Below are 220,184 nucleotides of genomic sequence, written 5' to 3' on the forward strand. Positions count from 1 at the left end.
GGCGACGCCCGCGGAGGCCGTCGCGCTCGCCCTGTCGGAGGATCCCGACCTCGTGCTGATGGACCTCCAGTTCGGCCAGGAGCGCACGGGCGCGGACGCGACCCGGCAGATCCGCGCGGCGGAGGCGGCGCCCTACGTGCTGATCCTCACCAACTACGACAGCGACGGCGACATCCTCAGCGCGGTCGAGGCGGGCGCGAGCGGCTACCTCCTCAAGGACGCGCCGCCCGCCGAGCTGCTCGCGGCGGTGCGCGCGGCCGCCGCCGGCGAGAGCGCGCTGGCGCCCGCGGTCGCGAGCCGTCTCCTCGCCCGGATGCGCGCCCCGCGCGTGAGCCTGTCGTCGCGCGAGATCGAGGTGCTGCGGCTCGTCGCCGACGGCGCGTCGAACACCGACGTCGCCGCCCGCCTGCACATCACCGACGCGACCGTGAAGTCGCACCTCGTGCACGTGTTCTCGAAGCTCGGCGTGAGCTCGCGGACGGGCGCGGTGGCGGCGGCGCGGGAGCTGGGGGTGCTGCGCTGAGGGCTGCTTCCTAGAGTCCCGAGCGCCGAAGGAGCGCTAGGGCGCAAGTGAGGTCGGGAGCCGCGCGGCCGAGAATGACCGAAGCGCCGAAGCACTCGACCCAGGGCAGGGCATATTACTCAGCTTTTTCCTTCCAACTCTGCCCCCTCACCCACTCCCGGCGCAACATTTCGTAGCCACTGAGTCAGCCGATGGACGGCTTCAACGTTGCTCGACCGATCTTCATCCGGGTCGTCGAAATGAGCAATTGAATTGCGTAGTGCCCGTGTGGCATCCAACCAGTGGTCAAAAAGCTCCTTAGAAAGAGCCCAACCGAGCACGCTCCAGTGGGTCATGTAGTGCTTCTGCAGTTGACCGAACATCATGTCATCCACCTTCTTTCGTGGATCCTCAGGCAGCAACACTCGAGCCACGCGCTTCAACTCCTGCTCACACCGCCCAACTGCGAGAAATGGGACCGTCAGCTTCTCGAACTCCTTTGTGAGGTCCGAAGCAGTAACAATTCCAGCTAGCTTGCCCTTATAAGTCACGACCACGAAACCGTCTCGCGAAATCGGCTGCACGCTGGCAAACAAATCTGAGTGCAAGTCAACGGGAGCCGTCGATCGCATCGCTTTCTCAACAGTGCCGGGGGCGGCCCCTCTTAGGCAAGATTGTGCATATGTATCCCAAGAGAACACGCCAACGAGAGTTTGATCGTCAGAACTCTGAACGACGGGAAGTTGGGAAAAGTCTCGCCTGAGCATGATCGTCACAGCATCGTCCACGGAAGACCCCCGCACGACGAAGCCTTCGCGCAGAGAGTCATCCGAGGATCGGATCGCAAAATTAGCAGAACCAATTCGCGACAAGGTCAGAAGGTGCTCGTCAGGTTGCTCAGCCGCGAAAGCGAGATCCGCCTCTCCAATGAGGTCACGGATGATAACAGAACCGTCTAGCGGCCCGCTATCAAAAGGAGGCTCGGTTCGCAGGCCCATTTCTTGTAAATCTTGCTCAACCACCGCAACTTGACGCTTTCCGCGGCCGCGAAGACCCCAGAAACTAATGAGCTGCCGAATAAGAACCGGCCTGCCATCGTCACGAAGGTGCTCCAGATACGCTTTTGTCTCGGCAAGCCCACTTTCTTTTGTGGGTTCTGGGATGGTTGCACTCGGGGGCATGGTACTCCAGTACTGAGCATCAATTGATCATGAGAATGACACGATCAACTTACAGTTATGGCTTAGCACGACGTGCCCCCAAAATGCGGGGCAGGGCACACCGCTTCGAACCACGAGAAAGACGACAGCGAGACACACCGTGCAGCCCCATGCGACTCTGTGCAGGACACCGGGTCGAAAAATAGCGGTGCGGGCAAGAGCTACGCCCGTGAACGACGAAGGGCCCCGGTCTCCCGGGGCCCTTCGCGCGGATCGGGCTGCGCGCGAGGCGCGGTGCCGGATCCCTCTGGCGGTGGCGGTGGGATTTGAACCCACGGTGGAGTCTCCCCCACACACGCTTTCGAGGCGTGCTCCTTAGGCCGCTCGGACACGCCACCGGGATCGAGTGTAGTACAGGGCCGGGCGGGAGCCGCACGGGCGGCGGGCGGCGCAGCGAAGACGGCTGACGAGCGGCGGGCGGCGAGCGGCGAGGCGGCCGCGGCCCGGCCCGGCCCGGATCAGCACGCGACCGACAGCGCCCGCACCGACACCGGCACCTCGACGCGCACAGGCGCCGCCGCGAGGCGGGCCGCGCGCGGGACGACCACGGGCGCGGAGGCGTCGACCACGCGGATCCCCCGCACCTCGACCGCGCCGGGCACGGGGACGACGACCAGGTCGCCCGCGACCACGTCGGCGGGCAGGCGCACGGCCGCGCCGCCGATCTCCGCGGGCCGGGCCGCTGCGGTCGACGCCCGGCCGATCAGCCGCACCTCCTCCCACGCGCAGGCGAGGCCGGCGATGTCCGCGTCGACGAGCATCGCGCGCGGGGCGTCGGCGGTGGCGGGCGCGACCGCGAGGATCCGCAGCACGAGCGCCGACGTGCGCGCGGTCGCGGAGGCGCGCCCGCTGCTGCCCGGCTCGACGGCCGCGGCGGTCACGGTGCAGGGCGTCCCCCGCTCCACGGCGAGCGCGACGAGGGAGACGGCGCCTACCCGCAGGTCGGTGGTGGTGGCGGTGGTGCCGGCGGGCCAGCGGACGGCGGCGAGCGGATCCGGGATGCTACGGCGGAGCGACGGGAGGATCGCGGTGAGGGTCATGGCCTCCGGTCTACCCCGGCACGGCACGCCCGGCGCCCGCCCTCACGGAAGCCGTGCGCGCGAGGCCGCGACCCTCACGGGATCCGCACGGCCGGCGGGACGACGCGCGCGCCGCCCCGCCCGAACGGGCATGCTCGAGGGACCCGCCCGCCCGCGATCCGCACCTGGAGACCCATGCCCGAGAACCGCGATCCCGCCATCCCCTGGCTCCTCTTCGACATCGGCGGCGTGCTCGTCACGCGGCCCGACGACATCGGCGCGCTGACCCGGGCGCTGGATCCCGCAGGCGTCGCGGGCGAGGACGCCGAGGCCCGCGTGCGCGACGCCTTCGACGCGCACCGCCAGGAGTACGACCGGGGCGGGAGCGCCCGGGCCTTCTGGGAGGCAGTGGCCCGGGACGTCGGCGCCGACGTCCCCGCGGACGACGGCCTCGCCGAGCTGGTCGCCATCGAGCAGCGCCGCTGGGGTTCCCCCGACGCGGAGACGACCGCCGCGCTCGACCGCGCCCTCGCGGCCGGCCACCGCCTCGCGGTGCTGAGCAACGCGCCGCACGAGCTGGCCGACGTGCTCGAGGACCGCGACGGCTGGGGGTCCCGCTTCGAGCACGTGCTCACGAGCGCGCGGATCGGCATGGCCAAGCCCGACGCCGACGTGTGGGCGTTCGCGTGCGCGCGCCTCGACGCGCCGGCCGAGCGCATCGTCTTCGTCGACGACAAGCCCGAGAACGTGGAGGCGGCCCGCCGCGCCGGCATCCACGCGCACGTGTGGGAGGGGCTGGGGACGCTCGACCGGATCCTCGACGGCACGCTCGCCTGAGCCGCGGCGCCCGGCTCCGCTGTCCCGCGGCGCCGCACCGCTCTCCGCGGCGGGATGATGGGAGCATGACGCAGCACGCCGACGCCCCCGCCCACGACGACGGAGCGGCGGGAGCGGGAGGCGCCGGATCCGCGGCGCGACCGGCGACCGTCGGGATCCTCGGCGCCGGCAAGGTCGGCACCGTCCTCGCCCGCCGCGCGATCTCCGCCGGGCACGAGGTGCTCATCTCGGGCTCGGGGGATCCGTCGCGCATCGCCCTCATCGTCGACGTGCTCGCACCCGGCGCCGTCGCCACCACCTCGGCGGACGCGGCGGCCCGCGCCGACGTCGTGATCCTCGCGCTCCCCCTCGGCAAGCTGCCCTCGGTGCCCGTCGCCGAGCTCGCCGGGAAGCTCGTGGTCGACGCCATGAACTACTGGTGGGAGGTGGACGGCCACCGCGACGACCTCGCGCACCCCGCCTCCTCCACGAGCGAGCTCGTGCAGGACCTCCTCCCGGACTCGACGATCGTCAAGGCCTTCAACCACATGGGGTACCACGACCTCGACGAGGGACCCCGGCCCGCAGGCGAACCCGGACGCAAGGGCATCGCGGTCGCGGGCGACGACGAGCGGGCGCGCGCGACGGTCGCCGCCCTCGTCGACGCGTTCGGCTTCGACCCCGTCGACATCGGCCCGCTCGCGGCCGGCCACGTGCTCGAACCGGGCCGCTCGCTCTTCGGCGTGAACGTGGACGCCGACGAGATCCGCCGCCTGGTCGCGCTCGAGTCGGCGGACGCGCGCTCCGCCTCCCCCTCCGCCGAGTAGCGGGCGCGAATGGACATCGGCGGCTCCCTCGGCGAGATCACGCTCACGGTCGCGCTGCTGATGATCCTGGCGGCGCTCGCAGCCGGGTGGATCGACGCCGTCGTGGGCGGCGGCGGCCTGCTGCAGCTGCCGGCGCTGCTGCTCGTGCCGGGGATCACGCCGGTGGAGGCGCTCGCGACCAACAAGCTCGCGTCGCTGTTCGGCACGTCGACGAGCGCGGTCACCTGGTACCGGCGCACGCACCCGGACCTCCGCACCGCGCTGCCCATGGCGGCCGTCGCGCTGGCCGGGAGCTACGGCGGCGCGAGCCTCGCGGCGCTGCTGCCCGCGTCGGTGTTCAAGCCGCTCGTGGTGGTGGCGCTGATCATCGTGGCCGTCGTCACGATCGCCCGCCCGCGGCTCGGCGACGTCGCCGCGCTCCGCCACACGGGCCGGAAGCACCACGGGATCGCGGCGCTGCTCGGCGTGGTGATCGGCTTCTACGACGGCCTCATCGGACCCGGCACGGGCACGTTCCTGATCATCGCGCTCATCACAGCCCTCGGCTACGACTTCGTGCTCGCGAGCGCCAAGGCGAAGATCGTCAACGTCGCGACCAACCTCGGCGCCCTCGTCTTCTTCATCCCCCAGGGCCACGTGCTCTGGGCGCTCGCGCTCGGCATGGGCGTCGCGAACATGGTCGGCGGCTACGCGGGATCCCGCATGGCGGTCGCCCGCGGCAGCCGCTTCATCCGCATCGCGTTCATCGTGGTGGTCGCGGTGCTCATCGTGAAGGTGGGGTCGGATGTGGTGGCGGAGTGGGGCGCGTGATCTCATCGCTGGACGCCGCGACACGCGTCTGCGACGCTGGAGCATGACCCGATCCCCGCATCGGCTCCGCGCGCGCGGAGCACTGCTGTCCGCCGCAGTGACCGTCGGCGTGATGCTGCTGACAGGCTGCTCGTCCACGAGCGTGGCGTGCGCGGCGTCCGCCTGGATCGACTCCGTCGAGATCAGGCTCTCAGGCTCGGCGGCCGCCGTCGACCGCGTGACGGAGGTCCGCCTCTGCGAGGACGACGTCTGTTCGCGCCTGCAGAGCGACCCGTCGGGGGCGCCCGCCGACGGCGAGCCGGACGAGCGCAGCCGATGGGTCGCGATCCCGTCCTCCGACGGCAGGACCTGGACGATCAGCGTGTCTATGGACGATCCCGAGGACGTGCGCATCACCGGCTTCGCGGCCGACGGAGCGATCCTCGACAGCGCGGAGGAGGAGCTCGAGTGGACGCGCGTCCACCCCGACTCGCCCTGCGACGGCCCGCACGTCACCGATCCGGTCGAGCTCCGGGTCGAGGGCTGAGCGACCGAGGACGCGCGCCGCCGTGCCCCGATCGCGGGCCTGGTGATCCGGCGACCGCGTCCGTAGCGTCGCCGGAGGAGGCGCACCGTCGGCGCGCGCATCCACCCGACGAGGGAGGATCCCGCATGCACCGCATCGGATCGGCGCTGCTGGTGGTCGCGCTGTGCGCGACGGCCGCGGGTGGGCTCGCGCTCGCCACCACCCCGCGTCCGGACGCGCTGCCGCGGCAGGCCGCCGCGTCCCCTCCTGGGACGGCGGATCCGACGCCGTCGCCCTCCGAGCCGCCGACGCCCGCACCGGCAGCGACCTCCGCCGATCTGTCGGCGGGCTGGCGGGGCCCGGTGAACAGCGTCCTCGCGGGCATCATGGGGGACTTCCCGGACGACGTCGCCGAGGCGTGGCTGGAGGGGGACGTGCCGACCGTGGCGTGCTCCGGTGCCGCACCCGCCGAGGTCGTCGAGCGGCTGCGCGCGCTGGAGCGCCCCTACGACGTGCAGGAGGGCCTGGGGATCTCGAGCGTCGAGCTCAACCAGGTGATCGGCGCGCTGGGCGAGCGCGTCCTGGCGGTCGCCCCCGATCGCACCTTCGCCATCAGCGCGTCCGTGCGCGACCGCGCGTTCACGGTGGACATCGGCGCGTCGTCCTCCGACGAACCCTCCGACCTGCGCCTGGACGTCGACGAGCTCGAGGACCGCATCCGAGCTGGCATCCCGGCCGCCGACCTCGCGGGGTTCGACGTCGTCGTCACGGTCGACCCACGCTTCACGATCGGGCTCTGACGGGTCGCCGGCAAGGCTCTCGGAAGGGATCCCCCGCATGCCCATCCTCCCGAAGGAGCGCGACCCCGCCCTCATCACCCTGCGCCGCGGCGGCACGCTGACCGACGACGACCACCGGCTGCTCGCGCTGTGGGCGGTCGCGTGCGCGGAGCACGTGCGGCCGCTGTTCGAGGCGGAGCGACCCGACGACCCGATCCTCCGCGCGACGCTCGAGGTCGCGCGCGGCTGGGTGCGCGGCGAGGTCCCGATGAAGGAGGCGCACCAGCAGTCGTTCCGGGCGAACGCGGCCGGGAAGGGGCTGCCGGATCCGGCGCGGTTCACGGCGCTCGCGGTGGGTCAGGCGATGGCGGTCGCGCACGTCGCCGCGCACGACCTCGGAGCTGCGGCCTACGCGATCCGCGCGGCGAGCGCGGCCGCTCCGCCGGCCGATCGGGACGCCGCCCGTGCCGCCGAGCGGGCGTGGCAGCGCGAGCGGATCCCGGCCCACCTCCGCGACGCCGTCCTCGCCGACCAGCGCGCCCGCTCGAGCATCTGCTGGGGCGTCTTCGACGACCTCGCCTGACGCCGTCGGCGGCGCGATCCCGGGGTGACGCCGCCCCGCCGACCCCCGCGTAGGAGTGTCGTGAGGTTCCCCGCGCCGCCGTGAGGGAACCGTATGGATGCGTGAGGACGCCCGCGCGCGAGGTGTCTACTCGTCCCTCGTGCCCCCGACGGGCACCCGCGTCCGACCGGCCGCGGCATCCCTCAACGGAGGATCCCCCAGTGCTCGACCTCGTGTACATCGCAGGCGCCATCGTCCTGTTCGCCCTCGTCGCCGTCGTCGGCCGAGGAGTGGAGAAGCTGTGATCACCTCGTTCGCCGATGCCGCCGGCCTCGCCGCCGCCGTGCTCGGCATCGCCTCCGTCGTGTACCTCGTGTACGCCCTGATCCGCCCCGAGAGGTTCTGATGGACACGCTCGCCGGCATCCTCCAGGTCGCGTCCGTCGTCCTGGTCCTCGTCCTCATCCACCGCCCGCTGGGCGACCTCATGGCGCGCATGTACGAGTCGCGCCACGACTCCCGCGTCGAGCGCGGCATCTACCGCGTCATCGGCGTGGATCCCCGCTCCGAGCAGACCTGGCCCGCCTACCTCCGCGCGGTGCTCGCGTTCTCCCTCGTAGGCGTCCTCGTCGTCTACGGGATGCAGCGCCTCCAGGCGTTCCTCCCCTACGCGCTCGGCCTGCCCGCCGTGCCCGAGGGCCTGTCCTTCAACACGGCCGTCTCGTTCGTCACCAACACGAACTGGCAGTCGTACTCGCCCGAGGCGACCATGGGCTACACGGTCCAGCTCGCCGGGCTCGCCGTGCAGAACTTCGTCTCGGCGGCGGTCGGCATGGCGGTGGCCATCGCGCTGGTCCGTGGCTTCGCCCGCACGCGCAGCGGCACGATCGGCAACATGTGGGTCGACCTGCTCCGCGGATCCCTCCGCCTGCTGCTGCCCCTGTCGCTCGTCACCGCGGTGGTCCTCATCGCCGGCGGCGTGATCCAGAACTTCGCCGGCTTCCAGGACGTGGCCACCCTCGCGGGCGGCTCGCAGACGATCCCGGGCGGGCCGGTGGCCTCGCAGGAGGCGATCAAGATCCTCGGCACGAACGGCGGCGGGTTCTTCAACGCGAACTCCGCGCACCCGTTCGAGAACCCGACGGCGTGGACGAGCGCGTTCCAGGTGATCCTGATGCTCGCGATCCCGTTCTCGCTCCCCCGCACCTTCGGCAAGGTGGTCGGCGACACCCGCCAGGGCGTCGCGATCGTCGCCGTGATGGCCACGATCTTCGTCGTCTCCCTCACCGCGCTCACGATCTTCGAGCTGAACGGCCAGGGCACGGCCCCGATGGCCGCCGGCGGCGCGATGGAGGGCAAGGAGCAGCGCTTCGGCATCATCGCCTCGACGCTGTACGGCACCGCCTCCACGCTCACCTCCACGGGCGCGGTCAACTCCATGCACGACTCGTACACGGCGCTCGGCGGCATGATGCCGATGCTCAACATGATGCTCGGCGAGGTCGCCCCCGGCGGCACCGGCTCGGGCCTCTACGGCATGCTCATCCTCGCCGTGATCTCGGTGTTCGTCGCGGGCCTGCTCGTCGGCCGCACGCCCGAGTACCTCGGCAAGAAGATCGGGCCGCGCGAGATCAAGCTGGCGAGCCTCTACATCCTCGTCACGCCGATCCTCGTGCTCGTCGGCACCGCGCTCAGCTTCGCGATCCCCGCCGTCCGGGAGGACGTCGAGGGCACCTCGATCCTCAACAGCGGGCTGCACGGCCTCTCCGAGGTGGTCTACGCGTTCACGTCGGCGTCGAACAACAACGGATCCGCGTTCGCCGGCCTCACCGCCTCGACGCCGTGGTTCAACACGGCGCTCGGCGTCGCGATGCTGCTCGGGCGGTTCCTCCCGATGGTGTTCGTGCTGGCGCTCGCCGGATCCCTCGCGGCGCAGGACCGCATCCCCACCACCTCGGGGACCCTGCCCACCCACCGGCCGCAGTTCGTCGGCCTCCTCATCGGGGTGACGGTCATCGTGACCGCTCTCACCTACTTCCCCGTTCTCGCGCTGGGTCCCCTGGCGGAAGGGCTCGCATCATGACCGTCCTGACCACCCCCGAGGCGCCGGCCGAACCGGCTCCCGCAGCCACGCGCGCCCGGGCAATCGACGCCCGGCAGCTCGCCGAGGCGCTCCCCGGCGCGTTCCGGAAGCTCGATCCGCGCTTCATGTGGCGGAACCCGGTGATGCTGATCGTCGAGGTCGGCGCCGCGTTCACCACCGTCCTCGCCATCGCCGAGCCCTTCACGGGCGGCGCGGGATCCTCCGGCGGCAGCGCCGTGCCCGCGACCTTCACGGCCGGGATCGCGCTGTGGCTCTGGCTCACGGTCGTCTTCGCGAACCTCGCGGAGTCGGTGGCCGAGGGCCGCGGCAAGGCGCAGGCCGACAGCCTCCGCAAGACCCGCACCAGCACGATGGCGCACGCCGTCGCGGCCTACGACGCCTCCGGGGATCCCGGCGCCGAGCGCGCCGAGCTCCGCGAGGTGTCGAGCGCCGACCTCACCCTCGGCGACACGGTCGTCGTGGTCGCCGGGGAGTCGATCCCGGGCGACGGCGACGTCGTGTGGGGCATCGCCTCCATCGACGAGTCGGCCATCACGGGCGAGTCCGCGCCCGTCGTCCGCGAGTCCGGCGGAGACCGCAGCGCGGTCACCGGCGGCACGCGGGTGCTGAGCGACCGGATCGTCGTGCGCATCACCTCGAAGCCCGGCGAGACCTTCGTCGACCGCATGATCGGCCTCGTCGAAGGCGCGTCGCGCCAGCGCACGCCGAACGAGATCGCGCTCAACATCCTGCTCGCGAGCCTCACGATCGTGTTCGTGATCGTGGCGCTCACGCTGAACCCCATCGCCTCATACTCGGCGGCGACCGTCAGCGTCCCGGTGCTCATCGCACTGCTCGTCTGCCTGATCCCGACCACCATCGGCGCGCTCCTCTCCGCCATCGGCATCGCCGGCATGGACCGGCTCGTGCAACGCAACGTGCTCGCCATGTCGGGCCGCGCGGTCGAGGCGGCGGGCGACGTCACCACGCTGCTGCTCGACAAGACCGGCACCATCACCTACGGCAACCGCCGCGCCAGCGAGCTGATCCCGGTGGGCGGCGTGACGGGCGACGAGCTCGCCCGCGCCGCGGCCATGTCGTCGCTCGCGGACCCGACGCCGGAGGGATCCAGCGTCGTCGACCTCGCGGTCGCGCAGGGCGTGGACACCGCGACGCTGCCCCGCGGCGTCGACGTGCCGTTCACCGCGCAGACCCGCATGTCGGGCGTCGACCTGCCGGACGGCCGCATCGTCCGGAAGGGCGCCTCGTCCGCCGTGTTCGCCTGGATCGAGGAGGGCGGCCGCGCGCTGCCGGAGCTCGTCCGCGACGAGCTCACGCGCACCGTCGAGGCCGTCTCCAACGGCGGCGGCACCCCGCTCGTCGTCGCGACCAAGGACGCGGACGGATCCGGCCGCGTCCTCGGCGTCGTGCACCTCAAGGACGTCGTGAAGGACGGCCTCAAGGAGCGCTTCGCGGAGCTGCGCGCGATGGGCATCCGCACGGTGATGATCACGGGCGACAACCCGCTCACCGCCCGCGCCATCGCCGCGGAGGCCGGGGTGGACGACCACCTCGCCGAGGCGACGCCCGAGGACAAGCTCGCGCTCATCCGCAAGGAGCAGGAGGGCGGCCGCCTGGTCGCCATGACCGGCGACGGCACCAACGACGCGCCCGCGCTCGCGCAGGCCGACGTCGGCGTCGCGATGAACACGGGCACGTCGGCCGCGAAGGAGGCCGGCAACATGGTCGACCTCGACTCGGACCCGACGAAGCTCATCGACATCGTCCGGATCGGCAAGCAGCTTCTCATCACGCGCGGCGCGCTCACGACGTTCTCCATCGCCAACGACATCGCCAAGTACTTCGCGATCATCCCGGCCATGTTCACGGGCGTCTTCCCGCAGCTCGCGGTGCTCAACGTGATGCAGCTGCACTCGCCGGCGTCCGCGATCCTCTCGGCGATCATCTTCAACGCGCTGATCATCGTGGCGCTCATCCCGCTGGCCCTGAAGGGCGTGGCCTACCGGCCGCTCAGCGCCTCCAAGGTGCTCAGCCGGAACCTGCTCGTCTACGGGGTCGGCGGCGTGATCGCGCCGTTCATCGGCATCAAGCTCGTCGACCTCGTCGTCAGCCTGATCCCCGGCTTCTGATCCCCACACCGATCACCTCACGTCACCGATAGAAGGAAGCGCATGTCCTCCCCCCGCCAGTCCCTCCGCACCGCCGGCGTCGCCGTCCGCGCGATGGCAGTCCTCACCGTCGTCCTCGGCGTCGGCTACACGGCCGTCGTCACGGGCATCGGCCAGCTCGCGCTCCCCGCGCAGGCGGACGGCTCGCTCGTCTCCTCCGGCGGCCAGGTCGTCGGATCCTCGCTGATCGGCCAGTCCTTCCAGGACTCCGACGGCGCGGCCCTCCCCGAGTGGTTCCAGTCCCGGCCCTCGGCCGCGGGCGACGGCTACGACGCGTCCGCCTCCAGCGGCTCGAACCTCGGCCCGGAGAACGACGACCTCGTGTCGTCCATCGCGGACCGGAAGGCCGCGATCGCGGAGTCCGACGGCGTGGATCCGAGCACCATCCCCGACGACGCGCTCACCGCATCCGCGTCGGGGCTCGATCCGCACATCAGCCCGGAATACGCTCGGGAGCAGGTGGCGCGCATAGCCTCGGCCCGGGGCATCCCCGAGCAGCAGGTCGAGCGCCTCGTCGACGAGCACGTGCAGGGCCGCGACCTCGGCTACCTCGGGGAGCCGACCGTCAACGTGCTCGAGCTGAACATCGCGCTCGCCGGCCTCGGCGGCTGACGCCCGCACCACGCGGGCAAGGAAGAGAAGACATGAAGCGCGGTCGACTGCGGGTGCTGCTGGGAGCGGCGCCGGGCGTGGGCAAGACCTACGCGATGCTCGAGGAGGGCAGGCGGCTGCGCGACGAGGGCGCCGACGTGGTGGTCGCGGTCGTGGAGACCCACGGCCGCGCCGCCACGGCGGCGATGCTCGAGGGGCTGGAGATCCTGCCCCGGCGCGAGGTGTCGCACCGCGGGGTGGAGATCACCGACCTCGACGTGGACGCGGTCATCGCCCGCCGGCCGACCATCGCGCTGGTCGACGAGCTCGCCCACACGAACGCCCCGGGCGGCCGCAGCGAGAAGCGCTGGCAGGACGTGGACCTCATCCGCGACGCCGGCATCGACGTGATCTCCACCGTCAACATCCAGCACATCGCCTCGCTCAACGACGTGGTGGAGAAGATCACCGGGGTGCCGCAGCGCGAGACGATCCCCGACCGCGTGCTCCGCGAGGCGCACCAGATCGAGGTCATCGACCTGGCGCCCGAGGCCCTGCGCGACCGGCTCGCCGGCGGGCGCGTGTACCCGGCCGAGCGGATCGACGCGGCCCTCTCCCACTACTTCCGCCTCGGCAACCTCACCGCCCTCCGCGAGCTCGCGCTCCTCTGGCTCGCGGACGAGGTCGACACCGCGCTCGCCGCCTACCGCGACGAGAAGGGGATCGACGCCCGATGGGAGGCCCGCGAGCGGGTGGTCGTGGCGCTCACCGGCGGACCCGAGGGCGAGACCCTCCTCCGCCGCGGCGCCCGGATCGCGGCCCGCTCGGCCGGCGGCGAGCTCATGGCCGTGCACGTGTCCAGCCAGGACGGCCTCCGCTCCGGCAGCCCGGAGGCGCTCGCCAGCCAGCGCGCGCTCGTCGACTCGCTCGGCGGCAGCTACCACCAGGTCGTCGGCGACGACATCCCGCGCGCGCTCGTCGAGTTCGCGCGCGCGTCCAACGCCACGCAGCTCGTGCTCGGCGTCAGCCGCCGCAGCCGCCTCGCCGCCGCGGCGACCGGTCCCGGCATCGGCGCCACGGTGATCCGCGAGTCCGGCGACATCGACGTGCACATCGTCACGCACGCGGCCGCCGGCGGGCGCTTCCGGCTGCCGCGCATCCGGGGCGGCGCGCTCAGCATCCGGCGCCGGATCCTCGGCGGGCTCCTCGCGCTCGTCGGCGGCCCGCTGCTCACCTGGCTGCTCTCGGCGACGCGCTCGGACGACTCCATCACGAGCGACGTGCTCTCGTACCAGCTGCTCGTGGTGCTCGTCGCGCTCGTCGGCGGGATCTGGCCGGCACTGTTCGCGGCCGTGCTCTCCGGCTTCACGCTCGACTTCTTCTTCATCGACCCGCTCTACACGATCACCGTCGACGAGCCGCTGCACCTGCTCGCGCTCGTGCTGTACGTGGTCATCGCGCTGCTCGTCAGCTGGATCGTCGACCAGGCGGCCCGGCGCACCCGCCTCGCCCGCCGCGCGGTCGCCGAGGCCGAGCTGCTGGCGACCGTGTCGGGATCCGTGCTCCGCGGCGAGGGCGCCGTGCACGCGCTCGTGAGCCGCACCCGCGAGGCGTTCGGCCTGCAGGGCGTGAAGCTCGTGGACCGCGACGAGACCATCGCGTGGGACGGCGTCGTCACCGGCGGCGCATCGACCGACGTGCCCGTGGGATCCCGCGGCGTGCTCACGCTCTACGGCGACGACCTCGAGGCATCCGGCCGGCGCCTCCTCCGCGTCATCGCCGCCCAGCTCGACGCCGCGCTCGAGCACCGCGACCTCTCGGACACCGCGCGCGAGGTCGGCCCGCTCGCCCAGACCGACCGCGTGCGCACGGCCCTGCTCTCCGCCGTCAGCCACGACCTCCGCCGACCGCTCAGCGCCGCGACCGCCGCCGTCAGCGCGCTCCGCTCACCCGGCATGACCTGGGCCGACGGCGACCGCGAGGAGCTGCTCGCGACCGCCGAGGAGAGCCTCGGCACGCTCGCCGACCTGGTCACCGACCTCCTCGACGTGAGCCGCGTGCAGGCCGGCGTGCTCGGCGTGCGGCTGATGGACGTCGACCTCGACGACGTCGTGCTCGCCGCCCTCGACGAGCTCGACCTCGGGCCGGCCGACGCCGTGCTCGACCTCGCGCCCGACCTGCCGGGCGCCGTCGCGGATCCGGGCCTCCTCCAGCGGGTGGTCGTCAACCTGCTGAGCAACGCCGTGCGGCACGCGCCCGAGGGCTCACCCGTGCGGCTCAGCACGAGCGCGTTCGCCGACTCCGTGGAGATCCGCGTCGTGGACCACGGGCCGGGCGTCGCGCCCGAGCGCCGCGACGACATGTTCGTGCCGTTCCAGCGCTTGGGCGACACCGACAACGCGTCCGGGCTCGGCCTCGGCCTCGCGCTCTCGAAGGGCTTCACCGAGGGGATGGGCGGCACGCTCACCGCCGAGGACACCCCGGGCGGCGGCCTCACGATGGTCGTCGCGCTGCCGGTGTGCCGCGCGGACGCCGAGCCCATCGCCGACCCGCCTTCCCCGACGGTCGTCCCCGCGAGCGCCTCGGAGGTGTCCGCGTGAAGATCCTCATCGCCGACGACGACCAGCAGATCCTCCGGGCCCTGCGGATCACCCTCACGAGCCTCGGCTACGACATCGTCACCGCGGAGGACGGAGCCGCCGCCGTGCGCGCCGCCGTCGCCGAGAAGCCCGACCTCTACATGATCGACCTCGGCATGCCGCGGCTCGACGGCGTCGAGGTGATCCAGGCGCTCCGGCTGTGGTCGACCGCTCCGATCCTCGTGGTCTCGGGCCGCTCGGGCGCCGCCGACAAGGTCGAGGCGCTCGACGCGGGCGCCGACGACTACGTGACCAAACCGTTCTCCATCGACGAGCTGCTCGCCCGGATCCGCGCCCTCGGCCGCCGCGCCGCCGCCGACGAGGACCGCTCCGCGACGGTCTCCTTCGCCGACGTGACGGTCGACCTCGCCGCCCGCGTCGTCACGCGCGCCGACCAGCGCGTGCGCCTCACGCCCACCGAGTGGCAGGTGCTCGAGCTGCTCGTGCGGAACCCCGACCGGCTCGTCTCGCGCCAGACGCTCCTCACCGAGATCTGGGGCCCGACCCACCTGAACGACAGCGGCTACCTGCGGCTCTACGTGGCGCAGCTGCGCAAGAAGCTCGAGCCGGATCCGTCGCACCCGCGGCACCTGCTCACCGATCCCGGGATGGGGTACCGGTTCGTGCCCGCGGGAGCGGGCCGGGCGCCGGGCGCCGGGTAGCGCGGCCGGCCGGTGCGCCGGGCAGCCGATCAGCGCACGACCGCCCCGCGGTCAGCCGGCGCCCGGATCCGCGCGCGTATGCTCCCGTGGTGCCCCAGAGATCCACCCGCCCCGCCGCCCTCATCGCCTCCGTCACCGCCGCGCTCGGCGGCCTCGCCGCCGCGGCCCTCGTGGTGCCGCGCCGGTTCGAGGCCGGCCGACGGGAGCGGGCCGTGGTCCTCAACGAGACGCTCCCCGTGAACTCCGCCTGGTGGCGCGAGCAGGCGAAGCTCGAGGGCGACCTCCTCTACGTGGCGCTCGGCGACTCGACCGCGCAGGGCATCGGCGCGAGCCGCCCGGGCAACGGCTACGTCGGGATCCTCGCCGACCGGATCCGCGCCTTGAGCGGCCGCTCGGTCCGCACCGTCAACCTCAGCGTCTCGGGCGCCCGGGCCTCCGACCTCGTCGAGCACCAGCTCCCCCGCCTCGCGAAGATGCAGCCCGACGTGGTGACCCTCGCGATCGGCGCGAACGACATCCTGGCGTTCGAGCCGGTCGCGTTCGAGCACGACCTCGGCCGGATCCTCGACGCCGTCCCGCCGACCACCGTCGTCGCCGACCTGCCGTGCTTCCACTTCCCGGCGAGCGAGCGCAAGGTGCGCGTCGCGAACGAGATCGTCCGCCGCCTCGCCACCGACCGCGGCCTCCGCATCGCCCCGCTGCACCGCATCACCCGCCGACAGACGGCCGTGCTCGCCCTCACCCAGGCCGCGGGCGACCTCTTCCACCCGAACGACCGCGGCTACCGCGTCTGGGCGAGCGCGTTCCTGCCGTTCCTCCCGGCGACGGTGCGCGCGCTGGAGGTGGCGGGGCGCTGACGCGACCGCGGAAGCTGACGCGTTGACGACGTCGCGTCGTCGTCGGATGCGCCCGCGCCCGCGCCCACGGATAGGGTCGCGACCATGACCCGACAGCCCGGCGCCCGCCTCCTCGCCGGCCTGATCGACTGGCTCTTCATGACCGTCTGGATCGGCCTGGTCTCGGCCGTGACGGTCCCTCTCTTCCTGGTCGGCGCCACGATCGCGCTCCCTCCCGTCGCGGGGAACGTGGTCGCGACGTTGGTGCTGGTGGTCCCGATCACGCTCGCGCTGGCGGTGTGGGAGTCCGGCCCGCGGCAGGCGACGCCGGGCAAGCGCGCCCGTCGCCTGGTCGTGCGCGACGTCCACTCGGGTGAGGCGCTCCCCTTCCGTCGCGCGCTCCTTCGCAGCGCCCTCAAGATCGCGCTCCCCTGGGTGATCGCGCACACGGCGGTCTACGCGCTCGTCGACGCGAGCGGCACGACGGGCGTGACGCCGACCGGGGCGCAGGCGGCGACGCTCGCCGCGTACGTCTTGCCCGTCGCGTACCTGTGCACCCTGTTCCTCGGATCCGGCCGCACGCCCTACGATCGCGCCGCGGGCGCCCTCGTCGTGCGGGTGGCGCCCGGTCCGCCTCGCGTCTGACCGACCCGCGTCCCTAGGGTGGGAGCATGGCCGACGACACCCCCGACGCCCGCTCCACCGGCACCGTCTGGCTGGTGATCGGGCTCTTCTCGGGCGCGCTGCTCGTCACCGGCGCAGGAGTGTCGTCGTGGATCTCCGCGGCCGCCTTCGCCCTCTCCGTGTCCATGTACGTACGCGCCCGCGGCCGGGGCCGGGCGCTCGCGCCCCCGCCGACCGGCACGCTCTGGTTCGTTGTCACGCTGATCGTCGGCGCGCTCCTCGTGACCGGCAGCTTCCAGCCTCCCTGGGTCGGCGCCGCGGCACTCGCGGCCGCCGTGCTCCTCTACATCCGCGCGATGGTCCGCCTATCGGCCCGACCTGCGACGGACCCGGATCCCGCCGACTGACCGGCCGTGCGCATGGTCCGCGGCGCCCGATGTCCCCGGGTACCGCGCTCGCATCGCCGCGCGGCACCCGCGGCCCGTCAGCCCGGCACCGCCGCCCGACTCGGCTCCTCGCGTCCCCTCCGTAGCGTCGGCCGCATGATCCCGACCACCGGAACCACCCGCCACCCGCACGCCGCCCGCGACCCCCGGCGCACGCGGGTCACGTTCCGCCGCGCGACCCGCTCCGAGCTGCTCAAGCTCGCGACGCTCCGCTCCACCCGCTGGACCGCCGCGCTGGTCGTGCTCGCGGGCGTCGGCATCAGCGTGATGGCGTCGCTCGTGGCGAACCCGCTGCCCGCCGGCTCCTCGCCGTCGACCGCGGACGCGGGCACGGCCGCCGTCCTCACGACGCCGCTGCTGCTCAGCCAGATCGTCGTCGGCGTGCTCGGAGTGCTCGCCATGGGGTCCGAGTACTCGTCCGGCACGATCCGCTCCACCCTCGCCGCGGTGCCGGACCGCCTCCAGGCGCTGGCCGCGAAGGCGCTCGCGGTCGCGCTGGTCGCGTTCGCACTCGGGGTGATCCCCGGCCTCGCCGCCTACCTGCTGACCCTCGGCACGCGCGCCGACCTCGGCTACGACGGCGGCCTCGCGTCGTGGGGCGTGCTCGGGCCGCTGCTCGGATCCGGCGCCTACCTCGCCATGATCGCCCTCCTCGGCCTGGCGCTCGCGACCCTGATGCGCAGCGGCCTCGCGGCCATCACCGCGTTCATCGGGATCCAGCTCGTGCTGCCCACCGTCGTCGGCCTGCTGCCCGATCTCGGCGGCGTCCCGGCGTACGACCTGCTCCTCACGACAGCCGGCCGGATCCTCACGGGCACCACGGGGAGCATCGCCCCGCCGCCCGCGACCGGCCTCGAGGTCGCCGTCGTCGCGGCCTGGCTCCTGCTCCCGGCGACCGCCGCGGCGCTCTTCTTCCGCCGCCGCGACGCCTAGCGCCGCGCGTCCGCCCATGTCGGTGCCCGCCGGTAGAGTCCCCCGCATGGCCCGCATCCACTCCACGTACCGCTGCTCGGAGTGCGGGTGGACGACCCCGAAGTGGGTCGGCCGATGCGCTGAGTGCCAGAGCTGGAACACCGTCGCGGAGGTGTCGCAGACGCCCGCGGCCGCCGGTCGCGTCACCACGCTCACGCCCGCCGGATCCAGCCAGGCACGGTCGATCATGCACGTCGGCACCGCGTCCGCCAGCCACATGCCGAGCGGCGTCGGCGAGCTCGACCGCGTGCTCGGCGGCGGCATCGTGCCGGGCGCGGCCATCCTCATGAGCGGCGAGCCCGGTGTCGGCAAGTCCACGCTGCTGCTCGAGGTCGCGGCGCGCGCCGCGGCGAAGGGCGCGAAGGTCCTCTACGTCACGGCCGAGGAGTCCGTGGCGCAGGTGCGCATGCGCGCCGAGCGCACGGGCGGGCTGCAGGAGTCGCTCATGATCGCGGCCGAGACCGACCTCGGCACGATCCTCGGCCACATCGAGCAGGTCGCGCCCGACCTCCTCATCGTCGACTCCGTGCAGACCGTCTCCAGCAGCACGTCCGACGGCCTGCCCGGCCACCCCGGCCAGGTGCGCGAGGTCGCCGTCACCCTCATCCGCGTCTGCAAGGAGCGCGACCTGCCGCTGCTGCTCGTCGGCCACGTCACGAAGGACGGATCCATCGCCGGCCCGCGGCTCCTCGAGCACCTCGTCGACGTGGTCTGCCAGTTCGAGGGCGACCGGCAGACGTCGCTGCGCTTCATTCGCGCGCTCAAGAACCGCTTCGGCCCCACGGACGAGGTCGGCTGCTTCGAGATGGCGGGCGACGGCATCGTCGAGGTGCCGGATCCCAGCGGCATGTTCCTCTCGCGCGGGGTCCACTCGGTGAGCGGCACGTGCGTCACCGTCGCGATGGAGGGCCGCCGCGCCCTGCCCGTGGAGGTGCAGGCGCTCGTCGTCGACACCAAGGCGCCGCAGCCGCGCCGGGTGGTCAACGGGGTGGACGCGTCGCGCGTAGCGATGCTGCTCGCGGTGCTCGAGAAGCGCGCCAACGTGCGGCTCTCGGATCGCGACGTCTACGTCTCCACGGTCGGCGGCGTGCGCCTCACCGAGCCCGCGGCGGATCTCGCCATCGCCGTCGCGCTCGTGTCCGCCGTCAACGGCAAGGCCATGCCGCACGACCTCGCGGCGTTCGGCGAGATCAGCCTGGCGGGCGAGATCCGCGGCGTCACGTCGGCGCCGCAGCGCGCGGCGGAGGCCCGGCGGCTCGGCTTCACGCAGATCGTCGACGCCGAGTGGGGCCCGCTGTTCTCCGCGCTCGGCCGCGCGTTCTCCCTCGCGAAGAGCGAGCGGGAGAAGGAGCTCGACGAGGCGTTCTGATCCGCGGGCCACGACCCGGGCCGCCCGCCAGCGCGGGCTACGGGCTCAGCCCGCGTCGACGGAACCGACCACGTGCTCGCGCACGTGCGCCACGGCGTCATCCACCACGTGGGTCACGTGCGTGTCCGCCACCTCGTAGCGGGCGATGCGCCCGTCGCGCTCCACGGTAACCAGACCCGCCGACCGCAGCACGCGCAGGTGCTGCGACACGAGTGGTTGCGAGAGGCCCGACTCGGCGACCAGCTCCGTCACGCTCATCTGCCGCGATGCGAGCAGCCCGATGAGGCCGAGGCGCGACGGCGAGGACAGCGCCTTGAAGAGGTCGGCGGCCTGCTCGAAGCCGGGGGGTGGGTAGGTCATCTGGACGATCCTAGGCCGAGGCGGAGACGCGACCCGGCCCGGATACGGCGACGGGGACCTGGCCTCACGGCCTGGTCCCCGTCTCGATCGTCGCGCGTCGTCGCGCGATGTATCAGTGCTCGTCGTAGTGGTCGCCGTGCTCGGCGTGCTTGTGTCCGTCGTGGACGTAGTCGACGTGGTCCTCGTGCGTGACGGTCTCGTGACCGCAGTCGGCGCCGTGCTGGTGCTCGGCGACGGTGTGCTCGGCGTGGGTCTCGGTGGTGTCGGTCATGATGCGTCCTAACGTCGGTGGAGCACCAGGATGACAGACACATGCACGGATTGCAATGAATGCATCCAATTGGGAATCGTGCTCATGTGCGCACATGGGCGCCGGCCGCTGCGCGCGTCAGTAGAGCAGGAAGGACTTCGGCTCGGCGCTCTTCACGCCGGCCACCTCTACCGAGAGCGTGTAGGTCGCGCCGCCGGCGGGCACGGCCGGACGCTCCTTCTCCTGGCACGTGGTGGTGGACGACCGCTGGCGCGACCACTCGAACGGCGACGACGTCTGCGGCGTGCGGGCGGCGAGCTCGACCTCGGCGTCCTCCGCGCCCGTCTGGCAGTCGGTCGACTTCCAGTAGACGTCGGATCCGCTCGAGATCGTGAACACCTGCGTGGTCGTCCCGAGGTTCGCCGTGCAGGGCTCCATGCCGGTGTTCGTGACGGTGAAGGAGAGCTTCGGCAGCACGCCCGCCTTGTAGGAGGCGGCGTCGGTGACGGGCGTGACGGTCAGCTGGCCCGCGGCGCAGGATCCGTCGGCGTTCGTCTCCGTGCCGGTGCCTGCGCTGGCGCTCGGGCTGGGGTCGGGGGTCGGCTCGGCGGCGGCGTCACCCGAGTCGCCGGCGGCGGCATCCGCGCTGGGCGTCGCGCCGGGGGCTGCGGTGTCGGCCGAGCCGCGGCCGAGGTTCGAGACGATGATCACGACGACGGCGATCACGGCCACCACGACGAGCAGCGCGAGCAGGCGGCGACGGCGGTACACGGCCGCGGACGGGCGGCCTCCGGGCGAGGTCGAGGACATGACCACAGGCTACGGTCGGGTGCCCGCGGGGCCGGGTCGGCGCGCCCGCCGCCCACATCCCTCGGGGGATCCGGGCGTCAGCGGCCAGGAGCGGGGGGGGTCAGAGCGCCTTGAGCATGCGCGTGTTGCCGAGGGTGTTCGGCTTCACGCGGGAGAGGTCGAGGAACTCGGCGATGCCCTCGTCGTGCGAGCGGAGCATCTCGTAGTAGATCTCCTGCGCGATGATCGACTCGGCGACCTCGTGGTAGCCGTGGCGGGAGAAGAAGCCGACCTCGAAGGTCAGGCAGAACAGGCGGCTGAGGCCGAGCTCGCGGGCGTCGTCCTCGAGGCGCTCGAGCAGCGCGTGGCCGACCCCGGTGCCGCGGGTGTGCGGGGCGGCGGCGAGGGTGCGGATCTCGCCGAGGTCCTCCCACATCACGTGCAGCGCGCCGCAGCCGACGACCTCGCCGGACGCGTCGACCGCGACCCGGAACTCCTGCACGTTCTCGTAGAGCACGACGAGGTCCTTGCCGAGGAGGATGCCCTCCATAACGAGCGGCTCGACGAGCTGCTGGATCCGCGGCACGTCGCCGGTGCGCGCGCGTCGCACGCGGATGCCGGCTGCGGGCTCCACGGACTCGGCGGTGACTGGCTCTGCGCTCACGATGACGACCCTCTCGATCCGCGGCTCGGGCGCCCGGATCAGGGGTCCAGCCTAGCGACGGGCGGATCCCGCGTCCGGGGCGGGCGGGTCGGCGTCGGCGGCAGCACCCGGGGCCGGTGTCGCGAGCCGCGCGATCATCCGCGGCGCGATCCACACGATCGCCACCACGCCCACCAGCGCACGCAGCCCGGCGAACACGAGCACCCACCACCCGACCCCGTCGCCGCCGACGATGAGCGCGATCCCGATGACGACGAGCGCCGCGTCCGCGACGAACGGCACGCGCAGCCAGAACATGAGGCGGCGGACGGGATCTATGCCCCGATCATGCGCCGTCGACCTGCGCGGGCGTCCGTCGCGCGGGGCATGGGGCGTCATCACGCCGGGCGCGGCCCAGGGCGATCGGCGACAGGCGCGCCCGACGGCGGCGCCCAGCGGTCGGACGCTCCATCGGCGACGGCCCGCGCATCCACCGCGCGCCGCTCCACCGGCAGCCGCACCCCGAAGACCGTGCGGCCCGGCTCCGACTCCACCCAGATGGCGCCGTGGTGCGCCGCGACGATCGCCTGCGCGATCGCGAGACCGAGGCCCGTGCCGCCGGTGGAGCGGGCCCGGGATCCGTCGCCGCGCACGAAGCGCTCGAACAGGGACTCCTGCAAGGCGGGCGGGATGCCGGGTCCGTCGTCGGTCACGCGGATGACGGCGTGCGCATCCGGACCCGCGCCCTCCACCGCGAGCGACGCGACCACGCGCGTCCCGGCCGGGGTGTGCGTGCGGGCGTTCGCGAGCAGGTTGACGACCACCTGGCGGAGCCGCGCATCGTCGCCGGGGACGCTCACGGAATCGTCCGGCAGGTCGAGGTCCCAGTCGTGGTCCGGGCCCGCCGCGCTCGCGTCGCCGACCGTGTCGAGGAGGATGCGCGTGAGGTCGACCGGATCCGACTCCAGCTCGCGCCCCTCGTCGAGGCGCGCGAGGAGCAGGAGGTCCTCGACGATCGTGGTCATGCGCACCGACTCCGACTCGATGCGCGACAGCGAGTGCGTCACGTCCTCGGGCAGCTGGTGCGGCCCGCGGCGAGTCAGCTCGGCGTAACCGCGGATGGAGGCGAGCGGCGTGCGCAGCTCGTGGCTCGCGTCCGACACGAACCGCCGCACCTTGGCCTCGCTCGCCTGCCGCGACGCCAGCGCCGCGGCGACGTGGCCGAGCAGGCCGTTGAGCGCGGCACCCACGCGGCCGACCTCAGTGCGCTCGTCGGTGTCGGATGCGGGCACGCGCGCCTCGAGCGCGACGTCGCCGCGGTCCAGCTCGAGGGCGGCCACGTGGGTCGCCGTGTCGACGACCCGGTCGAGCGGCCGCAGGGCGCGCCGCACGATGACGGCGCCGAGCACCGCGGCGAGCGCCAGCGTGAGGGCGGCGACCACGGTGATCACGAGGATGAGCTGCTCCACCACGTCGTCGGCGGGCTTCGTCGGCAGGCCGGTGACGATGATGGCGCCCGACGACGAGGTCTCGCCGATGAGCCGGTAGCTGCCGAGCGCACCGCCCAGGTCGACCGTGCGCGGGACCCCGTCCGTGGGCACGCTCTGCAGCTTCTGGCTCTGCACCTGCGTGAGCTCCACCGTGCCGGCGCCACCCGGCTCGCCCTCGGCGGCGTCACGGTCGGCGATGTACCCGCCCGAGACGACGACGCCGTCGACGATGGTCGCGCTGATCGTGCCGACCTGCTGCCCGAACGCGCCGAGTCCACCGGGCGCCCCGGGGAAGCTGCCGTAGTCGTCCGGATCCCGGTCGACGAAGCTCTGCGACCGCGCCGCGGTGGCCTGCAGCTGCTGGTCGACCTGCTGCATCAGCGACGTCCGCAGCGCCAGGATGCTCACGGTGCCGATGAGGATGCTCGCGAGCGCCAGCAGCCCCACGACGCTGAGGACGAGCCGGCGGCGCAGGGTCATGCCGCGCGCCGCAGCGGCCAGTCGTTCGCGCAGCGGCGGCGCGCCCTGCGCCGGCGCATCCGGCGACGGGGCGACCTGCGGCGTAGTCACTCCGCGGCCTTGAGCATGTAGCCGCTGCCGCGCACCGTGTGGATCATCGGGCTACGGCCGGCGTCGATCTTGCGCCGCAGGTAGGAGATGTAGATCTCGACCACGCTCGACTTGCCGCCGAAGTCGTAGCTCCACACCCGGTCGAGGATCTGCAGCTTGCTCAGCACGCGGCGCGGGTTGCGCATCAGATAGCGCAGCAGCTCGAACTCGGTGGCGGTGAGCTCGATGGGGTCGCCGGCGCGCGCGACCTCGTGGCTGTCCTCGTCGAGGGTGAGGTCGCCGACGCGGATCACCGGGTCGACGCTGTCGCTCACCACGAGCGTCGAGCGGCGGATGAGGCCGCGCAGCCGGGCCACGACCTCCTCCAGGCTGAACGGCTTGGTCACGTAGTCGTCGCCGCCCGCGGTGAGGCCGGCGAGCCGGTCGTCGAGCGAGTCCTTGGCGGTGAGGAAGAGCACGGGGATGTCCTCGGCGTCGGCGCGCAGCCGCGACAGCACCTGGAGGCCGTCGAGGTCGGGCAGCATGATGTCGAGCACCACGGCGTCGGGCTTGAACTCGCGCGCGGCGGCGAGCGCCTGGTGCCCGTTCTCGGCCGTGCGGATCTGCCAGCCCTCGTAGCGGAGCGCCATCTGGAGCAGGTCGGTCAGGGACGCCTCGTCGTCGACGACGAGCACCCGGATGGGCGACCCGTCGGCGCGGGTGAGGCGGGGCTGCGGGGCGGCGGCGGGCTGGAAGCCGGAGGGCGTTGCGGTGGTCACGGGATCCATCATCCGGATCTTCCTATGAAGCGCCCATGAGCCCGCCATGGGGCCGCCTCGGCGGGATGGTCAGAACGGGAGCGGGCCGCCGGTCCGGAGATTCGCGGAGACCAGACCGTAGACGATGAGCCCGAGCATGATGGCCCCGATGATCCACGGGCTCACGTCGACGTCAACAGGATCGCTGTCGGGCTCGCGGCGGCGCCGGAACCGCTCGTCGGCTCGCATCACGAAGGCGCGCGCGGCGCATGCGGCCGCCATCGTGCCGAGCGTGGCGGTGCCCGTCCAGCGAGCGAGCGCGGTCACCGGCTGATCGAACAGCGCGGCCAGCCAGACGAGCCCCGCTCCCAGAGCGAAGACGGCACCGACAATCCACCACGAGAAGTCCGTCGCCATACCAACGACCTCCATGGCGCCGGAGGGCCACATCGCCGCACGCTCTGCCTGCTCCGCCGCCTGTCGCGCCGCCTTCCGCTCCCATCGGGTCATGCGCGCCGGGTCGGCGAAGTGCGCCCGGTAGCGCTCGATCTCGGGCAGCAACGCGGCGGCCTCGTCCGGCAGCTCGGGTTCGGACCCGGGCTCGGACGGGTCCGCGGGAGGGAGCGCCAGGAACGCCGGGATCTCGTCGTCCGCGATCCCGGAGTGCGCGATCATGCGCGCGAGCCGATCGCGCTCGACGTCCGTCGTCCAAGCGGGGAATGCGATGCCCCAGCGACCCGCCTGATCCGGTGCGATGAGCTCGCGGTACAGCTCGGCGAGCACGAGCCGGCACGCCCGGTCCGTGGGAACCTCGCGCACGCGCTGCTTGAGGAGGGTCAGGATCTCCGATCGCAGCCCCTCCTCCCAGAGCTGGTGGGCGCGGGTCGCGGAATCGGGGTCGTCGGGCACCCGGTGATGCTGCCAGGTCGGCGCGCCCCACGAGCGGCCAGCGCACGGATCCGCCGGGCCGCACGACGACGGGCCCGGCGCGCGATGCGCCGGGCCCGGGTCGTGCGGAGGTGCGCGGAGCTAGTGCTTCTCCTCCGTCGCGCGGGTGACGCTCTCGCCGTCGACGCTCGCGCGGTCCTCCTTCTGCTTGTCGCCGCGGGTCTTCGCGAGGCTCGCGACGGTGGCGACCGTGATGGTCGCGCCGATGAACAGGAGCGAGAACCAGATCGGGATCTCGGGCGCCCACAGCATCGGCTCGCCGCCGTTGATGAAGGGCAGCTCGTTGACGTGCATCGCGTGCAGCACGAGCTTCGCGCCGATGAACGCGAGGATCACCGCGAGGCCCTGCGACAGGTAGACGAGGCGCTCGAGCAGGCCGCCGATGAGGAAGTACAGCTGGCGGAGGCCCATCAGCGCGAAGGCGTTCGCGGTGAACACGATGTACGCCTCGTTCGTGAGGCCGTAGATGGCGGGGATCGAGTCGAGCGCGAACACCAGGTCGACGAAGCCGATCGCGATGACGCAGAGCAGCAGCGGGGTGACGAAGCGCTTGCCGTCGATCTTCGTGGTGAAGCGGTCGCCGACGAACTCGTCGTGGACGGGGAGGATCCGGCGGGCGATGCGTACGAACATGTTGTCCGCCGCGTTGCCGCCGTGGTCGCCCTTCAGCTGCTGGTACGCGAGCACGAACAGCAGCGCGCCGAAGATGTAGAAGACCCAGGAGAAGTTCTCGATGAGCGCGGCGCCCAGCGCGATGAAGCCGGCCCGCATGATCAGCGCGATGACGATGCCGATCATCAGCACCTTCTGCTGGTACTTCCGCGGCACGGCGAACCCGGTCATGATCAGCAGGAACACGAACAGGTTGTCGATCGACAGGGCCTTCTCGGTGAGGTAGCCGGCGAAGTACTCGCCGCCGTAGCCCCAGCCGCTCGTGAAGCCGATGCCGACGCCGAAGATCAGCGCGAGGCCGATGTAGAAGGCCGACCAGCGGGCGGACTCGCCGATGGTGGGCTCGTGCGGCTTGCGCACGTGGGTGAAGAACTCGTAGACGAAGAACGCGATGGTGACCGCGATCGTGATGAGCCAGGTGGTCGTGGTGATGTTCACGGGGGTCTCCGGTGATGAGGCCGACGGGAATCGGAACGGCTAGGTGGCGCGCGGACGCGTCAATGATCCCATGCGGGATCTCCTCACACTGGGGAATTGCCTGCGCCTACGCTCCGCGGATCGTGCGCGCCACCGGGACGCACGCCCGCGGTGCCGCGGGACCGCACGGTCGCCGGCCGGCCGCGTCAGGTCAGGCTCGGCGCCTCGAACGGGTACGCGACGTAGGCGAACCGGCGCGAGTCGGGCGCCCAGCTCGTGACGTTGATGGTGCCCTGGCCGCCGGGGAAGGCGGCGAGGTCGCGCGTGCGGTGGCTCTGCCGGTCGATGACGCGGAGGATCACGTCGTGGTCGGCCGGGTGGCCGAGCGTGCCGGGCGGGAAGCTGAGGTAGACGATGTGCTCGCCGTCGGGCGATGGGTGCGGGAACCAGTTGACGCGCTCGTCGGCGGTGAACTGGTGCGTGTCGGAGCCGTCGGTGCGCATCGTGAACAGCTGGGCGTGGCCCGGCAGGTCGGATCCGCGCTCGGAGTTGAAGTAGAGCCAGCCGCCGTCGGGCGAGAACTCGGCGCCGTCGTCCGGGAAGCCGTCGTCGGTGAGCTGCGTGGTGGGGCCGCCGTCGACGGGCACGAGGTGGATGTTCGTGGTCCACTCGCCGCGCGCGTCGACCTGGCCGCCGATGACGCTGAGCGTCGTGCCGTCGGGCGAGACGCCATGCAGGTAGTTCTTGAAGCGGAGCGCCGGATCCCGGTCGGCCGTGATCCGCCGGCCCGGCCCGCCCGCGCCGTCGTTCCAGAGCACGCTGTAGAGGTGGCCGTCGCGGCCGGAGACGTACACGTGCGCGCCGTCGGGGGACATGACGTGGTCGTTGTTGATGGGCGGGACGCCGCCGAGATCGACCGCCTGGAAGTCGACCGCGGGCTCGGGCAGGTCGGGATCCGGCTCCTCCGGGTCGGGCGCCGGCAGCCGCCACAGGCCACCCTCCGCGTTGACGACGAGCCAGCGTCCGTCGGGCGTCCAGTTCGGGGCCTCGATGTGCAGCACGGCCGACTCGGCGACCATGCGCTCGGCGCCCGTCTCCACGTCGACGACGAGGAGGCGGGCCAACTGGCCGTCGCGCAGCGTCACGCGGTGGATCCGGCGGTGCCGTCGGCGGGCGTCGCGGCGGACGTCGCGGCGGACGTCGCGGCGGGCGCATCGTCCCGGTTGTTCGCGAACGCCGAGTCGAAGAGGCTGTCGGGCGTCGGCCAGAGGAGGGAGCGGACCCGGGCGAGGGCGTCGGGGGCTCCGTGCAGGCGGTCCATCCCCGCATCCTCCCACTCGACGGAGACCGGGCCGTCGTAGCCGATGCTGCGCAGGGCCCGGAAGGCGCGTTCGAAGGGCACGTCGCCGTGGCCGACCGAGACGAAGTCCCAGCCGCGGCGCGGGTTCCCCCAGGGCAGGTGGGAGCCGAGCCGGCCGCCGCGACCGTCCGTCGTGACGCGCGTGTCCTTGGCGTGCACGTGGTAGATCCGGTCGGCGAAGTCGAGGAGGAAGCCGACCGGGTCGATGCCCTGCCACATCATGTGACTGGGATCCCAGTTGAGGCCGAAGCCGGGGCGGTGCCCGATGGCCTCGAGCGTGCGGCGCGTGGTCCAGTAGTCGTAGGCGATCTCGCTCGGGTGCACCTCGAGCGCGTACCGCACGCCCTCCCCGTCGAACACGTCGATGATCGGGTTCCAGCGGTCGGCGAAGTCCTGGTAGCCGGCGTCGATGACCGACTCCGGCACCGGCGGGAACATCGCCACGTACGGCCAGATGCGGGATCCGGTGAAGCCCGTGACGCGCGTGACCCCGAGTGCGGAGGCCGCCTTCGCGGTGAGCTCCAGCTCCTCGGCGGCGCGCTGGCGCACGCCCTCCGCCTGGCCGTCGCCCCAGACCTTGGAGCGCAGGATCGCCTGGTGCCGGAAGTCGATGGGGTCATCGCACACGGCCTGGCCGGTGAGGTGCTGCGAGAGGGCGTGCACCTCGAGGCCGTGGCGCTCGAGGATCTCGCGGCGGCCGCGGAGGTACGCCGGATCCTCGGCCGCGCGCCACACGTCGAGGTGCTCGGCGGAGCACGCGATCTCGAGGGCGTCGAACCCCCAGCCGCTCGCGAGCCGGGCGACCTCCTCCAGCGGCAGGTCGGCCCACTGGCCGGTGAAGAGCGCTACGGGGGTGGTGATCTGGGGCATGGTTCCCTCTCGTCGACGGTGACGGTGCGGTGCGTGCGGTGGCGCGGCCCGGTGACGGCGCGCGGGATCAACGCTACACACCGGGCCGCGCCCGCTTCCGGGTGGCCGTCAGCGAAAGTTCGCCGACTGCGTGCGCTGGTAGCCCGCGAGGGTGATGCCGCCGAGCAGCACCGCCCACGCCGCGAGGAGGATCAGCGGGATCCCCATGACCGCCGTGTCCTGCCGGGCCGCCGCGCTCGTGAGCGTGCTCCACGCGCCGGTCGGCAGCAGCACGGTGAGCGACTCCCATGGCGTGCCGCTCGTGTCGCCGCCCGTGAACAGGCCGCCCGCGAACGACAGGGGCAGGTACACCAGGTTGGCGAGCCCGAGCGCACCGCGGGCGGGGAACCAGTAGCCCATCGCGAGGCCGAGCAGCGCCATCGGCACGGCGCCGGCGAGCACGGCGAGCGCGACGGATCCGAGCGTGGCCGCGTCCACCCGGACGCCGCCCGCGAGGATCCCGACCGCGACCACCGGGATCACGAAGACGACGCCGAAGACGCACGCGACCGTGAGCTTGGCGGCCAGCCGGATCCACGCGGGCACCGGCGCGGTGAACAGCCACCGCTCCCACGGCGACTCCCTCGCCGATGCCACGCCCACGCCGAACTGGAACGTCACCGTGCCGAGCACCGAGAACAGCACGTAGCCGAGCAGGACGCTGAGCCGCGCGCTCGGCGGCCCGCCCTGCGGCAGGCCGACGACCGCGTAGATGAGCACGGGGTAGGCGAGGAGCGGCAGCACGAAGGCCGGCATGCGCGCGTTCTGCGCGAGCTCGCTCACGACGTGGGCGCGGTAGATGGCGAGGCGGCGGGCCGCGGTCGGGCGGACCGGCATCGGCGCGGCGGTCATCGGGCGCATCCCGCGTGATCCTCGGCGCGCGACGGATCGGCGGGGATCGCGTCCGCGCCACCCGCCAGCACGCGCTCCACGATCTCGCCGAGCCCCGGCTCCACGACCGTGAGGCGGGGCTGCGGCACGGCGGCGAGCACCAGCCCGGCGACGACGTCGGAGCGGTCGGTGTCGATGACCCACCGGATCCGCTCGGCGCCCCGGGGCTCCTCCCCCGCCTCGGGCACCGCGCCGGACGACCGCAGGCGCCGCGCCTCGGCGGCGGTCGCGTCGAAGCCGACCCGCCGCACACCGGCCAGCCCGCGGAAGTCGGCGGCGGTCCAGTGGCCGACGACGCGCCCGTGGTCGAGGCAGACGACGGTGTCGGCGAGCGCGGCGACCTCCTCCATGTCGTGCGAGGCGAGGAGCACGGTGCGCCCGGAGTCGCGGACCGCCGCGATGGCGTCGCGCACGGCGGCCCGGCCCGGGATGTCGAGCGCCGCGGAGGGCTCGTCGAGCACCACGACAGGCGTCCCGGCGCCCACCACGCACGCGAGCGCGACCCGCCGCCGCTCGCCGCCGCTGAGGCCGCCGGTCTGGCGCGACGCGAGGCGGTCGAGGTCGAAGCGGTCGATCGCGGCGGCCGGGGTGAGCGCGGCGGCGTGCGGCACGAGGGCGAGCGCCAGCACCTCGCGCACCGTGAGGTACTCGGGGAAGGCGAGAGCCTGCGGCATGACCGCGACGAGCGCCGCGGTGGGCCCGCCGCGACGCACGTCGTGGCCGAGCACGCGCGCCCGGCCCGCATCCGGGCGCCGGGTGGCGGTGAGCACGTCGATGGCGGTGGTCTTCCCGGATCCGTTCGGCCCGAGCAGCGCGTGCACGAGCCCCGGCGCGAGGGAGAAGGACGCGGCGTCGAGCGCGCGCGTCCGGCCGAAGGTGCGGGTGATCCCCTCGAGCTCGATCGCGTCAGTCATGGGATGCCTCCTCCGCGGCGAAGCGGCGCGCCCCCGGCTCGGCGCCGCCGAACGAGATCGCGTACAGGGACGACTGCGTCACCCCGTCGAGCCCGAGCACCGCGTCCAGCTCGTGGTCGACGAAGCCGACCCAGCCCAGCACCGGCAGCCCCAGCGCGGTCGCGACCAGGAGCGCGTTCTGCCCGACGTGACCCGCCTCCAGCAGGGTGAGCCGGTAGCCCCGGAGTCCGTACTTGCAGCGCGAGCGCTCGAAGCTGCCCGTGATGACGACGGTGACCGCCGCCGTCTCGGGGATCGGCGCCATGAGCGACGGCGCCGCGCGGTGGAACCGCGCGAGCCGCCCGTCGCGGTCGAGCCCGGACACGTCGACGAGCGTCTCCTCCAGCGGGTCGAGCTGGTGGATCCCCGGCTCGAGCCCCACGACCGACCGCGCGACCACGTGCAGGTCGAGCGGGTACAGCCCGCCGCCCGAGGGCACGAACCGCCCGGGCGTGCCATCGCCGCGCGGCCCGTAGGCGAGGCGCAGCACGGTCGCCAGCTCGGCCAGCTGGACCGGCCGCCCGAGCCTGCGCGGCTCCGCCGACCGGCGCGCCGCCAGCGTCGCGCCCAGCTCGTGCCGCAGCGGGAGCGCGCGCGGCAGGGGCAGGGCCGGGAGCAGCCGCGGCGCGGAGGTCGCTCCACCGGGACCGGCGTCGGCGACGCCCTGCGCCTCCTGCGCCATCTGGTGCGCGTACCGCACGTCGGTCCAGCCGGGGTGGGTGATCCTCGTGATCTTCGACGCCTCGTGGAAGTCCTCCGCGGGGTCGCCCGTCGACCGGTCGACGGCGCCCCCGACGCTGAAGATCGGCCCCACGCTCCCGAGGGAGCGCGCGGACGCGGGGGTGCCGGCATCCGCCGCCACGGACGGACCCGTCGGGGCCTCCGCGCGCTCGGGGGTGGCGTCGGTCTCGATGGTGCTCATGGGATCCTCCTGGTGCGGCGGGCTGTGGGACGGCGGCGGGGACGGGCGGTGGCGGCCGTCACGGGAACGGATGCGGGACGGGGACGAGGTCGGCCGGCCGGTCGATGGCGGGCCCGTCGCGCCACCGCCGGTATAGGCGCGGGTGGCCGAGGAACCGCGCGGCGTGCACCACGTCGAGCGCCACGAGGTCGGGGCTCAGCGCGCGCACCACGTGGAAGCCGGCCGCACGCACCTCGGGTGCCGTGATGTCCGCGAGCAGCACCTCGATGCCCTCGCGGTCGAGCCCGGCGACGACCTCCGCCCAGCTGTCCGGGCCCCCGACGGCCGCGACCCGCTCGTCCGAGGCGTCGAGCGGGGCCGTGAGCGGACCCGCGGACGGGCGGCAGTGCAGCCGGATGTGGTCCTCGAACTCGACCACGTCCGCCGCGTCGATGGTCGGCTCCGCCAGCAGCCGCAGGCACCAGTTGTGCGTGTGCAGCGCCTCGCGGACCGCGTTGAGGATCGCCCGGTCGAGCCGGAAGTCGGCCGCGCATCCCACCGCGACGCCGATGCGGTCGCTGCGCATGACCGCGAGGAGCACGGGCACGTCCGCCGCCGCGTCCAGCACGCGCACCGAGAACGACGCGCCGAACCGGCCGCACAGCTCTTCCAGGCGCTCGAGCTCCCGGAGCGTCTCGTCGGTGAGCCGGGAGCTGCCGCGCCAGTCGAATGCCGGGGGCCTGGATCCTCGGAGCCACGAGCGCTGGAACGCGTCGCGCTCGATGAGCTCCAGCACCGCGCGGCCCGCGGCGAACCCGAAGTGCGGCCCCGCCGCGACGCCGGACGAGGTGGCCGGCTCGACGTGCGGCTCCCGGTGCCCGTCCGCCCGGTGCGGGTCGTCGAACACCACCATCTGCGCGGGGACGTGCACCGCGTCGCCCCGGTGCAGGGACCGCGCCGGCATCCAGGTGAGGAGGTCGCCCGGCCGGGCGCGCTCGTAGTGGAAGGCCGGATCCTCGTGCTGCGTCGGGTGGAAGCGCTGGAAGGCGTCCGGCCCCACCTGGCGGGCGTCGGCGCCGAGGGGCGCGCGGAACCCGCCGGGGGCGCCCGCGAGCGACATGCGCTCGACGGCCTCGCCGATGCACGACCTGCGCGCCTCCATCCGGGACCCGCCCGGCCCCATGCTGAAGCGCTCGGACTCCGTGCCGGTGAGGAACCCGGTGTCCGCGGAGCGGCCCGAGTACAGCGCGTCCGGGATGGCGTCGGGCGTGAAGGCCATGGGATGCGCGTGCTCCACGAGCCCCGTGTACGGACTCACGACGCCCGCCCCGCCGCGGCTCATGCCCGCCACGGCGAGACGATGCCGGCGTAGGGGCGGGGGCCGCACGTGCCGCAGCGCGCGACGCGGAACACGGCGTGCGCCTCGGCCTCCATGACCTTCGGCTCGATGACGAGCACGGTGCTGGCGACGAGCCAGTCGTGGGCGTGGATCCACCGGGCGGCGTAGCGCGCGGCGAACCCCGCCGTGATGGCGTCGAGGCTCGGGTCGCGCGGCACGACGGCGACCGCGTCGGCCGCCGCGGCGTGATCCGCGGCGAACGGCGTGGTCGACGCCCAGCGCAGCGCGACGCACTCGAGGCACGGGCCCTCCCCGGGCACCACCACCGGCCCGACGAGCTGGAAGCGGCCGTCGAACGGGTGCACCGGGAGCCACGGGCGCCCCGCGGCGTGCATGCGCGCGCCGACCTCGCGGAGGACCGGCCGGGAGCCGACCGCGATGACGAGGTCGGCGTCGTGCTCGTCGCCGAGCTCGGCGGAGGGGAGGGCCTCCGCCAGGCCCGTGAGCAGCGACGGGATCATGTCGCCCACGAGCGCGACCCGGGCGGGCGACGCGGGGTCGCGCACGGGACCGAGCCCGGTGCGGTCGCCGCCGTTGCGCCGCGCCTCGTCGAGGACGTGCGCGAGCTCGTCGGGGACGGATCCCGCGGAGCCGGACGGCGACCCGACCACGACGTCGCGCAGCACGAGCTCGTCGACCAGGTGCGCCACGGCGGGGGCGTGCGCGGCGAAGGCCCGATCGAGGTCCGCGCGGGTGAAGGGACGGGAGAGGAGGCGCGACACCGCGGAGACGGCGTCGCCCGAGGGCAGCTGCAGGGAGACCAGCTCGCGACCGCCGAGGAGGTGGAGGGTGTCCTCCACCTCCCCGACGGCGTAGCGGGGACTCACCGAGTACGTGGTCGACGAATCCATGCGCGGGCGATCAGCGAGGCTGCTGGTGGCCGCTGCCGCTCGACGAGCACGTCGTGCTGCAGCACAGGGTGACGTCGCCCATCACCATCTCCTCCTCCGCGCCGCGGTGCGTGATGGTGAAGCCGAAGGCCTCCGCCAGCAGCGCGTCCGACGCTGCGTCGCCTGCGGCCGCCGGGGCGACCTCGGGCGCGGTGGTGGGCAGCAGCTGAGCCGGGGCCGCCGTTTCCATGAGCAGTGACATTGCCGTTCCTTCCTCTGGGTGGGTGGGACGACGCCTTTCTAGCACGATCTTCCGTGACCTGGGCAGATGCGCATTACCTGTTGACAACCCATCCGCGAGGCGGCACGATCCGCCCGCGTCGAGGCGGCCCGGGTCGGATCCGACGCGTACCCTGGAGCCCGTGACGGACGAGATGCTGGCCTTCCCCTGGGAGGACGACCTCGCCCCGGCAGCACCCGCGCCGCCTCCTCCCCCGCCGCACCTGACGCGCATCGTCGCCCACTCGTCGGATCGCGTCGCCTGGCTCCGCGCCCGCAGCTTCGGCATCACCGCGACCGACGTCGCGCGCCTCGCGACCGACGCCTCGCTGCAGGCCGTCGCGCTCGAGAAGCTCTACGGATCCGGCTTCGGCGGCAACCGCTACACCGACCACGGCCGGGAGCGCGAGCCCGAGATCGCCCGCTGGGTCGAGGCGGAGCACGGCATCGTGCCGAGCGCGCACCTGTTCCACGCGGAGGGGCAGCGCCGCCACCTGGCGACCCCCGACGGCGTGGGCCTCCGGTCGGACGGCCGGCTCGAGCTCGCGGAGATCAAGACGACCGCGAAGCCGTGGCGCAGCATCCCGCGCAACTACCTGCGGCAGATCTGGTGGCAGCAGTACGTGCTCGGTGCCGAGCGCTCGCTCATCGTCTGGGAGCAGCACGTCGACTTCGTGCCCGTGCACGACATCCCGAAGTGCAAGTGGATCGACCGCGACGAGGCCGAGATCGCCGCGCTAGTGGCGCGCGCGAACGACCTCATCGCGCTCATCGTGCGCATGGCGAACGCGCCGGCCGGAGCCCGCGGCCTGGCCTGATCCGCGCCGGTCCGTCGTGCGTGCGTCGTGCCGGCGCCGCGCCCGTCGCCGAGTGCCCTCGGCATTCTTCTCGCCCGGGGAACACCGCGGAAACACGCCCGACTCACGCGGCGACTTCACTGGAGGAGCGGGGGCCGGTGGGATCCACCATGCCGCCGCGTTCCGAGGAGGGGTCTCACGATGAGCCAGGTCGTCCAGTCGAGAGCCGGCGTCGCCGCCGCGGCCGAGCGGGATCGGGCGGCTGCCGCCGTCGCCCTGGCGCCCCACGGGGAGACGATGCGCGCGGTCGTCGTCACGGAGACCGGAGGGCCCGACGTCCTGCACCTCGCGGACGTGCCGGTGCCGCACCGCCTCGACTCGGAGGTCCTCGTGAAGGTCGTCGCCGCGGGCGTGAACCCCATCGACCTGCGTCTCCGCGCGGGCGAGCCGGGCGGCCCGACCCTCGGCGCCCTGCCCGCGGTGCTCGGCCGCGACTTCAGCGGCGTCGTCGTCGAGTCGCCCTACGAGGACCACGCGCTGCATCCGGGCGACGAGGTGTTCGGCCTCGCCATGGTGCCGCGGATGCCCGGCAGCTATGCCCCCTACATCGCCGTCCCGAGCGTGAGCCTCGCGCGGAAGCCCGCGCGCCTCTCGCACGTGGAGGCCGCGGCGACGCCCGTCAGCGCCCTGACCGCATGGGGCATGGTCGTCGACATCGGGAGGGCGCACGAGGGCCAGGTCGTCCTGATCCACGCGGGAGCGGGCGGCGTCGGCCACTTCGCCGTGCAGTTCGCGCGCCACTTCGGCGCCCGGGTCGTCGCGACGGGCTCGCCCCGCAACGTCGACTGGCTGGCGGAGCTCGGCGCCGACGAGGTCATCGACCGCTCGCAGGTGCGCTTCGAGGACGTGCTCGCCGACGTGGACGTGGTGATCGACCTGGTCGGCAACTGCACGGACGACACCGGCACCCGCTCGCTGCAGGTCCTCCGCCGCGGCGGCCTCCTGGTCAGCGCGCCCGTCCGCGGCTGGCCGACGCTCGTGCAGGACGCGGCCGCGGTCGGCGTGCGCGCCACCCACTACGAGGTCGCGCCCGACGGGCAGAAGCTCGCGGTGATCTCGCGCCTGCTGGAGTCGGGCGACATCAAGGTCTACGTCGACGAGGTCTTCGACCTGGAGGACGCCGCCGAGGCGCACCGCCACATGGAGAGCGGGCACGCCCGCGGCAAGGTCGTCCTCAACGTGGCGCGGGGCTGACCCGCCCCCACAGGGACGGTCGTCCTCGACGTGGCGCGAGGCTGACCCGCCCCGACAGGCAAGGTCGTCCTCGACGTGGCGCGGGGCTGACCCTCGCCCGCTCCGCCCGCTCAGCGGGGCAGCGCCTCCCGCAGCGCGTCGACGATCCGGGTCCCGCGGTCGTCGTCGGCCTCCATCCGGTTGGTGAGGAACGCGAAGCCGACCCGGTGCTCGACGTCGGCGAAGGCGACCTGTCCGCCGGCGCCGTCGTGGCCGAGGCTGCCGGGTCCGAGGTAGCGGCGCGCGTCCGAGTCGAGCTGGAAGCCCATGCCCCAGCGCGGCCACGGGCTCTGCGCGTCGAACGCGGGCGGCTCGTCGCCGCCGGAGACGGGACGGGTCGCGAGGCGGATCGTGTCGTCGTCGAGCAGGCGCACGCCCGCGGTCTCCACGACCACGGCCGACCAGACGGCGGCGAGCGCGTGGGCCGTGCCGATGCCGCCGGCGCCGGGGATCTCCGCCGCCTGCACGTCCGCGCGGGAGAAGCCCGCGTCGTCGCCCACGAGCTCCAGCGGCAGCGCGCCGCCGAGCGTGAGGGCGCGCAGCGGCAGGTCGGATCCGCCCGCCGCGACATCCGCGCGCTGCCGGGAGGTGAGCTCCCGCAGCGTCGTGCCCACGCGCATGCGCGCGACGCGCTCGCCGTCCTCGGGCGGGATCCCGATCCAGGCGTCCACCCCCAGCGGACCGGTCGCGAGCGCCTGGAACCACGCGCCCGGCATGAGCCCGGTGACCCTCCGCACGATCTCGCCCGTCAGCCAGCCGTGCGTGATGGCGTGGTACGCCCACGCGGTGCCGGGCTCCCATCTCGGCTCCTCCGCCGCGACGAGCGCGGTAGCGCGATCCCAGTCGACGAGGTCGGACAGCGTCCAGTCCCGGTGCGGTGCCGCGAGCCCGGCTCGGTGCGCGAGCGCGTCCGCGACGCGGGTGCCCGCCTTGCCGGCCCTGGCGTACTCGGGCCACAGCTCGGCGACCGGCTGGTCGTAGCGGAGCCGCCCGTCCTGGACGAGGCGCGCGACCAGGATCGACATGACCCCCTTGGTCGCGGAGAACAGCACGCTCGGGGTGTCGAGCCCCCACTCGCGGCCGGTCACGTCGTCGGCGACCCCGCCCGCGAGGTCCACCACCACGTCGCCGCGGCGCCGGACGGAGAGCGCGCCGCCCGTGCCGACGTCGGACGCGACGGCGTCCGCGAACGCGCGCCGCACGCCCTCGAAGCCGGGCGCGACCCAGCCGACCACGCCGTCGACGCGCGTGCGGGCGCCGGCGCCCGCACCGGTCATGACGCGGACCCTGCGGGCGTCGCGACCAGCAGCCCCGCCGCGTCCCAGCGCACGGGCACCGGATCCGGGATGCGGCCGACGAACGAGCCGTCCGCGCCGGCGTCCTCGAAGCCCAGGAGCGCCGGGCCCGACGGCGTATGCACGATGCGCGCGGCGTACAGCCCCTCGCCGTGCAGGAGCCGGGCGCGCCCGATGTCGACGGGGCGGCCGAACGGCTGGTCGTCGTCGAGCGGCAGCGCGAAGACGCCGCCCTCCTGGCCGGCGCGCGCGCCCGCGAGGTCGGATCCCGCGCACGAGAACACGAGCACCCGCCGGCCCTCGACCTCGGCGACCTGCAGCACCTCGAGCTGCGCGAATCCGGCGCCGGGCGCGCTGAGCGGCGGAGCGGCCGCCCACGCCACGAGGTCGGGCGAGACCGCCTGGCCCACGACCCCGCGGTCGAGCGGATCCGCCCCGGCCTCGGATGCGTCCGCCCGGGACCTCGCGGTGACGAGCATGCGCCAGCCGTCGCCCGCGGGGTCCCGCTCGACCCAGGGATCCCGCCACGCCTCCTCGCGCCACGTGCCGTCGGCGAGCGTCTCGTACCAGCGCGGGTCGGCCGACAGCGCGGATCCCGTCGACTTCACCCACCGGTGCAGGTCGGTCGAGGTCGCCTGCAGCACGGTCTCCACGTTCACGCCCGCGTCGTCCCGCGGGAACACCGAGCCCGTGTACGACATCCGCCAGAGCCCCGACGGGTCGCGCGTCACGCTGCCCGTCCACGTCGCCGACGCGTCCGGCGACCCGGCCGGCCCGTGCTCGAGGACGACGCCGTGGTCGGTCCACGTGACGAGGTCGGTCGAGGTCGCGTGACCCACGGCGGCATTCCGGTGTCGCAGGTCCGGATCCCCGAGCGCGGTCGGCGCGTGCAGGTAGAAGAGGTGCGTCGTGTCGCCGTCGACCGCGGTCCACGAGTCCCAGACCCAGTGTCCGGGCAGCGCGAACGCCATCAGCCCTTCACCGCGCCCTGGAGGAGCGCCGCGATGAACTGCCGCTGGAAGATCACGTACACGATCACCGTGGGCAGCATCACGATCAGCGACGCCGCGAAGAGCAGCGGCAGCGCGTCGATGTACTGGCCCTGGAACGCGCCGAGCGCCCCGGCCATGGTGCGCTCGCTCGGGTCGTCGATCATCACGAGCGGCAGCAGGAACTGGTTCCAGGTCCAGAGGAACAGGAGGATCCCGAGGGCCGAGAGCGCCGGCCGCGCGAGCGGCAGCTGGATGCTCCGGAACTCCTGCCAGATGCTCGCGCCGTCCACGCGCGCGGCCTCCGACAGCTCGCGCGGCACGCCGACGAAGTGCGCGCGCATCCAGAACACGCTGAACGGCATGTACAGCCCGATGAGCGGGAGGATGACCGCCCACCTGGTGTTGATGAGTCCGAAGCCCGTCATCTGGTAGTAGAGCGGGATGATGATCGCCTCGAACGGGATGGTCAGCCCGATGATCATGGCGACGAGCACGTACTTCCCGCCGGGCACCCGGAGGTTCCCGAGCGAGTAGCCCGCGAGCGTGGCGCAGACGAGGCTGACGGGCACGACCATCACCACGATGAACAGGCTCGAGAGCATCAGCGTGCCGATGTTCCCGACCGTGAACGCCGTCACGAAGTTCTCCCAGTAGGCGGGCGTCGGCCAGGAGAAGCCGTTGGGCAGCGAGTCGGGCGACTGCAGCGCGGCGGTGAGCATGCTGGCGAAGGGCAGCAGGGTGAGCACGAGGACCGCGATCAGGAGGATGCGGCCCACGACGAGCTCGGTGCGGTTGACGATCATCAGTCGCGCTCCCTCGAGAGTCGCTGGACGGGGAGCACGAGCAGCAGCACGAACACGAGCAGCACCACGCCGAACGCGGACGCGAGGCCCACCTGGCTCTGCACGAACGCGAGCCGGAAGATCTCGATGCCGGGCACGAGCGTCGTGGTGCCCGGCCCGCCCTTGGTGGTCGTGTAGATGATGTCGAACGTGCTCAGGGCGGCGATGACCGTGATGGTCACGAGCACCGCGATCTCCTGCCGGAGGCCCGGCAGGGTGATGGTGACGAACTCGCGGAAGAAGCCTGCGCCGTCGAGCCGCACGGCCTCGTACAGCGAGCCGTCGATCTTGCCCATGCCCGTGAGCAGCAGCACGGTGCACAGGCCCGTGAGCACCCAGGATCCGATGAGCCCGACCGCGGGCAGCGCCGTGCCGAAGTCGGCGAGCCAGGAACGGGACAGGAAGCCGAGCCCCACCGCATCGAGGATGGAGTTGATGGTGCCGGACTGCGCGTACATCCACGACCACGCGATGCCCGCCGCGACGAGCGGGACGATCTGCGGCAGGAACAGGATGGTGCGCGAGATCGACGCGAACGGTCCCGGCTTCATGCCGCGCAGGAGCGTCGCGAGCGCGAGGCCGGCGGTGATGGGGATCACCATGAAGAAGACCACGAGGACCAGCGCGTTGACGATGGGCGTCAGCAGCCGCGTGTCCGTGAAGATCTGCACGTAGTTGTCGAGGCCGATGAAGGTGGAGGCGCCGATCCCGTTCCACTTGTAGAACGAGTACTGCACCGCCGTGATGAGCGGCCAGACGACGAACGCCCCGTAGGCGGCGACGGCCGGGAGCAGCATGATCCAGCCGACGGTCGCGGTCCGGCGGGCCTCCGGGCCGAGCCGGCGGCGCCTCGCGGGCGCGTGCCCGGGCCCGCTGCCTCGAGGGGACGGCCCCGCGGGGACGGCGGCGGCTGCCGTCGCCCCCGCGGGGATGGTGCGATCCGTGGTGCTCACTGCGCGGCGAGGTCCTGCTCGTAGAAGTCCTGCGTGGCCTTCAGGAAGTCCGCGGGCGTCATCTTGTCGGTGAGCAGCAGCTGCTCGTTCGGCTGGAGCGAGCCCTGGTAGATGCCGGCCGTGCTGTTCGCCATGAAGTCGACGAAGCCGTCGTCGTCCCCGACCACCGCGGACAGCTCGAGGGCCTTCGCGATGAGGCTTCCCTCCTGGGCGGTCGGCAGCGCCTGGGCCGGGTCGCCGCCGGGCGACGCGCCCGTCACGTCGACGACGATCTGACGCGCCTTCTCGTCTGTCACGATCCAGTTGAGGAACGCGGCGACCACGTCGGCGTTCTTCGACTTGGCCGGGATGGCGAAGGTGTTGCCCGTGCCCATCGCGACGTGCTTCCCGCCCGACTCGACCGGCGGCACGAGCGCGAACTGCGCGCCGCCCTGGCCGAGGGCCTTCTCCACGTTCGCGGCGTCCCAGTTGCCGTCCCACATGAACAGCCCCTGGCCGGCCGAGAAGTTCGACACCATGGTCGTGTAGTTGATGGCGTTGACGTCCGGCGGGAGGTACCCGGCCTTCGCCCAGTCCTGGAACCTCGTGGCGCCCGCGAGCGCCGCATCGGTCTGGATGGTCGCGCCCGGCTTGTTGTACATCCAGTCGACGAGGTCCTGCGTGTCGCCCTGCTGGTTGATGAGCGACTGGAGGATGAAGGTGCCGACGCCGTCCTGCATGCCGGTCTGGATGGGGAGCACGCCCGCGTCCTTCGCCTTTGCGAGGTCCGCCTCGAGCTCGTCCATCGTGGTCGGCATCTCGGTGATGCCCACCTGGTCGGCCAGCTTCTGGTTCATGTAGATGCCGGTGACGCTGTACCCGATGCCGAACTGCCACAGCGAGCCCTCGCCGCGCACGCCCGTGTCGTCCATGCGGGCCCCCGCGAGCTGGCCGGCCGGGAAGCGGTCCCAGCCGTAGGCGTCGAAGTACGGGTCGAGGTTCGTGAGGAGCCCGTCCTTGACCGTGGTGCCGAGCGTCGAGAGGCGGATGAGGTCCGGTGCGTCGTCGCTCGCGAGGAGGCGCGGCGTGTTCGCGAGGAGGTTCTGGAAGCTGTCGCGCGTGATGTCGAACTTCACGTTCGGGTGCTGCTTCGTGAACTCGGCCGTCAGCTCGTCCGTGACCGGGAAGCCGGTCTCGTCCTGGATCCGGATGGTGACGTCGTCGGTGGGGATCGCGGTGCTCACGTCGCCCGCGGGTGCGGAGGCGACGGGTGCGCTGCCGGGCGCGCAGCTCGCGAGGGCGAGCGCCGAGATGGCGGCGGCGGCGGTGAGCGCTGCCGCGCGTCCCGCCCTTCTCATGGTGGACATGCGGTGACTCCTTCGTCAGGTGGTGCAGGGCGGGGCCGGTGGGGCGGGTGGGGGCCCGGCCGAGGACAGCGGTGCCCGCGGCGTGGCATGGTGACGGTAGTGGTAAATCCATTTACCGGGTGCAGAAGATCATGCGCGCCGCCACCCCGGGTGTCAACCCGCGATCACGGCAGGCGCCGGATCACCGGATACGCTCACGAGGAGGAGGACGCCACATGCGCCAGAAGCGACCGACCCTCGCGGACGTTGCCCGGATGGCCGGCCTCTCCCCGACCGCGGCGTCGCAGATCCTCAACGGCACGCCCGCGACGCGCTTCTCCGAGGAGTCGCACCGCCGCGTCCTGGCGGCGGCCTCGGAGCTCGGGTACCGCCCCAACATGGGCGCCCGCGCCCTCCGCACCGACCGGTCGCTCACCATCGGCTTCATCTCGGACGTCGTCGCCACCACCCGCTTCGCGAGCGGCCTCATCCGCGGCGCCCTCGTCGAGGCGGAGCGCGCCGGTCACGTGGTGCTGGTGCTCGAGACCGGCGGCGAGGAGGCGCGCGCGTCCGAGGCGGTGGCGGCGGTGCTCGACCGCCAGGTCGACGGCATCGTCTTCGCCACCATGCGCGCGCGGGAGCTCGTCGTCCCCGACGTCCCCGCCTCGACGCCCGTCGTGATGCTCAACGCCACCAGCCCCCATCACGGACGCGCCGTCCTGCCCGACGAGGAGGAGGGCGGTCGCCGCGCGGTCGACCTCATCGCCGCCGCCGGCCACGTCGACGGCATCGCCCTGCTCGGCAGCGACGTCGACACCGAGCGCCGCCTGTTCCGCTCGGAGACCGTGGCTCGTCGCCTGCGCGGGATCCGCGCCGAGATGGCCGAGCTCGGCCTGGGCTTCACGGCGGAGCGGTCGTGCGCGGACTGGGAGCCCGACCTCGGCTACGAGGCCGCGGGCGCGATGCTGGACGCGGCGCCCGACATCCGCGCGATGCTGTGCCTCAACGACCGCATGGCGTTCGGCGCGTACCAGGCGTGCCAGGAGCGCGGGATCCGCGTCGGCACCGACATCTCTCTCGTCAGCTTCGACAACGACGAGCTGGCGTCCTACCTGCGGCCCGGCCTCACGACCATCGCCCTCCCGCACGAGGAGATGGGGCGCGAGGCCGTGCGTCTCGTCCTGCGGGACGCGGAGCCGGGCGAGCGCCTCGTGGGGATGCCGGTGGTCGAGCGCGGCTCGATCACCCCGGTCGCCCGGGCTGACGGCGGCGCGGCCGGTCGCGCCGCGGCGCGCCTGGCGGACACGGCCTGACGAGGGGATCCGGAACCGTGCCGCCCTACGCCGTCGCGGTCGCGGCCAGCGGCTGCTCCATGACGTGGTCCCTCTCGACGGCGTCCGAGAGCCGGAACGACCGCGTCCCGACGACACGGAAGCCGCTGCGCTCGTAGAAGCGGATGGCGCGCGCATTGTGCTCGTTGACGCCGAGCCAGATCCCGGCGTCGGCGTCGCGCCCCCGCTCCCCCGCCAGCTCGCGCGCGACCCGCAGCGTCTCCTCCATGAGCGGACGCGCGACGCCCGCGCCGTGCGACCCCCGCTCGACGTACACCTTGCTCAGCTCGACCTCCGGCCGCAGCCGGAGCGCGCCCGCCACGTCGGGATCCGCGGGCGGTGCGGCCACCACCATCGTGTAGCCGACCGGTCGCCCGTCCACCTCCGCGACCACGACCCGGTGCGCGGGATCCGCGAGGTGCGCCCGGAAGCGCGCGGGCGACAGGACGGCGCGGATGTGCTCCGCGATGGCCGCCGCCGTCGTCGTCGGCGGGCACGCGAGCGCGAAGGTGCGGGCGGCGAGGGCGGCCACCTCGTCCGCGTCGGCGGACGTCGCGACGCGGAAGGACGGGATGACGGGCTCGACGGCGGGATCCGGGATGCTCACCCTCACGAGCCTAGGCAGGCGCGCACCCCGGGGACGACGGAAGGGCCCGCCGGACCTCGACGCCACCCCGCCCCGGGGAACGACGGAAGGGCCCGCCGGAGCGGGCCCTTCCTGTGCTGCTGGTCGTGCGTGCGCTCGCGCGCGGCGGTGCTAGATGGAGTTGACGTCCACGGGGATGCCGGGGCCGAAGGTCGTGGAGACCGTGGCCTTCTGCACGTAGCGGCCCTTCGAGGAGGACGGCTTGAGGCGGACGATCTCCTCGAGCGCTGCGCCGACGTTCTCCGAGAGCTGCTCGGGCGAGAAGCTCGCCTTGCCGACCACGAAGTGGACGTTGGCGTGCTTGTCGACGCGGAACTCGATCTTGCCGCCCTTGATGTCGGACACCGCGCGCGCGACGTCCGGGGTGACCGTGCCGGTCTTCGGGTTGGGCATGAGGCCACGCGGGCCGAGCACCTTGCCGAGACGACCGACCTTGCCCATGAGCTCGGGCGTCGAGACGGCGGAGTCGAACGACGTGTAGCCGCCCGCCACCTTCTCGATGAGCTCGTCGCCGCCGACCTCGTCGGCGCCGGCGGCGATGGCCGCCTCGGCCGCGGGGCCCGTCGCGAAGACGATGACGCGGGCGGTCTTGCCGGTACCGTGAGGAAGGATGACGGTGCCGCGGACCATCTGGTCTGCCTTGCGGGGGTCGACGCCGAGCTTGAGCGCGACCTCGACGGTGCTGTCGAACTTGCTGGAACCGGTCTCGCGCGCGAGCTCGACGGCCTCCGAGGCGGTGTACGCCTTGGTGAGGTCGATCTTCTCGGCTGCGGCCCGGTAGGCCTTTGACTTCGCCATTCGTGTCTCCTGTTTCGAGAGTGCGGTTGATGTGAGCCTGGCCGGCTCTCCCGCGTGATGCTGGAGCGGATCCCGGTCGGGATCCGCGGGTGGTGGAGGCTAGGCCTCGACCGTGATGCCCATGGAGCGGGCGGTGCCGGCGATGATCTTCGCCGCGGCGTCGATGTCGTTGGCGTTGAGGTCGGCCTGCTTCTGCTCGGCGATCTCGCGGACCTGGTCCATCGTGAGCTTCGCGACCTTGACCGTGTGCGGCGTGCCCGAGCCCTTGGCGACTCCGGCGGCCTTCTTGATGAGCTCCGCGGCCGGGGGCGTCTTGAGGATGAACGTGAACGTCCGGTCCTCGTAGACGGTGATCTCGACGGGGATGACGTTCCCGCGCTGAGCCTCGGTCTGGGCGTTGTACGCCTTGCAGAACTCCATGATGTTGACGCCGTGCTGTCCCAGCGCCGGCCCGATGGGCGGTGCGGGGTTGGCGGCGCCGGCCTTGATCTGCAGCTTGATCAGACCCGTGACCTTCTTCTTCGGTGCCATTTCTCTTCCTTCTTCTTGATTGCTAGATCGAGCGGGCCGCGCGGCCCGACCGCCTAGAGCTTGGTGACCTGGTCGAAGCTGAGCTCGACCGGGGTCTCGCGCTCGAACAGGGAGACGAGCACCGTGAGCTTGCCGCTCTCGGGCTTGATCTCGCTGATGGAGCCGGGGAGGCCCGCGAACGAGCCCTCCTTGATCGTGATGGTCTCGCCGATCTCGAAGTCGACCTCGGCGGCGACGACGCGCTGCGCCTGGCCGCCCTTGGTGGGCTGGCCCTTGACCTGCGCCACCTCCTTGATCTCGACGAGGCTCTTCAGCATGGAGAAGGCCTCCTCGAAGCGGAGGGGCGTGGGATTGTGGGCGTTGCCCACGAAGCCCGTGACGCCGGGGGTGTGGCGGACGACCGACCAGCTGTCCTCGTTGAGGGCCATGCGCACCAGCACGTAGCCGGGGATGCGCACGCGGTTGACCATCTTGCGCTGGCCGTTCTTGATCTCGACGACGTCCTCCATCGGGACCTCGATCTGGTAGATGTCGTCCTCCATGTTGAGCGACACCATGCGGTTCTCGATGTTGCTCTTCACGCGGCGCTCGAAGCCCGCGTAGGAGTGGATGACGTACCACTTGCCCGGCTTGGAGCGGAGCTCCTTGCGGAAGTCCTCGTAGGGGTCGACCTCGGCGTCGTCCTCGGTCGCGGCCTCGTCGGGGACCAGGTCGGCCTCGGCCTCGGCGATGTCCTCCGCGGTGGCGGGCGACACATCGGCGGCCTCGAGGGCCTCCTCGGCCGCCTCCTCCTCCGCCTCGTCGTCGGTCGCCTCGACGGCGGCTTCGGCCTCGTCGGGCGAGTCGACGTCGAGCGCGTCCTCGACGATGGCGTCGGCCTCGGGGTCCTCGACGGACTCCATCGCGTCGAGCGCCGCCGTCAGGTCGGTCTCGACCGAGTCGGACTCGACGTGCAGGGCGGTGTGCTCCGCCGCGTCCGAGCTCTCCTCGGAGGACTCGATGGCGTGGCCCTCCTGGACCTCGTCCACCTCGGAGGACTGCTCCGCCGCGGGGGCGAGGTCGACGTCGTCGCGCTTGCTCTCAGCCAATGGATCTACTTCCCTCGTTCTTCGTCGTGCGTTGCCGTTCTGTGCCGTGCTGGTCCGGGCGCCGGGCCGCGCGGATGCGAGACCCGTGAGGATCCGCTCCGCGGCCGTGCTCCGCGCGCGTGGACCCGTGGTCCGCGCGCCGCTCGCCCTCCCGGCCCGTGCCGCCTCCGCGTGGAGGCCCTGGTGCTAGGCGCCGCTGCCGAACACCACGATGGCGAGGTAGCCGAACAGCTGGTCGAGGAGCGAGACGATCACCATCATGACGATGACGAAGGCCAGCACCACTCCCGTGAACGTCAGCAGCTCCTTGCGGGTGGGGGTGACCACCTTCTTGAGCTCCTGCACGACCTGCTTGATGAAGAGCACCAGTCGGGCGAAGGGGTTGCGCCGTGCGTCCCGCTGCTCGCGAGCCTGCGCGACGATCTCCTCGCTCGGCTCGTCGACGATCTTCCGCGCCACGCGTGGGTCCCTTCCTGCATTGCTCGGCCTTCGCCCGGAGTTCGGGCGAGCCGCGATGTCACGCGCCCGGGGACCCGTTCCATCTAGCAGGGCGGACAGGACTCGAACCTGCAACCTGCGGTTTTGGAGACCGCTGCTCTACCAATTGAGCCACCACCCTCTGCGTCGACACCCGCCTGCCCTCATGCGCCACGACCGTGCGAGCACGGACGGAAGAAGGCGCGGAAGAGCATGGCGGAGATACCGACCCGGACGAGTGTACCAGCATCCGCGGGGCCGCGGTCGGGGCGGGCGCCAGGGGCGTCGGCACCCGCGTGGCGGCGGGCGCGGATCCCTATGCTCACATGCATGGCCGAACCGCAGAGCACAGTCCCCCTCAGCCGCGTCTCCACCCGCATCGGATCCATCGCCGAGTCCGCGACCCTCAAGGTCGACGGCAAGGCCAAGGCCCTGCAGGCCGCCGGGCGCCCCGTCATCAGCTTCGCGGCGGGCGAGCCCGACTTCCCGACGCCCGACTACGTGGTCGAGGCCGCGGTCGAGGCGGCGCGGGATCCCCGCAACCACCGCTACACCGCCGCGGCCGGCCTCCCCGACCTCCGCGAGGCGATCGCGGAGAAGACCCGAGTCTCCTCGGGCCTCGACGTGGGCATCGACCGCATCATCGTCACCAACGGCGGCAAGCAGGCCGTCTACCAGGCGTTCCAGACGCTGCTCGACCCGGGCGACGAGGTCCTCGTGCCCACGCCCTACTGGACCACATACCCCGAGGCGATCCGGCTCGCGGGAGGCGTGCCCGTCGACGTCTTCGCGGGCGCCGACCAGGGCTACCTCGTCACGGTCGAGCAGCTCGAGGCCGCGTGGACGCCGCGCACCAAGGTGCTGCTGTTCGTCTCGCCCTCGAACCCGACCGGCGCCGTCTACTCGCGCGAGCAGACGCGGGAGATCGGCGAGTGGGCGGACTCCAAGGGCCTCTGGGTCATCAGCGACGAGATCTACCAGGACCTGGTCTACGACGGGGCCGAGGCCGCGAGCATCGTCGACGTGGTGCCGGCGCTGGCCGACCGCACCATCCTCGTGAACGGCGTCGCCAAGACCTACGCCATGACCGGCTGGCGCGTCGGGTGGATGGTCGGCCCGGCCGACGCCATCAAGGCCGCGGGCAACCTGCAGTCGCACCTCTCGTCCAACGTCTCGAACGTGTCGCAGCGCGCGGCCATCGCGGCGCTCCGCGGCCCCCGCGACACCGTCGACAAGATGCGCGAGGCCTTCGACCGCCGCCGCCGCACGATCGTCGCCGAGCTCGACGCCATCCCCGGCTTCGTCACCCCCACCCCGCAGGGCGCGTTCTACGTCTACCCCGACGTGACGGGCCTCTTCGGCCGCGACATCGATGGCGTCACGCCGACCACCTCGCTCGAGGTCGCCGACGTGCTGCTCGAGAAGGCCGAGGTCGCGGCGGTGCCCGGCGAGGCGTTCGGCCCGAGCGGCTTCCTGCGCTTCAGCTACGCGCTCGGCGACGAGGCGCTGCTCGAGGGCGTGCGCCGGATCCGCGACCTGCTGGCCTGATCCGCCGCCCGGCCCGCGCGGGTCGGCCCGCGCCTACAGGGCGAGGCCGACCAGCACGGGCTCGGGCTGCAGGATCACGCCATGCTCGCTCATCACGCGGCCCTGCACGTAGCGCGCGAGGGCGGCGACGTCCTCGGCGGTCGCGGTGCCGCGGTTGGTGAGCGCGAGCGTGTGCTTCGAGGAGACGGCGGCGCCCGATCCCGGCAGCCGGTACCCGCGGCTGACGCCCGAGTGCTCGATGAGCCAGGCGGCGCTGAGCTTCACGCCGGCGGGCTCGCGGCGGCGACGCGCGGCGGCCTCGCGCTCGATCGCGTCGGCGACCTCCCATGCGTCGCCGAGCGGCACGACGAGGTCCTGGGGCGGATCCTCCTGCGGCCAGCGCGGGGCGTCGGCCGGGAGGGTGCGCGCGAACGCGGCGCTCACGATGGGGTTCGTGAAGAACGAGCCCGCGCTCCAGGTGTCGTGATCCGCGTCGTCGAGCACCATGCCCTTGGAGGCACGGAGGGCGAGCACCGTCTCGCGCACGCGGGCGACCGGTACGCGGTCGCCGAGCTCGACGCCGAGCGCGCCCGCGAGCTGCGGATAGGCGACGGGCAGGCCGAGCGCGTCGGGCCCGTCGCCGCGGGTGAGCGCGAAGTCGACCGAGAGGACGACGCCCACGCGGCCGCGCTTGAGGGCGGAGGTGCGGTAGCCGAGGCCGAGGTCGGCGGCGCCCAGCCGCTCGACCGCCCCGGTCTCGTAGTCGAGGAAGTCGACGCCCTCGAGGACATCGGCCACCTCCTGGCCGTACGCGCCGATGTTCTGCACGGGCGAGGCGCCGGTGGATCCGGGGATCCCCGAGAGCGCCTCGAGCCCGGTCAGGCCCTCGGCCACCGTGCGCGCGACGAGCGCGTCCCACGGCTCGCCAGCCTGCACGCGCACGAGGACGGTGCCATCCGGGCGCTCCTCACCGACGTCGACGCCGCGGGTCGCGATGCGGATGACGGTGCCCTCGACACCCTGGTCGGAGATGAGGGAGTTGGATCCGCCGCCGAGGACCATCCAGTCCTCGCCCACGGCCCACAGGCCGAGGAGCGTGTCGACCAGCTCGTCGCGCTCGCTCACGGTGACGAGCTCCTCGGCCGGTCCGCCCACGCGCAGCGTGGTGAGGTCGGCGAGCGGCGCGTCGCGGTGGGTCTCGATCGTCACGGGTGCCCTACGCCAGCCGGACCTGCGCCTGCGCGCGGCCGAGCACGGTCTTCCCGTCGACGGAGACGGCGATGTCGATCCGCGCGGTGCCGGCATCGGCGTCGATCGCACCGACCTTGGCGACGATCGAGAGGTCCTGGCCGTCGGCGGGATCCACGACCACGGGCCGCGTGAACCGCACGCCGTAGGACACGACGCGCGAGGGATCGCCCGCCCAGTCGGCCACGGGCTGCACGGCCTGGCCCATCGTGAGCATGCCGTGGGCGAGGACACCCGGCAGCCCGACCGACGCGGCCACGTCGTCCCGGTAGTGGATGGGGTTGAAGTCGCCCGACGCGCCGGCATAGCGGACGAGGGAGTCGCGCGTGAGGTGCACGGAGCGCTCCGCCACGACGTCGCCCACGGCGAGGTCGGCGAGCACGGGCACGGCCGCGGCGCTCACGCGTCGTCCCCGCGGACCACGAGGGTGGACACGGCCGTGACGACGTGCGCGCCGGATCCGTCGACCATGGCGGACTCGGCGGTGACCATCGCGTTGCCGCCGAGGGTCGCCACCTTGGTGACGGTGAGCGTCGCGGTGAGCTCGTCGCCCGCTACCACCGGCCGGGTGTAGGTGAAGGCCTGCTCGCCGTGGACCACTCGGCTGAAGTCGATGCCGGCGTCGGGCTCGGCGAGCAGCTGCGCGAGCGTCGCCTCCTGCACCACGACGGGGAAGGTGCTCGGCGCGACCACGTCGACGTGGCCGGCGGCGCGCGCGGCATCCGGGTCGAGGTGGACGGGGTGGGTGGCGCCGACGGCGCGGGCGAACTCGCGCACCTTCTCGCGTCCCACCAGGTACGGGGCGGCGGCGGGGAGCACGCGACCCTGGAGGTCTGGATTCACTGGCACCGGACGATCCTACGCGGCGGGCGTCGGCGCGAACGGGGCCGGCCTCTCCCCTTCCGGGTACACGAGAACCCCGGCCCCCACTTCTCGTGGGGACCGGGGCCCGGGGCCCGATTCCGCTGCTGCGGCGTCAGCTGCCTACTGGCAGGAGTCGCACTGCAGGAGCTCCATGGGGTCGACGGGGATCGCGTAGCCGCCGACGGTGTCGTTGTTGTCGTAGTCCATGGGTGCCTCCCGTTGTGTCTGGTCGGGAACCGCCGGTGCGGTTCCTCAGGTCTCGTGGCTCTCGCCCCGATGGCCTCCGGATCCGCGTCTTCGCGAGGATCCGGCTTGCTCGGCCACCCGGTGGGGCGGTGAGGTTCTCCACTATATAACCCGAACTACAGACCTGTCATTCCACTACATGTAGTGGTTCGGCGTGTCGCGGTGCCTTCCGCGCCGTCATGCGGATCCGGGCACGCCGCCCGGATCGGGAGCTCGTGCGGACCCGGCGTGTCGCCCCTCACGGAACGCGGGACGACCGACCCGGGACGCGCGAGGGCCGCCGCGAACACGTCGCGGCGGCCCTCGTGCGCTCGGTGCGCGGGATGCGGATCAGGCGCCGCCCTCGCGCGCCTCCTTCTCCTCCTCGGACTCGCTGGCGGTGTAGTCGCCGCCGGCGGGCGCCTCGCGGCGCTCCTCGTCGTGGGCGTGGGGGACGGGGTTGCCCTGGGTCTTGTAGAGCACGTCGTCGTGCTCGGCGCCCGAGGCGTGGTCGTGGTCGGTGGGATCCGTGGAGTCGTGGTGGGTCATGCCCGGAGGCTACGCCGCGGCGGGGGACGCCGGAAGGCCGGGCGCCGCGGGAGGACACGCGGACGGCGGGCGGAGCCCCGCGGGCAGAGGAAAGACCCCGGAACCTGGCGAGAGGTGTCCGGGGCCTATCGAGGAGGACGGATGCTTGACGATCCGTGCTTCCGTAGCGGGAGCGGGACTTGAACCCGCGACACCACGATTATGAGCCGTGTGCTCTAACCACCTGAGCTACCCCGCCATGACCCCCGCGTCCGGCCGCAGCCGGACCCGAAGAGGATCGAGCCCCCAGTGAGGATTGAACTCACTACCTCTTCCTTACCAAGGAAGTGCTCTACCAATGAGCTATGGGGGCGTGCCCGGGCGCGTCGGAGACGCGCTGGAACCATACGACGATAGCAGGTCCGGGACCGCCCACGAGACGCATGACGGCCCGGACCGGCGCGCGTCCGGCTGGGCTTCCGGGGATCAGACCGCGGAGAGGTCCCGGATCTCGTCGGCCGTCAGCTCGAGCTCGACGGACGCGAGGAGATCGGGCAGCTGCGTGAGATCGCGCGCGCTCGCGATGGGCGCGGTGACCGACGGCTGGGCCCGGAGCCAGGCGAGAGAGACCGTCGTGACCGAGACGCCGTGGGCCTCCGCTACCCGGTCGAGCACCTCGAGGAGGGCGCGGCCGTGGTCGTCGAGGTACTTCGACGCCGCACCCGACCGCGGGCTGTCGACCTCGGCGCCGCGGTACTTGCCCGTGAGGAAGCCGCTGGCGAGGCTCGAGTAGGGCGCGGATCCGATGCCCTCGCGGACGAGCAGGTCGGCGAGCTCGCCCTCGTAGTCGTCGCGGGCGACCAGGTTGTAGCGGTTCTGGAGGACCTCGAAGCGGGCGATGCCCTCGCGCGCGGACACGTCCAGCGCGGCCTGCAGGCGCTCGGCGGTGAAGTTGGAGGCGCCGATGGCGCGGACCTTGCCCTCGGCCACGAGCTCGGCGAGCGCCGTCACGGTCTCCTCGATCGGGGTGTCCCGGTCGTCGACGTGCGCGTAGTAGAGGTCGATCGCGTCGACGCCGAGCCGACGGAGGCTGGCCTCGACGCCGCGGCGGACGCTGTCGCGCGACGTGCCCTTCGCGGCCTCGTGCGCGCCGACCTTGGTGGCGATGACGAGGTCGTCTGGGCGGCCGCGCGAGGCGAGCCAGCGGCCGATGATCTCCTCGGACTCGCCGCCCGAGTTGCCGGGCTTCCACGCGGAGTACACGTCGGCGGTGTCGATGAAGTTGCCGCCCGCCGCGGTGTACGCGTCGAGGAGCTGGAAGGAGGTGGCCTCGTCGGCCGTCCACCCGAAGACGTTGCCGCCGAAGGACAGGGGCAGCACCTCCAGGCCGCTGGATCCGAGGGGCACGCGTGCGGGATTCGTCATTCCTGATCTCCTTCGTCCGGTGATGAGGGCGGTGGCCGCCCCCTTCCCCAGCGCGCGCAGGCGCTCGGCTATTCCGCCCGCGGCCGCATCCGGGGATCCGCGCGGCCGCGGCCCGCGCGCTCGGCGGGAGCGCCCGGGGGCCGTCGCCTAGGCTCGCAGCATGACTCCGCCTGCCCCCACAGCCCCGTCCACGGCTGCCCGGGACGACATCTCGACCCGCCCCGACAGCACCCCGCAGCACGGCACCGGATCCGAGTGGTGGCGCACCGCCGTCATCTACCAGATCTACCCGCGTTCGTTCGCCGACTCCGACGGCGACGGCATCGGCGACCTCCCCGGCATCACCGAGCGCCTCCCCGCGCTCCGCGAGCTCGGGGTCGACGCCGTCTGGCTGTCGCCCTTCTTCCTGTCGCCGCAGAACGACGCGGGGTACGACGTCGCCGACTACTGCGCGGTGGATCCGCTGTTCGGCACCCTCGACGACTTCGAGCGGATGCAGCGCCGCGCGCACGAGCTCGGCCTGCGCGTCATCGTCGACATCGTCCCGAACCACACCTCCTCCGCCCACCGCTGGTTCCAGGAGGCGCTCGCGGCCCCCGCCGGCAGCGAGGAGCGCGCCCGCTACATGTTCCGCGACGGGAAGGGCGCCGACGGCGAGCTGCCCCCGAACAACTGGGAGTCGATCTTCGGCGGCCCGGCGTGGACGCGCCTCACCGAGCCCGACGGCACGCCCGGCCAGTGGTACCTGCACCTGTTCGACTCGTCGCAGCCCGACCTCGACTGGACGAACCCGTGGGTGCACGAGCGCTTCCGCGAGATCCTGCGCTTCTGGCTCGACCGCGGCGTCGACGGGTTCCGCGTGGACGTCGCGCACGGCATGGTCAAGGCGCCCGGCCTCCCCGACTACACGCCGCCCGAGGGCCAGGGCAGCATGGGCGGCGCCGGCGGCGTGGACGACCTGCCCGCTCCCCCGCCGCCGTACTTCGCGCAGGAGGGCGTGCACGAGATCTACCGCGAGTGGCGCGAGATCTTCGACTCCTACGACGGCGACCGCGCGATGGTCGCCGAGGCGTGGGTCGAGCCGCTCGCCAAGCTCGCCGACTGGGTGCGCCCGGACGAGATGCACCAGGCCTTCAACTTCAGCTACCTCGAGACGCCGTGGGACGCCGCGGCTCTGCGCCGGACGATCGACGCGTCGCTCGCGACGTTCTCCTCCGTGGGGGCGCCGAGCACCTGGGTGCTGTCGAACCACGACGTGGTGCGGCACGCCAGCCGCCTCGCGCTCTCGGGTGAGAACCCGCAGGGCGTCGGCATCGGGCCGCTCTCGACCGTGACGGTGGACGAGGAGCTCGGCCTCCGCCGGGCCCGCGCCGCCAGCGCGCTCATGCTGGCTCTCCCCGGCAGCGCCTACATCTACCAGGGCGAGGAGCTCGGGCTGCCCGAGGACACCCGACTGCCCGACGAGGCGCGCCAGGATCCGACGTTCCACCGCACCGCGGGCGAGCGCTACGGCCGCGACGGCTGCCGCGTGCCGATCCCGTGGGAGGCCGGGAAGCCGTCGTACGGCTTCAGCGAGGGTGACGCCAGCTGGCTGCCGCAGCCCGACGACTGGGACCGCTTCGCGCGCGACGCCGAGCAGGCGGATCCCGCGTCCACCCTCTCCCTCTACACGGAGGCGCTGCTGCTGCGCCGCGAGCACGGGCTCGCGCTGGGCGTGCTCGCGTGGATCACCGCGGAGGGCGACGACGTGATCGCGTTCGAGAGCGCGGGCGTCACCGTGATCGCGAACCTCGGCGACGCCGCCGTGCCGCTGCCCGAGGGCCGCGTGCTGCTCGCGAGCCGGCCGCTCGACGGCGACGCCGTGCCGTCGGACACGACCGTGTGGCTGATCCGGGAGTAGTCCCGTCCCGGACACGACGACGCCCCCTCGCCTTCGGGCGAGGGGGCGTCGTCGTGCGGGCGCCGCGGCGCGGAGGCCGGCTAGTTCGCGTGCTCCTGGAGCCAGGCGAAGGGATCCACCGCGGTGCCGTCCGCCATGCGGATCTCGAGGTGGAGGTGCGGGCCGGTGGACGCGCCCGTGTTGCCGACCTGGCCGATCTGCTGGCCGACCTTGACCGGGTCGCCCGCCTTGACGCGCAGGGATCCCGGCAGCTGGTGGCCGTAGACGCTCGTGATGAGCTGGCCGTCGATCACGTGGTCGATGACGAGGTGGACGCCGAGTCCGGTGTCGCTGTTGACGGCCTCGCGCACGACGCCGTCGGCGATCGCCTGGATGGGCGCGCCCATGCCGGGGGCGAAGTCCACGCCCTGGTGATTGCTCGAGCAGCCGTTGGAGCAGGGGGCGATGCGCTTGCCGAAGACCCCGCTGATCGGGACGCCCGAGGCGAAGGGCCACTGGATCGTGCCGTTGATGTCGTTCGTGAAGGCGCCGGCTCCCGTGGACGTCTGCGCGAGCATGATCTGCTGCGGCGTCGTGGCCGTGAACGCGTCGTCGGTTCCGCCGACGACCCGCGCCTCGGGGGCCGCGGAGAGCGCGACGCTCTGGCTGGGGATCGAGGTGGCCGGCGCGTCCGTGACGACGTTCGCCTGCGCCATGTCCTGGCCGGTGAGGAACGCGGAGGACGGCAGCGAGGTCGCGATGGTCACCGTCGCGACGAAGGCCATGGTGAGGAGCGTGAGCCCGCGGGACGCGTTCGCGCGACGACGGCCGGCGGCGGCCTCGGGCGCCGGCGCGGCGAGGGCGGGACGCGAGGAGGCGGGGACGCGACGACCTCGGACGCGGACGTGCGGCGCGGCGGCGGGGACGCTCGCGCGCTTCGCGGGCACGTAGGAGGAGCGGCGCGACTCGGGTGCGGCGGCGGACGCGGCGCGGAGGCGGCGTGCACGGGTCGCGAGGGGGACGGTCTCGGCGGCGGCCGCGGATGCGGGCTCGGCGTCCGCGGGGAGGTGCGCTCGGGGCGCCGCGGGGGCCTCGACCGGGATGTGGAGGATGCGGGGCGCGGGGGCGACCTGCGCGGGCTCGGCCGCGGACTGCGCGACGGGGTCGCCCAGGGGCGACTCGGGTGCCTCCTGCGCCTCGGGCGCCTGCTGCGCCTCCGCCGCCCGGCGCTCCGCCTCGCGGCGCTCGCGTCGCGTCGGGTACACGGTCCCTGCGGTCTCGTCGGGGGTCAGCACGAGGGCCGCCGGTCGGAGGTCTGGGGGGCACGCGAGGCGTGGAGGACGGACAGGATCGGAGGACTCCTAGTGCGAGGGACAGGTGCTGCGCGGTGCCGGCCGACGGGGGTCGGGGCGTGCGCGTGCGACCGGTTCATGCCCGGTCGTCGTGTAACGGATCGGTAAAGGCTAACCGCCGGAAGGGATTCGCGCCACCCGGGGGATGCGCCGGAGGGCCCTCAGGGCTATGCGCGCGGGCGCTCCAGCCGCTCCTCGAGGGCGCGCGCGAGCTCCGGATCCGCCGCGATCAGGAGCTCGGCCGACGCCGGTCCGCCGGCGATCCCGGTCACGCGCGCGCCGGCCTCGGCCGCGACGAGGCCGCCCGCCGCGTGGTCCCACGGCTTGAGGCCGCGCTCGAAGTAGGCGTCGGTCCGACCGGCCGCCACGTTGCAGAGGTCGAGCGACGCGGCGCCGATGCGGCGGATGTCGCGCACCTCGCCGAGCAGGTCCGTGATCACGCGGCCCTGTCGCATGCGCGTCTCGGCGCCGTAGGAGAAGCCGGTGCCGACGAGCGCGAGGGAGAGCGGCACGCCGGCGTTCACGGCGAGCGGTCGGCCGTCCAGCGCGGATCCGCCGCCCTTCGTCGCCGTGTACACCTCGCCGAGGGTGGGGTTCACGACGCAGCCGGCGCGCGCGGTCCAGGTGAGCGGATCCGCCTCGCCCTCGACCACGGCGATGCTCACGGCCCACGCGGGGATCCCGTAGAGGAAGTTGACGGTGCCGTCGATCGGGTCGACCACCCAGGTGAGGCCCGAGCTGCCCGACGTACCCTCGGACTCCTCGCCGAGGAAGCCGTCGTCGGGGCGCACGTCCGCGAGCGCCTGCCGGATGAGGTCCTCGGTCTCGCGGTCGGTGTGCGTGACGATGTCCTCGGGGCTGGACTTCGAGGCGGCCACCTCGACGCCCTCCCGGCGGCGGCGGAGCGCGAGCTCCCCGGCGCGGACGGCGATGTCGCGGGCGATGGTCAGGAGCTCGGTGTCACCGGGGGTCGTCATGCGCCCAGCCTGCCAGAGGGGTCGCGGCCGGCCGGCGCGCGGCGCTCAGGCGGGCGAGGCGGCCGTGCGCTCGTCGCGGCCCGGCGCGGCGTCCTCTTGGAGGCGCCGCCGTTCGATCCGGCGCGCGTTCCACAGCAGGCCGACGCCCACCACCATCAGCCCGCCCGCGGCCAGCAGCGCCCACGCGCCGCCGACGTTCGTCGTGATGAGCGCGGCGACCAGGGCGCCGAGCCCCATGCAGACGATCGCGCCGATGCGGCGGGCCCACGCGGCGCCCGTGCCGCCGGCCACGCGGCTGTCGGAGGAGAGGTTCACCATCGTCATGGTCACGACGACGGTGGAGAGGTCGCGCAGGCCGATGCTCTTCACCGCGGCCGCCTGCGCGCCGAGCAGCAGCGCGAGGAAGCCCGTGATGGCCACCATGATCCCGGTCTCGAGCGTCCCGACCGCGAGCCAGACCCCCGCGAGCGCGAGGGTGAGCAGGGTGCCCGTGACGAGGATCCAGACGGAGGACCGCGGCAGGTGCACGTCGGTGGGTGCGCGCCGGGTGATGCGCGACGCGATGACCGCGCCGAGCATGAAGGCCACGAGCGCCACGAGGTTGTTGAGCACCGGGATGTCGGCGACGCCGACCAGGCCGAAGCCGATGAAGAGCACGTTGCCGGTCATGTTGCCGGTGAAGACGCGGTCGAGCGCGAGGTAGCTGACGCCGTCGATGGCGCCCGTCGCGGTGGTCATCACGAGCAGGGCGGCGATGTAGGAGCCCTCGGGCCAGGGACGGGACACGGTCGGATCTCCTCGGGAGGCTCGGGCAGCTCGGGCGGCGGTCGCCTCAGGATACGGGCGGGTCAGCCGCTCTCGGCGCGCGTCGCCCGGGCCGCGGCGGACGCCAGCCGCGACACCTCGTCGTCGTCGAGCACGAGCTGCGCCGCGGGCATCAGCTGCCGGATCTGCCTGGCGGTGCGCGCGCCGACGAGCGCGCTGGCGATCCCGGGCCGCCCGAGCACCCAGGCGATGGCGACCTCGGCGACCGTGACGCCGCGCATCCGCGCGATCTCCTCGGCGGTGCGCACCGTGGCGTGCCCGCCGGCCGACATGTACTGCTCGGCGTCGAGCGCACGCGCGGACGGCACGGCGGGCGCGCCCGGCAGGTACTTGCCCGTGAGGAAGCCCTTGGCGAGCACGCTGTGCACGACGAGGCCGAGGCCCTCCCGCCGGACCACCGCCTGCAGCCGCCCCTCCGCGTGGTCGCGCGCCAGGAGGCTGTACTCCTCCTGCACCACGCCGACGGGCACCGCGCCGGATCCGTGCGCGAGCGCGAGCGCCTCCTCGATCCGCTCGGGCCGGAACCCGGAGACGCCGACGAGCCGCGCCTTGCCCTCCTTCACCAGGTCGGACAGCGCGGCGACCGTCTCCTCGAGCGGGGTGCGGGTGTCGTCGAGGTGGGCGTGCACGACGTCGACGTGCCCGGTGCCGAGGCGGCGGAGCGAGGCGTCGACCCCGCGGCGGATGGAGTCAGCCGACGTGCCGGGGGCGTCGCGGCTCTTGCCGACCTTCGTGCCGACGACCACCTCGTCACGGCAGCCGCGCGCGGCGAGCCAGCCGCCGATGATCGCCTCGGACTCGCCGCCCGCGTGGCCGGGCACCCACTGCGAGTACGAGGACGCGGTGTCGACGAACGTGCCGCCCTCCTCGCGGTAGGCGTCGAGGATCGCCCACGCCTCCTCACGGTCGGCGGTCCAGCCGAAGCCGCTCGTGCCGAGGCCGAGCGTGGAGACGACGACGCCGGACGTGCCGAGGGCGCGCGTCGAGGGGCCGGGGGCGGCGGGGAACATCGGTGGTGGATCCAGGTCGTCGGGCGCGCGGGCGGCTCTGCCTGCGCGGGCGGGCCCCGACGGATGCGGCGGGGCAGACGAACGGCCCCGTGCGAGCGGGGCCGTCCAGTGCGGTGGCGAGTGAGGGATTCGAACCCCCGAAGGCTGAGCCGTCTGATTTACAGTCAGATCCCTTTGGCCGCTAGGGTAACTCGCCATGCGCACCCGACCTGTGTGATCACGGACCGGAGACGCTCGTCGATGATAGCGGGCGCCGGGCCGCGAACCGAAATCGTCGGATCCCCTCGCCGCGGGCCCGCAGCCGCCCGTCCCTTAACATGGTCGGCATGGCAGATTCCTCGTTCGACGTCGTCAGCAAGGTCGACCGCATGGAGGCGGACAACGCCGTCCACCAGACCCAGAAGGAGGTGGAGCAGCGCTACGACTTCAAGAACGTGGGCGCCTCCATCGAGTGGAGCGGCGACACCATCCTCATGAAGGCCTCGAGCGAGGAGCGCGTGAAGGCGATCCTCGACGTGCTGCAGACGAAGATGATCAAGCGCGGCATCGGCCTCAAGAGCCTCGAGGAGGGCGAGCCCTTCGCCTCGGGCAAGGAGTACCGGATCGAGGTCACCCTCAAGCAGGGCATCGACCAGGCCAACGCGAAGAAGATCGGCAAGATCATCCGCGACGAGGGCCCGAAGAGCATCAAGAGCCGCGTCGAGGGCGACGAGCTCCGCGTCTCGAGCAAGAGCCGCGACGACCTGCAGCAGACCATCGCGCTGCTCAAGGGCGCCGACGTGGATCTCGACCTGCAGTTCGTCAACTTCCGCTGATCCCGCCGGCCGCCGACCGGCCCCGCACGCCCGTGTCCGCGCGGCGCCGGGCCCGGCCGCGGAGGGACCCCGCCGGATAGACTCCGCCTGATGGATCCCTCGATGACCACCCTCGTCCTCGCGGGGCTCGCGGTCGTCATCGACTTCATCGTGCGCGTGGTGGCCCTGCTGGTCATCCCCCGCAACCGCCGTCCGTCCACCGCCATGGCATGGCTCATGGCGATCTTCTTCCTGCCGTACATCGGCATCCTCCTGTTCCTCCTCATCGGCTCCACCCGGCTGCCGAAGCGGCGCCGGGAGAAGCAGCAGGAGATCAACCGGTTCATCATCGAGTCGACCGAGGGCATCGAGCGGGTCACGCGCGAGCACTCGTGGCCGTCGTGGCTCGACTCGGTCGTGGAGCTCAACCGCACGCTCGGCTCCATGCCGCTCGTGGGCGGCAACCGGGCGAAGCTCTACAGCCACTACGACGAGTCGATCCAGGCGATGACCGCCGAGGTCGACCGGGCGACGCGCTACGTGCACGTCGAGTTCTACATCCTCGCGTGGGACGTCACGAGCGCCCCCTTCTTCGACGCGCTCGAGCGGGCAGTGCAGCGCGGCGTGACGGTGCGCGTGCTGCTCGACCACATCGCGTCGCTGCGGGCACCCGGCTACCGGCGGACGACGCGCAAGCTCACGGCGATCGGCGCGGACTGGCACCTCATGCTCCCCGTGCAGCCGCTGCGCGGGCGCTACCAGCGGCCGGACCTCCGCAACCACCGCAAGGTGCTCGTGGTCGACGGCCGCGTGGGCTTCATGGGATCGCAGAACATGGTGCACCGCAGCTACGACAAGGTCGTCAACCGCAAGCGCGGCCTCAAGTGGCAGGACCTCATGACGCGGCTCGAGGGCCCCATCGTGAGCGGCCTCAACGCGATCTTCATCACCGACTGGTACGCGGAGACCGACCAGCTGCTCGTGCGCGAGACCGAGCCCATCGAGATCGCGGCGTCGGACGACGACGAGGAGCTCGACTGCCAGGTCGTGCCGTCCGGCCCCGGGTTCCCCGGCGAGAACAACCTGCGCCTGTTCAACGCGCTGCTGTACTACGCGCAGGAGCGGATCGTCATCACGTCGCCGTACTTCGTGCCCGACGACTCGATGCGGTACGCGATCACGACGGCCGTGCAGCGCGGGCTCTCGGTGGAGCTCTTCGTGAGCGAGATCGGCGACCAGCCCGTGGTCTACCACGCGCAGCGCTCGTACTACGAGGAGCTGCTGAAGGCGGGCGTGCGGATCTGGATGTACCGGGCCCCGTACATCCTGCACAGCAAGCACTTCACGATCGACGACGACGTGGCCGTCATCGGATCCAGCAACATGGACATGCGCTCGTTCAGCCTCAACATGGAGGTCTCGCTGATGGTGCGCGGCCCCGGCTTCGTGCGCGAGATGCGGCGGGTCGAGGACGGCTACCGCGCGCGCAGCCGCGAGCTGACCCTCGACGAGTGGAGCCGGCGCACGCGCTGGAGCACCGTCCTCGACAACCTCGCGCGGCTGACCTCGGGCGTGCAGTAGCCGCAGGGTCCGCGCGCGGGTGCGGGTCAGTCGCGATCGGCGGCGGACGCGTCCGGGTCGTCGTGCCCCTGGTCCTGCTCCAGCGCGGTGGCGCGATCGAGGACGTCCTGCAGCAGGCCGCGGAGCGCGGAGTCGCCCGCGTCCTCGCCGGCGATGTCGCGGCGGACCTGCTCGCCCACGCGCCAGATGACGGGCAGCATCTCGCGTCCGGCATCCGTGAGGCCGACGGACAGGCGGCGCTCGTCCGTCATGTCGCGGAACCGGGTGACGTACCCGAAGACCTCCAGGCGCTTGAGCAGCGGCGAGAGCGTGCCCGGGGTGATGTGCAGCTTCTCCGACAGGTCGACGACGGCCTGCGGCTCCTCCTCGTCGAGGGCCAGCAGCACGAGGTACTGCGGATGCGTGAGGTTGAGCGGCTGCAGCAGCGGCCGGTAGAGCGAGACCACCGCGCGCGAGGCGGCGGCCAGGAGCACGCCGGTCTCGTCATGCAGCAGTGTGCGCGATCTCTGTGCCATCTTCTTTTCCTCTGGCTCGTCAGTACGTCGATGCCGGGGTCTTGGACACTTCCTCCACCGTACGCCTGCTGACGCGCGAGGGTCTCGGCGCACAGGCGATCATCGGCCGGGGTCGCATGCGCGCTCAGGCGAGCGTACGCGGAACGGCCGCCACCAGGAGCGCGCCGAGCACGAGCCACGGGCCGAACGGGACGGCGGTCGACGCCCGAGCGCGGCCGGCGACGAGCAGGGCGGTCGCCGCGACGCCGCCGAGGAGCGTGCCCGCGGCGAGGCCCAGCGCGACCTGCGCGGGTCCCGCCTGCCCGAGCGCCAGTCCGATGACACCCGCGAGCTTCACGTCGCCCGTGCCGAGGCCGCCGCCCGTGGCCGCCTGGAGGAGCGCGAGCACCAGGACGGCGCCCGCACCGCACGCCGCCGACCGGAGCAGGAGGCCGGAGCCGCCCGCGACCAGCGCGAGGGTCGCGGCGGCGACGGCCGCGGGAGCGGTGACGCGATCCGGCAGTCGGTGCGCGGCGAGGTCCGCGAGCACGAGCACCGGGCCCACGATCACGAGGAGGAGCGCCACGGGGATCCGCGCGGGCGGCGTCTCGGCGACGACCAGGGCCGCGAGCGCGCCCGTCACCAGCGCCGCGACGGCCGCGGCCGATCGGCCGAGGCCGGGGAGCGGATCCAGCGGGCGGGCGTCGAGGCCGTCGAGGCGCCGGCCGCCCGCGAGGGCGACGCGGGCGAGCGCCGGGGACCACGCGCCGACGGCGGCACCGGCGAGCCCGGCCGCGGCGGAGAGGGCGGGCGCGGCGGCGGGGATCACGCGGCGACCCTAGGGGCTGCGCACCGCCGGACGTGCGTGCGCGCGAGCGGCTGGGGACGGACGACGGACGGGCGCCCGCGGGAGGACCGCGGGCGCCCGTCGGCGTCGATCAGGTCGTGCGGTGCACGCGGGTCAGAGCGCCGTTGAGACGGACTGCCGCTGCCGCGACGCCTCGAGCATCTCGTCGCGCTCGACCACCTTGATGCGGGCGCGGCCGTGCGGCTGCCCCAGCGCGATCTCGTGCTCGTCGAGCGCGTGCCAGCCGGCGAGGTCCGTGTACTCGATGCCGCGGGCCGCGAGGAGGTCGACGATCGCCTGCTCCTCGGGCGCCTCGGGGGTCCACCAGTCGCCCTGGTCGTTGAGCACGTGCGAGACCGTCTCCATGGCGTCGGACTTGGTGTGCCCGATGAGGCCGACGGGCCCGCGCTTGATCCAGCCCGTGGCGTAGACGCCGGGGATGCGGGTGTTGTCCGCGTCGAGGACCTGGCCCTCGTGGTTCGGGATGACGCCGCGGCGCTCGTCGAACGGGATCCCGTCGACCGGAGAGCCGAAGTACCCGACCGCGCGGTAGACGGCCTGCACGGGCACGTCGCGGAACTCGCCCGTGCCTTCGACGCCGCCGAGGCCGTCGGGACGCGTGCGCTCTATGCGCAGGCCGGCGACGCGGGGCTCGGCGTCGTCGGACGCGAGCACCTCCGCGGGGCGCGAGTAGAAGTGCAGGTGGAGGCGGCGGGACGCGGATCCGGTCTCGCGCGTGCGCCACTTCTCGAGCACGCGGCTGATGACCATGACCTGCTTGTTGGTCTTCGCGGCCTCCTCGGCGGCGGGATCCACGCCGAAGTCCTCGTCGTAGACGATCACGTCGACGTCCGGCACCTCGCCGAGCTCCCGGAGCTCGAGCGGCGTGAACTTGACCTGCGCGGGTCCGCGGCGGCCGAAGACGTGCACGTCGGTGACGGGCGAGTGCTTGAGCCCCGTGTAGACGTTGTCCGGGATCTCGGTGGGCAGCAGGTCGTCGGCGTGCTTGGCGAGCATGCGCGCCACGTCGAGCGCCACGTTCCCGTTGCCGATGACGGCGACCTCGCGGGCGTCGAGCGGCCAGTCGCGCGGGAAGTCCGGGTGGCCGTCGAACCAGTTGACGAAGTCGGCCGCGCCGTAGGAGCCCGGCAGGTCGATGCCCGGGATGTCGAGCTCGGCGTCGCGGATCGCGCCCGTGGAGAAGATGACCGCGTTGTAGTGCCTCTGGAGGTCATCCAGCGTGATGTCGCGGCCGTAGTCGACGTTGCCGAAGATGCGGATGTCGCCGCGGTCGAGCACGTCGCGCAGCGCGCCGATGATGCCCTTGATGCGCGGGTGGTCGGGCGCGACGCCGTAGCGGACCAGGCCGTAGGGCGCGGGGAGGCGCTCGAAGAGGTCGATGGAGACGTCGAACTGCTTCTCGGCCTTCAGGATGATGTCGGCCGCGTAGATGCCCGCGGGCCCTGCGCCCACGATGGCCAGCCTGAGCTTGGTCACTGGTGTCTCCGGTTCGTCGTCGTCCCCGTGCCGGCCGTGCGGGGGCGTGGTGGTGCGGATCCCCGCGAGAGCCGGCGGGGACGAGCGGCAGCTAGCGCGTGCGCTCGACGATGGTGTCGGCGAAGCGCGTGAGCGCCTTCTTGACCGGACCCTCGGGGAGTGGGGCGAGCGCCTCGACCGCCTCGGCGGCCCAGCGGTGCGCCTCCGCGATGGTGCGGGCGGTGACCTCGTGGTCGCGCAGCTCGGCGATGGCTGCCGTGAGATCGGCCTCGGACTCGGGCGTCTCCTCGTGCTCCACGTCGCGCTGGATCCGGGCGAGCAGCGTCGCCGCGGCGGCGTCCGTCTCCGCGAGCCGGCGCAGGTACAGGAGGGGGAGGGTGGCGACGCCGGCGCGGAGGTCGGTGCCGACGAGCTTGCCGGTCTCCTCGGGCTGGTCGGCGAGGTCGAGCACGTCGTCGACGAGCTGGAAGGCGACGCCCGTGCGCTCGCCGAAGGCCAGCACGGCCGACTCCAGCTCGGGATCCGCGCCGGAGTAGATGACGCCCATCTGCGCGGCGCACGCGATGAGGGAGCCGGTCTTGTCGGCGAGGACGTCGAGGTAGTGCTCGATCGGATCTTGGCCCTCGCGCGGGCCGATGGTCTCGTGCAGCTGGCCGAGGACGAGGCGCTCGAAGGTGGCGGCCTGCAGGCGGATGGCGCGCGGGCCGAGGTCGGCGACGATCTTGCTCGCACGCGCGAACAGGAGGTCGCCCGCGAGGATCGCGACGGAGTTGCCCCACACGGCCTGCGCGCTCGGGACGCCGCGGCGCATGTCCGCCTCGTCCATGACGTCGTCGTGGTACAGCGAGGCGAGGTGCGTGATCTCGATGGCGACCGCCGCATCCACCACCTGCTGCGTGTTGCCCTCGCCGAGCTGGGCGATGAGGAGCGCGAGCATCGGGCGCACGCGCTTGCCGCCCGCGTCGAGCAGGTAGCGCGTGGTGACGTCGGCCACGTCGTCGGCGAACCGGACCTCGCGGAGGAGCTGCTCCTCGACGAGCGCGAGCCCGTCGTCGATGCTGCGCGCCATGCGGCGGTCGCCTGAGGACGAGAAGAGGCGGTCGGTGATGCTCGCGTGCGCGGCGACGGAGGTGCCGCGGCGGGCGAGCGGGATGCTCGGACTCATGTTCGGCGTCCTTGTCTGTGGGGGTTCACGCGCGGTCAGGACGCGGCGGGACGGGGAGCGGCGTGACGGCCGGCGGGCTTGACGCCGCGGTGCAGCGCCACGATCCCCGCAGTGAGGTTACGGTGCTCGACCGACGCGAATCCAGCCTCACGGAGCCACGACGACAGCGTCTCCTGGTCGGGCCAGGCCTGGATCGACTCGTTGAGGTACTCGTACGCGCTGGCGTTCGAGCTCACCAGCTTCACGAGCGACGGCGCGACGGCCTTCATGTAGAGGTCGTAGCCGCGGCGCACGAGCGGCACGGGCGGGGTGCTGAACTCGCAGATGACGATGCGGCCGCCGGGCTTGAGCACGCGCAGCAGCTCGTCGAGGCCCTTGCGCGGCTCGACCACGTTGCGGAGGCCGAAGGAGATGGTGACGGCGTCGAAGGAATCGTCGTCGAACGGGAGGTCGGTGGCGTCGGCGTGCACGAACTCGACCCGCTCGTTGCCGGCGAGGCGACGGCGACCGACCTCGAGCATGCCCTCGGAGAAGTCGGCGGCGACCACGTGGGCGCCGGACGCGGCGAGCGCGGCGCTCGAGGTGCCGGTGCCGGCAGCCAGGTCGAGGATCCGCTCCCCCGCGACCGGGGCGACGGCGCGCGTGGTGGCGACGCGCCACAGCTGGTCGTTCCCTACCGACAGGAGGGTGTTCGTGCGGTCGTAGGCGCTCGAGACCTCGTCGAACATGGCCGACACCTGGCCGGGCTTCTTGCTGAGGTCTGCTCGCATCACGCGGTCAGTCTATTCGGGCGCGCTGGGCACGCGGTGGGCGGTGGCCGGATGCCCAGGGGCCCATCAGAGGACGGGGGCGGCGGGCACCGACGGGGGCCTCATCCGCGGTCGGCCGGCACCCGGGGAGGCCCGGATCCCCGGCGGTAGGCTGGCATCCGTGACCGCATCCCGCGTCCGAGCGCTCCTCGTCGACACCACCCCCGTCGACTCCATCGCCCGGCTCGTCCCCCTCCTCGACGCCCGGCACCCGCTCCTGTGGCTCCGGCACGGATCCGGGATGGGCGGCATCGGCGAGGCCCTCCGCCTCGAGTTCCGCGGGCCCGATCGCGTGCGGGACGCCGCCGCGGCGTGGCGCGAGGTGGCCGCGACCGCGACCGTGACGGATCCGCTCCGGATCCCCGGCACGGGCCTCATCGCGTTCGGCGCCTTCGCCTTCGCGGACGACTCGGAGGCCGCGAGCGTGCTCGTCGTGCCGCGCGTCGTGGTCGGCCGTCGGGACGGGGTGTCGTGGGTCACGCGGATCCGACTGGCCGACCAGGAGGACGGCGACGTCGCGTCCCCGCTCGACGCCCTGGCCGCGGGCTCCATCCCCGTGCCCGAGCGCTCCGGCGCCGAGTACCGGCTGCACCTGCGCCCCGGATCCATGGGTCCCGACGACTACGAGCGGGCCGTCGCGAGCGCCGTCGCGACCATCGGCACGGGCGAGGTGCAGAAGGTCGTGCTCGCGCGCGACCTCGTGGGCCGCCTCCCCCTCGGCGGCGACCTCCGGCTCGCGCTCAGCCGCTTCGCGCTCGGCTACCCCGACTGCTGGACCTACGCGGTCGACGGCCTCATCGGCGCGAGCCCCGAGACGCTCGTGCGCGTCGGCGGCGGCACGGTCGGCGCACGCGTGCTCGCCGGCACCGTCTCGCGCGGCACGGACGCGCGCGCCGACGCCGCCGCGGCCGCCGGCCTCGCCGCATCCCGCAAGGACAACGAGGAGCACGCGTTCGCGCGCGACAGCGTGCTCGACGCGCTCCGCCCGCACAGCCGCGACCTGTCGACCACCGACGCGCCCTTCACGCTCAAGCTGCCGAACCTGTGGCACCTGGCGAGCGACGTCACGGGCACGCTCGGTGACGGATCCTCGTCGCTCGACCTCGTGGGAGCGCTGCACCCGACGGCTGCGGTCGCCGGGCACCCGACGGACGCCGCGCTGTCGCTCATCGCCGAGCTCGAGCCCGCCGACCGCGGCCGCTACGCCGGGCCGGTCGGCTGGGTCGCGGCGGACGGCGACGGCGAGTGGGCCATCGCGCTGCGGGGCGCCCAGGTGGCTCCGTCGGGCGCCATCGTCGCGCACGCTGGCGCCGGCATCGTCGCGGGATCGGACCCCGAGCGCGAGCGCGCCGAGACGGCCATGAAGTTCCGTCCCGTCGTGGAGGCGCTGGGCTAGGACGCGCTGGGCTAGGACGCGCTGGGCCGGGCCGGCTCGGCCGTCGCGCGTCGCCGCAGCAGCGCCGGCGCCGCGATCCCGGCCACGACGAGCGCCGCGACCGCGCCGACCCCGATGCCGGCCAGCGGGCCCGCCGCGTCCACCACCGCGCCGACCGCGGCCGCCGCGAGCGCGACCCCGGTGTTGACGGCCGTGTTGACCCAGGCGGATGCCTCGGTGCGCACCGACGGCTCCGTCTGCGCGTCGGCGAGGAGGTACCCGGTGACCATCGCGGGCGCGAGGAACAGGCCGACGGGGACGAGCGCGGCGGCGATCAGGAGCAGGGCGAGCGCGTCCGGGGCGGCGGGGACGCGGGCCGCGACCGCGGCGAGCACGGCCGTCGCCGCGAGCATCGCCGCGACGAGGACGACCAGGCGGATCCGCGCGGGCGCCCGCCACGCGCGCGTCCCGTACGCGAGCCCGCCGACCGCGCTGCCCGCGGCGAACGCGGCGAGCAGCGGACCCGCGAGCGCCGTGCTGCCCGCACGCTCGGCCAGCGCCGCGACGGCGACCTCGACGGATCCGAGCACCGCGCCGACGCCGAGCAGCGTCACGAGCAGGGGGATCACGAGCGGCTGGCGGAGCGGATCCGCGGACCGGCGACGCGCGCGCCCGTCTCCCGTCGGCCGGCCCTCCGGCGGGGCCGGCCGCCCGCCCTGCGCCCGGGACAGGCGCGACGACGTCATGCCCAGGGTGCCGATGACGCTCGTGGCGGCCGACGCGAGCACGGCGACCTCGGGATCCGCGACCGCCACGAGCGCCGCCACGACGAGCGGCCCGACCGTGAAGACGACCTCCTCCCCCACGGCGTCGAGGCTGTAGGCGCGCGTCCGCATCCGCGGGTCGGGCACGAGGGCGGCCCAGACGACGCGCATGGCAGCGCCGAGCGGCGGCATCGCGAGGCCGGCGAGCGCGGCCGTCACGACGACGACCCCCACGGGCGCGCCGATGCGCACCACCGCGAGCACCCCGACGAGCCCGGCCGCGTGGGCGACCGCGAGGGCCACGAGCACGGGACGCTGGCCGTGCGCGTCCACGAGCCGCGCGCGGACGGGCGACGCGAGGACGTTGGCGAGGCCGAGCGCGCCGGTCGCGAGGCCGGCCGCCGCGAAGGACCCCGTGCCCGCCTGGACGAGGAGCAGCAGCGCGAGGGCGACCATCGCGAAGGAGAGCCGGCCGAGCATCGCCGGGAGGAGCACGCGGAGCGCGCCGGGCAGTGCCAGGACGGCGAGGTAGCCGGTGCGGGCGGGCGGGGGCGCGGGGGGCGCGGGGGGCGCGCTCACGCGGGCGCCGGATCCGCGGACTCGGGCGCCGGCGCGGGCGCCGTCATCGCGAACAGCGCGAGCGTCGCGCTCACCTGCACGTCGTCATCCCCCAGCCGGCGGGCGGAGTCGTCGTGGAGCACGGTGCCGAGCTCGCGGGCCAGCTCCTGCACGCGGATCCACGTGCCGGTCGAGACCGTGAGCTCGGCGTCCGTGATCACCGGCCGCGTGCCCTCCGCGTGCAGCACGGCACGGCGGGTCAGCTCCGCCATGAGCGCCGCGGCCAGGGTCGGCATGCTGCCGCCGGTGAGGGCGTCGAGCCGGTCGCCGCTCGCGGGCACGTGCCGGTAGCGCTTGGCCGCTCCCCCGCGGATCCGCTCGACGCCCGCGTCCTCGAGCAGCCCGGCCTCGCGCAGCCGGCGCAGGTGGTAGCTGACGTTCGCCTGCGTCTCGCCCAGCTCGCGCGCCGCCTCGGACGCGCTCATCGGCGAGCGGGTGCAGAGGGAGAGCAGGCGGAGGCGGAGCGGGTGGGCGATGACGCGGAGGTCCCGCAGGTCGGTCTCGTCGGCGGGCATGCGCCCATCGGACCACGGCGGGTCCACACTGTCAAACATCTGCTTGAGGGTCGGGAGGATGATGCGGCGGAGCCGACCGGCGTGGTCGACTCGGGCGATGACCGCATCCGACCGCGCCCTCCCGATCGACGGCCTCGTCAACGCCCGCGACCTCGGCGGCATCCGCCTCCGGGACGGCGGCACCACGCCCACCGGCGTCCTCGCGCGCTCCGAGGACGTCGACCTCATCACCGACGCCGGGTGGGAGCATGTGCGCGCGCTCGGCTTCCGCACGGTCCTCGACCTCCGCCAGCCGGCCGAGCGCGCCCGGGACACGCGCCCGCGGCCCGAGTGGATCCACGTCGCGCACGTCGACCTCGACGGCCTCGACGACCACCCGGACTTCTGGGTGCCGTACTGGGACACCGGCCTCGTCGGCACGCCGCTCTACTACCTCCCGCACCTCGCCGAGCTGCCGGAGCGCGCCGGATCCGCGCTGCGGGCGATCATCCACGCCCCCGCGGGCGGCGTCCTCTTCCACTGCGGCGCCGGGCGCGACCGCACGGGCCTCGTCGCCCTGCTGCTGCTCCTCGCGGCGGGTGCGGAGCCCGACGACATCGTCGACGACTACATGGAGAGCATCCGCCTCGGGCCGGAGCGGTCGGCGAACCAGGGCCAGCCCGACCTCGAGCCGGCGATCGCGGACCTCCTCGCCGAGCGCGGCACCACGAGCGGGGCGGCGTTCCGGGAGGCGATGGCGGGGATCGATCTCGACGCGCTCTTCGACGCGGCCGACCTCACGGACTCCGAGCGCGGCATCCTGCGGACGTGGCGGGGGACGATCCCGGCCTGACCCGGCGCTCCCCGCCGGCCCGGATCCGCTACCGGACCAGCGGCACCTCGATGAGCACCGGCGCCTCGGACGCGGTCGTGAGCGCCGCCTCCAGCTCGCCGTGCGTGGCGGCGCGCAGGTGCGTCCACCCGTAGGCCTTCGCGAGGCTCGCGAGGTCCACCCGCTGCGGCGTGAACATGACGCGGTCGATGGCGGCGGGCGCGGCCGTGCTCGCGACCTCGAGGCCGTCGAAGATGGTGCCGCCGCCGTCGTTGCCGACGATGACCTGGATCCGCGGCACCCGCTCGCCCGTGCCGATGAGCAGCGAGCCGACGTCGTGCAGGAGCGTGAGGTCGCCGACGAGCACGCGCGTGATCCCGGCGGCCGCGCTCCCGGATCCGGTCTGCGACGCGAACGCGATGCCGAGGCCCGTGGAGATCGTGCCGTCGATGCCGGCGAGGCCCCGGTTGGCGTGCACGCGCACGCGCTTGCCGGGGAGCGCCCGGTCGGCCTCGCGGATGAGGCGCGACGCCCCGAGCACGAGCCGGTCGTGCGGCCACGTGGCCTGCCACAGCGCGCGCACGAGGTGGCGGCGGGTGACGTCGGCACGCACGGCGGCGAGCTCGGCGCGCGCGAAGTCGCGGCGCTCGGCGGGCGTGGTACCGGAGGGCAGGAGCGGCGCGGACTCCGCGGCGCTCGCCTCGTCGAGGATCGCGCGGCTGACCTGCACCCACGTGCCGAGCCAGCGGCGGGCGTCGGCGGGATCCGCGGGCTCGCCCACCACGCGCACGGCGGCCGGGTGGGCGGTGACGCGGTGGCGCGGGTCGTAGTCCTCGCCGCCGGTGGATCCGACGACGATCGCCTCGACGCCCTCGCGCCCCACGAGCAGCGGGACCTCGCGTGTGAGCGTGGGGTGGCCGAACACGATGACGCGCTCGACGCGGTCGCCGAAGCCGGGGCGGGCCAGCAGCTCGCGGAACGAGACGACGAGGTTCGGGCCGAAGTGGGATCCGCTGGAGATCTCGGCGGCGAGCGGCCAGCCGCCGGCGCGCGCGAGCTCCTCGGCGGCCTCGCCCGCGGCGTGGCCGGCGACGACGATCGTGCGCGGGCCGTGCGGGAGCTCGAGGAGGTCGGCGGGTGCGGATGCGGCGTCTGCGGCAGAGGCCACGTCTGCGGCGGCGCGCGCCTCCGCCACGGCCTCCGTGAGGTCCGGCACCGCGACGGACAGCGGATCCCGGAACGCCACGTTCACGTGCACGGGCGTCCGCTCGTCGCGGGCGCGGCGGTACGCGTCACGGGCCAGACCCGCGTCGCGCGTCAGGTCGTCGTCGGTCCCCTCGGGCGCAGGCACGTCGACGACGACGACCCGGTCGCCGAACATGCCGGGCTGGCGGGTGGTCTGGTTGCTCGCGATGCCGCGGAGCTCCGCCGGGCGATCACCCGTGAGCAGCAGCATCGGGACGCCCGAGTGCCAGCCCTCGAGCACGGCGGGGTGGAGGTTCGCGACGGCCGTGCCGGAGGTCGTGATGACGGGCGCCGGCCGGCCGGACTCCACGCCGAGGCCGAGTGCGAGGAACGCGGCCGCCCGCTCGTCGATGCGCACGTGCAGGCGGACGCCCTCGACCCGCTCGAGCTCGGCCGCGACGAGCGCCAGGGCCTGGGAGCGGGATCCGGGGCAGAGCACCACGTCGGTGACGCCCTCGGCGACGAGCGCGAGCAGCATCGCGAGCGCGCGGTCCGTGGAGGGGTTGCCCGTGCGAGGCGAGGTGGAGGACGGGTGGGCAGAGCGGGGCTCGGTCGCGGTCACCGGCGGTCAGGCGTCCCGGCGGCCAGGCGCCCGGTCGTCGTCGTCCCGGTTCGGCCGGGTGGGGCCGCCGGTGGCACCGGGCTGCTGCGGCTCGTCGGGACCCGTGCCGTCGCTGTCGAGGTCGGCGAGCTCCTGCTCGAGGCGGCGGATCCGCTCCTCCTCCGACCGCGTGCGGCCGAGGCCGGAGAGGAAGTCGGGGTCGTCGTCCGGGCCGAGGCGACGGCCGGATGCTCGTGCCAGGTCGGTGCGGTCCTTGCCGATGGTGAGCCACAGGACGCCGCCGATGACGGGCACCAGGACGACCACCGCGATCCACGCGGGCTTGGGGAGGCCGCGCATGCGGGTCCGCGGCGTCAGGGAGGTGTCCACGATGACGAAGACCGTGAAGAACACGATCACGACGGCGAGACCGATCAACAGGCGGGGCATCTCCCGATGGTAGCTCCGCAACCGGGGAGGACGCCGGGCGTCCAGCGAGCGGGAAGGGGGCGGCGGCCGGGCCCCGGCTGGACGGCGGCGGCCTGTGCGGGGGAGGGGCCCGCCCAGGCGGCCGACCTATGCTGACCCGGTGAGTTCCCGTCGCTACTGGCTCGTCTACACCGTCGTCCGCATCCTCCTGTTCGCCGTCCCGTTCGGGCTGGTGGTCGCCGTGAGCCCGGACTTCTGGCCGCTCGCCGCGGTCGTCGGCGCCGTGGTGTCGTTCTGCGGGTCGTACATCTTCCTGCGCACGCAGCGCGAGGCCATGGCGGCGGATCTCGCGGCCATCGCGGCCGGCCGCAAGGCGCCCGTCGAGGACGACGACTCCGAGGACGCCGCGGTCGACGCCGCCGAGCGCCGGGCCCGGGCTGCGGGTGCCGCCGATGTCGCGACCGAGGTCAGCGGCACGCCGGGTTCGGGATCCGCCGGCACCGCATCGGCCGCCCCGCGCGCCGACGGCGAGGCCGAGCGCAGCTGAGGCCAGACCGCCGACCGGACCCCGAGCCCCGAGGTCAGGCCGGCGAGGGAGCGGGCGGCCGCGCGCACCGCGGCATGGCCACGACCAGGAGGAGCGCACCGCTCGCCGCCATCGCCGCCGCCCCGAGCAGCCCGAACCCCGGCGGGTTGTCCGCGGAGGTGTAGCCGCCGTTGACCATGGGCGTCATGACGTAGTCGACGATCAGGCTCGAGGCGAGCACGCAGATCAGCGCGGCGACAGCGGACCGGATGCGGCCGGCCGCCCGCGACGCCGCGACGAGCACCACGACGGCGAGCGCGACCTCCACGGCCCACACCCACAGCGGCGCGAGCCACGCGGGCGACACGACCTCGTACTGCAGGTGCTGGCAGATCCCGCTCTCGTAGCCCTCCTGCCAGCAGGGGGCCCAGAAGCGGGACGCGCCGCGGCCCTGCACGGCGGAGTGCACGAGCATCGCGACGCCCGTGATCAGGGCGGTCACGACGAGGACGATGCGCGCGCCTCGGCGGTTGGCCGGGGGCGGCGCCTCCATGGTCGACATGGCCGCACGCTACGGGGCAGGCGTGAACACACCGCCGACGGCGCGTGAAGTCGCGGCACGGGCGGGCGCGCCTCCGCGGCGACGGCGTCGCGCGCGTGCCGCAGCGTCGCGGGAGCGCCCAGCGGATCGGCCGCCACGAGCGACTCCCACCACGCGATGCGGGCGTCTTCCACGTGCGGCCCGGGGCCTGGTGCCGCCGCCCGCTCCGGCGATACCCTCGTCCCCACCGCACCAGGGACACCGAGGAGGCGAGGCGCGCGTGAGCTCAGAGCCAGGACCCCTCGACCTCGCGTTCACCGCGACCATCGGCGTGACCGTGAAGGGCGACCTCTGGCCGTGCGTCGAGGTCCCCGGCTCGGTGGGGATCCTCGGCACGGGGAAGGCCGTGAAGGTGGCGGCGACCGTGGACGGCGAGCCGCTCACCGCCGGCCTCCTGCCGACCGGCATCGGGGGCCACATGCTCTCGATCAGCGCGAAGCTGCGGAAGCGGCTCGGCAAGGACCTCGGGGATCAGGTCGACGTGCGGATCACCGAGCGCCTGACCTGACGGCCTCGGCGGGTCAGGCGTCGTCGCGCGGCGCGTATCCGACCCAGCGGCCTCGACCGAGCGTGGGCGGGGAGTCGTCGCGGAGCGCGGGGCGCCGGGCGCGGACGGAGGGCACGAGCCGGTCGCCCTCCAGCAGCCGGTAGCGCTCGGTCGGCCGCGCGTCGGCGGCGGCCCGGGCGAGGGCGGCGGCGATCCATGTGGCGGCGGCGCGCGCATCCGTCGCCACGAGCGCGTCCCACCACGCGGTGATCGCGTCGTCGAGCACGAGCACGGCCCGCGGGACGGCGATCGTGCGCGAGCGCAGCATCAGGCCGATGCCCTCGACAACGCCCACGTCGAACGCGGCCTCGAGCGCCTCCGCGAGCCCGGCTGGGACGCCGGATCCGGGACCGCCGCCTCCCCGCTCAGAACGCGAACGCCGCCCCGAGGCCCAGGCCGAACGTGAGGGCGGCCATGCTCGTGAGCTGCAGCGAGAGGATCAGCTCCTTCGGGGTGCGGCCGGTGCACGCGATGATCGCGGCCGGCAGCGCCAGCACGAGCGTGAACAGCACGAGCAGCGCCTTCGGGTAGAAGAGGAAGAAGAAGACCACGACGCCGTAGGCGATCGCGATCTCGATGCAGTAGACGATGCGCGAGCCGCGCGGGCCGAGCCGCACGGCGAGCGTGCGCTTGCCGACCTTGCCGTCCTGCTCGATGTCGCGGATGTTGTTGACCATGAGCACCGCGGCCGCGAACCCGCCCGCCGCGACGCCGCCCAGCCAGCCCTCGCCCGTGATCATGCCGATGAGGATGAACTGCGTGCCCGCGGTCGCGACCAGCCCGAAGAACACGAAGACGACGACGTCTCCGAGTCCCGCGTAGCCGTAGGGGCGCTTGCCGCCGGTGTAGAAGTAGGCCGCGACGATGGCGACCGCGCCGACCGCGAGCAGCCACCAGTGGCCGGTGATGAGCACGATGACGAGGCCCGCGACCGCGGCGAGGCCGAAGAACGCGAGCGCGACGGTGAGGACCGTGCGGGGCTTCGCGGCGCCCGAGCCGGTGAGGCGGGCGGGGCCGACGCGCACGTCGTCGGTGCCGCGGACGCCGTCGGAGTAGTCGTTGGCGTAGTTGACGCCGATCTGCAGCAGCACCGCGACGGCGAGGCAGAGGAGCGCGAGGCCCACGGAGACGCCCTCGTCGGGGCCGAGCGCGCGGGCCGCTCCCGCGCCGATCGCGACGGGGGCGACGGCGAGCGGGAGGGTGCGGATGCGGGCGCCGGAGATCCAGTCGCGCGCCGTGGCCTTGCGCACCTTCGCGGGGTTCCCGGAGCGGGCCTTCGCGGGCGATCCCGGGCGGGTGCGGGCTGCGGACGAGGGGGCCTGCCGGGTGCGCTTCTTCTTCTGTGCCACGAGGGGCGATCCTACGCGGGGGGAGCCGGTGCACGACCGCGCCGGGCGATCGGAACCGCGCCGGGGCGCCGGACCGCGCGACGACGGAGCTCCCGGCGACCGACGCGCTAGCGGCTGCCGCCCACGGGCGACGGCGCCCAACCGTCCGCCGGGCAGTTCCAGCGCATTATCGCGTGGCGGCCGTGCTCGAAGCCGAGCTCGCTGAGCGTGGAGGTGGAGAGCGTGAGGATCCCGCCGGCCTCCGCGGGCAGGCCGACCCACGCGACGGCGAGCGCGCGGATCACGTGCGCGTGCGCGACGAGGAGCACGTCCTGGCCGGACTCGAGCACGGGCAGCACGCGCGCGAGCACCTGGAGGACGCGGGCGCGGACCTGCTGGGACGTCTCGCCGGGGGTGTCGCCCGCGGGCACGCCGTCGGTCCAGAGGTCCCAGTGGCCGCGCTCGGACTGGATGTCGGCGGTGGTGCGGCCCTCGTACGCGCCGTAGTCGAACTCGACGAGCCGGTCGTCGACCTCCGCCTGGTCGCCGTAGCCGATGAGCGCGGCGGTGCGCTGCGCGCGGGAGCGGGGGCTCGCGAGCACCAGGCCGAAGTCCGTGCCGGCGAGCACGGCGCCGACCGCGCGGGCCTGCTCCTCGCCGGTCTCGGTGAGGGGGATGTCGGTCGTGCCGGTGTGGCGCCCGTTGACGCTCCACTCGGTCTGCCCGTGGCGCACCATGACGATGCGGCCGCGGACCTTCTCCTGCCACTCGGGGGTGCCGGGGATCTCGGCGCGCGCGATGGCCGCATCCACCTCCGCGTACATCGGCGCGACGTCGTCGCGGGCGAGGCGCTTGGCGGTGGCGGGGTTCATGCCGGTCATCGTGGGGGTCTCCTCCGTCGCCCGGAGGGGTGGCGGGCGACATCCGACTCTACGCCCGGGCGGATCCACGACCGCAGGGCGGCGGGATCGGCGCGGCTCAGTGCACGTGCTCCAGCAGGTCGAGCCCGACCACGCCCAGGGCGTCGCGGACGGCGAGGCGCGCGCGCAGGTCGGCGTCGTCGAAGTGGACCATCACGGCGTAAGCGACCGCGCCGCGCGGCCCGCGGAGCACGCCGGCCTCGGCGCGCACGCCCGCGTCGACGCCCGTGCAGTCCACCAGCGCCATGCCGTGCTCGCCGCCGCGGCCCACCGGCGCGTCGAGCCCGAACGACGCCGCGACAATCGACCGGTCGGTGTTGAGCGCGAGCCAGCCGACCACGCGCGTGCACGTCTCCTCGTCGACCACCTCCCCGTGCACGAGCGAGGCGAAGAGCGACGCGAGCTCGCGGGCGGATCCCACGGAGAGCTGCGGGGCGTCGTCCGGTCCGCGGGTGCCGCGCGCCACGTCGAGGAGCGCCGTGCGACGCAGTCCGAGCGACTCGGCGCGCGTGCGCACGGCCTCGAGGCCGACAAGCCCGAGGAGGGCGTTGGTGGCGGCCGCGTCGCCGGTCGCGCCGACCAGGGACGCGAGATCCGTGACGGGCAGCGACGGCACCACGAGGTGGCGCCAGAGGCCCGCGGTGCCGCCCTCGTCGTCCGGCCGGCGATCCACGAGGTGCAGCGGCGAGAGGTCGCCCGAGGTCAGGCGCGCGGAGAGCTCGACGAGGAGCAGCACGCGGCCGAGCCCGGCCGCGGGCAGCGCGACGTGATCGTCGACCGCGAGCACCACCTCGCCCGAGTCGAGGTCGGTCGCGCGGGCCGCGACCCGCATGCCGTCGAGGGCGAGGCCGCCGAGCGCGCGGAACGCGGAGCGGAAGCCGTCGGTCGGCTCCTGCCCCGCGTGGCGCGCGGGACCGCCCCCGGCGTGCCGGGAGCGGTGTCGCGGATCCTCGCCGACGGCGGCCATCGCGCGGCGCGTCACCAGATGGTGACGCGGGCCTCCTCGTCGAGCCAGAGGCCGTCGCCGGGCTGCACGTCGAACGTCTCGTAGAACGCGTCGATGTTGCGCACGATCTGGTTGCAGCGGAACTCGTTCGGCGCGTGCGGGTCGATGGCGAGCAGCCGCATCACCTCGGCGTCGCGGCCCTTCTGCTGCCAGGCCTGCGCCCAGGAGAGGAAGAAGCGCTCGGCGCCCGTGAGCCCGTCGATCACGGGCGGCTCGGCGCCGTCGAGGGACAGGAGGTACGCCTTCCACGCGATGGAGAGGCCGCCGAGGTCGCCGATGTTCTCGCCGATGGTGAGCGCGCCGTTGACGTGCGGTGCGCCGTCGGCCGTGAGCTGCGCCGGCACGAGCGCGTCATACTGCTGGATGAGCGACGCCGTGCGCTCCTCGAACGCGGCGCGGTCGGCCGGCGTCCACCAGTCGGTGAGGCGGCCGTCGCCGTCGTAGCGCGAGCCCTGGTCGTCGAAGCCGTGGCCGATCTCGTGGCCGATGACCGCGCCGATCGCGCCGTAGTTCGCGGCCGGATCCCGCGCCTCGTCGAAGAACGGGAACTGCAGGATCGCGGCGGGGAACACGATCTCGTTGAAGCCCGGGTTGTAGTACGCGTTGATGGTCTGCGGCGTCATGAACCACTCGTCGCGGTCGAGCGGGGCGCCGATCTTCGCGAGCTCGCGGCGGGTCTCGAAGCGGGCGGTCGCGCGCACGTTGCCGACGAGGTCGGTCGGGTCGATCTCGAGCGCCGAGTAGTCGCGCCACGTGTCGGGGAAGCCGATCTTCGGCGTGAACCTCTCGAGCTTCTCCAGCGCCCTCCCGCGGGTCTCCGCGGTCATCCACTCGAGGCCGGAGATGGACCGCCGGTACGCCTCGACGAGGTGGCCGACGAGCACGTCCATCTCGGCCTTGGCGGTCGGCGAGAAGTGGCGCTCGACGTAGATGCGGCCGATGGCCTCGCCCATGGATCCCTCGACGAGCGAGACGCCGCGCTTCCACCGCACGCGCTGCTCGGGCGCGCCCGTGAGCGTGCGGCCGTAGAAGTCGAAGGACGCCTCCGAGAAGGCCTTCGGCAGCAGGGCCGCGTTCGAGCGGACGACCTGCCAGGTGAGCCAGTCGCGGAGCGCCGGGATCTCGGCATCGGTCAGCAGCGCGCCGAGGCCCTCGGCGAAGCTCGGCTCGCGCAGCACGACCTCGTCGAGCGCGGCAGCGGGGGCGTCGAGGGCGGCGCGCCAGACGTCGAGGTCGGCGCCGGCCGCCTTCGACACGAGGTCGCGGAGATCTGCCCAGGAGACGAGGTTGTAGGTGGCCTGGCTGTCGCGCGTGCGGACGTTGTCCCAGTGGGCGGCGGCGATGCGGGTCTCGAGGTCGAGGATCCGGTCGGCGCGGGCGGACGCGTCGTCGAGGCCGGCGAGGTCGAGCATGCGCTCGACGAACGCGCGGTACGCCGTGCGGATGTCCGCGTGGCCCTCCTCGCGGTAGTAGCTCTCGTCAGGCAGGCCGATGCCGCCCTGCTCGATCTGCACGACGTAGCGCTCGGGGTCGCCCGGGTCGTTGTCGACGAAGAGGCCGAGGAGGCCGCTCACGTTGGTCTGCTCGAGGGCTCCGAGGGTGCGCAGGAAGGACGGCACGTCGGTGACGGCGGCGGCCTGGTCGAGCTGGTCGCGGATCGGCTCGACGCCGAGGGCCTCGACGCGCTCGAAGTCCATGAAGCTCGTGAAGAGGTCGCCGAAGCGGCGCTCCTCGGTGCCGGGCTCGGCGTCGACGGCCTCCTCGATGATCACTCGGACGGCGTCCTCCGCCGCCTCGGCCAGCTGGTGGAACGAGCCCCAGCGGGCCTTGTCGTCGGGGATCTCGGTGCGGTCGAGCCAGCGCCCGTTCACGTGGAGGTAGAGGTCGTCCTGCGGGCGCACCCCCTCGTCCAGCTCGTCGGTGCGGATCCCGGTCGGCGGTGTCTCGGCGCTCATGCGGCCAGCCTAGGCGCCCCGGCTGCGGCCCTCCCGGACGATGTGTAAAGCGTGCTTGACACACCCTCCGTGTAAAGCTAGCTTGTCATCCATGCGCAGCGAGGTGAAGGATCTCCGGACGGCCGCCGGGCTCTCCCAGCAGGCCCTCGCCACCGTGCTCGGCGTCTCCCGCCAGACCGTGAACGCCATCGAGACGGGCCGCTACGACCCGTCGCTCGCGCTGGCCGTGCGCACGGCCCGCTTCTTCCATCGATCCGTCGAGGAGGTATTCCATGTCGAAGTCGACTGAACGCCGCGGGATCTCCCGCGTGAACGTGCTCCTTGTGGGGGTGCTGCTGGCCGGCGCCCTCGTCGCACTCATCGCGGGCAACCCGTACAACGCGATCACGCTCGCGGTGATGGCGGCCATCCTGTTGGGTGGCGCCCTCCACGCGGCCCGGCCCACGGCGTCCGACGTCCTCCGCATCAACGGGCTCGAGTACCGCGACGAGCGCGACGGGCTGCTCGCGCAGAAGGGCTTCGCCGCCGTGGGCGTCGCGGCGCTCGTCATGACCGTGGGCACGTTCTTCGTCACCACGCTGATGGGCCAGGTGCAGTGGTACGTCCTGGCGCAGATGCTCGTGCTCGCCGCGGTCTGGGCCGTCGCGAACTGGCTGGCGGTCCAGCGCAGCTGACGCACCACGGGCGCCGGCCCCGATCCGCCCCGCGAAACGCCACCGCAACACGGTCTCGCTACGCTCGCGGATCGGGGCGTCTCCCCACACACCCGCGCGAGAGCAGGCGAGCATGGCCCGACAGATCTGGACCCTCCACGGCGACGGCAAGGCGGTGGACGCGTCCGCGGTCGTCGGCCCCGGCGAGCGCCTCACCTGGCCGCGCACCATCGGCCTCGGGATGCAGCACGTCGTCGCGATGTTCGGCGCGACGTTCCTCGTGCCCGTCCTCACGGGCTTCCCGCCCACGACCACGCTGTTCTTCTCCGGGATCGGGACGATCCTCTTCCTCCTGATCACCAGGAACCGGCTGCCCAGCTACCTGGGGTCGTCGTTCGCGTTCATCGCGCCGATCGGCGCCGCCAATGCGGCCACGGCGGCGGGCGGCGGCGGCATCGGGGCGGCGCTCGCGGGCATCGTGGCGGTCGGCGTGATGCTCGCGATCGTCGGCGGCATCGTGCAGCTCACCGGCACGGGCTGGATCGACGCGCTGCTGCCGCCCGTGGTCGCCGGCGCGATCGTGGCGCTCATCGGCTTCAACCTGGCGTCGGCCGCACGCGACAACTTCATCAAGGCGCCCGTGACGGCGACCATCACGCTGGCCGCCGTGATCCTCTCGACCGTGCTGTTCCGCGGGATCCTCGGCCGGCTCTCCATCGTGGTCGGCGTGGTCGTCGGGTACGTCGTCGCCGTGATCCGCGGCGAGATCGTGTTCGACGCGGTCGGGTCGGCCGCGTGGATCGGTCTGCCCGAGTTCCAGGCGCCCGAGATCACACCGCAGTTCTGGGCGCTGCTGCCCGCGTTCCTGCCCGTGGTGCTCGTGCTCGTCGCCGAGAACGTGGGCCACATCCGCGGCGTCGCGCAGATGACGGACGGCTCGGTCAACAAGCTGACCGGGCGGGCGCTGCTGGCGGACGGCCTCGCGACCGTGCTCGCGGGCCTCGGCGGCGGATCCGGCACCACGACCTACGGCGAGAACATCGGCGTGATGGCCGCCACGCGCGTCTACTCGACCGCCGCGTACTGGGTCGCCGGCGGGTTCGCCGTGCTGCTCGGCCTCTCGCCCAAGGTCGGTGCGGTGATCAACACGATCCCGGCCGGCGTGCTCGGCGGCGTGACGACCGCGCTGTACGGCCTCATCGGGATCATCGGCGTGAAGATCTGGATGGACAACCGGGTCGACTTCTCGAAGCCCGTCAACCAGCTCACCGCGGCGACCGCGCTCATCGTCGCGATCGCGCCCTTCACCTTCACGCTCGGCACCGTCTCGTTCAACGGCATCGCGCTCGGGACGGTCGCGGCGATCGTCGTCTACCACGTGATGAGCACGGTCGCGCGGCTGCGCGGCACCGCCTGACCCCGCGGGCGGCCCATCCGCTCACGGCAGCGCGACGACCGCGTGTCCTAGCATCCAGGGAGCGCCGCCCGCCGGCCGGGCGTCCGCGAGCCGAGCTCCGGCAGCCGCGGGCCGCGTCCCCGTCCGTCCCGAACGCAGGAGAACCACCCGACATGCACCCGCCTGCGCGCCGAGAGGGCGCCGCCCGGTGACCGCGGACGCGTCCCTCGCCGCGCACGCCGTCCGCCCGCCGGCCCGGGGGATCATGTCGCGGCCGTGGCTGGCGTTCGCCCTCTGCCATCTCTGGCTCATCACGCTCAACCTGATCGGCCCCACCTCGGCGCTCACGGACGTGACGGAGGTCTACCGCGTCTGGATGCAGGGGGGGATGGCGGGCGGCGGCCGAGTGGGCGTCGACCTGCCGTGGGTGTACCCGATCCTCGCGGCCGTGCCCATGCTCATCTCGCTCGTCGGCGGCACCGCGTTCTACGGCACGGTGTGGCTCGCGCTGGTGACGTCGCTCGACGCCGCCGCGTTCGCCCTGCTGCTGCGCATCCGCCGCGGGCGGGGCCTCGCTCCCGCCGCCTGGTGGCTCGGCTTCCTCGTGGCGCTCGGGCCCATCTCCCTCGGCCGGATCGACGCGGTCACCGTGCCCCTCGCCCTCGCCGGCCTGCTCGTGCTCGCGACCCGGCCCGCCCTGGCCTCCGCGCTCCTCACCGTCGGAGCCTGGGTGAAGGTGTGGCCGGCAGCGCTGCTGCTCACCGGCGTGATCGCCCGCCGCGGGCTCGCGCGCGGCAAGGTCGTCGCCGCCGCGCTCGGCACCACGGCCGTCGTCGTCGCCGGATCCCTCGCCCTCGGCAGCGGCGCGAACGTGCTGGGCTTCGTGGGCGAGCAGACCGGCCGCGGGCTGCAGGTCGAGTCGACCGCCGCGCTGTACCACCTGTGGCTCATCGTCGCGGGCGACGACCGGTACCGCGTCTACCACGACGCGGCCCTCCTCGCGTTCCAGGTGTCGGGCCCCGGGGTGGACGGCGTCGCGGCCGCGCTCACGCCGATCATGCTGGTCGTCGTGCTCGGCGTGACGCTGCTCGGGATCCGCGCCCACCACCGCGGCGCCTCCCCCGCCGCGCTGATCGGGCCGTTGTCGCTCGCGCTGGTGGCGGCGCTCATCGTGACGAACAAGGTCGGCTCGCCGCAGTACGTGTCGTGGTTCGCCGTGCCGCTCATCGTGATGCTCGTGCACGACCGCCACGCGCCCGGCACGGCCCTCGCGGCGCGCCTGGGGCTGGTCGTGGCCGCGCTCACGCAGCTCGTGTTCCCCTACGCGTACCTGCTGCTCATCGACGTGGTCCCGGTGATGGTCGGGGTGATCACGCTGCGCGACCTCGGCGAGATCGCGCTCCTGGGCGTGGCCGTGATGCAGCTCGTGCGGCTGCGCGGCACGGCGGCGGACGGGCCCGCGCGGGTCCGGGCGGGACGCGCGGCGCGGGCGGCGGCCACGGCTGCCCCCGGCGCTGCGACCCCCGCCGTCGCAGCCCCCGCCGCGGCCCCCGCCGCCGCGCACGAGATCAGCCCGTGGCGGTCGGCGCCCGCGGATCAGGAGCCCGGGACCGCCTGACCGCGGGACGCCAGGTACCGCATCCAGCCGCCATGCGCGCTGATGTCCGGCGCGCCTGCCGTGTCGGTGCAGAGGAACCCGACGGCCCACGTGCCGTCCTCGAGCTCCAGCGGGCCGAGGGCCATGGGTCGGACCATGCCGGCGAGGAACGCGGCGAGGCCGGCGCGGGTGAGGGTCCAGGCCTCGCCCGCGAGCGGGACGCCGTCGCCGCCGGGCGCCGGCGCGACGCCGGGTCGCGCGGGCTCGCCCGGGAGGTGCGCCATGCGGTACCCGGCGCTCGTGCGCACGTCGCGGGAGAAGCGCGCGCCGAGGTCGCTGAGCTGGCGGTGCAGCGGCTGCCCGCCCAGGTGCGCGCCGAACACGACCACGTCGACCGCGTCGGCCGGCAGGAGCGCGGGACGCGCGGGATCCCCGGTGACGCGGCCCGCGAGGTCGAGCACGACCTGGTCGGCGAACGCGGGCGCCACCAGGCTGACGCCGAACGGGGAACCGTCCGCCTCCCCCGCGGGCACCGCGACGGCGCACAGGTCGAAGAGGTTCACGAAGTTCGTGTAGGTGCCGAGGCGCGCGTTGACGGCGACCGGCTCGGCGGCGACCTCGGCGAGCGTCGGGTGCTCCGTGGTCGTCGGCAGCAGCAGCGCGTCGATCCCGCGGCGGGCGTCGCCCGGGGCGTCGAACACCGCGCAGGCGGCGACGCGCAGGCGCTCGAGGAGCGCGCGGTCCTCCACCAGCCGGTGCGCGGGGATCCCGAGGGCCGCGCGCACGATGCCCGCGACCGTGGGATCCAGGTCCGGCGCGTCCGCGAGCACGGACGCCCCGGCCGCCTCGCAGCGCTCGGCCACGAGCGCGCCCTCGTAGAGGAGGAGCGCGGCGCGGAGGAAGGGGCCGAGGTCGACGGTCTCGACGACGGCGCCCGAGTCGCGCATCCGCTCGACGGCGGCCGCGAACGCCGCGCGGGCGCCGGGCGAGAGGGGCGCGAGGTCGCCGTCGGCAGGGACGCCGATCACGGGCACGCCGCGCGGGGCGAGGCGCGTGGTGGACGGCCAGTCGCGGCTCGCGGGATCCGCCCGGTCGGGCCCGACCATCACGGCGAGCGCGCGCTGCGCGGTCGCGAGGTCCTCGGCGAGCACGCTCACGGTGTCGTAGGAGCGGCAGGCGGGCACGACGCCCGTGGCGGGCACCAGGCCGAGCGTGGGCTTGATCCCGACCAGGCCGTGCAGGGCGGCGGGCACGCGCCCGGATCCCGCGGTGTCGGTGCCGAGCGCCACGTCGACGAGGCCGAGCGCGACGGCGACCGCCGAGCCCGAGCTGGATCCGCCCGAGATGCGGTCGGGCCGGGTCGCGTGCCGCACGGCGCCGTAGGGGCTGCGCGTGCCGACGAGGCCGGTGGCGAACTGGTCGAGGTTGGTCTTGCCGAGCACGAGCGCGCCGGCCTCCCGCAGGCGGGCGACGGCGGGCGCGTCGACCTCGGGCGTCGTGGCGGCGGACGGGCAGGCGGCGGTCGTGGGCATCCCGGCGACGTCGATGTTGTCCTTCACCGCGACGAGCCAGCCCGCGAGCGGCAGCGATCCCGCAGGCTGCCGGGCGATGCGGTCGTCGAGCTCGGCGGCGCGTTCCCGCGCCTCGGCCGGGTCGAGCAGCGTGATCCACACCTCGGGCCGGTCGACCTCGGCGATGCGCGCGTATGCGGCCTCCACGCGGTCGACGACGGACGCGGATCCGACGGCCGGCAGCGGAGCGGTCGCGCCGGCCGCGCCGATGTCGCCGCTCACGCGCGCACCTGCGCCCCGGCGAGGGCGGCGAGCACGTCGCCCGACGCGGCGACCGCGCCGAACACCCCGCCCTGCATCGTGACCATCCGCAGCGCCGCGTCGTGGTTCGCCGGATCCGTGGCGCCCGTGCAGTCCGACAGCACCAGGCACTCGTAGCCGCGGTCGTTCGCCTCGCGCATGGTCGTGGAGACGCACACGTCGGTGGTGATGCCCGTGAGGATCAGCCGGTCGATGCCGCGCGCCCGCAGCACGAGGTCGAGGTCGGTCGCGTAGAAGGCGCCCTTGCCGGGCTTGTCGATCACGGGCTCGCCCGGCAGCGGGGCCACCTCGGGGACGATCTCCCAGCCGGGTTCGCCGCGCACGAGGATCCGTCCGCACGGGCCGACGCTGCCGATCTCGGCGCCCGCGCGCTCCGACCGCCAGCGCTTGTTCGCGGGCAGGTCGGAGAGGTCGGGGCGGTGGCCCTCGCGGGTGTGGATGACGGTCATGCCGAGCGCGCGCACCCGCTCGAGCAGCCGCGCGGTGGGCGCGAGGCCCGCGCGGGTGAGCGCGAGGTCGTAGCCCATGCGGTCGACGTAGCCGCCGACGCCGCAGAAGTCGACCTGCCAGTCGATGCAGACCACGGCGGTGCGGGCGACGTCGACGGCGCCGTCGTAGGGCCAGGCGTAGGGATCCGCCGCGACGGACGTGGTGCCGGCGACGATCGCGGGCGCGCCGACCGCGCTCACGAGCGGGCCTCCCCCGCGTCGACGGCCGCGCCGAGCGGGGCTCGCACGCGCCCCGCGGCGTCCGCGACGACGAGGACGACCGCACCGACGACCATGCCGACGACGGCCGTCGAGAGGAAGTCGGCGTACGCGTGGGCGACGAGCGCGACGACGGCGCCGCCCGCCCAGCCCACGAAGGCGGGGGCACGCCAGGCACCGCGGGCGACGACGGATCCGGCCGCCGCGCGTCGGGGCGCGAGCAGCAGCTGGTCGACGATGAGCACGGCGCCGATGGGCGGCACGATCACGCCCAGCAGGTTCAGCCACACCTCGAAGTAGGTCCAGATGCCGGCGACCGCGAGGACGACGCCCACCGCGCCGAGCACCAGGGTCGTGCGGCGCATGCGCATGCCGGTGAGCTGGCTCCAGCCGACGGCGCCGTTGTAGAGGCAGTGGGCGCACACGGATCCGAGGTTCACGACCACGAAGAGCACGGCGAGCGGCACGAGCGCACCGCCCTGGGCGACGAGGATCCCGAGGAAGTCGCCGCCCGCGGTGCCCGGGTCGGTCGCGCCGCCGAGGGCGACGACGAGGCCGCCGACCACCAGCGCGATCGCGTTGCCGAACGGGAACGCCGCGAGGGTCGCGAGCACGGCCTGCCGGCCCGAGCGCGCCCAGCGCGTGAAGTCGGCGGTCATGGTGCCCGAGTCGGCGAAGAGCGCGACGACGAGGGTCACGGCCGCGCCGAAGCTCAGCGCACCGGCTCCCGCCGCGGGCGCCGTCTGCAGCTCCGCGCCTCCCTGCCGGGTCGCCACGATGACGACGGCGACCGCGCCGAGCACGACGTAGAGGGGAGCGGCGACCACGCCGATCCAGGAGAGCGCGCGGATGCCGAGCAGCGTGACCGCGACGAAGAGGAGGCCGGCCACGAGGGTCGTGCCAGTCTGGTCCCAGCCGAGGCTGCCGTGCAGGGTGGATCCGGTGAGCCCGGTCTGGAACGCGAACCAGCCGATGACCACGGTGGCGAGGAAGCCCGCCGGCACGACGTACCCCTTCGCCCCGAACGTGCGCATCGCCATGAGCGCGAAGCTCTCGCCGCTGCGGCCGGCCAGGTAGCTCAGCGCGCCGACGTAGACCATGAGGACGAGCGTGCCGACCGCGATCGCGCCCATGCCCGGCCAGAAGCCCAGCGAGTGGACGACCAGGCCGCCGAACACCGCGCAGGTGAGGATCATCGGGAAGCCGAGCCACACGGCGGCGACCGATGCGGTGCGGCGGCGCGCGTGGGGCGGCACGGGCTCCGACTCGTACTCGGAGAACGCGGGACGGTCGGCGGGATCCGGGGCGGCGGGGTCGGCGTGGCGCGCGACCGGCGCGGCGGCAGGGTGCGACATGGGATCTCCTGGGGAGTCGGGTGACGCCGGCGGGGATCCGGCTCCGTCCTATAGGACCAGCACGGCCGCACACGGGCGTTTCTGCCGTGTTTCCGGGATGTGAAACACGTCTGGGTGGTGGCCTGGCGACGGATCCTATAATCAGGTCATGGCCTCCCCCGCCCTCGTCCCCGCCCGTCTCGGCGCCGCGGAGCGCGTGCGCGTGCTGCTCGAGGAGGAGATCCTCGGCGGCGTCATCGCCCCCGGATCCCGCGTGAAGGCCGACGAGGTCGCCCAGCGGATGGGCACGAGCCACATCCCGGTGCGCGAGGCGCTGCGGGCGCTCGAGGCCGACGGCTGGGTCGTGCATCGCGCGCACGAGGGCATGTCGGTGCGGCCGCGCGTGCTGTCCGAGCTGGTCGACCTGTTCGAGGCGCGCGCGCTCGTCGAACCGCGGGCCGTCGAGCTCGCCGCGGGGCGTCGCACGGCCGACGACCTCCGCGAGCTCGAGCGGGTGATCCGCCTGCAGGAGCGCACCGCGGATCCGGCCGACCTCGCGCGCCTCAACTACGACTTCCACGTCGCGATCGCGGCTGCCGCGCACAACAGCACGCTCGCGCAGGTCGTCGAGTCGATGTCGAAGCGCGTGCGCTTCCACTACCTGCCCGCCGCGAGCGCCCGGCGCACCGACTCGCTCGCCGACCACCGGGAGCTGCTGGCGCTGGTCGAGCGGCGCGAGGGCGAGCGGGCGGCGGATCTCGCCCGCCGGCACGTCGAGGCCACGCGCGTCGACGCGTGCGCGGCCCTCGAGGACCTCCTGCGCGCGGAGGCCGATGCGGCCGAGGCCGCGGGCTAGCAGGCGTCGCCGGCTGGGGATCAGAGCCCGAGCAGCCGCTCCAGCGCCGGGTCCTCGAGCGACGCGAGCACGAGGTCGGCGCCCGCGTCGCGCAGCTCGTCGGCCGAGTAGTGGCCGCTCGCGACCCCGACCGCCGTCGCGCCCGCGTCGTGCGCGGAGGTGATGTCATTCGGGGTGTCGCCGACGACGAGCACCTCGTCGCGCGCGGGCGCGGATCCGCGGAGGGTGCCGGCCGTCGCGATGGCGCGGCGCACGACGTCGACGCGATCGGGCGCGTCGGATCCGTACGCGCCGAACACGAAGAAGCGGCCGAGGCGGGCGGGCTCCATCTTCGTGCGGGCCGCGCCTTCCATCGCGCCGGAGACGACGCCGAGCACCACGCCCGCGTCGGCGAGCCGGCCGAGCAGCGCCTCGGCGCCGTCGAGCACGCGGTAGCCCTCGGACACGCGGATGTCGTCGGCGAGGTGCCGGAGGTAGGAGGCATAGAGGCGGGCGAGCTCGGCGGGCTCGGGATCCCGGCCCATCACGCCGCGGAAGGTCGCGGCGCCGACCTGCGGATCCGTCTCCCCGGCCGACGAGTGCTCGCCGATGTCGGCGTCGACGTCGTGCAGGTCGCGGAACGCCATCGCCCAGCTGCGGGCGCCGGACCCGCCCGTGTGGATGAGCGTCTCGTCGATGTCGAAGAGGACGGCGGGCGGGGTGCGATCGGTGTCGGCCATCCCCCCATCGTGCTCCGGCGCGCGCGACGCGCCCATGCGCGGGACGGGGATCAGGAGGAGCGGCGCGCGCGCACCCGCTCGGTGGTGCGGGCGATGACGCGCAGGCTGTCGATGAGCGTCGCGATCTGCTCGCGGCTGAGGTCGGCGAGCACCTCGTCCTCGTCGGCCACGAGGCGGCGCATCGCCCGGTCGACGCGCTCGATGCCGAACGGCGTGAGCACCACGAGCCGGCTGCGGCCGCCCGCCGGATCCTCCTCGCGCGTGATGAAGGAGCGCGCGGTCAGGCGGTTCACCCGGTGCACGAGGCTGCCCGTGTCGGTGCCGAGGCGCTCGGCGAGGCCGGCGCGCGTGAGGCCCGCGTCGCCCTGCTGACGGAGCACCGAGAGGAACTCGAACTCGCTCGTCGTGAGGCCCTCGGCGGCGAACGCGCCCTCGCGGATCCGCTGCATCTGCGGCAGCAGGCGCCGCAGACGCGACACCACGTCGAGCGGCGCGAAGTCGACGTCGGGCATGGCGGCGCCCCACGCGTCGATCACCAGGTCGACGTCGTCGTCATCCTTCATCGGGACTCCCACCGTCGCGTACACGGTACCCGGGACGGGCGCGCCTCGCGGTCGGGTGGGCACGCGGCGGACGGGCGGTGTCGCGTGGCGTCGCGGACGGCGGATCCGCCACCCTGCTCCGGCAGGATGTGCGCATGACCCGGCCGATCCCCCTCCCCGACCGCCCGCTGGTGCTCGACGGCGGCCTCGGCACGCTGCTGGAGGCGCGCGGTCACGACTTGTCGGATCCGCTGTGGAGCGCCCGCGTGCTCGCCGACGAGCCCGACGCCGTCCGGGCGGCGCACGCCGAGTTCTTCCGCGCGGGGGCGGATGTCGCGATCACGGCGTCGTATCAGGTGGGCTTCGCGGCCTTCGCGGCGCGCGGGCTGGGCGCGGCGGAGACCGAGGCGCTGCTGCGGGCGAGCGTGCGGCTCGCTGCCGAGGCGCGGGACGAGGTCGCGCGCGAGGACGCTCCCGGCGCCGCACGCGACCGGTGGGTCGCCGCGTCCGTCGGTCCGTACGGCGCGACGCTCGGCGACGGCTCCGAGTACGCGGGATCCAGCGGCCTGACGCGCGACGAGCTGCGCCGCTGGCACGCGCCGCGGTTCGCCGTGCTCGCCGACGCGGGCGCCGACCTCCTCGCCTGCGAGACCATCCCCAGCCTCGACGAGGGCCGTGCCCTGGTGGACCTCGCGCGCGGCTCGGGCGCGTCCGCCTGGCTCGCGTTCACGGTCGCGGGCGGGCGCCTGCGCTCGGGCGAGCCGATGAGCGAGGGCTTCGCGCTCGCGGATGAGGCCGACGAGGTCGTGGCCGTGGGGATCAACTGCGCGCACCCGGAGGAGGTGCCGGCCGCGATCGCCGCGGCGCGGGGCGTGACCGACCGGCCGGTGGTCGTCTACCCGAACTCCGGCGAGCGCTGGGACGCGGTCGCGCGCACCTGGGGCGGCGACCCGGCGCTGCCGGCCGTCGACGCGTGGATCCGGGCGGGCGCGTCGCTGGTGGGCGGGTGCTGCCGGGTCGGCCCGGAGGAGATCCAGCGGATGCGGGCCGCGCTGGGCTGAGGCCGCGCGCACGACGACGGCCCGCCCCCGCGAGAGGACGGGCCGTCGTGGCGTGCGGATCCGCGTCGGATGCGGATCCGGGCAGGTCAGGCGCCCGCGACCGCCTGGCGGAGGCCGTCGGCGAGCGACGTGGTGGGACGGCCGAGGAGGCGCGCGAGGTCGCCCGTCTCGTCGTCGAGCTGGCCGGCGGCCGTGGCCGCGTCGAGGCCGACGACGAAGCCGACGGTGCCCTCGTCGAGGCCGGCGCCGCCGAGGATCCGCGCGTGCTCCTCCGCGGAGACCTGCGAGACGGGGACGGGCTGGCCGAGGATGCCGGAGATCGCCTGGGCGAGGTCGTCCTGGGTCCAGCGCTCGTCGCCCGCGAGCTCGAGGGTCTGCCCGGCGAGGGAGTCGTCGAGGGCCGCGACCGCGGTGGCCTCGGCGAAGTCGGCGATGGTGGCGCTCGCGACGCGGCCGTCGCCCGCGCTCGTGAGGAGCGCGCCGGACTGCTTCACGGAGTCGACCGTGCCGGCGTAGTTCTCGGTGTACCAGCCGTTGCGGAGGAGCGTGACGGGCACGCCCGAGGCGGCGAGCACCTCCTCGGTGGCCTTGTGCTCGCCCGCGATGAAGAGCTCGGTGGTGGAGGCGCGGAGGACGCTCGTGTAGAGGATCCGGCCGACGCCCGCGGCCTTCGCGGCCTCGATGACGGTGGTGTGCTGCGGCAGGCGCTGGCCGACCTCGCTGCCGGAGACGAGCACGAGGGTGTCGCCGGGCTGGATCGCGGCGGCGACGCTGTCGGCGTCGGTGTACTCGAGGCGCGCGGTGCGCACGCCTTGCGCGGCGAGGTCGGCGAGGGCCTCGGGGCGGCGCGCGGTGGCGAGCACGTCGGAGGCGGCGGCGCCGCGGGCGAGGAGGGAGGCGACGATGCGCGATCCGAGGCGGCCGGTGGCGGCGGTGACGACGATGGTCATGGGGTGCCTTTCGAGTGGGAGGAGCGGTCTGCCGGGGTCAACGACTCCGTCGGCGAGTACCTTCCCACAGGGAGGTACCCACTTTCTGGTAAGTTGTGGGATGTGACGCAGATGAGCTTCCGGGTGACCCGCGACCGACCCGGCGTGACCGAGGGCCGCTACCCCGCGAACTGCCCGTCGCGCACCCTGCTCGACCACATCACGAGCAAGTGGGGCGTGCTCGTCCTCCTCGCGCTCGGAGAGCGCTCGCGCCGCTGGGGCGAGCTGCGCCGCGAGATCGAGGGCATCAGCGAGAAGATGCTCGCCTCCACGCTGCGCACGCTCGCCGACGACGGGCTCGTCCTCCGCGAGGCCCAGCCCACCATCCCGCCGCGCGTCGACTACCGGCTCACCGAGCTCGGCCACGAGGCGAGCGCCCGGCTCGTGCCGCTGATGGATCTCGTGATGGACATCACCGAGGACACGTCGCCGCTGGCGTCGCGCCGACCCTAGGCTGGATCCGGCAGCCGGGGGATTCGGCGCCGACCCGCTCGCGCCGGCGCCACCGCCGCCCGCGCCACCCGGCCAGGAAGAGACCGACGATGCCCTCCCCGTCCGCGCCGACGCTGTCGCGCACGCCCGCCCCGACCCGCGACGTCCGCCGCGCGCGCGTCGCCGTCGGCGTCCTCTTCTTCACCAACGGCGCGATCTTCGCGAACCTGCTGCCGCGCTACCCGTCGATCAAGGCGGAGCTCGGGCTCGCGAACGTCGAGTTCGGCGCCGCGGTCGCCGCGTCGCCGCTGGGCGCGCTCATCGCCGGGCTCGCCGCGGGCGTGCTCATCCGCCGCTACCGATCGGCGCGCGTGGCGGTCGCGGCGACCGTGGTGGCCTCCATCGGGATCCTGCTGGCCGGCCTCGCGCCCGGCTGGCTCGTGCTCGCGGGCGCGCTGTTCGTCGCGGGCGCCATGGACTCCATCACCGACGTCGCGCAGAACTCGCACGCGCTCCGGGTGCAGCGGCTGTACGGACGCTCGATCATCAACTCGTTCCACGCGGTGTGGTCGATCGGCGCTGTCGCGGGCGGGATCATGGGCGCGGCCGCCGCGCAGATCCGCATGCCGCTCATCGTGCACCTCTCCATCTCGGCCGTGCTGTTCAGCGCGCTGGCCGTGCTGTCGCTGCTGTGGCTGCTGAAGGGACCGGAGCCGGAGCCCGGCGAGGGCGGCGCGGCCCACGCGCACGAGCCCGCCGCGGATCCCGAGGGCGACGTCGCGCGCGCCGCCTCCCCGCGCGCGCTCGGCCTCGTCGCGAAGTACGGCGTGCTGCTCGCGCTCGTGATCATCGCCTCCGGCGGCGCCATCGTCGAGGACGCCGGCAGCTCCTGGTCCGCCATCTACCTCTCGGGCGACCTCGGCGCCAGCGCGTTCGTCGCGGGCCTCGGCTTCATCTCGCTGCAGGGCATGCAGTTCATCGGGCGGATGCTCGGCGACCGCATGGTCGACCGCTTCGGCCAGCGCGCCATCGCCCGGCTCGGCGGCGTGCTCGTGCTCGTCGGCATGGGCGCGGCGCTCGCGTTCCCGAGCATCGTCGGCACGATCATCGGGTTCGGCGTCGCGGGCTTCGGCGTCGCGACCCTCATCCCGGCCGCCATGCAGGCGGCCGACGAGCTCCCCGGCTTCAAGCCCGGCACCGGCCTCACGATCGTCGGCTGGCTGCTGCGACTCGGCTTCCTCATCTCGCCGCCCGTCGTCGGCGCCATCGCGGACGCGTCGTCGCTCCGCTTCGGCCTGATCTTCATCCCCGCGGCCGGACTCCTCGTGCTCGTGTTCTCGCGCGTCCTCGCGACGCGGCGGGCGCACCCGGCGGCGCAGGCGGCGCCGGGGGCGGTCCCCTCCGCCTAGGGCGACCGGGCGCGGATCCGCTCACGGGCTCCTGCGAGTGCGGGCCCGCCGCGCGACGGCCGCGGGAGAGTGGGTCCACGCCCGCCACCCGAGAGGATCGCCATGTCCACCGACCTGCCCGGAGGGCTCTTCCCCCTCGCCCACGACCTCACCGTCACGCGCTTCGGCTACGGCGCCATGCAGCTCGCGGGGCCGCGCGTGTTCGGGCCGCCCGCGGATCCCGACGCCGCCCGCGCCGTGCTGCGCGAGGCCGTCGCGCTCGGGATCACGCACATCGACACGGCCGACTTCTACGGACCCGGCCACACGAACGCGATCATCGAGGAGGCGCTGTTCCCGTACCCCGAGCGCCTGCACATCGTCACGAAGGTCGGATCCCTGCGCGACGAGAAGGGCCGCTGGCCGCAGGCGCTCTCCGCGGACGAGCTCCGCCAGGCCGTCTACGACAACCTCACGCACCTGACGCTCGACGTGCTCGACGTCGTGAACCTCCGCGTCGGCGCGTTCGACAGCCCGACCGACGGATCCATCGAGGAGCCGTTCACGGCGCTCGCCGAGCTGCAGCGGGAGGGGCTGATCCGGCACCTCGGCGTGAGCAACGTGACGCCCGCGCAGGTGGTCGAGGCCCGCGCCATCGCGCCCATCGTGAGCGTGCAGAACCACTACAACCTCGCCCGCCGCGACGACGACGCGCTCATCGACGAGCTGGCCGCCGACGGCATCGCCTACGTGCCGTACTTCCCGCTCGGCGGGTTCTCGCCGCTGCAGTCGGAGACGCTGGCCCGCGTGGCCGCCGACCTCGGATCCGCGCCGCTGCCGGTCGCGCTCGCCTGGCTGCTGCAGCGGTCGCCGAACGTGCTCGTCATCGCGGGCACGTCGTCGGTGGAGCACCTGCGGGAGAACGTCGCGGGCGCGCGGATCCGGCTGCCGGAGGAGGCGCTCGCGGAGCTGGAGGGGATCGGCGGCTGACGGTCGGTGGGCCGCGTCAGGTGGCGGCGGCCCGCTCCCCCGCGTCGGCCGCGGCGTCCGCCACCCGCTTCAGCGCCGCCAGCACCACGCGGACGGGCGCCTGCGCGAGCGCATCCGGCCGGGCGAGCACGTCGACGTGCCGCACGAGGGTCGCGCCGAGGACCGGCCGCAGCACCACCCCGTCGACCGCGAGCGGGGCGCCGGTCGTGCGGGGCATCACGGCGATCGCGTCGCCGGTCCGCACGATCCGCGCCGCCACCGAGAACTCGTTGACGCGGTGGACGATGCGCGGCGCCTGCCCGATCAGCGCGCCGAGGTGGTCGAGCACGCCCGCGAGCGGGAAGCCCGCGTGGGTGGAGATCCAGCGCTCGTCGTGGAGCTGCTCCGGCGTGATGCCCGCGGACGACGCGAGCGAGTGCCCGGCGTGCAGGGCGACGTCGAGCGGCTCCACCAGGAGCGGCACGACCACGAGCCGGGCGGTCGGCCACGGCGGGTCGTGCGGGAGGCGGTGCGCGACGACGAGGTCGTGATCCGCGGTGAGGCCCGCGAAGTCGCCCTGCGCCACGTCGGCGTCCGCGAGCGCGACGCTCGTGCCGGATCCCTCCGCACCTGCCAGCTCGGCGAGCAGCGGCCCGAAGAGCGCGAGCCCGGCGCTGTGGAACGCGGACACGCGGACGGCCCGGGCGTCGTGCTCGAGGAACGACCCGACGGCGTCCCGGGCCGCGGCGAGCGCCTCGTCCACGCGCGCCGACGCCGCAGCGAGCGCCTCGCCGGCCTCCGTGAGCACCAGCCGCCGCCCGCGCTTGACGGTGAGCGGCACCGCGACGCCCGCCTGCAGCGCGGCGAGCTGCTGCGAGACGGCGGACGCGCTCACGTGCATCGCGACCGCGACGGCCGCGACGCTGCCCCGGTCGCCGAGCTCGCGCAGGAGGCGGAGGCGGGCGGGATCCATGAGCCCTGTCTAATGCATCAGCGCGCGCTAACGCATCGATGAAGACGATGCCTGTCGATCTTCCGGGTCGGCTGCCGGACAGTGGGGGCATGCGCTCACCCATCCGCTCCGAGCCCGTCGTCGACCTGCTGCTCCTGGCCGTCGCGGCCGTCTGGGGAGCGAGCTTCCTCGCGGCCAAGGACCTCGCGGCCGAGACGGGCGCGCCGGCGGCCGTCGCGCTGCGCTTCCTCGTCGCGGCGGTCGCGACCGGGATCGTCTGCCTGGCCCGGCGCGAGCGGCTGCCGCGCGGTCGCGGCCTCCTCATCGCGGCGGCGCTCGGCTGCTCGCAGGCCGCGGTCATCGGCCTCGAGACGTGGGGCGTCCACCTGACGAGCGCGACCAATGCGGGCCTCCTGATCAGCCTCGCGCTCGTGATGACGCCCGTGCTCGAGGGCGTCGCGTCGCGCTCGTGGCTGCCGCGGTCGTACTTCGTGGCGGCGGTCGCGGCCGTCGTGGGCGTCGCGCTGCTCGTCTCCGAGGGCGGGCTGCGCGCGCCGACGCCCGGCGACGGGCTGGTGATCGCCGCGGCGGTCGTGCGGGCCGTGCACGTCACGGCGAGCGGGCACCTCACGCGCGGGCGGAGCGAGGGATCCCTCGGCGTGGTCCTCGTGCAGGTGGCCGTGTGCGCGGCGCTCTTCTCCGCGATGGCGGGGCCCGACCTGCCCGCGGCGGCCGCGGCGCTCGACGCCCGGGGCTGGGCCGGCGTCCTCTTCCTCGGAGTGCTGTGCTCGCTGTTCGCGTTCGCGGTGCAGCTGTGGGCCGTCCGGCGGACGTCCGCGTCGCGCGCGAGCATCCTCATGGGCACCGAGCCGGTGTGGGCGCTGCTGGTGGGCGTGGTGCTGGCCGGCGAGTCGATCGGGCCGGTCGGCGCGGCCGGCGCGGCGCTCATCGTCGCGGCGTCGTACGCGGGCCAGGCGATCGAGCGGCGGCACCGGGCGCGGATCGACGCGGCGGCGGCCGCGGATGGGGAGAATGGCGGCATGCCCTCGCGCGCCCCCGCCCCGCGGTCCCTGGACCCCGCCGCATGACCGCTCCCGACCGCCGGTTCCCGCGCCGCGTCTACCGCGAGGGCACCGAGCCCGACGTGCGGTTCACGCTCGCGAACGAGCGCACGTTCCTCGCCTGGATCCGCACCTCGCTCGCCCTCCTCGCCGGCGGCGTCGCGCTCGAGGCGCTGGGGCTCGGGCTGCAGCCGGGGTTCCGGCTCGCGGCGTCGATCGTGCTGATCGTCACCGGCATCGCCGGGCCCGCGCAGGCCTGGATCGGCTGGATGCGCACCGAGCGCGCCCTCCGCCGCGACCGCCCGCTGCCGTCCGCGACCCTGTCGCTTCCGCTCGGGATCGCCGTGGTCGTCGCGGGCATGCTCGTGCTGCTGGCCGTGCTGACGGCGTGAGCGCCCCGGATCCGGCCGCCGATCCCGGCGAGCGCCCGTTCGACCCCGGCCTGCAGCCCGAGCGCACGGCCCTCGCGTGGCGGCGCACGGCGCTCGCGCTCGTCGTCGGATCCCTGCTCGGGCTGCGCGTGCTCCCGACGCTCCTCGGCGCAGCCGGCCCGGTGGTCGCCGCGGCCGGCGTGATCGCCGCCCTCGCCGTGCTCGCGACCGCCCATCTCCGCTACCGGCGCGTGCACCGGATCCTGACCGCCGTCGCACCCGCCGCACCGGCCGCACCCGCCACGCCCGACTCGCCCGCCGCACCCGCCGCCGACCCCCGCGTCGCCCTCCCCGGCGGCGCGCTCCCGGCGCTCGTGGCGGCCCTCACCGCATGCGCCGGGGTCGCGGCGCTCCTCCTGGCGCTCGGACGCTGAGCGGACAGCAGATCTGACGGATGCATCCGAGGGCGCCACGGTTCCCTCGCCTGGGGTATTCAGTGGTGATGCACCGCCTCGAACCGGGCGACGCCCCATAGGAAAGGGAACCCATGGAACTCGACCGCCGACGCTTCCTCACCGCCACCGGCGCCGTGTCGCTCACCGCGCTCCTCGCCGGCTGCGCCGGCTTCAGCAAGCCCGCGACGTCCGCCGCCGCCGGAACCCTCACCTTCACGACCTGGGGCACCGACTCCGAGCTGGCCGGCTTCCGCGACCAGATCTCCCGGTTCCAGGACGCCAACCCCGGATCCACCGTCTCGCTCAACGCGGTCCCCTACGAGCAGATGTTCACGAACATCGACGCGCAGCTCCAGGCCGGCAACCCGCCGGACGTCTTCCGCGTGCCGTACTACACGTTCGGCAGCTACGCGGGACGCGGCCAGCTCCTCGACCTGAGCGACCACCTGCCCGCCGACTTCGGCGACCGCTTCACGCGCGGCGCGTGGGCGGCCGTGCAGAACGGGGACGCCCCCTTCGGCGTCCCGCATCACACCGACACCACGGCGATCCTCTACAACAAGGCGCTCATGGACGCCGCCGGTGTCACGGACATCCCCACCGCGCTCGAGGACGCCTGGACCTGGGAGGAGTTCGACGCGGTCGCCGCGCAGCTGCGCGCCTCCCTCCCCGCCGACCAGTACCCGTTCGCCTACAACTGGCAGGGCAACGGGGTCACGCGGTGGCTCACCTGGCTGTTCGAGGCCGACGGCCGCTTCCTCACCGAGGACCTGTCCGATGCGGCCATCGACTCGGACGCGGCCCGCAAGGCCGTCGACTTCACCCGCTCCTTCTTCCAGAAGGGCTACGTGCCGGACAACGACACGATCAAGTCCTCCACCTACGCGCAGGACAGCTGGTACGCGCAGACCACGGCCATGGTCTTCTCGGGGGCCTTCTCCATCCCGGACGCCACGGACACCCTCGACTTCGAGTGGGGCGCGACCTTCGCCCCGCGCGACGCGCGCGCCGCGAGCGACTTCGGCGGCAACGCCCTCGTCGTGACACAGGACGCGGCGGATCCGGCGCTGGCCGCCGCCTTCCTCGACTTCGTCACGCAGGAGGACGCCATGCGCGCCTTCTGCGAGGGCGCGTCGCTGCTGCCCACGCGGCAGGACCTCATCGACTCGGGGATCGAGTTCGCGGTGCGCCCGGAGCTCGCGCCCGTCTACATCGGCCAGGCCAGCACCGTGCAGGCGTCGGACTCGGGGCAGGTCGCGTCCCCCTCGATGTCGCGCATCATCACGGTGCTCCAGGACGAGCTGGAGAAGGCGTTCACGAGCGACGCGAGCACGGACGACGTCGTGGCGGCGCTCAGCACGGGCATCGCGTCGGCCGTCCAGGCCGGCTGATGACGGCGGCACCCGGGGTCGCGCCCCGCGCGACCGCAGCCGTCGGCCGGGGGACGGACGCCGGGAGGCCGAAGCCCCACCCGCAGCGGCCGGGATCCCGTTCGCGCTCCCGCGGCGAGGCGGCGGTCGCGTGGATGCTCCTCACGCCGAACCTGTTCATGCTCACGCTCTTCGTGCTCGTACCGCTCGTCTGGGCCGTGTTCGTGAGCCTCCAGCGCACCGACGGCTTCGGCGGCGGCACGTTCACGGGCCTCGACAACTACCAGCGGCTCGTGTCCGATCCCGTGTTCTGGCGCTCGGCGGCCAACACCGTGCTCTTCACCGTGATCGTCACGCCGCTGTCGATGGGCCTCGGCCTCGGCGCCGCCGTGCTGCTCAACTCGGTGCTGCCGGCGCGCGGGCTCTTCCGCTCGATCCTCATCCTCCCGATGGCGATCTCGGGCGTCGCGACCGCGCTCATCGGCGTGCTCCTGTTCGACGAGAACAGCGGGCTCATCGACAAGCTCGTGCGCGCGGTCGGCCTGCCGGGCGTGCCGTGGCAGTCGGACGGGACGGCGGCGTTCGTCTCGATCGTGCTCATCACGCTGTGGTGGCGCGTCGGCTTCAACATGCTCATCTACCTGGCGGGCCTGCAGTCCGTCGACGCGGGCGTCTACGAGGCTGGCCGCCTCGACGGCGCCGGCGGTTGGCAACGCTTCCGGTACCTCACGGTGCCGCTCGTGGGCCCTTCGTCGTTCTTCCTGCTCATCCTCAACGTCATCTACTCGTTCCAGGTCTTCGACCTCGTCTTCGTGATGACGGGCGGAGGGCCGGGCAACGCCACCAGCGTCATCGTCACGTACGCCTACGACCAGGGCTTCGTGACGCGCGACCAGGGGTACGCGGCCGCCATCGGCGTCGTGCTGCTCGCCGTCATGCTCGCCTTCACGGTGGTGCGCTGGTACTCCAGCCGCTCCCGGGACCTCGTGGATTGAGAGCCGCGCCATGACCACCGCACCCCTCGCGCCCGTGGGGCAGGAGGTCCGCCGCGCGCGGACCGCTCCCGACGCGCCCCTCACCCGCCCCGGCGGCCGCCGCGCCCGCGAGCGCCGCCTCCGCGCGCTGCGGCTCCTCGCCGCCGTCGTCGTCTCGCTGATCATCCTGTTCCCGCTGTACTGGATGGTCGTCGTCGCCTTCTCCACGCGCGCCGACCTCCTCGGCGGGGCGCTGCGCATCTTCCCGACCACCCTCACGACGGCGAACTTCGAGCGCGTGCTCGCCTCCTTCCCCGTCGCCACCTGGTTCGGGAACTCCACCGCCATCGCCCTCGTGGTCGCGCTCATCACCGTGACCATCAACGTGCTGGGCGGGTACGCGTTCGCGCGGCTCCGGTTCCGCGGATCCAACGCCGTGTTCCTCGTCGCGCTCGCGACGCTCATGATCCCGGTGCAGGTGATCATGGTGCCGCTGTTCACGCTCGTCAGCGGCCTCGACCTCTACGGCACGTACTGGGCCGTCATCCTGCCGACCGCGGCGAGCGCCTTCGGGCTGTTCCTCGCGCGCCAGTCCATCCTCGGGATCCCGACGGAGCTCATCGAGGCCGCGCGGATCGACGGCGCGAGCCACCTGCGGATCCTGCGCAGCATCGTGCTGCCGCTGTCCAAGCCGCTGCTCGCGGTGCTCTTCTTCATGAGCCTGCTGTCGACGTGGAACGACTTCTCCTGGCCGCTCATCGCGCTCAAGCAGAACGAGCTCTTCACGCTGCCGATCGGCTTGCTCTACCTGCAGGGCCAGTTCGGCTCCGACTACGGCGGCACGATGGCGTTCGCGCTCATCAACGTGGCGCCGATGGTGGTGCTGTTCCTGGTCTTCCAGCGCTACTTCGTGCAGGGGTTCGCCCGCAGCGGGATCCGCTGACGCGTCGCCCGGCCGCGCGAGCCGGCGGCCTGGCGGCCTCAGGCGGTCGGCATCCTCAGCAGCGCGCCCTGCTCGCGGCAGGTGGCCGCGGCGATCGCCATGCAGGTGCGGAGCATCGCCTCGCCCTCCGCGGGCGTGCGCGGCGCACCCCGGCGCACGATGGCGTCGGCCGCGGCGGCGAGGCACGCGTCGCCGGCGCCCATGGTGTCGACGACGGGCCGCGGATCCGGCGCGATGCCCGCCGCGACCACCTCGCCGCCCTCGAGCTGCACGGACGCGCCGCGCGCGCCCTCGGTCGCGAGCACGAGGCGGCTGCCCGCGTCGTGCAGCTGCGCGCGCGCGTCGGCCAGCGCTCCCATGCCGAGCAGCGCGGTGTCGTCGTCGCCGATCTTCACGAGCAGCGACTCCGCGGCCGCGCGCGCGAACCCGGCGCGGAACCGCGCGGCGTCATGCAGCATGCCGGCGCGCGGGTTCGGGTCGACGAGGAGGCGCTCTCGCGGATCCCGCACGGCGGCCAGGAGCTCGTCGGCCTGCGCGTGGTCGTCGTACGGGAAGCAGCTCACGACCACGAGCGATGCCGCATCCAGCGCCGCCCGCTCCGCCTCGCCGATGCGCACGCGCCGGTTCCACGCGGCCTCGTTGAAGGAGTAGCGCGGCTCGCCGTCCTCGCGCTCGCTCACCGCGACGGAGGTCCCCGACGGGCCGGCGGTGGCGATGAGCTCGACCCCGTGCGCGTCGAGCTCGGCGCGGATCCGGCTGCCGTGCTCGTCGTCGCCGACCATCGCGACGAGCTGCACGCGGTGGCCGAGGATCGCGAGGCCGACGGCGACGTTGAGCGCGGCGCCGCCGACGAACGCGGTCTCCTCGCCGCCCTCGCGGATGAGGTCGATCAGGGCGTCGCCGACGACGACGATGGGCTGGTCATGCATGGCGGGGGACCTCTCCGGAGCCTCGGACGATGAGCGTGGTGGGGACGACGACGGTCTGCGCGGGGCCGGCGTCCCCGTCGAGCCGGGCGAAGACGCGCTCGGCGGCGGCGTGGCCGATGCCCGACGGGTCCTGCGCGATCACGGTGACGGCCGGATCCAGCAGGGCCGCCAGCGGCAGGTCGTCGAAGCCGACGAGCGCGATGCGCCGGTGGGCGCCGTGCCGCCGGAGGGCCGTGATGACGCCGATGGTGATGAGGTTCTGCCCGCTGACGATCGCGGTCGGCGGCTCGGGCAGGGCGAGCAGTCGCTCGGCGAGCGCCTCGGCCACGCGCTCGTCCGAGGCGCCGTCGAGGACGAGCTCGGGCGCCACGGGCAGCCCGCGACGCTGCATCTCCTCGACGAAGCCGCGCTCGCGCTCCCGGGCCGTGAAGATCTCCGGGCGGTCGCCGAGGAACGCGATCCGGCGGTGACCCTGGTCCGCGAGGTGCGCGACGGCCCGGGAGATGCCGGCCGCGTTGTCGACGATGACCGAGTCGGCCTCGAGCCCGGTGGGCACGCGGTCGACGAACACGAGCGGGGTGCCGCGCGACGCCGCGACGCCGAGGTAGGCCTGGGTGGGCGCGATGGTGGTGAGGATGAGCCCGTCGACCCGGCGGGCGAGGAACGCGTCGACGGAGGAGCGCTCGCGCTCGGGGTCGTCGTCGAGGCTCGAGGCGAAGACGGCGACGCGGCGCTCCTTGGCCACCTCCTCGACCGCGCGATGCACGGCTCCCGAGAACGGGTTGGCGACGCTGCCGACGAGGAGGCCGAGCGTGTTGGTGCGCCGGTCGGCGCGGCGCAGGTTGCCGGCGTGGAGATCCGGCTGGTACTGCAGCTGCTCCACGGCCGCCCGCACCCGGGCGGTCATCTCCGCGGAGACGTTCGGTTCGCCGTTGACCACGCGCGACACGGTCTTGATGCCGACGCCCGCGAGCCGCGCCACGTGCTTCATCGTGGGGCGGCGCGCGCCCGACGTCGGGTCGGGCGGGGATCCGGACGGGGATCCCATCGGGGATGACAACGGTGTCACGAAAGGGTCTCGCTCTCTGCGCGGTGGCTTGACCTTATCGGGTCCCACCCGGTAGACCTCTACCTGACAACGTTGTCGGGAGCGCGCTCCCACCCGAAGGACAGGATCCACCAATGACGAACCGATCCCCGCGCCTCGTGCGCACCATCGCCCTCGGCTCGGCGGCCCTCATCGCCGCGGGCGGGCTCGCCGGCTGCTCCAGCTCCAGTGGAGGCTCCGGATCCGGCGGCAGCGGCGGCTCCGGCGACGTCGGCGTCTCGCTCATCGTGAAGACGACCACGAACCCCTTCTTCGTCGCGATGGAGGACGGCGCGAAGGAGGCCGCGGCGAAGGACGGCATCAATCTCACGCTCGCCGCAGGCAAGGCCGACGGCGACGAGGACACCCAGATCCAGGCCATCGAGAACGCCATCTCGAAGGGCGACAAGGGCATCCTCATCACGATCAACGGCCCGTCGGTCCTCGACGCGATCCAGAAGGCCCGCGACGCCGGCCTCTTCGTCATCGCGCTCGACACCGCGCCCGACCCGGCCGACTCCGTCGACATCACGTTCGCCACCGACAACTTCGCCGCGGGCGAGTCCATCGGCAAGTGGGCCGCCGCGCAGCTCGGCGGCAAGAAGGCGACCATCGCCCTCCTCGACCTGTACGACGACAAGGCCATCTCGGTCGACTACAACCGCGACCAGGGCTTCCTGACCGGCATGGGCATCGACGTCGGCGACAAGGCCAAGAACGGCGACGAGGCGAAGACCGGCGACTACAGCGGCGGCGACTACGAGATCGTCGGCAACGAGGCCACGCAGGGCGCCGAGGACGGCGGCCGCACGGCGATGGAGACGCTGCTGTCGAAGGACCCGGACATCAACGTCGTCTACACGATCAACGAGCCCGCCGCCTTCGGCGCTTACCAGGCGCTCCAGGCGGCCGGCAAGGAGAAGGACGTGATCCTCGTCTCGGTCGACGGCGGCTGCGCTGGCGTCAAGAACGTCAAGGAGGGCGTCATCGGGGCCACCGCGCAGCAGTACCCGGTGAAGATGGCGCAGCTCGGCGTCGAGGCCATCGCGCAGCTCGCGAAGGACGGCACCAAGCCCGCCACGAGCGCCGGCCTCGACTTCTTCGACACCGGATCCGCGCTCGTCACCGACACCCCCGTCGACGGCCTCGACAGCATCACGGCCGACGACGCCGCGACGAAGTGCTGGGGCGAGTGACCGTGAGCCGGACCACCGACCCGAACCCGCCCACCTCCGCCCTCGACCTCGCGAACGAGTTCCTCGACCGGCGCTCCCCCCTCGACCGGATCCGCGGGGTGCTCCACCGCTACCCCGCCGTCAGCCCCGCCGTCGTGCTGGTCCTCGCGGTCATCGTGTTCGGCCTGCTCAACGACCGCTTCCTCGATCCCGCCAACCTGTCGCTCGTCACGCAGCAGGTCGCCGTGGTCGGCACGCTCGCGGTGGCGCAGACGCTGATCATCCTCACCGCGGGCATCGACCTGTCGGTCGGCGCGGTCATGGTGCTCACCTCGATGGTCATCGCGCAGACCGCGAGCGAGAACGGCCTGCCGGCACCCGCCGCGCTGGCCACCGGGCTCGTCGTCGGCCTCGCGGCCGGCGCGTTCAACGGCCTGCTCGTGACGCGGCTGCGGCTCCCCCCGTTCATCGTCACGCTCGGGACGCTGAACATCTTCGTGGCGCTCACGCTCCTCTACTCCAACGGCGCGACCATCCGCGGCGTGGACATGCCCGCAGCCCTCTCGTGGACGGGCCGCACGTTCGACCTGGCCGGGGTGAAGATCAGCTTCGGCGTGGTGCTCATGCTCGTGCTCTACATCGTGGTCGCGTTCATCCTCGGCAAGACCGCCTGGGGCCGGCACGTGTACGCGGTCGGCGACGACAAGGAGGCCGCGCGCCTCGCCGGCATCAGCGTCAACCGGGTGCTGATGAGCGTGTACCTCGCGGCCGGGGCGATCCTCGCGGTCGGCGCGTGGATCGCGATCGGCCGCAGCAACGCGGCCAGCCCGAACGCGGGCGCCGACCTCAACCTCGACTCCATCACCGCGGTGGTCATCGGCGGGACGAGCCTCTTCGGCGGCCGCGGCACCGTCTGGGGCACGCTCCTCGGCGCGCTCATCGTCGGCGTCTTCCGCAACGGGCTCTCGCTCGCGGGGCTGGACGTGCTGTACCAGACCCTCGCCGTGGGCGTCCTCATCATCGTCGCGGTCTCCGTCGACCAGTGGATCCGAAAGGTGCGCAAGTGACCCTCACCGACCCCGCGGGGAGCGCCCCCGCCCCGTCCCGCACGCCCGTCCTCGAGGCGAAGCGGCTCGTGAAGACCTTCGGCCGCGTGGTCGGCCTCGACGGCGTCAGCCTCGAGCTGTTCCCCGGCGAGGTGCTCGCGATCATCGGCGACAACGGCGCCGGCAAGTCGACGCTCATCAAGTGCCTCACGGGGGCCGAGACGCCCGACGAGGGCGAGCTGTTCCTCGACGGGAAGCCCGTGTCGTTCAAGCGGCCGCAGGACGCCCGGGCCGCCGGGATCGAGACGGTCTACCAGAACCTCGCCGTCTCGCCCGCGCTCGACGTGGCGTCGAACCTCTACCTCGGGCGCGAGAAGCGGAAGAAGGGGATCCTCGGATCCGTCTTCCGCATGCTCGACACGGCCGGCATGCGCCGCGAGGCCAAGGCGGAGCTGACCGAGCTCGGCATCTCGACGCTGCAGGACGTGACCGTGCCCGTCGAGAACCTGTCCGGCGGGCAGCGGCAGGCGGTCGCCGTGGCGCGCGCCGCGGCGTTCGGATCCAAGGTCGTGGTGCTCGACGAGCCCACCGCGGCGCTCGGCGTGCGCGAGTCGAACCAGGTGCTCGAGCTGGTGCGGAACCTGCGCGACCGGGGCATCCCGGTGATCCTCATCAGCCACAACATGCCGCAGGTGTTCGAGGTCGCCGACCGGATCCACATCCAGCGCCTGGGAAAGAAGGCCGCGACCATCACGCCGCAGTCGCACTCGATGACCGACGCCGTCGCGATCATGACGGGCGCGGCCACGGCATGACGGCGACGGTGCTGCACGCGGAGTTCACGGCGCTGCCGGGGCACGAGGAGCAGGTCGCGCGGATGATCGCCGACCTCGCGGAGCTCGTGCGCGCCGAGCCGGGGAACGTCGTGTTCGAGCCGTACCGGCGGGTGGAGGATCCAGCGCGCTTCGTCGTCCACGAGGTCTATCGCGACGAGGCCGCGTTCCAGGCGCACATCGGGGCGTCGTACGGCGCCGAGTTCAACGCGGCGCTCGGGCCGCTCATCGTGGAGGACGGGTCGCAGCTGACGTTCCTCGCACCCGTCTGAGCCGCGGATCCCGCGCACCCCGCGGCCGCCCGGCGTCTCGACGCGCCGGGCGGCCGCCTTCGTGTGCGGCTCGTGCGGATGGGGCCCCCGGATCAGCGCGCCGAGTAGCCGCCGTCCACCAGGTGGTAGCTGCCGGAGATGAAGGACGCGTCGTCGCTGAGGAGGAAGAGCACGAGGGCCGCGACCTCCGTGTCCGTGCCGAGGCGGCCGGTCGCGTGCTGGCTCTCGAGGTACGCGAGCGCGTCCGCCGAGAGGGAGGAGCGCACGAGCGGGGTGTCGATGAAGCCGGGGCCGACCGCGTTGGTGCGGACGCCTCGGGCCGTGTACTCGAGCGCCGCGACCTTGGTGAGGCCGACGAGGGCGTGCTTGCTCGCGACGTAGGCGGCGCTCTGGGCGAAGCCGACGGATCCGAGCACCGAGCTCATGTTGACGATCGCGCCGCCGCCCGCCTCCACCATCGCGGGGAGCTGGTAACGGAGGCCGTAGAAGACGCCGTCGAGGTCGACCGCGCGCGTGCGGTCCCACGCGGCGACGTCGTAGTCGCCGATGTCGGCCGCGGGCGCGCTGATGCCGGCGTTGTTGACGGCGAGGTGCAGGGCGCCGTAGGCGCCCACCGCGTGCGCGACGGCGGCCTGCGAGTCCTCGGCCTTCGAGGTGTCCTGGCGGAACGCCGTGGCGGTGCCGCCCGCGCCCTCGATCTCGGCGACGACGCGCTCGGCCGCCTCCAGCTGGATGTCGGTGACGACGACCGACGCGCCCTCCGCGGCGAGCGCGCGCGAGATCGCGGCGCCGATGCCGCTGCCTCCGCCGGTCACGAGCGCGGTCTTCGTGTCGAACCTGGCCATGGGGATCCTCCTCGGGTCTGAGGCGGCGCGGATCCGCGCCGCTCCTCGACGGTACGCCCGCGCGATCCGTCCATCCCCGGTTCACCGCGCGTCCACCCGGGGGTCGGGGGCGCGCCCGCGGGTGCCAATACCTTGCAAGCGTGATGCGTCCGCCGCCCCCGCTGGGGACGCCCGAGATCGATGGAGACCCCACATGACCCTCACCCGCGAGAACCACCACCGGCTGCTGCCGATCCTGTCCCGCGACCCGCACGCCCGCGGCAAGCGCAGCACCGTCACCTGCCACCTCAAGTGCGACGACGCGTGCACGAAGCCGGTGCCGAACGTCACCGACAACTCCTACTTCCGCGACATCGCCGGCCGCGCCCTCTCGCGCCGCACCCTGCTCGGCGGCGCGGGCGCCGGTGCCCTCGCGATCCTCGTGGCGCAGAACGCCGCCGCCCCCGGCGCCGAGGCCGCCGCCGCGCGGGCCGCGTCGAACCTCCCCTTCCAGGCGATCACGCCGGTCGACGCCGCCGTCGACCAGTTCACCGTGCCGACCGGGTACCGCTGGCAGCCGATCATCCGCTGGGGCGACCCGCTCTTCAGCTACGCCGACGGCTTCGACGCCGACGGTCAGACCGCCAAGCTCGCGTCACGCCAGTTCGGCTACAACAACGACTACCTCGACATCATCCCGATCAACTCGCGGAACAAGGAGGCGCTCCTCGTCGCCAACCACGAGTACACGAACGAGAACATCATGTTCCCGCCCGCGGCCGACGACGCCGAGCTCGCCGAGCAGCGCCGCATCGGGAAGGCCTCGCACGGCATGTCGGTGGTCGCGCTCCGCCGCTCGACGGTCGGCCAGCCGTGGACCTACACGATCGGCCACCACCGCAACCGCCGCATCACCGCGGACACTCCCTTCGCCGTCTCCGGGCCCGCGGCGGGATCCGCGTCGCTGCGCACCAAGGACGACCCGAAGGGCACGCGCATCCTCGGAACCCTCGGCAACTGCTCCGGCGGCACCACCCCGTGGGGCACCGTGCTCTCCGGCGAGGAGAACTTCAACGGGTACTTCCGCACCGCGGGCACCTCCGCCGCCGACAAGCGCTACGGCCTCGCCGACAAGGCGACGACCCGCGGCTGGGAGGCCATCGACCCGCGCTTCGACGCCCGCACCGCCGGCTACGAGAACGAGCCGAACCGCTTCGGCTGGATCGTCGAGGTCGACCCGTTCGAGCCCGGCGAGGCACCCGTGAAGCACACCGCGCTCGGCCGCTTCAAGCACGAGGGCGCGAACGTGATCCTCGGCAAGAGCGGCCACGTCGCCGCGTACATGGGCGACGACGAGCGCTTCGACTACCTCTACAAGTTCGTCTCGCACGACACGATGGTCACCGGCACCACGCGCCAGGACCGCAAGCGGAACAAGCAGCTGCTCACGCGCGGCGCGCTCTATGTGGCGCGCTTCACGGGCGACTCGCCCGTCGCGGAGATCACCGGCACCGGCCAGCTCCCCTCCGACGGCTCGTTCGACGGCATCGGCGAGTGGATCCCGCTCGTGATCGACGGGGTCTGCCAGGTCCCCGGCTTCACCACCGAGGAGGCGCTCGTGCACACGCGCCTCGTCGCCGACGCGGCCGGCGCCACGAAGATGGACCGCTGCGAGGACGTCCAGCCGAGCCCCGTCACCGGCAAGATCTACGTCGCCTGCACGAACAACACCGACCGCGGCAAGGCCGGCAAGGAGGGCGCCACGGAGATGAACCCGCGGACGACCAACCGCGACGGCCACATCGTGGAGATCACCGAGGACGGCGGCGACGCGCGCTCCACCACCTTCACCTGGAACCTGCTGCTCGTCGCGGGCGACCCGGCGAAGAACGAGTCCACCTACTTCGCGGGCTTCCCGAAGGACAAGGTCTCGCCCATCAGCTGCCCGGACAACGTCGCGTTCGACTCCGAGGGCAACCTCTGGATCTCGACCGACGGCGCCCCGAGCACCATCGGCCTCAACGACGGCCTGTTCAAGGTCCCCGTCGAGGGCGCCGAGCGCGGCCACGTGCAGCAGTTCCTCTCGGTGCCCACCGAGGCCGAGACCTGCGGCCCGGTCGTGCACGACACCGAGGGCATGGTGTTCGTCGCGGTGCAGCACCCGGGCGAGGACGGCTCGTTCGCCGAGCAGCACTCGTTCTTCCCCGACTACGTGCCGGCCGGTGCCACCCCGGCCAAGGGCGCGTGGCGCGGACCGCGCCCGTCGGTGATCCAGGTGTGGCGGGGCTGACCCGCCGAGAGCTGCTCGCGGGGCGACCCGTGCGCTGATCGGGGGGCCGATCCTAGGGCCGGGGCGTGCGTGCGCCCCGGCCCTCGTGCGTCTGCCGGTCGTGCGCGGGGACGGGTGCGCACGCGCCCGTCGTCGTGCGTGGCCGATCGCCGCGGAGGGTCGGTCGTCCGGCGCGACCGGGGCTAGCGTCGGGATCATGACCGAGCGGCCGCGAGATCCCGACGCCGACGCCGCGGCGTCCGCCGCCGCGATCGAGGCGGAGCGCTGGCTGATCGTGGACGGGCGGCGGTGGCCCCGCACGGATCCGTCGCTGCCGGCCGAGCTGGTCGACGCGCTGGAGTCGCACCTCGGCCGCGGCCGGTCGGGGGTCCGCACGGCGAGGCGCGCGGACGACGACGCCGCGATCGCCACGGCCCGGGAGCGGGTCAGCATCGCGAAGCACGGCCTCGGCGAGCGCGGCCCGCGCTGGTGGGACGAGCCGGAGGACGCGCGCCTCGAGCGGGCGCGCGAGGCGCTGCGGTCGCTCGACGCGCTCGACTGACAGGCCGTCTCCTCCGCGGCGCCCCTGAGCAGGCGGACCGAACCGTGGAGACGGCGGGGCGCTCCCCGAGCCGTCGGGATGGGCTACCTTGCCGCGATGCGGAGGACGGACCACGACATCGCAGATCGCGTCACCGAGCCCCTCACGTTCCATGCGCAGGGGAGCTCGGAGCACCGCCGGGCGACGAACAGCTGATGGGCCTGCTGTTCGTCGACGAGTCGAAGGCGAAGGGGTACACGATGGTCGCCGTGGTCGTAACCGCCGCCGACGTCGCGGACCGTCGACGCGAGATGCGCGCGCTCGTGCTCCGAGGCCAGCGGCGGATCCACCTCACGAGCGAGAGCGACTCCCGTCGGAGGACCATCCTCTCCACGCTGACCGGACTCGGAACGCATGCGCATGTCGTGCACTGCGCGTCGGGAACCGATGCCATCGGCCGGGCGCGCTGCGTCAGCGCCACCGTGGACCGGGCCTCGACGGACGGTCACGAGCGGATCGTGCTCGAACGGGACCAGTCCCTCGAGCCGTCCGACCGACGCGTCCTGTATCGGGAGATCGCCCGCCGGGACCTGCGCGAGAGCATCTCGTATGCGCACGAGACGGCCCATCAGGAGCCGCTGCTGTGGATCGCCGACGCGCTCGCCTGGAGCTACAGCAGGGGCGGCGAGTGGCGCCGTCGCATCGCACCCATGGTCGAGGGAGTGGAAGCACTCCCCACTTAAACGCGAAGCCCGGCTCACCGACCGTCCGGAAGGCTGCCGAGCTCACTTCACGTCGCTAGTGCGACGCGCAGACGGAATGTAGCAGGGCCGTGCGCTCCTGTCACGCGTCCTTCCGTCACGGAGCTCTGCTCCATCTGCGATTCGACGTCGATGCTCGGGCGGGTCCGCGTCGCGCGCGCGGGCCAGGCTGGACGCATGCAGCTCTACTCCGCGCTCCCCCTCGTCCGCGCCCGGCAGATCGCGGCCGACACCGCGGCGCTCGCGGGCATCGTCGTGTCGGTTCTGGTGGGGATCGCGGTGGCCGCGCTCATCCGCCCGCTCGGCGACCTCGGCCGCAGCATGGAGGAGTCGGGCACGCGGCTCAGCGGATCCATGACCGACGCGGCCGACGCCCTCGGCCGCCTGCCGCTCGTGGGCGACGCCGCGCGCGGGCCCTTCGAGGACGCGAGCGGGATCGGATCCGGGCTCGTGCAGGCGGGTCGGGACCAGCAGTCGCTCGTCGGCACCATCGCGCTCGTGCTCGGGCTCCTCGTGGCGCTCGTGCCGATCGCGTTCATCGTGCGGCACTGGCTGCTGCGGCGCGTCTCGTTCGTGCGGCGCGCGGCCGCGGCCCGATCCCTCGCCGCGACGCCCGGCGGCACCGAGCTGCTCGCGCTGCGGGCGCTGTCGTCCCGGAAGCCGGCGGCGCTGCTGAAGGCCCACCCGGATCCCGTCGCCGCCTGGCGCGCGGGCGACCCGCGTGTCGTGCGGCAGCTCGCCGACCTGGCGCTGCGCGACGCGGGGGTGTCGGCCGGGCGGTGACGGATCGACCGGGGCGACATGACGCGGGCCGCATGCGAGGAGCATCCTCGGAAGCATGTCGCCTCTCCTCCTGGCCGGTCTCGCCGGCCTGCTCTCCGGGCTGTCGCTCGTCGTCGGATCCCTCGTCGCCTGGTTCGTGAAGGTCCCGCGGGAGGTCGTCGCGCTCGTGATGGCGTTCGGCGCGGGCGTGCTCATCTCGGCGCTGTCGTTCGACCTGGTCGACGAGGCGGCGGCGAGCGGCGGCGTGGTCCCCACGCTCGGCGGGTTCGTCGCGGGCGCGGTCGTGTACGTGGTGCTCGACCAGATCCTCGAGCACGGCGGGTTCCGGCGGAAGCACCACGGGAAGTCGGGCGGCGGGGGTGGGACCGGGGTCGGGATCGCGCTCGGCGCCCTGCTCGACGGCGTGCCCGAGACGGCCGTGCAGGGCCTCAGCCTCACGGGCGGCGGGGCGCTGAGCATCGGCGTGCTCGTGGCGGTCGTCATCTCGAACTTCCCCGAGGGCATGTCGAGCACGGCGGATCTGAAGCAGTCCGGCCGGAGCGCGCGCTACGTGTTCGGGCTCTGGACCTCCATCGCCGTGGTCTGCGCGCTCTCCTCGGTCGGCGGCTACGCGCTGCTGGGCGGCCTGCCGGAGAGCGGGCAGTCGGTCGTCATGGCGTTCGCGGCCGGCGCGATCCTCGCGATGATCTGCGACACCATGATCCCCGAGGCGTTCCGCAAGGCGCAGGCGCTCACCGGGCTCGTGACGGTGCTCGGGTTCGTGGCGAGCTACGCGGTGCACCAGGCGGGCTGAGCCGGGGGCGGGCGGCGGAACCGGGGGCAGACGGCGGAACCGCGTCAGGCGGCAGAGCCGCATCAGGCGTCGGAGCCGCGTCAGGCGTCGGCGGGCCGGTCGCGGGGCGAGACGTTGAAGCGATGCAGCAGCCCCGCGAGCTGCTCGACCTCGTCGGTGTCCCACGCGTAGAGGCGGTTCTGCAGGCGCTCGCGCGTGCCCATGCGCACCTGCGCGAGGCGCTCCTCGGCGAGCGGCGTGAGGGTGAGGATGGTGGAGCGGCGGTCCTCGGGATCCGGCTCGTCCTGCACGTATCCGGCCTCGCGCAGCACGCGGAGGTGCCGGCTCACCGAGCTCTTGTCCATGAGGAGGCCCGCCGCGACCGCGCCCGCCGAGGACGGACCGGCGGTGCGGATCCACCGCGCGACGGCGAAGGCACCCGGCTGCAGCCCGGGATGGAAGGTCGCGGCCTCCTCGACACGCAGGGACCGGATCGACATGAGCAGGGCCCCGAGCTCGGTCGCCACGGACGAGACGGCGGCCTCGCGCCCGTCGTCCGGGCCCTCGGCCGAGGCGTCTACCGCGGCATCGGCGGGGCGGTCGGGGGTGGGCTCCGGGATCACGTGCCGACCCTAACCGACGCCGATCAGGGAGCCCGGTACGTGTTGCGGCCCGCTGTCGAGGTGGCGAGCTCGACGACGGAGGGACCCGCCGCGGGCGCGAGGGCGTCGACCAGGCCGATCCGCAGCGCGGTCACCGTCCGCGCCGGACTCGTGTCGCGCCCGTCGCCCGGGACCACGACGCTCCCGGGGGGTGCCCCCGGTCGGTCCGGTTGGACGTTCACCATGACGGAGAGGACGCTCGGCAGCGGGGCCAGGACGGCTGCGACCGCGGTCACGAGGCGTCCCGAGAGCGTGGAGAGCGTGGCTCCGAGGGTGGTCACGGGTGTGACGAGCAGGGCGCCGACGGTGGTCGTGAGGGTCGACACGAGTGACGTGCTGAGGCCCCGCACGGCCGCCGAGAGGAGGTCGATGCTCCCGAGGCCGAGGGAGCCCAGCACCGGGTTGAGCACGGAGCCGAGGCTGAGCGCGTCCGCCGTGACGACGATCGGGCGGGTGCCCCCGGTCAGCTCCGCGAGCGTCCCGTCGAACGTGACGCCCACGTCCATCACGGGGACGCCGAGCACCGTGCGCACGCGGGTCGACAGGGCGATCTCGACCTGGACGCTGCGCAGCGCGGTCGTGAGGGCCGTCTGGATCTCCACCGTCCGGGCATCCATCAGCGCGCCGACGCGGGCGCCGATCGCGTTCACGACCGGTGCGGAGAGCACGAGCTCCGAGTTCGGCGGCATCCCGTTCAGCCCGTCGGCGCCGCGCCCGGTGAGGGCGGCGAGGTCGACGAGCACGGTGCCGGCGGCGAGGTCGATCGCTACGCTGCCGTCGGCGCTGCGGAGCGGCTTGGTGAGCAGCGGCGTCACCGCCGTGGTCGCCGCGCCCAGACCCGTCACCGTGACGCCGCCGGTGAGCCCGGTGCGCAGGAGGCCGCCGATGAGACCGTCGAGCGCCGTGCCCACGGACGTCGCGATGCTGCCCGTCCTGCCGGACAGCGCCGCCGCCGCCGCGGGCAGGACCGTGGTGGTGGTGTTCCCCACGGCGGTGGCGACACCGCCCACCACGGGGCTGGCCACCCGGAGCTCGAGGCCCGCGACGCCGTACTCGCGGATGACGCCGTCGACGGATCCGCTCCCCCAGAGGGCGCTCCGGCGGGCCGCGCACCAGTCGAGCGTGGCGCGCGAGGCGACGGCGCCCACCGCCAGGTCGGCCCGGGTGACGTCGGTCGTGGCGGGCAGCACGCGCGCGAGGCTGAGGGTCGCGCGCCCCGGCAGCGACGAGGAGGTGCCCGAGGTGACGCCGACGCCCCCGGAGTCGGACACCAGACCGCTGGCGGCCGTGGAGGTGCCGGTCTCGGTGACCCGCACGTACTGGTTGAGGGCTCCCGCGGATCCCGCCGGGAGCCCCGCCGACAGTCCCGTGAGGTCGAGGGTCGCGACCCCCGAGATCGCCGTGACGGCGAGCGGGTTCGCGTAGGCGCCGGAGCCGAGGCTGGGCGCGGTCGACGGGGTCCGCTGCGAACCCGGCGCCGCGTCGTCCACGGCCGAGAGGCCGGCGACCCCCGCGACGGTGTCGAGCGGGAGGGAGAGCAGGCTCCCCCGGAGGAAGCGCGCCGACGCCGTGGTGGTGAACGCGGTCGAGGTGCCGCATTCCACGTTCTCGGCGCCGATGCGGCCCTTGGCCCACTCGCGGTCGGTCCAGGCCGCCGCGACCGGCACGATGCCCGGCGTCACGGCGCCGGCGACGAGGGCCACCGCCACCCCCGCGGCGACGAGCGGGGCACGCCGGGCGCGGGCGAGCGAGCGCAGCGGACGCGACAGCAACGGCGCGATGCGCGCGAGGACCCCGCGGCGCGGCACCTCCGCGCGGCGGCGCGGACCCCCGCTCACGCGCGGCCCCGGTCCGCGTCGTCGAGTGCGAGGCCCGGGCGGCGGCGCGTGCCCGGGCGGCGCATCAGCAGGCCGAGCGCGAGGGCGCCCGCCCCGGCGAGCGCGACCGCCACGACGTCGAGCGCGGAGCCCGTGCGCGGCAGGATCCCGCCGACCGGGGGCGGTGCCGCGGCGGCGGGCGCCGGATCCGCGCCCATGGCCGTGAGCCCGACCGCGAGCGAGCCGGTGCGGCCCATCGCGCGGGAGTCCCCGGCACGGGCCGGGTCGACGGAGGCCGTGAGGAGGAGGTGCTCCCCCGCGGCGGCGGTGATGTCGGGGAGCCCCGTGCGCGGGCCCTCGGCCCGGAAGGCGCTCAGCGGGGTGGCGGCGAGCACGGGCGCGGATCCCTCCGGGCACGCGGGCGCCGCGTGCGACCCCTCGGCGGCGGGTGCGGGGATCCACGCGTCGTCGCAGCGGTCCACCCGCAGGACGACGCCCGCGTCGACGTCCGCCAGCTCGCCGCCCGAGCGGATCTCCACGGCGAGGCGCGCGACGTCGGCGTCGCGCAGCCGGGCGGCGATGAGCCAGTGCCCGGGGGCGCCCGGCGACACGTCGAGCATGTCGGTGCTCCAATCGGAGGACAGGGAGAGGTACCCCGGCGTGCCGTTCTCCGGCACGTCGAGGAGGACGGCGGACGCCCGCGTGCCGACGAGGGTCAGCCCGCCGACGAGCGCGAGCACGGCCACCGCGGTGAGCGCGGGCCGGAGGGGCTGCCGGCCAGGCTCCGTCGCGCCGGCCGGCACCGCCTCAGCCCGCATGACGGCCGGCTCGTCGCGTCGGCGCGTCCGCGGAGCGGCGGCCGCTCCCGGGGGCGCCTGGCGCGCTCCCGTGCCGGGCCCCCGTCGGCCACGACGTGCCCACGAGCAGGAGCACCAGCGCGCCCACGAGCCCCGCGATCACGAGCGGCGTGTGCAGCAGGCGGTTCGCGTAGCCGAGGTAGGGCGCGCCGCCGAGCACGCGGTCAGCCTCCGTGACGACGTAGGGAGCGGGGTCGACCGTGTCGTTCGCGTCACCCTGCAGCACGAGCTGGCGGGCAGCCGGATCGGCGGGGTCCACCCCCGGGGACACCCGATCCACCTCGCCCGTGACGGGTCCGACGGAGACGATCCGGTGCGTGACGGGGAGGTCGTACCCCGGCCGCGGCACCTTCACGACGTCGCCGGGCCGCAGGTCGGCGGCGGGCACGCCGTCGAGCGTCACGGCGGCGGATCCGGTGGGCAGCGTCGGCGCCATCGACCCCGTCATGAGCACCACGAGCGAGAGCCCGAGGACGCGCGAGAGGAGCGTCCACGCGATGACGAGGGCTCCGGCGATGCCCGTGAGGGTGAGCACGGCGTCGCGCAGCACGAGCCCGGCGCCCCGCCGCGGGCGCGAACCGGCCCCGCCGCGCGCATGGGCGCGGGACGCCGCGACGGCCTCGCGGCGGGCGGCCGCGAGCGCGTGCCGCTCCCCCGTGCGCGTCGTGGCGGCCTGGCCTGACATGATCCGGTCCCCCTGCGGCCTAGACCGAGGTGGACAGGAACTCCCACGCGGGCGTCACCGTGCGGCCCTGGAGCTGGTCGAGGGTCACGCCGACCGGCAGGGTGGGCGATGCGGGCAGGGTGATCTCGAAGCAGTAGAACTGCGTGTTGCCCCCGGCCGCGGCGAGCGTCTGCGGGTCGGTCGCCTGGGCGGTCGCCAGGGGGCCGCTCGCCACGAGCGTGCCGGTCGTGAACGCCGCGGCGTCGCACGTGGTGGGCGTGGCCGAGACGGCGACGCGGAGCGTGAGGGCCCCGAGGAGCGCTCCGCCGGCGTCGACGGGGGCGAGGCCCGCGCCCACCGCGGGCTCCGAGTCCTGCAGGAGGACGGTGCCGGCGACGGATCCCGCGACGGTGCGGAGCGCGACGGGCGCGTAGACGCTCGTGCCGGGGGTGAGGGAGAGCGCACCGGCGGTGAAGGTGAGGTCCTGGCCGGGGTTGGTCTCCGCCTGCGCGAAGGTGGCGGCGACGTAGGGCGAGGTGACGTTCTGCTCGACCTCGAAGCTGCTGGTGCCGAGTCCCGGCCCGGTGCCGTTCGCGTTGCCGCCGAACACCCACTCGGAGTCGGTCCACGCCGCGAGCGTGGCGGTGATCCCGAGGCCGAGGACGAGTCCCCCGGACAGGAAGGCCATCGTCTTGGTGCGCCGCGTCATGCGCGGGCGGTCTGCGTGAAGTGCCATGGTCGTGCTCCCCTGATCGCGCGGGCCCGCATCCGATGCCGGACCGTCCCGCCCCCCTGTGCGCCGACCCCAGCGGCCGACACGGCGAAGATAGGGGCGGCTCCGGCGTGTCGGGATGCCGCCGGGGCGACGCCAGTAGCGCCGGGCCCGATCCCCAGCGGTCGCGGGCGCCGGCCCGGCCGACTACCGAGACGGGGACTGTGCCCCGGTCGAGGGACCGGGGACGGCACGGCCGCATCCTGGCCCGCGACCGCCCCCCTGGTAGCCTCGTCCGCGCAGGCGGGGACGATGAAGGCGAGCCACATGACCGACGACACGCACGACACCGGCCACCGCGACGGCGGGGCGTCCGAGCCTCCCCTCCTCAGCCGCAGGGAGCTGCGTCGCCGCCAGCAGGAGATGGAGCGGAGCTCCGCCGACGCCTCGGGCGACGCGTCGGGCGACGCGCACCGGTGGGTGGATCCCTTCCCCGCCGTGCCGCGCACCTCCGAGGGCGGCCTGTTCGGGCCCGACCGCGTGCGCCCCGGCGACGCTCCCGTCGAGGCCCCGGCACCCGAGGCCGCGGAACCCGAGGCCGATGACGCGGACGTGCGCGACGCCGACGCGTCCGGCGCCGAGCCCGACGAGGAGGTCATCGTCGGCACGCACGCCTTCGACGAGCTGTTCGACGACGCGGAGGACCACGACGTGGATCCCGAGGACCGCGTGCCCGCCGCCGCGCCCTCTCCCGCGGAGGACGACGCGGACGGCGACACGCGCCCCGCCACCGCGCCCGCCCCCTTCGACGCCGTCGTCTCCCCCGAGGCCGGATCCGCGTGGACGGTCCCGGCGCCGCACGTCGTGAACGCGCACCCCTTCCGCATGCCGCTGCGCCCGAGCGCGGAGTCGTCCGGCACGGAGCCGGCGGACGCCGAGCGCACGAACCCCGCCCAGGCAGAGTCCCCGGCCGCGCGCGACGCCGCCGCCCCCGTCGACGACGCGCCGCCCGCCCGCCCGGCCGCCGCCGCCGCCACCGTGGAGCCCCAGGCGACCCCGGTCGCCTCGCTCCCCGCCGCGCCGGACGACGTCGAGGATCCCGCCGACGCCCCGCGCCCCGGCACCGACCTCACGGCGTTCCCCGACGCGGATCCGCAGCGCTACGCCATGCGCACCCCGCGCGCCGACGCCGCCACGAGCGCCCTCACCCTGTTCCCGGAGCAGACGGGCCAGCGCGCGCCGCGCGGACCCGCCGTCGCCCGCACGGGCTTCCGCGGCTTCATGAACAGCATCACGGGCGGCGTCTTCAAGATCGGCCCGGGTGCCGAGGAGGCCGCCGCGAACGCGGAGGTCGCGCGACGCCAGGGCGACGAGCGCGTGATCCGCCAGGCCACCTGGTCGCGCGCGGTCAGCGTGCTGGTCGCGAACCGCAAGGGCGGCGTCGGCAAGACGCCCACCTCCCTGATCCTCGGCGGCGTGCTCGGTTCCATCCGCGGCGGATCCGTCGCGGTGGTCGAGGTCACCGACGATCCCGGAGCGCTCGGCTACCGCGCCGAGGGCCAGCCGACCCGGGGGCTCGGCGAGCTCGTGCGCGACCGCGACGAGATCCACAGCGCGGGCCAGCTCGCCGGCTACACGGCGCCGCAGACGAGCTTCGCCTCCGTCGTCGCGTCCGTCGGGCCGCGCCGCGAGCTCACGGGCGACGACGTGGTCGGCGTCTCCCGCCTCATCGACGAGTACTACGCGGTGCGCGTGATGGACTCCGGCAACCAGCCGTCCTCGTCCGCCTTCCGCGGCGCCATCGAGGTCACCGACGTGCTCGTCGTCCCGGTGCTCAACGCGGGCGACGCGGTGCTCGAGGCCGTGGCGCTGCTCGACTTCCTGCGCGATCTCGGCGGTCACGCGGCGATGCTCGCGGACAACGCGATCATCATCCGCCTGCACGACGGGCGCCCGGAGGATCCCGCGGTCGTCGCGCGCATCGACCGGATCCTCGACGACGCCCGCCCGGCGCAGATCTTCACGGTGCCGTACGACGCGCACATCGCGGAGCGCGGCCCGATCTCGCTCGCCTCGCTCGATCCCGAGGTCGCTCGTGCCTTCACGGCCGCGACCGCCGGTGTCGTGCAGCGGCTCGCGCACGCGGTCCGCTGACGGGCGCACCCGAGGGCGGATCCGCTGGGCGCGTCCCGCGGATCCGCCGCCCGCTCGATCGCGAGATCCTCGCGCTGGCCGCGCCTGCGCTCGGCGCGCTCGTGGCCGAGCCGCTGTTCCTCCTCACCGACACAGCGCTGGTCGGGCACCTCGGCGGTGCTCCGCTCGCCGGCCTCGGCATCGCGAGCGTGATCCTGCAGACGATCGTCGGCCTCCTCGTCTTCCTCGCCTACGCGACGACTCCCACGGTCGCCCGGCGGCTCGGCGCGGGCGACCGGCCGGGCGCGATCCGGGCGGGCATCGACGGGCTGTGGTTGGCGCTCGCCCTCGGCGCCGTGGTGCTGGTGCTCGGACTGCTGTTCGCGGATCCGCTCGTGCGCGCCCTCGCGGACACCGGCGGCGCCGATGCGGACCCCGCCGCGACCGCCGCCGTGGTCGACGCCGCGCGCACCTACCTCGGCATCTCGCTCGCCGGGATCCCCGCGATGCTCCTCGTGATCGCCGCGACGGGCCTCCTCCGCGGCCTCCAGGACACGCGCACGCCGCTCGTCGTCGCCGTCTCCGGCTTCGCGGCGAACGCGGCGCTCAACGCGCTCCTCATCTACGGCTTCGGGCTCGGCGTCGCCGGATCCGCGTGGGGCACCGTCGTCGCGCAGTGGGGCATGGCCGCGGTCTTCGTCGTGATCGCCGTGCGCGCCGCCCGCGAGACCGGCACGACGCTGCGGCCCGGGATCCGCGGCGTCGCGCGCTCGGCGGCGTCGGGCGGCTGGCTGCTCGTGCGCACGGCGTCGCTCCGGGCGGCGATCCTCGCGACGGTCGCGGTGGGTGCGGGCCTCGGCGTCACCGGGCTCGCGACCCTGCAGATCGCGCTCACGCTCTTCTCGACGGTGGCGTTCGTGCTCGACGCGCTCGCGATCGCGGGCCAGGCGCTCGTCGGCCACGGGCTCGGCGCCGACGTCGTGCCGCGCGTCCGGGCCGTCGCCCGCCGCCTCGTGCAGTGGGGCGTGGGGCTCGGCGCGATCCTCGGCCTCGTGCTCGCGGCCCTCTCGCCGCTGCTCGGGCCGGTCTTCACGGGCGACACGGACATCCACCGCATGCTCACCGCCGTGACCCTCGTGCTCGCCGTCGGCCTGCCGGTCGCCGGCTACGTGTTCGTGCTCGACGGCGTGCTGATCGGCGCCGGCGACGCCCGCTACCTCGCGCTCGCGGGCCTGGTGAACCTCGCGATCTACGCGCCCGCGCTGATCCTCGTGGCCTGGCTCACCGAGACCGGCCGCGTCGCCGGCACCCCCGCCCTCCTCGCGCTGTGGGCGGCCTTCGGCCTCGTCTACATCGGCGCGCGGGCGCTCACGCTCGGCCTGCGGGCACGCGGCGACCGGTGGATCGTGACGGGGGTCGCGCGGGCCTGATCCGCGCCGCGCGCCTCAGTACATCGCGAGCGGACCCGCGCCCGCGGGTGCCGGGAACGCCCGGTCGAGCTCCGCGAGCGTCTCGTCCGGGATCTCGAGGTCGAGCGCCGCGCGGTTCTCGGCGACGTGCGCGACGGTCGCGGCCTTCGCGGTCGCGAAGACGTGCGGCGCCTGGCGGAGGACCCAGGCGAGCGCGAGCTGGCCCGCGCTCACGCCGAGCGGCTGGGCGAGGGCGGCGAGGGTCGGATCCGTCGCGAGGCGTCCCTGGTCGAGCGGCGAGTAGGCCATGACGGGCATGCGGCGGGAGCCGGCCCACGGGATCACGTCGGCCTCGGGCCCGCGCTGCGCGAGGTTGTAGAGCACCTGATCGGTCTGCACGGCGTCGCCGCCGGGGATCGCGGCCAGCTCGTCGAGGGCGCGGGCGTCGAGGTTGCTGACGCCCCAGGCGCGGATCAGGCCCTCCTCCACGAGCTCCTGCATCGCGGCGACCGTGTCGGCGAGCGGGTGGGATCCGCGCCAGTGCAGCAGGTACAGGTCGAGCCGGTCGGTGCCGAGGCGGGCGAGGCTGCGGCGGGCGGCCTCGCCCGTGCCACGGCGCGACGCGTTCGACGGCAGCACCTTGCTGATGAGGAACACCTCGTCGCGGCGGCCGGCGATCGCCTCGCCGACGAGCTCCTCGGATCGCCCGCTCCCGTACATCTCGGCGGTGTCGATCGCGGTGAGCCCGGCGTCGAGGCCGGCGCGCAGGGCGTCGAGCTCGGTCGCGCGCGCGGAGGGCTCGTCGCCCATGTTCCAGGTGCCCTGCGCGAGGGCGACCGCGCTGCGGCCGTCGGGGAAGGTGGTCGTGGGGATCTCGGTGTCAGCCATCGCGTCCATCCTGCGCCTCGGGGATGCGTGCTCGGGAAGTACCGGCGGCGCGGCGGGCGCTCAGCCGCACGCGGTCGCGTGCCGCATCTCGAACCGCGAGAGGTCGTCTCCGAACCCCTCCGCCTCGAGGCGCGCGGTCGCCTCGTCGAGGACGGCGGCACCCCGCGCATCGGCTTCCACGCGAAGCAGATCCTCGGGCGACGGATCCGACTCGCGGACCCGGAGGGCGCTCTCGAGACCGGCCTCGGACGCCGCGGTGCCGTCCGCCCCGGGATCCGCTTCGAGGAGCGCCTCCTCGAACCGCTCGATGGGGCCGTCCCGCTGGTCGAACCCGTCGATGACGCCGAGGCTCCAGCGTGTCGCGCACTCCGCGCCGTCGGAGCGGGTCCACGTCTCCTCGCGCACCGTCTGCGAGCCGTTCACGATGCGGGCGACGGAGGCGCACCCGGCGAGGAGTCCGACCACGACGACGAGGAGGAGTCGGAGGGAGCGCATGCCTTGACGCTACGGCGGCGCCTCGCCCCAGGCATCGGCCGGCCGCAGCACACGCGTACGCCGCGAGTCGCCGCGCCATCGTCGCGGCGTCAGCGTCAGCGCGGCGTCGCCGCGACGCCCGGGAACGTCGGCACCCAACAGCGCACGGCGGCGCGGTAGCGGCGGAACGGATCCCCGAAGCGGGCCTCGAGGTCCGCCTCCTCACCCGGACGCACGACGTGGTTCCAGAGCGACGAGCCGATCACGGCGTAGGCGACGACCATCCAGGAGCCGAGCATCAGCCCGACGGCCGCCGCCTGCGTCACGCCCGCGAGCGCCATCGGGTTGCGGACGAAGCGGTACGGGCCCGCGATCACGAGGCGCGTGGCGGTCGCCGCCGGGAGCGGGGTGCCGCCGCCTCGGGTCGACATGGCGGCGGCCGACCAGATCCCGAGCGCGCTCGCGAGCACCAGCACGGCGATCCCCACGGGCAGCGACCACGACGGCAGCGGCACGGCCACGCGCCAGCGCAGCTCCAGCCAGCGGATCCCGAGCGGTGCGACCACGAGGAAGGAGCCCCAGAAGACGACGATCTGCAGAGCCGTCGCGAGCACGTGCCGCGAGGTGGGAGCGCTCGCGTCCGCGGGTCGGGCGGCGAACGGACCGATCAGCGCCCACCGGGTCGGTAGCCGGCCGACGAGCAGGAGGGCGCAGGCGATGAGGGATCCGAGGGCGGCCGCGGCCATGATCACGACGCCGATCCCGGCCTCGGTCGTGAGGGTCGAGTACGCGGCGAGCGCGACGGCGACCATGAGCGTATACGCGGAGGCGACGACGGACGCCCATCGGATCCCCGCCGCGGCCAGCGCCGACCCGACCACGAACAGCGGCACGTCGAGGAGGGCGACGGGCAGCGGATCCAGCGACCCGAGCGTCGCGACCCGCACCGCCGGGACGAGCGGGACGGCGAGCCACCACGCGGCCCCGCCGAGCGCCTGCGCGGCGAACCAGAGGCGCGCCCACCTGCGCGCGGAGGGGAGGCGCGATGCGGGACTCACCGCGGGTCCGCGTGCTCCGGCGGCCACACCACGGCGAAGCGCTCGAAGACGATCTCGTCGTCCTCCGACCACACGGCGCCGCGGGCCGCGCTGACGCGCTCCCAGTGGATCCGGTGCTGCGCGCGCCAGCTCTCGAGCGAGAGGTCGTCCTCGCCCTCGTCGTGCGCGAAGGCGGCGTCGGCGCTCGTGAAGGGGCCGATGCGGAGCTCGGTGCTGCGGATCACGATGCGCGGCATGCCGGTGCTGTCGCAGGCGATCCAGTGCGATCCGATCCGCGGCACCTCGTCGCCGCGCGCGAGGAAGTCGGCGACCAGCTCGGCGGTGGCGCGCTTCCGGCCGGAGAGCACGATCCCGAGCAGCTCGTCGGCGAGCCGGGCGTGGTCGCCGAAGTGCTCGACCGTGTGCTCCGGGCCCGCGGCGACGGCCTGCGGGCGCGCCGCGGCGTACGCGTCCCACATCCCGGCGGCCGCGGCCAGGTCGGGCGGGGAGACGGGCGCGGTCGCATCGCTCATGGATCCGATGCTCCCACGCGTCCGGTGCCCGCCCGAGGCGTCAGACCGCCCGCGCCACGAACACCATCACGCGCGACGACTCCGTGAGCGGGCCGCGCGCGAAGTCGCCGTGCACCGCGTCCACGTCGAACCCGGCGTCGTCGAGCTGGGCCGTGAGCGTCGCGCGGTCGCGGAACGCGAAGGGCTGGACGTCGGTGACCACCTCGCCCGTGGCGACGAAGCGGCTGTGGAAGACCACCCGTACGACGCCCGGCCCCGTCTCCTCGACCTCCGCCCACTCCTCGAGCGGGCCGTGCGGGGTCTCCCGCGTCATCGCCGGACCCGCCCACGACTCCCATGCGCGGCCGTCCGGGTTCCGGCTCTCGAAGGTGAGCGTGCCACCCGGACGGAGGGAGCGGCGGAGGTCGGCGAGGGTGCGGATCCACTCCGGGTCGGGGATGTGCTGCACGACGTTGCCGGTGAGGAACGCGATGTCGAAGGGGCCGGCCGGGATGGCGCGGCTGTCGCCGTGGATCCACTCGACCGCGTCGCCGCCCGGGCGGCTGCGCGCGGCGTCGAGCATCGCGGCCGACGGATCCACGCCCACGACGCGTCGCCCGGGCATCGCGAGCGAGACGGTGAGCAAGCCCGTGCCGCAGCCGAGGTCGAGCACGGAACGCGCCCCGACCTCCTCGGCGAGCGCCCGGTCGAAGTCGTGGTCGGGTCCGTCCGGGTTGTCGCCGTCGTAGAGCGCGACGATGCGGGGATCGAGGTCGGGCATGCCCCGACGCTATCGGCCGCCCGGCCTAGCCTGATCCCGTGACCGACCCGGAACAGCAGCCCGCCCGCGCCCGCCGCGTCCCCGACGCCGAACAGCGCTCCGAGGCCCTCAAGGAGAGGATCTACGTCACCTTCACCGCGCTCGCGGTCACCATCGCCACCGCGCGCGAGGCCGAGCACTCGACCGCCGGCGGGGCCGCGATCACCCTCGTGCTCACGGTCGTGGGCACGCTTCTCGCGGTGTCGGTCGCCGAGTACATCGCGCAGATGGTGCGCGACGGCGAGGTGCCGGACCGGCGCGACGTGGGGCACATCCTCTACGTGGCCCTCAGCTCGCTCGGGGTGCTGCCGGCACCGCTCGTGATCCTCGGCATCTCCGCGCTCGGCGCGCTCGAGCTCCATGCGGCCCTGCGGATCATCTCGGTCGTGCTCGCGGCGACGCTCGTGATCGTGACGCGCGTCGCCGTCCGCCGCCTCCGCGTGGGGTTCGGCGTGAAGCTCCTGGTCCTCGCGGGCGTGACGGTGCTGGGTGTCGCGGTGCTCGGGGTGGAGCTCGCCGTCCACTGATCCGCTCGGCACCGCGATCGACACGCCCGGATCCGACCCACGTAGCGTGTGGGCATGACCGCGTCCCCGTTGCCCGCGCTCCTCGAGACCGCCCGCCTCCGGATGCGGCCGCTGGGCCCGTCGGACGTCGACGTCGTCCACCGCCTCTGGGCCGAGCGCGACCCGCGCCATCCCGCGCACCGCCGCGTCGACGAGGAGGGGCGCCCGTCGCGCGACGAGGTCCGCGACCGCCTGGCCGTGCAGGCGGAGGAGTCGCTCCGCACGGGGATCGGGCTGCTCGCGATCGAGCGCCAGGACGAACCGGGAGTCGTCGGGTACTGCGGCCTCGTCGTCGGCAGCGCATCCGTGGACGAGCCCGAGATGGCCTTCGAGCTGCTGCGCGACGTGCACGGTGCAGGGCTCGCGACGGAGGCGGCGCGCGCCGTGGTCGACGCCGCCCGGGCGTCCGGTCGTGCACGGCTCTGGTCGACGGTCCGCCGGTGGAACACCGCGTCCTTCCGCGTGCTGGAGAAGGCCGGCTTCACCGACAGCGGGCGCGTGACGCCGGATCCCCAGGACGGCGACACCGTGTGGATGACGTGCGATCTCCGGATCCCGACCGCGTCCGGCGCCTAGCCCGCCCGCGACTCCCAGCGCACCTCGCCGTCGACCCGCTCGTCGGTCGCCGTGAGCCCCAGCCGCCGGGCCACGGCCGCGGACGCCGCGTGATCCGGGTGGATGTTCGCCCGCACGATCCCGATGCCGTCCTGCCGCAGCCACGCGACCATGGCCGCCGCGCACTCGACCGCCGCGCCGGATCCCTGCGCCGCGGTGCCCACGAGCCACGCGACCTCCGCCACGCGCGCGCCGTCGCCGTCGCCGTCGCCGGTCACGGTCGCCTGCACGAAACCGGCCGCGCGCCCCGACGCGCGCTCGCGGAGGATCCACACGAGCCACCGAGCGGACCCGTCCGGCGAGCGCCCCGCCGCCTGCCGTGCGAAGCGGACCTCGAGCGCGGCGGGCGACGGCGGCTCGCCCCCGGTGAAGCGGTACAGGGCCGGATCCGCCAGCACCGTCACCATCTCCCGCGCGTGCGCGACCACCAGCGGCTCGAGCGCGAACCGCGCCGTGGCGAGCACGGGGGCCGGCGTCGTCGTCATCGCCCGATGCTCGCACGGTCCGGGGAGGCCGGCGCGCATGATCTGATTGCCCCATGCCCTCGGAACGCGGACTCGAGCGCCTCGTCGCCTTCAGCGACGCGGTCGTCGCCATCGCCATCACGCTCGTCGTGCTCCCGCTCGTCGACACGGCGCGCGACGGCGCCAGCGACAGCGCCATCGGCTTCCTCCGCGAGAACGCGGCCCCGCTGGGCGCGGCGGCGCTGAGCTTCGTCGTGATCGCGAACCTGTGGCGGGCGCACCACTCCGTGTGGGGCCGGTTCACGTCGGCGACGCGCGGCATGATCCGGATGAACTTCGCCTGGCTCGCCGCCATCGTCTTCCTGCCGCTGCCCACCGTGCTCATCGTCGGGACGACCCGCGAGGACCGGCTCGGCGTCGTGATCTACATCGGCACGATGCTCGTCGCCACCTCGTCGCTCGCGATCGTCGCCGAGCTCGCCCACCGCGCCGGCGCCGAGGACGACGCCGCGGAGGCCGCGACCGCCTCGCTCCGCCGCCGCCGCTGGATCCCCGCGGGCCTCATGCTCCTCGCCCTCGTGCTCGCCGCCGCCATCCCCGGCGTGGGCGCCTGGGCGCTGCTCGTCCTGCTCGTGGCGATCCCGGCCGAGCGGCTCGGACGGCCGCGCGTCTCGCGCCGCTGATCCACGTCGTACCCCGCCGATACGCTGACGACGTGACACCCCGCGGCGCATCGGCGCCCTCCGCATCCGCCACCGCCTCGCCGCTCGCGCTCCCCGGCGGCCGCCGCATCGCGATCCAGTTCGCCGCCATGGGCACGGTGTGGGGCGCGAGCTTCCTCTTCATGAAGGTCGCGCTCGAGGGCGTCTCGTTCGGCCAGGTCTCGTGGACGCGGCTGGTGCTCGGCGCGATCGCGCTCGGCCTCATCGTCGCCGCGCGCCGCCTCCCGCTGCCGAAGGAGCGCGTGGTCTGGCTGCACTTCGCGGTGGTCGGCGTCGTCGGATCCGCCATCCCCTACTCGCTGTTCGCGTGGGCCGAGCAGCACGTCACGTCGGGCGTCGCCAGCATCTACAACGCGACCACGCCGATCATGACGGCCCTCCTCGCGACGCTCGCCTTCCGCGTCGAGAGGCTGGGCCGCCGGCAGCTCGCGGGCATCGCGCTCGGGATCCTCGGCGTCGTCGTGATCATCGGCCCCTGGCGCCTCGCGCCGAACGCGGAGGCCGCCGCGTCCGGCCAGCCCCTGCTCGAGCTCGCCGGCCAGCTCGCGTGCCTCGGCGCGGCCCTCTGCTACGGGATCACGTTCGGCTACCTCCGCCGGTTCCTCACGCACCGCGGGATCCCCGGCGTCGTCACCGCGTTCATGCAGATCGGCATGGGCGCCGCCGCGATGATCCTCGCCACCCCGTTCCTCGCGACAGGACCGGTGTCGCTCGACCTGCCCGTCGTCCTCAGCCTCGTGGTGCTCGGCGTCGTCGGCACGGGCCTCGCGTACCTCTGGAACATGAACGTGCTCCTCGCCTGGGGCCCCACCGCCACCTCCACCGTCACCTACATCACGCCCGTCGTCGGCGTCGCGCTCGGGATCCTCGTGCTCGGCGAGACCCTGCACTGGAACGAGCCCGCGGGCGCCGTCCTCGTGCTCCTCGGCGTGCTCCTCTCGCAGGGCCGCCGCCGCGCCGGCCGCGGATCCGCGACCCGGGCCTCCGCGACCGCCGCACCCGCCGCGGCCGCGCCCGCCGCGACGCGCACCCCTCCGACGCCCGGATAGGCTCGCCGGGTGCGTCTCGTCATCGCCCGCTGCTCCGTCGACTACGCCGGCCGCCTCAGCGCGCATCTCCCCCTCGCCACCCGCCTCCTCATGGTCAAGGCCGATGGGAGCCTCCTCGTCCACTCGGACGGCGGCTCCTACAAGCCGCTCAACTGGATGAGCCCGCCCTGCACGATCGTCGAGGTCGAGCCCGACGACGACCAGGCGCTCGCGGGCGTCCGCGAGATCTGGCGCGTCGTGCAGCCGAAGACGGCCGACATGCTCGTCGTCTCCATCCACGAGGTGCTGCACGACTCCGCGCACGACCTCGGCGTCGACCCGGGCCTCGTGAAGGACGGCGTCGAGGCGCACCTGCAGAAGCTGCTGGCGGAGCAGATCCACCTGCTGGGCGACGGCCACGAGCTGGTCCGCCGCGAGTACATGACGGCGATCGGCCCGGTCGACATCCTCGCGCGCGACGCGTCCGGGAAGTCCGTCGCGGTCGAGCTCAAGCGCCGCGGCGACATCGACGGCGTCGAGCAGCTCACGCGCTACCTCGAGCTGATGAACCGGGATCCGCACCTCGCGCCGGTCGCGGGCGTCTACGCCGCGCAGGAGATCAAGCCGCAGGCCCGCACGCTCGCCGAGGACCGCGGCATCCGCTGCCTCCTCCTCGACTACGACGCGATGCGCGGGATGGATGACGGGCACTCCCGCCTGTTCTGACCCGGCCTCGGGGCGCCCCCGGCGGGCACCCGCACGACCCTCGTAGGGTGGCAGCGTGACCGCACCCGACACGTCCACGCCCTCCCCCGTCGCGAGCCCAGCGCCCTGGAGCTGCATCCTCTTCGACCTCGACGGCACCATCACCGACTCGGCCCCCGGGATCACCGCGCAGCTCGCGAAGACGCTGGTCTTCATGGGCCTGCCCGTGCCCGGCCCGGCGCAGCTCCTCGAGTACGTCGGCCCGCCCATCCTCGACTCGTTCCGCGACCTCGCCGGCATGGACGACGACGCCCAGCAGCGCGCGCTCGCCCACTACCGCGCGGGCTACGCGGGCGGCGGCGTCTTCGACAGCTCGGTCTACGCCGGCGTCCCCGAGGTGCTGCGCGCGATCCACGCGGCCGGCATCCCCCTCTCCCTCGCCACCAGCAAGCCCGAGTCGCAGGCCCGCCGCGTGCTCGACCACTACGGGCTCACCCCCTTCTTCACCGAGATCTGCGGCGCGAGCGAGGACGAGGTGCGATCCGCGAAGGCCGACGTCATCGAGGAGGCGCTGCGTCGCCTCCGTGCGGCGGGCGTCGACCTCGGCAACGCGGTGATGGTGGGCGATCGCGAGCACGACGTGCTCGGGGCGGCTGCCCACGGGATCCCGACCGTGATGGTCGGCTGGGGCTACGGCAGCCCGGCGGAGGCGGCGGGCACCATCGCGGTGGTCGAGACGACCGCCGATCTCGAGGCCCGGCTGATCCCGACGGAGGCCAGACCCGCCGCCTGAGGCCGCCGCTCCGAATCCCTCACAAGCAGGAGCCTTTCCACAGATCCGGTTGCTGAGGCCCGATGGCCCCGGGGTTAGCAACACGGAGTGACAGAATGACCCGCGGAGGAACCATGTCAACACCGCAGGACCTGCAGGACCCGCTCGCGCTCGACAGGCAGGTCAGCTACTCGCTCGTCGTCGCCGCCCGCAGCGTGACCGCCCTCTACCGACCCATCCTCGACCCTCTGGGGCTCACCCACCCCCAGTACCTCGTGCTCCTCGCCCTCTGGGCGCGCGGACCTCGCTCGGTCAAGGACCTGAGCCACGAGCTCCAGCTCGACAGCGCCACGCTCTCCCCGCTCCTCAAGCGGCTGGAGGCCATGGGCCACGTGTGGCGCGTCCGCCGGGCCACCGACGAGCGCGTGCTGGAGATCGGCCTCACCGACCAGGGCCGCGAGCTCCGTGAGAAGGCCGTCGCCATCCCGCAGCAGATCCGCGACCGCCTCTCCATGACGGAGGAGCAGCTCGAGGGTCTGAAGACCGTGCTGAGCCAGGTCATCGACAACGCGAAGGCCCTCCCCGAGACCATCTGACCGGCCGACGCGCCACCGGCCGCGGCGCGCCACCGCACCACCCGATCGGAGCGCGACCAGTGAGCGACACGGTCCGCGCGGTGCTCCTGCTGGAGTGCTACGTCACGGTCACCCTCCTGGCGCCGCTCCTCCTCGGCCGCCTGCCTCTCGTCGCCCAGCGGCCCGTCGCGATGCTGGCCGCCTGGCACGGGTTCCTCGTCACCGCGGTGCTGAGCCTCGGATCCGGGCTCGGCCTCCTCATCCACCAGGGCATGGCCATGCAGGCGGGCGCCGGCCCGCAGCAGGACGCGGACACGGCGCCCGTCGCCGCGCTCCCGCTGGCCTACGTGGCCGCGGGCGTGCTCGGCGTGCTGCTGTTCCGCATCGTGGAGGAGGGCGGCCGGGTGGTGCGCGAGGCCAGGCAGCGCGCAGGCGAGGTCGCGACCCTGCTGCTCGCGTCGCGGCCGTACCGGGTGGCCGGGCGGGATGCGCGCCTCGTCGAGTCCGACGTCCCGCTCGCCGCGCTCTCCCCCGCGACCGGCGTGATCCTCCTCACGACCGAGGCGCGCGCCCGCCTCGACGATGACGAGCTCGCGGCCGTGCTCGAGCACGAGACCGCGCACCTGGAGCAGCGGCACGCCCTCGCGGTGCGGATCGCGCAGGTCTCCCGCGCGATCCTGCCGGCGCTTCCCGCCAGCCAGCGCCTCGCGCTCTCCACCACCATCGCCATCGAGTTCATCGCCGACGACCACGCGGCCCGGGTCGCGGGGCCCGCCACGGTCGCCGCGGCCCTCCGCAAGCTGGATCCCGACGGCGGCCTCTCCGCCCTCCGCGCCGACCGCATGCGGCACCCCCGCGGCGGGCACCGGGTCGCGCTGCGGCTGCTGTCCGCGGTCGCGTGCGCGCTCCCCGTGCTGCCGCTGGTCATCGTGCTGCTGCCGGCGGCCTGAGCGACGGGGCCACCCGGCCCCCTCCGACCCGTGCGCTAGGGTCTCCTCTCGAAGGGGAGTAGTCCCCCCGGCCTCCGCGCCGGACGGCGATGCGTCGACATGCTGGCCCCCGGGCCCGGTGCATCACCCGCCACGAGCACGAGCGGCGGGCGGACGAGACCTTCGGCCAGACGAACGACGGGCGCACGATGCGCCGTCGCGTCGGCCCGAGACCCTCTCGGTCTCCCGGCCGTCGCCCGACCGGAGGACCCATGACATCCATGCCCCCTGCCCCCACGCCCGATCCGACGCCCGCCCAGGTGCGCCGCTGGCGGCAGTACCTCGCCGACGAGCGCGCCGAGGCCGCCGTCTACCGCGACCTCGCCGGTCGCCGCACGGGCGAGGAGCGCGAGATCCTGCTCGCCCTCGCCGAGGCCGAGGGCCGCCACGCCGACCACTGGATCGAGCTGCTCGGCGACCGCGTCGGGAAGCCCGTGCGCGGCGACATCCGCACGCGGATCCTCGGCCTGCTCGCCCGCCGCTTCGGATCCGTCTTCGTGCTCGCCCTCGCGCAGCGCGCCGAGAGCCGATCGCCGTACGCGGACGACGCCGACGCGACCGACGCCATGGCCGCCGACGAGCGCGTGCACGAGGAGGTCGTGCGCGGCCTCGCCACCCGCGGCCGCATGCGCCTCTCGGGCACGTTCCGTGCCGCCGTGTTCGGCGCCAACGACGGGCTCGTCAGCAACCTGGCGCTCGTGCTCGGCATCACCGCCACGGGTGTCGCGAACTCCGTGATCCTCGCCACGGGCCTCGCGGGTCTCCTCGCCGGCGCGCTCTCCATGGGCGCGGGCGAGTTCGTGTCGGTGCGCTCCCAGCGGGAGCTGCTCGAGGCATCGGCCCCGGATCCGGGCACGCGCGACGCGCTCCCCCACCTCGACGTCGACGCCAACGAGCTCGCCCTCGTCTACCGCGCCCGCGGCATGACCGAGGAGGAGGCGCTGACGCACGCCGACGAGGTCCTGCGCGACCTCGCGGCCGAGACCCGGCCGATCCCCGTCAGCATCGCGGGCGTCGCCGCACCGGAGGACGACCACGAGAGCGTCGGCACCGCCTGGGGCGCGGCGATCTCGAGCTTCTGCTTCTTCGCGTCCGGCGCCGTGATCCCGGTGCTCCCGTACCTCTTCGGCCTCCAGGGGCTCGCCGCGCTCGCCCTCGCGTGCGTGCTCGTCGCGATCGCGCTGTCGATCACGGGCGCGGTCACCGGCCTCCTCTCGGGCGGCCCGCCGCTGCGTCGCGCGGGACGCCAGCTGCTCATCGGCTTCGGCGCGGCCGGGGCCACGTACCTGCTGGGGCTGCTCTTCAACACGCAGGCGGTCTGATCCGCCTGTCCCGCCGCGGGCGACCGGCGGCGGGGCCGGGCTGCCGCAGCCGATACGGTTGTCGGCATGGCTGACGGAGATGACCCCCGCCGTCGCGAGGACTCCCTCGCGACGCGCATGAGCGACGCGGTGTCGCGCACGAGCGAGCGGGAGGTCGCCCTGCGGGCGATGGGCCTGCTGGACGGGCTGTACGAGGGCGACGACTTCCTGCTGCTGGTCGGCGGACGCCACGCCCGCGGGATCCTCAACGGAGCGCCTCCCCTCTACTGGCCCGAGGCGTGGGGCGCCCGCGCGCTCCTCTACGCCTGGACCCCCGAGGCCGCGAAGGTCGTCGAGAAGAACCTCACCAACCGCGCCTGGCGCGTGCGCGAGGCGTGCGCGAAGGTCGTCGCGACCCGGCAGCTGCCGCTCGTCCGCGCCCTCACGGTGCTCGTCACCGACGAGAACGCCCGCGTCCGCGGCGCCGCCCTCCGCGCGCTCGGCACCGTCGGCGGCCCGTCCGACGAGGAGGTCATCCGCCGCGCCCTGACGGATCCCGACACCTCGGTCCGCGTCGCCGCCCACGACGGCCTTGAGGCCCTCGCCGCCCGCCACGAGCAGGTACTCTCCCCCGCCGGCCGGCACGCGGCCGCGGCGGCCGAGGCGGGTGCCATCACCGTGGACGTCGACGAGGACGAGGACGTCGCTGCCGAAGACACCGAGGCCGAGACCTCGGACGCCGACCGCTCCTAGGCTCCGGGCCGCTCCGCAGGGTCCCGCGGCAGCGACGCGAGGAAGTCCTCGACGAGGCCCGCGAACAGGTCGGGCCGCTCGATCTGGGGCATGTGGCCGCAGTCGGGGATGAGGCGCGTGCGCGCGTCGGGCAGCTCGCGCGCGACGGCCGCGAGGTGCCCGGGCGGGAGGATCCGGTCGCGGTCGCCCCACACCGCGAGCACCGGCAGGCGCGACTCCCGCACGCCCTCCACCAGCGGCCGGCGCCAGCGCGAGCTCACGCCGCGGACGGTGCCGAGGTCGCGCGCGATCTCGAGCATCGCCGCCGCGTGGGTCGGTCGGGCCGAGAGCTCCTGCGCGTGCCGCACGCGCGCGTCGGTCGTGAGCGCGGGGTCGTGGAAGATCGTGCGGGTCGAGCGCCGGGAGTTGCCGGGCGTCGGGCGCATCAGCAGCGTCGCGAGCGGGTCGACGGCGAGCATCCGGAGACCGACGGTGACCTGCCTGCCGAAGCCCGCGCTGTCCGCGAGCACGAGCGCGCGCACGCGATCCGGATGCCGGGTCGCGAGGGTCATCGCGACCGCGCCGCCGAGCGAGTTCCCGACCACGGTCACGGGTACCGCGACGCCCGCCGCGTCGAGGTACACGGGCAGCGCGTCCGCGAGGGACTCCAGCGTGGTCGCTCCAGCGACCGGATCCGACCAGCCGAAGCCCGGCAGGTCGAGGCTGTGCAGCTCGTGCCCGTCCGACAGCCGGTCGTGCTGCTCGTCCCAGTCCTCGAGGCTGCGGCCGATGCCGTGCAGGAGGAGGAGCGGATCCCCGGAGCCCGTCACGCGGTGCCGCGCACGCCGGCCGCCGACGTCGAGCATCGCGGTCCCCGGGGCCCGGAGCGGGTCGACGTCCCCGGATGCGGCCATGCCGCGACCCTACCGAGGATCCCCCGGGCGAGGGATTCCGGCGATGTCGGGAGGAGGTGCGACGATGGAGGGGCTGCGCATCGCAGCGCCTTTCCCCGTCGCCCGGAGCCACGAGCCCCGCCCGACGTGAGGCGATCCACGCAGGTCGCCGATGAGCATCAAGGAGCGACACGGCATGACGATCTTCGAGCAGATGGAGTCCGAGGTCCGGAGCTACAGCCGCGGCTGGCCGGTCGTGTTCGACCGCGCGGTGGGCAGCGAGATGTTCACGGCCGACGGCGATCGCTACCTCGACTTCTTCGCGGGCGCCGGCGCGCTCAACTACGGGCACAACAACCCGGGGCTCAAGCAGAAGCTCGTCGACTACATCCTCCGCGACGGCGTCACGCACTCCCTCGACATGTTCACGGAGGCCCGCCGCGACTTCCTGCAGACGTTCCAGGACGTGATCCTCCAGCCGCGCGGGCTCGACTACCGCATCATGTTCCCCGGCCCGGGCGGCGCGAACGCGGTCGAGGCCGCGCTGAAGCTCGCGCGCAAGGTCACCGGCCGCACCACGATCGTCCACTTCACCAACTCGTTCCACGGCATGACCGAGGGCGCGCTCGCGGTCACCGGCAACGCGCTCAAGCGCGGCGGCGCCGGGCACCCGCTGCACCACGCGGTCGCGGTGCCGTTCGACGGCTACCTCGGCGGCGAGACCGACAGCCTCGCGTACTTCGAGAAGCTGCTCGACGACTCGGGCTCCGGCTTCGACACCCCTGCCGGCGTCATCGTCGAGACCGTGCAGGGCGAGGGCGGCATCAACGTCGCGGGCGCGGAGTGGCTGCGGAAGCTGCGCGACCTCACCACGCGCCACGGCATCGTGCTCATCGTCGACGACGTGCAGATGGGCTGCGGCCGAACCGGCGGCTTCTTCAGCTTCGAGGAGTCGGGGATCGTCCCCGACATCGTCACGCTCTCCAAGTCCATCGGCGGCTACGGCCTGCCCATGGCCCTCACGCTCCTCAAGCCGGAGCTCGACCAGTGGAAGCCGGGCGAGCACAACGGCACCTTCCGCGGCATCGCGCCCGCGTTCCTCACGGGCGCCGAGGCGCTGCGGCTCTACTGGGCCGACGGCGAGCTCGAGGCGTCCACGCTGCGCAAGGGCGAGCGGATCCACGAGGTCTTCACCGAGATCGCCGCCTCGGCCGCGCCGGAGATGCAGCTGAAGGTGCGCGGCCGCGGGCTCGCGCGCGGCATCGAGTTCCCCTCGGGCGAGCTCGCCGGCGCGGTCTGCCGTGCGGCGTTCGAGCGCGGCATGCTCATGGAGACCAGCGGAGCCGGCGGCACGGTCATGAAGGTGCTGCCCGCGCTCACCATCACCGACGAGCAGGTCGAGGAGGGGCTCGCGATCATCAGGGAGGCCGTCCGCGAGGTCCTCGGATCCACGAGCGAGGAGCTCGCGGCCGACGAGGTACCGCTGCCGGTGGTCGTCGGGAGCTGATCCGCTCTCCCGCAGCACTTCACGGCCCGGTCCCGCATGCGCGGTGGCCGGGCCGACGCTCGACTCAAACCAGGGGCGAGCCGTCCTGCAGCTCGATCTCCGCGACCACGACGGCCGCCGATGCCGGCATCGTCGAGTAGTGGTTCGCGCGGAGCTGCTCGGCGAACAGGGCCATGTCCGTGTCCGGTGGCTGATGCGCGTCCTCCGGCGTCAGATCCGCCAGGAGGTGCCGCCGCACGGAGGTGATCCGTCCGGCGAGGGGGACGGCGGTGGGGTGCTCGTCGAAGACGAACGTCGCCGGACCGACCCGCAGGTCCTCGCCGAAGCGCACGGTGGTGACCTTCTCGCCGCTGACGATCGCGTCGTGGTGCTTCCGATGGAAGCGGACGACCTGGGCTCCTGCGTCGGACATCCGTCGAGCCTACGGGCGGTGACACGGCCGGGCGCCGCGAGCGTGGTCGGTTACCGCGGCCGCAGGATCCGGTAGCGGTGCTCCGGGCGGCCCGTGGATCCGTAGTTGAGCTGCACGTCGACCACGCGGTCGCGGGCGAGCGCGCCGAGGTAGCGCTGCGCGGTGGCGCGGGAGACGCCCACCCGCTCGGCGATCTCGGGGGCGCTGAGCTCGGAGTCGGATGCGGACAGGGCGTCCAGCACGGCCTGCTCCGTCGCGGGCCGCTCGCGCGCCGAGACCCGGCCGGGCCGCAGGGCGTGGATGGCGCGGTCGATGCCGGCCTGGTCGAGCGGGCGGTCGCTCGCGAGCCCGGCGCGGAAGGCCGCGTAGGCCGCCAGGCGCGCGGTGAGCAGCTCCGGCGCGAACGGCTTCACGAGGTAGGAGACGGCGCCGCCGCGGAGGGCGCGGCGCACGGTGGCGGGGTCGTCGGCGGCCGTGACGAGGATCACGTCCGGCTCGATGCGCCGCACGAGGTCGACGCCGCTGCCGTCGGGCAGGTATGCGTCCAGCAGCACGAGGTCGGGGCGCGACGCGTCGAGCACGGCGAGCGCCGCGCGCACGCTGCCCGCGGTGCCGACGGCCCGGAAGCCCGGCGCCTGCTCCACGATGCCCTCGTGCAGGCGGGCGATGCGGAAGTCGTCGTCGACGATGAGGACGGTGAGGTCGTCGGTCATGCGCGGGCTCCGTCGGGGTCGATGTCGGTCCGGGTGTCGTCGGTCGGGGCGGGGGCGGGCGGATCCGCGTCGGGCGGCTCGACCACGCCGGCCAAGCGCGCGCAGAACACCGCGCCGGAGTCGGCGCCAGGCGGCGGCCCGCCGGGATCCGCGACCCACACGTCGCCGCCGTCGCGCCGGGCGATGTCGCGCACGAGCGGCAGGCCGAATCCGAGCCCGTGCGCGGGATCCGCTCCCCCGCGGCCGCCCGCGCCCAAGACGGATGCGCGGTCCGCCGACGAGCCCTCGGACGCCAGCGCCTCCGCCGCACCGTCCACGTCGTCCGGGCGCCGCTGGAACACGCGCCCGGCGTCGGACGCCGCGAGCCCGTCGCCCGAGTCCGACACCGCGATGTGCAGGTCGGCCCCGTCGTCGAGCGCCTCCACCTCCACCCACCTGTCGGCGCGGGATCCGCGGACGGCCGCGTGCATCGCGTTGTCGACGAGGTTGCCGAGCACGGTCGTGACCTCCTCGGGCCGCACGAGGATCCCGCGGACGAGCGTGCCCGGCCCGACCCTCAGCGCCACGCCGCGCTCCTCCGCCTCCATCGCCTTCGCGCCGAGGAACGCCTGCAGGTAGGGCTCGTCGACGAGCCCGGCATCGACCGTCGGGAACGCGACGGGCCCCTGCTCGAGCACGCCCGCGAGGTAGCTGTCGGCCTCGTCGACCCGGCCGGTCGCGACGAGGCCGCGCACGACGTGGAGGCGGTTCGCGAACTCGTGCCGCTGCACGCGCAGCGCCGTGGACATCGCGGTGACGGCGGTGAGGCGGCGGCTCATCGCCTCGATGTCTGTCTCGTCGCGCAGCACCATCACCGTGCCGAGGTCGCGTCCGTCGCGGTCGACGCGCGCGACGTCGACGAAGAGGAGCCGGTCGTCGACCACCGCGCGCAGCGACGGGGATCCGGCGGCGGCACCCGCCTGCGCGTCGGCGACCGCGTCCCGCAGCACGGGCGCGACGCCGAGGTCGGCGAGCGTGCGGCCGACCGGATCCACGAGGCCGAGCAGCGCCGCGGCCCGCGGGTTGCAGACGGTCACCCGGCCGTCGGGCCCGATGCCGAGGACGCCCTCGCCGACGCCGGAGAGCACGGCCGCCTGATCCTGCACGAGGCCCGCGAGCTCGGACGGCTGGAGCCCGAGGGTGAGGCGTGCCAGCCGCCGCGAGAGGATCCCGCTGGCCACCGCCCCCACACCGAGCGCGAGCAGGGCGACGACCGCGATGGCCGCGACGTCGACGCCGATGGAGTCGCGCACCGTGGCGGCCGCGAAGCCGACGCTGACCTCACCGACCACCCGGGCGTCACCGCCTCCTGACGCGTCGCCGGGAGCACCCGCATCCGCCAGCGCCCGCACCGGCACCTTCGCCCGCGCCGACTCCCCGAGCGTGCCGGTGGCCCACGTCACCTCCTCGCGCCCCGCGAGCGCGACGGTCGGATCCGTGCTCACGCGCTCCCCCAGCTCGGATGCGTCGGGGTGCGCGAGCCGCAGCCCCCGGTCGTCGGTCACCACGACGAACAGCGCGCCGGTCCGCTCGCGCACCGCCTCGGCCGTCAGCTGCACGGGCCCGTCGGCGAGGTCGGACGCGGTGGCGACCCCGGGATCCGCGGTCTCGGCCGTCACGGCGGCCCGCAGCGTCGGATCCTCTGCGGCCGTCCGGGCGATCGCGAGCGCCGTCGCCTGCGCCTCCTCGCGGTTCTCGGAGGAGCTCAGCAGGCCGTAGGCGATCGTCGCGATCCCCACGACCACGAGCACGACGAGCAGCTGGAGGACGAGGGTGCGGCGCGCGAAGTCGAGCCCCGTCCGCCGTCGCCCCATCGCCTCTCCCACCCACTGAGAATAATGCGCAGAACGTCGTCTACGTGCACTATCGCGATGAAGCGGCACAAGCGCGACGGGACGCGGACGCCCACCTAGCGTGTGGTGTTCAGCCGGGCGTCCCGCCCACCGACGAAGGAGTCACACGTGCTGGTATTCCTGGGCTTCGCCATGGTCCTCACCTTCATGGCCCTCATCATGACCAAGCGGCTGACGCCCATGGTCGCCCTCATCCTCGTGCCGACCATCTTCGGCCTCTTCGCGGGCGCCGGGCTCGGCATCGGCGACATGGTCATCGAGGCGCTCGGCGACCTGGCCCCCACGGCCGCGCTGCTGATGTTCGCCATCATCTACTTCGGCATCATGATCGACGTCGGCCTGTTCGACCCGCTGGTGCGCCTCATCCTCCGCCTGGCGGGCGGCGACCCGGCGAAGATCGTGCTCGGCACGGCGATCCTCGCGGCCGCGGTCTCCCTCGACGGCGACGGATCCACGACCTTCATCGTCACGACGGCGGCCATGCTGCCCATCTACCGCAAGCTCGGGATGAGCCCGGTCGTCCTCACCTGCACGGCCGGCCTCGCGAACGGCACGCTCAACATCGTCCCGTGGGGCGGCCCGACCGTCCGCGCGGCGGCGGCCCTGAAGGTGTCGCCGACCGACATCTTCGTGCCGATGATCCCGTCGCTCCTCGTCGGCATCGCGCTCGTGTTTATCTTCGCCTGGACCATGGGCCTCCGCGAGCGCAGCCGCCTGGCGGCGCTCGGCGAGGCGCGCGCCGAGGGCGGCCTCGACGCCGCGGGCGGTAGCGGCTCCGGCTCCTCCGCGGGCGGCTCCGGCTGGTGGCGCGCGGGTCGCGGCGCCCCCGCGACCCCGCGCGGCGGCCTCATCACCATGGCCCCGGCCCTCGTCCGCGCCGAGACGGCCGCCGTCTCGACGCTCGGCACCACGATGCTCGACCCCGACCGCGAGACCCTGCGCCCGCGCATGATCTGGTTCAACCTCGGCCTCACGATCGTGGTGCTCGCGCTGCTGATCATGGACCAGCTGCCCCTCGCCTACGTCTTCATGGTCGGCGCGGCCATCGCGCTCATCGCCAACTTCCGCGACCTCAAGCACCAGGGCGAGCGCATCGCGGCGCACGCGCCCAGCGTGGTCGGCGTGGTCTCGATGGTGCTCGCGGCGGGCGTCCTCATCGGCGTGCTCAACGGCACCGGCATGGTCTCGGCGATGTCCGCGTGGCTCGTCACGATCATCCCGGACGCCCTCGGCCCCGGCCTCGCGGTCATCACGGGCGTGCTCAGCATCCCGATGACCTTCTTCATGAGCAACGACGCCTTCTACTACGGCATGCTCCCGGTGCTCGCGGAGAGCGCGGCGAACTACGGCATCGACCCCGTCGAGATGGCGCGCGCGTCCATCACCGGGCAGCCCGTGCACCTGCAGAGCCCGCTCGTGCCGGCGATCCTGCTGCTCGTGTCGCTCGCGGACGTGAACCTCGGCGACCACCACCGCAAGGTGCTGTGGCGGGCGGTGCTGGTGTCGCTGACGATGCTCGCCGTGGGCGTGCTCACGGCGGTGATCCCGATCTGATCGGGAGCGCTCCGCGAGGGGCGCGCGCACGCGGAGGCCGGGCGGCTCGGGGGAGCGCCCGGCCTCCGCGCGTGCGGCGGGTCCGCCCGTCCGACCGGGACCGCGTGGATCCGCCTGGATCCGCCTGGATTCGCCCGGATCCGCCTGGATCCGCCCGTGCGTCCTACTGGGTGCGCCGCGCCACCTGGTAGCCGGCGTCGGCGTAGACGATCTCGTAGGTCGTGCCCGCCTGCGTCGCCTCGCCGTACTGGTCCGCGTTGAGCGCGCCCTGGCCGAGGCCGCCGCCGAGGCTGTCGATCACGACGTACTGCGGCGCGGGGTTGCCCGGGTTGCCGAGCCAGTAGACCTCGTGGTCGTCGACGAGGTACGACATGAGGCCGATGTCGCTGAGGACGCTCGCGCCCGCCGGCACCTGGTCGAGCGCGGCCTGCGCCTGCGCGGCCCGCGGGGCCGGCTGCCAGATGGCGGGCTCGGTGAGGTCCGCCATGGGCGAGCGGGTGAAGAGGGCGATCGCCGCGATCGCGAGCACCGGCACGGTCGCGCGCGACGCCATGGCGAGCCAGTGCTGCCGGCCCCGGCGAGCGCGCACGATGCCGTCGATCGCGGCGGCGAACACGATCGGCATGAGCACGGCGTCGTAGTGGTAGCCGGGCCCCCAGTACGCCTCGGTGGGCGAGAGGAAGCGCCAGGCGAGCGTCGGGACCACGAGGAGGATCAGCGGCGAGCGCAGCGCGATCAGCGCGCCCGCCAGGATCAGGAATGCCACCGTCTCGAGCTTCGGCGCGACGAAGAGCCCGGTGACGGTTCCGAGCGGATCCGCGAGCGCGCCGCCCGCGTCGAGCTTCGACGCGTAGTCCCAGCGGGCCTCGCGGTTGAAGGCCGGCAGGATCACGGTGGTCGCGAGCACGAACCACGCGACGCCCCAGCCGGCGAGCGCGACGCCGATGCGGCGGTCCATCGTGAGCGCGATGATCGCGCCGAGCACCGCGACCGTCAGCCCGAGGTCCTCCTTCACGAACACGAGCGGCACGGCCCACGCCGCGGCGGCCATGGCGCGGCGGGCGATGACGGCGTCGAGCGCGAAGGCCAGCAGCGGCAGGGCGAACGCGATCTCGTGGAACTGGAACGCGACGGCGCCCTGGATCCCCCAGCTCAGCCCGTACGCGGCGGCCACGACGATCGCACCCCACCGACCGACCACACGGCCGGCCATGCGGCCGATGCCGACCACCGAGATCCCGATGAGGACGGCCTGCACCACGAGCAGCGCGAACGCGTGGGGCCACACGGCGTAGACCGGGCCGAGCAGCACGAGGATCGGGTGGAAGTGGTCGCCCATGAGGTTGAAGCCGTCGCCCTTGATGGAGACGAGCGGCGCCTGGAGGCGCGAGTAGTCCTGCGCGAGCTGCGTGAAGATGCCGAGATCCCACGACTTGACGGTGAAGCGCCGCCACTCGAGCGCCGAGTAGAGCACGTAGACGGCGGTGACGAGCGCGGCGACGACGACAGCGCCGACCGTGCCGGGCACGCGGGATCCGGTGATCGGCGCGCGGACGCCGCCCGCGATGTCCGGCTCGCCGGATGCGTCGTCGGCGGCGTGGCGGCGGGGGGCCGTGTCGTTCGTGCGGGTCACGGCATCAGGGTCTCACGCGGAGCCAGGTCCGAGGGGGCGCGATCCCCGGGACCATCCGCTCAGGGCCGGCCGACCCGGACGCGCGTGGGGTGCGGTCGGCTCAGCGGCGCGCGCCGCCGGCACCGTCCTGGCGCTCGCGCTCGGCGGCCATCGCGGCGCGGCCTGCATCGCGGTTCTTCACGCGGATCTGCTCCTCGCGCACCTCGGCCTGCGTCGCGCGCTCCTGCACGAGCCACTGCGGCGGGGCCTGCAGCAGCTCCTTGATCTGGGCGGTGGTGAGGGCCTCGTCGACGCCGCCGCGGGCGAGGCCGGCGATGGAGACGCCGAGCTTGCCGGCGATGACCTGGCGCGGGTGCGGGCCGTCGCGCAGCAGCGTGGCGAGCCACTCGGGCGGGTTCTCGTGCATCTCGGCGAGCTCCGCGCGGGACGGGGTCGACTCCCGGAACTCCACGGGGGTCGCCGGGAGGTGCACGCCCAGCTTCTTCGCCGCGGTCGCGGCCTTCATCGTCTGGCTGGATCCGGGGCTCGTCATGCCCCCAGGGTACCGTCGGGGCCCCGGGCGCCCTGCACTAGCCTGGATCCGACCCGCCGCCGCTCACCGCGCCACCACCGTGCGGGCCATCGAGGGGACTCCCGTGGACGCCGACCCGACCGCCCTCCGGCACTTCGCCGCCGTCGCCGACGAGCTGCACTTCGCCCGCGCCGCGAAGGCCCTCAACGTCTCGCGCATCGCCGTGAGCCGCTCGATCCTCGACCTCGAGGCGCTCTGGGGCGTCGAGCTGTTCGTGCGCGACGACGGGCCCACGCGCCTCAGCCCCGCGGGCGAGGACCGGCTCGTCGAGGCGCGCGCCGCGATCGCCGCCGAGGACGCCCGCCTCGCGGAGGAGGCAGCAGCGCCGCCGCGCGGTCTCGTCGTCGCGATCGTGCCGGGCGTCACCGTCGCGAAGTGGACCCGCGCCTGGGACGAGCGCATCGCCGACGTGCCGTTGCGGGTCGTGCCGCTCGCGGAGCCGGACGCGGCGCCCGCCCTGGTCGCCGGATCCGCGGACGTCGCGTTCCTCCGCCTCCCTGTCGACGGGCGCGGGCTCACGATCGTGCCGCTCTACGGCGAGGTGCAGGTCGCGATCCTGCCCAAGGAGCACGCGCACGCCACGGCCGACGCGATCGCGATCGCCGACCTGGCGGACGACCTGCTCCTGCAGCCGGCCGACCAGGTGCCGGGCTGGTCAGGGCGCACCGCGGGCGCGGATCCCGTCCCGATGCCCGAGGACGTCGCCGCGGCCGTCGAGCTGGTCGCCGCCGGCGTCGGCTTCGTGGTCGTGCCGCACGCGCTCGGCCGGCTGCACGCGCGCAAGGACGTCGTCGCGGTGCCGGTGCACGACCTGCCGGAGACGCGGATCGCCGTCGCCTGGCGCGAGGGCGACGCCTCCCCCGACATCGAGGAGCTCGTGGGCATCGTCCGCGGGCGCACCGCCGCGAGCTCGCGGTCGCAGCGGGACGACGACGAGCGCGACCGCCGGAAGCCGACGGCGGCGCAGAAGACCGCGCGCAAGGCCGCGGGGAAGCCGGGCGCCGCGGGCGCGAGGAAGCCGACCCCGAAGGGCGGAGGCAAGCGCACTCCCCCGCCGCGCGGGCAGCGTCGCGGTCGCTAGGGATCCGAGCGGACGGATCCGCCGGGCTGGCTCAGGCCGAGCCGTGACCGGCCTGCTGGTCGGCGACCACGCGGCCCACGTGCTCGCCCCAGCGGCGGTACATGGAGGCGTAGCGGAACTCCCCGCCCTCGAAGTCGACGGGACCCGCGTCCGGCAGCTTCACCGACGTGACCTGCGGGAAGCGCGCGCACACCTCGGCCTTGCGCTGCGACAGGTACGTCGCGTGATCGCGGAAGAGGCCCCGCACGAACGTGCCGGCGTCCACGTACTGCGACACCTGCGGCACATCCGAGACGAGCACCGTCGAGTTGTCGGCGGTCTGCTCCACGAGGTGGTCGAGCAGGTCCTCGAGGCGGTGGACCCACGGCGTGATGCGCGCGAGCTCCAGCGCGTCGGCGACCCCGGGCATCACGAGCACGACGTCGTAGCGGTGCAGCTCGGTGATCTGCCGCACGGCCTCCTGCGTGGCCGTGATGTGCTGGTCGGCGAGCGGCACGGTGCGCCACTCGACGCCGCGGCCCGTGATCGCGGCGAGCGCCTTCGCCGACTGCGCCGCGACGCCCTCCGCGTGCGTGCGGAGCCCGACGCCGGATCCGCCGATGCCGCCGAGCGCGAGGATGCGATCCGGATCCGTCCCCGCCACCACGCCGACGGGCGCGTCCGTGGGCACGGCCGCGGTCAGCGGCGTGGGGATGCCGCCGCGCAGGCCGGCCGCCACGAAGGGGCGCACCGTCTGGTGCAGGAAGCGGATCAGCGGTGACATGGGCTCCTGGGGATCGCGGGGCGTCCGTCCATCATGCGCAGACCGTGCGCAGACGAGTCACACCCCCGTGTCGGACGCACAGCCTATCGTCGTCCACGAGCACGGCCGGGTGCTCGCGCCCCGTCCCGACACCTGGAGCACCGATGACCCGCGAGCCCGAGCCCCTCATCCACCACCCGCACGCCCGCTACCACCAGGGCGCCTGGCGCGTGCAGGTCGCGTCGCAGCCCGTCCTCGGCTACGTCGTGCCGACCGCGCGCACGGCCGGTGCAGGTCCCGTCTTCGAGATCTACGCCGACGCGGTCGACGACTCGGGCCGCCGGGTGTGGGTCTCCACCGCGGTCACGCTCGAGGACGCCGTCGCGTGGATGCGCGAGCACGACATGGAGCTGCTCTCCTTCGCGGGCGAGCACGCACGCCGCCGCCGCGAGCTCGCCACCGGCATGCTGCCGACGCACTACTGAGCGGGATCCGGCCCCCGGCTCACGGCGTGGGCGGCGCGGGGAGCCGCCCGGTCCGCCGCGCGATGCCGGAGACCACCGGCTGCGCGAGGGCGAGCACCAGGCAGAGGGCGCCGAGCGCATCCCACGTGCCGGACGCGTGCAGCCGCGCGACGAGCTGCGTCCCGAGCAGGGGCCCCACCATCGCGGCGACGCCCCAGCTGATCCCGTGGGCAGACAGGTAGCGGCCACGCGCGGCGGCCGGCGCGATGGCGGCGACGAGCGCGGTCGCGCGGCCGAGCAGGATGAGGTCGCCGAGGCTCCAGACCACGGTCGCCGCGACGAGCCCGGGGAGGTCCGCTGCCTGCCCCACGAGCGCGAAGCCGGCGCCGAGGAGCACGAAGCCGGCCGACATCGCCGCCGTGCTCCCGAGGCGGGACACGGGCCCGCGCGTCAGGAGGGGCTGCCCGATGACGATCGTGAGGGCGGACACGGCGAGCAGCACGCCGAGCATCGACGGGCCGATCCCCCGCTCGGTCAGCGTCAGCGGGAGGGCGACGTCGATCTGCAGGTAGAGCACCGCGAACCCGGTGCCGCTGGCGAGCATCGCGAGGAGCAGCGGGTCGCGCCACGGGCTGCGCGCGGCGGGCGCTGGCGCGGGCGCGTCCGCCGTCGGCTCCGCGGCCACGGCGGGCGGGCGCCGGCGGAGCCCGACGAGCACGAGGGCGGCGCAGGCCAGGCAGGTGGCCGCGTCCGCGACGAACAGCAGGCGCAGGTCGATGCCGCCCAGGATCGCCGCGAGGAGACCGGCGAGGACGCCCGCGACCGCGAGCGCCGCCCCGTGCAGTCCGTACGCGGCCACCCGCTCGCGCTCGTCCGTCACGAGGTCCGCGACGAGCGCCTGCGACGGCGGCTCGTACAGCTCGAACGCGAGGCCGAGCAGCACCGCCGCGACCGCGGCCGTCGCGATCCCCGGAGCCGCGGCCAGCATCAGCTGGAAGCAGGCGGTGAGCGTCAGGCCGATGACGATGGTGCTCCGGCGGCCGATGGCGTCGGCGAGGAGCCCGCCGAGGATCCGCGACGGGATCGTGGCGGCCCCGAACACCGCGACCACGAGGCCGGCGGTGGCGAGCGAGGCCCCGAGGTCGACGGTGAGCACGACCGTGAGGAACGGCAGCGTGAAGGCGCCCAGCCTGTTGACGGCCCGGGCGACGACGAGGATGCGGACCTCGGCGGGCAGGCGCCGCCAGGTCCCCCTGCGGTCGGCGCGCACATCGGCCGCCCTGCCCTCCGCTCCCGCGCCCATCCGCCCCTCAGCCGGCCGGATGCGTCAGGGGTTCGTGAGCCAGTACGCGATGAGGAGCATCGTCACCACGAAGCCGGACAGGAAGTTGAGGCCGAGGAAGCGGCGCCACCCGCGGTTCGCCCGCTCGGCGTCCTCGTCGCGGATCGACCAGAACGGCGCGGTGCTCAGGATGTACGGGATCACGAGCACGCTGGCGATGATCCCCGGCAGCCCGGTGAACAGCATCGCGACCCCGGCCGCGGCGTACGCGAGCACGGCGATCCGCACGGTGACGGCCCCGCCGAGCACGGTCGCGATGGAGGAGATGCCGCCCTCGCGGTCGGCCACGATGTCCTGCACCGCGCCGAACGCGTGCGACGCGACCCCCCACAGGAAGAAGGCGGCGAGGATCGCCCACAGCGCGGGCGTGAACGCGCCGCCCGCGAGCACGATCCCGTAGACCGCGGGGGACGTGAAGTGCGTGCTCGAGGTGAGGGAGTCGAGCACCGGCCGCTCCTTGAAGCGCAGGCCCTTTAGCGAGTACGCGACCACGGCGAAGACGCTCACGGCGAGCACGGCGACGCTCGCCGCGGATCCCACGGCCACGAGGTACACGAGGAATGGCACGTTCGTCACGAGCACCGCGATGAGCACGGGCCGGTGCATGGCGCGCGCGAGCACGGCGCCCTCCACGCCGCCCTTCCGCGGGTTCCGCATGTCGGACTCGTAGTCGAAGACGTCGTTGATGCCGTACATCGCGAGGTTGTACGGGATGAGGAAGTAGATGGTGCCGAGGATCGCCGTGAGGTCGAGCTCGCGCGTGACCGTGAGGTACGCGGCCGCGAACGGGAACGCCGTGTTCACCCAGGAGAGCGGGCGCGACGAGAGCGCGATGGTGCGCAGCATCTGCGCGGCGCCCGGCCGCGCGCGCGCGTCACTCATGCGCTTCGATGCCGGAGACGCTGCGGCGGCGACGCAGCAGGTACCAGACCGCGGGCAGCAGGACGAGGGCGGCGATCGCGTAGGCGAAGTCCTCGATCGGTGCGTAGCCGAGGATGAGGCCCACCAGCTTGTCGTCGTCGTAGCCGACGAGGCCGACCTTGATCATGATGTTGTCGAAGATCAGGGTCATCACGAGCAGGATCACGACGGGCATCCGCCGGTACCAGTAGTACTCGGGGTAGTCGAAGCGGCTGGATCCGTAGGGCACGGCGTTCGCCTCGCGGAGCAGCAGGCGGCGGAACAGGTACCCGACGATCGCGACGGGGATCAGGAACAGCAGGTCGAGCACGAGGTAGCTCATCGGTTCGCGCGCTCCCTCGCCCGGGCGACGTGGTGGTCGGCGAGGCGGCTGAAGCCGTTGACCAGGTTCATCGTGAGGTAGCAGAGCAGCGCGAGGAAGAAGACCTCCTCGAGCGGCAGCTCCGGGCCGACGAGGATCCCCGTCATGAACGGCGTCTCCCCGCGGAAGAAGATGCCCTGCGAGATGCCCGCGATGTCCCACAGCAGGAAGAACGCGACGCCGATGAGGAGGGTCCCCGCCGCGGCCGTGCGGTCGCGCCAGAAGAACAGGCGCCAGCGCCGGTCGATGAGCATCATGCAGCCGAGAGCGCCGAGCAGCAGCACCAGGTAGACGAGGCCCATCAGACGACCGGGCGGCCGACCGTGCGCACGAGCGGCACGGCGCCGGGGCCGGTCGACGTGTCGCCGCGCAGCCGCTTCACGAGGATCTCCGCGCTGATGAGGCACATGGGCAGGCCGATGCCGGGGATGGTGGATCCGCCGGCGTAATGCAGCCCGTCGACCTTCTTGCTCGTGTTGCCGGCGCGGAACATGGCCGACTGCGTGAGCGTGTGGGCGGGCCCGAGGATGGTGCCCTTCCACGAGTGCAGGTCGGCGGCGAAGTCGCCGGGACCCGAGGTGCGGCGGAGGACGATGCGCTCGGCGAGGTCGGGGATGCCGGCCCAGTCGCTGATCTGCTGGATGGCGCGGTCGGCGATCTCCTCGACGCGCGCGTCCCCGGCGCCGTCGATGCCGCCGCGGCCGATGGTCGGGTCGGCGGGGATGGGCACGAGGATGAAGACGTTCTCGTGGCCCTCGGGCGCGACCGAGCCGTCGGTGGCGCTGGGCTTGCAGACGTAGATGCTGGCGGGATCCGGCACCGAGGTCGTGCCGCCCTTCGGCGGGAAGATGCGGGAGAAGTTCTCGTCCCAGTCCTCCGTGAACAGCAGCGTGTGGTGGTGCAGCGCGGGCAGCTCGCCCCTCACGCCGAGGTAGACGAGCACGGCGCCGGGGCCGGCGGTGGCCTTGTCCCAGTACGCCTGCGGGTAGGTGCGGAACGCCTCGGGGATGAGCTCGGTCTCCGTGTGGTGCAGGTCGGCCGTGGAGACGACCACGTCGGCCTGGAGGGTCTCGGTGCCGGCGTCGGTCGTGATCTGCACGCCGCGCGCCCGCGCCTTGCCTGCCTTCGTGGGCTCGGTGAGGATGCGCGAGACGGGCGCGCCCGTGCGGATCTCGACGCCCTCGGCCCGCGCGACCCGCTCGATCGCGTCGATCACGGTGATGAGGCCGCCCTGCGGGTACAGCACGCCGTCCTCGAGGTCGAGGTGGCTCATCAGGTGGTACATGCTCGGCGCGAGCTTCGGCGACGAGCCGAGGAACACGGCCGGGTAGCCGAGGATCTGGCGGAGGCGTCGGTCCTCCACGTAGCGCGCCACGTACGTCTCGAGCGGCGTGAGCAGCAGCTTCCCGAGCGTGCCGGTGCGGGTGACGACGTCGCGCTTCAGGAGCGGCCGGTAGTCGGCGAAGGTCGTGTAGAGGAAGCGCTTCTTCGCGACCTCGTAGACGTCCTTCGCGGAGTCGAGGTAGCGGGCCATCGCCGGGCGGGATCCGGGCTCGACGCTCTCGAACAGGTCGAGGTTGGCCTCGCGGGAGTCGCGGATGTCGATGGGGTCGGGATCGCCCTCGAAGAGCACGCGGTAGCCGGGAAGGCGCACGAGGTCGAGCTGCTCGGCGGAGCTGGTGCCCAACAGACGGAAGAAGTGGTCGAACACCTCGGGCATGAGGTACCAGCTGGGGCCGAGGTCGAAGCGGAAGCCGTCCTTCTCCCAGGATCCGGCGCGACCGCCGACCTCGTCGCGGCCCTCCACGAGGGTCACGCGGTAGCCGTCGCGGGCGAGGAGCGACGCGGAGGCGAGGCCGGCGATCCCGCCGCCGATCACGATGGCGGTGGGTGCGGTCATGGCGCTCTCCTGCTGCTCGGGGTCGGACGGGGCGGGCTGGGTCGGGGCCGGCCGGGATGCGATGGCCGGCCGGGCCGCGTGCACGCGGGGTCCGCGGGAGCGGCGCACCAGGCGGCCGTCGACTCCCGACGGCTCGGCGCCCGACGCGGCGGCGAGCGCGATGCGGGCCTTGACCGGATCCGGCACCCGCACGCGCGTGCGCACGAGCTCGGACGCGGGGGTGTCGCGCAGGCGCACGGCGAGCTCCGCGAACAGGCCCTGCGCGAGCGCGACGGCGCGGCGGCTGGAGGCGGGGAGGTCGGGGATCACGGCGCCCGACATGCGGAGGTCGTTGTCGATGTCGTCGAGGATGCGCTCCTTGTCGGCCTCCGAGAAGGTCGCGACGTCGACGCCGGGGAAGTAGCTGCGGCCGAGCGCGCCGTGGTCGGCGGCGAGGTCGCGCAGGAAGTTGACCTTCTGGAACGCGGCGCCCAGGCGCTTGGCGCCCTCCTCGAAGCGGATCCGCTCCGGTCGCGTCGTGGCGTGGCCGACCAGGAAGGCGCGCAGGCACATGAGGCCGACGACCTCGGCGGAGCCGTAGACGTACTCCGTGAAGGACGCGGGCGTGTGCTCCATGCGGCGCAGGTCCATGCGCATGGACGCGAAGAACGGCGCGGTCAGCTCGGCGCCGAAGCCGGCGCGGCGGGCGGTGATCGCGAAGGCGTGCACGACGAGGTTGGTGCTGTAGCCGCGGAGCATGGCGTCCTCGGTCTCCTGCTCCAGCGCATCCAGCAGGGCCTCGACGTGCGCGGGATCCACGCCCGCCCCGGCCGCGGCGCCGTCGACGATCTCGTCGGCGACGCGCACCAGCGCGTACACGTTCTCGATGTGCTGGCGCACGTCGGCGCCGAGCAGGCGCGAGGCGAGCCCGAAGGAGGTGGAGTAGCGGCGGATCACGACGGATGCGGTCTCCTGCGCGACGCGGTCGTACTTCTCGAGGCCCGTGGGCGCCTCGGGGGCGGCGGGCCGGCGGCCGGGCAGGCGACGCGTCATCGGATGCGCCCGAGGACGGACTCCGCGACGGGCGCGAGCTCCCGGCGGAGCGCCTCCGGCACGACCGGGTCGTCGAGGCGCGCGACGGCGGCGACCGCGAGATCCCGCGCCACGCCCTCGGCGTACGCTCGGGCGCCCGAGCTCTCCAGCACGGAGCGCACGAGCGCGGCCTCGCCGCGGGAGAGGTCGTCCTTGCCGACGAGCGAGCTGATCTCGCCCCACTCCGACGAGCGGACGGCGTGCGCGATGAGCACGGTGCGCTTGCCCTCGCGCAGGTCGCCGAGGTTGGTCTTGCCGGTCTCCTGCTCGTCGCCGAAGACGCCGAGCACGTCGTCGACCACCTGGTAGGCGATGCCGATGTCCCGGCCGAAGTCGCCGAGCGCCGCGACCACCTCGGGTCGCGCGCCGGCCAGCACGGCGCCCGCCTGCAGCGGCGCCTCGAACGAGTAGACGGCGGTCTTGAGGCGCTCCATGCGGAGGATCTCCTCCACGCTCGGCACGTCCGCGGTGAGCGAGAACTCGACGTCGATGAGCTCGCCCGCGGCCGACGCGAACACGGCGTCGTCGAGGATCTCCATGAGGTGCGACCGCGTGAGGTCGCGCACGCCGCTCGCGTCGATCAGGCGGTAGGCGTTGACGAGCGCGAGATCCCCCGCGATGACGGCGGCCGACATGCCGCGGTGCTCGGCGAGCGGCTGCGGCAGGCCCTGCGTGGTGGCGATGTCGCGGTACGCGCCGGAGACGTTGGGTCCGCCGCGCCTCGTGAAGTCGCGGTCGATGACGTCGTCGTGGACGATGAGCGCGGTGTGCAGCATCTCGAACGCGGCGCCGACGTGGGCCGCGGCCTTCACGTCCTGGCCGCCGAGGCCGTCGTACGCGGCCATGACCATGCGGGGGCGGAAGCGCTTGCCGCCGGCCGTGTTTGACTCGAGCGTGCGCCACAGCTTCACGTACTCGTCGCCCATGACCTCCGCGCGGACGAGCGAGCGGGCGAAGAACGCATCCAGCACGCCGTTCACATGGGCCTGCCTCGATGTGGAGACGGCAGCGAGGTTGGTGGCGTCCACGGATGAAACCTAACATCGTGGGGGTAACGGAAAGCAGGGAGCGCATGCCACAGCACACCGAGCTCGTCGTCCTCCTGGATGACGACGGCGAGACCATCGGGACGGCGCCCAAGGCGACGGTCCACACCCGCGACACCGCGCTGCACCTCGCGTTCTCGTGCCACGTCTTCGACGCGGAGGGGCGGATCCTCGTCACGCGCCGGGCGATCGGCAAGCTCACCTGGCCGGGCGTCTGGACCAACTCGTTCTGCGGCCACCCCGCGCCCGACGAGGACATGCTCGAGGCCGTGCACCGTCGCGCCGAGCAGGAGCTGGGCCTGACGCTCGCGTCGGTCGAGCTCGTGCTGCCCGACTTCCGCTACCGCGCCACGGATGCCGCGGGCGTCGTCGAGAACGAGATCTGCCCCGTGTTCCGGGCGATCGCGGCCACGCCGGTGGATCCGCGACCCGAGGAGGTCGGCGAGTACCAGTGGGTGGATCCCGAGCAGCTCATCCCCGCCGTCGCCCACACGCCGTGGGCCTTCAGCCCGTGGCTCACGCTGCAGCTGCCGCTGCTGTACCCGGAGCACGCGGCGCACGCGGGTCTGGCGGACGCGGACGCCGCGGTGCCCGCCGCCTGACCCCCGGATCCACCGACACGAGGGGCCCGGCCGCGATGCGCGGCCGGGCCCCTCGACGCGGTGCGGCCGGGATCAGCCCCAGAAGGCGCGGATCTCGTCGGCGAGCCGCTCGCCCTGGCGGCGGCCCGCCTCGGCGGAGGCCTTCCGGGTCGAGAGCAGGAGCGAGTTCTCGCCGAAGGCGGCCGTGCTCTCGGCGTCGGCCTGGATCACGAGCACGTCGGCGCGGCCGCGGAGCTGCTGCACGACGGTCGCGAGCGTCGGGCCCATGCCGCTCTGCGGGGCCTCGGGGCCGCACGCGATGACGAGGATCCGCTCGTGGTCGGCGACGACGTCGGCGTTCGTGCCGGAGCGCATGCCGCCGTCCATGTAGGGGCGGCCGTCGATGGTGACGGGCGGGAAGACGCCGGGCACGGCGCAGCTCGCGGCGGACGCGCGCACGAGGTCGGCGCCCGAGGCCTTGTCGAAGACGGTGAAGCGGCCGGTGCCGGCGTCGACCGCGGTGATGCGGAGATCCTGCTCGGGCCAGTCGCGGATCGGCAGCAGCTGGCCGATGCGCTCGACGCTCGCGGCGTCGTCCACCTCGGGGTCGTACTCCTCGAGCGCGAACTCGCCGATCCTCTGGCGCGTGGGGATCTCCCCCTCCGTGCTCGCGACGCCCTCGCCGATGACCTCGACGGTGCGGGAGAGGTCGCGGCTGCCCATCGGCTCCGCCATGCCGGCCACGTCGACGAAGTGCTCGTCGTAGGCGGCCTGGATGGCGCCCGCGCGCAGGTTGATCGCGACGACGGATCCCGCGGACGTGCCGACGACCGTGTCGGCGGCGCCGACGTCCACGCCCGCCGCGATGAGGCCGGAGAGGAGCCCCGTCTCCCACGCGATGCCGGCGACGCCGCCGCCGCCGAGCACCAGTCCCCGCGTCGGCGTGCTCGTGTCCCGCTCGGTGCCGGTCATGGTCCTCCTCTTCCGCGCGCCCGGAGGCACGCGTGCGCGTCGTGGTGGTGGTGGTTGATGCGACTCCATCATCCCCGAACACGGTGGACGCCGGCCGAGCGCGGGGTGCACGCGCGGTGGACGCGGTGAGGCTCAGCGCGCGGCGGGCGGATCCGCGACGGATGCGGACGCGACGTGGCCGGCGGGACCCACTGCCGCCTCCCGGTAGGCCTCCCGCACCTCCCCGAGGAACCGCGTCACGGCGGCGCGCTCCTCGGCGGTCAGGGCGTCGGCCGCGCGCGCGACGCCGCCGATCATGGGCATGAGCTCGGCCATGGCCCGGCCGACGGAGGCCGGCCGTGGGACCACGACGACGCGGCGGCGGTCGTGCGGGTGCGGGCGCCGGTCGACGTGGCCGACCTCGACGAGCCGGTCCACCACGAGCGTGGCCGCCGCCGTGGTGATCCCGAGGCGGCCCGCGAGCTCGGTGGGCGACAGCGACCCCTCCTGGATGAGGTGCTCCATCGCCTTCATGTCGGTGGGGTTCACCTCGAGCACGCCGCCGAGCCGGCGCTCGAACCCGGCGGCGAGGCCCAGCACGTCGCGGAGGATCCGGCCGAGCTCGCCGGCCGCGCCCGCGTCCGCGGGGACGCCCGCGCCGGGGGCGGGCAGGGCCACGGCGGCCGCCGCCAGAGCGGCGGGCGCGTCCGCATCGGGGCGGGGACGGCGTCGGGGCATGCGGGCATCGTACGCCGCGGGTAGCTAAGCCGCTTGACCATCAGTAGGCTGACGATCACCGCACCCCTGGAGGACCCGTGAGATCCATCGCCCGCTTCGTCAGCGCCCGCCGCACCGCCTGGATGGCGCTCGTCATCGCGGCCGCCGCCGTCGCCGCCCTGTTCGCCTTCCTGCCGAAGGGCGAGGCCGACGCCTTCCCGCCCTCCGGCCTGCCGGACTCGAGCCAGGCGAAGCAGGTGAGCGAGCTGCTCGAGCGCTTCCCGAGCGCCGACACGACCGTGGGGATCCTCGTCTTCAGCCGGGACGGCGCCGCGCTCACGGACGCCGACACCGCCGCGATCGCGCAGCGCGCCGCCGCCCTGGCCGCCGACTCGATCGCCCCGCAGGCCGTCGTCCCGCAGCTCAGCGATGACGGGCGCGCGGCGCTCGTCGCGGTGCCGCTCGACGCGTCGGAGGCCGCCGACGACGTCGCCGGGACGGCCGAGACGCTCCGCACCACGGCGGCGGACGGACTGCCGGACGGGCTCGTCGCGCAGCTCACCGGCCCGGTCGGCTTCCAGGCCGACATCTCGAACGCGTTCGCGGGCGCCGACTTCCGGCTCCTGCTCGTGACGGTGCTGGTGGTCGCGGTGCTGCTCATCGTCACGTACCGCAGCCCCGTGCTCTGGATCGTCCCGCTCGTCGTGGTCGGCGCGGCCGACGGACTCGCCCGCGTGGTCGTCACGGCGCTCGCGGATCCGCTCGGCATCACGATCGACGCCTCCATCGGGGGGATCCTCTCGGTGCTGGTCTTCGGCGCCGGCACGAACTACGCGCTGCTGCTCGTCGCGCGCTACCGCGAGGAGCTGACGCGCCAGGAGGACCGCCACGCGGCGATGCTCACGGCGGTCACGAGCGCGGGACCCGCCATCGCGGCGAGCGGCGGCACGGTCGCGCTCAGCCTGATCACGCTGCTGCTCGCCGAGCTCTCCGGCAACCGCGCGCTCGGGTTCGCGTGCGCGATCGGCGTGCTCATCGCGATCGCCGCCGCCCTGCTCGTGCTGCCCGCGGCCCTCGTGGTCTGCGGGCGCGGCCTCTTCTGGCCGTTCATCCCGCGCGCCGGGACCGACGCCGACCACGGCGGGAAGCCGGGCGTGTGGCGGCGGCTCGGCCTCGGGGTCCGGCGTCGCCCGGCGGTCGTGGCCGTCGTCGCCCTCGCCGGCGTCGGCGTGCTCGCGCTCGGCCTCGTCGGCGCGCGGGTCGGCCTCTCGCAGACGGACCAGCTTCTCGGCGACCCCGAGTCGGTCGCGGCCCAGGAGGTCGTCGACGCCTCGTTCTCCGCCGGCCTCACGGCGCAGACCGTCGTGCTCGCACCGGACGCGGTGGCCGACGACGCGGTCGCCACGGCCGAGTCCGTCCCCGGCGTCGCGGGCGCCCGGGCGGGCGAGTCGGCGGAGGGCCGCACGCGCATCGACGTGCAGCTGGACGCCGAGCCCGAGAGCGCCGCGGCCTTCGCGGCCGTGCAGGACCTCCGCGACGCCTACGCGGACGCGCCGGGCGCCGAGTCCACGACGCTCGTCGGCGGCAGCGACGCGACCGCGGCCGACACGGCCGCCTCCTCTGAGCGGGACCAGGGGCTGATCATCCCGATCATCCTGGCCATCGTGTTCGTGATCCTCGGCCTGCTCCTGCGTTCGCTGGTGGCCCCGGTGATCCTGATCGCGAGCGTGCTGGCGACGTTCTTCGCGAGCCTCGGTGCCGCGAACGTGCTGTTCCAGCAGGTGCTCGGCTTCCCCGCGTTCGACGCGAACGTGGTGCTGTTCGCGTTCCTCTTCCTGGTGGCGCTGGGCGTCGACTACAACATCTTCCTCGTCACCCGGGCGCGCGAGGAGCGGCGCCTGCACGGCACGCGCGAGGGCATGGTGCGGGCGCTCGCGTCGACCGGCGGCGTGATCACCAGCGCGGGCATCCTCCTCGCCGCGGTCTTCGCGGTGCTCGGCGTGCTGCCCGTGGTGGCGCTCACGCAGATCGGCGTCATCGTCTGCATCGGCGTGCTCCTCGACACGCTCGTGGTGCGGACGCTGCTCGTGCCGGCGCTGGTCTTCCTGCTGGGCGACCGGTTCTGGTGGCCGTCGCACCGAGGCGCGCGGCACCGTGAGACGGTGGACGCATGAGACTCGCCGAGGCGCTGATGGAACGGTCCGACATGCAGAGGCGCATCGAGTCGCTGCGGAGCAGGATCCAGGCGAGCGCCCGGTACCAGGAGGGCGAGGATCCCGCCGAGGACGCCGCCGCGCTGCTCGCCGAGGCGGGCGAGACCGTCGACCGGCTCGCGGCGCTCGTCACGCGGATCAACCTCACGAACACGGCCGCCCGCCTCGACGACGGCACGCCCCTCACCGCCGCGCTCGCCCGGCGGGACGCGCTGCGGACGCGGCACGGGATCCTCACGGCCGCGGCCGACGCCGCCTCCGGACGCGGCGGCGTGAGCGCCGCCGGCTACGCGCCGCGGCAGATGCGGAGCGAGCTGCGGCAGATCTCGGCGCTGCCGATCCGCGAGGTGCGCGACCGGGCCGACGACACGGCGCGCGAGCTGCGAGAGCTGGATGCGCGGATCCAGCGCGCGAACTGGGAGGTGGAGCTGGTCGACGAGGTCGACGGGAGAGAGGCGTAGGGGCGAGTCGGTAGTCGTCCGGAGCGGGCACACCCCGGCGGATCAGCGGGCAACCTGATCCCCTGTGGCGCGGAGGGCAGCGCACCCGGCGAGAGCCGAGCACACGTCAGCCCCGCACATCGCACCGGGAACGGTGCACGGGAACAGCTCACCACCACGTGCCGGTCGGACGACGAGGGCGGGTTCGGGGATCTCCCCCCTACGCGAGCGGGCCCGGCGCGATGCGCGCCGGGCCCGTCGTCATGCGTGGCCGCGCAGCGGCGCGGCCGCGTGGCTGCGCGGCCTTTCAGCGGATCAGTCCGCGAGGTCCCGCAGGTCCTCCGCGGTGGCGGTGCAGGTGACCGTGGCGCCGTCCCCCTCGGCCCGCTGCTCGGTGACGATGTGGTCGCCCACGAGGATCCGGCAGGTGATGTCGCCGTCCGCCGAGACCGCCGGGTCGACGCTCGCGACCGCGCTCACGGAGAACGCCGCCATGTCGAAGTCGGTGGTGTCCGGGATGACGACCTCGCGGCTGAACGGGAGCGGCTGGTCGGACGCCTGCTCGGATCCCGCGGTGCCGCCGACGGAGGTGGTCCAGAGGACGCCCGCGGTGACCGTGCCGCCCGAGCCCTCCACCTGGTACGTGACGCGCGGCTCGTCGGCCGCCTCCGCCGACGACCGCGCCTCGGACTCCCGCACCGCGCCCGTGATGGCCGTGACGATGCCTGCCGTGTAGACGATGGCGAGCACGATCGAGAGGATCAGCGCGACGACGCTCGCGATGAGGCCCCCGAGCGCCATGCCCTTGGGCCGGTCCTTGAGGATCAGGCCGATGATCCCGAGCACGATGCCGACGGCCGCGAGGAAGCCCGACACGTAGTTGAGGATCGGGATCACGGAGCCGATGAGCGACAGCGCGCCCACGATGAGCGCGGCGAGGCCGACGCCGTTGAACGTCTTGCGCTCGCGGGGTGCGCTGGTGTCGGGTTCGGGCGCGTAGCTGAAGGTCATGCATCGACCCTGCCAGGGATGCGGGCGGATCCGACCGCCGCGGGGTCACGATCCCGCGACGGCCGGGTGGGCGTCAGGCGGCGAGCACTCCCGCGACCGGCGTGAGCGGCAGGTCGAGCGCCGCCGCCACGTGCGAGTTCGTCACGTGCCCGTCGTGCACGTTGAGGCCGAGGGCGAGGGCCGGATCCTCCGCGAGAGCCCGCTTCCAGCCCTTCTCCGCGAGCGCGATGACGTACGGCAGCGTCGCGTTCGTCAGCGCGCGCGTCGACGTCTCGGGCACCGCGCCCGGCATGTTGGCGACGCAGTAGTAGACGCTGCCGTGCACGTCGAAGGTGGGGTCGTCGTGCGTGGTGGGGCGGGATCCCTCGAAGCAGCCGCCCTGGTCGATGGCGATGTCGACGAGCACGGAGCCCTTCTTCATCGTCGCGACCATCTCGTCGGTCACGAGCTTGGGGGCCTGCGCGCCGGGGATGAGGACCGAGCCGATGACGAGGTCGGCGTCCTTCAGCTGCGCCGCGATCTCGTAGGCGGAGGACACGCGCGTCTGCACCTGCCCGCCGAAGCGGATCTCGAGCTCGCGGAGGCGCGGGATGGAGAGGTCGATGATCGTGACGTCGGCGCCCATGCCGACCGCGTTCGCGGCCGCGTGCTCGCCCGCGACGCCGCCGCCGATCACGACGACGCGCGCCTTCGGGGTGCCGGGCACGCCGCCGAGGAGGATCCCGCGCCCGCCCGCCGCGCGCATCAGGTGGTACGCGCCGACCTGGGTGGAGAGCCGGCCGGCGACCTCGCTCATCGGCTGGAGGAGCGGGAGCTGGCGGTTGGGGAGCTGCACGGTCTCGTAGGCGATGGCCGTCGTGCGGGAGGCGACGAGCGCATCCGTGCAGGGCCGGGACGCCGCGAGGTGCAGGTAGGTGAAGAGGGTCTGACCGGCGCGCATGCGCGGGTACTCCTCGGCGATGGGCTCCTTGACCTTGAGCAGCAGATCCGCGGCGCCCCACACCTCGTCGGCCGTGGCCACGAGGGTCGCGCCGGCGGCCGTGTAGTCGGCGTCGGTGATGCTGGATCCGAGCCCCGCGCCCGCCTGCACGAGCACCTCGTGGCCGCGGCGCACCAGCTCGTGCACGCCCGCGGGGGTGGCGGCGACCCGGTTCTCGTTGTTCTTGATCTCGGTGGGGATCCCGACCTTCATGCGTGCTCCGTCTCGTCTCCCCGCGAGGTGCGGCCGGCGGCAGCGATGCGGGAGGGCGAGACTCATGGTGGCCATCGTGCGTTTCAAGCGCGTGAACTCCGTAGGATCGTCGGCGCAGTCGCCCCATCCGGCGCGATCCTGCGGCACGGAGAGGTGGTCGGGCGATGCCGACGAAGGAACTGCGGGCACCCGAGCCCCTCGACGCGGTCGACCGCAAGCTCGTCGCCCTCCTCCGGGCCGACGCGCGCACCCCGAACAGCCGCCTCGCCGAGCAGGCGGGCATCGCGCCGTCGACGTGCGTGACCCGGGTGCGCGGCCTCGTCGAGCGCGGCGTGATCACCGGCTTCACCGCCACCATCGACGCCGACGCGGTGGGCGTGGGCCTGCAGGCGCTCATCAGCATCGCGATCCGCGCGGGCGCCCGCCACGAGATGGCCGCGTTCGCGTCCGAGATGCGCGAGCTCGCCGACGTGGTGCAGCTCTTCTTCCTCGGCGGATCCGAGGACTTCATCGTCCACATCGCCGTCCGCGACAGCGACCACCTCCGCGACTTCGTCCTCCAGCACCTCTCGGCGCACCCGGCCGTGGCGTCCACCCGCACGAGCGTGGTGTTCGACCACCACTACTCGGGGCCGGCGGTGGGGGATCCGGCGAGCTAGCTGTCCAGCGCGCTAGACGCTCTGGTGGAGCGCCGAGAGACTGAGCGCATGCCCCTCTTCGCCGTCTCACCCCATCCGGACAGCGCGTGGATCGCCTGGTCGTTCGCGCACTCCCCCGAGGCGGTGTGGGCGGCGCTCACGGAGCCCGAGGCGATCGCCCGGTGGCTCGGCGCCGTCGAGGAGTGCGACGTCCGTCCCGGGGGGACGCTCGTCGTCGACCACGGCGAGGGCGTCAGATCCCGCAGCGCCGTGGTCGAGGCCGACCCGCCGCATCGACTGACGATGACGTGGGACTTCCCCGACGAACCGGCGTCTCACGTCGCGATCACGCTGCGTGCGTCCGAGGACCGCACCGTGCTCGAGCTCGTGCACTCCGGGCTTGCGGAACTGGCGGAGTCCTACCGCATCGGCTGGATCACGCACCTCACCTACCTGGAGGCCGTAGCTGATGGAGTACCGCTGCCCGCGTCGCAGTTCTGGTCGCTGCACGCGACGCTGCAGCGGGGGCTGACCGGAGGCTCTGCCGGACCCGTCCGGCCGGAGATCGTGTGCGTCTGCGGATCCATGCGCTTCCGAGACGAGATGCGGGAGGCGACGCGCGACCTGGCCCTGGCAGGGGTGATCGTCGTAGCACCGGCCGAAGCGGACGGGTCGGTCGACGCCGATCACAAGGCCGTGCTCGATGCCCTCCACCTCAGGAAGATCGACCTGGCGGATCGGGTGCTGGTCGTGAACCCGGGGGGCTACGTCGGCGAGTCCACGCGTCGCGAGATCGCCTACGCCCGAGCCGCGGGCAAGCCGGTCGCGTTCACCGACCCGACCTGAGCCGGCTGGAGAGGCCTACTCCCCCGACTGCCCCGCGTCCGTCACCGTCACGTCGGTGTGCACGAAGTTGAGGTGCGAGCGGGAGGCCGTGGGGCCGCGCTGGCCCTGGTAGCGGGAGGCGTACTCGCCGGATCCGTAGGGCTTCTCGGCGGGCGACGACAGGCGGAAGAAGCAGAGCTGGCCGATCTTCATCCCGGGCCAGAGCTTGATGGGCAGCGTCGCGACGTTCGACAGCTCGAGCGTGACATGGCCGGAGAACCCCGGGTCGATGAAGCCGGCGGTGGAGTGCGTGAGGAGGCCGAGGCGGCCGAGCGAGCTCTTGCCCTCGAGGCGGGCGGCGACGTCGTCGGGCAGCGTGACCAGCTCGAACGTGGATCCGAGGACGAACTCGCCCGGGTGCAGGATGAACGGCTCGCCCGGCTTCGACTCGATGAGGCGCGTGAGCTCCGGCTGGTCTTCGGCGGGGTCGATGTAGGGGTACTTGTGGTTGTCGAACAGCCGGAAGAAGCGGTCGATGCGCACGTCGATGCTCGCCGGCTGCAGCATCCCGGGGTCGTACGGATCGAGGGCCACTCGTCCGGCGTCGAGCTCGGCGGTGATGTCACGGTCGGAGAGGAGCACGGCAGGAGCATACCGGCGCTGGGTGGCGCCCGGCCGGACTCTTGCTAGGCTGTGGTCTCGACCCGGCTCCTGGCCGGTCGCGCGAGTGTAGTTCAATGGTAGAACTTCAGCTTCCCAAGCTGATAGCGCGGGTTCGATTCCCGTCACTCGCTCCATTGTATTAATTAGAGTTTTTCTCTACCGCCAATTAGCCTTTATCGCTGGCTTCAAGCGAACGACATTGGCTGACATCGTATTTTTGTCAATTCCGGTTTCGTGACGAGAAGCGACGTACACCGAATGCCCCTATGATTAAAGTCATTCATCGGCCCACGTCGCGCTGAACGCGGGGCTGAAGCTGCCGCTCGCCACTAAATCCTGGACACGTCAGCCGGCATACCGTCGCTATCGTGATCTACGTAATAGGTCGCATCACAACTGAAACAAACATTGTCTCCCACATCCATGACATTGACGTCCCCACAACGTGGATCCGTGCATTGCACATTAAGGCTGCCACACGAATCGCATAACCCTGCCTGAAGTTCACCGTCACGCCACGGCCCGAGGAAGACTTCTCCAAAGCAGTGCTCGGCGCCACACAAAGAGTAACCAAGTGCCTCAGCAGCCAACTCGGCCCAGCCGTCCTCGATCACCACCTTGCCCCCCTGAGGCGCCTCTGCCGTGGACCCAAGGTCGCGCAAAACAATTCTAGGAAGCGAGTTAAGCTCCGCGCGCCTTCGAGCGGCGGGCGTCACACCGTTTAGGGCATAGAGGAGACCTACTCCCGCACCGAGATCCTGCAACTTGCCAACAAATTCGTCTACCTTGCCAACATCCACAGGCCGTGCGTAGGCCTTACACTCAACGACAACGCCGATTATCTCTCCCACAATGGGATTTTCCGCAATAACATCGATCTGACGCATCGCCCCGGATATTTTACCCATCCGCCTAGCGTCCCACTCAATGTGAGCACGATTGTCTAATTCTCGTAAGCGAGCCTCGACTTCTCGTTCGTACAGTTTCCAGCGAGATGAGGTTTTTAGGCCCAGGTCAACAGACGAGTCATCGTCAGTCGTAATATTCTCTGAGTTCATGCGCTTATCAGGCCGCCCTTCGTGAAATGTCAAGACGAAACCCTGCCATCATGTCAATGAACAGCCTCCCATATAACCATACACCTCTTAACATTTGCGCCAGTTCGACAACGTAACTACGCGTACGAGCAATGGGCAGCGCGCGGGTCCAGCCGAGTGCTTGGTGTGAGAACAGCAACTGGTCTACGACCCAGCTCCGTGCACCAGATTGAGCACCCGCCGTGCGTAAGCAAGTACTTCCGCCGGATCGGACACGGCCGTGGCATAATTAGCATTAGTATCGTGGTGAAACTTGCCGGCATATCGATTAAGTACCCTAAGCTCATCTAGCAAAGGTTGCGCGTATACCAGTGCACTGGGCGGCTGCGCACTTGAAATTTGATCGATTGCTTGCCCAAGCATAAGATCCGCGGAGATCTTGCCAGGATAACGCCGATGTAAATATCCTTCTAGCACAAGCCTTAAGGACGTGGCGACTGCTCGGTGATCAGAGGACGCACCTAAAACATATTCATCGACAGTCCGGTAATTTGTGTAGTACGGCGATTCGCATTCCCTATCAACGTCGAACGGCCCGAAATTCGAGTAGTCATCCTCGGCACGCGCGATCTCGAATGTAGACATGCCCTCGTCGGCGCGAGACCGCGCCAGGGCCGATTTGAGGTCACGAAGGAATAACGCATCGTGCGCCAAGACAATCAGCTGATTACTCTTCGCTGCAAGCTCTACTAGGACCTCAATAGTGTAACTGCGCCGCGACCTGTCGAGGCTGCTTACAGGATCATCAACAACCACTACTTTCGTCGCGAGATCCGGGTCGGCGAGCGTCGAGGCGACGAAGAAAGCGAATGCCATGGTCCGCTTGTCTCCCTCGCTAAGAGCCGTAGCGAAGGACGGTAACCCGCCGGCTAGTTTGATAGACGCTCCACGCAATGTTATGCCGTAGTCCGTTCGCGGCGCACTACCCATGTAGTTGGTGCGGATTTCGTCAATTGCAAAAAATGCACCCAAATTTGCCAAATGACTATTAATATTCGCCCTATATGCGGTAAGAGTGCGTGTCATTAGATCAGTGAGCGCAGCCCGCGCTGCTTTTTTCGACTGTTCAGCGTTTTTTAGATCTGCTTCCGCGAGTTCCAAATCCGCTATCAGCTCCTTAACTGCTGGCGAAAAGCGCTTTTCGATCAGCTCAAGCTTGTCCAGCTCCGCTTGAATCAAGGTGAGATCTTCGCTCTTCAGCCTCTCTTTAAAGAGGAGGATATCCGCATTGGCGGCCTCGACGAGTTCATTAAATTCGGTGAAGAGCTGAAGGTACTGCCCCCATAGCCTTTCGACTTCGATAAGATCATCGGCGGCACCCATAACATCTGTTAGTGCAACCTCCTTGCGAGCAAAGAGACGCGATAATATCTCCGCAGCAGATTCCAAGGAAGCGACTGCCAGCTCGTCACGATCGTCCCCGGGTGACGAGAGCTGCACATAAGGCTTCCACTGCTCTATGAGGGCACTGTTGCCATCCCGGACGCTTCTTAGGGTTTCATACTCCGCACCCCGCCCGAGGCGAGCTACTAGCGCGATAGCCGCGTCAACGTCCTGGCGCAACTTACGAAAGTCCTCATTGAAGTGGCTTTTATACATCTTAATGAGGTCGACGCCCTCTGTCGATTGGCCACAGTATGGGCATAGAGATGCATTGTCGTACTGTTGTCCATCACTTAGCCAACGGGAAAGTGAGGCATCGCCAACCACTGCAACGTGGGCTTGTACTGCTACTTCCGCATCCGCGTGTATATCTTCCAATGACCGATCGAGCAGGTCGAAGAATGTAGTCATGTCGACACTGGGCAACCCTACGGGTGAAAGCACCTTTTGCTGCTGAAGAAGCTCTACTCGGCCGGCTGCGCGAAGACGCTCTGTTGTTAGCGCTTTCTGAGCCTCCAAATCCTCCACAGGACGCAGGCGCCGGAACACGACAACCTTGGTTCCTGCTGCATGCACCTGTAGCTGAGACGTCAGGGCTTTAATGCGGCTCGACGCCGCTTGCTGGGCTGTGGTTGATGCTTCCTCGGCCGAGCGTGCTTGCACAGCAGAGTCACCTAGAGCAAAATCGAGTAAGTTCTTCCGGTGGTCCGCAGTAACTTCAGCACCTGAGTGCACATTCGATGAGACGAACTCCGAATCGTACACCAGCACTTCGGGGCGCTTCTCGGTCCAAGCTCCGTGCTCATACGTCACGGGATGGCCGCTGTCGAATTGAAGAGCCACCATGGGGCTATTCGTCGCGTCGACAGTCACTCGCTCTTCGATATCACGCCCACCGCCTTTGGCTAGCGATCGCAATATACTCGCAAGGGTCGACTTTCCCCGACCGTTTCCGGCATAAATTAATGTGCGCTTCTCCAGCTTCGTGCTGCCGCCTCGTGCATCATGAAGTAGTCCGATACCTTGAATCTTTACAATGCGCTTTAGCATGTTTGCACCTCTAGCTTATTAGAGTGACGGCTTGTTAGGCGTACGTTACGCGTTGTAGCGCAGTACGGCCACCCCTACTTCGGGGCGCCTAAATCCTGATCGCATCAAACGGATTCAAGACAAAAGGGGGCATATCAGCGCAAGCCCAATCAACATCACGCGGTGCTCCTTTCGGCGGTTCCAAAGTAGTAAGCGCAATTTTATCCCAGGCTGCACCGGGCGTGACGGAAGTGTCGAAGAATATACGTTCTTCCCGGTGACCTCGACAAGCGCAATAGTATTGCCGCAGTAACCCGAGTTGGATTTGCAGAATACTCAGGCTGCTCCGCATGCTGGGACGGTGAGGTGGGGACTAGTCATGGGAGGACGAAGCAAGCCCATTCGGGACACGCCGTCGCTAGTAGCGGAAGTTGACCGATGGCCGCCTAGCGGATCGCGCTGCTCACCTCCGCCAGCAACGACGCCATCCCCGCCTCCGCCGTCGCCGCATCCCCATCCCGGATCGCGAAAGCCACCTGCTCGTGGGTGTCCAGCGCATGCGGACGCGGCGTCCGCGGCATCAGGCCCTGGTGCGTGCGACCGCTGAGGACCTCCGTGATCACCTCGCGGAGGGCGCAGAACATGTCGTTGCCGCTGGCCTCGAGGATCAGGTGGTGGAACTCGATGTCCACCGCGAGGAAGTCGACGAGGGCGCCGGCCTCGCCGAGGCGGCGGAGATCCACCGCGAGTTCGGCGATGCGCGTGCGCTGGGCAGCAGTGGCATTGCGCGCGGCGAGTGACGCCGCGACCGGCTCGACCGCGCGGCGCAGCTGGGTGAGGGAGCGGAACTGGTCCGAGCGGCCGGGGCCGGTGAGGCGCCACCGGATGATGCGCGGGTCGTAGACGTTCCATCGATCCGGGCCCTGCACCACGAGGCCCACGCGGCGCTTGGGCACGATCAGCGCCATCGCCTCGAGCACGCGCACGCAGTCGCGCACCACCGTGCGGGAGACGCCGAAGCGCTGCTGGAGGTCCTCGATGGTGAGGCGGGTTCCTTCGGCGAGACGGCCGTCGACGATGTCGCGACCGAGCTCCTCGATGATCCGCGTCGCCAGCACCGTGGCGGCGGGGACCGCGGCGGCGGGTGCCGAGGGTGGGACTGACCGCGTCGTCATGGACCTCTCCGGATGCGCGTCGGCCGGTCGGCCGCCTCGATGAGCTTAGGTCGCCGTCTCCGGGTGAGAGCCACGGCGCTCCCCAATGGTGTTACCTTTGGCCGGACGGCGGCCGACGACACGGCACCGCCCGCGTCGACGAAGGAGTCAGCATGGCCGCACAGCCCCGCCACGTCGTGGTGATGGGGATCTCCGGATCCGGCAAGACCACGATCGCCACCGCCCTCGCCGAGCGGCTCGGCTGGACCTTCGCGGAGGCGGACGAGTTCCACCCCGAGGCGAACATCGCGAAGATGTCCGCCGGCACGCCCCTCACCGACGACGACCGCTGGCCGTGGCTCGAGGCCATGCGCGACTGGATGGGCGGCGAGGCCCGCGCCGGCCGCAGCACCGTCGTCACCTGCTCCGCCCTCAAGCGCTCCTACCGCGACCTGCTCGACGGCGCCGACGGCGACGTGCGCTTCGTGCACCTCTCCGGCGACCCCGAGCTGATCCGCGAGCGCATGAAGACCCGCAGCGGCCACTTCATGCCGGCCTCGCTGCTGCCGTCGCAGATCAGCACGCTCGAACCGCTCGACGCCGGCGAGCGCGGCCTGACGCTCGAGAACACCGGCACGCCCGGCGAGGTCACGAGCCGCATCGTCGACGAGCTCGGTCTCGTCGCGAGCTGACGCGCCCGCCGCCCGCATACCCCCGACACCGCAACTGCACGGTTCATCAACGGAGAGAACATGACCATCGAAGACTGGACGCAGACCCTCACCGCGGGTCCGCTCCTCCTGATCGCGGCCGGCGCCATCGCCGTGCTGCTGCTCCTGATCATCACGTTCCGCGTCCACGCGTTCGTGGCGCTGATCCTCGTGAGCCTCCTCACGGCGTTCGCCACCGGGATCCCGACCTCGCAGATCGTGACCGTGCTCGTCGGCAGCTTCGGCTCCACGCTCGGCACCGTCGCTCTGCTCGTGGGACTCGGCGCGATGCTCGGGCGCCTGGTCGAGACCAGCGGCGGCGCGAAGACGTTGGCCGACACCCTGATCCGGATCTTCGGCGAGAAGCGCGCCCCGTTCGCGCTCGGGGTCGCGTCGCTGATCTTCGGCTTCCCGATCTTCTTCGACGCCGGGCTCGTCGTGATGCTGCCCATCGTGTTCTCGGTGGCCCGTCGCCTCGGTGGCGGCGTGCTCCGCTACGGCCTCCCCGCGGCCGGCGCCTTCTCGGTCATGCACATCTTCGTGCCGCCGCACCCCGGTCCCGTCGCGGCCAGCGAGTTCTTCGGCGCGAACGTCGGCATCGTGATCATCGTCGGCCTCGTCGCCGCGATCCCCACCTGGTACGTCACCGCCTACCTCTACGGGCTCTGGGTCGGCAAGAAGTTCGTGCTGCCGATCCCGTCGCTCATGGGCGAGGCCGACGCGCACGCCGAGTCGAACCCGCCGAGGTTCGGCACCGTCGTCGCCGTGCTGCTGCTCCCGCTCCTCCTCATCTTCATGAACACCGGCCTCAACGCGGCCTCGACCGACGGGATCCTGCCCGAGGGCACGAGCGACCAGGCCTGGTACCAGGTGCTCCGCACCATCGGCGAGACGCCCGTCGCGCTCCTCATCGCGCTGCTGTTCGCGGCGTTCGTGCTCGGCCGTCGCCGGGGGATCGACAAGACCGCGCTCGAGAAGACGCTCGAGTCGGCGCTCGGCCCGGTCTGCTCGGTGATCCTCATCACCGGCGCCGGCGGCATGTTCGGCGGCGTCCTCCGCACCAGCGGCATCGGCGACGCCCTCGCCGACGTGCTGGGCGACCTCGGCATCCCGATCATCCTGGCCGGGTTCCTCATCGCCGCGATCCTCCGCATCGCGCAAGGTTCCGCGACCGTCGCGCTCACCACAGCCGCGGGCCTCGTCTCCCCGGCGATCCTCGCGGGCGACTACAACGCCTTCCAAGTCGCGGCGCTCGTCGTCGCGGTGGCCGGTGGATCCGTGGTCGCTAGCCACGTGAACGACTCCGGCTTCTGGCTCGTCGGCCGCTTCTTCGAGATGGACGTGAAGACGACCCTCAAGACGTGGACCGTGATGGAGACCACCATCGGCGTGATGGGCTTCGCGATCGCGACGGCGGTGTTCGGGGTGGCGTCGCTGGTGTGACCGGCCAGCGCGGGATCCGCGTCAGCTGCCGAGCCGGCTGACGCGGACGGCATCGTCCTCGAGCACGAACAGGAGGGTCGTGCCCACGGGGAACGCCTCGCGGAGGATCTCGGGCGAATCGGCCGTGACGTTCATCGGGACGGAGGCCTTTGCCGGTCCGGCCCCGCACGAGTACACGCCCACACCGCTGGACGCATCTTGATCCGTGGGGATCACGGAAAGGCAGTCGTCGGTGAGCTGGAGCTCCGACTCATCGCCAGGTAGCCTCGCCAGGTCGAGCCCGAGGTACTCCGCGGTCAGCACCGTGCCGTTGTCGGCGACGGAGGCCCCGCTGCCTGCGTCGAGCGGGAGGACGGCGACCGTCTCATGGGGAACGCGGGTGATCCAGGTCGTCGTCGCGGCCGTGCCGGCGATGACGAGGACCAGCGCGACCGCCGCCGTGACACCTCTCCTCCGCGAGGTGCTGGCGAGGATCGTCCAGGCACGCCGCCGGAGCCGCGCGGTCGCCCGCTCGGGGACCGTAGCCGACGACGGCTCGGATGCGGGCTCGGGCCGTCGCTCGGGTTCCGGAGGGGAAGCGATGGCAGCGCTCAACGGGGCAGCCGCGTCGTGGGCCGGGCGCGTGCCCGCACCGGCGAGCTCGGCCAGGCGGGCGTGCGCCTCGGGATCATGCTCCAGGTCGGGGAGCGGCCCGTAGACGCGGCGGCGTAGCTCGCTGAGCTCGTGACGCCGCGCCTGCGCGTCGGCAGCGGGGTCGGCATCCATCCCCGCATCGTGTCACGGCGCTCGTCGCCTCCGGGTCACCGCAACGGCGCGGTCGGCTCCGGGCGTCACGTCGGAGCCCCTGGAAAGAGAGCCGCCCGGTCGCTACCGTCGTGAGGGCCGATCAGCGCGCACGTCCGAGTCAGCGCGCACGTCCGAGTCCGATCGAGAGGAGACAGGAACATGAAATTGGGGGATCAGGTCTCGGCCCTCCTGCTCAGCCGTCCTGTAGGGCGGTGCGCCCCATGAGCCGCTGGATCCGGGCCCTCGCGCCGCTCCTGATGGCCGTGCTCGCAGTTGTGACCTTCCTCACGATCGATCGCATCCTCGGGATGCTCCTCATCGTGGCCGCGCTGGCGGTCGCATTCCTCTCCGGCCGGGCCGTGCTCGGGCGGGTGCCGGGGCGACCCGCGGACGACATCGATCCGCAGGAGGTGCGCGCCTACCGCGAGAGCCACCCCGGCAGCTCCATCGGCGATGCGGTGTCAGCGCTGAGCCGCGAACGCCGCTGACGTTGCACGACGCGTGCGGTCCGCCGCGAGCTGCGCGCCCTTCGCGGAGGAGTGCGTGCTGGCGAATGCCCATCCGCGCGGGAGACGTCCTCGAGGATCAGCGTGCGCGCGTCGGGCAGTCCGTCGAGGTCGAGCGTCGGGGCGGATCCGGTCAGCGAGGGCTGGGCGCGGAGCCAGCGGGCGACGTCGTCGGAGGTCACGGCTCCGGTCCCGCGGGCGCGGGCGGGGGCGGGGGCGGGGGCGCGACGCTTCAGCCCGCGTCCTCACGGTCCTGCGTCAGAGGAGGCGGTGGTCGTCCGCCGAGGTGGTCTCCGCGGCCGTCCGCTCCCGCGCCGCACGCGCGACGCGCACGCCCGTGAGCGTCGTGGCCACGGCGAACGCGATCCCGAGGGCGAGAGCGAGCATGACGGCGACGGAATCGGTGAGCATCTCCTGCCGACGCAGGCCCAGCACCACGAGGAGGAGCACGATGCTCGCCACCGCCGCCGTCGACGAGCGCTTGGTCGTGGTCATTCCGATCATCGGATCATCCCCTGTTCATCGACGGTCGGAGCAATGATAGCGCCCATTTCCGCGCCTTGACTCCACGCCGCCGACCGTGGAATGCTGACGCCGGTCCGAACAGGATAGGAATGCGCGGGGCGAATACGGGCTCCGGCATTCATCACCATTTGGGGGAATCATGAAGGACAATTCGACGAGCCGCGGCATGCGGTTCTTCACGGGCGCCGCGGCTGCCGCGCTCGCGCTCACGGGACTGGCCGTCCTGCACACCGCGACCGCCGCTCCGGCGAGCGCATACGTGTGCGGGTACAGCGTCGAGAACGAGGACTACAAGTCGCTCTGGTCCGTCGACCTGCCGATCGTCGGCACGGTGGATCCGTTCGGCGGCACACGCCAGGTGGGGCACTACGGCAACTGCAGCACGGGCAAGCAGCGCATCTCGGTGAGCACCGCATCCGGGAAGAAGTCCTAATGCGTGAAGCCCGGGGACACGAGGCTCGGCTTCACCCAGAACGGCAGCAAGGTGTCCGGGGCCGTCAAGACCGGGACCTGCTGACACCCGTGGGCACGATGAGGAAGCTCGCGGCCTCGACCCTGCTGGCCTGCATGCTGGTCGGCGGATCGCTTGTCGCCGCAGCTCCCGCCCAGGCGGCGACACCGTGCGGGTTCTACCCGATCACCACCGGCAACCTCGGTGGCGGCGAGGACGGCCGATATGAGAAGGCCACGTACAACAACTGCAAGTCCACGCCGGTCAAGATCACCGTCCGGTACTACTACGCGAATCGCACGATGTGCGTCTCGCCCGGCGCGACGACGCTCTACGCGAATCCCGCGCTCGGGGCTCTCGTGGGCGCGTCGTGGACGAAGAAGTACTGCTGATCGGAGAATCACCGGACGTCATTTCCCGGTATTGAGGAAATAGGGCCGCGGTGGGATGTCGATCCTGCTGGAGCCCTATTCTCGTGGCCGCGCGGACGGCGCATCCGGGCCTGCCGGCTGGCACGTGGGGCACCACCACGCCCGCCGCCCGCGCTCACTCGTGCTGCCCGGATCGTCGACGCCGATCACCGACGTCCCGCAGCGCAGGCACGGCCGGTTCGCGCGGCCGACCACCCAGTGCGTGCGCCCGCGGCGGGGATCGCCCGTCGTGATCTGGTACGCGGCCGGCACCGTCGCCGAGTGGCGGAGGGAGCGGGCGGCGAGGTCGACGAGCGGGGGAAGGTCCACGTCGCGGACGCGCGTCGCCGGGTGCACGCCGCGCAGGAAGCCGACCTCGTTGACCCAGAGGTTGCCGAGGCCCGACATGGGGCGCTGGTCGAGGAGGGCGGCACGGATCGTCTCGTCGGGGCGGGCCGCGAGGCGGGTCACGGCGAGCGCCGGATCCCAGTCGTCACGCAGCGGGTCCGGGCCGAGGTGGCCGATGGCCGCGCGCTCGTCGCGGGTGGGGATCAGCTCGACCACCGGCAGGTCGATGCCCCAGAGCGTGCGCCCGTCGTCGAGGCGGAGGCGCACGCGCACCTGGTGCTGGATCCGCTGCGGCACGCGCTTGCCCGCGCCGGTGACCGTCCACGAGCCCTGCATGCGCAGGTGCGTGTGGAGGGTGGTCGCGTCGTCGAGCCGCATGAGCAGGTGCTTGCCGTGCGTGTCGAACCCGGTGATGCGCCTGCCGCCGAGCCGCGCGCCCGCCCGCGCGCCGGACCGCAGCTCCCCGTCGGCGATCAGCGCCCCGCCGACCTGAGCGCGGAGGCGTGCCGCGAGGACGTAGACGGAGTCACCCTCGGGCACGGGTCGACGGTAGCGGGGGCCGCCGACAGGGGGTCAGGCGTCGGATGGCGAGGGCGTCGCCGCGTCCTCCTGGTCCTCCACCGGCCCTCCCGCCCTGGCGAGCCCTCGGGTCTGCTCGGCGAAGCGCTTCACGAAGCGCTGCTGCCGGATGATGAGCGGCAGCATCGCCACGAGGAAGACCGCCATGACCACGAGCAGCACGAGCAGGAACGTGTCGAGCCCACCCCGCGCGATGGTCGGGACGAAGATCCCGACGAAGATCAGCGCGGTCTGCGCCAGGAGGAAGGGCTGCGAGACGCGCATCACCGCGGCGACCCGGGCGGCACGCCACTCGAGGTCCGGCGAGAGCGTGTCGGCCTTGCCGGTGACGCGGCGGTTGATGGCCTTGCGATCCGCCATGTCGAGCCCGCGGACGATCGGACTCACCGCGAGCTGCGCGGGGAAGGCGACGGCGATGCAGGCGATCGCGGCGGCCGTGAAGGAGAGCTGGACGACGAAGGTCCACGTCTCGGTGGGTCCGTCGTCATCGGTCAGCGCCAGCACGACCGCGAGGACGCTGCTGACCGCGAGCGCCACGACGAAGGTGACGACGACGACGCGGATCTTGCGGCGGATCACCTCGGGCGTCCAGCCTAGGTCCGGTGAGTCCGGGAGGCCCGACTCCGCGCGTGCCCGCTCGCGCTCGTCCAGGGTCGCGCCTGCTCGGGCACCGAGGATCCAGCTGGCCGTCGCCACGCCGAGGATGCCGAGCAGGGCACCCGCCACGACGATGGGCGCGACGCCCGCCGCGACCGCGGAGGCGACGTGCACCACCGTGACGAGGGCCGTGATGCCCGCGATGACGATGAGTCGCACAGGACGACGACCGGTGGCTCCCGCGATCCGGGCCGACGGGCTCTGCACGACGACGAGCCCGATGGACATCGCGAAGCTCAGCGCGATGACGCCGGTCGTCATCTGCGTCACTAGGAGGGAGATCGGCGGCTCGTCCGGCACGTCGACGAACCGGGTGAACATCCCCGCGAAGAGCAGCACGAAGGTGCCCGCCCCGAGGAGGGCGAGCACGGTGACGAGCAGCGCGTTCCCCGGCCTTGATGCGTTCGCGCCGGATGGTGCCTGGTCCGTGCCACGTCCGCTCATCCTCCGAACGTATCGGCCGGACGCCACCCGGACGTCTGCCCGCTGGCCCCCGTTCGCGCCCCGCCGCCCCTCCCCACGTGAACTCCCGCTGGATCCTCCGCGCATCCCCGCGCGCCCGCCGCCACCGCACGAGCGACGGGCCACACTCGACCCACGAACCCGAAGCCCGTCCCGACTGCCGCGCGCCACCGCGGCGAAGGAGCCCACCCATGAAGATCACCGGCCGCACCGTCCTCATCACCGGCAGCACCTCGGGCATCGGCCGCGGGCTCGCCGAGCGGTTCCACGCCGCGGGCAACCGCGTCGTCATCGCGGGCCGCCGCCGGGAGCTGCTCGACGAGATCACCGCGCAGCACGACGGCATGGCCTCGGTCGTGCTCGACGTCGCCGACCCCGCATCCATCACGGCCGCGCGCGACGAGCTCGCCGCCAGCCACCCCGACCTCGATGTCGTCATCACCACGGCCGGCATCATGCAGGCCGAGGACCTCCGGGATCCCGCGCACCAGGCCACCGCCGAGGCCGTCGTCACCACGAACCTCCTCGGCACCATCCGCACGATCGACGCGTTCCTGCCCGGTCTCCTCGCGAGCGACGAGGCCACCCTGATGACCGTGTCGTCGGGCCTCGCGTTCGTCCCGCTCCCCGCGACGCCCACCTACTCCGCCACCAAGGCCGCCGTGCACTCGTACACGCAGAGCCTCCGCGCGCAGCTCGAGGGCACGTCCGTCGAGGTGATCGAGCTGGTGCCGCCCAAGGTGCAGACCGCGCTCATGCCCGGCCAGGCCGAGGCGGCCGACGCCATGCCGCTCGAGGACTTCCTCGACGAGGTGATGGGGATCCTCCAGGCGCGCCCGGAGGACGACGAGATCCTCGTGCAGGACGTGCACGGCCTCCGCTTCGCCGAGCGCGACTGCCGCCACGACGAGATGCTCGCCCTCCTCAGCGGGCGGTAGCGGCCGGCACCGGCGGCACGCGGCACGCGGCACGCCGCGCTTCAGCTGCTCTGCCGCACCACCAGCGTCGTCGGCATGAGGGTCAGCGGTTCCACCGTCTCCCCGTCCACCAGCCGCACCAGCACCTCGGCCATCTTCTGCCCCAGCTTCTGGTTGGGCTGGCGCACCGTCGTGAGCGCCGGCACGGCGGACCTCGCGAAGTAGTCGTCGTCGAAGCCCACCACCGCCACGTCCTCGGGCACGCGCAACCCGTGCTCGCGCAGCTCCGCGTAGACGCCCGCGGCCATCTGGTCGCTCGCGGCGAACACCCCGTCGATGGGCTCGCCGCGCGCGAGGAGCGTGCTTATCGCGTCGGCGCCGGACGCGGGCGAGAAGTCGCCGTACGCGACGAGCGTGGGATCCAGCCCCGCCCCGGTCATCGCCTCGCGGAATCCGCGCAGCCGGTCGATCCCCGCCGGCATGTCCTGGCGGCCCGCCACCGACGCGATGCGCGTCCGCCCCCGCGCGATGAGGTGCTCGGTCGCGAGCCTGGCGGCGCCGACGTTGTCGACGTCGACCGTGGGCGCATCGCGGTCGTCGTCCCGCAGAGGCCGGCCGGCGAACACCACCGGCAGCCGGTGCCGCAGGCCGCTGAACGTGGCGTCGCCCGAGTGGTGCGAGACCACCAGCACCCCGTCGACGTTGCCGCCGAGCAGGAACCGCCGGGTCTTCTCGGCCTGCGCGGGCGAGGAGATGAGGAGCGTGAGCGTGTACTCGGTGGCCGCCAGGTGCGTCATCGCGCCCTGGATCAGCGCAGAGAAGAACGGATCCGCGAACACCCGCGCCGTCTGCTCCGGCATCACGAGCGCGAGCGCGTTCGTTCGGCGTCCGGCGAGCGAGCGGGCCGCGCGGTTGGGCACGTACTGGAGCTCCGCGATGGCCGCGTTGACCGCGGCGACGGCTCCGGGCGCGACCCGGTCGGATCCGTTCACCACCCGCGAGACCGTCGCCCGGCTCACGCCCGCGAGCCTCCCGACCATCTCGAGGGTGGGTGAGCCCTGCTCGGCGTTGGCGGCCACGGTCCCCCTCATGTCGGTGCTCGTCGGATCAGGCGCGGCGTGGATCAGGTCGAGTGTACGGCCGGGCACTCGCGCCGCCCCGACCGGTCGCGATCCCCGCGCCGGCCGCGACGGCGGGGTCGCGGCATAGGCTCGCGGCATGTCGACGACGATGCCGCCCTCGCCCGAGTCCACCACCGCAGGCGACGGCGACGCGCAGGACGACACCCGCCCCATCCGCTTCGGCGTGATCGGCGCCGCCGGCATCGCGACGTCGGTCGTCCCCGACCTGCTGCGCGTCCCCGGCATCGAGGTCGTGGCCGTGCACTCCCGCACCCGCGCGAGCTCCGAGGCGCTGGCCGAGGAGCACGGCATCGCGCGGATCCACGACACCCTCGACGCGCTCCTCGCCGACCCCGAGGTGGACGCCGTCTACGTCGCCACCCCGCACACCCTCCACCGGTCGCAGGCCGAGGCCGCCCTCCGCGCCGGCAAGCACGTCGTCTGCGAGAAGCCCGCCACCACCACGGCCGAGGACACCCGCGCCCTCGTCGACCTCGCCCGGGCCGAGGGGCTGCTCTTCCTCGAGGCGCTCTGGATGGCGTTCTCCCCCGGCTACCTCGCCGTCCGCCAGGCGATCGCGGACGGCCGCGTCGGGGATCCGCGCGCCATCTCCGTCGCGTTCGGCTTCGTCACCGACGGGAAGGGCCGCCTCTGGGACCCGGAGGTCGGCGGCGGCACGCTGCTCGACATGGGCGTCTACCCGCTCGCCTTCGCGCACGGCCTGTTCGGCGCCCCGTCGTCCGTCTCCGCGGTCGGCACGGTGATCGAGGGCGGCGTCGACACCGAGGTCGCGATCCTGCTCGGCTGGCCCGACGGCCGCCACGCCACCCTCGCCTGCTCGCTCGTCGCGGCGCTCCCCACCGGCGCGACCGTCAGCGGCACGGCCGGCCGCATCGAGGTGGATCCGCTGTTCCTCGCCTCCCGCGCGCTCACGATCGTGCCCGCCGACGGGGATCCGGAACGGCAGGAGCACGCGATCGAGGGCCGCGGCTACGTGCCCATGTTCCGGGCGGCGAGGGACACGATCCGGGCGGGCGCCGTCGAGTGCGCCCAGATGCCGCACGCGGAGTCGATCGCCCTCGCGGAGCTGATGGACGGGATCCTCGCGGACATCGGCGCCCGCTGACAGGCGCCCGATGCGCACGTCCGGGGAGCCGTCATCCGCCGGTCGTTAGGGTCGATGGCGAGGCACGCGCCTCGCCCTGCGGCACGTCGACGGAGACGATCCGATCCGGAACGACCCCGAAGGAGAACACCATGACGCACGTCCTCGTGCTCGTCGGGAGCCTGCGCTCAGGCTCCACCAACCAGCAGATCGCCGAGGCGGCGGTGCGCCACGCCCCCGACGGCGTGACCCTCGACATCCACGCCGGCCTCGACCGGCTGCCCTTCTACAACGAGGACATCGACGTCGAGGGATCCGTGCCCGACGCCGCCGTGGCCTTCCGCGACGCGATCGCCGCGGCCGACGCGCTCCTCGTGGTCACCCCCGAGTACAACGGCACGATGCCCGCGGTGCTGAAGAACGCCATCGACTGGGCGTCTCGCCCCTTCGGCGCCTCCGCCCTGGCGGGGAAGCCGACCGCCGTGATCGGCAGCGCCTTCGGCCAGTACGGCGGCGTGTGGGCGCAGGACGAGGCCCGCAAGTCGCTCGGCATCGCCGGCGCCCACGTGCTCGACGACGTCAAGATGGCCGTCCCCGAGTCGGTGGTCCGCTTCGCCGAGCGCCACCCGGCGGACGACGCCGAGGTCGTGGCGCAGCTCCGCGAGGTGCTCGACGCCGTGCGCACCTCGGCGACCGCCGCCTGAGCCGACCCACCGACCGGGCAGCACGCCTGGCACGACGACGGCCGCGCCCCCATGGGGACGCGGCCGTCGTCGTGCCGGCCCGGAGGCTACGGCTTCAGCACCACCTTGATGCAGCCGTCCTCCTTCTTCTGGAAGATCTCGTACATGTGCGCGGCCTCGCTGAGCGGCACGGAGTGCGTGACGAGGTCCATGACGCCGAGCGGGTCGGACGGGTCCTCGACGAGGGGCAGCAGGTCCTGGATCCAGTACTGGACGTTGCACTGGCCCATGCGGATCGCGATCTGCTTGTCGAAGAGCGACTTCATGGGCAGCGGGTCGGCCTCGCCGCCGTAGACGCCGGAGATGGAGACGGTGCCGCCGCGGCGGACCGCATCGAACGCCGTGTGCAGGGCCGCGAGGCGGTCGACGCTCGCGACGTCCATGACCTTCTTCGCTATGCCGTCGGGCAGCAGGCCCGCGGCCTTCTCGGCGAACGAGGCGACGGGGCTGCCGTGCGCCTCCATGCCGACGGCCTCGACCATGGCGTCCGGCCCGCGGCCGTCCACCATCTCGCGCAGCTTGTCGGCGACGTCGTCGGTGAGGTCGAGGGTCTCGACGCCGTGGCGCTCGGCCATGGCACGGCGCTCGGCGACGGGATCCACCGCGATGACGCGGTAGCCGAGGTGCCTGCCGATGCGGGCCGCGAACTGGCCGACGGGGCCGAGGCCCATGACGCCGAGCGTGCCGCCCTCGGGCACGTTCGCGTACTGCACGCCCTGCCAGGCGGTGGGGAGGATGTCGCTGAGGAAGAGGTAGCGCTCGTCGGGGAGCTCGGAGTTCACGACGATCGCGTTGACGTCGGCGAGCGGCATGCGGAGGCGCTCGGCCTGGCCGCCGGGGACGGATCCGTACATCTCGCTGAAGCCGTACAGCGCGGCGCCGCTGCCCTGCGCCCGCACCTGCGTGGTCTCGCACTGCGTGAAGAGGCCCTTGTCGCACATGAAGCAGTCGTGGCACGCGATGACGAAGGGGACGACGACGCGGTCGCCGACCTTGAGCTTCGTGACGGCGCTGCCGACCTGCTCGACGACGCCCATGTTCTCGTGCCCGAGCACGTCGTCCTTCTCCAGGAACGGGCCGAAGACCTCGTAGAGGTGGAGGTCGGATCCGCAGATCGCGGTCGACGTGATGCGGATCACCGCGTCGGTGTCCTGCTCGATCACGGGGTCGGCGACCTCCTTGACCTCGACGTCGTGGGTGCCCTGCCAGGTGAGTGCCTTCATGGTGCTCCTTCGTTCTCGGGCGCGGATCCTCGTGGGACGCGCGCTCATCCACACAACGCCCTCGCGGGCTGTCCGCCAAGCGAAGGTCGGAAGTCGTCCAGGGAACCGGGACGCCCGGGCGCGGCGGGAGGAGCGCGGAGCGCGCCGAGCGCACGGGGGCCAGGGCCGCTCAGACGATCCGCCCCGGGGAGTCGGTCGTCCACGACACGACCGGACCGGGGCGGATCTGGAGGGCCGGTGATGACGGTCCGGACTGCATAGGAGGACTCTCGACAACCCTCAAGCGCCCGAGCCCGCGACGGCCCCGTGCCCACAGTGTGCTCCCCATGCGAGGAAATGCCCAGCCCCCGTCGTGACTCGCGGCGGACGCGCGGGAACGACGGGGCTCAGACGTCCCAGCCGTGCGCGCGCTGCACCTCGCGGAGCGCCCGGGCGGCATCGCGCTCGGCGTACGGGAGGCGGTCCCAGTGGATGCCCGTCGCGGAGATCCAGCCGAGCTCGGCGAGCGCGACCGCGAGGTCCTCGATGTAGAGGGCGATGGCGTCGTCGTCACCTCGGATCGCGTCTCCGGTGATGGACCAGCCGTAGTAGCCGGCCAGGAAGCGGGCCTGCTCGGTGGGGCTGCGGCGGGGACCCTGCGGGCGCGGAGGGAGGGACTCGCTCGCGGAGGACTGGACCAGATCACCCATGTCGTCGGTGCCGGTGTCCTGCATCGCGTCCCTCTCATCGGGTGACGCGCCCGCGTGACCCGATCCCACGATGCCAGCCGTCGCGGATCCGCCCGAATGGGAGCCAGGGGGTTGACACGAGGACGGGAGCCCGGCTAGCCGAGGGTGCCGGGACCGATGCCGTCGCGCGGGGTCAGCGCGCGTCGTCGCGCGGCTCGTCCTCCGGGGGCTCACGCATGATGAGCAGGCCGCCGGGGCTGTTCGCCGTGGTCATGAGGGCGTCCACCCACTTGCGGTTGATGGGCGGCACGCGACTGCCGTGGTACTTGAACACCAGCGGCAGGGAGTTGTGCATCCAGATGGTGGTGCGTCCGTCGCCCACCTCCACGTCGTCGCGCCAGGAGAAGTAGAAGTTCTCCCCGCGGCGCAGCTTCGCGCCGATGACGAGCTGCAGGTGAGCGAGAAGGCGGTCATCGAACTCCGCCGTCAGCGTCGAGTCGTACTTGAACGTCCCCATGATCGATCCCGTGTTCCCCTCATGAGCTCTCGCGCCCCGCGCCGAGGAGATGGGGGCCAGAGAGCGGCGCTGAGCTTCGGCCGTGCCCACCCACTATGCCAGCGTTGCCGGGTCGCATCGCCTCGTCCGGCAGGCGGATCGGCATGTGGTAATGGGCGGCCCCCCGGGAGGAGCCGACGCGAGGGGCGGATCCCGCCGCCCCCGACGCGCCCGAGAGAACGCGCCCGGCGCCTGTCACGGGGGTAGGCGCTCGCCGCCCGTGCGGCGGACGGTCGATGGGAAGCCGCGGTCGCTCCGGACCGCGGCGCCGACGACGAGGAGAGACCCCTCCATGTTCTTCCACAAGCAGGAGCTGCAGCACAGCGCCACCCCCGACAAGCCCGACCCCATCTACGCCCGCCACCTCCAGGAGGTGCTCGGCGGCCAGTACGGCGAGATCTCCGTGGCCATGCAGTACGGCTTCCAGGCCTGGAACTCGAAGCTCCCCGGCAAGTACCGCGACATGCTCTACGGCATCGGCGCGGAGGAGTTCGGCCACGTCGAGATGCTGGCCATCATGATCGCCAAGCTGCTCGAGACGGCGCCGGTCGAGGCGACCGAGGACGCGATGAAGGACCCCACCCTCGCGGCCGTCATCGGCGGCGGGGACGTCCAGCACGCCATCGTCGCGGGTGCCGGCGCGCGCCCCGTCGACAGCAACGGCAACCCGTGGCAGGGATCCTTCATCACCGCGAGCGGCAACCTCCTCGCCGACTTCCACGCCAACGCCAACGCGGAGATGCAGGGCCGCCTCCAGGTCGCCCGGCTGTACCACATGACCGACGACGCGGGCGTGAAGGACCTCCTCTCCTTCCTGCTCGCGCGGGACACGATGCACCAGAACCAGTGGGTCGCGGCGATCGCCGAGCTCCAGGCAGAGGGCACGGAGGACCTCCCCGTGCCGAGCGACTTCCCCATCGAGCTCGAGGACCGGGACGTCTCGTACCAGTACCTCAACTTCTCGGACGGCCCGGCGGCAGCCGAGGGGACGTGGGCCTCCGGACCCGCACCCGACGGCAAGGGCACGTTCACGTACCACGACGGTCCGACCTCCTCGGTGCCGATGCCCGCGCCGCCCCTCGGCAACCCGCTCCTCCACGGCACGATCCCGCCGAAGGACGGGGGCCTGCTGAAGAAGGCCGCGAGCGCCGTGAAGGACGCCGTCACGCCCGAGTGATCCGCGACGCGCGGCCGGGCGGCCGGCCCTGCTCGGGGCCGGCCGCCCGGCCGTGCAGGCAGACCCACGTCCACCGGGACGCGGGACACGACCCGACCCGACCCGACAGGACCGCATGATCCGCACCGGAATCCCACCCCATCCCGCCTCGCCCGTGCTCGCGCGCGACGTGGCACCGGGGGTCCACCTGCTCTCCCACGCTCACGTGAACCTGATCCTCATCGACGACGACGACGACGGGGTCACCCTCGTCGACACCGCATTCCCGGACACCTGGCCGCACCTGCTCACGGCCCTCCGCGCGATCGGCCGCACGCCCGACGACGTGCGTGCCGTGGTGCTCACGCACGGGCACTTCGACCACGTCGGATCCGCCGCACGGGCCGCCCGCCAGCTCGGCGTCCCGGTGCACGTGCACCCGGGCGACGCGTACATCGCCCGGCACCCGTACTCCCACCGCCGCGAGCGCACGCCGTTCGCGTACCCGCTCCGCCACGGCCGCGCGATCCCCGTGGTCGCCGCCATGGCCGCCGCGGGCGCGCTGCGCGTCGAGGGCGTCGACGCCGTGGCCGACCTCGCGGCCGGACCGCTCGACGTGCCCGGCCGGCCCGTCGTCATCCCGACCCCGGGCCACACCGACGGCCACGTCGCGCTGCACCTGCCGGACCGCGACGCGCTCATCACGGGCGACGCGCTCGTGACGCTGGATCCGTACACGGGTCGCACCGGCTGCCGCATCGTCGCGGGTGCCGCCACCGCGGACAGCGGGCGAGCCCTCCGGTCGCTCGCCGCGCTGGAGGAGATCGACGCGCGCATCGTGCTGCCCGGGCACGGCGCGCCCTGGACCAACGGGATCCGCGCCGCCGTCGCCGCGGCCCGCGCCGTGGGCCCGTCGTGACCGGCCTCACCGAGCTGTGGCTGGTGCGCCACGGTGAGAGCACGGCCAACGTCGCCGCGGGCCGGGCCGACCGGGACGGCGCCGAGGTGATCGGGGTGGAGCACCGGGATCCGGACGTGCCGCTCTCCGACGTCGGCAAGGCCCAGGCGCGCGCGCTCGGTCGCTGGCTCGCGAGCCGGTCCGACGTGCCGACGGTCATGTGGTCGTCCCACTACCTGCGGGCCAGGAGCACGGCGGCGGTCGCGCTGGCCGAGGCGGGCATCGACGCGGACGTCCGGCCCGACGAACGGCTTCGCGACCGCGAGCTGGGGATCCTCGACCTCCTCACCTCCCGCGGCGTCGCCGCACGGCACCCCGACGAGGACGACCGTCGCCGCTGGCTCGGCAAGCTGTCGTACCGGCCGCCCGGCGGGGAGTCCTGGGCCGATGTGGCGCTGCGCGTCCGCTCGTTCCTGCAGGATCCCGAGGTCGCGGCCGCTGACGGCCGCGCCCTGATCACCACGCACGACGCCGTGGTGATGCTCTTCCTGTACGTCGGCCTCGGGCTCACGGAGGCCGAGCTGCTCGCGTTCCGGGCGCAGCACACCGTGGCGAACGCGTCCGTCACGATCCTCGAGCCGTCCGCCCGACGCGGCCCGTGGACCCTCCGCGCCTTCTCCGCGACGGAGCACCTCGACGGGCACGGCGCCCCCGTCACCCAGCACGGAGGAGAGCCCGATGACCGACGGCGATGACGACGACGCACGCACCGACGCACGCACCGACGCGCCCGCGGACGTGGTGACGCCGGCCGCGCTGCGCGACTGGGCGCTGCCCGCGGCGACCGGATCGAAGTACGGGCGCGGCCAGGTCGTGGTCGTCGGCGGAGCTCTCCGCTCGCCTGGCGCGGCGATGATCTCCGGCCTCGCCGCGCTGCGCGTCGGCGCCGGGCGGCTCACGCTCGCGGTGGGTGCATCGGTCGCGACCGAGGTCGCCGTCGCGGTGCCGGAGAGCGGCGTCGTGCCGCTCGAGGAGACGGCCGCCGGTCGGGTGCGCGGCGCCGGGATCCGCGCCGCTCAGGACGACATCGCCTCCGCCGACGCCGTCCTCCTCGGCCCCGGGCTCGACGACGCGGACGAGGCCGAGCGCATGGTGCGCCTGCTCGCGATGCTCGTCCCCGACGACGCCGTCGTCGTGCTCGACGCCTTCGCGCTGGGGGTGCTCCCCGCGTGCCGCGAGTGGGCCGCGCACCTCGCCGGGCGGCTCGTGCTCACGCCGAACTCGTCGGAGGCCGAGCGGCTGCTGGGGCGGGAGGCCGGCGACGACGCCGTGGACGACGCCCGCGAGATCGCCCGGTCCTACGGCGCGGTCGTCTCCGTGGGTGGGGTGGTCGCCGCCCATGACGGCCGGGCCTGGACGATCGGCGCGGGCGGCAGCGGGCTCGGCACATCCGGATCCGGCGACGTGCTCGGCGGCGCGGTGGCCGGCCTCTGCGCCCGGGGAGCGGATCCGGCCCATGCGGCGGTCTGGGCGACCCACGCGCACGCCGCGGCCGGGGACCGCCTGGCCGTGCAGGTGGGACCGCTCGGCTACCTCGCGAGAGAGCTGCTGCTCGAGCTCCCGCGCGTCCTGGTCGAGCTGGAGGCCTGAGTCGTCCTCCCGAGCTGGTCCCGTCGCGCGTCCCCTGAGGATCCCCACCGGGCCCGGTCGTCGCGCGCCGACGGTCGTAGGGTCGGAACATGACTGATTCGACGTACACCGCACAGCTGGTCGGCCCCGATGGCACGGAGGAGACCGAGGTCGAGTTCCTCAACGGCGAGCCCGTGAGGAGCTTCGTCCGCGCCACCTCGCTCAGCGAGGAGGAGGTCGTGTGGGAGCTCGACGCCGAGGCGGACGGCTACGTCTACCGTCCCGCCGGCATCCCGGGCGCCGACTACTCCTGATCCGCGGGGCCGTCGCGCTCCGCTAGCTCCAGACGATCGGCAGGCAGCAGAGGACGCTGACCGCGAGCGCGCCGAGCGACGCGAGCGTCCAGGGGCGGACGGGCTGGGCGAATAGCCCGACCCTCCCGGTGCCGTGGACGCGGATCCCCTTCACGGCGCCGATCACCTGGAGCACGATCCCCAGGGCCAGGGCCGCGAGGGCCACGTACAGGAGCGCGGTGGTCGTGCCGTCGGAGATCACGCATCGACGCTACCGGCGCGGAGCGTCGGCGGCTGACCCCCGTCCGGCCGGGCCGATCCGCACCCCCGCCGTAGGATCGAGGTCCCGCACGACGTGAGGAATCCCGCATGAGCACCAGCCCGTCCACGCCCGCGACCGACACGGCCGCGATCGCCCGCATCATCGACCACACGCTCCTGAAGCCCGAGGCCACGCGCGACGAGGTCGCCGCGCTCGTCGCCGAGGCCGTCGAGCTCGGCACCTACTCCGTGTGCGTCTCGCCCTCGATGCTCCCGCTCTATCTGCCCGCGGGATCCGACCTCAAGGTCGCGGTGGTCTGCGGCTTCCCGAGCGGCAAGCACCACAGCGAGGTCAAGGCCGCCGAGGCCGCGCTCTCCATCCGCCAGGGCGCCGACGAGGTCGACATGGTGATCGACGTGGGCGCCGCCCGCGAGGGCCGCTTCGCCGACGTCGAGGCCGACATCCGCGCCGTGCGCGAGGCAGTGCCCGCGCCCGCCGTGCTCAAGGTGATCATCGAGTCGGCCGCGCTCGACGACGACCAGATCGTCGCCGTCTGTCAGGCGGCCGTCGCCGCCGGGGCCGACTTCGTCAAGACCTCCACGGGCTTCCACCCCACCGGCGGCGCGACCGTCCACGCGGTCGAGCTGATGAGCCGCACGGTCGACGGCAAGGCGGGCGTCAAGGCGTCCGGCGGGATCCGCACCTACGAGACCGCAGTGCAGATGATCGAGGCGGGGGCCACGCGCCTCGGCGTCTCGGGCAGCGCGGTCGTGCTGGCGGGTCCGGTGCAGACGCCCGAGAACGGCGCGCTCGGATCGAGCGGCTACTGATGCCGATCGACCGCCGCGCGCACCTCGCGGACCTCGGCCGCTTCATCCAGGCCTCCCCCTCCTCCTTCCACGCGGCCGAGGAGGGTGCCCGCCGCCTCGAGGCCGCCGGCTTCGCCCGCCTCGACGAGCGCGATGCCTGGCGCACCGGCGCCGGGCGACGGTTCATCGTCCGCGACGGCGCGCTGCTCGCGTGGATCCAGCCGGCCGGCGCGCACGCCACCACGCCCTTCCGCGTGCTCGGCGCCCACACCGACTCCCCCGGCTTCACGCTGAAGCCGAAGCCGACCATCGGATCCGACGGCTGGCTGCAGGCCGGCGTCGAGGTCTACGGCGGCCCGCTCCTCAACTCCTGGCTCGACCGCGACCTCGAGCTCGCCGGGCGCCTCGTGATGCGCGACGGATCCCGACACCTCGTCCGCACCGGCCCGCTCCTACGCTTCCCGCAGCTCGCCGTGCACCTCGACCGCGGCGTCAACACCGACGGCCTGCGACTGGATCCGCAGCGCCACATGTCCCCGATCCTCGGCACGGGCTCCCCCGCCGACGCCGACGTGCTCGGCCACTTGGCCGGCCTCGCGGGCGTGGCCGCCGACGACGTGCTCGGCTACGACGTGGGCGTCGCGGACACGCAGGCGCCCGGATCCCTCGGCCTCGACGGCGAGCTCTTCGCCGCCGGCCGCATGGACAACCTCAGCTCCGTGCACGCGGGCCTCGCCGCCCTGCTCGACCTCGCGGCCGCCGCGGACGAGGACCCGGACGCGCCCGTCGCGGTGCTCGCCGCCTTCGACCACGAGGAGGTCGGATCCGCGACGCCCTCGGGCGCCGCCGGCCCCATCCTCGAGGACGTGCTCGGCCGCGTCTCCGCCGGCCTCGGCGCCTCCTCGGAGGACCGCCGGCGGGCGTTCGCCTCCTCCTGGTGCCTCTCCGCCGACGCCGGCCACGCCGTGCACCCCAACTACCCCGACCGCCACGACCCGGCGAACCGGCCGGTTCCGAACGGCGGCCCGCTGCTGAAGATCAACGCGAACCAGCGCTACGCGACGGACGGCGTCGGTGCCCGCGAGTGGGCGCTGGCCTGCGAGCGCGCCGGCGTGCCGTACCAGGAGTTCGTGTCCAGCAACGCGGTGCCGTGCGGCTCGACCATCGGCCCGATCACGGCCACGCGCCTCGGGATCCGCACGGTCGACGTCGGGATCCCGCTGCTCTCGATGCACTCGGCCCGCGAGCTGTGCGGCGCCGACGACCCGGGGCACCTCGCCGCCGCGGCCGCGGCGTTCCTCCGCCCGGTCGGCTGACGCCGGACCGGGCGACGCACCCGAGCGACGCACCGCAGCGCACTGCACGACCGAGGGCCCGACGCGATCCGCGCCGGGCCCTCGGTCGTGCACCGGGGATCAGTCCCCGTACGGCTCCAGCAGCGCGCGCATCTTGGTGAGCTGGTCGCCCTGCGCCGCCGCCATCGCGCCCGCCAGCTCGAGCGCCTCGGTCGACGTGCCGAGCTGCGCCTCCCCGTCGGCCAGCTCTATCGCGGCCTGGTGCCGGGCGATCATCCCCTGCAGGAACAGCCGGCCGGCGTCCGTGCCGCTCGACGCCTTGAGCACCTGCAGCTCGGAATCGAACGCGGCGTCGCTCATCGCCTCGATGTCAGCCTCGGACGCGCCGCCGTCCGCCGAGCCGTCGGCGCTGCCGTCCTCGGATCCGCTGCTGGCCGACACCCCGCCGGCCTCGTCGCGGTCCTCGGTGCCGGTCGCGCCGGATCCGCCCTCCTCGCCCGACCACGCCTCGGCGAGCTGCGCGAGCGTCCTGGCCTGCGGGCCCTGCTCGTCGCGGATCTGCGCGGCCAGCTCCTGCGCACCCGGCGGCAGGTCGCGCACCTGCAGCGCGGCCACGGCGAGCTCGACGGATCCGGCGGCGTGGTCGCCCATCTCCTCGGCGAAGGAGAGGTCGGCGCGGTTCCAGCCCTGCGACTCCGTCTCGGACGGGGCCGCCGCGTCGGCGCTGGGGCTGGCTGCGTCCTCGGGCGTGCGCGGCGGCGTGGAGCAGCCGGCGAGCGCGGCGGCGATGACGAGGGCGGTCGTGGCGGCGGCGATGCGCTTGCGGTATCCCATGCGTCGATCCTCCTCCACGGCGCGGCGCGCGGGGGCCCGACGATAGGTTCTCCCCATGCCCGAGATCGTCGACCTGCCGCATCCCGGAGCCACCCTCGAGTTCGGCGAACCCGGCAGCCCCGTGGTCGTGCTCGTCCACGACGACCACGGCCGCCTCCCCTGGCTCGACCAGTACGCGCTCGCGCTCGCCCGCGCGGGCTTCCACGTGCTCGTCCCCGACCTCTACGACGGCCGCGCCACCCTCGACGACGGCCTCGCCGCGGGCCTCGCCGCCGAGCTCGACGTCGGGTTCGCCCTCGGCACGATCCGCGACGGCATCGACTCAGCACGCGCCCGCGGATCCCGGCGCGTCGGCCTCGTCGGCTTCGCCCCCGGCGGCTGGCTCGCGCTCCTCGAGGCGCAGGACGGCGGCGCCGACGCGGTCGTCGCCTACTGCGCGAGCCTCGGCCCCCAGGAGCACGGCGTCATCCCGTGCGCGGTGCTCCTCCACCTCGCCGAGCACGACGAGTGGATCGACGACCAGCGGCCCGAGGAGTTCATCGGTCGGCTCCGCGAGCACGGCACGCCCATCGCATCGCACACCTACCCCGGCACGACCCCTGCGTTCCCCAACGCGAGCCTTCGCGACCGCATGGATCCCGACGCCGCGGCCCTCGCGTACCGCCGTACGGAGACGTTCCTCCTCGAGCATCTCGGAGACCAGTGACCGATCTGCGCGGCATGGGCACCAATCCGCTCGATTAGGCGGTACGAATGTAAGGAGCCTGGGAGATCCCCGGCTCTTCCCTACCAGTGGAGGCACCATCATGAGCTCGTCCCCGAACCGCCTGCTCGGCACCGTCTTCGGCGCCGTCTACGTCCTCGTCGGCCTTCTCGGCTTCCTGTTCCCGCCGCAGAGCGGGGGCTTCTTCTCCTCCGACGGCGGCCTGCTGCTCGGGATCTTCATGGTGAACCCGTTCCACAACGTGGCCCACCTCCTCATCGGCGCGGCCCTCCTCATCGGCGGCCTCTCCAGCGTCGCGTCGGCCAAGGCCGTGAACTCCACCATCGGATTCGCGTACCTCGCGCTCGGCATCGTCGGCTTCTTCCTCGTGAACACCGACTTCAACATCCTCGCGCTCAACACCGCGGACCACTTCCTGCACCTCGGCAGCGCCGTCGTGCTGCTGATCGTGGGCCTCGGCGCCGAGAAGGGCGTCCGCAACCGCGCCGCCCGCGCCGCCTAGGCAGCGCACCCGCCGCGCCGCTGCACCGGGCGCGTCACGCAACGCATCACCGGCACCACCCGCACCATCGCACGACAGCACGCAGCACCGCACCACCCGCGGCGCCCGGGACGACGAAGGGACCAGCACGTGTCACTGCTCATCCGCCACTGGCTGGCCCTCGCCGCCCTGGGCGCCGCGCTCATCCACCTGGCCGTCGGGGCGGGATCACCGCCCGCGGCCATGGTGGCCCTCCTCCTCATCGGCGTCGCCGAGGGCGCGTGGGCCATCGCGGTCCTCCGCTCCGACCGCCTGCCGGTCCCGGGTTGGGCCGCCCTGGGCGCGCTCGTCCCGGTCGCCGGCTGGGCGCTCCTCGTCACCGCCGCGGTCGTCATGTCCGCCCCCGGCATCACGAGCGACCTGCCCGCGATCCCCATGCTCGCCGCGACCCTGCTCGACCTCGTGGTCGCCGCGGTCGTCGGCCGCCACCTCCGCTCCCGCGCCGAGTCCGAGGCCCAGGACGCGTACACGGCCGTCGAGGCGACGTTCCCGGCCGACGTCGAGCTCGTCGGATCCGGCGCCCCGTTCCCGTCCGCCGCCGCGTCGCCCGCCGGCGTGGCCACCGCGCTGCCGGCAGCGGCCAGCGCCGGGGCCGCCTCCCCCGCCGGTCCCGAGCCCGAGCGCACCGGCGGCCGCTACCTGGTGGGCGTGCTCATCGGCGCCTTCGTCGTCGCCGGCCTCGTCACCCCGGCCCTCTCGCTCACGCGCGCCGGCGAGTTCGCCGTCCCGCACGGCCAGCACAGCTCCATCGACCTCGACGGCATCCAGAGCGAGCACTCCGGCCACTGAGCCGGCGCGCTCCAGCCGTCGGACGCCCGGGTCAGCTCGCGGGCGCGACCGCCGGCGTCACGCGGATGCGCGTGGCCTCGCTCATGAACCGCCGCACGTTCTCGTCGACGATGATGTCGCCCGGCCGCAGCGGCCGCGTGAGGAACAGGCCGTCGATGTCGGTGATCCGGCTGAGCGCCACGTACGTCTGACCCGGGCTGAACACGCGCGCACCGAGGTCGACGATCGCCCGGTCGTAGGTCTTGCCCTGCGACTTGTGGATGGTGACCGCCCACGCGAGGCGCAGCGGGAACTGCGTGAAGTCGGCCACGACGTCGCGCCGCAGCTGCTTCGTCGTGGGCGAGTACGAGTACTTGTGCTTCTCCCACGTGACCGGCTCGACCTCGTGCACCACGCCGTCGAGCTCCACGTACACGTTCGTGTCGATGCGCGTGACGACGCCGACGGATCCGTTCACCCAGCGCTGGTCGACGTCGTTGCGGAGGAACATCACCTGCGCGCCGATCTTGAGGTCCAGCTTCTCGTCGGCCGGGTAGGTGCGGCCGCCGAAGTCGCCCGTGACGTCGGCGGTGGCGGTGAGCGAGCGGCCGGGCAGGCGCTTCAGGGCCTCCGCGTTGATCCGGTTGACGGTGTCGTTGCGCGTGGCGAGCGTGATGGCGCCGTCGGTCGGCGCGGGCCGGGCACCGGCCGCGTTCAGGACGCCCGCGATCTCCGCCGTGACCCGCCCGTGGCGCACGGCGTTCAGCATCTCCTTGAACGCCTCCTCGTGCTGCCGGTGGATCTCGGTGAGCTCGTAGATCCGCAGCTGCGCCTCCTCCCACACCTTCGCGTCGAAGAACCACATGGAGCGGTAGCGGTCGGCGAAGTAGGCGCGCTCGTCGCCGTCGCCCGGGACGGGCGCCAGCTGGTACGGATCCCCGAACAGCACGACCTGCACGCCGCCGAACGGCACGTCCTTCTTGTGGCGCGCCTGGCGGAGGCTGCGGTCGATGGCGTCGACGAGATCCGCGTTGACCATGGAGACCTCGTCGATGACGAGCGTGTCGATGGTGTTGAGGAGCTTCCGCAGCTCGCCGGTCTGCTCGATCTCCTCGTCGGCGATGACCCCGATGGGCAGCTTGAACAGCGAGTGGATGGTCTGCCCGCCGACGTTGAGCGCCGCGACGCCCGTGGGCGCGCAGATGACGATCTGCTTCTCGGTGTTCCACGACAGGTGCGTGAGGAGGGTCGACTTGCCGGTCCCCGCGCGACCCGTGACGAAGATGTGGTCGCGCGTCCCCTCGATGGCCTGGAAGACCGCGGCCTGCTCCGGGGAGAGGGGGACCGTGCTCACGCGGGGCTCCTGGCGGGTCGGGGACGGGAGGGTGCGCGTACGGCGGCGGCGACGCCGCGCGATGCGCACTCGAATCTACCCCGGCGCCCGCCCGGCGAGGCGTCGATGCCCCGCCCGTAGGATGATCCGCATGCCGAGCCCCGCCGTCGACGTGCGCGGCGAGCTGCGTCGGGCCGTCGTCGTCTGGTCCCTGCTGGCGGCGCTCCTCGTCGGGGCGTTCCTCGGCACGGTCGCCGCGCTCAACCAGGGCACCTACAGCGCCCACGGCTTCGTGCGCTCCTACCTCGACGCGCTGGCACGCGAGGACAGCCGCGACGCGCTCGCCACGCCCGGCGTCGTGCTGCCGGACGACGGCAGCCGCGCCCTCCTCGACGCCCGCGCGCTGCCCGGCCTCGCCGACGTGGAGCTCGTGTCCGACGAGCCCGCGGGCGACGGCGAGCGCGCGGTCACGTACTCCTACTCACTGCCGTCGGGTCCCGGATCCACCGAGTTCCGCGTTCGCGAGACCCCCGCGGCCCTCGGCCTCTTCGCCCGGTGGGAGTTCGCGACGAGCCCGGTCGCGGCGATCGACCTCGAGCTGCGGCACGCGTCCACGTTCACGGCCAACGGGGTGGCGGTCTCCGCGACGCCCGGCGGGGAGACGGCCGCGGGTGCCGGATCCACGTACCTCGTGCTCGCGCCCGCGTCCCTCGCGCTCGACCACGCGTCGGAGTACCTCCAGGCGGCGGACGCCGAGGTCGCCGTCACGGAACCGGGCAGCGTCGTCCCCGCGCGCATCGACGCGGAGCCGACCGACGAGCTCGTCGCCTCCGTGCAGTCGGAGGTCGAGGCGTACCTGACCGAGTGCACGACGCAGGCCGTGCTCTTCCCGTCGGGCTGCCCGTTCGGGAAGACGATCCGCGACCGGATCACCGCGCCGCCCGTGTGGAGCATGACGACCGTGCCGGAGATCACGCTGCAGCCGGCGAGCGATGACCCCGCCGACCTCGACTGGGTGGTGCCGTCGACCGTCGGAACCGCGCACATCGAGGTCCCCGTCCGTTCCCTCTACGACGGCAGCGTGAAGGACCTCGACGAGGACGTGCCGTTCAGCGTGAGCTGGCGCGTGAGCGTGGACGAGACGTCGGGCGTGCGGATCCAGGGGCTCTAGTCGCCGGTCGCTCGCGGGCACCCTCTCGCGACGTGACGGTGCGGCCCGGGGCGGGCAGGGCCAGGATCGGGATCCATCAGGCTCGTCGCAGACCGCGGGGATCCGCCACCCGAGGAGCGCCCCCATGTCCGCGATCATGACCCCCTACCTGTCCTTCCGCGACCAGGCCGCCGACGCGCTCAGCTTCTACCAGGGGATCTTCGGCGGCGAGGTCCAGACGACGACCTTCGGCGAGGGCGGCATGGCGCTCGACCCGGCCGAGGCCGACAAGGTCATGCACGGCCAGCTCACCTCGGGCGCGGGCTTCGTGCTCATGGCGTCGGACACCCCGGCGTCGATGGGCGTGCCGAGCGGATCCGCCATCACGCTCTCCCTCTCGGGCGACGACGAGACGGTGCTCACCGGCTGGTGGGACGCCCTGACGGCCGACGGCACGGTCGTCCTCCCGCTCGAGGTGGCGCCGTGGGGCGACCGGTTCGGCATGTGCACCGACCGCTTCGGGATCGACTGGATGGTGTCGATCGCACAGCCGGCTCCCGCCGTCTGATCCGCGCGGCCGGGTCGCCGTCTCAGGCCCAGCGGCCGCCGCGCGGCACGATGAGCGGCGTGTGCGAGACGGGGTCGTCGATCACGAGGCAGGGGAGACCGAAGACCTCCTCGACGAGCTCGGCCGTGACGATGTCGCGCGGGGCGCCCGAGGCGACCACGCGGCCGTCCTTCATCACGATGAGGTGGTCGGCGTAGCGCGCGGCGTGGTTGAGGTCGTGGAGCACGGCGACGATGGTGCTGCCGTCGCGGTGCAGGTCGGCGAGGAGGTCGAGCAGCTCGATCTGGTGGGCGATGTCGAGGAACGTCGTCGGCTCGTCCAGCAGCAGCACGGGCGTCTGCTGGGCGAGCGCCATCGCGACCCACACGCGCTGGCGCTGTCCGCCGGAGAGCTCGTCGACGTGCCGGGCGGCGAGGTCGGCGACGCCCGTGGCGGCCATGGCTGCCTGCACGGCGTCCTCGTCGGTCGGGGTCCACTGGCGGATGAGGTTCTGGTGCGGGAACCGGCCTCGCGCCACGAGGTCGGCCACCGTGATCCCGTCGGGCGCGATGGCGCTCTGCGGCAGCAGGCCGATGATGCGCGCGGCCTCCTTCGCCCGGTACGACGCGAGCGGCCGGTCGTCGAGGAGCACGCTGCCGGCCGTCGGCGCGAGCAGGCGCGACAGGGCGCGGAGCAGGGTCGACTTGCCGCACGCGTTCGGGCCGACGATGACCGTGAAGGAGCCGTCGGGCACGTCGACGTCGAGCGCCTCGGAGATCACCCGGCGGTCGTAGGCGAGCGTGACGCCCTCGGCGCGGAGGCGCGGCGCGGTGGGCGCTGCGGTGGCGGGCGCGGTGTCGTCCACGGGTGGATCTCCCATCGGGTCACAGGCTGCGTCAGGCACGTCGGGACGCCTCGCGGATCAGCAGCGCGATCAGGTATGCGCCGCCGACGACGACCGTGACGATCCCGACGGGCACCGTCCCCGGCAGCGCGTGCTGGGCGGCGAAGTCGGCGGCGAGGAGCAGCAGGCCGCCCGTGAGCGCGGCCGGCACGAGCGGCAGGCCGGCGCTGCGGGTGAGGCGGCGCGCGATCTGCGGGGCCGCGAGTGCGACGAACGCGATGGGACCTGCGGCAGCGGTCACGATCGCCGTGAGGGCGACCCCGAGGATCAGCAGCGCCAGGCGCGTCGGCTCGGCCCGCACGCCGTGGGCACGCGCGGCGTCGTCGCCGAGCTCGAGCTGGCGCAGCGGCGCGGACAGCAGCAGGATCGCCGGCGCGAGCACGAGGAGGGCGACGAAGGCGGGGAGCGCGCGGTCCCAGCCGACGAGCGCGAGGGATCCGGCGCCCCAGATCGACGCGGCCATCGCCACCTCGGTGCCCGCCTTCAGCAGCAGGAACGTGTTGACCCCGTGCAGCACCGCCGTGACGGCGATGCCCGTGATGATCAGCCGGAACCCCTGCACGCGGCCACGGTACGCGAGCAGGTAGACGACGAGCGCCGTGCCGAGCCCGCCCGCGAGCGCGCCGACGGCAGTGGGCAGGAAGGCCGCGCCGGCGAGCGTCGTCACGATCAGCGCGCCCGTGTACGAGCCCGTCGAGAAGCCGATGATGTCGGGCGAGCCGAGCGGGTTGCGCGTGAGCGACTGGAACACGGCGCCCGCGACACCGAGCGCCGCGCCGAACGCGAGCGCGGCGAGCACGCGCGGCAGGCGCCATTCGAGGACGATGGTGGACGCGAAGGAGCCGTCCGGGAGCGCCATCGCGCGGATCACCTCGGGTACCGTGAGCGGGAAGTCGCCGGTGCCGAGCGCCACCAGCGCGAGGGCGACGGTCGCGACGGCGAGCGCCGCGCCCACGAGCACCTCGCGGCGCTGCAGGCGGATCCCCACCACGGGCAGGCGGACGGTGCCGGCCACGCGGGCGGGGCGGGCCGCGGTGGGTCGGGTCGCCCCTGACCGGGTCGCGTCCGGGTGGCGGCCGGCGCGAGCGGGCGCGCTCACAGCGCCGACGCCCTCTGCCTGCGGACGAGCAGGATCAGCACGGGCGCGCCCAGCACGGCCGTCACGATCCCGGCGGGCAGCTCGGCCGGCCGCAGCACGATCCGGCCCACGACGTCGGCGGCCAACAGCAGCACGGGCGCGAGCACCATCGTGTACGCGAGGATCCAGCGCTGGTCGGGCCCGACGATCCAGCGCGCGATGTGCGGGATCATCAGCCCCACGAACGCGATCGGCCCGGCCATCGCGGTCGCGCCGCCCGCCAGCAGCGTCACGGCCACCACGGCGACGGCCCGCACCACGACGACGTTCGCCCCGAGGGACCGCGCGAGGTCGTCGCCGAGCGCGACCGCGTCGAGGCTCCGGGCGATGAGGGCGGCGAGCAGGACGCCCGCCGCGAGGAACGGCGCGACCGGCACGAGGGCGTCCCAGCCGCGGTCCTGCAGCGACCCCGACTCCCACGCGCGCATCGCGCTGAAGCCCTGCGGGTCGGCCAGCAGCATGCCCGAGGTGATGCCCGCGAGCACCGCGCCGAGGGCGACCCCGGCCAGCGTGAGGCGCACCGGATCCCCGCCGCCGCGTCCCGCGGATCCCACGACGTAGACCACCACGGCCGCCACGAGCGCGCCCCCGAAGGCGAACCAGAGGTAACCACTCACGGCGGTCACGCCCAATACGCCCGTCGCGATGGCGACGGCGAAGGCCGAGCCCGCGGTGACGCCGAGGATGCCGGGATCCGCCAATGGGTTCCGCGTGACGGCCTGGATGAGCGCGCCCGCGACCCCGAGCGCGAGGCCCGCGGCGAGGCCGACGAGGGTGCGCGGGATGCGGAGGTCGAGGATCACGACGAGCTCGGCCGGGTCGCGCGGCCGGCCCGCGAGGGCGTCGACGACGGCGCCGAGCGGGATGTCGCGGGAGCCGATCGCGATGCTCGCGAGCGACGCCAGCACGAGCACGCCGAGCGCCAGCATGAGGCCCGCCGCGCGTGACAGACCGCTCCGCGCCCGGCCCTCGGGGGCGTCGGGAGCGGAGGCGCGCGTGAGGACCCGGAGCGACATGGCCCGACGAGCCTACCCTGCCCTTAGGTTAGGCTCCCCTTGCCTGACGGGATCCACACCGGTCCGTCAGCCCGCACCCGAACACCCGAGAGGCCCCGCACCATGAGGTTCCCCACCACCGGCTCCGCCCTCGTCGCGCTCACCGTCGCGACGCTCGCCCTCACCGGATGCACCGCCTCCTCCGACCCGGGCGCCTCGGCTCCGCCCGCGTCGGGATCCGCCACCGGCGCCTTCCCCGTCACGGTCGACACGAAGTTCGGCGACGTCACCGTGCCGACCGAGCCCACGCGCGTCGTCGCCCTCGGCTGGGGCGACGCGGAGACCGCGCTCGCCCTCGGCGTCCAGCCCGTCGGCGCGTCCGACTGGCTCGGCTTCGGCGCCGACGCGGACGGCGTCGGCCCGTGGGCGCAGGGCCTCTACACGCAGGAGCCGCAGCTCATCGAGACGCTCGAGCCCTCCTACGAGGCGATCGCGGCGCTCAAGCCCGACCTCATCCTCGACACCAAGGGCTCCGGCGACCAGGCCCGCTACGACCGCCTCTCGCAGATCGCCCCCACCATCGGCGTGCCCGAGGGCGCCGACAGCTACCTCACCGACATGGAGGACCAGGTCGACATGGTCGCCGAGGCCCTCGGCCGCGAGGACCAGGGCGACGCCCTCCTCGACGCCGTCGACCAGCGCTTCGACCAGGTCGAGGCCGCGCACCCGGACTGGAAGGGCAAGACGGCCACCGCCGCCACCAAGACCAGCGAGGGCTGGGGCGCCTACGCCGAGGGCAGCGAGCGCGTCGCCTTCCTCGAGCGGCTCGGCTTCGAGCAGAGCCCGACCATCGCGGGGATCCCCGTCAATGCCGGCGGCTTCTCCGTCGACGTCTCCTCCGAGCAGCTCGACCTGCTCGACGCCGACGTGATCGTGGCGTTCCCGATCTTCATCGACAAGTCCGTCATCACCGACGATCCGCTGTGGCAGGCGATCCCCGCCGTCGCGGCCGGCCACTCGATCGTCCTGGACGGCGACGTCTCGTCGGCCTACTCGATCGGCACCACGCTCTCCACCGGGTACGCGCTCGACCAGCTCGTGCCGCTGCTGGAGACCGCCACGAGCTGATCCGGATCCGGCGCATCCGCCGGCGGGGGCGTCAGCGGTAGCGCGCGCCCTCGTCCCGGCGGTGCAGCACGAGGACCAGCACCAGGGCCCCCGCGGTCCACGCGGCCCAGGCGATCACGGCCGACGCGTTCAGCGGTCCCCCCTGCACGGCCCACACGACGAGGTCCCGGGCCGCACGCGACGGCAGGCCCTGGGAGAGGGCGTCCAGCCACCCCGGGAACATCTGCGGCGGCAGGAACAGCCCGCCGGCGAAGGCCAGCCCGAACATCAGCACCTGGACCACCGCGACGGCGCCCTTCGACGGCAGCGAGTAGCCGACCGCCATGCCCAGCAGCATGAACGGCACCGAGACCGCGGCGAGCGCGACGAACCCGGCGAGGATCCGCAGGGGCGGCGCCTCCGCCTCGGTCAGCAGCGCCCCCACGACCACGACGGGCACCACCGCCGCGAGGGAGAGCGCGCCGGTGGCGAGGATCAGGCCGACGACGCGCGAGATCGCGGGCGCGGGGAGCGTGCGGAGGTACGGATCCCACGGCTTCTCGCGCTTCTCGGCGATGCCGAGCCCGAAGCCGAACAGGCCGTTCGCGAGCACCCCGAAGACGCACAGGCTGATGACGGCCTGCGTGGCGAGGAGCGGATCGTCGGCGACGACGCGCTGCGGCACCACGAAGAACAGCAGCGACAGCACCGGGAACACGAGGGCCCCGATGACGGCGATGGGGATCCGCACCGTCTCGAGGAGCTCGTAGCGGGCGTGGACCAGGGTGAGGCGCGCGGTGCTCACGCGGCATCCGTCCGTTCTGCGGTGAGGGCGAGGAAGGCCTCCTCGAGGCTGGCCCCGCGCACCGCGAGGTCGCGGAACGGGATCCGGGACGCGACGAGGTCGCGCACGAAGGCGTCGGAGTCGTGCACGGCCAGCGCGAGCGGGATCCAGCCGTCGACGGGATCCGCGCCGGCCCGGTCCGCGCGCAGCACGCCGGCGAGGCCGTCCACGGCCGTGCCGCCGGGCACCGCGAGCGTCACGCGCCGGCTCGCGACCCGGGCGAGGACCCACTCCAGCTGGTCGTCGACGAGCACGCGGCCGCCGTCGACGACCACCACCCTCTCCGCGAGGGCCTCGATCTCCTCCAGGTAGTGGCTGGTGACCACGAGCGTCGTGCCCGCGGCCCGCTCACGCCGCAGCGCCTCCCACAGCGCATGCCGGGCGTCGACGTCGAGTCCGGTGGTCGGCTCGTCGAGGAGCACCAGTCGCGGACGGCCGGCGAACGCGAGCGCGACGCTCACGCGGCGCCGCTGCCCGCCGGAGAGGCCGCCGGCCTGGCGGCGGAGGAGGTCGGCGAAGCCGAAGCGGTCGGCGAGCTCCGCGGTCGGGACGGGATCCGGGAAGTGCGCCCGCACGAGGTCCACGACCTCGCCCACCCGCAGCGTCGCGGGGAGGGCCGTCTCCTGCGGCGTGCAGCCCAGCCGCACCCGGGAGCGCGCGTCCGCCGGGTCGCCGCCGAACAGCCGCACCGTGCCGGAGGTCGGCGCGCGCAGCCCCTGGAGGAGCGAGAGCATCGTGGACTTCCCGGCGCCGTTCGGGCCGAGCAGCCCCACCATCTCGCCCTCGCCGACCGCCAGCGTGACGCCGTCGAGGGCCGTCGTGGCACCGAACCGCTTCACCGCATCCCGGAGCTCGGCCAGCGGCGCGGACGCCGATGACGCCCGCGCTGCGGCGCTCACCGTTCCACCCCGAGCATCTCGCGGAGCGCCTCGCGGTAGTCCTCGAACGCGCGCCGACCCGTGGTCGTGAGCGCCAGGTAGGTGACCGGCAGCCGACCCTCGTGCGTCTTCTGCACGCGGACGTAGCCGGGGTCCTCCAGCTTGCGGAGGTGGGTGGACAGGTTGCCTGCGGTCATGTCGAGGATCTCCTGGAGTCGGGGGAAGGCGAGGGACTCCCCCTCGTCGAGGGTCGCGAGGGCGGACACGATCCGCAGCCGCGCCTGGGCGTGGATCACGGGGTCGAGGTCAGGCATGGTGCGCCCGGAGCCGACGGCGGACCCGCGACGCCTGGACGACGAGCGTGGTGCCGGTGACGAGGTAGCCGCCCCCGCCGACGAGCGCCATCACGAGGTAGGTGCCGGGGTAGCCCGCGAAGGGCGCGACGACGGCGGACGCCAGGAGGATGGATCCGAGCAGCAGCGACGACCGCGAGTGGAACAGCGCCGCGGTCGACAGCAGCATGAGCCCGGCGGCGAGCGCGAACGCGGAGGTGAAGTAGACCGCGGTCAGCGTGCCGGACATGCCGTTGGCGATGAGGCCGGCGCCGAGCATGTAGACCGCGATCATGGCGGCCGACCAGCTGATGCCGTAGACCCGGCTCTGCCAGGCGGACGCGGGAGAGACCTTGACCCCGGAGCCGCTGCGCACGCCCACGATGATGCTGATGACGGAGGCCGTGCCGATGAGCGTCGCGAAGATCCCGGCGGCCACCGGCGTCTCGAGGGAGAACGTCGCCGACCCGTCGATGGACCAGAGCGCGAGGTACCCGAGGATCCAGGCCACGCCCCAGCTGAGGTGCATGACCCACACGAACGACGTCTGCGCGTCGATGGTGACGCGGCGCTGGTCCTCCATGAGCGCGTACATGGCATGCGCGTCGGGGATGCTCTCGTCGTCGTCGGTCGTCTGCGCCTCGCCGGGCCGTTGGCTGCGTGCCTGCTCGTCCATGGTGTCCCCTCCGCGGGCGACCGTCGCCCGCTGGGCTCCCGCCCGCGGCTACTTTGTATCGCAAACTGCTTTGCTGTGTCAACGGATGCGCTCGGATGATGCGGTCCCGGCCGGCCTCCACCATGATCGTCAGGAGCGTCGTGGCCTCCGTCACGGCGCAGGAACAGGAGCCCGATGCACGTCAGACCCCGCCGCCGCGCGCGCCGTTCGGCACCGGTCGCGGCCACGGCCACGGCCGTGACGGCAGCGGCCCTCGCGGTCGGCGCGGCCCTCGCGGGATGCACGGCGCCGCCCGCAGCCGGCCCGGCCGCCACCATCCCGGCTGCCCGCCCGACGCCCGCCGCGCTGTCCTCGCCCGACCCCCTGCCGATCCGCCCGGTCGCATCCGATCCCGTGGAGCTCGGCTCCGGCGAGGTCACGGTCGCGGGCACCCGCGACGCCGTCGGGACGCTGACCTTCACCGACATCGGGGCCGCGGGCATCGACATCCGCCTGACGGGCCTCGACGACGTGCCGGGCGCCATCAGCCTGGTCCTCCTCGACGAGTACCAGCCGAAGCGCGGCTGCCTCCCGGACGTGTTCCACATGAGCGCCTGGCAGCCCGACCTGGAGCCCGACGGCACGGGTGCCCGCATCGCCCACGTCGATCGCTACCGCGACGCCTCGGGGGACCGCGCCGAGTTCCCGCACGCGATGATGATGCTCGCCGACACGACGGGCGCCGACTTCGACGCCCAGGTGGCCGCGGGCTGCATGTTCCCGGTCGTCGCCGAGTCGGAGGTGACATGGTCCCGCGTCCGCCGCTGATCCCCGCCACCGCCGGCCTCGCCTGGATCGCCGCCGCCGTCGTCTACGTCGGCACCGAGGGCGTAGCCGCATCCGCCTTCCCCGGTTACAGCTACTCCGCCAACTACATCAGCGACCTCGGCGTGCCCGACGTCGCCGAGTACCAGGGCCGCGCCATCGACTCCCCGCTGCACGCGGTGATGAACGCGGGCTTCATCCTGCAGGGCGTCCTCTACCTCGTGGCCGCTGTGATCCTCACCCGTGCCCTCCGCGCCGGCCCCCGCCGCGCCTTCCTCGCCCTCGCCGTGCTGCACGCCGTCGGGATCACGGTGGTCGGCCTCATCCACGGCAGCGCGTCGAGCGCGGCGAGCGGCATCGGCTGGATGCACGCGGTCGGCGCCGGGATGGCGATCATCGCGGGCAACGCCGCGTCGATCGTCGCGGGGCTCGGCTCCGGCCGCGTCGGCGCCGCGCGCGCCTTCCGCGTCGCAAGCGTCGCGCTGGGCGTCGTCGGCCTCGTCGCGCTCGCCCTGCTCCTGGCCCTCGGCGGGTCCGACATCGACGGGATCTGGGAGCGCGGCTCGGTCTACACGGTCACCGCGTGGGAGCTGACGGCGGGCATCGCCGTGCTCGTGGCCGCCCGCCGTCACCGCGAGAGCGCGATCGACTGACCCGACAGCGAGCAGGCCAGCGGGCGAGCCGGATCAGCGCCGCTCGGCCGCCTGCAGCGCCTCGAGGTTGCGGTTGTAGGCCTCGAGCTCGGCGTCGCCGTCCCGGTCGGCCTTGCGGTCGTACCGCACGGAGTCCCGCTTGTCGCTCTTGCTCCACATGATGGCCGTGACGATCGCGAGGATCACCGTGGGGATCTCGCCGATGCTCCACGCGATGCCGCCACCCGCCTGCTGGTCGGCCAGCGCCGACTCGCCCCACGGCCGGCCCATCGCGCCGAACCAATCCGCGAGCAGCAGCCCGGTGCCGGTCATGAGCGAGAGCCCGAAGAACGCGTGGAACGCCATGGTCGCGAGCAGCAGCAGCAGGCGCATCGGGTAGGCGAGGCGCACCGGCATCGGGTCCACGCCGATGAGGTTCTGCGTGAAGAGGTACCCGACGATGAGGAAGTGCACGATCATCCACTGGTGCCCGATGTGGTCGGTCGTCGCCCAGCTGAACAGCGGCGAGTAGTAGAAGACCAGGAGCGATCCGGCGAACAGCACGGCCGCCACGATCGGGTGGCCCACGAACGAGGCGAACCTCGAGTGCACGGCCATGAGGATCCACTCGCGCCCGCCGCGGCTGCCATCCTGCCGCTTGCGGATGGCGCGCATCGCGAGCGTGACCGGAGCGCCCGGCACGAGCAGCAGCGGGATGACCATGGCGAGCACCATGTGCGCCAGCATGTGCGAGCTGAAGAGGTACTTCTGGTAGACGTTCACGCCGCCGTTGGTGATGTAGAAGAGGCCGATCATGCCGGCGACCCAGAGGATCGAGCGGTGGATGGGCCAGGCGTCGCCGCGCTTGCGCAGGCGGTGCACGCCGGCGAGGTAGAAGAAGATCCCGAAGGCGCACAGCAGGATCCAGAGCAGGTCGAAGTTCCACTCGGTGAGGTAGCGCATGGGCGTGAGCTCGGGCGGCAGGGGCTCGCCGGTGAGGATCTGCGCGGGCGTCGGATCCGGCAGCTGCGTCGCGACGACCTGGCTCACGGGCGGCGCCGTGCGGGCGAGCGCGGCGGCCACGCCGGACGCGACGCCCATGAACGCGAGCTCAGCGGTCACGAGCCACCAGAACGGCCCGCGGGCGGCGGATCCGCGCTCCTCGAGCCGCCCGATGAGAACGCGCCGGTACGCGGCGCCGAAGAGGCCGAGCGCGAGCAGCGCCGCGACCTTGATGAGCACGAGCAGCCCGTACGCGGTCAGCAGCCGGTCGAGCGAGCCGACGCGGATCTCCGCGCTCACGTACCCGGACGCCGCCACGACCACGAAGCACACGAGCGCGACCGCCGAGTACCGGCGCAGCACCGGCACGAGCCGGTCACCGTCGAGCTTCGACCGCAGCAGCACCATCGTGAGGAGCCCGCCCAGCCAGATCGCCGCGAACACGAGGTGCAGGCCGAGCGCGTTGACCGCGGCGTCGTGGCCCTCGGTGCCACCCGCATGGCCCTGTTGCGCCATGGGCACGAGGCCGCCGACAGCGATCACGAGCACGAACGCGATGGCGGTGTGGTTGCGCACCGCGAAGCACAGCACCGTGACGGTCGCGGCGATCAGCGTGGTCGCGAGCCAGGCCTGGCCCACGGAGATCTGCGTGAGCACCAGGCCGAGGCTGGTCCCGAACTCGGCGCTGAAGGAGAAGGCGGTGCCCGAGACGCTGAGGAAGGTGAAGAACGCGGTGATCGCGGAGGCGACCGTCCAGAGGGCGGCACCGGCGGCCGCGATGTCCAGCGCGCGGCCGTACTCCGGGCGCTGGCGGGACAGCGCGAAGGCCGCGAGCAGCAGCGCGCCGATGGCCGTGGCCGCCGAGATGTTCACCATCATCTTCGCGGCGGGCAGGCCGTAGCGGACCACGGGCCCGGCGTCCTCGAGCAGCTGCGGGGCGGCGCCTCCACCGATGGCGAGCGCGGCCAGCAGCGAGAGGAACGCGACGATGAGGAGGGCGGCGGGCCCCGCGACGCGGAGGAGTCTGGGCATGAGGGGATCAGCCTAACTCGCCCGTCCTGACGGGCGGCTGGCGGCCGTCGGCACCCGCGCGAGCGGCCGGGAACGACACAGCGGGGGCGCCGACCGGAGTCGGCGCCCCCGCTGGGCGTGTGGTGAGGAGGACTACTTGACGGCGGCCTTGAGCTTGCTGCCGGCGGAGACCTTGACGCCCTTGGACGCCTTGATCTCGAGCGGCTCGCCCGTCTGCGGGTTGCGGCCCGTGCGCGCGGCGCGAGCCGTCTGCTCGAACGCGACCCAGCCCGGGATCGTGACCTTGACGCCGTCGGCGACGTTGGTCGCGACGGTGGAGAAGAGCGCGTCCAGCACGCCGTTGACGGCGGCCTGGCTCTGGCCCGACTCCGCGGCGACGGCGGCAACGAGCTCGGTGCGGTTGAGTGACTTGTCAGCCATTGGTGTCCTCCTCGGACCTGGTGCCGTTCTTCGCGAGCGGCCGTGTGGTGGATGGGATCTGTCTACGTCAGCGGACCGCGCGAGCCGAAGAGGCCATCAGCGGTCCGTTCGGCCGTGCGGCCGTTTGGAACCTACCAGCTGGACTTCGTGATGCCCGGAAGCTCGCCGCGGTGGGCCATGTCACGGAAGCGCACGCGGGAGATGCCGAACTTCGACAGGTTGCCGCGGGGGCGACCGTCGATGCCGTCGCGGTTGCGCACGCGGATGGGCGAGGCGTCGCGCGGGAGGCGCTGGATGCCGGCGCGGGCAGCCTCGCGGCTCTCGTCGGTGCCGTTCGGGTCCACGAGGGCCTTCTTCAGCTCGAGGCGCTTCGCGGCGTACCGCTCGACGATGACCTTGCGCTGCTCGTTGCGGGCGATCTTGCTCTTCTTGGCCATGTTTAGCGCTCCTCGCGGAAGTCGACGTGCTTGCGGACGACCGGGTCGTACTTCTTCAGCACGAGGCGGTCGGGGTTGTTGCGGCGGTTCTTGCGGGTCACGTACGTGTACCCGGTGCCAGCCGTCGAGCGGAGCTTGATGATCGGACGGACGTCCTGCTGCTTGGCCATTAGATCTTCACCCCACGAGCGAGGATGTCCTTGACGACGGACTCGATGCCGCGGGCGTCGATGACCTTGATGCCCTTCGCGGAGAGCGTGAGCTTGACGTTGCGACGCAGCGAGGGGACGTAGTACGTCTTCTTCTGCACGTTCGGGTCGAAGCGGCGCTTGGTGCGCCGGTGCGAGTGCGAGATGTTGTGTCCGAAGCCGGGGACGGCGCCGGTCACCTGGCAGGTTGCTGCCATGGTTTCCTCCGTAGGTACCGTAGGGCGAGACCGCCCTACCCAAGATTTCTTGTCGGCACGCCCGTCCCCGGATCTCGAGAGAGGGGGTCCTGCCCCTCGGGAGGGGCAGCGGGCGCACATGCGAGCGGATGAGCCGCTCGGCCAAGGATCGAGGCTACGCGACGACACGCCCGGGCGCAAGCCGAGGGCCCGGGATCATGCGGATGCGGGGGCCTCCGCGGTCGTCGACCCCGACTCCTCGGCGGACGCCGCCTCGGCCGCACGGCGCGTGCACTCGGCGCAGAGGCCGAAGACGTCGACCACGTGGCTCGGCGCCGTGAAGCCGTTGCGCGCGGCGACATCGTGCGCCCAGGACTCGACCTCGTCGGCCGCGATCTCGACGGTCTTTCCGCAGACGCGGCAGATGAGGTGGTGGTGGTGGCCGCCCGTGGCGCACGTGCGGTAGAGGGCCTCGCCGTCCGGCGACTGCAGCGAATCGGCGTCGCCCTCGGCGGCGAGGTCGCCGAGCGCGCGGTAGACGGTGGCCAGCCCGATCGGGGATCCCGCGTCGTGCAGGCGCGCGTGCAGCCGCTGCGCGCTCACGAACTCCGTCGATGCGTCGAGCGCCTGCCGGACGGCCTCGCGCTGCCACGTGTTCCGCTTCATGCCCGTGCCCTCCCGGCGGGCGATCCTCCCCGCGGAGCCAGGGTACGCGTCCCACCCGACCTGCCGCTGCGCGCGCGGAGGGCGTCGACGCCGCGGCAGACCAGGTAGATCGTGAACGAGATGGTCGTGACGTACGGGCTGATGGGGATGCTGCTGCCGAGCGCCAGCATGATGCCGCCCACGATGCTCGCGAGCGCGAACAGCACGCTGAGCGAGACCACCACGCGCGGCGTCGACGAGACGCGCATCGCGGCGGCGGCCGGCGTCACGAGGAGCGAGAGCACGAGCAGCGCGCCGACGATCTGGATGGAGACCGCCGTGCCGAGCCCGAGCAGGATCATGAACACGATGGAGAGCAGGCGCACGGGCACGCCGCGGGCGGCGGCCACGTCGGGGTCGACGCTCGCGAACATCAGCGGCCGCCAGACCACCGCGAGGCCCAGGATGACGACGGCGCTGATGCCGACGAGGTAGCCCAGCTGCGGGTTGTCGACCGAGACGATCTGCCCCGTGAGCAGGCCGAACTTGTTGCTCGCGCGGCCGTCGTAGAGCGCGAGGAAGAGGATCCCGAGGCCCAGGCCGAACGGCATGATGACGGCGATGATCGAGTTGCGGTCCTTCGCGCGCGTGCCGAGCACGCCGATCGCGATCGCGGCGATGAGGGAGCCCACCAGGGATCCGCCGACGACGTTCACGCCGAGCAGCAGCGCCGCCGCCGCGCCCGCGAAGGAGAGCTCGCTCACGCCGTGGACCGCGAAGGCGAGGTCGCGCGTCATGACGAACACGCCGATGAGGCCGCCCACGACGCCGAGCACGGCTCCCGCGATGATGCTGTTGCGCAGCAGCGCGACGAGCGCGCCGTAGTCGGAGAAGTCGAACAGGCGCGACCAGACGTCGCCCGCGTCGGCGATGAGGTGGATCACGCGGCCCTCCCGTCGGCGGGAGCGGCGTCGTGCACGCCGTGCGACCCGTGGTCGCCGTGCTCGTCGTGGCCGTCGTCGTCGTGCGAGTGGTGGCCGTGCGGGTCGTCGGTGGCGCCCACCACGACGACGCGGCCGCGCACGCGCACGACGTCGACGGGGGTGCCGTAGAGCGAGCTCAGCACCTCGGAGTCGAGGACCTCGTCGGGCGTCCCGATGCGGAACCGGCCGCCCACGAGGTACAGCACCCGGTCGACCATGTCGAGCACGGGGTTGACGTCGTGCGTGACGAACACCACCGCCGCGTCGGTCTCCCTGCGGTGCCGGTCGATGAGCTCGCTGACCACGCGCTGGTGCCCGAGGTCGAGGCTGAGGAGCGGCTCGTCGCAGAGGAGGAGCCGCGGATCCGAGGCCAGGGCCTGGGCCACGCGCAGCCGCTGCTGCTCCCCGCCGGAGAGCGTCGCGACGGGAGCGTCCGCGTAGGAGGTGGCGCCCACCGCGTCGAGCAGCTCGTCGACCCGCGCCCGCTCGGCGCGGCGGCTGATCGGCAGCCCCCAGCGGTGGCCGGTGACGCCGAAGCCGACGAGGTCGCGCGCCCGCACGGGCGTGGCCGCGGTGATGAGCTTCTGCTGCGGGATGTAGCCGATGCGCCGCGCACCGCGGCGCACCGGCTCGTCGAGGAAGCGCATCTCCCCCGACGTGAGGCGCTGGGCGCCGAGGACGGACTTCAAGAAGCTGGTCTTGCCGGATCCGTTCGGGCCCAGCACCGCGACGAACTCGCCGGGTGCCACGTCGAGGTCGAGTCCGCTCCAGAGGGTGCGCGAGCCGAACGCGAGCGTCGCGTCCCGGAGGCTCAGGACGGGTGCGCCGGTCACGATCCCCGGATCGCGGAGGCCACGGCGTCGACGTTCTCGGTCATCCACTCAACGTACCCGCTGCCCGCGGGCAGATCCGCGGGGAGGGTCTCCGTCACGGGCACGACCGGGACACCGGCGGCCTTCGCGGCGGCGACGACCTGGTCGGTCGTGGCACCCGTCGTCTGCGAGTTGTACACGAGCGCGGCGACCTTCTTCTCGGCGAAGAGCGCGAGCGTCTCCTTGAGCACGTCGGCGGGCACGTCGGTGCCCTCCTCCACTGCCTCGCTGAACTCGTCCGGCGTGCGGTTCTCGAGACCCATGGCACTCGTCATGTAGAGCGGCACGGGCTCCGTGATCGCGACGCCCTTGCCGGTGCCGGCCGGCTTCGCGGCCGCCTCGGCCGCGGCGATGCCGTCGAGCTTCGCGGTGAAGGCCTGCTCGTTCGCCTCGAACGTGGCGGCACCGGCGCTGTCGGCCTTCGAGAAGGCCTGCTCGATCTCGGCGGCGAGCTTCTTCATCGTGGGCATGTCGTACCAGACGTGCTCGTTGAGCTCGCCCTCGGCCGGCTTCTGGTCGAAGCCGGAGATGTCGACCGCGTTGAGGAGGACGGGGCTCTTGCCACCCGGGAGCGCCTTGATCATGGTGTCGACGAAGTCGTCGTAGCCGCCGCCGTTCTGGATCACGACGTCCGCCGTGGAGAGCGTCAGCTGGTCGCGCGAGGTGGCCTGGTACTCGTGCGGGTCCTTGTCCGGGCTGTCGATGATCGACGTCACCTTCACGTCGTCGCCGCCGATCTGCTGCGCGATGTCGCCGTAGACGTCGGTCGAGGCGACGACCTCGAGCGTGCCGCCGCCGGACGCGGAGGACGACGCGTCCGCAGCGGGGGTGGCGGATCCGGAGGCGCAGCCCGCGAGCGGGACGGCGAGCAGCGAGACGGCGAGCAAGGCGGTGAGGGGGCGACGGTTCATGGATCCGACGATACGGTATTGATAACCAGTCTCAGTACCATCGCGCCCGAGCTGTGGACGCGGGCGCGTCACTCCAGCAGCAGCGCCGGCTCCTCGATGATGCTCGCCACGTCGGCCAGGAAGCGGCTCGCCACGTCGCCGTCGACGACGCGGTGGTCGAAGCTCGCGCCGATGGTGGTGACGAAGCGCGGGCGCACCTCGCCGTCGACGACCCACGGCTTCTGCTTGATCGTGCCGAGCGCGACGATCGCCACCTCGCCCGGGTTGAGGATCGGCGTGCCGGTGTCCATGCCGAAGACGCCGATGTTGGTGATCGTGATGGTGCCCTGGCTCATGTCCGCCGGGCTCGTCCTGCCGTCGCGCGCCGTGAGGGTGAGCTGCTCGAGCGCGCGGGCGAGCTCCAGCAGCGACATCGCCTGCGCCTCCTTGACGTTCGGCACCACGAGCCCGCGCGGGGTCGCGGCGGCGACGCCGAGGTTCACGTAGTGGCGGACGATGATCTCCTGGTCGGTCCACGAGGAGTTGACGGTGGGGTTCCGGCGCACCGCCCAGATCATCGCCTTCGCCATGATGAGCAGCGGCGAGACCTTGACGCCCGCGAAGTCGGTGGACGCCTTGAGCCGCTTGACGAACTCCATGGTGCGCGTCGCGTCGACGTCGACGAACAGGCTCACGTGCGGCGCCTGGAACGCGCTCTGCACCATGGCCGCGGCGATGACCTTGCGGACGCCCTTCACGGGGATCCGGTCCTCCCGCGCATCCGGCCACTCGGGCGTCTCGATGTTCTTGAAGACGCTCGCCTGCTGCGCGGTGCGGATGACGTCCTCGCGCGTGATCTCGCCGACGAGCCCGGTGGCCTCGACCTCCGCCAGGTCGACCTCGAGGTCCTTCGCGAGCTTGCGGATGGGGGGCTTGGCGATGATCGGGGCGGCCGACGCGGCGGGCACCGAGTCGGGTCGCGGGGCGCGGGCGGCCGGGGCGCCGGCCTGCGCTCCGGGGCGCGCGGCATGGCGGGCGGCCGGAGCGGCGTCGCCCGGCTCGGCGCGACGGCGTCGGCTCGCGACCTTGCCGACCGTGCCGTAGCCCACGAGCACGGCGCCGGAGGTCTCCTCGGCGGCGGGCGCGGGGGCCGGCTCGCGGTTCTCGATGGCGGTGTCGTCCTCGATCACGGTCTCGCCCGGCAGCGCCATCTGGGCGGGCGTCTCGGCCGGCGCGGACAGGCTCGGCGAGCCCTGCGCGATCGCGATGATGGGCGTTCCCACCTCGACCGTCTGCCCCTCCTGCACGAGCAGGCCGGAGACGGTGCCCTCGAACGGGCTGGGCAGCTCGACGAGCGACTTCGCGGTCTCGATCTCGACGATCACCTGGTTGAGCGCCACCTGGTCGCCCGGCTGCACGCGCCACGAGACGATCTCGGCGTCGATGAGGCCCTCGCCCACGTCGGGCAGGGTGAACTCGGAATCAGCCATCGTGCGGTCCTCTTCTCCGTGCCGCGGGGGCGGCGGGCGTCTAGTAGGCGAGCGAGCGGTCGACGGCCTCGAGGATGCGGTCGGCATCCGGGAGGTACAGCGTCTCGAGCTTCGCGGGAGGGAACGGGGCGTCGAATCCGGAGACCCGGATCACCGGCGCCTCGAGCGAGTAGAAGGCGCGCTCGGTGACGGTCGCCGCGATCTCGGAGCCGACCGACACGTGGCCGGGCGCCTCCTGCGCGACGACGAGGCGGCCCGTGCGCTGCACCGACTCGAGGATGGGGCCGTAGTCCACCGGCGACAGCGAGCGCAGGTCGACGACCTCGACGCTCGTGCCCTCCTCGGCCGCGAGCTCGGCGGCCTGCAGCAGCATCGCGACCATGGCCCCGTGGCCGACGAGAGTGACGTCGGTGCCGGAGCGGACGACGCGGCTCTCGTGCAGGCCGATCCCGGGAGCGGAGAAGTCGACCTCGCCCTTCGGTCGGTAGCGCGCCTTGGGCTCGAAGAACATGACCGGGTCGTCCGACTCGATGGCCTCCTGGATCATCCAGTAGGCGTCGTGCGGGGTGCTCGGGCTCACGACGCGGAGGCCGGGGGTGTGCGCGAAGTACGCCTCGGGGCTCTCCTGGTGGTGCTCGATGGCGCCGATGTGGCCGCCGTACGGCACGCGGATCACGACGGGCATGCGCATGGCGCCCTCGTGCCTGTTGGTGATCTTGGCGAGCTGGCTCGTGATCTGGTCGAAGGCCGGGTAGATGAAGCCGTCGAACTGGATCTCGCACACGGGCCGGTAGCCGCGCATCGCGAGGCCGATGGCCGTGCCGACGATGCCGGACTCCGCGAGCGGGGTGTCGATGACGCGGCGGTCGCCGAAGTCGCGCTGCAGGTGCTCGGTGATGCGGAAGACGCCGCCGAGCGGGCCGATGTCCTCGCCCATGAGCAGGACCTTGTCGTCTGCCTCGAGCGCGCGGCGGAGGCCGGCGTTGAGCGCCTTGGCCATGGGCATGCTCTCGATGCCGGCGGGGGCTCCCGTGCCGCGCGTGGCGGCGTCGTCGGATCCGGCGGGGGTGGCCGCGCGGTCGATGGTGTCGGTCATCGGTTCCCCTCCAGGGAGGCCTCGTAGCGCTCGAGCCACTCGCGCTGCTCCGTCGTGACGGGGTGCGGCTCCGAGTAGACGTGGTCGAAGATGCCGGGCAGCGCCGGGCTCGTCAGCTCGATGGTGCGGCGGCGGACGTCGGCGGCGAGGTCCTTGGCCTCCTCGTCGATCCCGTCGAAGAGCGACTGCGGCGCGCCCTGCTTCCGCAGGTACGCCTCGAGGCGGGCGATGGGGTCCTTCGCGACCCAGCCCTGCAGCTCCTCGTCGGTGCGGTACTTCGTGGGGTCGTCGCTCGAGGTGTGCGCGCCGACGCGGTACGTGAGCGCCTCGATGAAGGAGGGGCCGCCGCCGTTGCGCGCGTCGTCGAGGTGCTTGGCCGTGACGGCGTAGCTCGCGAAGACGTCGTTGCCGTCGACCTGCGTGCTCGGCACGCCGAAGCCGCGCGAGCGGAGGTAGAGGGGCGTGCGCGACTGCGTGCTGACGGGGACCGAGATCGCCCAGTGGTTGTTCTGGAGGAAGAAGACCTGCGGGGTCTGGAAGCTCGCGGCGAAGACGAACGCCTCGCTCACGTCGCCCTGGCTGGTGGCGCCGTCGCCGTAGTAGGCGATGACCGCGGTGTCGCGGTCGGGATCTCCCGTGGCGACGTCGCCGTCGAACGCGACGCCCATCGCGTAGCCCGTCGCGTGCAGCGCCTGCGAGCCGATGACCAGCGTGTAGAGGTGGAAGTTCGCCACCGCCGGATCCCACCCGCCATGGGTGACGCCGCGCATGAGGCGCACGATGTCCACCGGGTCGATGCCGCGGATGAGCGCGACGCCGTGCTCGCGGTAGGCCGGGAACACGTGGTCCTGCGGGCGCGTGGCCCGACCGGATCCGACCTGCGCCGCCTCCTGCCCGGTGCTCGGCGCCCAGAGGCCCAGGTGGCCCTGGCGCTGGAGGTTCGTGGCCTCGAGGTCGAACGCCCGCGTCAGGCGCATGTCGCGGAGGAAGCCGCGGTGGTCGTCCTCCGTGAGTCGCTCGAAGTACGGGAGGAACTCCTCGGCGGAGTCGCTCGGTGCGAGCTCGCCCGCGGGGGTCAGGAGCTGGACCGTCACATCGCTTTCCGGCATCGTCCCAACCTACCGGCGCGCCGGGTGGCCCTCCGGCAGGCCCCGGACAATTCCCGCCGACGCGTTCAGTAGCTTCCGGACAGAGGCGGGCTCGCCGATGGTGACGCGGATCCCCTCGCCCGCGAACGCGCGCACCACGAGCCCGGCGGCCGCGAGCTGCGCCTCCACCTCGGCGGTCTCGGCGCCCGTGGCCAGCCAGACGAAGTTGCCATGGGGTCGCGGGACGTCCCAGCCCTGCTCGGTGAGCGCGCGCCAGGCCTCGTCGCGATCGCGCGCGAGGACGGCCACGCGCTCCAGGAGCTCGTCCTCGTGCTCGAGCGACGCGAGCGCCGCATGCTGCGCGTGGCCGGTGACGGAGAGCGGGATCGCGGCGGAACGGGCCGCGTCGAGGATGCGCGGGTGGCCCACCGCGTAGCCGATGCGGAGGCCGGCGAGGCCGTACGCCTTGGAGAAGGTGCGGAGGACGACGAGGTTCGGGTGGTCGGCGAGGAGGCGCATGCCGTCGAGGGCATGCTCCGGGCCCACGAACTCGCCGTACGCCTCGTCGAGGAGCACGAGCACGTCGCGCGGGACGGCCGCGAGCAGGCGCTCGACGTCGGCCTCCGTGACGAGCGTGCCGGTGGGGTTGTTCGGGGTGCAGACGATGACGACGCGCGTGCGGTCGGTGAGCGCGGCGATCATGCCGTCGACGTCGTGCGAGTGGTCGGGCAGGTTCGGGACGGGGACGCCCGTCGCGCCCGCGACCGTGATGAGCGTGGGGTACGCCTCGAAGGAGCGCCACGCGTGGACGACCTCGTCGCCCGGGCCTGCGGCCGCCGTGATGAGCTGCGAGAGGATCGCCACGGATCCGGCTCCCGCGTGGACGTGGTCGACCGTGACGCCGAAGCGCTCGGCGAGCGCGGTGCGCAGCAGGGTCGCACCCGCGTCGGGGTACCGGTTGACGTCGCGCACCTGGTCGATGCGGGCGAGCACCGACGGCAGCGGGTCGAACGGGTTCTCGTTGCTGGAGAGCTTGAAGTCGTCCTCGCCGGCGGGCTTGCCCTGGCGGTAGGCGACCATGGCCGCGATGGCGGGACGGAGCCTCACGGGGGCGGCGTCGTCGAGGGGCGCGGGTTCGGGGATCACCGGGCGATTCTACGGGCGGGTCGCCGCCCGGCCCATGGTCCGCGGGGGCGGCGTCTGCGAGGATCGCAGCATGCCCCGATTCCTCGTCCGCGTGGTCGTCAACGCCGTCGCGCTCTGGCTCACCACGCTCATCGTCTCCGGCACCATCGTGACCGCCTACGAGCCGGGCGACACCACGGCCACCGTGCTCACCTACCTCCTGCTCGGCGCGATCTTCGGCGTCGTGAACGGCGTCATCGGCACGGCCATCCGGATCGTCGCGTTCCCCCTCTACATCCTCACGCTCGGCCTCATCGCGCTCATCGTCAACGGTCTGCTCTTCCTCCTGGTGGGCGCCATCTCCGACGCGCTCGGCTTCGGCCTCACGGTCGAGGGGTTCTGGTGGGGCGTGCTCGGGGCGTTGCTCATGGCGTTCTTCAGCTGGCTGGTGGGCCTCGTGCTCCGACCGGTGACCTCGAGGGCCTGACCCGCGCGTCACATCCCACCGCCCGAGCCGCCTGGCGGGGTGAGCGGTGCCCGCTCCGCCCGGTAGAGGTGGGACGCGACCGGCGTGGCCCCGTCGAGGAACCCGTGGAGCTCGTCGCGTGCCCGCTGCAGGAGCGGGGACCGCGAGGCGTCCATCTCGGTCGCCGTCGCCCGGTAGGTGCCCAGACCGTGCGCGTCCAGGACGCCGGCGTGGGCCGTCGGCCCGAAGGCCGGCGCGCGCACCACGACGTCGTCGCCCGCGTCGCCGTCGGACGGGCGCACGCCGCCGAGCGAGGGGACGGGGTCGTCCGTGTGCTCCACGGCCACGCCGTCGATCCCCTGGCGGATGGGCAGCTGCCCCACCGGGGAGCCGAACGTGAGCTCGTGGGTGACGTGGAGGCCCGGGGCGTCGCCCACCGATCGCGCCAGGATCCCGCCCATCGAGTAGCCGACGACGTAGACCTCGTCGTCCGCGGTCGCGCCGGCCTCGCGGAGCGCCGTCTCGGCCGCGTGCACGGCGGACCCGCCCTCGGTGGCGAGCGCGGCCGCCGCCGAGGCCGGTCCGAAGTCCTCGCGGCCCGTGCCCGGATCCAGGGTGACCATGCCGCCCAGGTACGCGACGAAGCGGCGGCGGCCGTCCGGTGCCCGGTACTCCTCGACGCGCATCTGCGGGGTGCCGGGGACCGGATCGGGGATCCGGTCGGCCAGGTCCTCCAGGGTCGCCGGCGCCGGGCGGACGGCGTCACGGCGGACGTGGACGACGGCGGGCGCGTCGCGCAGGACGCCGAGGACTCCCAGCGCGGCGAGGAGGCCCGCGGTCGTCTCCCGCACGCCGTCGTCGCCGGCCGGGCGGTCCGGGAGGAAGCGCGCGGCTGCGGCCGCGATGTCCGAGACCACGTCCCGGACGACGGCGGGCAGCAGGATCCGGAGGGCCCCGCCCGGAGAGGCGGGAGCGGCATCCGTGGCACCGCCGTCCGCCGCGGCGGATCGCACGCAGCGGTCGGCGTCCCGCTCCCCGTCCGCGTACTCGGCGGCGGCGCGACGCAGGTCGGCGGCGAGCGCCCGCGCGTCGTGGGCGGCGGACGACAGGAGACCCCGCGGGGCGTCGAGGCTCGCGTCGTGATCGCCCGTGATCGTGGCCACCAGCGGCGGCAGGGCCAGCGCGCGGGCATGGTCGTCCAGCCGACTGCCCGCGTCGTCGAGCCGCGCGGCGATGCGCGTCAGGTCGTCCGTCTCGACCTCGGTGCCGCCTCCCTGGGTGACGGTGAGCCCCGCGACCGCGGTCACGCGCGCGCTCCGGGGCAGCCGGGCGCCGAGCCGGCGGCCGGATGCGCGTCGTGGAGCAGGGTCCCCGCGAGCGCGACGCGACCGGCGAGGTCGTCGAGGGCGCGGACGAACGCGTCGTGCGCGCGTCCGGACCACGACGGATCATCCCGGCAGGAGGCGATGCCGCGGTGCGTCTCCGTCACCGCGTCGGCGATGGCGGCGAGCGCATGCGCGCGCGTGACCGCCTCGGCGCGGAGCTGTCCCGGCGTGCTGCCGCTCTCCCGACCCGTCGCTCCGAGCGGATCGCCTCCGACCGCACCCCATCCACCCGGCTGCTCCTGCATCGCGTCCCGTCCTCTCCCGTCCGCCGCATCGTGCGCCGCGGCGAGGACGGCCGGCCGTCGGATGCCGCATCCAGGGGACGGAGGAGGGATACGGGGGTGTGGGGAGGGACCGCAGCCGACAGAATGAGCGCATGGGAGCCCCCGACTCTCCGGCCGCGACGGCTCCACCCGTCTTCCGGATCGCCTTCGTCTGCACCGGCAACATCTGCCGCTCCCCCATGGCGGAGGTCGTCTTCCGGGACCTCGTGCAGCGCGCCGGGCACGCCGACCGCGTCTCCGTGACGAGCGCAGGGACGGGCGACTGGCACGTGGGCGAGCAGGCGGACGCGCGCACCCTCGCCGCGCTCGAGCGCCGCGGCCTGTCGGGATCCGCGCACCGCGCCAAGCAGTTCGACCCGGACACGCTGCCCGACCTCGACCTGGTGGTCGTGTTCGACCGCGGCCAGGAGCGGACGCTGCGCCAGTGGGCGCGGACGGAGGCGGACCGGGCGAAGATCCACCTGCTGCTGTCGTTCGATCCTCCACAGGCCCACCTGCGGGACGTGCCCGACCCCTACTACACGGACGCGGCGATGTTCGATCGGGTTCTTGGGATGATAGAGCGAGCCGCCCGGGCCCTCCTCGCGCAGGTGGAGCCCGGCATCCGTCCCCCCAGCTAGGAGATCCCCCCGCATGAGCCCGTTGCCCCCGCAGGTGCTGAGCCCCCTCGACGGCCGCTACGCCCCCGTCGTCACCGAGCTCGGCGAGCACCTCTCGGAGGCGGGCCTCAACCGGGCGCGCATCCACGTAGAGATCGAGTGGCTCATCCACCTCACCGACCGGTCGCTCCTCTCCTCCTCGCCGTTCACGGACGCGCAGAAGGCGGCGTTGCGCGAGGTCGTCCAGGGCTTCGGCCAGGAGCAGATCGACGCGCTCGCCCGCGTCGAGGCCGTCACCCGGCACGACGTGAAGGCCGTCGAGTACTTCGTGCGCGACCGCCTGGAGGAGCTCGGCCTCGCGCACGTCGCCGAGCTCACGCACTTCGCGTGCACGAGCGAGGACATCAACAACCTCTCCTACGCGCTCGTCATCGACCGAGCCGTGCGCGAGGTCTGGCTCCCGAAGCTCGTCTCCGTCATCGGCGCGCTCCGCGAGCGGGCCCTCCTCTTCCGCGACGACGCCATGCTGTCGCGCACGCACGGGCAGCCGGCCACGCCCACGACCCTCGGCAAGGAGCTCGCGGTGTTCGTGCACCGGCTCGAGCGCCTGCGGGCCGACGTGGAGGACGTCGAGGTGCTCGGCAAGTTCAGCGGCGCAACGGGCACGTTCGCGGCGCACCTCGCCGCCGACGCGGACGTCGACTGGCCCGCCGAGTCCCGCGCGTTCGTCACGTCGCTCGGGCTCGTGTGGAACCCGCTCACCACGCAGATCGAGTCGCACGACTGGCAGGCCGAGCTGTACACGCGCATCGCCCACGTCAACCGGGTCCTGCACAACCTCTGCACGGACGTGTGGACCTACATCTCCATGGGGTACTTCCGGCAGATCCCCCAGGCGGGCGCCACCGGGTCGTCGACGATGCCGCACAAGATCAACCCCATCCGGTTCGAGAACGCCGAGGCGAACCTCGAGCTTTCGGACGCGCTGCTCGACTCGCTCGCGTCCACGCTCGTCACGTCCCGGCTCCAGCGCGACCTCACCGACTCCACGACGCAGCGCAACGTCGGCGTCGCGCTCGGTCACTCGCTGCTGGCGCTCGACAACATCGGGCGCGGTCTCCTCGAGATCGACGTCGACCGGGCGCTGCTCGCGGCCGACCTCGACGCCAACTGGGAGATCCTCGGCGAGGCCATCCAGACGGTCATCCGCGCGGAGATCGTGGCGGGGCGCAGCTCGATCAGCGACCCGTACGCGGTGCTCAAGGAGCTCACGCGGGGCAAGCGCGTCGGACGCGACGAGATGCGGGCGTTCGTCTCCGGGCTCGACATCGGGGACCAGGCGAAGGCGCGACTGCTCGAGCTGACGCCGGCCGGGTACGCCGGGCTGGCGTCGCAGCTGGTCGACCACATCCTCTGAGCCGGTCGGTCGGGGCCCTCGCCGCGGCGGGGGTCCCGACGCACGTCAGCGGACGCGGATCGGGGCGGAACGGATCACGCGGGCTCAGTGCCGGGTGGGACGATCCGGGTGGTCCTGCTCGTCCATGTCCTGCAGCTCGTCGCGGTTCGGCTTGAACGACAGGGCCAGCATCGCGAGCATCACGAGGGCGCCGATGAAGGCCACGCCCGTGAACACGACCACGACCGTCCAGCCCTGGGCGTCGGCGGGCCGCGTGCTGAGCCCCACGATGAGGCCCACGAAGGCGGCGAGGGCCGCGGCGATGCCGAGCAGCTCGGCGGGGCGCATGCGGTCCTTGCGGATGTTGGAAGTCACGGTCAGCTCGCGCTCTCGGTGGTCCGGGGGGCGTCCGCCGCGGAGGTCGCGGTGGGCGTGGAGGTGCCCCATTTCATGCTCAGGGCGGCGATGACCAGGAAGACCCCGACGATCGCCGCGTAGGCGCCCAGGAGGCCGACGGCCACGACGGGCGCGGTGAGCTGGCCCTCGCGCTGCTCGACCCCGCCGTACTGGACGACGAGGTCCGGCGGCACCAGGAGGAAGGCGACGGCGAGCACGACGGTGAGCGCTCCGGCGGTGATCGCGTCGGTGGCGCCCGGCACGGGGCCGCGCGAGCGCAGGCCGGCGACGAGCTCCAGGAACCCGGTGACGACGGCCCAGACGCTGACGGCGTAGAGGAGGACGAGGACGCCCCCGTCGCGGGCCAGGAGGGCGGCGATGCCCGCCACCACGGTGATCGAACCCTGGGCGACGGTGCTCGTACGGAGGCGCGCGGCGGGACCGCGGAGGGCCCGGGCGCCGAGGCCCGCGGTGATCAGGCCGGAGAGGATCGCGAAGACGCCGAACGCCACGAGGCCGAGGGACGGCGAGTGGTCGGTCGAGAAGGTGATGAACGCGGCGAGCGCGAGGGCGGGCATCGCGCGCAGGAGGAGCACGGGCCAGTACGCCGCCCGGAACGTCAGCTCGTCCTCGGACACGGCAGCCTCTCTCTCCATCCGGGCCAGCCTACTCGGTGGGTTCCTGGGCGGATGCTCGGCCGGGGCCCGCGATGGCGGCCCGGCGAGCTGGCCTAGGCTCGACACGTGACGAGTCCCCTCCCCCGTCTGGCCGCTGCGGCGGTCGGCGCGGTCGTCGGGCTCGCGGTCGTGTGCGCCGTGGGCGTGGCCTGCGGGATCGTCTACGCGAACCGGGCGTTCTGAGCCGCGGCGGCCCCGCGGCCGACGGCCCGGGATCCGCGGGTCGGGTCCGCCCGATCCGCCGCCCCGTCCGCCGCGCACCCGCGCAACCGGCGCCCCGCGACCTGCGAGGCGCGAACCGCAACCGAGAGGCCCCGCCGTGCCCCAGCCCGAGACCGCGCCGCGGCCCGCCTCCGAGAGCGGCCGGGACACCGGCGGATTCATCCCCGTCGACCGTGCCGTCGTCGCCGCCCCCGAGGGCGCCGCGGATGCCCTGACCCGACGCGACCGGCTGGCCCTCGGCATCGACATCGGCGGCACGACGCTCAAGGCCGGGATCGTCGACGTGACCACGGGGATCCGGCTCACCGAGCGCATGACCGTCGCGAAGCCCGTCGGCGGCGAGCCCGAGGACATCGCGGACGTGATCGCCGAGATCGTGCTCGAGCTGACGCCCGACGAGGACCTGCCCGTGGGCGTCGGCGTGCCCGGCATCGTGCGGGACGGCATCGTGCGCTCCTCCGCCCACATCTCCGACCGCTGGCTCGGCATGGACGCGCGCACCGCCATCCGCGAGCGCAGCGGGATCGACGTCCTCACCGTCAACGACGCCGACGCCGCCGGGGTGGCTGAGCTCGAGTACGGCGTGCTGCAGGGCCGCGGCGGCCTCGTGATCCTCACGACGCTCGGCACCGGCATCGGCACGGCGCTGCTGCACGACGGCACGCTCATCCCGAACAGCGAGCTCGGCCACGTGCACATCGACGGCGGCGACTACGAGATGCAGGCCGCGTTCTCCGCCGTCCGCCGCGAGGGGCTGACGTTCGAGGCGTGGGCGGCGCGGCTGGAGCGGTACTACCGGCACCTCGAGTCGATCATGTCGCCCGACCTCATCGTGGTGGGCGGAGCGGCAGCGCACGAGTTCGCGCGCTTCTCCGGGTTCCTGCACCTCGACACCGAGATCATCGCGGCCAGCCGGGGCAACGACGCCGGGTTGGTCGGCGCCGCGCTGCTCGCGCACCGGGCGGGCGTCGCCCCGGACTGATCCGGCGCGGCCGCGTCCGATCGGGCCCGCCGCGGCCGCATCCGCGCCGGCCTGCGGCGTGGCTACGACCCCGTCCGGCAGACTGGCGCCATGAGCACCGTCGCTCCCCGCGCGCTGCGCGTCGTCATGTCCCCCGACTCGCTCACCGGATCCGCCACCGCCGTCGAGGCCGCCGAGGCCCTCCGCCGCGGCTGGCTCCGCGCACGACCCGGCGACGACGTGGTGATCGCGCCCATGGCCGACGGCGGGCAGGGCACCCTCGACGTGCTCGCGGCCGCCATCCCGGGAGCGCGCCGCATGCCCGTCCGCGTCCCGGGACCCGACGACCGACCCGTCGACGCGCACTGGCTCCTGCTGCCCGACGGCACGGGCGTGGTCGAGGTCGCGTCGACCAGCGGGATCACGCTGCTGGATCCGCTCCGCCCGCTCACCGCCCACACCCGCGGCTTCGGCCGCGCGATCCGGGCGGCGCTCGACGCCGGCGTGCCGCGCCTGCTCCTCGCGCTCGGCGGCAGCTCGTCCACGGACGGCGGCGTCGGCGCGCTCCGCGAGCTCGGGGCGCGGGCCGTCCGCGCGGACGGATCGCCGGCCGGCGACGGCGGCGGCGGGCTCGCGGACGTCGCGACCCTCGACCTCACCGGGCTCCGTACGCTGCCGGCGGGCGGAGCGCTGATCCTCGGTGACGTCACCGCTCCCCTCACCGGGCCCGCGGGCGCCGCCGCCGTCTACGGTCCGCAGAAGGGCGCGACGCCCGCGGACGTGAGCGCGCTCGACGCGGGCCTGGCACACCTCGCCGGCCTGCTGCACGTGGATCCGTCCACCCCGGGCGCGGGCGCGGCGGGCGGCACCGCGGCGGGCCTCGTCGCGTGGGGCGCGGTCGTGGGATCCGGATCCGCCGGCGTGGCCGACGCGATCGGACTGGCCGACCTCCTCGCGGACGCCGACGTCGTGCTCACGGGCGAGGGCCGCTTCGATGCGCAGTCGCGGACGGGCAAGGTCGCCTCCCACATGCTCGACCTGGCGCGGGGGCGCGGGACCGCGGCGATCCTCGTGGCCGGCGCCATCGCCGCCCCCACCGACGGGTTCGCGGCCGCGCGCTCCCTCACCCACCTCGCCGGATCCGCCGACGCCGCACGCGCGGACGTCGGCACCTGGCTCGCGCGCGCCGCGGAGGACCTGGCGCGCGCGGAGGAGTGGCGCGACTGAGGCGGATCCGGCCGGCTCAGTCCCGCGCGCCCGCGCCCGTCACCGCGCCATCCGCGCCACCCGAGACGCCCCGCTCCCGCAGCGCCCGGTACTCCTCCGCCACGTCCGCCGCCGCGACGTCCCACGTGCGCTCGGCCGCGTGCGCCCGGGCCGACGCCGAGAGCCGCGCGAGCGCGGGCCGGTCGGCGAGCAGGTCGCGGATCGCCCGGGCCCAGTCGGCGGGATCCCGCGTCGGCACGAACACGCCGCTCACGCCGTCCCGCACCGAGTCGACCAGCCCCTCCGTCCGCGCGGCGACGACGGGCGTGCCGCAGGCGGCGGCCTCGAGCGCCACGAGCCCGTAGGTCTCCGCGGCCGACGGCATGAGCGCGAGGTGCGCACCGGCGAGGACGCGGGCGGTCGCCGCACGGTCGAGCGCGCCCGCGAAGACGACGTCGTCCTCGAGGTCGAGCGACCGCACGAGCGCATGCAGGCTCGCCGCGTACGCGTCCCGGCCGGGCGAGACCCCTCCGGCGATCACGAGCAGGGGCCGGGTCGCGGGATCCAGCAGGGCGAGGGCCCGCAGCGCGACGTCCTGCCCCTTGAGCGGCTGGATCCGCCCGAGCAGCACGACCCGCACCCGCCCCCCGCCGTCGCGGCCCGACGGCTCACGCAGGAACGCCTCCTCCACGCCAGGCGCCACGACGTGCACCGCGGCGGGATCCGCGTCGTAGGCCTCCACGAGCAGCCGCTTCTCCGACTCCGCGGACGCGACCACGAGGTCCGACGCGCGCACGAGCCGTCCCTCGTCCGCGAGCCGCGAGGCCGGCTCCGGGGTGTCCCCCGCCACGAGCCGGCGGTTCTTCCCCGCGGAGACCGAGTGCAGCGTCAGCACGTGCGGCACGCCCCATGCGCGCGCGACCGGCAGCGCCGCCACGGCCGACAGCCAGTAGTGCGCGTGCACGACGTCCGCGGGCGGCAGCGCGGCGAGCGCCGCGGCGAAGGCGTCCGTGATCCCGGGTAGCTCCTCCTTCGCGAGCGGACCCACCGGCCCCGCCCGGAGCGACCGCAGCTCGACGCCCGGCGCGACGAGGAGCACGGCAGGGTCGGCCGGATCCGTGGCGCGCGTGATCAGCTGCACCTCGTGCCCCTGCCGTCCGAGGCTCCGCGCGAGCTCCAGGAGGTAGACGTTGAGCCCGCCGGCGTCGCCGGTGCTGGGTGTCTGGATCGGCGACGTGTGCAGCGAGACGAACGCGATCCTCATGCGCCCGATCCTACGATCGGCGCCGAGCGGCTCCGACGCGACGCCGACGCGGCTCCGCTCGCACGCCCGTTCCCGGCCGCGACTCCGTGCGGACCCCGGAGGTGCCGCGCGCCCCGATCGGGGACAATGGACGGATGCGGTCGCCCGTCCGCAACCCGCCAACCCTCCCTCGCCCGGGGAGGACCCGTCTGGAGGCCCGCATGACGCGACCTGCCGGCCCCGCGACCATGCAGATCGGCGAGCTCGCCGAGCGCACCGGCATGTCCCACCGCACGCTCCGTCACTACGACGAGACGGGCCTCCTGCGCCCGTCCGGCCGCTCGGACGGCGGCTTCCGCCTCTACACGGCCGACGACCTGGAGCGCCTCCTCCTCATCCGCCGGATGAAGCCGCTCGGCTTCTCGCTCGAGGAGATGGTGCGCCTGCTCGAGGTCACGGACGCCCTCGACGCCGCCGGGCCGGGTGATGACGTAGCCTCCCTGCGCGCGGACCTCGCTGCCTTCGTCGCCGAAGCGGAGGAGCGGCGCCGCCGCCTGGCCGAGCACCTCGCCATGGCCGACGAGTTCCTCGACCGCCTCCGCGCCCGCTGACCCGGCGACCCGACGCGGATCCCCCGCCCGACACCGCCTCGTACCATGGGGAGGTGTCGACCATCACCCCTCCCCGCGCGCCCGCCTCGGCCTCCGCCTCCCCCGTGCTGCGCGAGGCGTCCCGCCGTCGCACCTTCGCCGTCATCTCCCACCCTGACGCGGGCAAGTCCACGCTCACCGAGGCGCTGCTGCTGCACGCGCACGCCATCGGGTCCGCGGGCGCCGTGCACGGCAAGCAGGGCCGCAAGTCCACGGTCTCCGACTGGATGGACATGGAGAAGGAGCGCGGCATCTCGGTGAGCTCCGCCGCGATCCAGTTCACCCACCGCGACACCGTCATGAACGTCGTCGACACCCCCGGCCACGCCGACTTCTCCGAGGACACCTACCGCGTGCTCTCCGCGGTGGACGCCGCGATCATGCTCGTGGACGCCTCCCGCGGCCTCGAGACCCAGACCATGAAGCTGTTCGAGGTGTGCCGCCAGCGCCGCATCCCGATCATCACCGTCATCAACAAGTGGGACCGCCCCGGCCGCGAGCCGCTCGACCTCATGGACGAGATCAAGGAGCGCACGGGCCTCCTCCCCACCCCGCTCACCTGGCCTGTCGGCGAGTCCGGCGCGTTCTTCGGCGTGGTCGACCGCTCCAGCGGCGAGTGCGTGCACTTCACCCGCACGGCCGGCGGCGCGAGCATCGCCCCCGAGACCCGCATGTCGCCCGACGAGGCGCTGGCCGCAGCCGGATCCGCGTGGACGAACGCGGTCGAGGAGAGCGAGCTCCTGCACGAGGAGGGCCAGGACCACGACGAGGAGTCGTTCCTCGCCCGCCGCACCACGCCAGTGCTCTTCGCGGCCGCCGTCCTCAACTTCGGCGTGACCCACATCCTCGATGCGCTCGACGCCATCGCCCCAGCCGCTCAGCCCCGGCCGGACGAGCAGGACCGCACGCGCCCCGTCGAGGAGGACTTCTCCGGCTTCGTCTTCAAGGTGCAGTCCGGGATGAACACCGCGCACCGCGACCGCCTCGCCTTCATGCGGATCTGCTCGGGCGTCTTCCACCGCGGCATGACGGTCACGCACGCCCAGACCGGCCGCCCCTTCGTCACCAAGTACGCGCAGCAGCTCTTCGGCCGCGAGCGCTCCACCGTCGACGACGCCTACCCGGGCGACGTCGTCGGCCTCGTGAACGCGTCCAACATCCGCGTGGGCGACACGCTGTTCGACGGCGCGCCCGTCACCTTCCCGCGCTTGCCCCAGTTCGCGCCCGAGCTCTTCCGCGTCGTCCGCTCGAAGGACACGAGCACGCACAAGCAGTTCCGCAAGGGCATCGAGCAGCTGGACCACGAGGGCGTCATCCAGGTGATGCGCTCCGACCTCCGTGGCGACCAGGCCCCGGTCCTCGGCGCGGTCGGACCCATGCAGTTCGAGGTCGTCGTCGAGCGCATGACGAACGAGTTCCGCGCGCCGCTGCGCATGGAGCCGCTCGAGTACCAGGTGGCCCGGATCACCGACGCCGCCTCGGCACCGGCCCTCGCCAAGACCATCGGCGTCGAGGTGCTCGTGCGCTCAGACGGCACCCACATCGCCCTGATCACGACGCCGTGGCGCCTCAAGGCGATCCAGCGCGACAGCCCCGAGCTCACGCTCGTCGACGCGGCGACGGCGCTGCCGGACGCATGATGTCGCGGGCGCGCGCGTGACCCCCTCACCCGGTCACGGACCTTCGCCGCTCTCCTCGGGCACTGCGGCCGTGACCTCCTCGGCCGGTCACCGCACCTCCGTCGAGGCAGCTCTCGTCGGCGGACCGGCGTCGGAGTCCCCCGCCATCCCCCGGGACACGACCACGGACGTCGATGCCGTCGTCGTCCGCGGCCCGGCGATCGACGCCGAGACCCGCTGCATCCACTACGCCTCCGCGCTCGACGTGGTCGCCCTCCGCGTCCCGTGCTGCGACGCGTGGTACCCGTGCCACCTCTGCCATGCGGCCGTCGCCGACCACCCGCTCGAGGTGATCCCCCGCTCGGCCCACCACCTGCCGGCCGCCCTGTGCGGCGTCTGCCGCGCGACGATGTCCGTGCCCGAGTACCTCGCGGCGGACGCCTGCCCGAGCTGCGGCGCCGCCTTCAATCCCGGCTGCGACGCGCACGCGCACCTCTACTTCGCGCCCTGACCGGGACCCGCGCCGGAGCCGCGCCTCGATCCGCCGGGCCGCTCGGCCCCTCGGCCGCTCGGCCGCTCCGGGGGCGCCGGTTGCACCGCCGCGTCGCCGCGTCGCCGGACGAGCAGCACCTCCGCGGGCGTCTCCGCCCGACGTGGTTGCCCTCCGGCTATCCGCCCGCCGGCATGTCCGCGAAGCGCGAGAAGTGCCCGTGGAAGCCGACCGTGATGGTGCCGGTCGGGCCGTTGCGGTGCTTGGCGACGATGAAGTCGGCCTCGCCCGCACGTGGGTTGTCCTTCTCGTACGCGCTCTCGCGGTGCAGCAGGATGACCATGTCGGCGTCCTGTTCCAGCGAACCGGACTCGCGGAGGTCGGAGATGGCCGGCATCTTGTCGGCGCGCTGCTCCGGCCCGCGGTTCAGCTGCGACAGCGCGATGACCGGCACCTGCAGCTCCTTCGCCATGAGCTTGAGCGCACGCGAGAACTCCGAGACCTCCTGCTGGCGCGACTCGACCTTCTTGCCGCTCGTCATGAGCTGCAGGTAGTCGATGACGACGAGCTTCAGCCCG

At 73.4% G+C, this 220,184-nt stretch carries 237 protein-coding genes and 6 tRNA genes (2 of these 243 running past the window's edge); 106 read left to right on the forward strand and 137 right to left on the reverse strand.

The annotated features are described in order from the left end of the window. Positions 1-523, forward strand: the 3' portion of a protein-coding gene (locus FGD68_RS00870; protein WP_237609666.1) for a response regulator. The gene continues 98 nt to the left of window position 1, outside the view; 523 of the gene's 621 nt are visible here — the last part of the coding sequence; its start codon lies off the left edge, out of view; it ends in the stop codon at positions 521-523. A 119-nt stretch (positions 524-642) separates the two neighbouring features. On the opposite strand, the gene FGD68_RS00875 is transcribed toward FGD68_RS00870, so the two are convergent. From FGD68_RS00875 to FGD68_RS00885, 3 genes are all read right to left on the reverse strand, one after another. Beyond that, positions 643-1,683: a CBS domain-containing protein gene (locus FGD68_RS00875; protein ID WP_119373784.1), complete on the reverse strand. Its 1,041-nt coding sequence runs from the start codon at positions 1,681-1,683 to the stop codon at positions 643-645. Between the two features lie 287 nt (positions 1,684-1,970). After that, positions 1,971-2,060, reverse strand: a tRNA-Ser gene (locus FGD68_RS00880). Positions 2,061-2,180: 120 nt separating this feature from the next. Beyond that, positions 2,181-2,762, reverse strand: coding sequence for a hypothetical protein (locus FGD68_RS00885; protein ID WP_237609667.1), 582 nt, complete (start codon positions 2,760-2,762; stop codon positions 2,181-2,183). Between the two features lie 174 nt (positions 2,763-2,936). Here FGD68_RS00885 and FGD68_RS00890 point away from each other — a divergent pair, with 174 nt between their 5' ends. The 17 genes from FGD68_RS00890 (at position 2,937) to radA (ending at position 19,450) form a co-directional block, all read left to right on the forward strand. Beyond that, positions 2,937-3,578 carry an HAD family hydrolase gene (locus FGD68_RS00890; protein ID WP_119373598.1) on the forward strand — a complete coding sequence of 214 codons (642 nt, stop codon included), beginning with the start codon at positions 2,937-2,939 and terminating at the stop codon, positions 3,576-3,578. A gap of 65 nt (positions 3,579-3,643) precedes the next feature. Continuing rightward, entirely contained in the window at positions 3,644-4,384 is a 741-nt protein-coding gene (locus FGD68_RS00895) for an NADPH-dependent F420 reductase (RefSeq protein WP_119373599.1), read from the forward strand. A gap of 9 nt (positions 4,385-4,393) precedes the next feature. Next, positions 4,394-5,194 carry a sulfite exporter TauE/SafE family protein gene (locus FGD68_RS00900; protein ID WP_119373600.1) on the forward strand — a complete coding sequence of 267 codons (801 nt, stop codon included), beginning with the start codon at positions 4,394-4,396 and terminating at the stop codon, positions 5,192-5,194. A 43-nt stretch (positions 5,195-5,237) separates the two neighbouring features. After that, positions 5,238-5,720, forward strand: coding sequence for a hypothetical protein (locus FGD68_RS00905; RefSeq protein ID WP_146079868.1), 483 nt, complete (start codon positions 5,238-5,240; stop codon positions 5,718-5,720). Between the two features lie 125 nt (positions 5,721-5,845). Beyond that, positions 5,846-6,499, forward strand: a complete 654-nt coding sequence (locus FGD68_RS00910) for a hypothetical protein (protein WP_237609668.1) — start codon at positions 5,846-5,848, stop codon at positions 6,497-6,499. Between the two features lie 37 nt (positions 6,500-6,536). After that, entirely contained in the window at positions 6,537-7,061 is a 525-nt protein-coding gene (locus FGD68_RS00915) for a putative immunity protein (protein ID WP_119372942.1), read from the forward strand. A gap of 280 nt (positions 7,062-7,341) precedes the next feature. Next, complete coding sequence (gene kdpF, locus FGD68_RS00920) at positions 7,342-7,446, forward strand: K(+)-transporting ATPase subunit F (protein ID WP_043668301.1); 105 nt, start codon at positions 7,342-7,344, stop codon at positions 7,444-7,446. Then, positions 7,446-9,122, forward strand: coding sequence for a potassium-transporting ATPase subunit KdpA (kdpA, locus tag FGD68_RS00925; protein WP_119372941.1), 1,677 nt, complete (start codon positions 7,446-7,448; stop codon positions 9,120-9,122). The genes kdpF and kdpA overlap by 1 nt, the downstream gene beginning before the upstream one ends. Then, the gene (gene kdpB / locus FGD68_RS00930; protein WP_119372940.1) at positions 9,119-11,272 is read left to right on the forward strand and encodes a potassium-transporting ATPase subunit KdpB; all 2,154 of its coding nucleotides are present in this window, start codon (positions 9,119-9,121) and stop codon (positions 11,270-11,272) included. Before kdpA ends, kdpB begins: the two co-directional genes overlap by 4 nt. Before the next feature lie 42 nt (positions 11,273-11,314). Further along, positions 11,315-11,923 (forward strand): potassium-transporting ATPase subunit KdpC, encoded by a 609-nt coding sequence (kdpC, locus tag FGD68_RS00935; RefSeq protein ID WP_119372939.1) that lies wholly within the window; start codon positions 11,315-11,317, stop codon positions 11,921-11,923. A gap of 32 nt (positions 11,924-11,955) precedes the next feature. Further along, positions 11,956-14,502: a DUF4118 domain-containing protein gene (locus tag FGD68_RS00940; RefSeq protein WP_119372938.1), complete on the forward strand. Its 2,547-nt coding sequence runs from the start codon at positions 11,956-11,958 to the stop codon at positions 14,500-14,502. Then, the gene (locus FGD68_RS00945; RefSeq protein ID WP_119372937.1) at positions 14,499-15,203 is read left to right on the forward strand and encodes a response regulator; all 705 of its coding nucleotides are present in this window, start codon (positions 14,499-14,501) and stop codon (positions 15,201-15,203) included. The genes FGD68_RS00940 and FGD68_RS00945 overlap by 4 nt, the downstream gene beginning before the upstream one ends. Before the next feature lie 89 nt (positions 15,204-15,292). Then, positions 15,293-16,060, forward strand: a complete 768-nt coding sequence (locus tag FGD68_RS00950) for an SGNH/GDSL hydrolase family protein (protein WP_237609669.1) — start codon at positions 15,293-15,295, stop codon at positions 16,058-16,060. An 84-nt stretch (positions 16,061-16,144) separates the two neighbouring features. Continuing rightward, positions 16,145-16,684 carry an RDD family protein gene (locus tag FGD68_RS00955; RefSeq protein WP_119373331.1) on the forward strand — a complete coding sequence of 180 codons (540 nt, stop codon included), beginning with the start codon at positions 16,145-16,147 and terminating at the stop codon, positions 16,682-16,684. A 26-nt stretch (positions 16,685-16,710) separates the two neighbouring features. Continuing rightward, the gene (locus FGD68_RS00960; RefSeq protein WP_119373330.1) at positions 16,711-17,070 is read left to right on the forward strand and encodes a hypothetical protein; all 360 of its coding nucleotides are present in this window, start codon (positions 16,711-16,713) and stop codon (positions 17,068-17,070) included. A 135-nt stretch (positions 17,071-17,205) separates the two neighbouring features. Further along, positions 17,206-18,042 (forward strand): ABC transporter permease subunit, encoded by an 837-nt coding sequence (locus FGD68_RS00965; protein WP_182480937.1) that lies wholly within the window; start codon positions 17,206-17,208, stop codon positions 18,040-18,042. Positions 18,043-18,088: 46 nt separating this feature from the next. Continuing rightward, the gene (gene radA, locus FGD68_RS00970; protein WP_041464337.1) at positions 18,089-19,450 is read left to right on the forward strand and encodes a DNA repair protein RadA; all 1,362 of its coding nucleotides are present in this window, start codon (positions 18,089-18,091) and stop codon (positions 19,448-19,450) included. A gap of 45 nt (positions 19,451-19,495) precedes the next feature. Here the strand turns inward: radA and FGD68_RS00975 are convergent, their stop codons facing one another. The 17 genes from FGD68_RS00975 to FGD68_RS01055 all read right to left on the reverse strand — a co-directional run bounded on the left by FGD68_RS00975 (position 19,496) and on the right by FGD68_RS01055 (position 33,831). Then, positions 19,496-19,810, reverse strand: coding sequence for an ArsR/SmtB family transcription factor (locus tag FGD68_RS00975; protein ID WP_012039449.1), 315 nt, complete (start codon positions 19,808-19,810; stop codon positions 19,496-19,498). Positions 19,811-19,922: 112 nt separating this feature from the next. Then, a complete protein-coding gene (locus FGD68_RS00980) occupies positions 19,923-20,081 on the reverse strand; it encodes a hypothetical protein (RefSeq protein ID WP_012297997.1) in 159 nt (52 codons plus the stop codon). 117 nt (positions 20,082-20,198) lie between these two features. Then, positions 20,199-20,870: a hypothetical protein gene (locus tag FGD68_RS00985; RefSeq protein ID WP_237609670.1), complete on the reverse strand. Its 672-nt coding sequence runs from the start codon at positions 20,868-20,870 to the stop codon at positions 20,199-20,201. A gap of 100 nt (positions 20,871-20,970) precedes the next feature. Further along, a complete protein-coding gene (locus FGD68_RS00990; protein ID WP_012039452.1) occupies positions 20,971-21,513 on the reverse strand; it encodes an amino-acid N-acetyltransferase in 543 nt (180 codons plus the stop codon). Positions 21,514-21,564: 51 nt separating this feature from the next. After that, positions 21,565-21,810 (reverse strand): hypothetical protein, encoded by a 246-nt coding sequence (locus tag FGD68_RS00995; protein ID WP_237609671.1) that lies wholly within the window; start codon positions 21,808-21,810, stop codon positions 21,565-21,567. 80 nt (positions 21,811-21,890) lie between these two features. Continuing rightward, positions 21,891-23,462, reverse strand: a complete 1,572-nt coding sequence (locus FGD68_RS01000; RefSeq protein WP_182480909.1) for a sensor histidine kinase — start codon at positions 23,460-23,462, stop codon at positions 21,891-21,893. Positions 23,463-23,548: 86 nt separating this feature from the next. After that, positions 23,549-24,322, reverse strand: a complete 774-nt coding sequence (locus FGD68_RS01005) for a response regulator transcription factor (protein WP_104235294.1) — start codon at positions 24,320-24,322, stop codon at positions 23,549-23,551. A gap of 57 nt (positions 24,323-24,379) precedes the next feature. After that, the gene (locus FGD68_RS01010) at positions 24,380-25,198 is read right to left on the reverse strand and encodes a tetratricopeptide repeat protein (RefSeq protein WP_119372921.1); all 819 of its coding nucleotides are present in this window, start codon (positions 25,196-25,198) and stop codon (positions 24,380-24,382) included. 120 nt (positions 25,199-25,318) lie between these two features. Then, positions 25,319-26,347, reverse strand: a complete 1,029-nt coding sequence (locus tag FGD68_RS01015) for a TerC family protein (RefSeq protein WP_119372922.1) — start codon at positions 26,345-26,347, stop codon at positions 25,319-25,321. A gap of 185 nt (positions 26,348-26,532) precedes the next feature. Beyond that, entirely contained in the window at positions 26,533-27,471 is a 939-nt protein-coding gene (locus FGD68_RS01020) for a TolB family protein (RefSeq protein ID WP_119372923.1), read from the reverse strand. Continuing rightward, complete coding sequence (locus tag FGD68_RS01025; protein ID WP_119372924.1) at positions 27,468-28,556, reverse strand: sugar phosphate isomerase/epimerase family protein; 1,089 nt, start codon at positions 28,554-28,556, stop codon at positions 27,468-27,470. Before FGD68_RS01025 ends, FGD68_RS01020 begins: the two co-directional genes overlap by 4 nt. A gap of 108 nt (positions 28,557-28,664) precedes the next feature. Next, positions 28,665-29,456 (reverse strand): ABC transporter permease, encoded by a 792-nt coding sequence (locus FGD68_RS01030; RefSeq protein WP_237609672.1) that lies wholly within the window; start codon positions 29,454-29,456, stop codon positions 28,665-28,667. Continuing rightward, positions 29,444-30,400, reverse strand: coding sequence for an ABC transporter ATP-binding protein (locus tag FGD68_RS01035; protein WP_104235289.1), 957 nt, complete (start codon positions 30,398-30,400; stop codon positions 29,444-29,446). Before FGD68_RS01035 ends, FGD68_RS01030 begins: the two co-directional genes overlap by 13 nt. After that, the gene (locus FGD68_RS01040) at positions 30,393-31,361 is read right to left on the reverse strand and encodes a SagB/ThcOx family dehydrogenase (protein WP_237609673.1); all 969 of its coding nucleotides are present in this window, start codon (positions 31,359-31,361) and stop codon (positions 30,393-30,395) included. The genes FGD68_RS01035 and FGD68_RS01040 overlap by 8 nt, the downstream gene beginning before the upstream one ends. Positions 31,362-31,419: 58 nt before the next feature. After that, entirely contained in the window at positions 31,420-32,682 is a 1,263-nt protein-coding gene (locus tag FGD68_RS01045) for a YcaO-like family protein (protein WP_119373217.1), read from the reverse strand. Then, positions 32,679-33,590: a TOMM precursor leader peptide-binding protein gene (locus FGD68_RS01050; protein ID WP_104235287.1), complete on the reverse strand. Its 912-nt coding sequence runs from the start codon at positions 33,588-33,590 to the stop codon at positions 32,679-32,681. The genes FGD68_RS01045 and FGD68_RS01050 overlap by 4 nt, the downstream gene beginning before the upstream one ends. Positions 33,591-33,600: 10 nt before the next feature. After that, positions 33,601-33,831 (reverse strand): hypothetical protein, encoded by a 231-nt coding sequence (locus FGD68_RS01055; RefSeq protein WP_104235286.1) that lies wholly within the window; start codon positions 33,829-33,831, stop codon positions 33,601-33,603. 172 nt (positions 33,832-34,003) lie between these two features. On the opposite strand from FGD68_RS01055, the gene FGD68_RS01060 reads away from it, so the two are divergent. Together FGD68_RS01060 and FGD68_RS01065 are read left to right on the forward strand one after the other, a co-directional pair. Beyond that, entirely contained in the window at positions 34,004-34,666 is a 663-nt protein-coding gene (locus FGD68_RS01060) for a YqaJ viral recombinase family protein (protein ID WP_119373218.1), read from the forward strand. Between the two features lie 180 nt (positions 34,667-34,846). Continuing rightward, complete coding sequence (locus FGD68_RS01065) at positions 34,847-35,899, forward strand: NADP-dependent oxidoreductase (RefSeq protein WP_390611047.1); 1,053 nt, start codon at positions 34,847-34,849, stop codon at positions 35,897-35,899. A gap of 110 nt (positions 35,900-36,009) precedes the next feature. Here FGD68_RS01065 and FGD68_RS01070 read toward each other — a convergent pair whose 3' ends face one another. Genes FGD68_RS01070 through FGD68_RS01090 form a run of 5 tightly spaced genes read right to left on the reverse strand, consistent with a single transcriptional unit; the run spans position 36,010 to position 41,366 of the window. Further along, positions 36,010-37,215: a serine hydrolase domain-containing protein gene (locus FGD68_RS01070; RefSeq protein ID WP_237609675.1), complete on the reverse strand. Its 1,206-nt coding sequence runs from the start codon at positions 37,213-37,215 to the stop codon at positions 36,010-36,012. Beyond that, on the reverse strand, positions 37,212-38,204 hold the full coding sequence (locus FGD68_RS01075) for a glycoside hydrolase family protein (RefSeq protein ID WP_119372612.1): 993 nt from the start codon (positions 38,202-38,204) through the stop codon (positions 37,212-37,214). The genes FGD68_RS01070 and FGD68_RS01075 overlap by 4 nt, the downstream gene beginning before the upstream one ends. Beyond that, complete coding sequence (locus FGD68_RS01080; protein WP_012039470.1) at positions 38,204-39,028, reverse strand: carbohydrate ABC transporter permease; 825 nt, start codon at positions 39,026-39,028, stop codon at positions 38,204-38,206. Before FGD68_RS01080 ends, FGD68_RS01075 begins: the two co-directional genes overlap by 1 nt. Beyond that, positions 39,028-40,020, reverse strand: a complete 993-nt coding sequence (locus tag FGD68_RS01085) for a carbohydrate ABC transporter permease (protein ID WP_181036638.1) — start codon at positions 40,018-40,020, stop codon at positions 39,028-39,030. The genes FGD68_RS01080 and FGD68_RS01085 overlap by 1 nt, the downstream gene beginning before the upstream one ends. Then, positions 40,017-41,366 carry an ABC transporter substrate-binding protein gene (locus FGD68_RS01090; RefSeq protein ID WP_119372613.1) on the reverse strand — a complete coding sequence of 450 codons (1,350 nt, stop codon included), beginning with the start codon at positions 41,364-41,366 and terminating at the stop codon, positions 40,017-40,019. The genes FGD68_RS01085 and FGD68_RS01090 overlap by 4 nt, the downstream gene beginning before the upstream one ends. A gap of 215 nt (positions 41,367-41,581) precedes the next feature. On the opposite strand from FGD68_RS01090, the gene FGD68_RS01095 reads away from it, so the two are divergent. Beyond that, entirely contained in the window at positions 41,582-42,658 is a 1,077-nt protein-coding gene (locus FGD68_RS01095) for a LacI family DNA-binding transcriptional regulator (RefSeq protein ID WP_119372614.1), read from the forward strand. Between the two features lie 25 nt (positions 42,659-42,683). On the opposite strand, the gene FGD68_RS01100 is transcribed toward FGD68_RS01095, so the two are convergent. The 6 genes from FGD68_RS01100 to FGD68_RS01125 form a co-directional block, all read right to left on the reverse strand. After that, positions 42,684-43,283, reverse strand: coding sequence for a GNAT family N-acetyltransferase (locus FGD68_RS01100; RefSeq protein ID WP_119372615.1), 600 nt, complete (start codon positions 43,281-43,283; stop codon positions 42,684-42,686). 150 nt (positions 43,284-43,433) lie between these two features. Further along, on the reverse strand, positions 43,434-44,120 hold the full coding sequence (rplA, locus tag FGD68_RS01105) for a 50S ribosomal protein L1 (protein ID WP_012299879.1): 687 nt from the start codon (positions 44,118-44,120) through the stop codon (positions 43,434-43,436). 99 nt (positions 44,121-44,219) lie between these two features. After that, entirely contained in the window at positions 44,220-44,651 is a 432-nt protein-coding gene (gene rplK / locus FGD68_RS01110) for a 50S ribosomal protein L11 (RefSeq protein ID WP_012039476.1), read from the reverse strand. 53 nt (positions 44,652-44,704) lie between these two features. Next, the gene (gene nusG, locus FGD68_RS01115) at positions 44,705-45,739 is read right to left on the reverse strand and encodes a transcription termination/antitermination protein NusG (RefSeq protein WP_119372616.1); all 1,035 of its coding nucleotides are present in this window, start codon (positions 45,737-45,739) and stop codon (positions 44,705-44,707) included. Positions 45,740-45,925: 186 nt separating this feature from the next. Next, positions 45,926-46,198 carry a preprotein translocase subunit SecE gene (secE, locus tag FGD68_RS01120; protein ID WP_104235279.1) on the reverse strand — a complete coding sequence of 91 codons (273 nt, stop codon included), beginning with the start codon at positions 46,196-46,198 and terminating at the stop codon, positions 45,926-45,928. A gap of 87 nt (positions 46,199-46,285) precedes the next feature. Next, positions 46,286-46,358: transfer RNA gene (locus FGD68_RS01125), tRNA-Trp, on the reverse strand. Positions 46,359-46,534: 176 nt separating this feature from the next. Here FGD68_RS01125 and FGD68_RS01130 point away from each other — a divergent pair. Continuing rightward, positions 46,535-47,764 (forward strand): pyridoxal phosphate-dependent aminotransferase, encoded by a 1,230-nt coding sequence (locus FGD68_RS01130; RefSeq protein ID WP_119372617.1) that lies wholly within the window; start codon positions 46,535-46,537, stop codon positions 47,762-47,764. A gap of 33 nt (positions 47,765-47,797) precedes the next feature. Here the strand turns inward: FGD68_RS01130 and FGD68_RS01135 are convergent, their stop codons facing one another. The 7 genes from FGD68_RS01135 to FGD68_RS01165 form a co-directional block, all read right to left on the reverse strand. Continuing rightward, a complete protein-coding gene (locus FGD68_RS01135; protein WP_119372618.1) occupies positions 47,798-48,952 on the reverse strand; it encodes a UDP-N-acetylmuramate dehydrogenase in 1,155 nt (384 codons plus the stop codon). A gap of 7 nt (positions 48,953-48,959) precedes the next feature. Then, complete coding sequence (locus FGD68_RS01140; protein WP_104235276.1) at positions 48,960-49,394, reverse strand: MaoC/PaaZ C-terminal domain-containing protein; 435 nt, start codon at positions 49,392-49,394, stop codon at positions 48,960-48,962. Further along, entirely contained in the window at positions 49,391-49,840 is a 450-nt protein-coding gene (locus FGD68_RS01145) for an FAS1-like dehydratase domain-containing protein (RefSeq protein WP_104235275.1), read from the reverse strand. The genes FGD68_RS01140 and FGD68_RS01145 overlap by 4 nt, the downstream gene beginning before the upstream one ends. A gap of 591 nt (positions 49,841-50,431) precedes the next feature. Further along, positions 50,432-50,629, reverse strand: coding sequence for a hypothetical protein (locus FGD68_RS01150; RefSeq protein ID WP_104235274.1), 198 nt, complete (start codon positions 50,627-50,629; stop codon positions 50,432-50,434). 164 nt (positions 50,630-50,793) lie between these two features. Next, a tRNA-Met gene (locus FGD68_RS01155) sits at positions 50,794-50,867 on the reverse strand. A 42-nt stretch (positions 50,868-50,909) separates the two neighbouring features. Then, positions 50,910-50,981, reverse strand: a tRNA-Thr gene (locus FGD68_RS01160). Between the two features lie 113 nt (positions 50,982-51,094). Next, positions 51,095-52,033: an aldo/keto reductase gene (locus FGD68_RS01165; RefSeq protein WP_237609676.1), complete on the reverse strand. Its 939-nt coding sequence runs from the start codon at positions 52,031-52,033 to the stop codon at positions 51,095-51,097. 160 nt (positions 52,034-52,193) lie between these two features. Between FGD68_RS01165 and FGD68_RS01170 the strand changes: the two genes are divergently transcribed. Beyond that, positions 52,194-53,933, forward strand: a complete 1,740-nt coding sequence (locus tag FGD68_RS01170) for a glycoside hydrolase family 13 protein (protein ID WP_119373578.1) — start codon at positions 52,194-52,196, stop codon at positions 53,931-53,933. A gap of 80 nt (positions 53,934-54,013) precedes the next feature. Here FGD68_RS01170 and FGD68_RS01175 read toward each other — a convergent pair whose 3' ends face one another. The 5 genes from FGD68_RS01175 to FGD68_RS01195 form a co-directional block, all read right to left on the reverse strand. Beyond that, positions 54,014-55,207, reverse strand: a complete 1,194-nt coding sequence (locus FGD68_RS01175) for a M23 family metallopeptidase (RefSeq protein ID WP_237609677.1) — start codon at positions 55,205-55,207, stop codon at positions 54,014-54,016. Between the two features lie 224 nt (positions 55,208-55,431). Further along, on the reverse strand, positions 55,432-56,241 hold the full coding sequence (locus FGD68_RS01180) for an inositol monophosphatase family protein (RefSeq protein ID WP_119373886.1): 810 nt from the start codon (positions 56,239-56,241) through the stop codon (positions 55,432-55,434). Between the two features lie 45 nt (positions 56,242-56,286). Then, entirely contained in the window at positions 56,287-57,027 is a 741-nt protein-coding gene (locus FGD68_RS01185) for a YoaK family protein (protein WP_237609678.1), read from the reverse strand. Positions 57,028-57,089: 62 nt separating this feature from the next. Continuing rightward, the gene (locus FGD68_RS01190; RefSeq protein ID WP_119373401.1) at positions 57,090-58,076 is read right to left on the reverse strand and encodes an aldo/keto reductase; all 987 of its coding nucleotides are present in this window, start codon (positions 58,074-58,076) and stop codon (positions 57,090-57,092) included. A 114-nt stretch (positions 58,077-58,190) separates the two neighbouring features. After that, positions 58,191-58,272: transfer RNA gene (locus FGD68_RS01195), tRNA-Tyr, on the reverse strand. A 130-nt stretch (positions 58,273-58,402) separates the two neighbouring features. On the opposite strand from FGD68_RS01195, the gene FGD68_RS01200 reads away from it, so the two are divergent. Both FGD68_RS01200 and cls read left to right on the forward strand, forming a co-directional pair. Further along, positions 58,403-58,891, forward strand: a complete 489-nt coding sequence (locus FGD68_RS01200) for a YajQ family cyclic di-GMP-binding protein (RefSeq protein WP_043583901.1) — start codon at positions 58,403-58,405, stop codon at positions 58,889-58,891. A gap of 90 nt (positions 58,892-58,981) precedes the next feature. After that, complete coding sequence (gene cls, locus FGD68_RS01205) at positions 58,982-60,451, forward strand: cardiolipin synthase (protein ID WP_119373400.1); 1,470 nt, start codon at positions 58,982-58,984, stop codon at positions 60,449-60,451. A 26-nt stretch (positions 60,452-60,477) separates the two neighbouring features. Here the strand turns inward: cls and FGD68_RS01210 are convergent, their stop codons facing one another. From FGD68_RS01210 to ubiE, 5 genes are all read right to left on the reverse strand, one after another. Continuing rightward, positions 60,478-60,966, reverse strand: a complete 489-nt coding sequence (locus FGD68_RS01210; protein ID WP_104235266.1) for a MarR family winged helix-turn-helix transcriptional regulator — start codon at positions 60,964-60,966, stop codon at positions 60,478-60,480. A 124-nt stretch (positions 60,967-61,090) separates the two neighbouring features. Next, positions 61,091-61,774 (reverse strand): prepilin peptidase, encoded by a 684-nt coding sequence (locus FGD68_RS15480; RefSeq protein ID WP_262914782.1) that lies wholly within the window; start codon positions 61,772-61,774, stop codon positions 61,091-61,093. Between the two features lie 132 nt (positions 61,775-61,906). Then, entirely contained in the window at positions 61,907-63,289 is a 1,383-nt protein-coding gene (locus FGD68_RS01220; RefSeq protein ID WP_119373482.1) for an FAD-dependent oxidoreductase, read from the reverse strand. 91 nt (positions 63,290-63,380) lie between these two features. Next, a complete protein-coding gene (locus tag FGD68_RS01225; protein ID WP_119373481.1) occupies positions 63,381-64,454 on the reverse strand; it encodes a polyprenyl synthetase family protein in 1,074 nt (357 codons plus the stop codon). Positions 64,455-64,489: 35 nt separating this feature from the next. After that, positions 64,490-65,224, reverse strand: coding sequence for a bifunctional demethylmenaquinone methyltransferase/2-methoxy-6-polyprenyl-1,4-benzoquinol methylase UbiE (ubiE, locus tag FGD68_RS01230; RefSeq protein ID WP_104235262.1), 735 nt, complete (start codon positions 65,222-65,224; stop codon positions 64,490-64,492). A 160-nt stretch (positions 65,225-65,384) separates the two neighbouring features. On the opposite strand from ubiE, the gene FGD68_RS01235 reads away from it, so the two are divergent. Beyond that, positions 65,385-66,659, forward strand: coding sequence for an isochorismate synthase (locus FGD68_RS01235; protein WP_104235261.1), 1,275 nt, complete (start codon positions 65,385-65,387; stop codon positions 66,657-66,659). Positions 66,660-66,670: 11 nt separating this feature from the next. On the opposite strand, the gene FGD68_RS01240 is transcribed toward FGD68_RS01235, so the two are convergent. Beyond that, complete coding sequence (locus tag FGD68_RS01240) at positions 66,671-67,981, reverse strand: MFS transporter (RefSeq protein ID WP_237609679.1); 1,311 nt, start codon at positions 67,979-67,981, stop codon at positions 66,671-66,673. Continuing rightward, on the reverse strand, positions 67,978-68,535 hold the full coding sequence (locus FGD68_RS01245; RefSeq protein ID WP_119373799.1) for an ArsR/SmtB family transcription factor: 558 nt from the start codon (positions 68,533-68,535) through the stop codon (positions 67,978-67,980). The genes FGD68_RS01240 and FGD68_RS01245 overlap by 4 nt, the downstream gene beginning before the upstream one ends. 97 nt (positions 68,536-68,632) lie before the next feature. Here FGD68_RS01245 and FGD68_RS01250 point away from each other — a divergent pair, with 97 nt between their 5' ends. Beyond that, complete coding sequence (locus tag FGD68_RS01250; protein WP_119373800.1) at positions 68,633-69,367, forward strand: tyrosine-protein phosphatase; 735 nt, start codon at positions 68,633-68,635, stop codon at positions 69,365-69,367. Positions 69,368-69,395: 28 nt separating this feature from the next. Here the strand turns inward: FGD68_RS01250 and menD are convergent, their stop codons facing one another. Together menD and FGD68_RS01260 are read right to left on the reverse strand one after the other, a co-directional pair. Beyond that, positions 69,396-71,069, reverse strand: coding sequence for a 2-succinyl-5-enolpyruvyl-6-hydroxy-3-cyclohexene-1-carboxylic-acid synthase (menD, locus tag FGD68_RS01255; RefSeq protein ID WP_237610018.1), 1,674 nt, complete (start codon positions 71,067-71,069; stop codon positions 69,396-69,398). A 90-nt stretch (positions 71,070-71,159) separates the two neighbouring features. Then, positions 71,160-71,582: a PLD nuclease N-terminal domain-containing protein gene (locus FGD68_RS01260; RefSeq protein ID WP_104235256.1), complete on the reverse strand. Its 423-nt coding sequence runs from the start codon at positions 71,580-71,582 to the stop codon at positions 71,160-71,162. A 139-nt stretch (positions 71,583-71,721) separates the two neighbouring features. Here FGD68_RS01260 and FGD68_RS01265 point away from each other — a divergent pair, with 139 nt between their 5' ends. Next, a complete protein-coding gene (locus FGD68_RS01265; RefSeq protein WP_104235255.1) occupies positions 71,722-72,108 on the forward strand; it encodes a DUF4229 domain-containing protein in 387 nt (128 codons plus the stop codon). A 34-nt stretch (positions 72,109-72,142) separates the two neighbouring features. Here the strand turns inward: FGD68_RS01265 and FGD68_RS01270 are convergent, their stop codons facing one another. Continuing rightward, complete coding sequence (locus tag FGD68_RS01270) at positions 72,143-72,649, reverse strand: hypothetical protein (protein WP_147361797.1); 507 nt, start codon at positions 72,647-72,649, stop codon at positions 72,143-72,145. A 259-nt stretch (positions 72,650-72,908) separates the two neighbouring features. On the opposite strand from FGD68_RS01270, the gene FGD68_RS01275 reads away from it, so the two are divergent. Then, a complete protein-coding gene (locus FGD68_RS01275; RefSeq protein ID WP_119373869.1) occupies positions 72,909-73,196 on the forward strand; it encodes a DUF1905 domain-containing protein in 288 nt (95 codons plus the stop codon). 13 nt (positions 73,197-73,209) lie between these two features. Here FGD68_RS01275 and FGD68_RS01280 read toward each other — a convergent pair whose 3' ends face one another. The 5 genes from FGD68_RS01280 to FGD68_RS01300 form a co-directional block, all read right to left on the reverse strand. Beyond that, positions 73,210-73,530 (reverse strand): hypothetical protein, encoded by a 321-nt coding sequence (locus FGD68_RS01280; RefSeq protein WP_237609680.1) that lies wholly within the window; start codon positions 73,528-73,530, stop codon positions 73,210-73,212. 70 nt (positions 73,531-73,600) lie between these two features. Then, positions 73,601-74,584 (reverse strand): 1,4-dihydroxy-2-naphthoate polyprenyltransferase, encoded by a 984-nt coding sequence (locus FGD68_RS01285; protein WP_104235251.1) that lies wholly within the window; start codon positions 74,582-74,584, stop codon positions 73,601-73,603. A 107-nt stretch (positions 74,585-74,691) separates the two neighbouring features. Beyond that, complete coding sequence (locus FGD68_RS01290; protein ID WP_449508590.1) at positions 74,692-75,435, reverse strand: histidine phosphatase family protein; 744 nt, start codon at positions 75,433-75,435, stop codon at positions 74,692-74,694. Between the two features lie 106 nt (positions 75,436-75,541). Then, a complete protein-coding gene (locus FGD68_RS01295; protein ID WP_317207899.1) occupies positions 75,542-76,450 on the reverse strand; it encodes a serine hydrolase in 909 nt (302 codons plus the stop codon). 11 nt (positions 76,451-76,461) lie between these two features. Then, on the reverse strand, positions 76,462-78,444 hold the full coding sequence (locus FGD68_RS01300; RefSeq protein ID WP_119373281.1) for a M13 family metallopeptidase: 1,983 nt from the start codon (positions 78,442-78,444) through the stop codon (positions 76,462-76,464). A gap of 91 nt (positions 78,445-78,535) precedes the next feature. Here FGD68_RS01300 and FGD68_RS01305 point away from each other — a divergent pair, with 91 nt between their 5' ends. The 4 genes from FGD68_RS01305 (at position 78,536) to FGD68_RS01320 (ending at position 82,111) form a co-directional block, all read left to right on the forward strand. Beyond that, entirely contained in the window at positions 78,536-78,733 is a 198-nt protein-coding gene (locus FGD68_RS01305; protein ID WP_119373282.1) for a helix-turn-helix transcriptional regulator, read from the forward strand. Further along, positions 78,717-79,118 (forward strand): hypothetical protein, encoded by a 402-nt coding sequence (locus FGD68_RS01310; RefSeq protein ID WP_119373283.1) that lies wholly within the window; start codon positions 78,717-78,719, stop codon positions 79,116-79,118. The genes FGD68_RS01305 and FGD68_RS01310 overlap by 17 nt, the downstream gene beginning before the upstream one ends. A gap of 112 nt (positions 79,119-79,230) precedes the next feature. Beyond that, a complete protein-coding gene (locus FGD68_RS01315; protein WP_119373284.1) occupies positions 79,231-80,514 on the forward strand; it encodes a uracil-xanthine permease family protein in 1,284 nt (427 codons plus the stop codon). Between the two features lie 187 nt (positions 80,515-80,701). Beyond that, positions 80,702-82,111, forward strand: a complete 1,410-nt coding sequence (locus tag FGD68_RS01320) for a hypothetical protein (RefSeq protein WP_237609682.1) — start codon at positions 80,702-80,704, stop codon at positions 82,109-82,111. Here the strand turns inward: FGD68_RS01320 and atzF are convergent. Genes atzF through FGD68_RS01335 form a run of 3 tightly spaced genes read right to left on the reverse strand, consistent with a single transcriptional unit; the run spans position 82,090 to position 85,984 of the window. After that, a complete protein-coding gene (gene atzF, locus FGD68_RS01325) occupies positions 82,090-83,883 on the reverse strand; it encodes an allophanate hydrolase (protein WP_237609683.1) in 1,794 nt (597 codons plus the stop codon). The genes FGD68_RS01320 and atzF overlap by 22 nt on opposite strands. Next, positions 83,880-84,611: a biuret amidohydrolase gene (biuH, locus tag FGD68_RS01330; RefSeq protein ID WP_104235246.1), complete on the reverse strand. Its 732-nt coding sequence runs from the start codon at positions 84,609-84,611 to the stop codon at positions 83,880-83,882. Before biuH ends, atzF begins: the two co-directional genes overlap by 4 nt. Further along, entirely contained in the window at positions 84,608-85,984 is a 1,377-nt protein-coding gene (locus FGD68_RS01335) for a purine-cytosine permease family protein (RefSeq protein WP_119372844.1), read from the reverse strand. The genes biuH and FGD68_RS01335 overlap by 4 nt, the downstream gene beginning before the upstream one ends. A gap of 148 nt (positions 85,985-86,132) precedes the next feature. Here FGD68_RS01335 and FGD68_RS01340 point away from each other — a divergent pair, with 148 nt between their 5' ends. Then, positions 86,133-86,819 (forward strand): GntR family transcriptional regulator, encoded by a 687-nt coding sequence (locus FGD68_RS01340; RefSeq protein ID WP_119372843.1) that lies wholly within the window; start codon positions 86,133-86,135, stop codon positions 86,817-86,819. Between the two features lie 20 nt (positions 86,820-86,839). On the opposite strand, the gene FGD68_RS01345 is transcribed toward FGD68_RS01340, so the two are convergent. Together FGD68_RS01345 and FGD68_RS01350 are read right to left on the reverse strand one after the other, a co-directional pair. Then, positions 86,840-87,538 carry an HAD family hydrolase gene (locus FGD68_RS01345; protein ID WP_119372842.1) on the reverse strand — a complete coding sequence of 233 codons (699 nt, stop codon included), beginning with the start codon at positions 87,536-87,538 and terminating at the stop codon, positions 86,840-86,842. 50 nt (positions 87,539-87,588) lie between these two features. Continuing rightward, a complete protein-coding gene (locus FGD68_RS01350) occupies positions 87,589-88,101 on the reverse strand; it encodes a MarR family winged helix-turn-helix transcriptional regulator (protein WP_012039517.1) in 513 nt (170 codons plus the stop codon). Between the two features lie 134 nt (positions 88,102-88,235). Here FGD68_RS01350 and mmuM point away from each other — a divergent pair, with 134 nt between their 5' ends. Further along, a complete protein-coding gene (gene mmuM, locus FGD68_RS01355; protein ID WP_119372845.1) occupies positions 88,236-89,141 on the forward strand; it encodes a homocysteine S-methyltransferase in 906 nt (301 codons plus the stop codon). Positions 89,142-89,227: 86 nt separating this feature from the next. Here the strand turns inward: mmuM and FGD68_RS01360 are convergent, their stop codons facing one another. Next, positions 89,228-90,091, reverse strand: coding sequence for an SDR family oxidoreductase (locus FGD68_RS01360; RefSeq protein ID WP_104235243.1), 864 nt, complete (start codon positions 90,089-90,091; stop codon positions 89,228-89,230). 111 nt (positions 90,092-90,202) lie between these two features. On the opposite strand from FGD68_RS01360, the gene FGD68_RS01365 reads away from it, so the two are divergent. The 3 genes from FGD68_RS01365 (at position 90,203) to FGD68_RS01375 (ending at position 92,940) form a co-directional block, all read left to right on the forward strand. Next, the gene (locus tag FGD68_RS01365; protein ID WP_104235242.1) at positions 90,203-90,583 is read left to right on the forward strand and encodes a winged helix-turn-helix transcriptional regulator; all 381 of its coding nucleotides are present in this window, start codon (positions 90,203-90,205) and stop codon (positions 90,581-90,583) included. A gap of 89 nt (positions 90,584-90,672) precedes the next feature. After that, entirely contained in the window at positions 90,673-91,971 is a 1,299-nt protein-coding gene (locus tag FGD68_RS01370; protein WP_119372841.1) for an MFS transporter, read from the forward strand. Positions 91,972-92,073: 102 nt separating this feature from the next. Beyond that, positions 92,074-92,940, forward strand: coding sequence for an aldo/keto reductase family oxidoreductase (locus FGD68_RS01375; RefSeq protein ID WP_119372840.1), 867 nt, complete (start codon positions 92,074-92,076; stop codon positions 92,938-92,940). A 16-nt stretch (positions 92,941-92,956) separates the two neighbouring features. Here the strand turns inward: FGD68_RS01375 and FGD68_RS01380 are convergent, their stop codons facing one another. Then, a complete protein-coding gene (locus tag FGD68_RS01380; protein WP_237609684.1) occupies positions 92,957-93,892 on the reverse strand; it encodes a LysR family transcriptional regulator in 936 nt (311 codons plus the stop codon). Between the two features lie 89 nt (positions 93,893-93,981). On the opposite strand from FGD68_RS01380, the gene FGD68_RS01385 reads away from it, so the two are divergent. From FGD68_RS01385 to FGD68_RS01410, 6 genes are all read left to right on the forward strand, one after another. Then, the gene (locus tag FGD68_RS01385; protein ID WP_237609685.1) at positions 93,982-94,959 is read left to right on the forward strand and encodes a DMT family transporter; all 978 of its coding nucleotides are present in this window, start codon (positions 93,982-93,984) and stop codon (positions 94,957-94,959) included. Then, positions 94,956-95,324 (forward strand): YidH family protein, encoded by a 369-nt coding sequence (locus tag FGD68_RS01390; protein WP_119373876.1) that lies wholly within the window; start codon positions 94,956-94,958, stop codon positions 95,322-95,324. Before FGD68_RS01385 ends, FGD68_RS01390 begins: the two co-directional genes overlap by 4 nt. Beyond that, positions 95,321-95,737: a DUF202 domain-containing protein gene (locus tag FGD68_RS01395; RefSeq protein WP_237609686.1), complete on the forward strand. Its 417-nt coding sequence runs from the start codon at positions 95,321-95,323 to the stop codon at positions 95,735-95,737. Before FGD68_RS01390 ends, FGD68_RS01395 begins: the two co-directional genes overlap by 4 nt. A 113-nt stretch (positions 95,738-95,850) precedes the next feature. Next, positions 95,851-97,149: an ABC transporter substrate-binding protein gene (locus tag FGD68_RS01400; RefSeq protein ID WP_104235235.1), complete on the forward strand. Its 1,299-nt coding sequence runs from the start codon at positions 95,851-95,853 to the stop codon at positions 97,147-97,149. Continuing rightward, positions 97,149-98,123: a carbohydrate ABC transporter permease gene (locus FGD68_RS01405; RefSeq protein WP_237609687.1), complete on the forward strand. Its 975-nt coding sequence runs from the start codon at positions 97,149-97,151 to the stop codon at positions 98,121-98,123. Before FGD68_RS01400 ends, FGD68_RS01405 begins: the two co-directional genes overlap by 1 nt. A gap of 10 nt (positions 98,124-98,133) precedes the next feature. Continuing rightward, the gene (locus tag FGD68_RS01410) at positions 98,134-99,045 is read left to right on the forward strand and encodes a carbohydrate ABC transporter permease (protein WP_237609688.1); all 912 of its coding nucleotides are present in this window, start codon (positions 98,134-98,136) and stop codon (positions 99,043-99,045) included. A gap of 38 nt (positions 99,046-99,083) precedes the next feature. Here the strand turns inward: FGD68_RS01410 and FGD68_RS01415 are convergent, their stop codons facing one another. Continuing rightward, positions 99,084-99,974: a PfkB family carbohydrate kinase gene (locus FGD68_RS01415; protein ID WP_237609689.1), complete on the reverse strand. Its 891-nt coding sequence runs from the start codon at positions 99,972-99,974 to the stop codon at positions 99,084-99,086. After that, positions 99,967-101,022: a LacI family DNA-binding transcriptional regulator gene (locus tag FGD68_RS01420; protein WP_119373183.1), complete on the reverse strand. Its 1,056-nt coding sequence runs from the start codon at positions 101,020-101,022 to the stop codon at positions 99,967-99,969. Before FGD68_RS01420 ends, FGD68_RS01415 begins: the two co-directional genes overlap by 8 nt. Before the next feature lie 134 nt (positions 101,023-101,156). Between FGD68_RS01420 and FGD68_RS01425 the strand changes: the two genes are divergently transcribed. Genes FGD68_RS01425 through FGD68_RS01440 form a run of 4 tightly spaced genes read left to right on the forward strand, consistent with a single transcriptional unit; the run spans position 101,157 to position 104,387 of the window. Next, positions 101,157-102,257 (forward strand): substrate-binding domain-containing protein, encoded by a 1,101-nt coding sequence (locus tag FGD68_RS01425; protein WP_119373182.1) that lies wholly within the window; start codon positions 101,157-101,159, stop codon positions 102,255-102,257. A 2-nt stretch (positions 102,258-102,259) separates the two neighbouring features. Continuing rightward, positions 102,260-103,303: an ABC transporter permease gene (locus FGD68_RS01430; RefSeq protein ID WP_104235367.1), complete on the forward strand. Its 1,044-nt coding sequence runs from the start codon at positions 102,260-102,262 to the stop codon at positions 103,301-103,303. Continuing rightward, entirely contained in the window at positions 103,300-104,097 is a 798-nt protein-coding gene (locus tag FGD68_RS01435; protein WP_104235230.1) for an ATP-binding cassette domain-containing protein, read from the forward strand. Before FGD68_RS01430 ends, FGD68_RS01435 begins: the two co-directional genes overlap by 4 nt. After that, entirely contained in the window at positions 104,094-104,387 is a 294-nt protein-coding gene (locus FGD68_RS01440) for a putative quinol monooxygenase (RefSeq protein WP_119373181.1), read from the forward strand. The genes FGD68_RS01435 and FGD68_RS01440 overlap by 4 nt, the downstream gene beginning before the upstream one ends. Before the next feature lie 92 nt (positions 104,388-104,479). On the opposite strand, the gene FGD68_RS01445 is transcribed toward FGD68_RS01440, so the two are convergent. Next, on the reverse strand, positions 104,480-105,232 hold the full coding sequence (locus FGD68_RS01445) for an SDR family NAD(P)-dependent oxidoreductase (RefSeq protein WP_119373180.1): 753 nt from the start codon (positions 105,230-105,232) through the stop codon (positions 104,480-104,482). A 193-nt stretch (positions 105,233-105,425) separates the two neighbouring features. On the opposite strand from FGD68_RS01445, the gene FGD68_RS01450 reads away from it, so the two are divergent. From FGD68_RS01450 to FGD68_RS01470, 5 genes are all read left to right on the forward strand, one after another. Then, positions 105,426-107,501, forward strand: coding sequence for a PhoX family protein (locus FGD68_RS01450; RefSeq protein WP_237609690.1), 2,076 nt, complete (start codon positions 105,426-105,428; stop codon positions 107,499-107,501). Positions 107,502-107,697: 196 nt separating this feature from the next. Next, positions 107,698-108,042, forward strand: a complete 345-nt coding sequence (locus FGD68_RS01455) for a biopolymer transporter Tol (protein WP_237609691.1) — start codon at positions 107,698-107,700, stop codon at positions 108,040-108,042. A 194-nt stretch (positions 108,043-108,236) separates the two neighbouring features. Continuing rightward, positions 108,237-108,764, forward strand: a complete 528-nt coding sequence (locus FGD68_RS01460) for a hypothetical protein (RefSeq protein WP_119373404.1) — start codon at positions 108,237-108,239, stop codon at positions 108,762-108,764. A gap of 195 nt (positions 108,765-108,959) precedes the next feature. Continuing rightward, entirely contained in the window at positions 108,960-109,565 is a 606-nt protein-coding gene (locus FGD68_RS01465) for a hypothetical protein (RefSeq protein ID WP_104235365.1), read from the forward strand. A 55-nt stretch (positions 109,566-109,620) separates the two neighbouring features. Next, positions 109,621-110,358, forward strand: coding sequence for a ZIP family metal transporter (locus FGD68_RS01470; protein WP_119373403.1), 738 nt, complete (start codon positions 109,621-109,623; stop codon positions 110,356-110,358). Between the two features lie 80 nt (positions 110,359-110,438). Here FGD68_RS01470 and FGD68_RS01475 read toward each other — a convergent pair whose 3' ends face one another. The 5 genes from FGD68_RS01475 to FGD68_RS01495 are packed head-to-tail and all read right to left on the reverse strand — an operon-like array spanning position 110,439 to position 115,073. After that, positions 110,439-110,960, reverse strand: a complete 522-nt coding sequence (locus FGD68_RS01475) for a MarR family winged helix-turn-helix transcriptional regulator (protein ID WP_237609692.1) — start codon at positions 110,958-110,960, stop codon at positions 110,439-110,441. A gap of 23 nt (positions 110,961-110,983) precedes the next feature. After that, positions 110,984-112,837: a choice-of-anchor G family protein gene (locus tag FGD68_RS01480; protein ID WP_237609693.1), complete on the reverse strand. Its 1,854-nt coding sequence runs from the start codon at positions 112,835-112,837 to the stop codon at positions 110,984-110,986. Continuing rightward, positions 112,834-113,634 carry a hypothetical protein gene (locus tag FGD68_RS01485; protein ID WP_237609694.1) on the reverse strand — a complete coding sequence of 267 codons (801 nt, stop codon included), beginning with the start codon at positions 113,632-113,634 and terminating at the stop codon, positions 112,834-112,836. The genes FGD68_RS01480 and FGD68_RS01485 overlap by 4 nt, the downstream gene beginning before the upstream one ends. Then, positions 113,624-114,358, reverse strand: a complete 735-nt coding sequence (locus tag FGD68_RS01490; RefSeq protein WP_237609695.1) for a S24/S26 family peptidase — start codon at positions 114,356-114,358, stop codon at positions 113,624-113,626. Before FGD68_RS01490 ends, FGD68_RS01485 begins: the two co-directional genes overlap by 11 nt. Before the next feature lie 19 nt (positions 114,359-114,377). Further along, a complete protein-coding gene (locus FGD68_RS01495; protein ID WP_104235221.1) occupies positions 114,378-115,073 on the reverse strand; it encodes a SipW-dependent-type signal peptide-containing protein in 696 nt (231 codons plus the stop codon). 303 nt (positions 115,074-115,376) lie between these two features. Here FGD68_RS01495 and FGD68_RS01500 point away from each other — a divergent pair, with 303 nt between their 5' ends. Together FGD68_RS01500 and FGD68_RS01505 are read left to right on the forward strand one after the other, a co-directional pair. After that, positions 115,377-117,203 (forward strand): ATPase, encoded by a 1,827-nt coding sequence (locus FGD68_RS01500; protein ID WP_237609696.1) that lies wholly within the window; start codon positions 115,377-115,379, stop codon positions 117,201-117,203. 41 nt (positions 117,204-117,244) lie between these two features. Further along, positions 117,245-118,612 (forward strand): MATE family efflux transporter, encoded by a 1,368-nt coding sequence (locus tag FGD68_RS01505; protein ID WP_237610019.1) that lies wholly within the window; start codon positions 117,245-117,247, stop codon positions 118,610-118,612. Between the two features lie 15 nt (positions 118,613-118,627). Here the strand turns inward: FGD68_RS01505 and FGD68_RS01510 are convergent, their stop codons facing one another. The 5 genes from FGD68_RS01510 to FGD68_RS01530 form a co-directional block, all read right to left on the reverse strand. Next, on the reverse strand, positions 118,628-119,488 hold the full coding sequence (locus FGD68_RS01510) for an aldo/keto reductase (protein WP_119373294.1): 861 nt from the start codon (positions 119,486-119,488) through the stop codon (positions 118,628-118,630). Between the two features lie 51 nt (positions 119,489-119,539). Further along, on the reverse strand, positions 119,540-119,974 hold the full coding sequence (locus tag FGD68_RS01515; RefSeq protein ID WP_119373295.1) for a hypothetical protein: 435 nt from the start codon (positions 119,972-119,974) through the stop codon (positions 119,540-119,542). Between the two features lie 95 nt (positions 119,975-120,069). Further along, positions 120,070-121,011 carry a methyltransferase family protein gene (locus FGD68_RS01520; RefSeq protein ID WP_119373299.1) on the reverse strand — a complete coding sequence of 314 codons (942 nt, stop codon included), beginning with the start codon at positions 121,009-121,011 and terminating at the stop codon, positions 120,070-120,072. Further along, positions 121,008-121,523 carry an ASCH domain-containing protein gene (locus FGD68_RS01525; RefSeq protein ID WP_119373296.1) on the reverse strand — a complete coding sequence of 172 codons (516 nt, stop codon included), beginning with the start codon at positions 121,521-121,523 and terminating at the stop codon, positions 121,008-121,010. Before FGD68_RS01525 ends, FGD68_RS01520 begins: the two co-directional genes overlap by 4 nt. Positions 121,524-121,563: 40 nt before the next feature. Next, positions 121,564-122,283, reverse strand: a complete 720-nt coding sequence (locus FGD68_RS01530) for a class I SAM-dependent methyltransferase (protein WP_119373297.1) — start codon at positions 122,281-122,283, stop codon at positions 121,564-121,566. A gap of 38 nt (positions 122,284-122,321) precedes the next feature. On the opposite strand from FGD68_RS01530, the gene FGD68_RS01535 reads away from it, so the two are divergent. Both FGD68_RS01535 and FGD68_RS01540 read left to right on the forward strand, forming a co-directional pair. Continuing rightward, complete coding sequence (locus FGD68_RS01535) at positions 122,322-122,849, forward strand: hypothetical protein (protein WP_104235217.1); 528 nt, start codon at positions 122,322-122,324, stop codon at positions 122,847-122,849. A 54-nt stretch (positions 122,850-122,903) separates the two neighbouring features. Beyond that, positions 122,904-123,464, forward strand: coding sequence for a GNAT family N-acetyltransferase (locus FGD68_RS01540; RefSeq protein ID WP_119373298.1), 561 nt, complete (start codon positions 122,904-122,906; stop codon positions 123,462-123,464). Here FGD68_RS01540 and FGD68_RS01545 read toward each other — a convergent pair. Then, positions 123,461-123,988 carry a GNAT family N-acetyltransferase gene (locus FGD68_RS01545; RefSeq protein ID WP_237609697.1) on the reverse strand — a complete coding sequence of 176 codons (528 nt, stop codon included), beginning with the start codon at positions 123,986-123,988 and terminating at the stop codon, positions 123,461-123,463. The two genes, FGD68_RS01540 and FGD68_RS01545, sit on opposite strands and share 4 nt — an antisense overlap. A 53-nt stretch (positions 123,989-124,041) precedes the next feature. Between FGD68_RS01545 and FGD68_RS01550 the strand changes: the two genes are divergently transcribed. The 8 genes from FGD68_RS01550 (at position 124,042) to FGD68_RS01585 (ending at position 130,812) form a co-directional block, all read left to right on the forward strand. Next, positions 124,042-124,650, forward strand: a complete 609-nt coding sequence (locus FGD68_RS01550; protein WP_119373105.1) for a TMEM175 family protein — start codon at positions 124,042-124,044, stop codon at positions 124,648-124,650. Between the two features lie 128 nt (positions 124,651-124,778). Beyond that, complete coding sequence (locus tag FGD68_RS01555) at positions 124,779-125,738, forward strand: DMT family transporter (protein WP_119373109.1); 960 nt, start codon at positions 124,779-124,781, stop codon at positions 125,736-125,738. A gap of 9 nt (positions 125,739-125,747) precedes the next feature. Continuing rightward, complete coding sequence (gene nucS, locus FGD68_RS01560) at positions 125,748-126,443, forward strand: endonuclease NucS (protein WP_119373106.1); 696 nt, start codon at positions 125,748-125,750, stop codon at positions 126,441-126,443. Between the two features lie 55 nt (positions 126,444-126,498). Continuing rightward, positions 126,499-127,215 (forward strand): HAD family hydrolase, encoded by a 717-nt coding sequence (locus FGD68_RS01565; protein WP_119373107.1) that lies wholly within the window; start codon positions 126,499-126,501, stop codon positions 127,213-127,215. Positions 127,216-127,328: 113 nt separating this feature from the next. Then, positions 127,329-127,790 (forward strand): MarR family winged helix-turn-helix transcriptional regulator, encoded by a 462-nt coding sequence (locus FGD68_RS01570; protein WP_012039555.1) that lies wholly within the window; start codon positions 127,329-127,331, stop codon positions 127,788-127,790. A 59-nt stretch (positions 127,791-127,849) separates the two neighbouring features. After that, positions 127,850-128,719, forward strand: coding sequence for a M56 family metallopeptidase (locus FGD68_RS01575; protein WP_119373108.1), 870 nt, complete (start codon positions 127,850-127,852; stop codon positions 128,717-128,719). A gap of 251 nt (positions 128,720-128,970) precedes the next feature. Beyond that, positions 128,971-130,080 carry a VIT1/CCC1 transporter family protein gene (locus FGD68_RS01580; RefSeq protein ID WP_104235210.1) on the forward strand — a complete coding sequence of 370 codons (1,110 nt, stop codon included), beginning with the start codon at positions 128,971-128,973 and terminating at the stop codon, positions 130,078-130,080. Between the two features lie 66 nt (positions 130,081-130,146). Further along, a complete protein-coding gene (locus FGD68_RS01585; protein ID WP_237609698.1) occupies positions 130,147-130,812 on the forward strand; it encodes a HEAT repeat domain-containing protein in 666 nt (221 codons plus the stop codon). Here the strand turns inward: FGD68_RS01585 and FGD68_RS01590 are convergent. Further along, positions 130,809-131,705 (reverse strand): alpha/beta fold hydrolase, encoded by an 897-nt coding sequence (locus tag FGD68_RS01590; protein ID WP_237609699.1) that lies wholly within the window; start codon positions 131,703-131,705, stop codon positions 130,809-130,811. The two genes, FGD68_RS01585 and FGD68_RS01590, sit on opposite strands and share 4 nt — an antisense overlap. A 151-nt stretch (positions 131,706-131,856) precedes the next feature. Here FGD68_RS01590 and ectB point away from each other — a divergent pair, with 151 nt between their 5' ends. Next, positions 131,857-133,191, forward strand: coding sequence for a diaminobutyrate--2-oxoglutarate transaminase (gene ectB, locus FGD68_RS01595; protein WP_219818146.1), 1,335 nt, complete (start codon positions 131,857-131,859; stop codon positions 133,189-133,191). 64 nt (positions 133,192-133,255) lie between these two features. On the opposite strand, the gene FGD68_RS01600 is transcribed toward ectB, so the two are convergent. From FGD68_RS01600 to FGD68_RS01610, 3 genes are read right to left on the reverse strand one after another with little or no spacing between them, the layout of a single operon-like run. Then, positions 133,256-133,603, reverse strand: a complete 348-nt coding sequence (locus FGD68_RS01600) for an ASCH domain-containing protein (RefSeq protein ID WP_119373730.1) — start codon at positions 133,601-133,603, stop codon at positions 133,256-133,258. Positions 133,604-133,653: 50 nt separating this feature from the next. Continuing rightward, positions 133,654-134,316 carry a response regulator transcription factor gene (locus FGD68_RS01605; protein WP_237609700.1) on the reverse strand — a complete coding sequence of 221 codons (663 nt, stop codon included), beginning with the start codon at positions 134,314-134,316 and terminating at the stop codon, positions 133,654-133,656. Then, the gene (locus FGD68_RS01610; protein WP_237609701.1) at positions 134,313-136,181 is read right to left on the reverse strand and encodes a sensor histidine kinase; all 1,869 of its coding nucleotides are present in this window, start codon (positions 136,179-136,181) and stop codon (positions 134,313-134,315) included. The genes FGD68_RS01605 and FGD68_RS01610 overlap by 4 nt, the downstream gene beginning before the upstream one ends. A gap of 159 nt (positions 136,182-136,340) precedes the next feature. Between FGD68_RS01610 and FGD68_RS01615 the strand changes: the two genes are divergently transcribed. Then, a complete protein-coding gene (locus FGD68_RS01615; RefSeq protein ID WP_237610020.1) occupies positions 136,341-137,762 on the forward strand; it encodes a CitMHS family transporter in 1,422 nt (473 codons plus the stop codon). A 163-nt stretch (positions 137,763-137,925) separates the two neighbouring features. On the opposite strand, the gene FGD68_RS01620 is transcribed toward FGD68_RS01615, so the two are convergent. Together FGD68_RS01620 and FGD68_RS01625 are read right to left on the reverse strand one after the other, a co-directional pair. Further along, complete coding sequence (locus tag FGD68_RS01620; protein ID WP_119373715.1) at positions 137,926-139,395, reverse strand: DUF2079 domain-containing protein; 1,470 nt, start codon at positions 139,393-139,395, stop codon at positions 137,926-137,928. Between the two features lie 100 nt (positions 139,396-139,495). Further along, the gene (locus FGD68_RS01625) at positions 139,496-139,927 is read right to left on the reverse strand and encodes a DUF5997 family protein (RefSeq protein WP_119373607.1); all 432 of its coding nucleotides are present in this window, start codon (positions 139,925-139,927) and stop codon (positions 139,496-139,498) included. A 103-nt stretch (positions 139,928-140,030) separates the two neighbouring features. On the opposite strand from FGD68_RS01625, the gene FGD68_RS01630 reads away from it, so the two are divergent. Further along, entirely contained in the window at positions 140,031-141,047 is a 1,017-nt protein-coding gene (locus FGD68_RS01630) for a LysR family transcriptional regulator (protein ID WP_119373608.1), read from the forward strand. A gap of 31 nt (positions 141,048-141,078) precedes the next feature. Here the strand turns inward: FGD68_RS01630 and FGD68_RS01635 are convergent, their stop codons facing one another. Then, positions 141,079-141,810, reverse strand: coding sequence for an SGNH/GDSL hydrolase family protein (locus FGD68_RS01635; RefSeq protein WP_119373609.1), 732 nt, complete (start codon positions 141,808-141,810; stop codon positions 141,079-141,081). A 143-nt stretch (positions 141,811-141,953) separates the two neighbouring features. On the opposite strand from FGD68_RS01635, the gene FGD68_RS01640 reads away from it, so the two are divergent. Next, positions 141,954-142,274 (forward strand): hypothetical protein, encoded by a 321-nt coding sequence (locus tag FGD68_RS01640; RefSeq protein WP_119373610.1) that lies wholly within the window; start codon positions 141,954-141,956, stop codon positions 142,272-142,274. Between the two features lie 19 nt (positions 142,275-142,293). On the opposite strand, the gene FGD68_RS01645 is transcribed toward FGD68_RS01640, so the two are convergent. The 6 genes from FGD68_RS01645 to FGD68_RS01675 are packed head-to-tail and all read right to left on the reverse strand — an operon-like array spanning position 142,294 to position 148,876. Next, positions 142,294-143,556 carry an MFS transporter gene (locus FGD68_RS01645; RefSeq protein WP_237609702.1) on the reverse strand — a complete coding sequence of 421 codons (1,263 nt, stop codon included), beginning with the start codon at positions 143,554-143,556 and terminating at the stop codon, positions 142,294-142,296. Between the two features lie 24 nt (positions 143,557-143,580). Then, complete coding sequence (locus FGD68_RS01650) at positions 143,581-144,477, reverse strand: prenyltransferase (RefSeq protein ID WP_119373540.1); 897 nt, start codon at positions 144,475-144,477, stop codon at positions 143,581-143,583. Next, on the reverse strand, positions 144,470-144,838 hold the full coding sequence (locus tag FGD68_RS01655) for a lycopene cyclase domain-containing protein (protein WP_104235197.1): 369 nt from the start codon (positions 144,836-144,838) through the stop codon (positions 144,470-144,472). Before FGD68_RS01655 ends, FGD68_RS01650 begins: the two co-directional genes overlap by 8 nt. Further along, positions 144,835-145,179 (reverse strand): lycopene cyclase domain-containing protein, encoded by a 345-nt coding sequence (locus FGD68_RS01660; protein ID WP_043583763.1) that lies wholly within the window; start codon positions 145,177-145,179, stop codon positions 144,835-144,837. Before FGD68_RS01660 ends, FGD68_RS01655 begins: the two co-directional genes overlap by 4 nt. Continuing rightward, a complete protein-coding gene (crtI, locus tag FGD68_RS15540; RefSeq protein WP_317207886.1) occupies positions 145,179-147,809 on the reverse strand; it encodes a phytoene desaturase family protein in 2,631 nt (876 codons plus the stop codon). The genes FGD68_RS01660 and crtI overlap by 1 nt, the downstream gene beginning before the upstream one ends. Next, complete coding sequence (locus tag FGD68_RS01675; RefSeq protein WP_237609703.1) at positions 147,806-148,876, reverse strand: polyprenyl synthetase family protein; 1,071 nt, start codon at positions 148,874-148,876, stop codon at positions 147,806-147,808. The genes crtI and FGD68_RS01675 overlap by 4 nt, the downstream gene beginning before the upstream one ends. Before the next feature lie 44 nt (positions 148,877-148,920). On the opposite strand from FGD68_RS01675, the gene idi reads away from it, so the two are divergent. Beyond that, a complete protein-coding gene (gene idi / locus FGD68_RS01680; RefSeq protein ID WP_104235194.1) occupies positions 148,921-149,496 on the forward strand; it encodes an isopentenyl-diphosphate Delta-isomerase in 576 nt (191 codons plus the stop codon). A 72-nt stretch (positions 149,497-149,568) separates the two neighbouring features. Here idi and FGD68_RS01685 read toward each other — a convergent pair whose 3' ends face one another. Together FGD68_RS01685 and FGD68_RS01690 are read right to left on the reverse strand one after the other, a co-directional pair. Next, the gene (locus FGD68_RS01685; RefSeq protein WP_119373518.1) at positions 149,569-150,447 is read right to left on the reverse strand and encodes a patatin-like phospholipase family protein; all 879 of its coding nucleotides are present in this window, start codon (positions 150,445-150,447) and stop codon (positions 149,569-149,571) included. Between the two features lie 132 nt (positions 150,448-150,579). Beyond that, positions 150,580-151,164 (reverse strand): MarR family transcriptional regulator, encoded by a 585-nt coding sequence (locus FGD68_RS01690; RefSeq protein ID WP_237609704.1) that lies wholly within the window; start codon positions 151,162-151,164, stop codon positions 150,580-150,582. Positions 151,165-151,241: 77 nt separating this feature from the next. Here FGD68_RS01690 and FGD68_RS01695 point away from each other — a divergent pair, with 77 nt between their 5' ends. Beyond that, complete coding sequence (locus tag FGD68_RS01695; RefSeq protein ID WP_051629206.1) at positions 151,242-153,317, forward strand: MMPL family transporter; 2,076 nt, start codon at positions 151,242-151,244, stop codon at positions 153,315-153,317. After that, complete coding sequence (locus FGD68_RS01700) at positions 153,314-153,817, forward strand: DIP1984 family protein (RefSeq protein WP_237609705.1); 504 nt, start codon at positions 153,314-153,316, stop codon at positions 153,815-153,817. The genes FGD68_RS01695 and FGD68_RS01700 overlap by 4 nt, the downstream gene beginning before the upstream one ends. 294 nt (positions 153,818-154,111) lie before the next feature. On the opposite strand, the gene FGD68_RS01705 is transcribed toward FGD68_RS01700, so the two are convergent. Then, positions 154,112-154,807: a hypothetical protein gene (locus FGD68_RS01705; protein WP_119372707.1), complete on the reverse strand. Its 696-nt coding sequence runs from the start codon at positions 154,805-154,807 to the stop codon at positions 154,112-154,114. Positions 154,808-154,880: 73 nt separating this feature from the next. Then, positions 154,881-155,999, reverse strand: a complete 1,119-nt coding sequence (gene ald / locus FGD68_RS01710) for an alanine dehydrogenase (protein ID WP_119372706.1) — start codon at positions 155,997-155,999, stop codon at positions 154,881-154,883. Between the two features lie 164 nt (positions 156,000-156,163). On the opposite strand from ald, the gene FGD68_RS01715 reads away from it, so the two are divergent. Both FGD68_RS01715 and FGD68_RS15610 read left to right on the forward strand, forming a co-directional pair. Beyond that, positions 156,164-156,658 carry an Lrp/AsnC family transcriptional regulator gene (locus FGD68_RS01715; RefSeq protein ID WP_119372705.1) on the forward strand — a complete coding sequence of 165 codons (495 nt, stop codon included), beginning with the start codon at positions 156,164-156,166 and terminating at the stop codon, positions 156,656-156,658. Positions 156,659-156,706: 48 nt separating this feature from the next. Beyond that, positions 156,707-157,483: an SRPBCC domain-containing protein gene (locus FGD68_RS15610; RefSeq protein ID WP_119372704.1), complete on the forward strand. Its 777-nt coding sequence runs from the start codon at positions 156,707-156,709 to the stop codon at positions 157,481-157,483. A 15-nt stretch (positions 157,484-157,498) separates the two neighbouring features. On the opposite strand, the gene dcd is transcribed toward FGD68_RS15610, so the two are convergent. Then, positions 157,499-158,104 carry a dCTP deaminase gene (dcd, locus tag FGD68_RS01730; RefSeq protein ID WP_043583745.1) on the reverse strand — a complete coding sequence of 202 codons (606 nt, stop codon included), beginning with the start codon at positions 158,102-158,104 and terminating at the stop codon, positions 157,499-157,501. An 81-nt stretch (positions 158,105-158,185) separates the two neighbouring features. On the opposite strand from dcd, the gene FGD68_RS01735 reads away from it, so the two are divergent. Then, a tRNA-Gly gene (locus FGD68_RS01735) sits at positions 158,186-158,259 on the forward strand. 195 nt (positions 158,260-158,454) lie between these two features. On the opposite strand, the gene FGD68_RS01740 is transcribed toward FGD68_RS01735, so the two are convergent. From FGD68_RS01740 to FGD68_RS01750, 3 genes are all read right to left on the reverse strand, one after another. Beyond that, the gene (locus FGD68_RS01740; protein ID WP_119372702.1) at positions 158,455-159,183 is read right to left on the reverse strand and encodes a restriction endonuclease; all 729 of its coding nucleotides are present in this window, start codon (positions 159,181-159,183) and stop codon (positions 158,455-158,457) included. Between the two features lie 183 nt (positions 159,184-159,366). After that, the gene (locus FGD68_RS01745) at positions 159,367-161,655 is read right to left on the reverse strand and encodes an AAA family ATPase (RefSeq protein WP_119372701.1); all 2,289 of its coding nucleotides are present in this window, start codon (positions 161,653-161,655) and stop codon (positions 159,367-159,369) included. A gap of 425 nt (positions 161,656-162,080) precedes the next feature. Continuing rightward, complete coding sequence (locus FGD68_RS01750) at positions 162,081-162,809, reverse strand: FadR/GntR family transcriptional regulator (RefSeq protein ID WP_182480896.1); 729 nt, start codon at positions 162,807-162,809, stop codon at positions 162,081-162,083. Positions 162,810-162,961: 152 nt separating this feature from the next. Here FGD68_RS01750 and FGD68_RS01755 point away from each other — a divergent pair, with 152 nt between their 5' ends. Next, the gene (locus FGD68_RS01755; RefSeq protein WP_119372700.1) at positions 162,962-163,480 is read left to right on the forward strand and encodes a gluconokinase; all 519 of its coding nucleotides are present in this window, start codon (positions 162,962-162,964) and stop codon (positions 163,478-163,480) included. 60 nt (positions 163,481-163,540) lie between these two features. Further along, positions 163,541-164,941, forward strand: a complete 1,401-nt coding sequence (locus FGD68_RS01760; RefSeq protein WP_119372699.1) for a GntP family permease — start codon at positions 163,541-163,543, stop codon at positions 164,939-164,941. Between the two features lie 21 nt (positions 164,942-164,962). On the opposite strand, the gene FGD68_RS01765 is transcribed toward FGD68_RS01760, so the two are convergent. Further along, positions 164,963-165,706: a hypothetical protein gene (locus FGD68_RS01765; protein ID WP_119372698.1), complete on the reverse strand. Its 744-nt coding sequence runs from the start codon at positions 165,704-165,706 to the stop codon at positions 164,963-164,965. 242 nt (positions 165,707-165,948) lie between these two features. Here FGD68_RS01765 and FGD68_RS01770 point away from each other — a divergent pair, with 242 nt between their 5' ends. Continuing rightward, positions 165,949-166,215 carry a hypothetical protein gene (locus FGD68_RS01770; RefSeq protein ID WP_119372697.1) on the forward strand — a complete coding sequence of 89 codons (267 nt, stop codon included), beginning with the start codon at positions 165,949-165,951 and terminating at the stop codon, positions 166,213-166,215. 276 nt (positions 166,216-166,491) lie between these two features. On the opposite strand, the gene FGD68_RS01775 is transcribed toward FGD68_RS01770, so the two are convergent. Beyond that, positions 166,492-166,728: a hypothetical protein gene (locus FGD68_RS01775; protein ID WP_119372672.1), complete on the reverse strand. Its 237-nt coding sequence runs from the start codon at positions 166,726-166,728 to the stop codon at positions 166,492-166,494. Between the two features lie 169 nt (positions 166,729-166,897). Between FGD68_RS01775 and FGD68_RS01780 the strand changes: the two genes are divergently transcribed. After that, on the forward strand, positions 166,898-167,191 hold the full coding sequence (locus FGD68_RS01780; protein ID WP_147361622.1) for a hypothetical protein: 294 nt from the start codon (positions 166,898-166,900) through the stop codon (positions 167,189-167,191). Between the two features lie 98 nt (positions 167,192-167,289). Next, the gene (locus FGD68_RS01785; RefSeq protein WP_146079863.1) at positions 167,290-167,601 is read left to right on the forward strand and encodes a DUF6355 family natural product biosynthesis protein; all 312 of its coding nucleotides are present in this window, start codon (positions 167,290-167,292) and stop codon (positions 167,599-167,601) included. 75 nt (positions 167,602-167,676) lie between these two features. Here FGD68_RS01785 and FGD68_RS01790 read toward each other — a convergent pair whose 3' ends face one another. After that, positions 167,677-168,507, reverse strand: coding sequence for a DNA-formamidopyrimidine glycosylase family protein (locus FGD68_RS01790; RefSeq protein WP_119372670.1), 831 nt, complete (start codon positions 168,505-168,507; stop codon positions 167,677-167,679). Between the two features lie 33 nt (positions 168,508-168,540). Continuing rightward, complete coding sequence (locus FGD68_RS01795; RefSeq protein WP_119372669.1) at positions 168,541-169,647, reverse strand: hypothetical protein; 1,107 nt, start codon at positions 169,645-169,647, stop codon at positions 168,541-168,543. Positions 169,648-169,856: 209 nt separating this feature from the next. Between FGD68_RS01795 and FGD68_RS01800 the strand changes: the two genes are divergently transcribed. Next, positions 169,857-170,603 carry an SDR family oxidoreductase gene (locus FGD68_RS01800; protein ID WP_119372668.1) on the forward strand — a complete coding sequence of 249 codons (747 nt, stop codon included), beginning with the start codon at positions 169,857-169,859 and terminating at the stop codon, positions 170,601-170,603. A gap of 41 nt (positions 170,604-170,644) precedes the next feature. Here the strand turns inward: FGD68_RS01800 and FGD68_RS01805 are convergent, their stop codons facing one another. Continuing rightward, a complete protein-coding gene (locus FGD68_RS01805) occupies positions 170,645-171,673 on the reverse strand; it encodes a LacI family DNA-binding transcriptional regulator (protein WP_119372667.1) in 1,029 nt (342 codons plus the stop codon). Positions 171,674-171,800: 127 nt separating this feature from the next. On the opposite strand from FGD68_RS01805, the gene FGD68_RS01810 reads away from it, so the two are divergent. Together FGD68_RS01810 and FGD68_RS01815 are read left to right on the forward strand one after the other, a co-directional pair. Next, positions 171,801-172,829 carry a Gfo/Idh/MocA family protein gene (locus FGD68_RS01810; protein ID WP_119372666.1) on the forward strand — a complete coding sequence of 343 codons (1,029 nt, stop codon included), beginning with the start codon at positions 171,801-171,803 and terminating at the stop codon, positions 172,827-172,829. Positions 172,830-172,960: 131 nt separating this feature from the next. Beyond that, the gene (locus tag FGD68_RS01815) at positions 172,961-173,512 is read left to right on the forward strand and encodes an NAD(P)H-dependent oxidoreductase (RefSeq protein ID WP_104235171.1); all 552 of its coding nucleotides are present in this window, start codon (positions 172,961-172,963) and stop codon (positions 173,510-173,512) included. An 86-nt stretch (positions 173,513-173,598) separates the two neighbouring features. On the opposite strand, the gene FGD68_RS01820 is transcribed toward FGD68_RS01815, so the two are convergent. The 3 genes from FGD68_RS01820 to FGD68_RS01830 form a co-directional block, all read right to left on the reverse strand. Then, on the reverse strand, positions 173,599-174,774 hold the full coding sequence (locus FGD68_RS01820) for a zinc-dependent alcohol dehydrogenase (protein WP_119372665.1): 1,176 nt from the start codon (positions 174,772-174,774) through the stop codon (positions 173,599-173,601). A gap of 386 nt (positions 174,775-175,160) precedes the next feature. Continuing rightward, on the reverse strand, positions 175,161-175,487 hold the full coding sequence (locus tag FGD68_RS01825) for a hypothetical protein (protein ID WP_119372664.1): 327 nt from the start codon (positions 175,485-175,487) through the stop codon (positions 175,161-175,163). A gap of 148 nt (positions 175,488-175,635) precedes the next feature. Continuing rightward, on the reverse strand, positions 175,636-175,959 hold the full coding sequence (locus tag FGD68_RS01830; RefSeq protein ID WP_012039605.1) for a DUF7882 family protein: 324 nt from the start codon (positions 175,957-175,959) through the stop codon (positions 175,636-175,638). Positions 175,960-176,290: 331 nt separating this feature from the next. On the opposite strand from FGD68_RS01830, the gene FGD68_RS01835 reads away from it, so the two are divergent. The 5 genes from FGD68_RS01835 to FGD68_RS01855 all read left to right on the forward strand — a co-directional run bounded on the left by FGD68_RS01835 (position 176,291) and on the right by FGD68_RS01855 (position 179,995). Further along, positions 176,291-177,175: a manganese catalase family protein gene (locus FGD68_RS01835; RefSeq protein WP_119372663.1), complete on the forward strand. Its 885-nt coding sequence runs from the start codon at positions 176,291-176,293 to the stop codon at positions 177,173-177,175. A 115-nt stretch (positions 177,176-177,290) separates the two neighbouring features. Then, positions 177,291-178,073, forward strand: a complete 783-nt coding sequence (locus FGD68_RS01840; protein ID WP_119372662.1) for an MBL fold metallo-hydrolase — start codon at positions 177,291-177,293, stop codon at positions 178,071-178,073. Next, positions 178,070-178,807 carry a histidine phosphatase family protein gene (locus tag FGD68_RS01845; protein WP_119372661.1) on the forward strand — a complete coding sequence of 246 codons (738 nt, stop codon included), beginning with the start codon at positions 178,070-178,072 and terminating at the stop codon, positions 178,805-178,807. Before FGD68_RS01840 ends, FGD68_RS01845 begins: the two co-directional genes overlap by 4 nt. Continuing rightward, positions 178,791-179,702, forward strand: coding sequence for an NAD(P)H-hydrate dehydratase (locus FGD68_RS01850; protein WP_237609706.1), 912 nt, complete (start codon positions 178,791-178,793; stop codon positions 179,700-179,702). The genes FGD68_RS01845 and FGD68_RS01850 overlap by 17 nt, the downstream gene beginning before the upstream one ends. An 89-nt stretch (positions 179,703-179,791) precedes the next feature. Further along, entirely contained in the window at positions 179,792-179,995 is a 204-nt protein-coding gene (locus FGD68_RS01855; protein WP_119373662.1) for a hypothetical protein, read from the forward strand. 22 nt (positions 179,996-180,017) lie between these two features. Here FGD68_RS01855 and FGD68_RS01860 read toward each other — a convergent pair whose 3' ends face one another. Continuing rightward, a complete protein-coding gene (locus FGD68_RS01860) occupies positions 180,018-180,236 on the reverse strand; it encodes a hypothetical protein (protein WP_119373661.1) in 219 nt (72 codons plus the stop codon). Positions 180,237-180,343: 107 nt separating this feature from the next. Here FGD68_RS01860 and deoC point away from each other — a divergent pair, with 107 nt between their 5' ends. Continuing rightward, on the forward strand, positions 180,344-181,066 hold the full coding sequence (deoC, locus tag FGD68_RS01865) for a deoxyribose-phosphate aldolase (RefSeq protein WP_119373660.1): 723 nt from the start codon (positions 180,344-180,346) through the stop codon (positions 181,064-181,066). Then, positions 181,066-182,361 (forward strand): M18 family aminopeptidase, encoded by a 1,296-nt coding sequence (locus FGD68_RS01870; RefSeq protein ID WP_119373659.1) that lies wholly within the window; start codon positions 181,066-181,068, stop codon positions 182,359-182,361. The genes deoC and FGD68_RS01870 overlap by 1 nt, the downstream gene beginning before the upstream one ends. Before the next feature lie 99 nt (positions 182,362-182,460). Here the strand turns inward: FGD68_RS01870 and FGD68_RS01875 are convergent, their stop codons facing one another. Continuing rightward, positions 182,461-183,174: a DUF305 domain-containing protein gene (locus FGD68_RS01875; RefSeq protein WP_119373050.1), complete on the reverse strand. Its 714-nt coding sequence runs from the start codon at positions 183,172-183,174 to the stop codon at positions 182,461-182,463. A 55-nt stretch (positions 183,175-183,229) separates the two neighbouring features. On the opposite strand from FGD68_RS01875, the gene FGD68_RS01880 reads away from it, so the two are divergent. The 3 genes from FGD68_RS01880 (at position 183,230) to FGD68_RS01890 (ending at position 185,228) form a co-directional block, all read left to right on the forward strand. After that, entirely contained in the window at positions 183,230-183,880 is a 651-nt protein-coding gene (locus FGD68_RS01880) for a dienelactone hydrolase family protein (RefSeq protein ID WP_104235804.1), read from the forward strand. A gap of 100 nt (positions 183,881-183,980) precedes the next feature. Continuing rightward, complete coding sequence (locus FGD68_RS01885; RefSeq protein ID WP_043583712.1) at positions 183,981-184,400, forward strand: DUF4383 domain-containing protein; 420 nt, start codon at positions 183,981-183,983, stop codon at positions 184,398-184,400. 129 nt (positions 184,401-184,529) lie between these two features. Then, a complete protein-coding gene (locus FGD68_RS01890) occupies positions 184,530-185,228 on the forward strand; it encodes a hypothetical protein (RefSeq protein WP_104235803.1) in 699 nt (232 codons plus the stop codon). A gap of 31 nt (positions 185,229-185,259) precedes the next feature. Here FGD68_RS01890 and FGD68_RS01895 read toward each other — a convergent pair whose 3' ends face one another. Beyond that, positions 185,260-186,561, reverse strand: a complete 1,302-nt coding sequence (locus FGD68_RS01895) for an ATP-dependent DNA helicase (RefSeq protein ID WP_012039613.1) — start codon at positions 186,559-186,561, stop codon at positions 185,260-185,262. Positions 186,562-186,691: 130 nt separating this feature from the next. Between FGD68_RS01895 and FGD68_RS01900 the strand changes: the two genes are divergently transcribed. Then, positions 186,692-187,711 carry a hypothetical protein gene (locus tag FGD68_RS01900; protein WP_119373051.1) on the forward strand — a complete coding sequence of 340 codons (1,020 nt, stop codon included), beginning with the start codon at positions 186,692-186,694 and terminating at the stop codon, positions 187,709-187,711. 124 nt (positions 187,712-187,835) lie between these two features. Next, complete coding sequence (locus FGD68_RS01905) at positions 187,836-188,258, forward strand: VOC family protein (protein WP_119373052.1); 423 nt, start codon at positions 187,836-187,838, stop codon at positions 188,256-188,258. Between the two features lie 22 nt (positions 188,259-188,280). Here the strand turns inward: FGD68_RS01905 and FGD68_RS01910 are convergent, their stop codons facing one another. The 3 genes from FGD68_RS01910 to FGD68_RS01920 are packed head-to-tail and all read right to left on the reverse strand — an operon-like array spanning position 188,281 to position 191,295. After that, positions 188,281-189,117: an ABC transporter ATP-binding protein gene (locus FGD68_RS01910; RefSeq protein ID WP_104235800.1), complete on the reverse strand. Its 837-nt coding sequence runs from the start codon at positions 189,115-189,117 to the stop codon at positions 188,281-188,283. Positions 189,118-189,133: 16 nt separating this feature from the next. After that, on the reverse strand, positions 189,134-190,240 hold the full coding sequence (locus FGD68_RS01915) for a FecCD family ABC transporter permease (protein ID WP_237609707.1): 1,107 nt from the start codon (positions 190,238-190,240) through the stop codon (positions 189,134-189,136). Further along, positions 190,237-191,295 (reverse strand): FecCD family ABC transporter permease, encoded by a 1,059-nt coding sequence (locus tag FGD68_RS01920; RefSeq protein ID WP_119373627.1) that lies wholly within the window; start codon positions 191,293-191,295, stop codon positions 190,237-190,239. Before FGD68_RS01920 ends, FGD68_RS01915 begins: the two co-directional genes overlap by 4 nt. A 102-nt stretch (positions 191,296-191,397) precedes the next feature. Here FGD68_RS01920 and FGD68_RS01925 point away from each other — a divergent pair, with 102 nt between their 5' ends. Next, on the forward strand, positions 191,398-192,402 hold the full coding sequence (locus FGD68_RS01925) for an iron-siderophore ABC transporter substrate-binding protein (protein ID WP_119373626.1): 1,005 nt from the start codon (positions 191,398-191,400) through the stop codon (positions 192,400-192,402). A gap of 31 nt (positions 192,403-192,433) precedes the next feature. On the opposite strand, the gene FGD68_RS01930 is transcribed toward FGD68_RS01925, so the two are convergent. From FGD68_RS01930 to FGD68_RS01945, 4 genes are read right to left on the reverse strand one after another with little or no spacing between them, the layout of a single operon-like run. Continuing rightward, positions 192,434-193,186: an ABC transporter permease gene (locus FGD68_RS01930; protein ID WP_119373625.1), complete on the reverse strand. Its 753-nt coding sequence runs from the start codon at positions 193,184-193,186 to the stop codon at positions 192,434-192,436. Next, positions 193,183-194,124 carry an ABC transporter ATP-binding protein gene (locus tag FGD68_RS01935; protein WP_394803936.1) on the reverse strand — a complete coding sequence of 314 codons (942 nt, stop codon included), beginning with the start codon at positions 194,122-194,124 and terminating at the stop codon, positions 193,183-193,185. Before FGD68_RS01935 ends, FGD68_RS01930 begins: the two co-directional genes overlap by 4 nt. Beyond that, positions 194,121-194,417 carry a transcriptional regulator gene (locus FGD68_RS01940; protein ID WP_104235794.1) on the reverse strand — a complete coding sequence of 99 codons (297 nt, stop codon included), beginning with the start codon at positions 194,415-194,417 and terminating at the stop codon, positions 194,121-194,123. Before FGD68_RS01940 ends, FGD68_RS01935 begins: the two co-directional genes overlap by 4 nt. After that, complete coding sequence (locus FGD68_RS01945) at positions 194,410-195,111, reverse strand: hypothetical protein (protein ID WP_104235793.1); 702 nt, start codon at positions 195,109-195,111, stop codon at positions 194,410-194,412. Before FGD68_RS01945 ends, FGD68_RS01940 begins: the two co-directional genes overlap by 8 nt. A 174-nt stretch (positions 195,112-195,285) precedes the next feature. On the opposite strand from FGD68_RS01945, the gene FGD68_RS01950 reads away from it, so the two are divergent. Both FGD68_RS01950 and FGD68_RS01955 read left to right on the forward strand, forming a co-directional pair. Further along, a complete protein-coding gene (locus tag FGD68_RS01950) occupies positions 195,286-195,918 on the forward strand; it encodes a hypothetical protein (protein WP_237609708.1) in 633 nt (210 codons plus the stop codon). Continuing rightward, a complete protein-coding gene (locus FGD68_RS01955) occupies positions 195,897-196,568 on the forward strand; it encodes a DUF998 domain-containing protein (protein WP_237609709.1) in 672 nt (223 codons plus the stop codon). The genes FGD68_RS01950 and FGD68_RS01955 overlap by 22 nt, the downstream gene beginning before the upstream one ends. 33 nt (positions 196,569-196,601) lie before the next feature. Here FGD68_RS01955 and FGD68_RS01960 read toward each other — a convergent pair whose 3' ends face one another. The 13 genes from FGD68_RS01960 to FGD68_RS02020 all read right to left on the reverse strand — a co-directional run bounded on the left by FGD68_RS01960 (position 196,602) and on the right by FGD68_RS02020 (position 208,033). Further along, complete coding sequence (locus tag FGD68_RS01960; protein ID WP_119373636.1) at positions 196,602-198,581, reverse strand: cytochrome c oxidase assembly protein; 1,980 nt, start codon at positions 198,579-198,581, stop codon at positions 196,602-196,604. Positions 198,582-198,713: 132 nt separating this feature from the next. Then, entirely contained in the window at positions 198,714-199,001 is a 288-nt protein-coding gene (locus FGD68_RS01965; RefSeq protein WP_012039622.1) for an HU family DNA-binding protein, read from the reverse strand. Between the two features lie 131 nt (positions 199,002-199,132). Then, positions 199,133-199,438, reverse strand: a complete 306-nt coding sequence (gene rpsN / locus FGD68_RS01970; RefSeq protein WP_012039623.1) for a 30S ribosomal protein S14 — start codon at positions 199,436-199,438, stop codon at positions 199,133-199,135. 2 nt (positions 199,439-199,440) lie between these two features. Further along, on the reverse strand, positions 199,441-199,608 hold the full coding sequence (gene rpmG, locus FGD68_RS01975) for a 50S ribosomal protein L33 (RefSeq protein ID WP_011187086.1): 168 nt from the start codon (positions 199,606-199,608) through the stop codon (positions 199,441-199,443). Further along, the gene (gene rpmB / locus FGD68_RS01980; RefSeq protein ID WP_012039624.1) at positions 199,608-199,844 is read right to left on the reverse strand and encodes a 50S ribosomal protein L28; all 237 of its coding nucleotides are present in this window, start codon (positions 199,842-199,844) and stop codon (positions 199,608-199,610) included. Before rpmB ends, rpmG begins: the two co-directional genes overlap by 1 nt. Before the next feature lie 195 nt (positions 199,845-200,039). Then, positions 200,040-200,489: a Fur family transcriptional regulator gene (locus tag FGD68_RS01985; RefSeq protein ID WP_119373410.1), complete on the reverse strand. Its 450-nt coding sequence runs from the start codon at positions 200,487-200,489 to the stop codon at positions 200,040-200,042. Continuing rightward, positions 200,486-201,412: a metal ABC transporter permease gene (locus FGD68_RS01990; RefSeq protein ID WP_104235788.1), complete on the reverse strand. Its 927-nt coding sequence runs from the start codon at positions 201,410-201,412 to the stop codon at positions 200,486-200,488. Before FGD68_RS01990 ends, FGD68_RS01985 begins: the two co-directional genes overlap by 4 nt. Further along, the gene (locus FGD68_RS01995; protein WP_119373411.1) at positions 201,409-202,284 is read right to left on the reverse strand and encodes a metal ABC transporter ATP-binding protein; all 876 of its coding nucleotides are present in this window, start codon (positions 202,282-202,284) and stop codon (positions 201,409-201,411) included. The genes FGD68_RS01990 and FGD68_RS01995 overlap by 4 nt, the downstream gene beginning before the upstream one ends. Further along, positions 202,281-203,234: a metal ABC transporter substrate-binding protein gene (locus FGD68_RS02000; protein WP_119373412.1), complete on the reverse strand. Its 954-nt coding sequence runs from the start codon at positions 203,232-203,234 to the stop codon at positions 202,281-202,283. Before FGD68_RS02000 ends, FGD68_RS01995 begins: the two co-directional genes overlap by 4 nt. A 68-nt stretch (positions 203,235-203,302) precedes the next feature. Next, complete coding sequence (locus FGD68_RS02005; RefSeq protein WP_237609710.1) at positions 203,303-204,703, reverse strand: dihydrolipoamide acetyltransferase family protein; 1,401 nt, start codon at positions 204,701-204,703, stop codon at positions 203,303-203,305. 40 nt (positions 204,704-204,743) lie between these two features. Further along, positions 204,744-205,709, reverse strand: coding sequence for an alpha-ketoacid dehydrogenase subunit beta (locus tag FGD68_RS02010; protein WP_104235816.1), 966 nt, complete (start codon positions 205,707-205,709; stop codon positions 204,744-204,746). An 86-nt stretch (positions 205,710-205,795) separates the two neighbouring features. Beyond that, positions 205,796-206,908, reverse strand: a complete 1,113-nt coding sequence (locus tag FGD68_RS02015; protein WP_119373305.1) for a thiamine pyrophosphate-dependent dehydrogenase E1 component subunit alpha — start codon at positions 206,906-206,908, stop codon at positions 205,796-205,798. A 9-nt stretch (positions 206,909-206,917) separates the two neighbouring features. Next, positions 206,918-208,033, reverse strand: coding sequence for a pyridoxal phosphate-dependent aminotransferase (locus FGD68_RS02020; protein WP_119373304.1), 1,116 nt, complete (start codon positions 208,031-208,033; stop codon positions 206,918-206,920). Positions 208,034-208,103: 70 nt separating this feature from the next. Between FGD68_RS02020 and FGD68_RS02025 the strand changes: the two genes are divergently transcribed. Next, positions 208,104-208,499: a phage holin family protein gene (locus tag FGD68_RS02025; RefSeq protein WP_012300288.1), complete on the forward strand. Its 396-nt coding sequence runs from the start codon at positions 208,104-208,106 to the stop codon at positions 208,497-208,499. A gap of 8 nt (positions 208,500-208,507) precedes the next feature. Here the strand turns inward: FGD68_RS02025 and FGD68_RS02030 are convergent, their stop codons facing one another. Both FGD68_RS02030 and FGD68_RS02035 read right to left on the reverse strand, forming a co-directional pair. Then, complete coding sequence (locus FGD68_RS02030) at positions 208,508-209,785, reverse strand: hypothetical protein (protein WP_119373303.1); 1,278 nt, start codon at positions 209,783-209,785, stop codon at positions 208,508-208,510. Further along, a complete protein-coding gene (locus tag FGD68_RS02035) occupies positions 209,782-210,108 on the reverse strand; it encodes a hypothetical protein (protein ID WP_104235781.1) in 327 nt (108 codons plus the stop codon). The genes FGD68_RS02030 and FGD68_RS02035 overlap by 4 nt, the downstream gene beginning before the upstream one ends. A gap of 131 nt (positions 210,109-210,239) precedes the next feature. Between FGD68_RS02035 and FGD68_RS02040 the strand changes: the two genes are divergently transcribed. Then, entirely contained in the window at positions 210,240-210,767 is a 528-nt protein-coding gene (locus FGD68_RS02040; protein ID WP_012039636.1) for a low molecular weight protein-tyrosine-phosphatase, read from the forward strand. Between the two features lie 13 nt (positions 210,768-210,780). Beyond that, positions 210,781-212,163 (forward strand): adenylosuccinate lyase, encoded by a 1,383-nt coding sequence (purB, locus tag FGD68_RS02045; protein WP_104235780.1) that lies wholly within the window; start codon positions 210,781-210,783, stop codon positions 212,161-212,163. Positions 212,164-212,247: 84 nt separating this feature from the next. Here purB and FGD68_RS02050 read toward each other — a convergent pair whose 3' ends face one another. Beyond that, complete coding sequence (locus FGD68_RS02050; RefSeq protein WP_012039638.1) at positions 212,248-212,517, reverse strand: hypothetical protein; 270 nt, start codon at positions 212,515-212,517, stop codon at positions 212,248-212,250. A 2-nt stretch (positions 212,518-212,519) separates the two neighbouring features. Further along, complete coding sequence (locus FGD68_RS02055; RefSeq protein WP_237609711.1) at positions 212,520-213,194, reverse strand: HdeD family acid-resistance protein; 675 nt, start codon at positions 213,192-213,194, stop codon at positions 212,520-212,522. 340 nt (positions 213,195-213,534) lie between these two features. Here FGD68_RS02055 and ppgK point away from each other — a divergent pair, with 340 nt between their 5' ends. Both ppgK and FGD68_RS02065 read left to right on the forward strand, forming a co-directional pair. Beyond that, entirely contained in the window at positions 213,535-214,419 is an 885-nt protein-coding gene (ppgK, locus tag FGD68_RS02060) for a polyphosphate--glucose phosphotransferase (protein WP_119373913.1), read from the forward strand. 90 nt (positions 214,420-214,509) lie between these two features. Further along, positions 214,510-215,625 (forward strand): glycerate kinase, encoded by a 1,116-nt coding sequence (locus FGD68_RS02065; protein ID WP_237609712.1) that lies wholly within the window; start codon positions 214,510-214,512, stop codon positions 215,623-215,625. Positions 215,626-215,641: 16 nt separating this feature from the next. Here the strand turns inward: FGD68_RS02065 and FGD68_RS02070 are convergent, their stop codons facing one another. Beyond that, positions 215,642-216,868 carry a glycosyltransferase gene (locus FGD68_RS02070; protein WP_237609713.1) on the reverse strand — a complete coding sequence of 409 codons (1,227 nt, stop codon included), beginning with the start codon at positions 216,866-216,868 and terminating at the stop codon, positions 215,642-215,644. 200 nt (positions 216,869-217,068) lie between these two features. Between FGD68_RS02070 and FGD68_RS02075 the strand changes: the two genes are divergently transcribed. From FGD68_RS02075 to FGD68_RS02085, 3 genes are all read left to right on the forward strand, one after another. Next, positions 217,069-217,458: a MerR family transcriptional regulator gene (locus FGD68_RS02075; RefSeq protein WP_119372862.1), complete on the forward strand. Its 390-nt coding sequence runs from the start codon at positions 217,069-217,071 to the stop codon at positions 217,456-217,458. Between the two features lie 53 nt (positions 217,459-217,511). Next, positions 217,512-219,137, forward strand: a complete 1,626-nt coding sequence (locus FGD68_RS02080; protein WP_086506173.1) for a peptide chain release factor 3 — start codon at positions 217,512-217,514, stop codon at positions 219,135-219,137. Between the two features lie 70 nt (positions 219,138-219,207). After that, complete coding sequence (locus FGD68_RS02085) at positions 219,208-219,627, forward strand: CHY zinc finger protein (protein WP_119372861.1); 420 nt, start codon at positions 219,208-219,210, stop codon at positions 219,625-219,627. Between the two features lie 157 nt (positions 219,628-219,784). On the opposite strand, the gene dnaB is transcribed toward FGD68_RS02085, so the two are convergent. After that, a protein-coding gene (dnaB, locus tag FGD68_RS02090) for a replicative DNA helicase (RefSeq protein ID WP_012039646.1) crosses the window boundary here: on the reverse strand, positions 219,785-220,184 show its 3' portion. It continues 980 nt past the right edge of the window; 400 of the gene's 1,380 nt are visible here — the last part of the coding sequence; the start codon falls outside the window, past its right edge; it ends in the stop codon at positions 219,785-219,787.

It is taken from the genome of Clavibacter californiensis (assembly GCF_021952865.1).
Taxonomy (GTDB): Bacteria; Actinomycetota; Actinomycetes; order Actinomycetales; family Microbacteriaceae; genus Clavibacter; species Clavibacter californiensis.

Bases quoted from the DNA above. Each gene is read 5' to 3' on its own strand.
- FGD68_RS01780 (WP_147361622.1), top strand. From the start codon at position 166,898: ATGAAGGACAATTCGACGAGCCGCGGCATGCGGTTCTTCACGGGCGCC.
- FGD68_RS01515 (WP_119373295.1), bottom strand. From the start codon at position 119,974: ATGCGCTCCCTCCGACTCCTCCTCGTCGTCGTGGTCGGACTCCTCGCC.
- FGD68_RS01955 (WP_237609709.1), top strand. From the start codon at position 195,897: ATGGTCCCGCGTCCGCCGCTGATCCCCGCCACCGCCGGCCTCGCCTGG.
- rpmB (WP_012039624.1), bottom strand. From the start codon at position 199,844: ATGGCAGCAACCTGCCAGGTGACCGGCGCCGTCCCCGGCTTCGGACAC.
- FGD68_RS01095 (WP_119372614.1), top strand. From the start codon at position 41,582: ATGCGCCAGAAGCGACCGACCCTCGCGGACGTTGCCCGGATGGCCGGC.
- FGD68_RS01075 (WP_119372612.1), bottom strand. From the start codon at position 38,204: ATGGCGTTCGCGCTGCCCGGACACTGGGTCTGGGACTCGTGGACCGCG.
- crtI (WP_317207886.1), bottom strand. From the start codon at position 147,809: ATGACGCGTCGCCTGCCCGGCCGCCGGCCCGCCGCCCCCGAGGCGCCC.
- FGD68_RS01360 (WP_104235243.1), bottom strand. From the start codon at position 90,091: ATGACCATCGTCGTCACCGCCGCCACCGGCCGCCTCGGATCGCGCATC.
- FGD68_RS01270 (WP_147361797.1), bottom strand. From the start codon at position 72,649: ATGTCGACCATGGAGGCGCCGCCCCCGGCCAACCGCCGAGGCGCGCGC.
- FGD68_RS01080 (WP_012039470.1), bottom strand. From the start codon at position 39,028: ATGATCGTCAACCGCACCGAGCTCGTCGTGGGCCGCATCCTCCTGATC.
- FGD68_RS01835 (WP_119372663.1), top strand. From the start codon at position 176,291: ATGTTCTTCCACAAGCAGGAGCTGCAGCACAGCGCCACCCCCGACAAG.
- FGD68_RS01425 (WP_119373182.1), top strand. From the start codon at position 101,157: ATGACGAACCGATCCCCGCGCCTCGTGCGCACCATCGCCCTCGGCTCG.
- FGD68_RS01580 (WP_104235210.1), top strand. From the start codon at position 128,971: ATGACATCCATGCCCCCTGCCCCCACGCCCGATCCGACGCCCGCCCAG.
- FGD68_RS01500 (WP_237609696.1), top strand. From the start codon at position 115,377: ATGACCGACGACACGCACGACACCGGCCACCGCGACGGCGGGGCGTCC.
- FGD68_RS01345 (WP_119372842.1), bottom strand. From the start codon at position 87,538: ATGGCCGACACCGATCGCACCCCGCCCGCCGTCCTCTTCGACATCGAC.
- FGD68_RS01420 (WP_119373183.1), bottom strand. From the start codon at position 101,022: ATGGGATCCCCGTCCGGATCCCCGCCCGACCCGACGTCGGGCGCGCGC.
- FGD68_RS01855 (WP_119373662.1), top strand. From the start codon at position 179,792: ATGACTGATTCGACGTACACCGCACAGCTGGTCGGCCCCGATGGCACG.
- FGD68_RS01925 (WP_119373626.1), top strand. From the start codon at position 191,398: ATGAGGTTCCCCACCACCGGCTCCGCCCTCGTCGCGCTCACCGTCGCG.
- FGD68_RS01465 (WP_104235365.1), top strand. From the start codon at position 108,960: ATGCAGCTCTACTCCGCGCTCCCCCTCGTCCGCGCCCGGCAGATCGCG.
- FGD68_RS01315 (WP_119373284.1), top strand. From the start codon at position 79,231: ATGGCCCGACAGATCTGGACCCTCCACGGCGACGGCAAGGCGGTGGAC.
- FGD68_RS01760 (WP_119372699.1), top strand. From the start codon at position 163,541: ATGACCATCGAAGACTGGACGCAGACCCTCACCGCGGGTCCGCTCCTC.
- FGD68_RS01830 (WP_012039605.1), bottom strand. From the start codon at position 175,959: ATGGGGACGTTCAAGTACGACTCGACGCTGACGGCGGAGTTCGATGAC.
- FGD68_RS01000 (WP_182480909.1), bottom strand. From the start codon at position 23,462: ATGACCCTGCGCCGCCGGCTCGTCCTCAGCGTCGTGGGGCTGCTGGCG.
- FGD68_RS01985 (WP_119373410.1), bottom strand. From the start codon at position 200,489: ATGAAGCGGAACACGTGGCAGCGCGAGGCCGTCCGGCAGGCGCTCGAC.
- FGD68_RS01510 (WP_119373294.1), bottom strand. From the start codon at position 119,488: ATGGACGCGATGGCTGACACCGAGATCCCCACGACCACCTTCCCCGAC.
- FGD68_RS01770 (WP_119372697.1), top strand. From the start codon at position 165,949: ATGAGCCGCTGGATCCGGGCCCTCGCGCCGCTCCTGATGGCCGTGCTC.
- FGD68_RS01445 (WP_119373180.1), bottom strand. From the start codon at position 105,232: ATGGCCAGGTTCGACACGAAGACCGCGCTCGTGACCGGCGGAGGCAGC.
- FGD68_RS01875 (WP_119373050.1), bottom strand. From the start codon at position 183,174: ATGGGATACCGCAAGCGCATCGCCGCCGCCACGACCGCCCTCGTCATC.
- FGD68_RS02025 (WP_012300288.1), top strand. From the start codon at position 208,104: ATGCCCCGATTCCTCGTCCGCGTGGTCGTCAACGCCGTCGCGCTCTGG.
- FGD68_RS01300 (WP_119373281.1), bottom strand. From the start codon at position 78,444: ATGAGCGCCGAGACACCGCCGACCGGGATCCGCACCGACGAGCTGGAC.
- FGD68_RS01180 (WP_119373886.1), bottom strand. From the start codon at position 56,241: ATGACGACCCCCGGTGACACCGAGCTCCTGACCATCGCCCGCGACATC.
- FGD68_RS01245 (WP_119373799.1), bottom strand. From the start codon at position 68,535: ATGCCCGCCGACGAGACCGACCTGCGGGACCTCCGCGTCATCGCCCAC.
- cls (WP_119373400.1), top strand. From the start codon at position 58,982: ATGGATCCCTCGATGACCACCCTCGTCCTCGCGGGGCTCGCGGTCGTC.
- FGD68_RS01525 (WP_119373296.1), bottom strand. From the start codon at position 121,523: ATGAGCGATGCGACCGCGCCCGTCTCCCCGCCCGACCTGGCCGCGGCC.
- FGD68_RS01825 (WP_119372664.1), bottom strand. From the start codon at position 175,487: ATGCAGGACACCGGCACCGACGACATGGGTGATCTGGTCCAGTCCTCC.
- FGD68_RS00910 (WP_237609668.1), top strand. From the start codon at position 5,846: ATGCACCGCATCGGATCGGCGCTGCTGGTGGTCGCGCTGTGCGCGACG.
- FGD68_RS01040 (WP_237609673.1), bottom strand. From the start codon at position 31,361: ATGAGCACCATCGAGACCGACGCCACCCCCGAGCGCGCGGAGGCCCCG.
- FGD68_RS01350 (WP_012039517.1), bottom strand. From the start codon at position 88,101: ATGAAGGATGACGACGACGTCGACCTGGTGATCGACGCGTGGGGCGCC.
- FGD68_RS02010 (WP_104235816.1), bottom strand. From the start codon at position 205,709: ATGCCCATGGCCAAGGCGCTCAACGCCGGCCTCCGCCGCGCGCTCGAG.
- FGD68_RS01795 (WP_119372669.1), bottom strand. From the start codon at position 169,647: ATGAGCGGACGTGGCACGGACCAGGCACCATCCGGCGCGAACGCATCA.
- FGD68_RS01750 (WP_182480896.1), bottom strand. From the start codon at position 162,809: ATGACGACGCGGTCAGTCCCACCCTCGGCACCCGCCGCCGCGGTCCCC.
- FGD68_RS00965 (WP_182480937.1), top strand. From the start codon at position 17,206: ATGATCCCGACCACCGGAACCACCCGCCACCCGCACGCCGCCCGCGAC.
- FGD68_RS01870 (WP_119373659.1), top strand. From the start codon at position 181,066: ATGCCGATCGACCGCCGCGCGCACCTCGCGGACCTCGGCCGCTTCATC.
- FGD68_RS01800 (WP_119372668.1), top strand. From the start codon at position 169,857: ATGAAGATCACCGGCCGCACCGTCCTCATCACCGGCAGCACCTCGGGC.
- FGD68_RS01165 (WP_237609676.1), bottom strand. From the start codon at position 52,033: ATGACGAATCCCGCACGCGTGCCCCTCGGATCCAGCGGCCTGGAGGTG.
- FGD68_RS00955 (WP_119373331.1), top strand. From the start codon at position 16,145: ATGACCCGACAGCCCGGCGCCCGCCTCCTCGCCGGCCTGATCGACTGG.
- FGD68_RS01450 (WP_237609690.1), top strand. From the start codon at position 105,426: ATGACCCTCACCCGCGAGAACCACCACCGGCTGCTGCCGATCCTGTCC.
- FGD68_RS00885 (WP_237609667.1), bottom strand. From the start codon at position 2,762: ATGACCCTCACCGCGATCCTCCCGTCGCTCCGCCGTAGCATCCCGGAT.
- FGD68_RS01090 (WP_119372613.1), bottom strand. From the start codon at position 41,366: ATGTCCACCATGAGAAGGGCGGGACGCGCGGCAGCGCTCACCGCCGCC.
- FGD68_RS01150 (WP_104235274.1), bottom strand. From the start codon at position 50,629: ATGACCCACCACGACTCCACGGATCCCACCGACCACGACCACGCCTCG.
- FGD68_RS02005 (WP_237609710.1), bottom strand. From the start codon at position 204,703: ATGGCTGATTCCGAGTTCACCCTGCCCGACGTGGGCGAGGGCCTCATC.
- FGD68_RS01690 (WP_237609704.1), bottom strand. From the start codon at position 151,164: ATGCCCCGACGCCGTCCCCGCCCCGATGCGGACGCGCCCGCCGCTCTG.
- FGD68_RS01810 (WP_119372666.1), top strand. From the start codon at position 171,801: ATGTCGACGACGATGCCGCCCTCGCCCGAGTCCACCACCGCAGGCGAC.
- FGD68_RS01260 (WP_104235256.1), bottom strand. From the start codon at position 71,582: ATGCCCCGCCTGTTGATCGGTCTCGCCGTCGTGATCGTGTTCTTCACG.
- FGD68_RS01840 (WP_119372662.1), top strand. From the start codon at position 177,291: ATGATCCGCACCGGAATCCCACCCCATCCCGCCTCGCCCGTGCTCGCG.
- FGD68_RS00980 (WP_012297997.1), bottom strand. From the start codon at position 20,081: ATGACCGACACCACCGAGACCCACGCCGAGCACACCGTCGCCGAGCAC.
- FGD68_RS01440 (WP_119373181.1), top strand. From the start codon at position 104,094: ATGACGGCGACGGTGCTGCACGCGGAGTTCACGGCGCTGCCGGGGCAC.
- FGD68_RS00900 (WP_119373600.1), top strand. From the start codon at position 4,394: ATGGACATCGGCGGCTCCCTCGGCGAGATCACGCTCACGGTCGCGCTG.
- radA (WP_041464337.1), top strand. From the start codon at position 18,089: ATGGCCCGCATCCACTCCACGTACCGCTGCTCGGAGTGCGGGTGGACG.
- FGD68_RS01805 (WP_119372667.1), bottom strand. From the start codon at position 171,673: ATGAGGGGGACCGTGGCCGCCAACGCCGAGCAGGGCTCACCCACCCTC.
- FGD68_RS01035 (WP_104235289.1), bottom strand. From the start codon at position 30,400: ATGACTGACGCGATCGAGCTCGAGGGGATCACCCGCACCTTCGGCCGG.
- FGD68_RS01965 (WP_012039622.1), bottom strand. From the start codon at position 199,001: ATGGCTGACAAGTCACTCAACCGCACCGAGCTCGTTGCCGCCGTCGCC.
- FGD68_RS02035 (WP_104235781.1), bottom strand. From the start codon at position 210,108: ATGCAGGAGCAGCCGGGTGGATGGGGTGCGGTCGGAGGCGATCCGCTC.
- FGD68_RS01900 (WP_119373051.1), top strand. From the start codon at position 186,692: ATGCCGAGCCCCGCCGTCGACGTGCGCGGCGAGCTGCGTCGGGCCGTC.
- kdpC (WP_119372939.1), top strand. From the start codon at position 11,315: ATGTCCTCCCCCCGCCAGTCCCTCCGCACCGCCGGCGTCGCCGTCCGC.
- FGD68_RS01210 (WP_104235266.1), bottom strand. From the start codon at position 60,966: ATGGCACAGAGATCGCGCACACTGCTGCATGACGAGACCGGCGTGCTC.
- menD (WP_237610018.1), bottom strand. From the start codon at position 71,069: ATGCTGCTCGCGCTCGTCGCCGAGGGCGTCACCGACGTGGTGCTCTGC.
- FGD68_RS01025 (WP_119372924.1), bottom strand. From the start codon at position 28,556: ATGCCCCAGATCACCACCCCCGTAGCGCTCTTCACCGGCCAGTGGGCC.
- FGD68_RS01660 (WP_043583763.1), bottom strand. From the start codon at position 145,179: ATGGGCCTCGTCTACCTGGTGCTGCTGCTCGGCGCTCTCGGCTGCATG.
- FGD68_RS01540 (WP_119373298.1), top strand. From the start codon at position 122,904: ATGACCGCGTCCCCGTTGCCCGCGCTCCTCGAGACCGCCCGCCTCCGG.
- FGD68_RS01910 (WP_104235800.1), bottom strand. From the start codon at position 189,117: ATGGGAGATCCACCCGTGGACGACACCGCGCCCGCCACCGCAGCGCCC.
- FGD68_RS01530 (WP_119373297.1), bottom strand. From the start codon at position 122,283: ATGCCCGACCTCGATCCCCGCATCGTCGCGCTCTACGACGGCGACAAC.
- FGD68_RS00960 (WP_119373330.1), top strand. From the start codon at position 16,711: ATGGCCGACGACACCCCCGACGCCCGCTCCACCGGCACCGTCTGGCTG.
- FGD68_RS01715 (WP_119372705.1), top strand. From the start codon at position 156,164: ATGCCGACGAAGGAACTGCGGGCACCCGAGCCCCTCGACGCGGTCGAC.
- FGD68_RS01005 (WP_104235294.1), bottom strand. From the start codon at position 24,322: ATGATGGATCCCGTGACCACCGCAACGCCCTCCGGCTTCCAGCCCGCC.
- FGD68_RS01555 (WP_119373109.1), top strand. From the start codon at position 124,779: ATGGGCACGGTGTGGGGCGCGAGCTTCCTCTTCATGAAGGTCGCGCTC.
- FGD68_RS02070 (WP_237609713.1), bottom strand. From the start codon at position 216,868: ATGAGGATCGCGTTCGTCTCGCTGCACACGTCGCCGATCCAGACACCC.
- ubiE (WP_104235262.1), bottom strand. From the start codon at position 65,224: ATGCGAGCAGACCTCAGCAAGAAGCCCGGCCAGGTGTCGGCCATGTTC.
- FGD68_RS00985 (WP_237609670.1), bottom strand. From the start codon at position 20,870: ATGTCCTCGACCTCGCCCGGAGGCCGCCCGTCCGCGGCCGTGTACCGC.
- FGD68_RS01645 (WP_237609702.1), bottom strand. From the start codon at position 143,556: ATGGGCGCGGGAGCGGAGGGCAGGGCGGCCGATGTGCGCGCCGACCGC.
- FGD68_RS01685 (WP_119373518.1), bottom strand. From the start codon at position 150,447: ATGACCGGCACCGAGCGGGACACGAGCACGCCGACGCGGGGACTGGTG.
- FGD68_RS01920 (WP_119373627.1), bottom strand. From the start codon at position 191,295: ATGTCGCTCCGGGTCCTCACGCGCGCCTCCGCTCCCGACGCCCCCGAG.
- FGD68_RS01765 (WP_119372698.1), bottom strand. From the start codon at position 165,706: ATGGATGCCGACCCCGCTGCCGACGCGCAGGCGCGGCGTCACGAGCTC.
- FGD68_RS01655 (WP_104235197.1), bottom strand. From the start codon at position 144,838: ATGAGCTACCTCGTGCTCGACCTGCTGTTCCTGATCCCCGTCGCGATC.
- FGD68_RS02065 (WP_237609712.1), top strand. From the start codon at position 214,510: ATGAGCACCGTCGCTCCCCGCGCGCTGCGCGTCGTCATGTCCCCCGAC.
- FGD68_RS01960 (WP_119373636.1), bottom strand. From the start codon at position 198,581: ATGCCCAGACTCCTCCGCGTCGCGGGGCCCGCCGCCCTCCTCATCGTC.
- FGD68_RS01365 (WP_104235242.1), top strand. From the start codon at position 90,203: ATGAGCTTCCGGGTGACCCGCGACCGACCCGGCGTGACCGAGGGCCGC.
- rplK (WP_012039476.1), bottom strand. From the start codon at position 44,651: ATGGCACCGAAGAAGAAGGTCACGGGTCTGATCAAGCTGCAGATCAAG.
- FGD68_RS01340 (WP_119372843.1), top strand. From the start codon at position 86,133: ATGGCCTCCCCCGCCCTCGTCCCCGCCCGTCTCGGCGCCGCGGAGCGC.
- FGD68_RS00895 (WP_119373599.1), top strand. From the start codon at position 3,644: ATGACGCAGCACGCCGACGCCCCCGCCCACGACGACGGAGCGGCGGGA.
- FGD68_RS01460 (WP_119373404.1), top strand. From the start codon at position 108,237: ATGGGCCTGCTGTTCGTCGACGAGTCGAAGGCGAAGGGGTACACGATG.
- FGD68_RS00940 (WP_119372938.1), top strand. From the start codon at position 11,956: ATGAAGCGCGGTCGACTGCGGGTGCTGCTGGGAGCGGCGCCGGGCGTG.
- FGD68_RS01385 (WP_237609685.1), top strand. From the start codon at position 93,982: ATGCGCTCACCCATCCGCTCCGAGCCCGTCGTCGACCTGCTGCTCCTG.
- FGD68_RS01585 (WP_237609698.1), top strand. From the start codon at position 130,147: ATGGCTGACGGAGATGACCCCCGCCGTCGCGAGGACTCCCTCGCGACG.
- FGD68_RS01945 (WP_104235793.1), bottom strand. From the start codon at position 195,111: ATGGACGAGCAGGCACGCAGCCAACGGCCCGGCGAGGCGCAGACGACC.
- FGD68_RS01295 (WP_317207899.1), bottom strand. From the start codon at position 76,450: ATGGCCGCCGTCGGCGAGGATCCGCGACACCGCTCCCGGCACGCCGGG.
- idi (WP_104235194.1), top strand. From the start codon at position 148,921: ATGCCACAGCACACCGAGCTCGTCGTCCTCCTGGATGACGACGGCGAG.
- FGD68_RS01625 (WP_119373607.1), bottom strand. From the start codon at position 139,927: ATGACGAGCCCCGGATCCAGCCAGACGATGAAGGCCGCGACCGCGGCG.
- FGD68_RS01550 (WP_119373105.1), top strand. From the start codon at position 124,042: ATGCCCTCGGAACGCGGACTCGAGCGCCTCGTCGCCTTCAGCGACGCG.
- FGD68_RS01495 (WP_104235221.1), bottom strand. From the start codon at position 115,073: ATGGCACTTCACGCAGACCGCCCGCGCATGACGCGGCGCACCAAGACG.
- FGD68_RS01370 (WP_119372841.1), top strand. From the start codon at position 90,673: ATGCCCTCCCCGTCCGCGCCGACGCTGTCGCGCACGCCCGCCCCGACC.
- FGD68_RS01705 (WP_119372707.1), bottom strand. From the start codon at position 154,807: ATGACCTTCAGCTACGCGCCCGAACCCGACACCAGCGCACCCCGCGAG.
- FGD68_RS00875 (WP_119373784.1), bottom strand. From the start codon at position 1,683: ATGCCCCCGAGTGCAACCATCCCAGAACCCACAAAAGAAAGTGGGCTT.
- FGD68_RS01305 (WP_119373282.1), top strand. From the start codon at position 78,536: ATGCGCAGCGAGGTGAAGGATCTCCGGACGGCCGCCGGGCTCTCCCAG.
- rpsN (WP_012039623.1), bottom strand. From the start codon at position 199,438: ATGGCCAAGAAGAGCAAGATCGCCCGCAACGAGCAGCGCAAGGTCATC.
- rplA (WP_012299879.1), bottom strand. From the start codon at position 44,120: ATGGCGAAGTCAAAGGCCTACCGGGCCGCAGCCGAGAAGATCGACCTC.
- FGD68_RS01850 (WP_237609706.1), top strand. From the start codon at position 178,791: ATGACCGACGGCGATGACGACGACGCACGCACCGACGCACGCACCGAC.
- FGD68_RS02055 (WP_237609711.1), bottom strand. From the start codon at position 213,194: ATGGAGAGAGAGGCTGCCGTGTCCGAGGACGAGCTGACGTTCCGGGCG.
- FGD68_RS01310 (WP_119373283.1), top strand. From the start codon at position 78,717: ATGTCGAAGTCGACTGAACGCCGCGGGATCTCCCGCGTGAACGTGCTC.
- FGD68_RS01050 (WP_104235287.1), bottom strand. From the start codon at position 33,590: ATGGATTCGTCGACCACGTACTCGGTGAGTCCCCGCTACGCCGTCGGG.
- FGD68_RS02000 (WP_119373412.1), bottom strand. From the start codon at position 203,234: ATGAACCGTCGCCCCCTCACCGCCTTGCTCGCCGTCTCGCTGCTCGCC.
- purB (WP_104235780.1), top strand. From the start codon at position 210,781: ATGAGCCCGTTGCCCCCGCAGGTGCTGAGCCCCCTCGACGGCCGCTAC.
- FGD68_RS01545 (WP_237609697.1), bottom strand. From the start codon at position 123,988: ATGACGACGACGCCGGCCCCCGTGCTCGCCACGGCGCGGTTCGCGCTC.
- FGD68_RS01335 (WP_119372844.1), bottom strand. From the start codon at position 85,984: ATGTCGCACCCTGCCGCCGCGCCGGTCGCGCGCCACGCCGACCCCGCC.
- ectB (WP_219818146.1), top strand. From the start codon at position 131,857: ATGAGCATCAAGGAGCGACACGGCATGACGATCTTCGAGCAGATGGAG.
- FGD68_RS01640 (WP_119373610.1), top strand. From the start codon at position 141,954: ATGACCCGCGAGCCCGAGCCCCTCATCCACCACCCGCACGCCCGCTAC.
- FGD68_RS01905 (WP_119373052.1), top strand. From the start codon at position 187,836: ATGTCCGCGATCATGACCCCCTACCTGTCCTTCCGCGACCAGGCCGCC.
- FGD68_RS01740 (WP_119372702.1), bottom strand. From the start codon at position 159,183: ATGAACTCAGAGAATATTACGACTGACGATGACTCGTCTGTTGACCTG.
- FGD68_RS01885 (WP_043583712.1), top strand. From the start codon at position 183,981: ATGAGCTCGTCCCCGAACCGCCTGCTCGGCACCGTCTTCGGCGCCGTC.
- FGD68_RS01060 (WP_119373218.1), top strand. From the start codon at position 34,004: ATGCTGGCCTTCCCCTGGGAGGACGACCTCGCCCCGGCAGCACCCGCG.
- FGD68_RS01600 (WP_119373730.1), bottom strand. From the start codon at position 133,603: ATGTCCGACGCAGGAGCCCAGGTCGTCCGCTTCCATCGGAAGCACCAC.
- FGD68_RS15610 (WP_119372704.1), top strand. From the start codon at position 156,707: ATGCCCCTCTTCGCCGTCTCACCCCATCCGGACAGCGCGTGGATCGCC.
- FGD68_RS01250 (WP_119373800.1), top strand. From the start codon at position 68,633: ATGACCGCATCCGACCGCGCCCTCCCGATCGACGGCCTCGTCAACGCC.
- FGD68_RS01485 (WP_237609694.1), bottom strand. From the start codon at position 113,634: ATGCGGGCTGAGGCGGTGCCGGCCGGCGCGACGGAGCCTGGCCGGCAG.
- FGD68_RS01950 (WP_237609708.1), top strand. From the start codon at position 195,286: ATGCACGTCAGACCCCGCCGCCGCGCGCGCCGTTCGGCACCGGTCGCG.
- FGD68_RS01190 (WP_119373401.1), bottom strand. From the start codon at position 58,076: ATGTTCCCCGCCGCCCCCGGCCCCTCGACGCGCGCCCTCGGCACGTCC.
- FGD68_RS01290 (WP_449508590.1), bottom strand. From the start codon at position 75,435: ATGAACCCCGCCACCGCCAAGCGCCTCGCCCGCGACGACGTCGCGCCG.
- FGD68_RS01055 (WP_104235286.1), bottom strand. From the start codon at position 33,831: ATGTCACTGCTCATGGAAACGGCGGCCCCGGCTCAGCTGCTGCCCACC.
- FGD68_RS01650 (WP_119373540.1), bottom strand. From the start codon at position 144,477: ATGAGTGACGCGCGCGCGCGGCCGGGCGCCGCGCAGATGCTGCGCACC.
- FGD68_RS01405 (WP_237609687.1), top strand. From the start codon at position 97,149: ATGACGGCGGCACCCGGGGTCGCGCCCCGCGCGACCGCAGCCGTCGGC.
- FGD68_RS01880 (WP_104235804.1), top strand. From the start codon at position 183,230: ATGCCCGAGATCGTCGACCTGCCGCATCCCGGAGCCACCCTCGAGTTC.
- FGD68_RS02015 (WP_119373305.1), bottom strand. From the start codon at position 206,908: ATGCCGGAAAGCGATGTGACGGTCCAGCTCCTGACCCCCGCGGGCGAG.
- deoC (WP_119373660.1), top strand. From the start codon at position 180,344: ATGAGCACCAGCCCGTCCACGCCCGCGACCGACACGGCCGCGATCGCC.
- FGD68_RS01940 (WP_104235794.1), bottom strand. From the start codon at position 194,417: ATGCCTGACCTCGACCCCGTGATCCACGCCCAGGCGCGGCTGCGGATC.
- FGD68_RS01775 (WP_119372672.1), bottom strand. From the start codon at position 166,728: ATGACCACGACCAAGCGCTCGTCGACGGCGGCGGTGGCGAGCATCGTG.
- FGD68_RS01070 (WP_237609675.1), bottom strand. From the start codon at position 37,215: ATGACCGGTGCGGGCGCCGGCGCCCGCACGCGCGTCGACGGCGTGGTC.
- FGD68_RS01755 (WP_119372700.1), top strand. From the start codon at position 162,962: ATGGCCGCACAGCCCCGCCACGTCGTGGTGATGGGGATCTCCGGATCC.
- FGD68_RS01170 (WP_119373578.1), top strand. From the start codon at position 52,194: ATGACTCCGCCTGCCCCCACAGCCCCGTCCACGGCTGCCCGGGACGAC.
- FGD68_RS01745 (WP_119372701.1), bottom strand. From the start codon at position 161,655: ATGCTAAAGCGCATTGTAAAGATTCAAGGTATCGGACTACTTCATGAT.
- kdpA (WP_119372941.1), top strand. From the start codon at position 7,446: ATGGACACGCTCGCCGGCATCCTCCAGGTCGCGTCCGTCGTCCTGGTC.
- FGD68_RS01390 (WP_119373876.1), top strand. From the start codon at position 94,956: ATGACCGCTCCCGACCGCCGGTTCCCGCGCCGCGTCTACCGCGAGGGC.
- FGD68_RS00905 (WP_146079868.1), top strand. From the start codon at position 5,238: ATGACCCGATCCCCGCATCGGCTCCGCGCGCGCGGAGCACTGCTGTCC.
- FGD68_RS01490 (WP_237609695.1), bottom strand. From the start codon at position 114,358: ATGTCAGGCCAGGCCGCCACGACGCGCACGGGGGAGCGGCACGCGCTC.
- FGD68_RS01570 (WP_012039555.1), top strand. From the start codon at position 127,329: ATGTCAACACCGCAGGACCTGCAGGACCCGCTCGCGCTCGACAGGCAG.
- FGD68_RS01130 (WP_119372617.1), top strand. From the start codon at position 46,535: ATGCTCACATGCATGGCCGAACCGCAGAGCACAGTCCCCCTCAGCCGC.
- FGD68_RS01410 (WP_237609688.1), top strand. From the start codon at position 98,134: ATGACCACCGCACCCCTCGCGCCCGTGGGGCAGGAGGTCCGCCGCGCG.
- FGD68_RS01785 (WP_146079863.1), top strand. From the start codon at position 167,290: ATGAGGAAGCTCGCGGCCTCGACCCTGCTGGCCTGCATGCTGGTCGGC.
- FGD68_RS00995 (WP_237609671.1), bottom strand. From the start codon at position 21,810: ATGTTCTGGCTGCGCGTGCCGTTCGTCGCGGACGCGGCGCTCGTCGTC.
- FGD68_RS01590 (WP_237609699.1), bottom strand. From the start codon at position 131,705: ATGGCCGCATCCGGGGACGTCGACCCGCTCCGGGCCCCGGGGACCGCG.
- FGD68_RS01415 (WP_237609689.1), bottom strand. From the start codon at position 99,974: ATGCATGACCAGCCCATCGTCGTCGTCGGCGACGCCCTGATCGACCTC.
- FGD68_RS00975 (WP_012039449.1), bottom strand. From the start codon at position 19,810: ATGACCTACCCACCCCCCGGCTTCGAGCAGGCCGCCGACCTCTTCAAG.
- FGD68_RS00915 (WP_119372942.1), top strand. From the start codon at position 6,537: ATGCCCATCCTCCCGAAGGAGCGCGACCCCGCCCTCATCACCCTGCGC.
- FGD68_RS02040 (WP_012039636.1), top strand. From the start codon at position 210,240: ATGGGAGCCCCCGACTCTCCGGCCGCGACGGCTCCACCCGTCTTCCGG.
- FGD68_RS01400 (WP_104235235.1), top strand. From the start codon at position 95,851: ATGGAACTCGACCGCCGACGCTTCCTCACCGCCACCGGCGCCGTGTCG.
- FGD68_RS01820 (WP_119372665.1), bottom strand. From the start codon at position 174,774: ATGAAGGCACTCACCTGGCAGGGCACCCACGACGTCGAGGTCAAGGAG.
- FGD68_RS01200 (WP_043583901.1), top strand. From the start codon at position 58,403: ATGGCAGATTCCTCGTTCGACGTCGTCAGCAAGGTCGACCGCATGGAG.
- FGD68_RS01045 (WP_119373217.1), bottom strand. From the start codon at position 32,682: ATGAGCCGCGGCGGGGCGGGCGTCGTGAGTCCGTACACGGGGCTCGTG.
- FGD68_RS01605 (WP_237609700.1), bottom strand. From the start codon at position 134,316: ATGACCGACGACCTCACCGTCCTCATCGTCGACGACGACTTCCGCATC.
- FGD68_RS01470 (WP_119373403.1), top strand. From the start codon at position 109,621: ATGTCGCCTCTCCTCCTGGCCGGTCTCGCCGGCCTGCTCTCCGGGCTG.
- FGD68_RS01065 (WP_390611047.1), top strand. From the start codon at position 34,847: ATGAGCCAGGTCGTCCAGTCGAGAGCCGGCGTCGCCGCCGCGGCCGAG.
- FGD68_RS01815 (WP_104235171.1), top strand. From the start codon at position 172,961: ATGACGCACGTCCTCGTGCTCGTCGGGAGCCTGCGCTCAGGCTCCACC.
- kdpB (WP_119372940.1), top strand. From the start codon at position 9,119: ATGACCGTCCTGACCACCCCCGAGGCGCCGGCCGAACCGGCTCCCGCA.
- ald (WP_119372706.1), bottom strand. From the start codon at position 155,999: ATGAAGGTCGGGATCCCCACCGAGATCAAGAACAACGAGAACCGGGTC.
- FGD68_RS01635 (WP_119373609.1), bottom strand. From the start codon at position 141,810: ATGTCACCGCTGATCCGCTTCCTGCACCAGACGGTGCGCCCCTTCGTG.
- FGD68_RS01455 (WP_237609691.1), top strand. From the start codon at position 107,698: ATGACCGAGCGGCCGCGAGATCCCGACGCCGACGCCGCGGCGTCCGCC.
- FGD68_RS01030 (WP_237609672.1), bottom strand. From the start codon at position 29,456: ATGCGCCCGATGACCGCCGCGCCGATGCCGGTCCGCCCGACCGCGGCC.
- FGD68_RS02075 (WP_119372862.1), top strand. From the start codon at position 217,069: ATGACGCGACCTGCCGGCCCCGCGACCATGCAGATCGGCGAGCTCGCC.
- FGD68_RS01380 (WP_237609684.1), bottom strand. From the start codon at position 93,892: ATGGATCCCGCCCGCCTCCGCCTCCTGCGCGAGCTCGGCGACCGGGGC.
- FGD68_RS00890 (WP_119373598.1), top strand. From the start codon at position 2,937: ATGCCCGAGAACCGCGATCCCGCCATCCCCTGGCTCCTCTTCGACATC.
- FGD68_RS01225 (WP_119373481.1), bottom strand. From the start codon at position 64,454: ATGAGTCCGAGCATCCCGCTCGCCCGCCGCGGCACCTCCGTCGCCGCG.
- rpmG (WP_011187086.1), bottom strand. From the start codon at position 199,608: ATGGCCAAGCAGCAGGACGTCCGTCCGATCATCAAGCTCCGCTCGACG.
- FGD68_RS01700 (WP_237609705.1), top strand. From the start codon at position 153,314: ATGAGACTCGCCGAGGCGCTGATGGAACGGTCCGACATGCAGAGGCGC.
- mmuM (WP_119372845.1), top strand. From the start codon at position 88,236: ATGACCCGGCCGATCCCCCTCCCCGACCGCCCGCTGGTGCTCGACGGC.
- FGD68_RS01615 (WP_237610020.1), top strand. From the start codon at position 136,341: ATGGTCCTCACCTTCATGGCCCTCATCATGACCAAGCGGCTGACGCCC.
- FGD68_RS01375 (WP_119372840.1), top strand. From the start codon at position 92,074: ATGTCCACCGACCTGCCCGGAGGGCTCTTCCCCCTCGCCCACGACCTC.